Origin of the sequence: Psychrobacter sp. P11G3 (genome assembly GCF_001435845.1) — a bacterium.
Classification (GTDB): domain Bacteria; phylum Pseudomonadota; class Gammaproteobacteria; order Pseudomonadales; family Moraxellaceae; genus Psychrobacter.
Genome location: NZ_CM003596.1, coordinates 115,343 through 346,028, shown reverse-complemented (window position 1 = coordinate 346,028; position 230,686 = coordinate 115,343). Strand labels below are relative to the sequence as shown.

Sequence of the window (230,686 nt, the reverse complement as noted above, 5' to 3'; positions counted from 1 at the left end):
TGAGCTACAACCGCCATAACTATTGCCAAAGAATAGGCAAGATTTGCAGGCTAAATGGTGCGCCTGGCAGGATTCGAACCTGCGGCCACCTCCTTAGAAGGGAGATGCTCTATCCAGCTGAGCTACAGGCGCTCTTAGAAGACTTTTATATACTAAGCTTACTTTGCGATATATTTTACTATATCAGAAACTAAACCGTTATACATAAAAAAAAGCCTGTAAGGCTCTTAAAATAGATGGTCGGAGTGATAGGATTCGAACCTACGACCCTCTGGTCCCAAACCAGATGCGCTACCAAACTGCGCCACACTCCGAAATTCTCTATTATCACGATAGTTTGTTAATCAACTCGTTGTTGGCAATGCCGCTAACTTGTTAATGTTCCTCGCTATCGAGGTGCACATATTAAGGGGTAAAGGCGATTGTGTCAACACCTATTTTCGATTAATTTCAAATAATCGCTAATTTTTTTAAAATTACGTCAATTTCGCCAAAATAGTGACAGCCAGACCCTTTATCCATCAGTCATTCACGCTGTCATTGATAATGATATTAAGCTTTGTCCAAATGTGGCAGTACTTCACCGTTAAGTGTACCTGTCAAAACATCAAACGGCATTAACCATAAATGGGCATCAGCTGATTCATTGTTTTTAATATCATCGCTACTGTCACTGTCATTACTACCATAATGAGTTTGCTGCTTGAGCGCTACTGGTTGCCTATCACTACCTAGCACCGGATAAACCAACCAGACCTGCCCCGCCAAGTAAGCTTGTGCATAGCTGGTCAATTGATAAGCGTCGCTCGCACTAATCGCAGCAGCATGCGGTAAGTACTTCCACTTAATATCGATGACATGACTATAGCGACCTTTAGTCTTGTCTTTGGTTTTAGTTTGACTAGCTGCTATATCGTTCTGATTTTGACAATCATTAGAAACGGTTTCAAATATCAGCAAATCAGGCCGTATAGATAAACACGCTAGTCCTTCAGCATCGTTTAGCCAGACACTTTGGGTTTGGTAAAGAGGACGGTAATTGCTACTAATCTGCTGAAACATCGTTGCGATACGCTGACTTGCCCATTGCTCAAAAGCTTGATTCATATCAATCAATAAACACAATCTTAGCTGAGAGCTATTTTGTCTGCTTGGATCAATACCGTTACCTGTCGCAGCTGTCGTCTGTTTCAATAACCAGTATGCCAAGTCTACTAACTGCTGCGAGGTGTGCAATTTTTGCTTTTGGAGTGGCTGAACGTCTAGCTGACGCTTTGCTTGAGTATATGTTACCGCTATCTGCTGCATTTCGCGGTTGTTGAGCGTAGACACCTGCTGCCATGGCTGCAACAATTTTGAAGAAATAAACTGGGGCAATAAAGGCATCAAGTAAACCAATGCTCTCTTAATCAGCCGATTGGCCAACATGTCGTGACTTAATACGCTACTTTCACAGATGAACTTATGCGGTTGCATACTATTATGACGCAGTTGCTCTTTGATGAGCAGTCGACCTTGCAGTGATGCCTGATTTTCAATCTGAGCCTGATAATGCTTGGTGGGTTGATAATCCATTAAACGCTGCAAAAACTGCTCAATCAGCCAGTCTGATATAGGCAATACTTTTAAGGGTAAAGGAGTGGACTGGGAACTAAACTGACCGAAGTTTTTCGTAATGGGTAGCTTACGATTGTTATGCGCATCAAGATGTATCAAATCCGATAGCATACCCTGTACCCAATGACGAGTCTGTACGATATCGCTAGGCTGAGTAGACTGATTGAGCTTTGGCAATATCTCAAGCGTCATGCCACTAGGCAGGAGAATAATCCCAACGTAGTGCTCAACCTTAAGCTGCCATTGGCCTTGCTTACGCTTGATAGTAAATGCTGCAAACTCTTGCGCTATTAGCCAATCGAAATCAGATGCTTGCAAAAAATCATGCACGGTCAAACGTTGATGCTCAAACACGGTAATAACATTCATAGTAGCGACACTACTATTAGGGATACGAGTCTGGCGACTGCTTACCCTAATAGCGTGCTCTTTGGCGTAATATGGATTATTCGTTATCACTGAACAGTCATCCTGCTAGTACAAACGCTGATAGATAGCAGCATGACTAAACTCACCATCCCTAGCGATCAGATCGGCATTGATAGTATAGCTATTCATACTCATAGACTGACCAAGAAAAGAACCCTGCCCTGCAAACATTTGGTGTTCAGCGGAAGCATTGTTTTGGTTGCCCATCGGATTATACAAGTCGTCATTCATCAACGCTTGACTGTCCTGTACAAACTGCTTGCTCGTCGGTTGCTGCTCATCTCTAAAGATATACTGCAACACCGTAATTTGGCCACCAGCTGCTTGAGCCAATTGAGGAATAATTTGTTCAACGAGAGCTGTTTGTAATTGCTCTAACTGAGTGACGGCAAACAAAAACGCATGCCCCAACTGCGCTTCTACTCCCAGCGTCTGCATGATACGTCTATTCAAGCCTGTTAGTAATTTACTCAAATCTATCGTATCTGCTTCTAAACCGTCAGACAGTCCAGTGTCGGTGTCATTGCTGGCTCGAATTGTCGATAGTAAATTAGGCTGCGGCGGACAGTCAATAAAGCGAAAACGTCGGCGTAATGCCATATCAAGTGGTGCTAAAGAATGGTCTTGGGTATTCATAGTGGCATAAATATCGACATTGGCAGGAACACTAAAAGCACGCCCAGAATACGCCAAACTCACTGTCATCGCATTCGGCTTGCCCGCTCGTTTATCAGGCTCTATCAAACTGAGAAGCTCACCAAACACTCGTGACACGTTAGCACGGTTAATCTCATCAATCAGCATTGCGTAACGCTGATGAGGGTCACGAGCTGCGCGTTGACATAGCTTCAGGAATGCTCCATCTTGCACCGCGTAACTCATTTGATTTTGATTAGAATGGCTGTTATTTGCTTGAGCGGCACCCTTCATGACAGGGCGTATACCTTCTACAAACTCTTCATAACCGTAGGCTTGATGGAAGCTCACCATACTAAAGCGTTGCTGAGCAATGTTTTGATTTTGATGGGCTTGGTCGTCACGCTGTGCCTGCTGAAACTCTGCTAATTGCTGCGATAAATTTTCTAGTAGCACCATACTCTCTGGCAATAAATACCATGATCCACTATTGTCTTTATCAAAATAAGCTTGGCTAGCACGGTTATCAAAACTGACTGTTTGAGAGTTCGTAGGACTATGTCTGCGTAGCTCTAACCAAGCTGTACTATCCAAATTTTTATCACGTGAGTTCTGAGCAGCTTTGGTCATAAAAAAAGGATGATCAGTAATTTCTCGTACCTTTAACAAATCCTGCTGTTCAGCACGTAAATCTAAAAACACCAGACACAATACTTCGCGCCAGCTTAGACCTTGCAGCAGCTGTGCTAATAAGTCTTCATTTTCAGTCTTGGGTAGATAGTCGGTATATTGCTTCGCGATTTGCAGCAATCTATAGGTTTTACCTGTACCAGCAACGCCCGTATAAATAATATTGGTCGGTTCATGAGTAGACATATCAGGCATAACGTTATCCAGCGGCATTGAAAACAGGTTTAAAATAGACATGCTAACATTTTGTCATTATAACGTGGCTGTCTGTTGGCATGGTAACTATAGTCAACCTTCTATAAATTGGATACGGTGTCAGTCTCGCTTAGTCTACTATTTGTAGTACTTCCACTCAGGCATCCTTTGTCCAAATGACGCTGATAGATAAGATGACTAGGCTACTTTAAGTGGCGATCTAAACTGATGACATAACCTAGCAACATAGCCACGCTACTATTGTTTTGTAAGCGCAGCAGTTCATGCTAATAATAGTAGGAAGGCAATGGTTGATGTACCATAGTATTTGTAGCGACTTTCATTATCTATATTTGTGTCGCTATCATAAAAAGCCATGCTAAGAATGTCATTCAACTCATTTACGTTAAGGAATTTTGTATGTCAGGATTATTAAAAAAACTACCCGCCAAGTTGACCAATAAACTGCCAGCCAAAGTATCTGACAGCACAAAACCTTCAGTTGAGAAGCCTAGCAGCACGCTAAAACCAATTAGCAATCAATTTACCAAACTGTTATCAGTCACCAAATATCTGCCTGCTGGAGCACGCTCAAGCATTTTATCCAAAGCTTTTGGCAAGGTCGTCCCATATGTCGGCACGACTGGCATTTATTATGAGACGGTAGAACCAAACCAAGTTGTCGTTAGTTTAAACAACAATAAAGCCGTCCAAAACCATATCGGCTCTATCCATGCAGTCGCCATCACGTTACTGGCAGAGACAGCAACGGGTTTTATTTTGGGTTTAAACTTGCCATCTGATCGTATCCTACTGATTAAATCTTACTCGGTAAATTTCCATCGTCCAATCAAAAAAGGTCAAATTGCTGCTATTGCAAGCTTGTCTGATGAACAGCGTTTGGATATCCTAAACACACCAAAAGGTGAGATGATTATTCCTTGTGTCATCAAAGATCGTGAATCTGATAGTGACCGCGATCCAATTGTGGTTGAGATGACGTGGGCATGGATACCAAAAGCGGAGCTAGAGGCACGCCGCCAAGGTAAAGCGTCTGAAAAAGTCGCAGAAGATGACACTGAAAACGAGGCACCAATCGAAGAAAGCGATGCATCATCTACTCAAAATAATAGTGATGACAAGTAGTCAATAAAAATTGATAATAAACCCAATGAGGAAACAGTATGTCCAAAGTTAGTACTTGCCTATCTACGCTAGCGCTAGCCACTATGTGCTCATTGGGTTTTGTTCATAGCGCTAATGCCAATACAACGACAGCTGTCAGCGTTGCTAAGTCTGCTCCTACTTTTTTGGGCGATGGCGGTACTTATCCTTTTTCAGAGGCTGTACGCGTAGGCAATACATTATATATGTCGGGACAAATTGGCTTTAAAGATGGCAAACTGGTCAAAGGTGGTATCAAAGCTGAAACCAAGCAAGTGCTCGATAACATCCATAGCACGCTATTAAAATACGGCTACCGTAAGTCTGACATCGTTAAATGTATGGTCATGCTGACTGATATGGATGACTTTGATGACTTCAATAAGGTCTACAAGGCTGAGATGATAAAGCCTTATCCTGTGCGCTCAGCTTTTGGCGTATCAGAACTGGCTGCTGGAGCAAGCGTTGAGATTGAGTGTATGGCTGCAAAATAATAGCGGCTAAAAACTCTAAAGCTTCAAAATTAGAAAAATATTAAAACAACTGGCTATTTACGCCAGTTGTTTTTTTGTCTGCTAGGCCAATATCCAGTCTGCAAGATCCAGTTCGCAAATTTATACCAGTATCGTGTCATCCGTTAATGCACTCTCTTTCGTCACTCGTAGCACTTCTTCCAATGTCGTACGCCCTTCTATGACCTTACGCAAACCATCTGCACGTATCGATGGGGTCTGCTGGCGCGCATATTCTTCTAGCTCATACTCAGCCGTATTGCTATGAATCATACGGCGCAATGTATCGTCGATTGGCACGACCTCATATATAGCGGTACGTCCTTTAAACCCTGACTGATTACATTTATCGCAGCCAACTGGCTTGGGTAGGCGAATTGACTCATTTACTATATCTTTGGTATCACTTTTCAGCATTGACCCAATACCAATTTCGGTAAATAGTTTGGCTTGCTCAGTATCAGCAGCCTGCCAGCTTTGACAATGTGAACATAAGGTACGCACCAAACGCTGCGCTACTACGCCAATAAGCGACGACGACAACAGAAACGGCTCAACACCCATGTCCTGTAAGCGAGTAACCGCGCCAATAGCAGTGTTGGTATGCAGCGTCGATAGTACCAAATGCCCTGTCAAAGAGGCCTGTACGGCAATCTCAGCTGTCTCTAAATCACGAATTTCACCAACCATCACCACATCGGGATCTTGACGGAGCATTGCACGCAAGCTTTTAGCAAATGTCATGTCTACTTTATTATTAACCTGCGTCTGTCCGATACCATCAAGCTGAAACTCAATCGGATCTTCAGCAGTCAAGATATTGCGAGTTTGATCATTTAAATCGGTCAATGCAGAATATAGCGTCGTGGTTTTACCCGATCCAGTCGGCCCTGTCACCAAAATAATGCCATGCGGACGATGAATTAAGCGCTTTAGCTCAGTATAGTCATTATCAGACAACCCCAAATACGTCATATTCAAACGACCAGCTTGCTTGTCTAATAGACGCATCACCACACGCTCACCAAAGCTCGATGGTAAGGTCGATACACGCACATCGACTTCTCGCCCTGCCAGTCTTAAACTGATACGACCATCTTGCGGCACTCGCTTTTCAGCAATATCTAACCTAGCCATCACTTTAATACGCGAAACTAACAATGGAGCTAGTTGACGTTTTGGTGTGATGATTTCTTTTAGCTCACCATCGACTCGGAAACGGACGACCAAACGCTTTTCAAAGGTCTCAATATGAATGTCTGAGGCGCTTAAACGGATGGCTTCGGACAATAATGCGTTTATCAAACGAATGATAGGCGCGTCGTCTTGTTGATCCATCAAGTCTTCAGTTTCAGGGACGCTATCTGCCAAGCTATCGAGATCAGGATGGTCCTCAAGTCCAGCAGCAATATGCTGAGATTCTCCTGTATTACCAGCATAAGCGGCGTTCATACGTTTTTCAAAATCATCCGTGCTGACACTTTCGTAAGTGGGTACACCGCGAATGCCTTGCTGCTGTAAAAACCGTACCGCTTCATTGATCGCTGATAACGGAGTAGCTTTGGTGAGTACCAATGTCGGCGGTAATTCAGGATCTATCGCAAGTATGGCCAAAATCTGATGGCGTTTCGCAAAGCTGTATGGCAACTGCATCATAAAGACGGCCCGATAAGTGAAGAAAAGATAAGAAGTACGCACGCCAAGACATGATGGATGCCTTGTCCTTAACAGTTCGAATCAAAAAAGACTGCCAGTAAGGTTGCATGAGTTTGTTATAATAGCATTTTGTTTTAGACGGGTATTATTTTATGTGACTGGCGCTTTATATATCTCGCCTAGCACATATTATTACTATCAGAGTTAGCATATCATGCCTTTTTTTGCTGACAGCTTGCCATTGTCTATTACACCTTTTAGATTGCTTAGATTACCCATCATATTTTGTCTGTCCCCTTCTCCCGCTCGATATTAGGATTTTCCGTTATGTCAGAGAACGTTAGCACTACTCATCCAACACCACTTTTACAAGATACCTTTACTGTCGGTAGCCGTACCTTTTCTTCGCGTCTGCTGGTTGGTACTGGCAAGTATAAAGACATGACAGAGACTGGAGAAGCTATTGCCGCTTCAGCAGCCGAAATCGTGACCGTCGCCATTCGCCGTGTCAATATTGGACAAAATAGTGATGAGCCTAACTTATTAGATGTGATTTCACCTGATAAATATACGATATTACCGAATACTGCTGGCTGCTTTGACGCCGAAACAGCCATTCGCACTTGTAAGCTTGCTCGCGAGTTATTGGGTGGGCATAACTTGGTTAAGCTTGAGGTATTGGGTGATGAGAAAACCTTATATCCAAACGTTATGGAAACTTTGAAAGCCGCAAAAGTATTGATCGATGATGGTTTTGAAGTGATGGTTTATACGTCAGACGACCCTATCGTCGCACAAGAATTAGAAAGCATGGGCTGTGTCGCTATTATGCCACTTGGCAGCTTGATTGGGTCTGGGCTTGGTCTACTTAATCGTCATACACTTAGCTTAATAATCGAAAATGCCAAAGTACCCGTATTGGTTGACGCTGGTGTCGGTACTGCGTCTGATGCTGCACTTGCAATGGAGCTTGGCTGTGATGGCGTACTGATGAACTCAGCCATTGCCAATGCGCAAAATCCAGTAATGATGGCACATGCAATGAAACATGCTATATGGGCAGGTCGCGCTGCGTTTTTGGCAGGTCGTATGCCAATGCGTAAGATGGCTACTGCTAGCTCACCACAAACTGGGTATTTCTTTCAATAAATTAAAGTATAAATGACATATCATAATAGAGCGTGTTGAGTATTTACGTATAGCGCTGTCAGTGCTATGGTTGATTGCTTAACACGCTCTATAAAATAATAAAAAATGTTATTTGATTGAAAATCTACTTATTATAATTTTCACATAACACTTATCGTCATAAAAGGATTTATTATGCGACTTCTCACAGCAGTCGACCAGTTGTTTCTACTTCTTGAGTCGCGTAAACAGCCCATGCACGTTGGTGGACTGTTTGTATTTGAATTACCAGACAATGCGGATAGCGATTTTGTCTATCAATTGGTAAAACAAATGCAAGAGTCTGATGTGCCGCCCAGCTTTCCTTTTAATCAAGTACTTGAGCATCTAGCCTTTTGGAAAAAAGACAAAGATTTTGATGTCGAGCATCATCTGCATCATGTTGCGCTACCAAGTCCTGGACGCGTACGTGAACTATTGATGTACGTCTCAAGAGAACATGGACGTTTATTAGATCGTGCCATGCCTTTGTGGGAATGTCATGTTATCGAAGGTATCCAGCCAGAAGTCGAAGGTGGACCTGAACGTTTTGCATGGTATTTTAAGATTCATCACTCTTTGGTTGATGGCATCGCAGCGATGCGTTTGGTTCAAAAGTCCTTATCACAATCGCCAACCGAACCAGTTACCCTTCCTGTCTGGTCGTTGATGGCGCGCCATCGTAACCAAGTAAACGCTATCTTGCCTGCCGAACGATCTATCAGGGGCATCATAAAAGAGCAGATATCTACCATCAAACCTGTATTTACAGAACTGCTAGATAATGTGAAAAACTACGGTGATGAAGGGTACGTCGGTACTTTTGACGCACCGATGAGTATCCTGAATAAACGTATATCAGCTTCACGACGTATAGCCGCACAGTCTTATGATATAAAACGGTTTAACGATATCGCCGAAAGGCTCAAAATTAGTAGAAACGATGTGGTACTGGCGGTCTGTGCAGGTGCTATTCGTCGTTATCTAATCTCAATGGATGCGCTACCGAACAAACCGTTGATTGCCTTTGTACCGATGTCACTGCGTACAGATAACAGTATCTCGGGCAACCAGCTGTCATTTGTATTGGCAAACTTGGGTACGCATTTGGACAATCCACTGCGCAGAATAGAGCTTATCCATCGTAGTATGAATCATGGCAAACGTCGCTTTCGCCGCATGAACCAAGCGCAGGTCATTAACTACAGTATCGTCTCATACGCGTGGCAAGGCATTAATTTGGCGACAGGACTGTTTCCTAGAAAGCAGGCATTTAACCTAATTATTTCTAACGTACCTGGCTCTGAAAAACCACTGTACTGGAATGGTGCTCGTTTGCAATCATTGTACCCCGCTTCTATCGTCTTTAATGGTCAAGCGATGAATATCACCTTAGCCAGTTATCTAGATAAGATTGAGTTTGGTATCACCGCTTGTAGCAAGGCGTTACCGCGTGTACAAGATATGCTGATGCTGATAGAAGAAGAGTTGCAGCTGCTAGAAACTACCAGTAAAGAATTAGCATTCAAAGGTATTACCGTCGAAGATAAAGCAGGCAATAAAGGTAACGATAAAACAAAAAAGCTGGCTCCATAACGGAACCAGCTTTTTTCATTCATATTTAATCTAGATATTAACTATATCTAGGCGCTAAACGTTAATACCAACGAGGTTAACGTTTAGATTGCGTCACCCCAGATTGGTACAACTGTTTGCATCAATGGCTTGAGCAATTTCACATTACAAGCGAAGATAGAGCCTGATGTCATAGAGTTGTGCGCGCCAGTATGATCAACCACCACACCGCGTGCTTCAGTTACGATAAGCTCGCCTGCAGCGATGTCCCAAGGCTTGATAGACATCTCAAAATAACCGTCGAAACGACCAGCAGCAACATAGCACAAGTCAAGCGCAGCTGAACCCATACGACGTACCTGACCACCTGCTTCAGATATCTTCTGTAAGCTCTCAAAGTGCTGTTTAGCATAAGAGATAACTTCGCCATTGCGCTTACGTTCAAGTGGATGACCGGTCGTAAAGAAACCACCATCAATGGTTTTGCGTTCGCTCACTTGCATACGGCGATTGTTCAAACGCGCGCCTTTACCGCGGCTCGCTGAGAACATCTCATCACGAACAGGATCATAGACCACACCATGTTGGGTGACACCTTTATGCTGTACAGCGATAGATACGCAGAACTGCGGTACACCGTGGACAAAGTTCTTAGTGCCATCTAGTGGATCGATAATCCAGCACCAGTCAGCATCTTCGCCGCGACCTTCTTGCATACCGAACTCTTCACCCAAAAATGAATGATTAGGATAGCTGGCTTTTAGCGTCTCAATAGTGAGCTCTTCGCTAAAGCGATCAATGCGGGTAACCAGACCATCAAGTCCTTTAGACTCGATATCTAACTCGATTTTGTGGCGGTTTTGATGCGCATATAAAATCTCTTTACCAACTTTTTCAGCAGTACGCGCTGCGATGACGACCATGGGTTCCATAAATAACCTATTTGCTTGATGAATGAATATAAAAAATAAGACTAACTTTGTGCCCACAACATGCCAAACAGCCGCCGCATCACACCACATCTATGCGATTAAAAACGTGTCTCTTATAAACGAAAACTTATAAAAGACACCCGCATTATACTAAAATTGTTCGATAAAAACGAAAAAACCGTTACGCTGACCAAGCCAGTACTTTGGCGATCATCTAAACTGCGCAAGTTGTAAAAAAGTTAGCACCTACGGCTAGCAGGTGTTTGCTCTGTTTAAAGAGCTTATATCAGTTTTAATTCATGCCTTTTTAGCGCATTAATTTTTTAAAATAATATTGTAACGCTTACGATAAAAATATTTTAAGCTGTTTAGTCACGCCCTCGACATCTAGACCACAGTCAGCTAACTGCTCTGCTTGGGAGCCATGAGCAATAAAACGATCAGGAATACCGATATTAGCAATAGCTGGACGACTTTGCTTAAAGGCAGCCGATTCATTGAGTAAATATTCATTCACTGCACTACCCGCGCCGCCCATAATCATGTGCTCTTCTAGGGTTGCTATATGAGTGACCCCTTGCGCTAATAACGTTTCGAGCATTGCTGTATCTAGCGGTTTTACCCAGCGCATATTGACCACCTGTATCTGGCAATCTAACGCTGCATCGTTATTTGTTAGAGTTTCTGCGGCTTGCTGAGCAGTCGCGACCATCGTACCAAAGGCCAATAGTGCCAATTTGTAAGGTGCATCAGCTTTACCTAATACTGACTCAACAACTGATTTGCCAACTTTATAAGTTTGGGCTGGTTGCTTAATATCAGCACCTGTGCCTGTACCACGCGGATAGCGTACCGCCGTACAGCCTGGATACTCATAGCAAGTATTGAGCAAATGGTAGCATTCGTTCTCATCTTTTGGCGCTGCAATCACCATATTAGGTACACAACGTAAAAATCCAAAATCAAACACGCCAGCATGCGTGGCACCGTCTTCACCGACTAAACCCGCTCGATCTATGGCAAACATTACATCGAGATTCTGTAAAGCCACGTCATGAATCAGCTGATCATATCCACGCTGTAAGAACGTTGAATAAATCGCGACAATAGGTTTGACGCCTTGAGTTGCCATCCCAGCTGCTAGCGTGACAGCATGTTGCTCAGCAATGGCCACATCAAAAAAACGCTCTGGGAAATGACGAGCAAAGTCCGTCATCCCTGAGCCTTCTTCCATGGCAGGGGTGACAGCTAGTAGCTTGTCGTCTTCATCTGCTTTATCACATAAGAACTGGCCAAACACTTGCGAATATTTTAACGCTGGCTTTGTACTTGGTTGTTTTTTTAGCTGCTCTATAGAATCAGCTTTAGACGCTTCATGGTCTTTATGATTTTCGACTGGCAATTTACTGATTGCGTGATAGCCCACTGGGTCTAATTCTGCTGGTGCAAACCCTTTACCCTTAGTCGTATAGATATGTACCAATACTGGGCCTTTTACTTGCTTCGCCAGTGACAATACGCGCAGTAGCTCAGGGATATTATGCCCATCAAAAGGACCAAAATAAGTAAAACCAATCGCTTTGAATAAGTTATCTTCTAACTGTGGCACATCGCGCATCTCTTTATGACGCTTGCGGCGATCGAACGCCTGCATATCAGGACGGCGGCAGAGTACTGGCTCACCTGACTCAGAGATATCAACTTGATAACCTGACTCCCAAAGCATGGCTAAATGTCGTGAAAATCCACCAATAGAGCATGATATCGACATATCATTATCGTTTAGGATGACTAACAAATCAGCATCTTGCTGTACTGCGTCATTCATGGCCTCAAATGCCATACCACCTGTCATCGCACCATCGCCGATGATGCAAGCAACCGTTTGCTCGCGGCCTTGATAACGCAGTGCGAGGCTCATACCCAGACCAGCTGAAATAGAGGTCGATGAATGCCCAACGCCAAATGTATCGTAGACAGACTCTGCACGCTCAGGAAATGCTGTCAGACCATCTTTAGATCTGATAGTGCCTAGCTGCTCACGGCGACCGGTCAGTACTTTATGAGCATAGGCTTGATGACCCACGTCCCAGACGATTTGGTCTTGCGGCGTCTCTAACAAATAATGCAATACTATGGTCAGCTCAACCACGCCCAAATTGGCACCAAAATGCCCACCGCTCTGACCAGCTGAATATAATAGAAAAAGGCGCAATTCATCAGCCAGCGTAATAAGCTTGGCAGCCGAAAGCGTGCTGAGGTCAGTGGGTGTATCAATTGCATCAAGCAATGGCGTATGAGGACGCACACGTGGAATCACAGTATAGGTCTGCTGTAAGCTCGATAGCTGAGCAGCAGAATCCAGCACTGATGTAGATAGGGACTGAGACTTTGGAGAATGAGGTGACTGCTGCATAAACCGTACGATACCTACCAATCTGCTGACAAGACGTGTCTTTAAAATATAGCGGTGACTATAATCAAAAGACGTCAATAATACCTACATCATTATTGATGTAATCGACCATATAATTATTCATGCAACTTTCGTATTTGTATAGCTGCGCTACTTACGACAGTAGACACGCTAGCACAATAGACTGCGCGTCAATACCAACGTTTTGATATCAAAATATTGATGCTTTCATACTATTGACAACTGAGGGGTGACATTATGCCCTATTATTTTGCATCAATAGCGGATGTTAGTGACGACATAGTAATGTAAGGGTAAAGACTTGTCACTGTATCCGTCAAAATAGTATGGCATAATAGCATTTTTTTTTAATTGTCGCTTTAATCATCGTGCGTCGTCTGTGAACTTTGTGTGTTTTTATAAAAAATACAATGAGCACGCTGTCTTTATGAACAGGTTATACTGGTATCATCTTAATTGTAGCAGTAAAGTTGAGGTGACATGCTCATCTCAACTAATAGTTATTTCGAAAACAGTAGTTATCTCGAACAGTAACCGGCTCTAACAGCGTTCATCTCGAACAGCAATAACATACTTTTCACCGCCACGACTTTAGGCTTATGTAGGACAGCAATGTCATATCAATTTATCACTAGTGCCAAATTACCCACTCGTCACGGCGAGTTTGATATTCATATCTTTGAAAATAGCGAAGGTCAAGAGCATGTCATGCTGACCGTTGGTCTAGCTGTGGTCGATCAACAGACAGATGTCATGGCTAGCCAACTCTCAGACGACATGATATTAAACCAGAAGAACGAATCTATAGCAAAGCAAGTGCCGCTCATTCGCATTCATTCTGAATGTCTGACAGGCGACGCGTTTAGCTCATTGAAATGCGACTGTGGTCCGCAGCTCAATACTGCCATGCAAGCCATCCAAGAGTCAGGTTGCGGTGCGATTTTGTATTTGCGTCAAGAAGGTCGCGGTATTGGTTTGACCAATAAGATTCGTGCGTACGCCCTCCAAGATCAAGGGCATGATACGTTGGATGCCAATCTCATGTTAGGCTTGCCTGCCGATGCGCGTATCTATGATATGTGTGGTCCGATGCTTGCCCATGTCGGTGTTGACGCTGTCAGGCTCATTACCAACAATCCAAACAAAGTCGCTTATCTGACTGAGCATGGTATTGATGTTATTGAACGGGTGCCATTGTTGGTCGGTGTCAATGATATGAATGCTGAATATCTAGCAACCAAACGTGATCGCATGGGCCACTTGTTTGATAAAAACATTAATCTTGATATAGACGCTTCTCCCGATACAGACCTTAATACCGCCATACACCTGAATAAATAGATATCTTATGAGTATTACAAATACAAATAACGAAACAGACTTATCAACGGTGGCGTCCGTGACGACGCCAACCAATAACGACATCATGCGAGTACGCGAATTTTTGGTTGATTTACAGGCACGTATCTGTGAATCGCTAGAAGCACAAGAGCGTGACGGCAGCACTAATGACAACGAGTATGCGACCTTTGTTCCTGATGACTGGGAACGTCCTGAAGGCGGCGGCGGTCGGTCGTGCGTATTGGCAGATGGCGAGGTCATCGAAAAAGCGGGCGTCATGTTTAGCCATATTCATGTACATAACCTCCCCGCCTCTGCGACCGCGCGTCACCCTAATATCGCTGGACGCAAAGCTCAAGCAATGGGCGTCTCACTGGTTGTCCATCCCAAAAATCCAAACGTACCTACGAGCCATGCCAATGTGCGTTTATTCGTAGCAGAAGCCGAAGGCGAAGCTCCTATCTGGTGGTTTGGCGGTGGCTTTGATTTGACGCCATTCTATCCAGTACTCGCTGACTGCGTACACTGGCATCAAGTTTGTCATGATCTATGTGCGCCTTTTGGAGACAATATTTACGCTGATTTTAAACAGTGGTGTGATGAGTATTTCCATCTGCGCCATCGTGATGAGCAGCGCGGTATTGGTGGTCTGTTTTATGATGACGTCAGTACTGAGAGTCGCGGCTGGGACTTTGAGACCTGTTTTAACTTTATGAAAGCAGTGGGCAACGGTTATATTGACGGCATCATGCCGATTTTTGAACAACGTAAAAATACGCCTTATACTGAAGCGCAGCGCGAGTTTCAGCTCTATCGCCGTGGCCGCTACGTCGAATACAATCTGGTCTATGATCGTGGCACGCTATTTGGACTACAGAGCAACGGACGTATCGAATCCATCTTAGTCAGTATGCCGCCGCTTGCCAGCTGGCATTATCGTTTTGAGCCTGCTGAAGGAACGCCAGAATTTGAGTTGACCGATTATTATTTAAAACCGCGTGATTGGTTAGCACTGTAGTTTTCGTAAATATAACGGCATTCATATTTTTGGGAAATATTAAAAAGGTCAGCTACTATCGCTGGCCTTTTTTATTGTCAGTACCATTCAAAAGAGCTCTTCTCACGTTGTTATCGTACGGAAATATGTTGTGTAGCTACCATAAAATCACTGCAATCCATTATAAGCAAACATAAGCACACACAACCAAGTTAAGGTATGCTTATTGAAAATATTACGAGGATATAACAACTATATAATTCCCAACGCGCAGATAACCGTTACAATAGAAGACGTTCTTTATCAGCAACTGTGCTCAAAAGAATTTTAGGCAGTATTTTGTATAACTATATTTTAAGTCAAAGCGAGCGTTTTTAATCGCGCTTACTATTAGCCAAGTTTAAAGGAGTAAGTCATATGGCACAGGTTCATACCAACAAATCTTTCAAGTCTCTGTTTAGCGTTACCTTGATGGCGGCTGCACTAGGTCTAACGGCCTGTAGCACTTCAACAGGATCTAACCCTGACGTACAAGCGCGTCAAGACACCATGAAAAACTGGGGCGATGCAATGGGCGTCATGGGTGATATGGCAAAAGCACCTGATACATTTGATGCCGATGTATTTAAAGAGCAAGCGGCGTTCTTGGCAGAAGATGCCGCCAAGCCTTGGAGTCATTTTGAAGACCCAGAAGCGGTAGGCAATGCTACCGAAGCGGTTTGGTCTAATGCTGATGGCTTCAGTGCTGAAGCTGAAAACTTTCAAAAGGTCACTGCTGAGCTAAATGCTGCTGCTCAAAACGCTACTAGCATGGACGATGTTAAACCTGCCTTTGGACAAGTTGGTGCAAGCTGTAAATCATGCCATACCGACTTTAGAGCAAAAGACGAATAAAGCTTTGTATTTATAGCAAGTAGATACGTATAAAAAAACCGCCATATCAATTGATGTGGCGGTTTTTTAGTTTTCTAAATAATGTGGAAATCAAAGTTTCGAAACTAATTAAATATTTCACCGAGCGCGCTACTCTGACACTGTTCTATTCACGTCCACAATGTCTTGCTGCTCGTTCATTTTATTGACTATCGCATTCACTGAAGGATCACTCAAATCGATTGTACGTATTGGGAAGGGAATGTTTACGCCCGCTGCATCCAATGAGTTTTTGATACCTACAATTACTTGATGAATCGAGGCAACCTTATTGGCTTGCGTACCATCTTCGATGAACCAGCGTACCATTAGATCAATGGACGAACCGCCGAAACCAGTGGCAATTACGCTTGGTGTTGCTTTCTTCGAAACGCTTTCTATCTTATCTAGTGCTTTTATAATCTCAGCTTTGGCAGCTTCGATATCATCTTCATAACCAATACCAACTGCGACTTGCAGACGACGCTGCTTGTAAGCGGTATTGACGGTCAATGCTGAAGTATAAAGATCTGAGTTTGGAATCACCACTTGCCGACCATCATAAGTCCTGATGGTAGTTGCACGGATTTTAATATCTTCGACTGTTCCTTCATAGTCGCCTGAAACAATCTGATCACCGATACGAAACGGCTCTGAAATTAGCAGCAAGATACCAGAGAGCAAGTTTTGAAAGATATCTTTAAAAGCAAAACCGATAGCCACAGAACCAATACCTAGTGCGCCGATTAGCTTAGCTGGTGTAAATCCTGGAATAGCAACAACCATGGCGATCATAAAGCCAATAAACAGAATAAGTGCCCCACCTATCCGCTGAAACACCTTCACCAAATTTTGATGACGCACGCGCGCGCCTAAGGTTTTATGCACTACTTTTTTGAAAATAATCGACAATAGCCAAAAAATCCCCAACACAATGAGCGCCGCCACAAAATATGGAATGCGCTCAATAAAGCCACTTGCCAAGTCTTGCGTGGTATAGACCACTTGTTGATAGATGGTCACACCATCGGTTAGAGTATTCGATATGCGACTCACGTCGGGGGTGGGCATAAAGGGTTGCTCCTATTGCTGTCTTAGCGCGTGTTTAAGGGGATAAACAAATGAAAATCTCACTGCTTCTTTGCCAGTTATGACATCAAATCAGCTTGTACGATTTCGATCCAATAGCCATCAACGTCCTTGATAAAAGCAATATTTTTCATGCTGCCATCTTCTGGACGCTTTTTAAATTCGACGTCATTTTTATCAAACCAAGCAACTGCTTCTTCTAAATTCGGTACGCTAAAGCAAATATGACCAAAACCTTGTGGATCTTGATTGCCGTCATGATAGCTAAAGTCAGCTTTTGTCTCGGTACCGTAGTTGTGCGTCAACTCTAAAATACCACGTTGACGGAAAGCAAAAATTTCTAGATCATCGCCAGTTGGCAAGTTTTCGCGCTCGCTCTCAGTCAACTTAGCCAAGAAATATAAATCGAATCCCATGTCAGGGAACTTCTTAACAGCAAGCAAGGTCATACCCAAGACACCAGTGTAAAACTCTAATGATTTAACAGGGTCTTTGACACGCAACATGGTGTGGTTAAAAGTAAAACCGGTCGTCTGTGATGAGATTGGCTGAACACCATCAGTATTAACGCTGCTAGCAGGCTGGTCTATTGCGTCGTTATTGTTGTTAGATGAAGTAGACATAATTATCCTAATATAATTCAAAAATAAATACATAAACACGCAAATCACGATTGTCGTAATTTGCGTCGTTCTCTTATCATAATGAAAAATGGCCAAATAACTGATAGGGTTTTGTAAGAATATGAACAAGGTATGTTCGTCTTTATCCCCTAACTAGCTAGTTATCTGAATCTACCTAAGACTGATTAGCTATCTAAAAAACGTACTTTTCCTGTCTCAAGATCATACTCAGCGCCGACTACTAATAGCTGACCACTATTGGTTAAGTCCTCTAATGCACGTGAGCCATGCTTTAGCTGACTGACTGACATACGTACGTTAGCGCGAATAGAGCGATCGACCAGCTCGTCTGCATCGACGTCTTGACCATTGGCAGTTGCCAGTTCGTGCAAGTTATAAACGCTTGGGCGAATACGATCAACGATAGATTGCAAATTAGGTGAATAGTTCTGTTCAGGATTAATTAACGTCTCAACGCAAGCCGTGACAGCGCCGCATTTCGAGTGACCAAGTACCACGACCAATTGCGTACCAAAGGCTTCGGCTGCAAACTCGATTGAACCAATCTGTGATGGTGCAACGACGTTACCCGCGACTCGTATAACAAACAAATCTCCCAACCCTTGATCAAAAACAATCTCAACTGGTACTCGTGCATCTGAGCAACCCAAAATAATGGCCAATGGATTTTGATCCTTGACCAACTCTGGACGGCGCTGCATATACTCATCGGTACTGGTGAGGCTATCAACGTAGCGTGCATTACCTGCTTTTAAAAGCTCAAGCGCTTCTTGACCTGTGGTTGGACGTATATCGGTAGGCATGAGAGATCCTTTATCATCAATAATATTAGAGTTATAAGCTGTTTTGCATACATGTATTCAAGCACAGATTGGCTAATTATCGCCAAACTATCAGGCTAGTCATGTTTGTCAGCCATAACGTGATTGTATAGGAATAAAAACCAAAAAACGGTAAAAAAATTTGTCTAAATGTCTTTAGATGAATGTAGTCATATCTAAAAATACAGCTGTACATATCGCTGCTACGACAGTATGACTCGCGTAACTTATAACGAACTTGCACTGACTTATATCAAGGGTTTGTTATAATACGCAGCACTCAGACAGCATTTAGACAGTAATCAAATCGTGCTTACGCTCATGCCAATCCTTATAATGACAGCCAGTTACCTTGGCAGCTGTACACAGATATTGGACGCTTAGGAACAGATATTATGACCGATTTATCTCAAAATACGCATAACACCTCTGCATCACCTCATGATAATCAGGTGCTACTAAAGCTGACTGGTCTCAAAAAAACCTATGATCAAACCGAGGTCCTAAAAGACATCAACCTTGATATCAAACACGGTGAGTTTTTGACACTACTTGGGCCATCGGGCTGTGGTAAGACGACATTACTACGCTTGATTGCAGGCTTTGAGCAGCCGAACGCTGGGGCGATATATTTGGATGGCGTACAGATGGCAGGCTTGTCCGCTGATAAACGTCCGGTCAATACCGTATTTCAGCAATATGCGCTGTTTCCTCATATGAGCGTTGCCCAAAACGTGGCTTATGGCCTAAAGCTAAAGAAAGTTCCAAAAGATGAGATTCAAAGACGTGTCAGCGAAATGCTAGCGATGGTACAGCTAGAGCATTTGGCCAACCGTAAACCGCAAGATTTGTCTGGTGGCCAGCAGCAGCGAGTTGCGATTGCACGCGCGGTGATTAATCGTCCTAAACTGCTACTGCTTGATGAGCCATTATCCGCACTCGATCATAAACTGCGCCTGCAAATGCAATCTGAGCTAAAGCGTCTGCAACGTGAGCTGGGCATAACCTTTGTTTTCGTGACCCATGATCAAGAAGAAGCGCTGTCGATGTCAGACCGTATTGCCGTAATGAAAGACGGTACGTTTCAGCAAATTGGTACGCCTATCGAGATCTATGAAACCCCTGCCAATTTGTTTACTGCCAAATTCATCGGCGAAACCAACTTGTTTAGAGCTGAAGTCAAAGGGGTTTATCCAGACCAGCCAGATAGAGATGGTAAAGTGACCAACGGACGTATCGAGGTCGAAGTCTGTGAAGCGCAGGCGCAAGCAGGGCCAACCACCTTACGCAACTTACGTCGTCCCAATTTTGCCAATGATGTACAAGTAGGCGATATCGTCAATTTACTACTGCGCCCCGAAGATCTGCGTATCTACGATCCAAAAGACAACGAGCATAGCGGACTGCTAGGCCGTGTCATCGAGAGTAACTATAAAGGCAGCACCTTAGACTCAATTATCGAACTGGCCAATGGTCATATCATTAAGGCGTCTGAGTTCTTTGATGAAGATGACCCGAGCTTTGATTACAAACTAAACGAGGGCGTCAAAGTCTCATGGGTGGATGGCTGGGAATGGGTATTGCCAGAAGACTCTGAAGCTATGCCAGACACGACTGTACAAAAGGATGGTAGCTGATGGCTCGCAACCACTTAGGCAGTAAAAGTCCATTTCGTACTGCCACGCTTTGGCTAATCTGGGGTTGGCTACTGATATTTGCACTATTACCAAATATTCTAGTCATCGCTGTCAGTTTTTTAACCCGTGATAGCAGTGCGTTTATCAGCTTACCTGCTAGCATCGACAGCTATGTGCGGATGATTGATCCATTATATTTTGAGGTATTTGTCCACTCATTATGGATGGCAGGTATCACAACGGTTATCTGCCTATTGCTTGGCTATCCTTTTGCATGGCTAATATCCAAAGCAAAAGTACGTTGGCAGCCACTGCTCATGATGTTACTGATACTACCCTTTTGGACCAATTCCTTGGTACGGACGTATGCATTAAAGCTGCTCTTTGCTAACAATGGCTTGATTAACAAGTTGCTATTGGCAATTGGCGTAATTGATACCCCTATCGATATTTTATATACGCAAGGTGCGGTGATTGCAGGTTTAACCTACTTGTTATTTCCGTTTATGGTACTGCCGCTATATGCGGTATTTACTGACTTACGCAATGATATGCTATTGGCCTCGCAAGATTTGGGCGCATCCAGAACACAAACCTTTTGGCATGTGGTATTGCCATTAACGACACCGGGGATTATCTCTGGTGTACTGCTCGTGCTATTGCCTGCGATGGGTATGTTTTATGTGGCAGATATCTTAGGGGGTTCGCGTAATTTATTGGTCGGTAATATCATCAAAAACCAATTTCTGGATGCGCGTGACTGGCCTTTTGGCGCAGCAGCCAGCGTATTATTGACACTGGCGATGGCAGTATTATTACTTGCCTACCGTGCCAGTAGTCGCCGTATTGGCAAGACTGACTTTAAAGAGGTGGCCTAATGTCTTATAGCTCACCGAACACAAAAACTCGTCCGCTTAAGATTGGTAGTATCGCTGCCAAAGGCTATCTCGGACTGATTTATACCCTGTTATACCTGCCAATCATTGTCTTGGTGGTGATGTCCTTTAACAAATCAAAAATTGGCTATAACTGGGGCGGTTTTAGCTTAAAGTGGTACGAATCACTGTTTAACAACCAAGCGATGCTCGATGCTTTTTGGCACTCTATTGTATTAGGATTGGTGGCAGCCACCGTCTCGACTTTGATAGGCACGCTTACAGCGCTGGCGTTACACCGTTATAATTTTCGTGGTAAAGGCTTACTAAATGGGCTACTGTTTGTCCTGATGATGTCGCCTGAGATTGTATTAGCTATCTCATTGCTAGCGCTGTTCTTACTGATTGGTTTGCAGCTGGGCTTCGTCTCGCTACTATTAGCACACATTACTTTTTGCCTGCCGTTTGTTGTGATTACCGTCTTTGCACGATTGAGTAGCTTGGATGAGCGTTTAATGGAAGCGGCACGCGACTTGGGTGCTAACGAATCAACCATGGTGCGCACAGTATTGATTCCCGTTATCTTGCCTGCGGTTATGGCAGGTTGGTTACTTGCCTTTACCCTATCGCTAGATGATGTAGTGGTGTCGACCTTTGTCACAGGGCCTAGCTATGAGATTTTACCGCTACGCATTTATTCTATGGTGCGCGTAGGACTCAAGCCAGAAGTCAACGCTATCGGTACATTGCTACTGGCTGCTTCTTTAATCTTGGTTATCATCTCGCAGTTACTGTTACGCAAGCGCTAGATATTGATTGCTGAGTAATTGCTTATTGACCGAGCATTAATAACGGACTATGAGTGAAAGTCAGCGCTATATTGACTATAATGAATTTTTCTCACCTTAGCGGTTAGGTTATATTATGCTTGAGCTACGTCATCTTAATACATTAACCGCGCTACGAGCGCATGGTTCACTTGCAGCAGCGGCGGATGAGCTACACGTTACTGCCTCAGCCGTTTCGCATCAATTAAAAGAGCTTGAGAACTATTACGACATCAGCTTAGTCAATCGTCGGACACGCCCGCTTAGCTTCACGCCAGCAGGTAAAGCAGTATTGGCATTGGCAGACAATATCCTACCGCAAGTTACTCGCACCAAATCCAACCTTAAACGCTTAGCGCATGGTCAAGCAGGTAGATTACGCTTAGCATCAGAGTGTCACAGCTGCTTTGATTGGCTCATGCCAATACTGAACCACTATCGCCGTGAATGGTCGGATGTCGAGCTGGATTTTGCCACAGGGTTTGAGCCTGAGCCGCATCATCTACTCATGGAAGGCGATATTGACCTGCTTATTACTACCAGTGATTTACCGCTCGACGGTATCAGCTATCAGCCATTGTTTGAGTACGAGAGTCGTTTGGTGCTCTCCCCAACACATGATTTAGCTGCTCAGAAATTTATTGAACCTGATAATTTGATTAATGAGACATTAATTGCCTATCCGGTAGAAGCAAAGCGTCTCGATATCATTGCTAACTTTATGACGCCAGCGCAAGTAAGCTTTGAGAGTGTTCGTACAACAGAGCTGACCGCAATGCTGATTCAGTTGGTTGCTAGTGAACGCGGCGTAGCAGCACTACCCGATTGGGTGGTTGCTGAATACGAGAAAAAAGGTTGGGTGGTCTCGCGGCCGCTAGGCAGTGGCGTGCATTGTCAACTGTACGCCGCGACGCGTACTTCTAGTCAAGATATCGCGTACATGCAAGGATTTGCCAGCTTATTAGAAGGGATAGTGAAGCCATTGTAGTTTCATTACTAATTACTTTCTTATAGTTATAAAGTATTAGCCACTTTTCATATCGTAACGAATGTTATGGTAAATAATGGTTCCCTAGTGAGGACTTGAATCTTTGGCTGTGGGCTAATGGTATCAACGTTTTAACTCGCTGAGATAGTCTCAGTATACTTCATGGTGTACAAAACGTTAGATTATCAAGCTTAAGATTAGCTATCACCAGTAATCCTGCTCAGCTTTAGTAAGCCATTCATTAAAATTCTCGAATATCATGAATGAAGGCAAATCAGTAAGATCAACTACTATTACTCTTGGATCACCTGAACAATCATCGCCATCAAAGTAAGCCATCCATTCGCTGTTTTGAGCGAATGGAACTAAGTTAAAACCCTTAATTTTATTGTTTCTAAGACTATATGTTAGTTTGGCTCCTTCAGTTGTAGAGTTTAAGAACCACCATTGAAAATATTCATCAGACTTGACTGTTTCTGTATTTTTTGTCAATTGGATGTAAGCAGCAGGATAAACGAATCCTACTGGTAATATTTCTGATGAATAAGGTTTAAAACTTTTTTGTTTGATCATTACTTTATTACCTCTGGGTCATATTGATAGATACGCTATGCAGACATCTAACTTCTAGTACTAGAAATACCTTCAATGACTAAGGAATTGATAGCATAGCTTAATATTAGTCATGCTGATGAGATGCCAGGAAAAGAGGCCATTCAATATATTGTTGTGGAAATGAAGCAGTTTCTAAATGAAGGAAAGTAGATATGAAAATGACTAAGCAGAGAAGAGAAGAAATATCGAAACGTTATCAAGAGCTTTATGAACAAGATCCTGAATTGCGAGTGGCTCACGCAAATAGGAAAGGTGATATTGATTTTTTGAATAATGTTTTTTTAATAGATAACCTTCTTGCGATCTCAGCTGTAACGGAAGAAGCAAAGTGGAACTGGCTACATCGTTCACTAATGCATATTCCTAATCAAGCTAAAGAATGGACAGGCACACCACTAGCAACTGTTAAATTCTATATTGATAAAGGAGTGACTATTAACGCTCAAGATAGGTATGGTATGACGCCACTGCACTATGCCATGCGAGGTAAAAATGCAGAAGCAGCCATAGCCTTACTAGAAGCAGGGGCATATCCAAATGTACCAAACAGAGACAACGTTATTCCTTTAGCTATGATTGGAGGAATGCCTGAAAGGCTAGACGTAACTGAAATGATGCTTAAAAAAGGAGGCAATGTTCATTACAAAAATGGTGATAATGAACTCAGTATAGTAAATAGTATGAAAAAACACCTTGGGAATCAGGAGAAATTCATACCCGTTATCCAACTCTTGGAGCAATACGCATTAAAATAGGCCTTTTATTGACTTGCACTGATATAATCAAACCACTCATAACAGACTACTAAACGATTAACACCTATCAATGGCTACAAAACCAACTTAAAGAAGTAAAATCCTAGCGCGGTTGCCAGTAATGTTAACCCAACATGTAAACCTATAAGCGCTAAACCTGCTAGTAGTCGCCCGTCATTAATAAAGCCAAATACCTCTGCACTAAACGTGCTAAATGTAGTCAATCCGCCCAAAAATCCTGTAATCACGAACACGCGCACATGATCAGATAAGTTGCTACCCATACGCTCAAACCACACTAGCGCCAGCCCTATCAGCAGTCCTCCTAAGATATTGGCGCTCAGGGTACCGAGTGGCACCCAACCGTGCAAGACATTAAAACGCGATAGCCAAGCTCGCAGGCAAGCACCAAATGCTGCTCCTAAACCAATCGCAAGCCACTGCATAGACTATCCTTAATTCATATAAACGTGTTGGACCAAATGCTCATTTATACGGCTGGTAATTCTGTCATCGGCCAACGCGGAATACAGCTAACGGCCAAATCATCAGACTGTCCTGCTTGCAAGCGCTCAAAACCTGCATAAGCAATCATCGCGCCATTGTCCGTACATAGCGCAGGCGGTGCATAATGAACCGTCGCATTGATCTTAGCCAGTTCAGCCTCCAACGTCTCGCGCAGGTGAGTATTGGCACTGACCCCGCCTGCAATTACTAAGCGGCTCATATCTGCTTGCTTGAGTGCTTTGACACATTTTTTCACTAGCGTGTCGACCACTGCATGCTGAAAACTGGCGGCAATATCAGCACGAATCTGTGGATCGCTATCACCGCCATTGCCCGACCCTCCCGAGCATGGTGTATCTTTAATCAGATTATGTACGGCTGTTTTCATGCCACTAAACGAAAAGTCTAGACCTCGATGTAGCATTGGTCTTGGTAGTGCGTAAGCGTCAGGGTTGCCAGTTTCTGCCAACTTGGCTATATTAGGGCCGCCAGGATAAGGCAAACCTAGCATTTTAGCCGCTTTATCAAAGCACTCACCCGCCGCATCATCTATCGACTCACCCAATATCTCATACTGCCCTACGCCATGCGCAGCAATGAGTAACGTATGCCCACCAGATACTAGTAGAGAGACAAAAGGAAATGCTGGAGGGTTTGCACCCATCAGCGGCGCAAGTAAGTGCCCTTCCATATGATGAATACCAATCGCTGGAATATCTAAACCATATGCTAAGCTACGACCAAACAGTGCGCCTGTCATCAATGCACCAATAAGACCAGGTCCCTTAGTATAAGCAATCGCATCGATCTCGCTTTTTGTCATATCGCACTGTTCGAGTAGCTCATTGAGTAATGGCACTAGCTTACGAATATGATCGCGACTGGCAAGCTCAGGCACAACGCCGCCATAAAGTGCGTGCAGCTCAATCTGAGAATACAGTACTTGCCCGACCAAACCTTGGTTGTCGCTATTTATTTGCTCACTATCAAAAATCGCTAGCCCCGTCTCATCACAAGAGGTCTCTAAGCCCAATACTTTCATATTTTTGCCTTTATACTTTCGTTTTCGTGCTATTTTTGTCGCACTTTTATCTTACATCATTTTGAGAAACTGGATAACTATAGTCAAAGAACTCTAAAATGAGTACAAGGCAGCCGACTGCAGATTGTACAAGTAGTACATCTAAGGAGGGTAACGCCGTAGCGGTTTAGTAGTTCACCGACTATAATACAATCAGTCACACACTATCTCGAATTCGCTTGATACAGCTGTATATTCTCAGACTGGCATGACAAAAAACGTGCATAAAAAAACCGTCATTGTCAGTCACAATGACGGCCAGTTTAGCAAATTTCAATAGCTCACATAATCTATATATACCGTATCAGCTTACCGACGCTAGCATATAATCAACCGCTGCTTTAACTTGTGCTTCGGTCACACCATTTATTGCTTGCGCTGGCATTTTATTAAAGCCTTTAGCCGAGTGCATATACAGCGTCTCTTTGTCTTTGGTCAGACGAGCTGACCAAGCCGCTGTATCACCATACTTTGGCGCATCGAGCAAACCTGCAGCATGACAAACCTGACAGTTTGATTCATACAGTTTAGCACCTGTATCTGCTGCCAACACTTCAGGCTCAGAATCAGTTGCAGGTGTTGCCACTGCGTCATCTACTATGTCGGCAGACTCTGTTGCTGCTTTTGGTTCTGTATCTGGCTCAACCACAGACTCAGATGTCGTGCCTTGGCTTTCTGCTACAGCTTTCTCTTCTACAGCGGTAGCAGGCTCATTGGCTACTACAGACTCTTCCGTAGCTGTGTTATCACCGCTACAAGCACTCACTGCAAATACCACGCTCATACTGATCACAGACAATTTCAGCTTGTTCATATACGGTTGTATATCAATCATGGTTTTACCCTTACTTAGTCAGTCTGCAATCAATTAGTGATGCGTTATATCAGCTTAAATTACTTACATATACGACCAACGACTGTTTAATAGTCCATTGAGCTAATGGTCAATTCAGCACGAAGTTACTCAGCAGTGGCTGCAGCTGTATCGTCAGTAGCCGCCATATCAGCGCTGTCAGCAGGAGCAGCGGCTGTATCCGCACTATCGGTAGCTGCTGCTGCAGTATCAGCGTCAGCCGTTCCTGCTTCGGCAGTAGCCGTAGCATCAGCTTCTGTACCCGCTGCATCAGCCGCTGGCATTGGTGCTGGCATTGGTGCTGTCTCTGGGAATTCCATTTCTTCAGCTGGTGGCGCATTTTTGATGGCAAGTTCAGCAGCTTCGTCAACGCGATCGATTGCCATTACTTCTTCATGCTCTTCGCCGCCACTACAAGCGCTCACGCTCACACCTAAAGCTACGATAAGTGCGGTGCTTAATGCCGTGTTAAATACTGTTTTTTTCATTCCAACATCCTCAATAAAATACACACAAAACGGTTCATAGGCTTACTAGGGTCTATTGAACTTTCAAATGTGGTGCTGGCAGTCACTATTTTTTAGACAATATGCAGTGAAATTGTTGAAGCCTAGTCATTCTAGGTTAAACTATTTCGCCATATATTGACAAAAAAGAGTACTGCCCTGAAAGGCTGATGCTAAAATTACCCCAACCGTTGTTGAAAACCTAGCTAAGGTCTCAACATTATCGTCGGTTTTCGCCTAGTTTGGGGTAACTTTAGCCATCAGCAGCCCTAATATTTGAAAGTTCAATAGACCCTATAATATGGGAATTATCATAGCATAAACTCCAATCAAACCGTTATAGACGGTAGGGATTTTTTATTGATAAAGCGTTGTATATATGTCGAATTCATAGTTTGAGAGCCAAATTCAAATAGCTATCTAATTGAACAACCTATCGGCAATAAATGCTTAAAATCATTGACTTTGTTGGTATTTTTTATTAAAATACCTGCCCTTACGCTAATGCGTGAGAATTGTCCTAGTTTGAGCTGATGCCTGTAATCTTGAGATATTACGGCTAAATACTAATACACAGCCAAACTAATGCCCTTATATCTCATCCTAATCGAGGAGTCTTCATGCCTGCAGTTAAGGTTAAAGAAAACGAACCAGTTGATATCGCTATCCGTCGTTTCAAACGTGCTTGTGAAAAAGCTGGTGTATTATCAGACGTACGTAAGCGTGAGTTTTATGAAAAACCAACGCAAGTACGTAAGCGTAAAAAAGCTGCTGCCGTAAAGCGTTATAAGAAGAAGTTACAACGCGAAACTATTCGTACCACTCGTATGTACTAATCAGTAATCTGATTAGCTAAGTACAAGCGCTACACTAACGCCACTGTTATCAATCGATATCAGTGGCGTTTTTTATGCTACAATTTTTGTTATTACTGCTGACATAATTTTTTATTAAAACCACTATCAGCAGGTTTTGTTCTAAAAATTTAACAAACGACATCTAACGAATAGCATTTAACAGATCGATAAGGATAATAGCAGTGAGCCAACTTAAACAGACGTTATCAGACAATATTAAAGTTTCGATGAAAGCTCGTGAGCTTGAGCGCGTTAAAGTACTGCGCAATGTACAATCAGTAGTGAAACAAATCGAAATTGACCGTCAGACAGAACTTGATGATGCGCAAGTATTAGAAGTTTTGCAAAAACAGCTAAAACAGCGTCAAGAGTCACTAACTATCTTTACAGAAAATGGCCGTGATGACTTAGCCACAAAAGAGCAGTTTGAGATTGATATCATCAACGAATTCATGCCGCAGCAAATGAATCAAGACGAGATCATGGCATTGGTAAATGCTGAAATCGCTGAGCAAGGTGCTACGTCTATGCGCGATATGGGCAGCGTCATGGGTGTCTTAAAGAATAAAACAGCTGGCCGTGCTGATCCTGCTTTGATTTCTAAAATGGTCAAAGATGCGCTACAAGGCTAGCACTTGCTATTGACTGGCAGGCTACTCTGTATAAATAACCGCCTAAGGCTTAAAGTCTTTGGCGGTTTTTATTGCTTTGAGTTCTGCATTAATATTGGCCAATAACGGACGCGCACTATTGGCATGATCTGTGGTTTGCAGATTTTCCGCCAACTGTTTGGCTTGTGTCAAAGAGGTCAGCGCACTCTCATAACGCCCACTCCATAGCTGATCATAACTGCGATAGCGCAATGCATTAATCGTCGCGATATTGGCTAACTGTGGTGAGGTGGTGGTCTTAGCAAGTTTTTCATTGGCAAGTTGTAAGCTTTGCCATGCATAACGGTCGCTTGGTTGCTGTTCTGTTAGTGGCTTTAACAGCGCTTGGGCTTTTATCGGCTGACTACTATTAGTCAGCGCTTCGGCCAGATAAAGACGTAAATCACGGCGCTCCGGATATAGACGCTGCTGGCTCTCTAAGACATCTACGGTTTGTTGCCATTTACCTTGTTCACTTAATAGCTGACTGTGGGTAATCGACAATAGAGGCTCTAAATTTTGACGCTGCGTGCTTGATAACGCATTTATCTCAGCCAATACCTTATTAGCATCTTTAAAGCGCTGCTGCTCTCCATACCAATGCATTAGCGCAAGTTTGGCCCCGAGACTGTTTTTAGCGGCCGTTGTCAGTGTGACTTCGGATGCGTGTTTACCAGTCACTTGCACACGCCAATACAGTAAATCAAACAGTGCTTGATGGCGCTGCTGCTGGCTCAATGAGAGCGCTGGATACTGCTGAGCGCGACTTTGTGACTCGCTCAACCGCTCATTACTCAGAGGATGTGAGCGTACAAAGCTCGGTAAGAATTGATTCTCGACTTGATTTAACTGACTCTGTTGATTCATCGTGGCAAAGAACCGTGGCATCGCCCGAGGATCATAACCCGCTTGGGTCATAATCTGCATCCCTACTCGGTCAGCCTCGCGTTCATTACTACGGCTAAAGGCCATGCTGCTATTCATAGAGGCTGTCTGACTGCCCATCATCACAGCCGCAGCGGCATCACCATCGACAGCTGAGGCGGCAATCGCAGCTAGCATACCGCCTAGCTGCATCAGCAAGGCTTTTTTACGTTCGTCAGCGCCGCTTTCGTAGTGCCGTTGACTGATATGTGCGACTTCATGCGCGACGACGCTCGCCAGCTCATCCATGCTGCTAGCTGACAGTATCGTTCCAGTGTTGATACCGATTACGCCACCAGGCGCTGCAAAAGCATTGATACTAGGATTATCAATGATAACGACGCCAAGTGGTGCTTGCTGACGAGCTTGAGCATTGAGACGCCAAGTCATGTCTTTTATCGTTTCTTGTACCCAAGGATCATGTTCCATTCTGACGCGGCCATTGATATTCTGTAATGACCATTCACCAAGCATTTTGTTTTGATATTGCTCAGCAAAGCTCAAGCCTTGCCCGCGCAGGTTTGGTAGATCTAGCGTTTGCGAATCTGTGACTTGCCACGAGCTATCAGCTAATGGCAGCGTTTGACTCTCTTGACTATGTGCACCACTAGCCATGGCTAGTAGCATCATAGACAGCCCTACCTTGATACTATTTGGCAAAGCGACACTCATAAAATGACGTTTACCTTTTTGCTTAGACAATATAAGTGGCAAGCCTGCAGAATTTGTGGCTACTAAAGAGTTATTGCTGTCGGGTCGCTTCATTCTATTAGCCTGGTACAAGTGCATATCCTATAAGATAATTGACGACGTCTTTTCGACTATACGAGCTTGTTTATCCAAGGTCAATTCTACAATGAACTTAACTACCAATAACTTAGCCACCCGTCACGATTGCGCAACATGGCTGTGTAATTATTCATTGAGATATTAATTATGCAGTAAGTCTCAATCGTATAACTATTAATCGGGCAATTGCTAATCGTGCAACTCTTGGTTATATGATTCTAGTGAACCGAACACAGCGTTGATTATATTCAACTGCAACTATACATTATCTATTTGGTATAATAAGCAACAATAATAGTAAGTTTAGATGACTGTGATGGCGACCTCATAATTTATGATTGCTGGATTATGTTCGTACTCAATATCGAAGCCTATTGCTAATAGAACAAATTAAAATATAGATATCTACAAGGTTTCAGTTATGCCCGCTGCTAGTGAATTAGTCATTGAACGTGTGTCGCACTCTATACAGTTATCAGCGAATTTGACTGATGCACAGCAGAACGACATTGCGAGTTTACTAGAGTTGCTACCGACTGAAAGTCATAAGCCAGATGATTTAGCTACAGCGCGATCTGAACTAAATATAAAAGGTTTTGTTGATGGACGCGGTCTTGCATGCCCGATGCCATTGTTAAAAACTAAGGTCGCATTACGTGATGTGACAGTTGGCGAATCACTGTATGTGGTTGCAACCGACCCTAACTCGCAAGCTGATATCACAGCGTTTTGTCGACAAAGTCAGCAATCACAGTCGGCAGATTATTTAGAGCTAGTGGTCAATGAAGTTACTGACCATTCGTCAGTTGATGGCACATCATTACAGCGTTTCGCTACAATATATCACTTCATCATTACCAAAACTGATAGCAACTAAGCGCTGCTATCCTTTACAATTAAATCATAAAGATTTTTATCTGACTATTTGCTTAACTATTTAACCAAGGTCAAGAATATGGCTAATACTTCTACTGATGCTGTAAATACAAATAAAAAAGATGGCTCAGCTCCTACAAAAAATGATGCACGCGATGCTGCATTAAAAGCCGCTGCTCAGCGACCACCTTATGACGCGAGTACATTAGGCAATACCAGTACGCGCGACTTAGTACCAGCTATGCCAACTCACCTGTCAGCGCCAGGGGTCAACTTGGGTGCATATATCAATACTGTCCATCAGATCCCTATTTTGACGCCAGTACAAGAGCAGGAGTTGGCACATCGCTATTATGATGAAGGTGATGTCGAAGCTGCTCGTCTACTGGTGATGTCGCATCTACGTTTTGTAATTCATATCGCACGTAGCTACTCGGGCTATGGATTGCCGCAAGCAGATTTAATCCAAGAAGGTAACTTAGGATTAATGAAAGCAGTTAAACGTTTTGACCCGAATAAAGGCGTACGTTTGGTATCCTTTGCTGTGCATTGGATCAAAGCTGAAATTCATGAGTTTGTGATTCGCAACTGGCGTATTGTGAAAGTTGCGACTACAAAGGCTCATCGTAAACTGTTCTTTAACTTGCGTAGCCTTAAGAAGACTAATAATCAGCTAACACTAGAAGAAGCGGACGCTATCGCTAATGACTTGAATGTCACGCGCAAGCAAGTGTTAGAGATGGAGTCACGTCTAACCTCTTATGACGCTTCGTTCGAGGCGCAGTCAAGCGACGATGATGATGGTCGCTATGCACCTCAGCTATTTTTGGAAGATGGCATCGATCCAGCTGAGCAGTTAGAGGAAGCGGATTGGGAAGAAAACAACTCATCAGCACTCATCGCTGCTATGGGTACTTTAGATGATCGTTCACGCGATATCGTCGAACAGCGCTGGTTATCTGAGCAAAAATCTACTCTGCATGAGTTAGCTGCGGTTTATTCTATCTCAGCTGAGCGAGTCCGTCAGATCGAGAAAAATGCTATGGACAAGATTCGCGATGCGATGACCATTGATAGTGTGATTCTGCCAGATGATATCCAGTAACCCCAAGATGATACGAGCTGTTCAATGTTAAATTGGATTGGTATTGCTGCAGTTAATATGGCTATTGCTGTTGCTCTGGGCGCGTTTGGTGCTCATGGTTTAGAAGGCCGCGTCAGCATGCAACAGCTTGAATGGTGGCATACGGCAACGCTGTATTTGTTCGTACATGCGCTAGGATTATTACTTGTCGGTCTGCTAATTCGTTTGAAATATATTACTCAGACGACCGCTTGGTTACTACAAATTGGTATTATCATTTTTGCTGGTAGTTTGTATGCCATGACGCTTGGTGCACCGCGCTGGTCCGGTGCGATTACGCCTATTGGCGGCGTTCTTATGATTGCAGGTTGGCTATGGTTGGCCATTTCTGCCTTTCGATTGAAGGACTCAGTTAGCTGAGCTGTTTAACAGTTATTGTGATTTTTAGCTCTTTGCATTAGCTGCGACTAACTATCAGTAATAAAACAAAAGATACGTAGCGAATGAACAGGAATTTTAAAATATTAGGGAGTATTTAATATGAGCACCATTAGTGTCAATGGTAAAAGCTTGCAAACCACTCATCAGACTGTACAACTGGTTATCAATGAGCTTGGCCTTAGTCAAGGTCGCTATGCTGTAGAAGTAGATGGTGAGCTGATGCCAAAAAGCGAGCTTGCTCAACTACGTATCGTAGAAGGTATGAATATCGAAGTAGTACAAGCCGTCGGTGGTGGTTAATAATGTTTAGACAGATAAGCTTGAGCTGACAGCTAGTTCATTTTCGTTTTAAGTTTACTAACTAAGTTTACTAATGCTAAAAAAGACCTCAACGTATTACACGTTAGAGGTCTTTTTTTATGTCAATTACAAAATAATGCAGCAGCTACTTATAAATTTTTTATTCTCTTAGTCTGCTTTCACTAGCTTGTAACGATAGTGTTCAAATTTTTAAACTCGAACTATGCTGCTGGTACTGCTTCTGCAGGAGTTAGATCCTGATAGCGACTATCGCGTCCTGCACCCTGAGTCTTCTTGCGCTCTTGACGGGTTTTGTACTTACGTACTTGTCTATCTAGCTTGTCTGCCATCTCGTTAATGGCTTTATACATATCATCTTCATACGCTTGGACAAACATTTCTTGACCCGAGACACGCATAATTGCTTCAGCTTTATGGCTCTTTTTACCGCCGTCGCTAGCACCGCTATTGTCTAACGATAAAATCACTTGAATACTTTGTATCTGATCGAAGTGACGCTCTACTTTTTCAAGCTTCTCGCGTACTGCTGTGTCCATAGCTTCTGTAACGCTGATATGATGACCACTGATAGAAACATTCATATTGTTGTCCTTTTATTTGTAACTTACAATCAACAGATGAGGTAGCATTCTTGCTTTTGTCATCCTGCCTTACCACTAACTACACCAAAGCCTCTAGTAATGTGTCGACGTATCCTTTTATCGTCTCCTTTATTAATTGTAAATAAATACTATAAATCGGCACTTGGTTTTCGTTGTTGGTATGACTCTAATTTGTCATGAAAATCGCCCAGTAGCAAGCCATTAAATTGTAATTAAGTGTAACAATACCTATTATTTCTACTTGGTTTCTATATAATCAAAAAATTTTATTTTTTATATCTCGACTGCACTATACAGACAGGTAGCCATTAACCTTGTAGAAGGATGATCTTAGATAATTAATATTTCTGTTTGCGCTGAGTAGACGAGCCAATATTCATTGCTTCACGATATTTGGCGACGGTTCTTCTGGCTATATCGATACCATCTGCTAACAGCTCATCTTTGATACGACTGTCTGACAATGGTTTTTTGGGATCTTCGTCAGCGATGAGCTTTTTAATCATGGCACTGATAGCGGTCGATGAGATATCTCCATCAGCACTACTTACGTGAGAGGAGAAGAAGTGTTTCAAAGAGAACAACCCTTGCGGCGTCAAGATGGTTTTACTGGTGGTAAGGCGTGAGACCGTAGACTCATGCAAGTCAACTTCTTCAGCAATGGCCTTTAATATTAGGGGTTGCATGGCGGTTGCACCATGCTGCAGGAACTCTTGTTGATAGCGTACAATGCTGGTCGCTACTTTGAGTAGGTTTTGATTGCGCTCTTCGATACTACGAATAAACAGCCGAGCATCGGTAAGGTTTTCGCGCAGATATTGATTGTCAGGACTGTCATCACCACGCTTGACTAAGTTGGCATATTCTTGGTTTACGCGTAGTTTTGGTAAGGTATCTGGATTGAGGCGTACATACCAACCATCTTCTTCAGCTTCAGAGTTACTGGTCGCCTTATTGTTTCTAACAGGTGTGACCAACACATCTGGAATATCATAGCTTTCAGGCGGCCGGGCATAGTCAGGCTGGCTAGACTGAAACAGCAGCCCTGGTGAAGCATTTAAGGTACGTAGTAGCGTAAGCGCAGGTGTGATGTATTCTGGTGCAAGCCCTGTACGTTCAGTCAGTGCTTTGATGTTATTACTGACTAAATGCTCGCTCGCTGATAGCAACGCTTGGGCTTCTTGTAGATATTCGGTGCGGGCATCTAGCTTAGATAGCTGAATAGATAAGCACTCGCTTAAATGACGTGCCCCTACGCCAACGGGATCACAGGACTGGATAATACGTAATACCGTCAAGACTTCTTCTTTTTCAACGCGCTCATCCCATTGATAGAAACTTGCCATCGTATCAAAGCTCTGCAGTAGCTCATCTATATCAATTCGAATAAAGCCCATATCATCCATGGAGTCTATTAAATACTCTGCAATCAACGTATCGGCCTCTGATAGACGCTTAAAGTTCAGCTGCCAACGCACATGATCTTGAATGGTAGACGATGTACCGCCTTGGTAACTATCAAAATCTTCATCACCCCTACTATTGCCAGAGCCCGTTGCAGTAGAGGCGTAGTTATCCGTGTCAAAGCTACTTATATCAAAGCTATCGGCATCAGAACTGCTATAGTTATCTACATCTATTGCACTATCATCGATATTAGGCTGTTGAAGCTTATCCAAGCTATCACTGAAGCTATCACTATTATCGCCGCTGTACTCTGTACCGCTAGTAGGTACTGAGTCGAATGAGTCACTACTTTGATTCCAGCTATCAAGCGTCAACGGCTCGTTCCACTCCTCTATTTCATCGTCACCACTGTCGTATTCGTCATCATTTTCGATACGTTCAAGTAATGGATTACTATCTAGCTTTGCCTGAACCTCTTGTGCGAGCTCAAGACTAGAGAGCTGCAGCAATTTTATGGCTTGCTGCATTTGCGGGGTTAGCTTTTGTGAGTTGCTCAGCGTGGTCGCCAATCCGAACGACATACTCATGGGCGGCTTATTGCACTCCGATCTTAGTGATATTGTGTTTATTCTGTCAGTAAAGGTAACGACATAAATCTTATCAGGACATGACGATAGCATTTTTTGCCACAATTTTGCTATGATAATTTATGTTTTGTCCGGATACGTTTGGTTTGCTATCGATAGCAGACTATCATCTCGGCAAGGATGAGCAATCCATAAATACGAGCAGTCTGCTCATTACCGCGAAAATATTATAATAAATAAATTGCCGCAAATGACCAATACAGCTCATACCCAATAGGAATACTGTCATGAATTTAAGTAACCATCAACTTAACGTCGCTGCTATTCAAATGAACAGTCAGCAGAATGTTGAGGATAATCTAGCAGATATCAAAGCCGCTATCACAGACGCACAAGCTCAAGGTGCTGAGCTCGTTGTATTGCCTGAGAACTGCTGTAGTATGGGACAGCAATCTGCTACTGCCGAGCGTTTTGATGACTTATCAGCGACGATAGCAGATTACGCCCGCACCGCTGGTATCCATGTACTAGCAGGCTCATTACCCTGCTATTATCGTCCTGATGGCACTATCGTTCCTGATGGCAGATTGCGCCAAGTGAGCCAGCTGTTCGCACCAGATGGTACCCTTATCGCACGCTACGACAAGATTCATCTGTTTACCGCAACTGTGGCCGATAAGCATGGCAGCTATAACGAAGCGGCGACCTTTGAGCCGGGTACGCAGACCGTAATTGCGCCACTAGCAGTAGGCAATACAGTCTATCAACTCGGCATGATGGTATGTTTTGATTTACGTTTTCCGGCATTGGCGCAGCGTCTGCGACAAGCAGGTGCTGAACTATTAAGCGCACCTTCTGCCTTTACCTACTTAACTGGACAATCGCACTGGTCACTGCTGTTACAGGCTCGTGCTCTAGATAGTCAATGTATGGTCATTGGCGCAGCGCAAGGTGGCGATCATCTCTACAAAGATGGTAGCACGCGCCAGACATGGGGACATGCAGCCATTACAGCATTTGACAGTAGTATTATCGCAAGCTATGACGATAGCGAGTTGGATAAACAATATGCCATCGTCATGGCGTCATTAGACAAGCAGGCGCAAGAGCAAGGCCGCCAAAAACTGCCTATCTTTGATTGCCATCGTTTGGCGTAGATTGTGAAATTCAGTGGATTTCGTGCCTAATTGCTAAGGCAATTCTTCATTTTGAGCATGAGTTGCTCGTGGATGCGCGCGATCATAAACCTGCGTTAATTTTGCAAAATCAACGTGGGTATAAATTTGCGTGGTGCTAATATCACTGTGCCCGAGCATCTCTTGTACGGCGCGCAAGTCACCACTGCCTGACAGCATATGTGATGCAAAACAATGACGCAGTAGATGAGGATACATGTTTTGGGCGATACCTGCGCGGGTAGCAGCGACTTTTAAGCGCTGTTGCACTGCCCGTGTTGATAATCTGGTGCCGAGTTTTTCACTGATGAACAATGCGCAATCCATCTGCTCTACCCATAGGTTACGATGCGGCAGGTAACGACTAATTGCTTCTGCAGCCTTTATCCCTAATGGTACTAGGCGTGTTTTATTCCCTTTACCCGTGACTCGTACCCGTAAGTCAGACAAGTCCACATCTGCCATATCGAGTGCAACCAATTCCCCAACACGCAAGCCGCTACTATAGAGCAGTTCAAACATAGCTTTATCACGTAACCATAAGCGCGCTTGCTCTGGTGTATCAGGCATCTCTTGATCGAGTAGCTGAGTTAGTAAATCGACATCAGCGATAGAAGGCAGCGGTCTAGGACTACGCTTCAGCTGATAGCCAGTGGTTGGGTTGATACGTGCTAACTCTTCTTCAATCATCCAACCATAAAAATGCCGAATCGCAGACAACTCTTGCTGGATACTGGCAAGTGCCAACTTATCTTCATCAAGACGTTGACTAATATGCTGGGCCAGTTGCCGTTTATCACAGCGTGTCCACGTTAGACGCTTACCACGCAAAAATAACGCCAGTTGATTTAAACCAGCAAAATAAGCGGTCAGAGTATGCGGCGAATGGTTGCGCACAGACAACGTATTGAGCCAACGATGCACAGGTGTGAGTAGCTCTCGTAACGCAGCATCGGACTCTATAGTAGCGGCCAGCTCAGTAGATAGCCAAGGTGCTGAGTTCGCTGCCTGATTGCCTTTATTATTAGACATAACCATATTGGAACCATCCTTGGTATTTATAAGATTGGTCTAACAACCGTTATCAGCCTTCAGCGTTGGGTTTAAGGCCTGCTTGTGCCATCAGGCCATCTGGGCTAAATACGCCTTCATAGACGAAAGCGGTCGGTCCGGTCATCGTGACTGAATAGCCTGGCTGCCACTTGATAATCATGCTGCCACCATATAGCTGCGCGCGAACTTCCTCACCCTCATCGAGCCAGCCTTCACGTATACCAACGGCTACTGCTGCACATGCGCCTGTACCACAAGCTTGCGTCTCGCCTACACCGCGCTCGTACACACGCAAACGAATGTGGCGCTGATTCATCACTTGCATAAAGCCCACATTGACGCGGTCTGGGAATGCAGGATGCGACTCAATTGCTTTACCTAGAGTCTCAACCTCAGCATCGAGTACGTCATCGACTTTTATCACAGCGTGCGGGTTACCCATATTGGCAACGTACAGCTGCACAGGCGTACCATTTACATCAAGATGATAGGTGTTTTGAATTTTAGTCGTCGCTCTTGGGCTAAATGGAATCTCATCTGGCTCAAATTTAGGCTTGCCCATATCGACATCTACCCAACCGTAACGATCAGTAGTTAGAGAAATAATACCGCTAGCCGTCTCAACGCGTAGACGCTGCTTAAATGACAGTTTACGTGCCTGCACAAAACGCGCAAAACAACGCGCGCCATTGCCACACTGTTCGACTTCGGTACCATCAGTATTAAAGATACGATAACTGAAATCGACATCAGGGCGCATGGGTGGCTCGACTACGAGCAATTGATCAAAACCAATACCTAGATGACGATCGCCTAATAACTGCACCAAATCCTTGGTCAAATCTAAGCGCTGGGTCACTAAATCAATGACCATGAAATCATTACCCAACCCATGCATTTTAGTAAACTCTATTAGCATATCTTTGATGTCCTATCCTATTTTTATGTATGCCTTATCTTAGCACGCTGTCAGATACAATCATAATAATACCAATCCCAAAAAATACGATTAGCGGTGTCAAACTTGTTTAGTCTACAGTGAGTAGTACTTGCACTCGTTTTCCTTGCTACTCCAATTTTTATGAATGGTGTTGTCTTCAACTAAAGGCATGCCTTCAATTAAGAATCAGCTTTAATTAAAAAACACTTTCCTCAAAATCCAGTCATAAAAAAACCCATTGTCATTATCACAATGGGTTCTCTTCAACCATCAAATACGGCAATAGTTTTGGCTTGTCTTTAATCGCCTTACTGCTCCTGCCACAACGCTTCATCTGCATATAACGCTTCAATCGTTTCGCGCTTGCGGATTAGCTGATGACTATCGCCAGAAACCATCACTTCGTTAGCACGTGGGCGTGAGTTATAGTTACTACTCATGGTAAAGCCGTAAGCACCTGCACCTGTAATGGTAAGTACATCGCCTGTGGCCAATGATAGTAGGCGGTCTTTTGCCAAGAAATCACCCGTCTCACAAATCGCGCCAACGATATCCCACGGCTGCGTGCCATCCGTATCGATACCATCGTTAGGCAATACGCTTGGAATCACCGCCATTTCAGCTTGATATAAAGCAGGACGAATCAAGTCATTCATAGCGGCATCAACGATCGCAAAGTTCTTATGCTCAGTCGGCTTGAGTACGTCAACTTGGGTCAATAGCACGCCAGCATTGGCAACGATACTACGACCTGGCTCAAAGAACACAGTCAAACCAAGCTCGCTAAGTTTTGGTAATAAAGCTTGGGCAAACTCATCGATAGACACAGGCGTCTCATCAATATAACGCACCCCTAAACCGCCGCCCAAATCAATATGCTGTAACTCAATACCTGCGTCACGCAGGCTATGTATCAGCTCAATCACTTTATCTAACGCTGCAACAAATGGCTCTACCTCAGTTAACTGCGAGCCAATATGACAATCAATACCAACGATGGCGATATGTGATAAGTCGGCCGCTTGCTGATAGACCGCTAATGCGTCTTCGTGAGTGATACCGAACTTGTTGTCTTTAAGACCTGTTGAGATATATGGATGGGTTTTGGCATCGACGTTAGGGTTGACGCGTAACGAGATTGGCGCAGGCTTATCAAGTGACTTTGCCACTTCATTGATTAAAGTCAGCTCGCTGATAGACTCAACATTAAAACAGCCGATACCTTGAGTCAGCGCATATTCGATATCACTATACGTTTTGCCAACGCCTGAGAATACCACACGTGATGCTGCGCCACCTGCGGCTAATACACGCATCAACTCACCGCGAGAGACAATATCAAACCCAGCGCCTTCCTGTGCCAAGACACCAAGCACGGCAAGGTTAGAGTTTGCTTTTACGGCATAGCATACTTGATGATTCAGACTAGCGAAGCTATCAGTATAAGCTTGATAAACGTCCAATATTGCTTGCTTTGAATACACGTAGCAAGGTGTGCCATATTGTTTTGCCAACTCATCGATACTGACCTGCTCCATATACAATGCATCGTCGCGATAGCTTAGCGCTGGCAAGTGAGCACTCAACGCTTTCGGGTCAACATATAGTCCTTGCTCAGTTTGGATAGTAACGGATTCGCCAGTAGTAGAATCGGTCAAGTCAGCAGGTAGTTCAGAATGACTCATATAAACATCTCTAATATAATCAGATTATCAAGGGTGAAAATTAAATTTAGGTAGCAAAGCTATTTAGTCAATCAGGCAGTAAAGAATCGACAGTTGGTTAAACTGTTAATTAAAAAGCACCTAACCACTATTTATTGGCTTAGCTTAACAACTATTAGCCTAGTAATTAATAGCTTAGCAATTAATAGTCGTTGGGATCAGTACTAGGCTCAGGTAGCACCATTTGCTCTTCTAGGTAGCGGTTTTTTTGATAGTTATCGTCGTCGATACCCGCAAAGGCTGCATCTTGTGGATGGCTAGTACTATCCAGTACAGACGCACTGCCCTCTATCGTTTGACTACTAGAGTCTGCCAAATATAGATCGCCTTTTTGCCCGCAGCCTGACAATCCTAGCATAACCACACTGCCAATAAATAAAGTGGCGACAGCCTGACGACTGGTACGAGCGAATGAGCTAGCATGCTTGGCTGCTGAGGGGCTGTGTATAGTAGACATATAATAGATAACCTGTGAGCTTACGACGGCATAATGGCGATAGTAAATCGTGATAAATAAAAAACAAACGGACAGCCAAACCAGCAGTTAAAGCACTGTCGTTATGACCATTTTCATCATAGCATTATTACATAAAGCTGTACGGATACTGAATATGATTGGTGAATAAATTTGCGTGATGTTGGATATTTTCTAGAACATTAGTCGAATTTTTATAGTAATATCGTCTGCGAGCTTAGATATGAATGTATGACATATGGGTGTCTCGACAATATTTCTTACAATTTCGTGAACAATAGCGCTGTTATGTCGCCCATACAAGTTATCCACCTATAGTTCTATAACTCACTGAATATAATTGATTTATTCCATATTTAGCCATTTATTAATCACACACTTTAAACCTTGCCCCTGTCGCGGTGTAGAAACAAAAATGTGTTACATTATATTCCCAGTTTGCGGTGGCAATAGGATGCTAGCCTGAGATGCAGACGCATTACCTCATAAGCATGGATGCATAGCACTGTCAGAAATAGTAGCCCAAGTATAAACAAAATCGCCAATATACTTGCTTGATATTATCAGCATAGATATAGCTTATTTTTATTTACTCGGCGGTTATCAACTTCATCAATTCCATATAATAATGACATCATGTCTCAGTGACCTTTACTACAGCACTTGAGATATCAGCGATGTAGCATTTGATGATAATAAAACAGGACGTGGCAATAGACGTCTTTTTTGTATCGAACCAACGATATAATTGATTTGCCCTTTATAAAAACCAATCTAAGGATAGAGTATGAGCGCCAACCTAAGTACCACTTTTGATGATAAGAACAGCGAAACATCAACCCTAACCAGCCCCACTTTAGTCCTCAACTGCGGTTCGTCTTCTATCAAATACGCGTTGATTAGCGATGACAATTCTACTCGTATCACCGGTCTTGCCGAAAACTTAGGTCTCGATACAGCCCGTATCAAACATACCACGCTAAATGGCGATAAGTTAGAGATCTCTATCCCTGGTGGTAGTCACAAACTTGCCCTGCAAAAAATCCTAGAGCTACTAGAGCAATATCACTTTATCGCAGTCGGGCACCGTGTGGTACATGGCGGCCGTGAATACTCTCAAGCTGTTCGCGTTGATCAGCATGCGTTAGAGGAAGTAAAACGTTTAAAGATATTGGCTCCACTACATAACCCTGCAAATGCTTTGGGTATTGAAGCGGTTCAAGCTATTTACCCTGACATTCCACAAGTTGTGGTATTTGACACCGCCTTTCACCAAACCATGCCACCCGTCGCCTTCCGCTATGCGTTGCCAAAATATCTATACGAAGAGCACAAAATCCGTCGTTACGGCTTCCATGGTACGTCTCATGCTTATGTCTCAGAACGTGCTAGCCAGATTACTGAAGCAAAAGGTCCTCATGGCTGGATAACCGCGCATCTAGGCAATGGTTGCTCAGCAACCGCCGTATACGATGGCAAAAGTCTCGATACCAGCATGGGTCTGACCCCACTTGAGGGACTGATGATGGGCACACGTAGCGGCGATGTCGACCCAAGCTTACATATGCATCTGAAACGTCAGCTCGGTATTAGTCTAGAAGAGACGGACAAAATGCTAAATAGTGAAAGCGGTCTGCTTGGTATTTCTGGCCTATCAAATGATTTGCGTACTATTGAACAAGCCGCGAGCGAAGGCCATAAAGATGCGCAGCTCGCCATCGAGATGTTCTGCTACCGCGCTGGTAAATACCTTGCCAGCTTAAGCTGTGCACTGCCTGAGTTTACTGGTATTGTTTTCACTGGTGGTATCGGCGAAAACTCTGTCACCACGCGCGCAAGTATTTTAGCCGTCATGCGTCATTTCGGTATCAAGATGGACGCTGAAAAGAACGCTGGATTGTACGGTGGCCAAGAAGGCAGCTTCCAAGCAGAAGGTAGCAGTGTCGAGCTGTGGGTTATTCCTACAGATGAAGAATACCGCATCGCTCAAGAGACTCGTCAAGCATTGAACTTAGTATAAGACGATTGATTATAATGCCTAGCGCTTATCGTTCTAAACGCTTTTAAAAAGCTGAAAACAAATAAGATAAAGCGCTTGGTGTTTTTATACTGCATTGCTTATGCTGCTCAAAACGACTCGACGTCTAAAATAAAATAAATTGTAGGACACATTATGCAAACCATTTTACTTGTTCCCATTAGTCGCGGTATCGGTGTAACATCAGCCGCACTAGGGCTAATCCGTGCCTTTGATTATAACGGTATCAAAGCGGGCTTTATGAAGCCGTTTTTGCAAGATGATACGCTAGACAAACAGCACAGCTTAGACAGCTCAAGCGCATTGACCATGCACGCATTTGGCCTAAATCCGCCTGACTCTATCAACCGTCAACACGTCGAGCGTATGCTAGGCGATGACAATCTTGATGACTTGATGGAAGAAGTGATTGCCAATTTTCATACGATCGATGATGGTCATGACGTGATTATCTGTGAAGGTCTGGTGCCAACCACTGAGACCTCTTATGCGTCACAAATCAACCGTGCACTTGCCCACGCGCTCGATGCTAAGATTATATTTGTCAGTACCGCTGATATCAGTAAACCTGCTTATTTAGCGGATAAACTAGATGTCCATGCCCGTGAGTTTGGCGGTGTCATCGATTCACGTACGCTAGGCGTGATATTGATGCGGGTACAAGACGTGCCGAACACCTTTGACAACCAACCTGTCGCGCCGGGTGAGGCCGTTGTCAGCTTAGATCCGAACTTCCTACAAGAGGTTCAGCGTCTATCGCCTTCGTTTAATACCGAAGTGTTCCGCCTTATCGGGGTTGTTCCTTTTAGTGACTCGTTGTCTGTGCCTCGCACATGGGATATCGCGACGGAGCTTGATGCGACTTGGTTAAATGTTGGCGAAGCAAAGACACGACGTATCAATCGTATAAGCCTAACCGCTCGTTCAGTGGCGCGCGTCAACGAAGTCTTTAAGCGTGGTACGTTAATGGTTGTGCCCGGCGATCGTGATGACTTGCTATTGGCTGCTGGATTGGCCTGTATCAATGGAATTCCGTTGGCAGGTCTGGTGTTGACAGGTGGTATCACTCCAAGCGATACAGTTGCTGAGCTTTGGCAATCAGCGCTCAAAACTGGCATACCAGTCATGAGTGTCGAAAGCGACAGCTACGAGACGGTACAGAGCCTGATGCATATGAGTTCTGAGATACCAAGTGATGATACAGAACGTGCTGATGAAGTGGCTCGTTATGTGGCTGCGCATTTGGATCTGAGCTGGATTAAAGAATACTTCAGCCGCAATCATGAACCGCGTCTGTCACCATCAGCGTTTCGCCATCAATTGGTCAAGAAATCACAGCACGCTAAGAAACGTATTGTGCTGCCAGAAGGCGCGGAACCACGTACGGTCGAAGCTGCCTGTATCTGTCAGAGTCGCGGTATCGCCAACTGCGTATTACTTGCTAAACGCAGTGACGTTGAGCAAGTGGCCAAAAACCGTGATTTGACGTTGCCTGAAGGGTTAGAAATTATCGATCCTGACAACCTCGACATGAGCAAATATATCGCCGCTGTCGTAGAGCGCCGTAAAGGTAAAACCACTGCAGAAGTCGCTGCTGAATACCTAAAAGATACGGTCTATTTAGGTACTATTATGCTCCAACTAGACGAAGTAGATGGTCTGGTCTCAGGTGCGATTCATACCACTGCCAATACAGTACGCCCAGCATTCCAGTTGATTAAGACCGCACCGCAATATTCGCTCGTGTCATCAGTATTCTTTATGCTGCTACCTGAGCAAGTGGTCGTCTATGGTGACTGTGCGATCAACCCAGATCCTAACGCTGAAGAGCTGGCAGAGATTGCCATTCAATCAGCACAGTCTGCTGCTGCCTTTGGTATCGATCCAAAAGTTGCAATGATCAGCTACTCTACCGGCTCATCAGGCGCAGGCGCGGATGTCGAAAAAGTCGCCCGTGCAACCCAAATCGTTCGTGAGCGCGCACCCGACCTCAAGGTCGACGGCCCGCTACAGTATGATGCAGCGTCTGTCATGAGCGTCGGTAAACAAAAAGCACCTGACTCACCTGTCGCTGGACAAGCCAACGTCTTTATCTTCCCTGACCTCAATACTGGTAACACCACATATAAAGCAGTACAGCGTAGTGCAAATGTCGTCAGTGTCGGCCCTATGCTACAGGGTCTGAATAAACCCGTGAATGATTTATCACGTGGTGCCTTGGTCGACGATATCGTCTATACCATCGCGTTAACCGCTATCCAAGCGTATAGCGATTTGATTTAATCGCTGTAAGACTTACCCGTTAAATTCCTATACAAAGCCGACTATCATTATGATGGTCGGTTTTTTATTGGTGCTCTGGTGGCAGACAGTGGTGACAGATGCTCATCTGCCCTCTACAATAGCGCTATCATCAAATTATTTACCCTGAAAGGTCAGCTGGTAAAAGAGTAAGGTGCATGAAAGTTTACGTACGCCCTATCTACTTTTATACATTTATTTATGCCAAATACGAGCAGCATTACTCAAGAGAAAACACCTACACCTGCCATTCGTGCTTATCTTGGTGGCTCGTTCGATCCCGTACATAATGGTCATTTGGAAGTCGCGATGTCTGTCTATCAGCACCTACTACCAATTGCAACGCAGCTACAGCGTGCCCTGCATGTGTCCTTATTACCCAATGCGCGCTCGCCATTTAAGACGCAAAGTACAGACCCTAACCATCGCTTAAACATGTTAAAGCTGGCGACAGAGAATACACCGATACAGATTAATGAGCTGGAGCTGTGGCAAGCGCCGCCTGTCTATACGATCGACAGCGTACGCACATTAAGACAGCAATATCCTAATGATAATTTGATATTTATCATGGGTATGGACAGCGCACATAGTTTGGATAAATGGAAAGATGGCTTACGTCTCACTGACCATGTTAATCTATGGATATTTAATCGTCAGAGCAGTACCGATGTGAGCGATGGTATTAGCGAAGGCATTTCTGATAATACTCTCTCTCCTAAAAAGAAAATAGCGTCCGTACAAGATGTTAATTTCTTAAAAACGCTATTACCATTGTCATTGCAGCCCCATATAACAGACTCACCTATCGAGCTGTTAATTCCATTTACTCAGCACTCAACAGATAGCTCGAACTCAAACAGTACTAATCCAAATAGCACTGATCCGACTAGCCCTGACTTAAAAAGCACTGACTTGAAAAACGCCAATCCAGGACGCATTTATATAGATTCGCGACCTATTACTGCGGTATCAAGCACACAAATACGCGAGCAGCTACAGAAATTGGATGATCAAACAAATAAAATGCCAGTCACTGAGAGGCAAATCGCATCTATAGCATCAATAAATGATATCATTAGCAATACTGAATCTAATCCATTAGCTAAATGGCTAAATCCTGCTGTTTATCAATATATTATCGCCCATCAGCTATATTCTGCTGCTCAATTCCGTTAAAATCGCCTTATCTATGTCATTTTGCCTATCCTGTCTCTATGCGTGACTGACAACATATGATCAGTCGGATAAGACAAATTGACGTTTTACCCCTTTATTTTACATATTTACGATTCAAGAGATTAAAATTTATGACCAACACCATGACTGCAGAACGCCTAACAGAATGCTTGACCCTAGTACAAAGCGCTCTAGATGATATGAAAGCAAAGAACATCACTGTAATGAATGTAGAAGAGTTGACTGACGTAACAGAGCGCATCATCATTGCTGATGGTACCTCAAAGCGTCATGTACGTGCGATGGCTGATAGCGTCGGCGCTGAAGCTAAGCAAGCTGGTTTTATGCCACTTGGCCGTGAAGGCGGCATCGACTCTGACTGGACGTTGATCGATTTGGGCGCGGTTGTCGTCCACATGATGACGCCGCAAGCACGTGAGTTTTATGACCTAGAAGGCCTATGGTCATCACCTGAGCAGTTGGCTGAGCTGGTTGCTACGCCGCGCGAAAAGAAAACTGCAGGTCGTCGTAACAAAAACAAATAAATTCATCAGTGACTATATTCGTTCAAGATTCAGAAACGCTCCACCAAAAAGACCAGAATACTTATTCTGGTCTTTTTTTATGTAAATTTTATGGTGATGAACCAGTATAATCAAATACATCATTTAGTACAGATAAGCTCATTTCATATCAATATTTATTAGCCACTAAAGTTAAACCGCCAAAATTAAGCCGCCTTAGCCTATTCATTCTACCTATTAGGAAACCATATGAGCGCAGAATCGATCACGTCATCACCTGAGCAAACCTTAACAGATTTTAACCAAGACTTGCCTCTACATATCGCTACCCTCACTTGTGTTCGCGCTGGCAAATCTATGCCATTCGCTCGTGAAGAAATGAGCGCCATTGATAAAGCACCTATCAAATCTCCTGTCGCCGTCAACTTTATGGGCTTAACCACTGATGAACAGGCTGACCGTAAGCATCATGGTGGCCCACTCAAAGCCGTGCATCAGCTAGCGCCTGCGACGTATGCAAAAATCAATGCAGAATTCAGTTTAAAAGTTCGCGTCGGTACATTGGGTGAAAACCTTACAACTGAAGCAGTCGATGGTTTGCCTGAAATGACCGAATCTACGGTTTGTATTGGCGACGTTTTTCAATACGGTGGGCATTTTGAAAACGGTCAAGACACTAGTAATGATGATACTAGCGTTCAACTACGGATCGTCCAACCACGCCGTCCCTGCTACAAAATCAATGACCAAATCGGACAGTTTACCAAAATACCAAATATCGCGGCATGGGTCAGCAAGCAAGGTATCTCTGGTTGGTATTTCCAAGTTGTACGCGATGGCGTTATAGACGCTGATTTACCCGTATATTTAGTTGAGCGCCCTTATCCGTTTGCGACACTAGAGACGCTATGGCAATTGGCCAATTCTAAAGAGAAATATGATGCAGATACTATTGAACAGTGGCTCGCGATTGACTGTTTAGAGGACAGTTGGAAAAAGGTTCTGGCTAAAAAAATCCAACAGGATTGAAAAGGTAACACTCAACAAAAACCTTTAATATGACTTTTCTATTTATAAAAGATAGCCACTACCCTGCGTAATGGCGTCACAAGGTTTTTCATGTTCTATGTCAGCTCCATAATAAACACTCTCTCCTTCTCTTTCTCCATCTTTGATCGTGAAGGAGCACTCTATGAGTGAAAAGACAGAAAGTATCAGCTACCTACAAGCGATAGCGATTAGCGTTGGTGCGATTATCGGTTGGGGCGCTTATGTCATGCCAGGCGATTTGTTTTTACCGCAGTCACAGCTATTAGGCTCTTCTGTCGCTATTATTATCGGTACTTTAGCCATCTATATGGTTGCGCGTGCCTATATTAATTTGCTGACTCAAACGCCAGAGAACGAGTCAGGCGGTATCTATTGGATTGAAAAATACATTAATCGCAAGCATGCCTATATTTATGGTTGGGGCGTTACGATAGGCTATATTTCTATTATCGCGCTCAATATATCAGCCGTCGCTTTGCTACTGCGCTATCTGTTACCTAGCGGCTTACAATTAGGTTATCTGTATACGATTGCTGGTTGGGAAGTCTACGCCAGTGAAGTATTTCTATGCAGCGCGGCTATTATTTTGTTCAGTTATATCAATCTAAAAGGCGTACGAGTCGGCGCAAAAATCCAACTCTATATTGCCCTCTTTATGATTCTATCAGTCACCGCGCTGTTTTTTGCCTCGCTTTGGATGACACCAACGACCCAAGCATTTTTGCCAACTGACATGTCTAGCAGCTCTATCACCAGTCTGGCATGGTTACCTATCTTGGCCGTTATGCCATGGGCGTATGTCGGTTTTGAGACCACACCGCAGATTTCAAAGGCGATTAGTGATTCAAAAACCAAGACCAAAAGCATTATCCTAATTTCACTCATCGCCGGTGTGTTGTTTTACTTTTTAATCAACTACTTTACCGCGCTAAACATGAGCTTTGACTATCAAGCAATCAAAGACAGCCACTGGGCGACAGGTGAAGGCATAGACAATCGGATTGGTAGCATCGGTATCTGGCTACTGTCGATCGCTATGATTGGCTCGATAATGAGTGGCATCAACGGCTTTATATTGTCTTCGGTCAAGCTCTTAGAATCTATGGGCGACACGTCGTTATTGCCTAGCGTATTTACGGATAAACACAACCAATTCAGTAAGCAAAAAACCGTTATATTGATATGCTTGGTGTGCCTACTCTCTCCTTGGCTGGGTAGAAACTACCTACTCGATATCGTGACAATGGCGTCCTTGGGTATAACCGTTGGCTTTGCTTATGTCACGACCGCTGACCTCATCAATGAGCGAAAAAAGAAACAGGCAGGTCTGCTAAATTATCTCTCTGTATTAATCAGTGTGGTCTTTATATCGCTATTGCTGCTACCATTTTCACCAGCGGCGCTATCATTTAACGCCTATGTCTTGCTAGGATTCTTTATTCTGCTTGGGGCGATTGGTTATAAAAAAATCGCAGTTAATCCTAATGTTAATTGAACATAAATAGCATTTGCTAGTTGGGCACAGTAAACATCAAACGCAAACGAAGCTATAACCGCAACTCTTCCTATATAGAGCATTTCATGGCAAAAAACACTTCCTCGATTGCATTGGCATCAGTATTAATATCATCCTCTATGCTATCGCTTGTGGGCTGCGTATCAACGACAGCACCGCGGTATGTCATCGACAGCGATAGCTACCAAGCCACGGGCAAAAGCGAGCGCATCAAAACCATCGTCCTGCACTATACAGTCTCTGATAATGAGCGCTCGATAAAGACATTGACCACGGGCAATGTGAGCGCGCACTATCTAGTATTAGACAATGATGACAATAAAATCTATAACTTAGTACCAGAGAGCGAGCGCGCATGGCATGCAGGTGATGGCGGATTTGCAGGACGGACGATATTAAACGATACCTCTATCGGTATCGAGATCGTCAATAGCGGCATCAAGCCTGAATATCGAGACGCACTAAAAAATGGCACACTCGATTATCATCCTTATGAGCATTATGTGGCATTTGATGAGTTGCAGATTAAAAAAGTCGCACAACTGGTGCAAGATATCGCCACGCGCTATGACATCTCACCGAAGAATATCATCGGTCACTCGGATATGGCACCCTCGCGCAAGATAGACCCCGGTGCCAAATTCCCGTGGGAGCGACTGTATTTCGATTACGGTATCGGCGCTTGGTATGATGAATTTGATAAGCAGTTCTTTATGAATCAAGATGGATTTGCGTCGGCCACGATACCTGAAATTAAGCAAGCGTTTCGCAAGTATGGCTATCAAATCAACGATACCGATACATGGGACAAAGCCAGTCGCGATGTCGTCTATGCGTTTCAGCTGCATTTTAGAGCGCAGCAGCCAACGGGTAATATGGATAGCGAGACCTATGCGATATTGCAAGCACTAAATAAGAAGTATGCTGGTCGGGATGATTTTTATTAAAGAATACAGACTATCAGGAGACATAAGCCATGAATAACTCTCAAAAAAATGAGCAAGATGATCTGCAAAAGTATCTAGAAGAAAAAGCCAAGCAAGAACAGGAGCAGGAAAAGAAAGAGAAGCAAGAACCTGAGCCACTTTCTGCCTATGATGCTTGTGTGCTAAAGGAAAGTGCCAAGATTCATGAGTTGATCGCTGAGGCTCAGAAGCGCCCCAAAGATGACTAACTGGATAGACGGTACTTATCAATACTTACCAATCAAGATGATAAAAATGCGCAAGTTGATGTCTTATGTTTTGAGACATAGCTAAGCCGCTATGAGACCAACACTACAACTAAACAGCACTATATAGCTTTATAAAAGAAGGACTATCTACCGACTATTTAGGCTATTTATTGCGATAGGCTAATGATAAAATCACCGCTCACAAGGTTATAGATAGTATCACTGCTCGCACCATCTCGTTGGCTTCCTGCATTATTGGTTTTAATGATGGCTAGGATGCTGCACGGCTTTGATAACTTGATTCTATTACCAGTCCTAATATCTCTATTATCAAACGAACCCCAATAATACTAAAAAAGGAATATTTATGTATCAAGCATTTCAAAAACACCTACAACAAGAAATCAGTGATATACGCGAGGCAGGACTATATAAAAACGAGCGCGTGATCACCTCTCCGCAAGATGCGCTCATCAAGATTGCCGATGGTCGTGAGATGCTTAACTTCTGTGCCAATAATTACCTTGGATTGTCTGATCATCCTGAGATTAAAAAGGCGGCGATCCAAGCCATCGAAAACTCAGGTTATGGCATGTCATCAGTGCGTTTTATTTGTGGTACGCAAGATTTGCATAAGCAATTAGAAGCAGCGATCTCTAAGTTCTTTAATACCGAAGATACCATTCTTTATGCCGCCTGTTTCGATGCCAATGGTGGCGCATTTGAGCCACTACTAACTGCTGAAGATGCCATTATTTCTGATTCGCTAAATCACGCCTCGATCATCGACGGTGTGCGCCTGTGTAAAGCTGCTCGTTATCGCTATGCCAATGCAGATATGCAAGATTTAGAAACGCAATTGCAAGCGGCGCAAGCACAGCGTTTTCGTTTGATTGTCACCGATGGTGTGTTTTCGATGGATGGTAACGTAGCGCCAATGGATGAGATCTATGCGTTGGCACAAAAATATGATGCCATGGTCATGATTGACGAATCGCATTCAGCAGGTGTGGTCGGTCGCACTGGTGGCGGCGTGACTGAATTGTTTGATCTGCGTGGCGATATTGAGCTGATCACTGGCACTTTGGGCAAGGCGTTTGGCGGCGCTATTGGCGGCTTTACCACAGGTAAAAAAGAAATGATTGAGATGCTGCGTCAACGCTCGCGCCCGTATCTATTTTCAAACTCTATTCCTCCTATGGTGGCTGCCGCTGGGGTAAAAGCGTTTGAAATGCTATCGCAAGACAATACCTTACAAGACCAATTGCATGAAAATACCGCCTATTTTGTGAAGCAGATGCAAGATGCGGGCTTCGATATCAAGCCTACTGAATCGGCCATTTGTGCGGTGATGCTCTATGACGCCAATGTCTCGCAACAAATGGCAGACGCACTGCTTGAAGAAGGCATTTATGTGATCGGTTTCTTCTATCCTGTCGTACCCAAAAATGAAGCTCGCATTCGTGTGCAGCTCTCTGCTGCTCATACTCGCGAGCAGCTCGACCAGTGTATCGCCGCCTTTATCAAAGTCGCCAAGCAAATGAAGATGATTGATTAAGCATCATTCAGAACTTATCTAAATTCAATAATTAAGTACAACACAGCTAAATAAGAGAAAAGTATGAAAGCATTGGTTAAAGCTCATGCCGAAAAAGGCATCTGGATGCAAGACATGCCTGAACCTACGGTCGGCATCAATGACGTTAAAATTAAAATTAAAAAAACTGCCATTTGTGGCACAGATTTGCACATTTATAAGTGGGATGAGTGGTCACAAAAGACTATAAATACGCCGATGATTATCGGACACGAATACGTCGGTGTCATTAGTGAAATGGGCGATGGCGTCAAGCATCTTGAAGTGGGTGATCGCGTCACAGGCGAAGGCCATATCGCTTGCGGGCATTGCCGTAACTGCCGCCGTGGTAAGCTGCATGTGTGCGAAAACACCATCGGTGTGGGCGTTGACCGCGATGGCGCGTTTGCCGAATATTTGGTGATACCTGCCGATAACGTCATCAAACTCGATGAGCGTATCAGCGATGAGATGGCCGCCATTATGGACCCTTTTGGCAACGCGACGCATACCGCTTTATCTTTTCCTGTACTGGGTGAAGATGTGCTGATTACGGGTGCAGGTCTGATCGGGTCAATGGCAACAGCGATTTGCCGCTTTGCTGGGGCACGTAATATCGTGGTCAGTGATATCAGCGATTATCGCTTAGAGCTTGCCAAAAAAATGGGCGCGACGATGACCATCAACCCAGCCAAAGGTGAAACCATCGAAGGCGCTATCGATACGTTAAAAATGCACGGCTTTGATATTGGGCTTGAGATGTCAGGCTCGCCTCAGGCCTTTGATTCGATGATTAGCAATATGTATAACGGCTCTAAAATTGCGCTCTTGGGTATTTTACCCAACACCACCACGGTGGATTGGAGCAAGATTATTTTTAAGGCGTTAACCTTAAAGGGTATATATGGGCGTGAGATGTGGGAGACGTGGTATCAGATGGAGCAAATGCTGATTAGCGGTATTGATTTGACACCAATCATTACCCATCGCATGCACATCGATGACTTTCAAGAAGGCTTTGATATCATGGAAAGTGGACAATGCGGTAAAGTGATTTTAAGCTGGGATTGATCGTGATGATTCAGCATTTGAAGAATCGTGGTTAGCTTTTACATTGTCACGACTTCTAAAACGGCACTGATTTCAGTGCCGTTTTTTATGTGGTAAAAATCATATGGGGGATAAACTATGGGCGACTCTGAAGCGGATAAACTTGAAAAATATTTGGAAGAAAAAGCTAAGCAAGCACAGGCAAAGGAGCAGAAACCTGAGCCGCTTTCTGCTTATGATGCTTGTGTGCTAAAGGAAAGTGCTAAGATTCATGAGTTGATAGCTGAGGCTAAAAAGCGTTCAGAGGATGAATAGTTGTTAACACCCTCTCTCGCTTACCTTTTACTCATAGTTGATGACCGCATCAGCAGGCATTTAATCTAAATGGCAGTTACACAGAATCTGGGATGGTCTTGAGTAAATTTATCTACTATAAGCTAATCTAAACATTAGTTGTAAAGTATGATATCTAAGTGCTAAGCTTCACTTTATCTAAAACTTACGATTTAAATCTAAACGCGGTATCACAATGAATTCAACTAAAAGCAGTGTACTACCTACTTTACTAGGGTTTCACTATCAGGTTTTACTTGGTATTGAAAAGTGTTTTGAGTTGAATGAAGGTCAGTCAATTTGGTTTGAAAGTGATGGTGATATAAGTATACGTGGTAATGCAGTAGAAAATAATGAACAAATAGAAAGTAAACATTATGATCAAACGGACTTTCTCACTGACGGTCATGCTAATTTCTGGAACACACTGAATAATTGGCTTAAAGATGATTTTGATCATACACAGTATGCTTTTTTAATTCTTCATACAACTCAGCCTACAGCAAAAACAAGCCAACTCAATGGTTGGAACTCCAAAAATCCTGATGAAAAACTAGGTATCATAAGAAGTATTTATGATAAGAGAACTAATGCCGAAAAAACAAAGAAAGATGCTAAAGGTGTTTTGAAGTTTCAGCAAACTATCTTTAGAGATTCTGATAGTGAAAGAATCAAAGATATATTAGGTAAGATGCTAATTAATGATAGTGCAGATGATATAGATAGTTTGAAACTGACATTGCTCCATAAACCACTGGGAATTCCTGACGATAATATAAATCAATACTTTGAAGGGATTGTTGGTTGGGTATATGAAAAGATGGATAAAGAGAGCTGGTGTATTAATTATTGTGACTTTAGAGAAGAAATTGAGGAATTAACTAGTAAATATTGTAGAGGAAAATTTACTTTCCCAGATTTTACTGGCGTATCAGCAACTGAAATTGATCTGATAAAATATAATGAGTCTCTTTTCGTTCAAAAAATAAAAAATATAGAACATGAAGGGCAAATTCCAGAAGCTGTTGGAAACTACGCTGAACTAACTAATTCACTATTAGAAGAACTGTCTTACTCACCTAAATATAAGGGAATAACTAAAAACTATAAGTCTAACTTAATAAACAGGTTTCGACGAACTCATCAAACAACATCTCTTAAGTACTCTCATCTACCTGAAAAAGTACGTGCTCAAATACTATACAACGATTTTATTGATGAAGCTCCAGAACAAATTCCTGGATGTGAAACAACTCCAAAACCATATAAAAATGGTCTGATTCATGACTCTATGGATGATGAGAATGATGATTTAAAATGGGAGATCAACTAAGTGGATATGATTGATGCTATTCACACTTACTACTACAACCCTTTCAAGTATGGAAGTCACATTATATCATTCTACAACTCATTGGAAGAAGTAGAGCAGAATATATTATTACTTCCCCTCATTATACCAATATGTGGTCATCCTGAACTGTCTAAAAAATTGGATACAGTGAGATTATCTGGCAAAAGTCGTTCAACTTTTTTTACCAAGTTCGATAATCCTAAAGAGTTTTATGACTTACAAGAGCGAATTGACGCCTTAAAAAGTTTATCTGCACAGAGCTTAAATTACTGCATAGTTAATGATTGGATGACTGTTGACAAATCTTCTTTAAAAATTATCGCTAACGGAAACCACGACAAAAAACAAATGTGTAAGCGAGCTACAAATTTAGGAAAGCTATTTAGTGGTCTATCCATTACTGAAATTTATAAAGGATTAAGGGTGAACCCATGAGGTCAATGATTTATGAAACGGGTGTAATAGATAATAGTGATAAGAAACATCCAGTTTACTTCAAAGCTGGACTAAATATTGTTACAGGGGCATCTTCAACAGGTAAAAGTGCGTTAATAGAGATATTCGACTACTGCTTAGGAAGCTCGGAAGATACTATTCCTGAAGGTGTAATTACTGACAACGCTAAAATCTATTATGTTTGTATGGGAATCTCGAACCAAATATATGTTTTCGGTAGAAAACCTAAGAGTAATCGAGTCTATACAAGAACAATTCAGGAATATAAAAAAAACGTAATTGATATAGATTTTTTTGAAGATAGGTTTGCTATCAGCAAATTTAAAGAGTACATGAGAAACGAGCTTTTAGATATAGATAGTATTGATGAGTCTACACAAGATACATTCTATAAAGGTCAAAGAGAGAGTCGTCCAACAATACGTAGCTATATGTCGTTCTTACTCCAACATCAAAATTTGATAGCGAATAAGCATGCTCTATTCTATCGATTCGATGAAAAAGAAAAGCGTGAACAAGTCATTAAGCATACTAACTTTTTTTTGGGATTTGTAAAGCAAGAATATTTTATACAAATGAAAAAGAAAGAATCGATCGAAATAGAAATAAGGAAACTCAAAAAAGAAAAAGAGATATTTAATTATTACAAGGAAAAACAAGAACTAGAGTTAGAGCCTGAACTGAAAAACATGTATGCACTAATGAGGTTTTCTAAAGACCCTATTAAGTTAAAAAGTATCATATCTAACCCTGTAGAAAGTAAAACTAGACTTCATGTTATATTGCACCCTGATAATTTCGACTCTTCTTCAGAAATATTTCATAAGCGTTACGTAGAGATTTCAGAATCTCATGCTGAAAAAGTTGTTGAACTAAACCGTGTAAGAAATAAAATTGTCTCTATCGAAAACTCGTTGAACCAAGAAGACAAATTACTCAACTCAGAGAAACTTGTTAATCAAGGTGCGATTGAAGTTTCCGATGCTGTTTGTCCTTTATGTGAGACTAAGCACAGTAAGTTACCTGAATCAGCTGGACAGCTCAAATCAGCTATTAAAAAGCTTAATCAAACCCTTAGAATGACAAAAGAAATGCGAGCCCCCTTTCAGACACTTCTAGCAGATACTGAAATACAGGCCGATAAACTTACTAAAGCAGTTAAAGAATTACAGGCTGAAAAGAGGGAACTTGAAAATATTGATGAAGTTGTTAAGGAAAGGAAAGATTTTTCTGAAGCAATATATAATCAAAAATATAAGTTGTTTAGTATTATTGATTCGCTTAACCCTGCTACTGATACAAAAATTGATTCGCAACTGATTAAACTTAAGAAAGAATTAAAAGATATAACTAGAGAGCTCAAGAGATACGATATTGATACTCTTATAAAAGAAGCTGAGAAAAAAATAAATAAATATATGTATGATATTGGCAATAAATTTGATTTTGAAGACACTTATAATCCAATAAATTTAAAATTTTCGTTGGAGAGCTTTGACTTGTATCATGACGATATTGACAAGGATAAAAGAATCTACTTGAGGTCAATGGGTAGTGGAGCTAACTGGTTATATACTCATTTGACGCTATTTCTTGCATTACATAAATATTTTGTCTCATTAGGTGAAGAATGCTTAATCCCATCTATACTGTTTTTGGATCAACCTACTCAAGTCTACTTTCCAAATTTTAGCCGTGATACAAATAAGGATTTTTCAAAAGAGGATATCAAATCTATCGAAGGATTGGGAGATAGTAAAATTGACGAAGATATGAAGTCTGTCACAAATATTTTCAATCAATTAAATAATTACTGTATTTCTTTAAATGATGAATTTGGATTCTCACCTCAAATAATAGTAACTGACCATGTAGATAATCTAACTCTTGAAAATGGTACCTTTGAGTCATTGGTAAATGGGAACAGATGGAGAGTTAAAAAACTTATTAACATTGATTAAAATCGACTCTATATCTAAAGTTAGACACTCATATCAGAAATGGCTTTTTATCTTTTAATTAGATATCTCTGTCCCTTAAAACTAGTATTTGATTAGTACATTATACCTGCATTGTATAGGCAGTTTAGCCCCGACTGTAGCGGTATCCTGATAGTTTGGGCAAGTTGCGGTAGCTAGGTTTTGGGGTGGCGACGCGAAGCAAGCGACGACCCAAACCATAGCCAGCGCCGCGCCTAGACTAGCAGATACAAGTGGCAGGCGGGAGATAGCTCCCCTACTCCTAAAAACATCCAAATCCCAAATACAAAAAAGGTGAGCCGAAGCACACCTTTTTACTTCAAAAACAGCTATCTAAAACTATAAGCAATTGCTAGAGGTTTGAGTAGCGAGGAAAACATGCGCAAGCACTACATGTCGTAGGCTCAGCAAGTTTGACGAAGCTAATCAAGCCTCTAGGTTTGCGACTAGCGCAACCAAGCTCGGGCATTACGGAACATACGCATCCACGCGCCGTCCTCGTCCCATTCTTCTGGTTTCCAGCTGTGGTTATACGCTTTTAGATTACGCTCAGGATGCGGCATCATGATCGTAACGCGACCGTCGGTGCTACATAGACCCGTAACCCCGCCGAGCGAACCGTTTGGATTGAGCGGATAGGTCTCGGTTGGATGACCTTGACTATCGACATAACGCATAGCGAGCTGACCGTGGTTTGCCATACCGTCGATCTCGGTATTGTCCAGCGTGGCATAGCCTTCACCATGCGCCACAGCGATTGGCAAGATACTGTCTTGCATGCCTTTGAACAGGATCGACTTGGTACGTTCAACTTTTACGTTGACCGTACGCGCTTCAAATCGAGCCGATTTGTTCGCGACGAAACGTGGGAAGTTTTCTGCACCTGGGATCAGATCTTTTAACTGCGCCATCATCTGACAGCCATTACAGACACCCAAGCTAAAGGTATCAGGACGGGCAAAGAAGCGCACAAACTGCATGCGTAGCTCGTCATGGAACAAGATAGAGTTCGCCCAGCCAGAGCCTGCGCCGAGTACGTCACCATAACTAAAGCCACCACACGCGACCAAACCATCGAAGTCACGTAGGTTGATACGACCGCTCAGTAGATCGCTCATGTGTACATCGACCGCTTCAAAGCCTGCTTGGGTAAAGCCTGCTGCCATTTCCGTCTGACCATTAACGCCTTGCTCACGGAGGATGGCGACTCTTGGTTGGCTGTTATTAGCATCAGCGCGGCTGTTTACATAAGGCGCTTCCACTTTTTGATTCAGATCAAAGTTTGGCGCAGCGATCAGACCTTTATGGCTCGCGTCGCTAATCAAGTCATACTCTTGCTGTACGCACGCTGGGTTATCACGGCGACGCGCGATTTGATAGCTGACCTGTGTCCACGCTTGCTGCAACTCAGTACGGCTAAAGCGTAAGGTATCGTCACCCATGTGCAAAGGCGTTTGGATTAATAGGCTATCTTCTTCAGAACTTTGACCAACGAGGCTGAGCATATCGCTGACGTTAAACTCTTCTGCCAATTGCATGAGAGCGGCGACGTTTTCTGGCAGTACTTGGATGACCGCACCCAGCTCTTCACTGAACAGCTGACCGAGTAAGTTATCATCATTTAATGACAGCTTGATACCTTGACGGCTAGTGAACTGCATCTCTGCGATAGTCGCTAGTAAACCACCATCACCGATATCGTGATAGGCGCTGATGACGCCTTGCGCATTACCTGCTTGGATAAAGTTAAAAAAGTCGATCAAGTCGCTTGGCTGCGCTAGATCTGGGCAGTCGTTACCCAATTGGCTGAGCGTTTGCGCAAGGATGGAGCCACCTAGACGTAGCTTGCCTTTAGACAAGTCAATACGGTAAAACGCACTGTCGCCATTGATTAGCTCAGGCGTTAGCGTTTTTGCCACGTCAACGACAGGCGCAAACGCCGTTACGACCAAGCTCATTGGTGACACAACTGACTTGTCTTGATTTTCGCCATTGTCGTTGTCAGTCCAGTTAGCACGCATCGATAGCGAGTCTTTACCGACTGGGATAGCAATACCCAGTGCTGGGCATAGCTCTTCGCCAACGGCATGGACAGCGTCGAACAATGCAGCATCTTCTACATCATCACCACACGCGGCCATCCAGTTCGCTGACATCGTGATATCAGACAACTGAGCGATACGCGCACCAGCGATGTTAGTAATCGCTTCACCGACTGCTAGGCGCGCAGAGGCTTTTGGACTGATAAGCGCAACAGGCGTACGCTCACCGACACTCATGGCTTCGCCAGTCATTGGCTGACCATCTAGCGCCACTAAGCCAGAAGCAGTCACCGCACAATCTGATACAGGCACTTGATAGCGACCGACATACTGATCACGCACGACCATACCCGTGATAGAACGGTCACCAATGCTAATCAAGAATGATTTGCTAGCGACAGTTGGGTGACGCAATACATCGGTAATTGACTCGGCTAGATTAACGTCATCAAGCTCTAATGCTGGTAACGTGCTCTCGGTACGCTCAAAGCTGCGTTGCATTTTTGGTGTACCGCCGAGCAGTACTTGCATCGGCATATCGACTGGTTGCTCGTCCAACAGCTCATCATCAACGATTAGCTGACGGATATCCGTCGCCTCGCCCAAGATAGCATATGGGCAGCGCTCACGGGCACAGATAGCATCGAACTGATCTTTACTCTCTGGGCGAATCGCCAGCACATAACGTTCTTGCGCTTCGTTTGACCAGATGGCCATTGGCGACATGCCAGCTTCTAATGATGGAATCTTACGCAAGTTCAGATGCGCGCCCATTTCATGATCATTGACCAGCTCTGGCATTGCATTAGACAGACCACCTGCCCCTACATCATGTAGTGAGACAATTGGGTTGCCGTCTTTACTGTTATTACTTACATCGACATCATCGCCCGACTCTTCATTACCAGCTAAGGCCCAGCAGCGATCAAGGACTTCTTGGCAACGACGCTCCATCTCAGCGTTATCGCGCTGAACTGAGGCAAAATCCAAACCTTCATCAAGGTCACCACTATCGACTGACGATGCGGCACCACCGCCCAGACCGATTTGCATCGCAGGGCCACCAAGGACGATGAGTAAATCGCCTTTTCGAATCGCATTTTTTTCAATCAGGTTGCGTTTGATATTGCCGTAACCACCTGCCAGCATGATTGGCTTATGATAGCCGCGCATCTCGCTACCGTCTTTTGCCGCAGAGGTATCTAGCTGAAAACTACGGAAGTAACCACATAGATTTGGTCGACCAAACTCGTTTGAGAAATTGGCTGAGCCTAATGGCGCTTCGGTCATGATCTCAAGGCTGGTTGCCATACGATCTGGCGTACCATAATCCTGCGTGCTTAATTGACCTGACTGCTCCCACTTTTCAGCTAGCTCTGGAATATGCAGATGTGACACGTGGAATCCTGTTAGACCCGCTTTTGGCTTACCGCCACGACCAGTCGCGCCTTCGTCACGAATCTCACCGCCAGCACCTGTTGCCGCACCCGAATACGGGGCAATCGCTGTTGGATGATTGTGCGTCTCGACCTTCATTAAGATATCGATGTTTTCTTGATGAAAGTCGTAAGGATGAATTGAATTGGTATCCATCGCGTCGGTTGGGATAGGATAAAAACGCATGCCATCAGACCCTGCCATGACCGCAGCATTGTCTTTATACGCTGACAAGATACCTTGTGGATTAGACTGGTAAGTGTTTTTAATCATTTGGAACAGTGACTTTGGCTGTATTTCGCCATCGACTGTCCACTGAGCATTAAAGATCTTATGACGGCAATGCTCTGAGTTTGCCTGTGCAAACATCATCAGCTCAACGTCAGTTGGGTTGCGTTTCAACTCATTGACATAGGCATTCATCAGATAATCAATATCTTCACTTGATAACGCAAAACCGAATTCTGTATTGGCAGACTCTAGTGCTGACTGACCTTTTCCGATCACGTCGATATGGTTCAATGAGGCTGGCGCTTGATCATCAAACAATTTACTGACATCGCTCAAGTCATAGACCAAGCTCTGAGTCATACGGTCAAACAATAACTGCTCGGCGTCTACTGGTAGTTTTTCGCCTGAGTCACCATCAACTGTCAACGTATAAACAACGACACGCTCAACACGATTAATCTCGATTTCACAGTTATTAAAGATATCTGTCGCTTTACTTGCCCATGGCGATATCGTACCAAAACGTGGCCCAACGATGACTTGTAATTGGTTGTCTTGCGGCGCATTTAGCGTTGCTGACTGGTCAACCGCCAGTAAATCTAGCGCTTTTTTATGTTCATCACCAGATAGCTCTCGTGATAGCACATACACTTGCTGTGTACTTATTTGACTGACATTTAGCTCGGTTTTTTGCTGAAACTGACTGATGAGTTGCTGCGTCTGAAAATCGGTAAGAAACGGTTGTCCGGCGATGGTCATCATAAAGGCATAATCCGTAAGATCAAGGCATCTCTGCCATGCTAAGTAAATGGTCTGGGTATTATAACAAGAAGACCTGTAATAAGCAGGTCTAAACCAAGATAAATTGCCGATAAGTTGCGTTCTATCGCGACTTACTATTTGTGGATCAATAAATTAAAAAAGTATCTTTTTAAATCGTTTTTGATTAATCCATCGAAAAATAGAACGCTCAAATCTACGCTGTCACAATTTTTACCTAACCTCCATATTCCTTACAAACACTCACATCGCATTACTGGGAACCTATATAAATGTAGGGTGACAACTCGGTATTCTAGTCTCAGTTGTTAAGGCGACGATGACGTTTAACTTTTGAACTTATTTAATGGTTAGACATTCTAGCCTAAAGAAAAATTACTATAAATAATCAACTGTTCAATTCGGCTAATTAAAACAACGCTATACAGGCCCAATTAAAACACTATAAAAAAGGAAATTTACTATGAGTAGACAAGACCATATCGATAAAGTACAAGAACTGGTAAAAGAAGTGAAATTTGCCATGATGACCACTCGTACTCATGAAGGCCATTTACATGCCTGCCCAATGACTACTAGCGAGACGAGCATTGGCGCAAAAGAGATTTGGTTCATTGGTGATAAAACAACTGAAACCATTAAAGATATTGAAAAAGACCCACAAGTGAACTTGGCTTATGTCAGTCAAGATTCAAAAGATTACGTCTCGATTAACGGTAAAGCGGAATTGGTCGAAGACCAAGAGAAGCTAGACGAGCTATGGTCGCCAATTTACAATGCATTTTATGAGCAAGGTAAAGAAGATCCAAACGTCCAGTTAATTAAAGTCGTTCCACATGGTGCAGAATACTGGCTAAGCGGTAGCTCAGTCGTCAACATGTTTAAGATGACTACTGCTGCGGTAATGGACGGTAAGAAAGCGACCAACTTAGGTGAAAACAACTCAGTGACACTATAAACTATCTGAATAATAAGTAATAAAAACAAAAACGCCAGTGGCTAATGCGACTGGCGTTTTTTATCGTCTAAGTTTTGAGCTGATTACTTTTGTCTGATGAAACTACCCGCTTTGCTTTAAATAAGGCCAAGCGGCTTTTAGGTAAATCATCATCGACCATAAAGTAAGTATCACAGCAGCGACCATTAATACATAACCGATGGTTTCAAGCGACTGCCAATTAAGCAGTAGTACGGTAATTGCTACCATCTGGAACGTAGTTTTTAATTTGCCAACATAGGATACTGCGACGCTAGTGCTTTTACCCAGCTCCGCCATCCACTCGCGTAATGCTGATACTGCGATCTCGCGCGAGATAATGACGATAGCCGCTATCGCCATAATGATATTGGGATGCCACTGTACCAGAACGATGAGCGCTACAGCTACCATTAACTTATCAGCAACAGGGTCCAAAAAGCGACCAAAGGCTGACATGACATTAAGTTTACGAGCAAAATAGCCATCGAGCCAATCGGTAATCGCAGCAATAATAAAGACGCCAGTCAATAACAAATGGCGTAATAAGCTATCGCTAAACTCGCTCATCCCAACGCGCGCAATGACATTATCTGAAATCGCAGGCATACCGATACCCATGGCTGGCGGCCAATAGGCAATCGCAACAAATAGCGGAATCATCAAGATACGCGCAATCGTAAGGTTGTTAGGCAAGTTAAAAATACTCTTGGTATTTTGCGAACTTGGCGGTTCTTCCTGCGTATGCAAATGCGTGCTGTCAGTCATGGCAAACCCAGTTTAATATGAACATAATAATGGCAGATAGCTTAGCATTTTTCGGACAAGGCGTCATGCCATCTCTGCAGCGATTAAGTTATCAAAGGTATTAAGATCGACTAGATGCTCTCTTATCGACATAACGTATTGAAATTATTGGAAGCCTTTATCAATGATTTCACCATAAACCTCCGCTACTTACTCTAAATATCAGTACTTCATACAACTCTTTGCGTCTTTTGAATTTTTACAACGTAATATACTGTAACCAAAACCGCCAGACAGCACTCAATTGCGCTATCATAGCGACTGTACCAGAACACTTGTACACTTAAATCAGTAAATATAAATAGCGAAGTAAATATCTCCACCTATTGTATCGATAATTACTACCCTTATAAATAACAGTAGAGAGCACCAATAATTACAACAACTCTTGACCACGGCCTGTGTAGCTAATACATGACCCGTTTTCCTCAGCCCACAGTACCTCCTCTGTGGGCCTTTTTTTGCTTACATTTTGCTAAAACCAAATATCGTTAAATGATGCAAAATAATGAGCACGGATTTTACGCTTGTTGCGTTTGCATGACTGCCTTAACAGTTTGCTGCGCCATCCGATAGCAGCTTTCTATATTACCTTTCGCACACCAGTCACCACTGACGATCCATTGCTTGGTTGCATCGATTAAGATGCCTAACTCTTCAGTATCCTGATTTACGATAGTAGCTGCATAGCGCCAACGATGACAGTCTGTTTGGCTAGGTGCGCTAGCTTCATTCCAATTTAATGCTCGTTTTGCCGCCTGTAATAATTGTTCTTCGACTAACTCTATGTCCTCATCGACATGGGCTTCTGACCAGTCATTACGTGCATGAATGGTGACACTTGGTAGTAGTTCACCATGAGCAGGTTTTTGATGCTCAATAAATATCCTATCGAGAATAGCGCTATTTAAATAAGCGACATCCCATTGCGGTGTTAGCTGGCCATTTAATGTCTCAGGTAGTTTTTGCACATCATCCCAACCAAGCATCAACGTATAGCAGGCTTGCATTTGAGGTTTAGTAATTTTGTCTTGTTGAGCAAAACCGCTATCCGCTATCAGCTCTACCGCCTGACCATTTGGCGCTGTACATATCACCCAATCAAACCAACCGAGACTGGCGCCAGTTTCGTCAAATAGCTCAGTTTGATTGCTGTTTGGATTGTAAGTTTGGTTCTGAGACTGCTGTGGGTTTTGACGGTGCAAATACTGAGTGAGCGGTGCGACACGGGTCTTAAATACTATGGTCGTATGCTTGAGCGCGGCGGCCAATTCACGGCCCCAACTGGTCATTTTCGGTGTGCTGATATAGCGTGCATGCACCGCGTCCCATTGCTCTTTGCTTTGGATATTAGGCGACTGCTCATTGTCACTTGCAGGCGTTAACTCAACCACTTCAGCACACCACGGCTGTAGCAACCCTGTATCTAACCAAGGCGCGATAAACTGTTGAAAGTCAGCAGTTTTCGCAGTAAAAAACTGCGCACCGAACGACCATTGCCAGTTTTTACCAGTCTCACTATCGCTGCGATAGCGGGTCGCTAAACGGCCTACACTACGTGATTTTTCAAAGATAGTGATTTGCGGGGTGTTAGATGACGAGCTTGATTGGTTTGACGCACGCTCTAATAGTGTTGCGGTAAGCAATCCCGTTAGGCCACCACCGATGATGGCGATTTTTGGGGCAGATAGAACAGTTGAGCACGAAGCATGATCAGTCATAATGACAGTGGACCTTATAAAGTATTTATGAGTCGCTACTATATTAATTAGTTAGCCTAGTAAGTACCGAGTGGCTCGTCAATCAATCCTCAATTAAAATGGTAGCGATATTATCCTGTTAGTATTATTGAACCTTCAAAATGACTCAATATCAATATCGTCTACGTAAAAAAGCCATGCTATTCTCGATAACATGGCTTTTATTTAACTTTGATATATGAATATTAATGGCTAGTATTGAATAACTATCCTTAATACTGCAGGTTCGTTATCAGACTGAACTACTCTCCACGACCTGCTTTGACTTCTTCAACCAAGTCATTAATTACTGAGCTATCAGCAAGCGTAGACAGGTCGCCCAGTCCCACATATTGCCCTGCTGCAAGGTTACGCAAGATACGGCGCATGATTTTTCCTGAGCGCGTTTTTGGTAGTGCATCGACCATATAGATGGCATCTAAAGTCGCAATTGGTCCAATCTCGGCACGCACATGACGTTTTAGTTCTGCTTTTAGATCGTCGGTCTTTTCTTCACCTGACTTTAGAATGATAAATGCACAGATACCTGTACCGCGTATCTCATGCGGCATACCGACGATCGCAGCTTCAGCAGTTGCAGGATGCGCAACCACGGCGCTTTCAATCTCTGCTGTGCCCAAGCGATGCCCTGCCACGTTGAGTACATCGTCGACACGACCGGTAATCCAGTAATGCCCATCTTCATCACGTTGAGCGCCATCACCCGTGAAATAATGACCTGGATAATCGCTAAAGTAAGTCTTTAAGAAACGTGGATGGTCATTGTAGATAGTACGCATTTGCCCTGGCCAACCGCTACTGATCACCAAGTTACCTTCTGCGGGGCCTTCTAAAATCGCACCATCGCTATCAACGATTTCTGGTTTGACGCCGTATAGTGGTGTCATTGCCGCGCCTGGTTTGAGATCGACCGTGCCTGGTATTGGCGCCATTAAGATGCCACCAGTCTCGGTCTGCCACCATGTATCGACGATAGGACATTTACCATCACCAACGACATTGTAGTACCAGTCCCACGCTTCTGGGTTGATCGGCTCACCGACCGACCCTAGCAGACGCAAACTAGAACGATCCGACTCTCGAACAAAGGCATCGCCCTCTTTCATCATCGCACGAATGGCTGTTGGGGCGGTATATAGGATAGTCACGTCATGCTTATCGATAATATGACCAATACGTGCCCATGTTGGATGTTCTGGCACACCTTCGAACATTACCGTTGTCGTGCCATTGGCCAGTGGTGCATAGGTTGAATACGTGTGACCGGTAATCCAGCCCACATCTGCCGTACACCAGTAGACGTCATCTTCTTTAATATCGAAAACATCACGGAACGTTGAGATAGCATAGGTGATATAGCCGCCTGTAGTATGCACTACACCTTTTGGCTTACCAGTAGAGCCAGAGGTATATAATAAGAATAGCGGGTCTTCGGCATTCATGACTTCAGGCTCGCAGATCTCTGATTGACCATCGACCAAATTGTGATACCACACATCACGGCGGCCACTCATCGGTATAGAGTTACCTGTACGATGAACGACGATGACTTTTTCGACACTCTCAGTGCCATCCATGTCGAGTGCGTGATCGACATTAGCTTTGAGCGGTGTGTGCTTGCCGCCGCGTAAACCTTCGTCAGCGGTAATAACAACTTTTGAGCGACTGTCTATCAAGCGATTACCCAGACTCTCGGCAGAAAAACCACCAAACACCACTGAATGCACCGCACCGATACGCGCACATGCCAGCATCGCTACCATAGCTTCCGGTATCATCGGCATATATAGCGTTACGCGATCACCTTTTACAACGCCAAGCTTGCGCAATGAATTACCCAAGCGGCAGACAGCTTCATGTAGCTCTTTAAAAGAAATGATTTTGTGCAGTGAAGGGTGATCACCCTCCCATATGATAGCAGGCTTATATGGGTTTTCTTCGAGATGACGATCAAGACAGTTGACTGAGATATTTAGCTCACCATCTTCAAACCATTTGATGCGAAAATCATCTAAGTCATAATTGACGTTACTGACTTTGGTTGGTTTTTTTATCCAGTCGATTAGCTCAGCACGCTTCGCCCAAAAAGCATCAATTGCTTCGGGTGATTCGATAGATTGCTGGTAGTCTGTAAGGTACTTATCAGGTGTGGTATTGGCAGCAGCCATAAACTCGGCTGAGATGGGAAATAATTTCTGAGTCATAGTGTTGGGTCCCTTTTAATTATTATGACCTACACGGATAAACGTCTATGACGCGCCCCATGTAAGCGATAAGAGTCATCTTCCATAATGTGTGACACTCATCGTTAGTTTGACAAATAAGCGTGACGGTTGCAAGACATCAAAAGCCAAACATAACAATTTCACTGTACATCTGTATGTTTAGGCACAAATAATCTAGTCGCTATAAGCTAAATTAACTCAGCATTCTAGTCAATTTTTATTGTCTATAGCTTATGGCTTATTTTGTATTGAGAAGGGTTTTGGACTTATAAATAATCCTACAATAGTTAACATATAAAATGAAATTATTACCAAGCCCGAAGCGTATAAACGACACAAGCCATACTTATGTATGGCTTGCTGCTATCGAAAGCTCCCTAAACATCTAGGATGTATTATTTAAGCTGCGTCACCGTTTTCCACTGACCATTTTGTACTTGCGATAAATAGATATCATTAATCGCGACATGGCTCTCAGGCGTGATAGCAACTGTAGATCCTGTGACGCCATCGACAAAACTGACAGTCTCTAGACCCTTGTTGAAAGTGTCGGCATTTAAGTCAGGACCTGCTGCAGTTAGACCATCAACGGTTACTTTAGCGGCAAGATAACCAAGAATAGCACCTGCTGATACTTCCTCTCCTGTGGCTTTTTCGAACTTCTCAACCCAAGCTTTAGTCTCAGGTTCATTCGCTCTTAGTGCCAAATCATTATAGTACGACACAGAGTATAGACCTTCACTAGCGCCCCCTGGTGCCGCTGCAACTGCAGGATGGAAACCAGTTACAGGAGCGATAAATTTCACATCACTCCAGCCCATAGCATTTGCTGTACCGACCGCTGTGATAGCGCCTCGGATGGTTAGAGATAAGGCAATAAGCTCACATTTAGCATCTTTTAACTTGGCCATTGCCCCAGCAAAATCTGTTTCATCAGGACGATGGGAGCTGGACTGAACTAAAGTGACGTTAGGATTGTTATCGCTGATATCCTTAGCCGCCTCATTGGTCTCTTCACCATAGTCTGATGGGATATACATGACACATAAATTGCTAACTTTGTTTTCGGCAATAAGATACTCCATACCTAGCTTTATTGAATCATAATAGGTACTACCAGCGGTATAACGACGATTGAAATCCCCTTCCTCTTGCATGGCTCGCGCAAAAGTGAGCGGCATAATACTAGGAACATTGGCGCGATCCATAATAGGGAAGCTCGCTAAGTTGTGCGGTGTGCCTAGCGACATCAGCATGGCAAACACTTTATCGCGGCTGACCAGTTTGTTCGCAGACTGTACGGCCTTTGGTACTTGATAAGAATGGTCCTCGACGATGTAACGAATCTTTCGACCATTGACCCCACCTGCCGCATTCACCTCATCAAAATACATATTGGCTGCGGCGACTGCAGGATTACCAAATCCAGCGAACGGCCCAGATAAATCATTCGCACCGCCTAAGATAATTTCAGTATCGGTCACACCTTGTACTGGCATATCGCTTGTAGAAGTAGATGTAGCAGCCTCAGTATCAGTGCCCGTCGCTGCGGTCGTTTCTGGATCACTACACCCTACTAGACCCATCGTACCGACTGTGAGTGCTAGTAGCGTGGTCTTGAATGTCCATTTCATTGCCTTTCTCCTTGCGACTCCGTCGCTGTTAGTTTAATGCTCTTGAGATTAATACTTTTGAGGTTGAGACGATTTCAAAAAAGCTGAACGGTGCTAAACTAAACTATATTAAAGAGCTAGATCAGTACATAGAGTCGATGAGAGCATGATGCTTTTTCTCAACCAAGTTTCTTTTCAATTTCATCGTCGCGGTCAATTCATCATCTTCAGGACTGAGCAGCACATCTATAAGCCTGAATTGCTTTATGGTTTCTACCTGAGCTAGGGTTTCGTTAGCAGACTGTACGACGTCATCTATCAAGGCGATGACTTCTGGCGCATGACACAACGAGCGAAAATCAGAAAACATCACTTGATTGTCTTGCGCATACTTTTCGACGTTTTCTTGGTCTATCATGATCAGACAAGTCAAATACTTCCGCTTATCACCAATGACGACCGCATCTGAGATATAAGGTGAGAATTTAAGTTTGCTTTCAATCGCAACTGGTGTGACGTTTTTGCCGCCTGCGGTGATGATAATGTCCTTGATACGACCTGTGATAAATATATAACCGTCTCTTATCTCGCCGACATCACCCGTATGTAGCCAGCCATCACGTAAGTCCTCAGCCGTTTTTTCTGGCTTGTTCCAATAGCCTGCGAATACGTTAGCCCCTTTTACGAGTATCTCCCCATTGTCGGCGATACGGACTTCAGAGTCTGGTAGTGCCTTGCCTACACTGCCAGCCATCTGTGCTTCAGGCGTATTGACCGATATCACGCCCGCACTTTCGGTCATGCCATAGCCTTCATAGATAGGTACGCCTATCGCATGAAACCAGCGGATAATATCTAGCGATATGGGCGCAGCACCAGTAGTGGCACGGCGAATATTACTCATGCCTATAAGGTCACGAATTTTGTATAGCACCAGTCTGTTCCAAAACTCGTAACGCAGTCGCTGACCTGTCGTAGGAGTATTGCCTGCCATCACGATATCAGCATAGTCATGACCTGCTTTAATGGCCTGATCAAATGCCCAGCCATTGAGTGCACTGGCGTCGCTACGCATGTTACTGATGGAGGCGTACATTTTTTCCCATAGTCTGGGCACAGCGGTAAAAGTATCAGGTGAGACTTCTTTCATATTCTCAAATACCGTCTCTGTACTCTCAGCAAAGTTGACGATACAACCTCGATGGATAGGCAAATCCACTGACGTTAAACGTTCGAGTACATGACATAAGGGCAGAAAGCAGAGCTGCTCATCAGTAGGTAAAATAGGAAGGATATCAATGCTTGTTTTTAGCTCAAAGAGGACATTGGCGTGCGTTAAAATCGCGCCTTTTGGGTTACCTGTCGTGCCAGAGGTATAGATTAAAGTACGTATGTCATTAGGTGTGCCTTGATCGATATAATCGTTAAAGCGCTCTCTTGCGTTATCAACACTTCGACCAATCGTATATAGCTCATCGAGGAAGACAACCTGATCATCTTCTAGGCTACGCAAGCCTTTACGGTCAAGGACAATTACCTTTTTAACATGAGGTGTCTGCTCACGAATCTCTAAAAACTTATGTAATTGCTCATCATTTTCTACAATCAGAAACTTAGAATGGCTGTCATTTAGGATATAAGCAAGCTGCTCAGGACTGTCTGTCGTATAGACACCGTTGGGTATTCCGCCTACGCCGCAGACACCCATATCAAAATAAAGCCATTCTTTATTGTCTTCACTCAAGATAGAGACGGTATCGCCTTTGCTCAGACCAAGCTCGACGAGAGCCATACCGATATCGCAGCTATGATGATAATAGTCTAGCCAACTATAACTCTGCCAAATACCAAAGCTCTTTTCGCGATGCGCAATCCTGTCGCCTCGGCTCAAGCAAACCTGTCGCCAAAGTTTGCTTAACGTATCGCACCCTTCTAGGATTTGAGGTGCATGATCGAAAGGCGCATTGTGTATCTTTTGACCCGTATCGTAATCATAATTTTTAGCATGGTTTTCAGAGCGATCGTGAGACGATACTGGCGCAGCAGATGTTACTTTCATGTCTGCCACATCCGCAGGCGAAAGTGAAGTATTGTTTTCAGTATTAACATCAATATCAATGGAGGTCGTCATGATTATTATCGCCAAGTCTTTTTGCGTTTCCACCGAGTGGCTTCCGCAGTGTTATCTTTGGTTTGTCCCAAATAGAACTCTTTAATATCATCAGAGTGCATCAGTTTGTCCGCTGAGCCTGCCATGACAATACGCCCTGTTTCTAACACGTAACCGTAATCCGCTGCTGCCAAGGCAACTCTGGCATTTTGTTCAACCAGTAGAATCGTCACACCTTGCTCTTTATTTAATCGTCGAATAATGGCAAATATCTCTTGTACCAATAATGGAGACAGTCCAAGAGACGGCTCATCGAGTAGCATAAGAGAGGGTCGTGACATTAGCCCGCGACCGATAGCGAGCATTTGCTGCTGACCACCAGACATCGTGCCCGCTGCTTGTGTACGGCGATCTTTTAGAATAGGAAAATACTCATATATCATCTCGACATCACGCTGTATCTCAGACTTGTCACGCCGAGTATAAGCGCCCATCGCTAAGTTTTCGGCGACATTCAAAAAAGGAAATACCTCGCGCCCTTCGGGTACGTGCGACAATCCTTTTTTGACCAATCGATCAGGCTCAGTGCCATCGATACGCTCTCCGTGGAACCATACTGCGCCCTTGCGAGGATTGATAACCCCCGAGATGGTTTTCATTAGCGTCGTCTTGCCTGCACCATTCGCGCCCAAAATAGTGACCACTTTGCCTTCGGGCACCTCTAGACTCACGCCTCTCAATGCCATCACTGGACCATAAGCGGATTCTAGATTTCGCACCTCTAGCACGTTGTTCTTTACTTCGGAGTCGACCAAGTTCATTTCAGTAGCTGGCGCGGCAGAGGATAGTGATTTTTTAATAGCTGACATTACACACTCTCCTGTCCAAGATAGGCTTCAATAACCTGTGGATTGGCTTGCACCTCAGCTGCCGTGCCCTGAGCCAAAAATTTACCTTCAGCGACGGCCAATACGCGATCTGACACCCGATTCACAAGACTCATGTCATGCTCTACCATCAAGATAGTCAAGCCAAGATCCTTTTGCATATCTTCAATCCACCATGCCATCTCGGACGTCTCCTCTACGCTAAGACCAGAGGCTGGCTCATCGAGCAAAATAAGCTTTGGATTAGCGGCTAATGCGCGCGCAATCTCAACCACTTTTCTAATACCATAAGGCAAACCTGCAATTAGTTTATCTCTATAAGGCGCTAACTCTAAAAAATCGATAATCTTCTCAACTTGCAAACGATGCTCGCGCTCGCTACGGCGTACCTTTGGTAGAAACAGCAAGTCCTGTATCCATGACGTATTGCGCTGCGAATGGCGACCGATAAGCAGGTTTTGAAGCACGCTTGAGTGATCAAACAACTCAATGTTTTGAAACGTACGGGCAATACCCAGTTTTGCGATATCGTGAGCAGGTAGCTTGGTAATATCAGTACCATCAAAGGTAATACGACCACTAAGCGGCTCGTACAAGCGACTGATTAAGTTAAAAATCGTGGATTTACCAGCCCCATTAGGTCCTACGATAGTGAATACCTCACCTTCATTTACTTCAAAGCTAATATTATCAACGGCTTTCACACCACCGAACGCGATAGATAAGGAGTCAACTTTTAATAAACTCATCGCATACGCTCCGTCTTAAGATAAGTTTTAGAACGGCGAAACAGTCCTTTTCGATATAACGGAAACATCTGAAACCAAGTCCGTATCTTTATCCAAATACCGTATATACCGCGTGGCTCATAGATGATCATGATGACAATAACTAAGGCAAACAGCGCTGTATCAATACCAGGAATACTGGTGATACTAGAGCCCGCACCTTGACCAACCATATCGCCTAAGATAGCAATCACTTGTGGCAATAAGACAACGACGACAGCACCAAAAAATGCACCATGTATGGAGCCCAAACCACCGATGACAATCTGCAGTAAGATGGTAATAGAGATGATAACGGTGAAGCTCTCATAATTGACCGCTTGCACAAAATGCCCATACATAGCGCCGCCAATAGCGGTAATCGCGCAAGATATGCTAAAAGCGAGCGTTTTGGCTTGCGGTACATTGACGCCAAGCGCGCGGGCGGATACTTCGCTGTCTCTGATGGCTAAGAACGATCGTCCAGTGCCGCTTCTAAGTAAGTTGATATACCCTAAGGTAACTAGCACTACGAGCGCGAGGCATAAATAATAAAAGGCTTTGGGCGTGATGTAGCGATCGATGGTGTAACCAAACAGATTGATAGGAGAGGCAAAGGTGCCAGAGATACCGCCCGTAATAGGCTCAGCTACGATAGCGATGTCCTCAACGATAATACTAAGCGCCAAAGTCGCGATGGCTAAATAGATGCCGCTGGTTCGTAAGATTGGTCTGGCGATGATCGCACCGATAACCCCAGTGATGAGTGCGCAAGCAATCAAAGCAGGGAAAAAATTCCACCCTCGAGCCATGAGTGCCATATGGCTAAATGCCCCTATCGCCATAAAGGCGGCATGCCCTAAGCTGACCTGTCCAGTGTGCCCGGTCAAGAGCATCAGACCCAGTCCAGAGATAGACCAAATCAATATGGCGCTAAGCTCACTGATGTAATAGTTGCTCAACAACCAAGGCGCCATCAGTAATAGCAAGAGAAGCACGCCATACTTTATGAGTTGGCTTTTGTCATCGAAGATATTGATATCTTGATCATAGCTGTGTTTAAACTGAGCTTTCATGGGCAGTACTCATCCTTGAAAAGATTTAGAGGCCGCTTTGTCATCCTTGAATCAAAGCTGCCTTGGATCAAAGCTTCTATACTTTTTTCTGTTTGACCTGAGAAAAAATACCGCCCGGACGTACGATTAGTACGATCAACATAACCACATAAGGCGCAATTTGACTAAGACCTAGGGGTAGATAACGACCAGCAAAGGGCTCTATCACCCCTACTAGCAATCCACCTGCCAACGCACCAGGCAAGGAGCCTAAGCCACCGATTACCGCAGCGGCAAAGGCCTTGATACCGAACAGTAATCCGACGGAGGGTTCGATAGCGCCTTTGGCCGCAAAGAGTATTCCAGCAAGTGCGGCAACCACCCCTGACAACGCCCAAACGATACCATTGACCCGTTTGACGGGAATACCCATATAGTAGGCTGCCATTTGGTTTTGACTGCTGGCTTGCATGGCAATACCAAGCCGCGTGTGGGCAAAAAAGAAGTACAAAATAGAGGTTAATGCGATAGTAGATATGATGATAATAATGTCGACATAAGCGATACTCAGTGAGCCTAATGCCAACATCTTGCCTGAAAACGGTGTCTGTAGTGAGACTGGGCTATGTCCCCAGATGACACCAGCGACAAAGCGCATTAGGAAACCAAGCGAGATGGTAAGGATGACCATCGCAAATTGCGGTTGACCAAAAATACCACGTAGGATAAAGCGATCTAGTAAGTAGCCAAATGCACCCATGATGACAGCAGCAAAGGTGATGCCTAATAAGAAGGGAAGGTTTGCCTGATCGGCATTGATGAAAGATATGCCTAAAAAGGCACCGAGCATAAGCATGTCACCTTGGGCGAAGTTTACCGCTTCTGAGGCTTTGTAAATGAGTACAAAACCCAGCGCTAACAGCCCATATATACAACCATTAGCAATCCCGCTAATGAGCAGTTGTAGGATATCCATAAAGTCCCTTTTGTCTTAACATTATCATCCGTGACAATGTTTGAATAAGCGGTTCAATCGACTGACTTTTTCATCAACTACTTGTAAAGAAATTCATTTTCTTCATATCAAAACGACTAGCGTTTTAGTAAGTAATCAACATGGCAGCAGTAGTAGCAAATCATATTCATGTATTCACATTATACCAACTACGAATTATTGTCTATAGAAAAATCAAAGTTATTCAACGATTTATAGCAAGTGGCAAAAGCTATTTATATTACTCACCTAAAAACATCGCCATTATTGGCATGGTATAATTAGCTACTTTATATCGTCTATCCAAACCTATTCTATAAGTCATCATCATGAGTCAAATGCCAAAACAAGCAAAGTCAGTTAAGCCAAGCAATTCATCAGCGGGTAATCCATCGTCAGCCAAAAAATCTACTGATAACCACTATGACGTCATTATCATCGGTGCTGGTGCTTCAGGACTGTATTGCGCACTGACTGCTGGTCGCCGCGGTCGCCACGTATTGGTGTTGGATCATGCCAATAAAGCTGGCAAAAAGATTTTGATGTCGGGTGGTGGTCGCTGTAATTTCACCAATTACTTTGTAGAGCCTGAGCATTTTATCGGTGCCAATCCCCACTTCTGCAAATCAGCGCTAAGTCGTTACCCGAGTTGGGAGTTTATCGGCATGGTAGAGTCGCATAAGATTGCCTACCATGAGCGCGAACATGGTCAGCTGTTTTGTGACGACTCGGCACAAGATATCTTATCTATGCTGCTAGATGAGTGCGCGGCCGTAGGCGTACAAGTAAAGCTTAATGCTCAGATTGATCGTGTTAAAACTGCTGCCCATGATAAAGGCGAACGCTTTTATCTAACGACGAGCAAAAAGCTTGGTAAAAAAGACATCGCGAGCGGCACTCAACCTTCGCAGACACGCTATAGCTGTGAGTCTTTGGTGGTCGCTACTGGTGGCCTATCTATCCCAACCATGGGAGCAAGTGGTATCGGCTATGAGTTGGCGCAGCAGTTTGGGCATACGCTCGTGCCTACTGATGCCAGTCTTGTGCCGTTTACTTTCACTGATAAAACAGGCGAGCTTATCCGTGCTTTGGCTGGTATCAGTCTGCCAGTTATTGCCAGTAACGAGCGTATCTCTTTTAAATTACCCGTCCTATTTACCCATCGCGGTCTCTCTGGCCCTGCCATGCTACAGCTATCCAACTATTGGCAGACTGGCGAAACCATCAGTATCAATCTGTTGCCTGAGATAGATGTCACTGAGCTTTTACTTGCTCGCAAAAAATCACATCCGCGCCAACTGATTCGTACAGTATTGGCAGAAAACACGGACAATGCGCTACCCAAGAAACTATTAGCAGCGTTACAGACGCATCTGTGGGAAGACATCAAAGATACAGAACTTGCCAATATCAAAGACGAGCGACTCACAGAACTTGGGGCTACGCTCAATGGCTGGCAGCTCAAGCCCTCTGGTACAGAAGGCTACCGTACCGCTGAGGTCACACGCGGCGGCGTTACAACCGACGAAGTATCTTCCAAAACGATGCAAAGCAACTTACAAGATAACTTGTATTTTATCGGTGAGGTGCTCGATGTAACTGGCTGGCTTGGTGGTTATAATTTTCAATGGGCTTGGGCCAGTGGTTTTGTCAGTGGTGAAGTTGTTTAATAACTTCAATAACCTCCCTATCTATAGCGATAATAGTGGCTTTAATGACTGTCAGCATTTGAATAATTGACTATTACTCAGATAATGGCTGACAGTATGTTTGATGATAGTTGAGGGGTTTTAACAGTAATCTTAGAGAACGATGAGAATAAACACAACATAAGTCTATTTTCATAGTAGAATTAACGTAAGGCATTCATCCTATTGATAGTAATGTCATTTAGACTTATGAGGTAATCCATGCGTCCAATCAAGAATATTCATGGTGATAAAAAGCCGCATTGGGTAGGTGACGGCTTTTTTGTAAAAACCCTAATCAATCATCTCGATAATAATCCTGATTTTAACTATAGCCATACCGATCCTTTTTTATTATTTGACTATGGTAAGCCTACGACCTTTTTACCCAATCCTGATTATAAGCTACAGCCACATGGTGTTGGACTGCATCCACATAAAGGTTTTGAAACCGTAACCATCGCCTATTCAGGTGAGATTAGCCATGCAGACTCAACAGGTGGGTGCGGCGATATCTTAGAAGGCGATGTACAATGGATGACTGCGGGTCGCGGCATTCTACACGAAGAGTTCCACTCTGAAGCCTTTGGGCAACGTGGCGGTGTTTTTAGTATGGTGCAGTTATGGGTTAACTTACCAAGCGCCCACAAACTGACCGACCCCAAATATCAATCTATCAAACGTGCTGATATGCCTATTGTTGATCTGATAGACAATAGCGACGAGCAAACTGTCATTGGCCAAGCTGCCATTATTGCCGGTGACTGGCATGGGATAGCGGGAGCAGCAACGACCTTTACGCCAGTCAATATGTGGGATATCGAGCTACATAAAGCAGGTACAACCTCGCTACAAGTACCGAAAACGCATAACACCCTACTGCTGGTACAAGAAGGTCAAGTATTGGTCAACGATACAGCCGTCAGCGCAGGTAGCCTAATAGAGTTTTCAGCGCCTACTCGAAATCATGTAGGCACTCAATCTGAACATTCATCCTTACCTACGACTGATACTATCGAATTGACCTACCCTGCAACTACCGATGAAGACACACCTATCAAATTGCTACTGCTAAGCGGCAAGCCAATCGGCGAACCAGTCGCAGGTCACGGTCCCTTTGTCATGAATACTCAAGAAGAACTACGTCAAACCTTTCGTGATTATCAAATAGGCATTTTCGGAAAATAATAAAAATCTCTGCATAAAAAAAAGCCGCTCAACTATTGCTAGTTAAGCGGCTTCTTATGCTGCGTTATTTAGCTAAAAATCTAACTATTACGCTTGGTCTAAAAATGGATAGTCGGTATAACCTTCAGCACCGCCACCATAGAAAGACTCTGGATGCTGCTCATTAAGCGGGGCGCCTTTTTGAATGCGCTCAGCCAAATCAGGGTTGGCGATATAGTCACGACCAAAGGCGACTGCATCGATATAACCTGCTTTTACATTTTGCTCTGCTTTTTCGGCAGTATAGCCACCAGCTGCGATAATCATTTGATCAAAAGCAGCACGCACACGCTTACGGAAGTCTTCGCTATACGGCGTGCCACCTGCCCAATCTGGCTCTGACAGATGCAGATACATGATACCGCGTTTGTTAATCTGCTCAATCATCCAGATATTTTCGTCTTCGTTATATCCAGCTTCTACGTTGTTGAACGTACCAAGTGGTGAAATACGAATACCAACATGATCTGCATCCCAAGCATCTACGCATGCATCGATAACGTCAAGCGTCAAGCGCGCACGGTTTTCGCGGCTACCGCCGTATTCATCATCACGCTGGTTGGTTTGCTCAACCCAGAACTGATGCAATAGGTAACCGTGAGCACCATGAATCTCTACCCCATCAAAACCCGCTTCTTTGGCATTCTTAGTTGCTTGACCAAAGTCAGCGATAACTTGTTTGATTTCTTCAAGTGTGGCTGGACGTGGCGGCGTTGCATCTACACGAATGGCTTGGTTGTCGCTGTCACGTAGCGAGGTACGTACACCAACATCAACGTTAGAAGCAGAGATAGGCGCTTTGCCGTCTGGCTGTACGCTCTCATGAGAGACTAAACCCGTGTGCCATAGCTGTACGACGATTTTGCCACCTTTAGCATGGACATTATCTACGATGGTTTTCCACGCAGTAATTTGGTCTTTGGTATGAACGCCTGGCGCACCAGCATAGCCTTTCGCTTGGAAAGATACTTGCGTCGCCTCAGTGATTACCAAGCCAGAACCTGCGCGCTGTGAGTAATATTCGCTTGCCAATGCTGTTGGTACATCACTTGGCTCAACCGAACGCAGACGCGTCAACGGTGCCATAATGATGCGGTTTTTTAGGGTTTGGGTACCCATCTCGACGGTTTCAAATAGATTATCATGTGCCATAAAAAGCCCTGTTTATTGTTTTAAACCTTAGTATCAGGTTTACTATTATTGGTAATAAATAGCACTTATATTAGTAGGTAGCACTTAGCTGTCGTTCTATAATTTGCGAAGTACGCTACTCATAAGCCGAGTTCTTTATAGGGGGCAAATGCAATTATTCCAAGCAGTATTTACAAACAGAAACACCAATATTTAGATATTTGAATCTTTATAATTAAAGGCTACGAAGACAGTTTACCGTAGCTTAAACTCACGCCGACCGCGTGGGATTTGAGCTATGCTGAAGAAACCGTACAACTAAACTTGGTAAACTAAGCGTATTAACTGGAGTTTACCATGACCAAGAAAGTAAGAACCTACAGTGACGAATTTAAAGCAGAAGCCGTTAAGAAAATAGCAGACAATAACGGTAATGTTTCAGCCACAGCCAAGCAACTTGGCATAGCGATGCAAACGTTATCGAACTGGCAGAACAAAGCCAATCAAGGCAAGCTTATTGGCACAGAACAATATGATCCTGATCTTATGAGTGCTCTTCAAGAAATAAAGCAGCTCAAGCGGCAGCTTAAAGTAGCCGAAGAGGAGCGCGAAATTCTAAAAAAGGCGACGGCGTACTTTGCAAGGCACAGCTAGTCAGGTACGCCTTCATCAAAGATAACCAGCACCTCTTTCGCATCACCACTATGTGCCGCGTGCTAAGTGTTAAGTTATCAAGCTATTACGACTGGCTGGGTCGTGATCTCAGCGACCAACAGATACATCGCAATCAGTGTGAACTACTGGTTAAAGTCGCTCATACTCAGACCAAGCAGTGCTATGGCGTAGATCGACTGCATGCCCACCTAAGAGCGTAAGGGTACGATATCAGCCAATATATGGTTAGAAGCATCAAAGAAGAATACGGCATTAAATGCCGTCGTCACAAGCGCTTTAAAGTCACCACTGACTCTGATCATAACAAGCTGGTTTATCCAAACGTGCTGGATCAGAAGTTTGATGCAAACCGTCCTAATGATGCATGGGTAAGCGATATTACTTATATCTGGACTGCTGAGGGCTGGCTGTACTTGGCAGGCGTTAAAGATTTATATACCAAAGAGCTTGTCGGCTATGCTATCAACAAACGCATGACTGCTGACTTGGTTTGCCGTGCACTCAATATGGCAATCAAAAACAAACGACCTAATAAAGGATTAATTGTGCACTCAGACAGAGGCAGTCAGTACTGTAGCCATGCCTACCACAAAATCATCAAGCAGCATCACTTTACAGGCTCTATGAGCGCTAAAGGTAATTGCTTCGACAATGCGCCAATAGAAAGCTTCTGGGGCATATTAAAGAATGAGCTAATATATCATAAGGACTATAAAACACGATTCACAGCCATTACTGATATCATCAAATATATCGAGCTGTATTACAATCAGACTAGGATTCAAAAGGGTTTGGGCTATAAATCGCCAAGACAGCTGTGGTTTGACTTTTATCGTCAGGCTGCGTAACTAAAATCTCCCAAGTTTAGTTCTACGGGATTGACAGCAGGGGTCAATTCTTTTGTTGTAGCATCTTTTTGACAGATAGCTCAAGTGACAAATACGTGCCAAACAATATCACTACTGAACCGATGATGGCTTGGATATTTAGGGCTTCACCAAGTAGTAGATACCCTAAAATAATGGCAAAAATTGGAATGACTAAAGTAATACTGGTGGCACGCGTCGGGCCAATATTTTTAATCAGCTGATTCATAAAGATAAGCGCAATGGCGGTCGAAAATACACCGATACAGATCACGGATACCCACGCCTTTATGCTGATATCTTTACCATAAGGGAATTCATTAAAAGCCACAGGTAGCATAATGATACTACCGATAATGAGCGAGCCTGCGGTGATAGCGACTGGCGACACTTCATACAAATAGTTTTTGGTGATGTTGGCCCCAAGCGCATAACCTACACAAGCTAATAGCGCGTAGCCCATTGGTAATAGACCTTCGACCAACCCTTTGCCTGGCTCGCCGCCACCAAATAAGCTTTCGCTCATCAGTATGATTACCCCAATCACTCCGATGACCAAACCAAGTGCTTGTTTTTTCGATAGCCTATCTTTAAAGAAGACTCTGGCGATAAAACCACTCATCATCGGTACAGAAGCATTTAGCACGGCTAGCACGCCTGCGTTCACTGACTGCGCGGAAAACGAGAACAACACAAAAGGCAGCGCTGCTGAAAACAAGCCAACGAGCGCTAGCATTTTCCAATGCTCCTTGATGCCGACTCTGTTTTTCTTATTGAGCAATACAAAGACCAACATGACCAATCCGGCGAATATCACACGCAAACTGGCAAATGCCAATGAGCCAAACTCAGGCACGCCGACACGATAAAAAACGAAGGAGAGTGACCACATAAAAGAGAGCGTCACAAAGATGATGAGGTCACGGTTGGTCATTAGGTAATCCTATTAAGCGCTTAGACTGCGTTTACCAACTCGTGTCGGTCATAAGCGTCTGATGCGTTGTAAAAATTATCATGTGATTAAAAACTCATGATGATAACTTTTTAATTGTTTGATGGGTAATTTTTTATAAAATTTATAGTGAATTTTTATCCACTTATTAATTTTTCTAGCACAGTTTTAAGGTTTGCACCTTTTGATAATTTATAAATCTGGACAAATCCCTTTTAGTAAGCACTATATAGCAAGCAGCGCTTATCCTATATTTCTTATACTTTAGCCTATTCCAGCGCCTTTCTATTCACATACTAAAGAACTCCAAAGTCATCCTTAAGTAAGTCATCCGTTCAATACCTATAAAAACAGATTCACGGTCATAGTAAATCCTGCTTATAGCACTACCTTATAACAGCTACTCTTAATAATACTGATGTTAAAAGTAGCTTTAATACATCAGTTCAAGATTTTCTTAAAATATATTAGTTGATATTTGTTTACTAATTTCCTACTATCTAAAAGGTATTGGTTAGTATTTGGCAATACACAAAATAGATGGCAAACATCATTAGTAGGATTTATAAATTATTGAGGAATGATTATGAAAAGGATAGCGTTATTTTTCGGTATGATATCAGTTGCAACGGCAGGTTTTTGCGGGGTTGGTCAGTTCTCAGATGAGACCACCTGCTATGTTTATAAACAAGATAAACTGCAAAAAAAGCTAAGCTGTCAGTATGAGGGCGCTGAGGGTGCAGCGATGAGTTATAGTTTTAGACAGGTCTCCTATAACCTGCCAGGGTTTGGCAAAATGGCAACCTCTACCAGTGCAAACTATAATGACCGTAATGAAGTGACTGGATGGACGACCACCGTCAATGACGAGCCCGCGATCATCAGATATCGTCTGCCAACCAATCAGCGTATCGTCAGCGATGCCTATGCGCAGTCTGGTAAAGCGGTTATGCAATGTTATCTTAGTACAAAATCGCAGTGGGAGATTTGTGCTAAATAGAACAAAATACTCTGGCAATTTATAGTGCAATAAAGCTGAGCGTTTTGCTTGGCTTTTATTGCCGCCTGCTAAAACTGAAGCATCAACCTTAGCACCATCCTCTATGAAATTTTTTCACCGTTTTTTCTATATGCTCAACGTCTTCACCACTGTCAAAGCCACTGATAAAATCCTCCTCCCTGTTAGACAGCCATTGAATTACAACCCTGCATCGGTAAGAATGGTGCTATCTATTTATAAAATCTGCTCACCAACCCAGTTTGTTAAAGAGTCAAATACATGAAACTGCGCATCCTAAAGTCTGCTGTGACCAATCCTTGGTTTAATCTTGCCACCGAGGATTGGATATTTAATACGCTCAATCCCGACTCACATACCCTATTTTTATGGCGTAACTCTGAGACCGTGGTTATTGGACGCTCACAAAATCCATGGGTAGAGTGCAAAACCGATAAAATGGAAGCAGACGATGTATTTTTAGCACGGCGTCAGAGTGGCGGCGGCGCAGTGTTTCACGATTTGGGTAATACCAACTTTACCTTTTTATCCCCCAGTGATGCTTATAATCAAGAAGCAAACTTCACTGTCATCATCAATGCGCTTAAGAAACTCGGCATAGACGCCACGCTGTCTGGTCGTAACGACATGCAGGTCGGCGACCGCAAAATATCGGGCAGCGCATTTAGACATGCCGCCGATCGCAGCTTTCATCATGGCACATTGCTGGTCAATGCCAATATGCAAAAGCTTGGCGACTATCTGAACCCGCATCCATTAAAGCTAAAAGCAAAAGGCATCAAATCTGTGCGCGCTCGCGTGGCAAACTTGATAGATTTTAATGAGACTATCAATCACGAGACATTGTCTGAGGCGATCATCGAAGCGTTTTGTGAATATCATGGAGAGAGTGCACAGGTCGAGCAATTAGATGAGGCTAGCCTTGCTAAGCAGCCCACGCTAAACGCTTACTATCAACAAATGGCAGATTGGGATTGGCGCTTTGGTAAAACGCCTGAGTTCACTCATCATATCGAGACTCGCTTTGATTGGGGCATGATGGATGTACATATGGATGTGAAGCAAGCGATGATTACCGAAGTTGTCATCTTCTCTGATGCGCTAAATGTTGAGCTTATCGACCTGCTTAAGAAGACATTGACTGGCGTTAAATATAATAAGCCTGAGATTAAAAACAAGCTCGATGACCTAGCAAATTCGCAACCTGAATTAGCAGCACAAGTTAGTGATTTTGAAAAATGGTTGGTTGGTGAGATAGAAGGTTAGATTTTGCGACGTCAGATTTAATATAGCAAGTATTGCAGAGTGTGCCGCTTGCACTGCTTGATAAAAAGCTACTGACACAAATGCGCTGTATATAGTTAATAGTATTGATATCACACGTACGCCATTTTAGATTTTGTATATTAATGATGCATAACAAGCACCCTGCCATTACTCCATTTTTTATTAATAAGCAATATTAAGGTATTTTCATGAAGTACTTACATGCAATGATTAGAACCAACAAACTAGAAGAAACGTTGTTTTTCTATTGTGACCTTATGGGCTTAAAACTGCTAAGAAAGAGAGACTCTGAATCAGGCAGATTCAGCTTATATTTTTTAGCAACGCATGAGGGTGCACCAGAAATTGAGGTGACACACAACTGGGATGAAAAAGAGTATACCAATGGCGATAATTTTGGGCACTTTGCCTTTAGAGTCGACAACATATACGCACAGTGCGACACCTTTATACAGGCAGGGGTCGAGATATTAAGACCACCTAGAGATGGCCATATGGCTTTTGTTAAAGACCCTAATAATATCTCAATTGAGTTGCTACAAAATGGCGAAGACTTAGAACCTATTGAGCCTTGGATTTCGATGGAAAATATTGGCAGTTGGTAGGTAAGTGAGGCTGACTAGGCTGATTTGTTTTTGCAGATAATGATGACACGTATATCACAGTTATAGCGTTCTTAAAATACAATCAAGCACTAAAAAATGAGGGTGATATGAAAAAGTTATGCATCACTACAATCGGTATTTTAGGCACTTGCCTCCTTTCCACTTATGCAAATTCAGCAAGTTTTGATTGCAATAAGGCTGCTACGTGGGTAGAAAAAACAGTTTGCGACAGTCCTGAGCTTTCTAAGCTTGATGACACAATGGCGAAGAAATATAAAATCAATCTTGACGCTGCTCCTGACCATGAAGACAGCAAAGGTTTCAAAGATAGGTTCATTGCTAACCAACGCACATGGCTTACGTTTCAGCGTAATACCTGTAAAAGTGAAGAATGTCTGATACGTGAGTATAAAGAGTATATCGAAGCGCAAATCAGTTACGGTGTGGCTTGGAATTTTTCAGATGAATTAAGTCTTTCTGATTTACCGAGTAAAAGTGCCTTTGGTAAGTTTTCTCAAACCACTCAAATCTCAATATATAATTCAGGTACTCAGCGCTGGGAAGATACAGGAGAGGCAAAAAACACGGTATCGATTCATAGTATCGCTAATAAGCCTTATCTTTCCATCATTGATGGCGTTTTGATTTTTACCAATGCTCATACCTGTGATTTGGGAGAGAGTAAAGCCATATGGTCACAGAATCATTGGGTCATTAATGATGAACAGTCAAACAAAGATGTTGAGCTGCGTTTATATCCAGCATTTTATAAAGGTAGGACTCAGTTGTTATTGAGAGACATTGATAACCAGTATAGAGAACTGCATTGTGGTATGCGCGGCTATTTTGATGGCATCATATTAGAACGAGAGTAAGTAAGGAGAATACTTTTACCTTTGAAAAAACTCTAAGAGAATCTGAGTCCATATTATAAGAATTCAGATTTGTTAAACCAAAAAGCGGCAGAAGATAATATCCCTGCCGCCTTCTTTACGATTGCTTTCTATTTAACTCTTAAATCGCTGCTGCAACCTCTGCTCCATCACGAATCGCACGTTTGGCATCTAGTTCAGCTGCTAGCTTAGCACCGCCAATTAGGTGGTATTGCGCGTCTGGTGCATCACCCACGTTTGGCATCAGCTCAACGACTGATTCTTGACCGGCACAGACAACGACGCTATCAACGCGTAATAACTGGCTTTGACCTTGTGGGTTAGTCACCCAGATACCTTCGTTGGTAATTTTGTCATATTGTACGCCAGCGACTTGGATCACGCCGTGCGATTTGATATGCGCACGATGTACCCAGCCTGAAGTTTTGTTCAGACCACTACCCAGACGGCCTTTACTACGCTGCATGAGATAAACTTGGCGAATCGGTTTGATCGCATGTGGTCTGACCAGACCACCATCACTTTGATAGTCGGTATCATTGGTCACGCCCCACTCTTCGCGCCACTCGCTGATAGATTGTGGCTCAGGGCGATAGCTTGGATCTTTTAGTCCCTCAGGGCCGATCTCATCAAGCGACTTGCCATGATTAGCTGTCAGATACTCACTTACATCAAAGCCAATACCACCAGCACCGATGACCGCTACGGTATTGCCCACTGCTTTTTCGCCAGATAGCAGCTCAGCATAGCTCATGACTTGTGGCAGCTCAGCCCCTTCGAGCTTACCTTCTAGACTTCTCGGTACGACACCCGTTGCTACGATGACATGATGGAACTTCGCTTTTTCAAGCATGTCTTTATCAACTTTGGTGTTCAGTTTAATCTCAACACCTAAGTGCTCAAGCTCATTGATATAGTAGCGAATAGTCTCAAAGAACTCTTCTTTGCCAGGGATAACTTTGGCGTAGTTGAACTGCCCGCCAAGCACGTCTTTAGCTTCAAACAGAGTCACGTCATGACCACGTAAAGCGGCCACATGAGCGGCTGACATACCAGCGACACCGCCACCGATGACGGCGACTTTTTTGGGCTTTTTGGTTTTCTTATAGACCAGTTCAGTCTCATAACAGGCTTGCGGATTGACGAGACAGGTCGAGCGTTTGTTTTCGAACGTATGGTCGAGGCAAGCTTGGTTACAAGCGATACAGGTGTTAATACGATCTGTCTGTCCGTTTTTGGCTTTATTGACCCAATGCGCATCCGCTAAGAATGGACGTGCCATTTGAATCATGTCAGCTTGACCAGTCGCAACGATTTCTTCTGCTGTTTCTGGCATGTTGATACGGTTAGCCGCCATCATCGGAATACTAATATGCTTTTTGATTTCAGCAGTGAAATCAACGAAAGCGGCTCGTGGCACGCTAGTCACGATAGTTGGAACACGCGCTTCATGCCAGCCGATACCAGTGTTCATGATAGTCACACCCGCTTCTTCTAGCGCTTTAGCCACGGTGATGACTTCATCCATGACGTTACCGTCTTTGACCAAATCGATAACAGATAAGCGGAATAGAATAATGAAGTCTTCACCAGTCGCCTCGCGAACGGCTCTAACCACGTCGACAGCGAACTTCATACGACCATGAATATCACCACCATAAATGTCTTTACGCTTATTCACATGGCTTGATAAAAACTGGTTGAGTAGATAACCCTCAGAACCCATGATTTCGACACCATCATAGCCTGCTTGCTTGGCAAGTTTGGCTGAGCGAGCATAGTCTTTTACCGTTTGCTCGATGTTTTTGATGCTCATCTTACGCGGTTTAAATGGTGAGATTGGTGACTTAATCGGGCTAGAGGATACGGCAAAAGGATGATAGCCATAGCGACCACTGTGCAATATCTGCATGATGATTTTGCTGTCATGTTTATGCACAGCACGGGTGACGCGCTGATGATTGATAACGTCAGCTTTAGTATTCATCGTTCCGCCAGCAGGCAACAACCAACCTTCGCGATTGGGCGAGATACCGCCAGTAATCATCATTGCCACGCCGCCCTTGGCACGTTCTGCAAAATACGCCGCCAGCTTGCCATAATTATAAAAACGGTCTTCAAGCCCAGTATGCATCGAGCCCATAACCATACGGTTTTTTAGCGTAGTAAAGCCCAAATCTAGCGGCTCAAATAAATGCGGATAGTGTTCATTGGTGCTAGCGGTTTGGATCGTATTGGCACTATGGCTGGCAGACATATCATTTTCCTTATGAATAGTTTATGAGGCTACTTTTTAAAAACGGCTTTTTAGAATTAGTGGGCCTAAGGGGTTTAGCATCATCGATATCGTAACACACCGCGATTATTGTCAGCTATGCAGACAAGCGACTGATGAGTGAGCACTATATTAATTGCTATAACGAGCGGGACGGTGTATCAGGCGGTACTGTGGCATATGGTTAAGCAAACACCACAAAATCTAGCCAACTTTTGAGGTAGGTTATATACCGTTAGCTTAATGTTACTTAGAGATTAGACTAAGATATAAATCGATAAATATCGACTTATACCTATAATTTCTATGCTAGATTACTGTACTAAACAATATACTGACGTTAATGTACTGACGCATTATAGAAATACGATAAAGGACTATCAACATGACAGATTTCCATACAGGTCTTGGCAAAAATGCTGCCAACCATCAACCACTTACCCCTATCGATTTTATCATTCGCAGCGCGCAAGTTTATCCTAATAAGACTGCCATCATCTATGACGACCTAGAACACAACAACCTGACTCAGACATGGCAACAGACTTATACTCGCTGCCGAAAACTCGCTGATGGTCTGCGCAAATTGGGTATCGAGAAAAACGACACCGTAGCCGTGATGCTGCCGAACACGCCTGCGATGGTCGAATGCGCCTTTGGTGTGCCGATGTCAGGCGGCGTCCTCTGTACGTTGAACACACGCCTTGATATCAATGCACTTACCTTTTGTTTGCAGCATTCCGAAGCAAAGGTTTTAATCTTAGACAGCGAATTTGCTGAGCACGCTGAGATTATTGATGAGACTTTTCCAGACTTAATCGTCATTCACTCAACGGACAAAGCTATCGATGTCGATCGCTTTGGGCACATGAGTTATGAAGCATTGGTAGCCAGCTCAGACAGTTTGGATAACTGGGAGATGCCGACAGATGAGTGGGATGCCATTGCACTGAATTATACCTCTGGTACGACAGGCAAGCCCAAAGGCGTGGTCTATCACCATCGCGGTGCAACTCTCAATGCTATCTCTAATATTTTAGATTGGGATATGCCCAAACACCCGATGTACCTATGGACGCTACCACTGTTTCACTGCAACGGTTGGTGTTTTCCGTGGACCATCGCTGAACGTGCTGGGGTCAATGTATGCTTGCGAAAAATTGATGCTGATTTGATATTGCAGCTGATTGCCAAGCATCAAGTTAGTCACTACTGCTCTGCGCCAGTCGTGCACAATATGATTGCTGGCGGCAAACCAGAGTATAAAGAAGCCATCACCCATACGGTCAAAGGCTGGGTCGCTGGTGCACCGCCATCTGAAACCATGCTGGCCGCGATGGAAGCAATGGGTTTTCATATCTCGCATGTCTACGGTCTCACTGAAGTATATGGGCCAGTGACGGTTTGTGCTGAGCAGGAAGAATGGAATGAGCTTGATGTGGCCACCCGTGCCCAAAAGAAATCACGTCAAGGCACGACTTCTCACTTGATGGCAGGGTTTGACGTGTTTAAGCAAGGTACGACTGAGCCAGTCGCCGCTGACGGAGAAGAGATGGGTGAGCTGGCGCTACGTGGCAATATGGTGATGAAAGGCTATCTAAAAAGCCGCAAGGCTACCGAAGAGGCATTCGCTGATGGCTGGTTCCGCACGGGTGATTTGGGTGTTAAATATCCTGATGGCTATATCAAAATCATGGACAGATTAAAAGATATCATCATCTCAGGTGGTGAGAATATCTCTAGTATCGAGGTAGAAAACGTCTTGTATAAACTACCTGCGATTGAGAGCTGTGCCGTCGTCGCCGCGCCACATGATAAATGGGGCGAAGTGCCCGTTGCCTTTATCGAAATTCACGCTGGCAGCACCTTGCAACGCGATACGGTGATAGAGCACTGTAGTCAGCACCTAGCAGGTTTTAAAGTGCCAAAATATATTATCTTTGCAGAAATACCCAAGACCAGTACCGGTAAAGTGCAAAAATTTGAGCTACGCCAAGCGGCTAAGTCCTTGGCACACGAAACGCCAAAAGTAACCACTAGTGCTAAATAAAACGGCGACTTGTTAAGTCGTATCATCAATCAACATCTATCAAAAAGGTCAGCTATATGTAGCTGACCTTTTTTGAGCGCTCGCTTATAGTCAAAGAATTCTAAAACAGGTACAAGGCAGTCGACTGCAGATTTTACAAATAGTACGTCTAGGGAGGATAAAGCCGTAGCCGCTTAGTAGTTCTCTGACTATATTTATAGAGAACTGACTATATCAGCCAAGCTTAGGCTCAAGCCATTGATAAACCAGCATTCCTATAATCATGGCAGGAATAAAGACATAGGCTTGCCATTGACCAGTACCAAGCAATACAATTCCTGGTCCTGGGCAGATACCAACCAACCCCCAGCCGATACCGAACAACATCGCACCGATAAGCAATTTTTTATTAATGACAGTTTTGCTCGGCATATCAATCGGTGTACCAATCCAGCTTGTCTGCTGACGCTTTGCCAATCGTACACCAAAAAACGCCATTATCAGACCACCGCCCATCACAAGGGCAAGGGAGATATCCCATGCACCAAATACGTCCAAAAAACCTTGTACTTTTACAGGATCGGTCATACCTGACACCAGTAGTCCAAGTCCAAACAGCAATCCTGCCAGCAATCCGATTATATTTTTTAGCATCGTCGTATCTCGCTATTATTATCTTTCATTAACCATCGTATGTCGTTCGCGTATGAGTCCGACCATCAGTCTTCATCTGGCAATCTGCCATGAGTTCGCTATAGTAGGCCTAATACGTGGCGACCGACATAAACGGTCATAATCCCAAACAGCATAAAGGTGGCGGTCGCTGCCAATGACCGTGGAGACAGCCGTGCATTACCACAGATACCATGCCCACTGGTGCATCCTGAACCTAAACGCGTGCCAAAGCCGACCAGTAACCCTGCACCAATCAATAATGGCACGGAAGTACTGATAGCTACCTCAGGTAGTGGTCTTGCCAACTGATATAGCAGTGGTGAAATGACCAAGCCCAGTATAAAGAGCACCTGCCACATCTCTACACGTTTGGGTTTTAGTAGGCTTGAAAAAATACCACTGATACCTGCTATACGACCGATACCTAGCAGTAAGATAACCGTCGCTACGCCTAGCATCAGACCTCCTACCAAGGAGATCGGCGTAAATGCTTGCCAGTCTATTTGTATGCTCATAACGGACTACCTAATTAAGTTTATTGAATACGTGCTTGAATATTAATTTATAAAAATACATTATATTATAAAATATAATAAAAAGGTAAAAAAATACTGAACCTAGCATAATGCTAATAGTTCAGTATTTTTTATAACTGCAAAGATTGTATTGCGAAGGCTTTAAAAAGGGCAATGAAAAAGACTTAATAAGCTATCCTATTACTATCTTTATCAGCCCTCATAATGACAATTTTTACAGGCTCAGCACTTTATCAAGTGCCGTTTCAAAACGCTCTACTGTGCCATCGATATCAGTCAATTTGTCCAAGCCAAATAGACCCAAACGGAAAGTTTTGAAATTATCAAGCTCGCCCACTTTTAATGGTACGCCAGCCGCGATTTGTACCCCGATTTCAGCAAACGCACTACCTTTATGCATGTCATCACGATCAGTATAAGAGACGACAACACCTGGCGCTTTAAAACCTTCAGCAGCGACGCTCTCAACACCTTTCGCTTCTAGTACTTCACGGATACGTTTGCCAAGTGTCCACTGCGCGTCACACAATTTATCAAAACCGATTGCTTTGGCTTCATTCACGGCATCACGGAACTGACGTAAGCTGTCTGTCGGCATAGTCGCATGGTACGCATGACCGCCATTTTCGTAAGCACGCATGATGTTTAGCCACTGCTTTAGGTCGATACTAAAGCTATCAGATTCAGTACTGTCTACTTTTTTGACAGCAGCATCGCTTAGCATGACCAAGCCAGCGCCCGGCGTACTGCTCCAGCCTTTTTGCGGTGCGCTAATCAGCACATCGATGCCCAATGATTTCATATCTAGCCATACACATCCTGAGGCGATGCAATCAATGACTAATAATCCGCCAACGCTATGCACAGCTTCGCTCAACGCTTTGATATAGTCATTTGACAAAATGATACCCGAGGAGGTTTCGACATGCGGCGCAAATACAACTGCTGGCTTTTCTTCTCTGATTTTAGCTACAGCAACGTCGATATCGACTGGAGCAAACGGCTTTGGCGACTCACTATCATCGGCACGATTGGCCGTAAGGACTGTAGATGATTTGGCGATTTTGCCTTTTTCTAGGATTTGCGTCCAACGATAGCTGAACCAGCCATTACGAATGATTAGGCAATCTTCATCATTTGCCAACTGACGAGCGACGGCTTCCATACCATAAGTACCAGAACCAGGAACGATCACCACTGCATCCGCGTTATACACAGATTTTAGGTCACTAGATAGGTCGTTCATCACTTGCTGAAAGGCTTTTGACATATGGTTCAGCGCACGATCGGTGTAAACCACTGAATACTCTAATAAGCCGTTTGGATCGATATCTTGACGTAATGCAGGCATTGAACACTCCTAGTGTATGGTTAGATAATATGCGACATGGATTAGATAGCACTATAATCAAGTACTATTATTTTTGATGGTGAGGTCTTGCGCTGTCTAGAGATGCGTTGTCTTTAAGCGAATAAAAAACAACGGACACTGATGAGATCTACTAACATTAAGTTAATATATTTATAGTCATATTACGAGCAAACACCAGCACATATCTTGACCTAAGCCATCCATGAGAGCTTGATATTAGCACTGATACTGAAGGTTGACAACGATACGCTCAGGCAACGATATGACTTGCGCTATCGAACATTTATTGGTAGGTATTGGTTGATACGTTTTGATTTAAAAGCCACGATAAAAACATCAATGCCCTCGATGAGCATCTTGTAGTCCTGACACCACGAAGTCTAGTAAATCACTATCGCCTTCGCGTGCGGCTTTGCGCATCAGTTTCGATGGTGCATGAGTCAAGGTTTGAGTCAGACGTCGCGATAGCTCAGTGATGATATCTTCTGGACTGACATCGTCCTGTTGCAGCTTAGCAATAGATTCATGCAGCAGCTTATCGACTTGACCTTGAGTACACGCACGGTATTGCTGAATATCTTTACCGACTTGGCGAACCTGAAAGCGGCGGTCTATCTCGACCACCAATTGACTGACTAACAGTTCAGCATCCACTGCGGCTTGGCGACGCTGTTCGATATTACCTGCAATGACATGCTGCAAATCATCGACAGAGTACAGATAAACATCATCAATACGGCTAATGGTAGAATCGATATCGCGCGGTACGGCCAAATCTATCATAAGCATTGGCTGATAACGGCGACGCTTTAGCGCTTGTATGGTCATTGTCCTATCAATCAACAAATCCATACTGCCACTACAACTGCTAACGATATCGGCTTCTGCCAATACTTGTGGCAACTCTTGTAAGGGTTTAACGTCTACGCGGCGATTAGGACCACGTAGTTCAGCCGCTAATGCTTCGGCACGTTCGGGATTACGGTTACAGATAATGACTCGTCCGACCCCTAGCCCTGCGATATGGGTGGCCACCAAGCGATTCATCTCGCCTGCTGCAACGACCAGTAGAGTACGGCTGGGTAAATCATCAAATATTTGTGTGACCAATTTAGCTGCAGCAAAGCTAAGCGATACGGCTTGAGCGCCAACCTGCGTCTCGTTACGCACTCGTTTGGCGGCAGCGAATACTTGATCGATGATCCAGCCTAGCTGATTACTGAGTACTTTTTGGTCTTGAGCTAGATGCACAGAGTTTTTGATTTGACCGAGAATCTGCGGCTCACCCAGTATCATAGAGTCCAGACCAGCCGCTACTCTTAACCAATGAGTCAATGCATGAGTATCACGATGTACATAGAGATAAGGATCAATATCAACGAGTGGTAGTTGCTTGAAATCAGCCAGCCACGTTTTGATTTTGGTAATATGCGCACTAATCGCAGCAGATGAGATATTCATGCTACTACTAAAAGTATTGTTGGATGATGATTGGCCAGCAGCTTTGACATCTTGTATATCGGATGATTGTGAGTCAGATAGTTGGCTATTAGCGTGCTGCGACGTTGGCGTTTGTGGCACTAGCGCATAGATTTCGGTGCGGTTACAAGTAGAGACGATCACGCTACCATCAGTAAAGGCTTCTATTTGTTTGAGTGCGACATTTACATCGTCACCCACAAGCGCCAAGCGCTCTCGCAGAGCGACTGGTGCAGTTTTGTGATTGACCCCAATGACCACTAATCTCATTATCGATAGACCATAAACATGACGCTCAGTTGCCCCTTACGCTATCTTATTATTTTTAAAAGACAGTTTTTGACGACAGCGATAAAAAGGAAGACCCTAAAAACCGCCTATTATATCATTATTGCGGGCTTTAATTAACACTCACCCATCTATGATAACCATATCTCTGTATCTGGTCGTAAATGTAACAAATCAACTACTCATACGATTTATAAAATCAATAGCTGGGTTTTGACTTATGGTCAATAATATAATGTTAAATCATTCGCTTACTCTATCTTAACTTGTTATATTTCTATAATATTCAGTTCGACAGACATATCTATATTTAATCATCTTCAGTATCATTCTTTGGCAACGTACTCGCTACTAGTAGCACATTCATACAGTCAGATCTGCCAATATCTGAGTAACACGGATGCTATTGTTTATCTCATCGGTCTACTCTTATAATGTTTGTCATGGGTACATATTGCCAATATTTAACTTGAAATGATTAAAACAAACTTGCCTTATCTGTGTAGGTAAACCATGGGCGAATACGGCTATCTATGATTTTTTTTGGGTCATTACTTCGGTCACCACATCCCTATAGCGAATACTCTAGCTTCCGTGCTTTATTGCATGTCGCTATTGAGCGCCTGTGTCAACGGTATAAGCTAGCGTTGTCTCTAGCTGTGTGCCTGTGTTTGGCAGCCCCTGTTCATGCTAGCCATCCCGATGTATTGCTAGAAGCAAAAATTCCTAAAGTATCCGTTGCTACCGATACTGAAGCAACTGCCAATAAGTCAAATGGCAATAAAATAAATGATAATAATGCTGCGATTGATACACCTTATAATGAAGACACGCTCACCATAGAGAACGTAAAAAATATTAATGGCCTAGCGCCAGCCAGTCTATGGCAACCTGAGCTTAGCGAACCAAGCTTGTACGCTCTACTGGATGCCGAGTTCGCTGCCGATCGCGATGACAAACGACGTGCAGTTGCCATTTATAAGCAGCAGTCTTTTAAAGAAGATGCCACAGCCGTATTTGAGAGAGCGCTTAGCCTGTCTTTGCGTAACGAAAGGGTTGAAGACTCATTACAGTTTGCCAAGACATGGCAGGACCAAAACCCTGACCACGTACCTGCTTGGTTTTATGTCGCGCATTTGGCCCTACGTGCCCACGACTATATATTAGCGGGTGAAACGTTAAACCGCATCTTGCGCTATGACCCACGCGCAGACTTAAGCGAAATCCTCATAGGTATTTACCCAAATAATGATGATGACAAACGTGAACTTCTTGCTGCGTTACAACCACTAGATAGCGAGCAAAATGCCTCATTGTCAGTATTAAAAGCGGGTTTACTCTATCAGTTTAACGAACCTGAAGTCGCTATCGTTCATATCAATCGAGCGCTAGAGCGTCAGCCAGACTATGTGCCTTTTATTACGTTAAAAGCGGATATATTGCGCAAAATCGTAACCGCAGAGACTGTTATAAATTATGTCAGTCAAGCTCGTTTACGCAATCCTGATAGCAAAAGCCTATATCTGTATGAGATTCGCTATCTATTAGATTTAAAGAAAAGCGAACAAGCGTGGAAGTTACTGCTTGAGGCGCATAGCCGTTTCAGTGATGATTCTGAGATTACTCTGCTCGCAGCCCTAGTGAGCTTAGATATTGAAGAGTATACTAGCGCCGATGAGCTACTCAATATGCTTGCTAAGAGTCCAGCTTATCTTGATCAAGCCTATTATTATCTGGGTATCAGTGCTGAGCGTCAGCAGTTGTTCGATCAAGCCAAATACTATCTCAATGGTGTTATGCAAGAGGATTTGGTATTAGAAGCGCGTAGAAAGGTAGTGGCGTTTGAATTACTCGATAACGACGTCGATGGGGCCATCGCGACGTTAGAGAAGCTGCGCAAAGACTTTACGGTATTCGCGCCTGACACTTTTGTCATGCAAGCCGATATCTTGTGGCAACAAAACGAGTCGGATGAAGCACTGCGCTTACTAACCCGTGCCGCTCGTAAATATCCTGACAATGAGATGCTACTCTTTGCACGGGCTCAGCTGTTAGATGATAAAGAAGACTATGTCGTTAAGCGCACCTTGTTGAATCACTTGCAGGCTTTAGATCCTAGTAACTTATCTTATCAGTTGAGCTATGCACAGTTGCTACTGGCAAATGAGCGCAGCTCAGAGCAAGGTCTGGCACTAGCTACCGCAATTATTCAGATTCGCTATGATGACCCACGTTATGATAACGACCTACATCTGCAAGCCTTAAATGTCTTGGCGGGCAATGCATTGGCCAAAGAAAACTATCAGCAGGTCATCGACTATCTACAGACACCTTATGATGTGCTGCCAACTCTGCGCTCAGGCACGCTGTTATTGCGCGCCTATCAAGGCTTAGGTAACAATGACAAAGTTGAGGCATTACTCGCCGATTTGCAGCAGCGCTTCTCATTTGGACAGCATAATATCAATGACCGCATACAGCTGTATTAATAGCGCTGATTTTGGATATGTTATTCGAGCTTTGTAGTCACAGAGATATGATAATTGATAAGGTTTTTATAAATAACGAAGCATTTATAAATTACAAGGTCGTTATAAGAAGCTAACAGCCGTGCATAACCGAGCAACAAATAACGCTTAAGCTAATACCTTTGTTCATCTTTCAATTTTTGAGAAACTATTATGTCAGCATCAATCACTTCTTATAAACCAAATAAATTTGCTCTGTTTACTGCTATAACTGCAGCAATGGTCATTACCTCTGGCTGTCAGTCATTAAAAACGGCCAATGCAACTAACCAACCGACGACGACTGTACAAGGCCAAAACGCTGATCAACCAAAAAAGCTAGAGAGCTTCAATATCACCGGTAAAATTGGGGTAACGACGCCTGCGAATGATTCGACAGGTACTCAAGGTGGTAGTGCATTTTATGCATGGGGTCAGCAAAATGACCGATTTGCCATTGAGCTGATTGGCGCACTTGGTATTGGTAAAACCAACATTGAATACAATGGTCAAACCGCTACTCTAGTTAGCGAAAAGACAGGTACATTGACCGCTGACGATCCTGAAACCTTGCTAAAGAAAGCCACTGGTTGGCAAGCACCAATTTCACAAATGCCTTACTGGATTTCTGGTCGTCCAGCACCTTCAGACAGCGCGCCACAGATCGATGATCAGAGCCGCTTAGTTAGTTCAGTCAATGGTGAGTGGACAGCCAGCTTTACTTATAAAGGTACGGATAAGCTACCTAGTAAAATTAGTGCTGTACAGCCACAAGGCAACAAAGTTGTAATGACGATTAATCATTAATCTATCTTTTACTAACAACAGAAAGCCTGCTAAAAACCATCATTGCTAATTAAGATAGCTGTTTATAACTGTACCTTATGATAAAAAAATATGACTGAAAATATAGCCGAACCATCTGTTTCTATGATTACTCGTTTATCACCTGCAAAACTCAATCTGTTTTTGCATATCACGGGTAAACGTACCGACGGCTATCATAATTTGCAAACGGTATTTCGCTTGCTCGACTGGGGCGATTACTTGCATTTTTCGGTCAGCAACAATGTCGTAATTTCTACTATAGCTAGTGAATTAAGTGCTAATCAACTCTGTCACCAGCTACTGATACTAGATGGTGCAGAGGCTATCACTATTAGTATAGAAGACAATTTAATTTTCAAAGCGGCACGCGCATTGCTAGCATTTGCCATACAGTCAAACACTTTACCTGAGCAATTAGCAAAAGTGCATATCACTTTAGATAAGCACTTGCCAATGGGCGCGGGTCTAGGCGGTGGCTCATCTAATGCAGCAACGACTATGCTGGTGCTCAATGAGATTTGGCAGCTTAATTTTACTTGTGATGAGCTCATAAAGATTGGCGCGACTGTGGGTGCAGATGTACCAATATTTATATTTGGGCAAGACGCTATTGCGATGGGAATTGGTGAAGAACTGACTACGATTGAGCTGCCTGACCAGAGATATTTAATACTGATGCCTAACGCTCATGTAAATACTGCCAAACTATTTGCGCATCCTAAACTACAGCGAGATATCGCGCTCCTATCGGTTGCAACTATCCAAAACCAATACGCTGACTATGTACAAACGCTCACTACGCCCTATCATAATGTCTTTACCCCAGTGGTCACGAGCCTCGCTCCTGCTGTTGCAGATGCCTTAAGTTATCTACAGGGGTTAGAAGCGCAAGCAATGAGCACAGCACGAATGACTGGCTCTGGTAGTGCCGTGTTTTTACCTCTAGATACGAGCGTGGCTACTAATAAAAACCTTGTGGCGAAGTGGATTGCAGATGCGCCTTGTACGGCATATATCGCTGGAAACTTAAAACAGAACATACAACCTTTAGACTTCCTATCATCTAAATAATGACAACGGTAGGATTGCCTATTTTAATTTGCTAAAATAGCGCCAGCAGTAACCTATGATGAATAAATACCAGAAAAAGCCGCAAATGACTTGCAAAATCTGAAAATTTACTTATAATAGGTCGCCACAATAGGGGTATAGCCAAGTTGGTAAGGCATCAGGTTTTGATCCTGACATCCGTTGGTTCGAGTCCAGCTACCCCTGCCATTTTTTAGTACGAAGCGTTAGAGATACATCGAGTATAAGCGGTTTATAGACAGCCACTTATCTTATTGTCATTGACAACGTTATCCCAGTTTCGGTATAGTTCGCAATGGACACCGCTAGGGAAAAGTTATGTTTTAAACGGTTTATCCGTTTTTTAGATAACTGACAGGTCATGACACCATATTGAGAACGATTACTTAGTCGCTATTATATATCGGTTGTTCATAGCCTAGACATTACAGGGGTATAGCCAAGTTGGTAAGGCATCAGGTTTTGATCCTGACATCCGTTGGTTCGAGTCCAGCTACCCCTGCCATTTTTTACTGTAATAGTATACTTCAACACCTTCACCACTCTTTTCTTAATTTGAGCAGTTTGACACTGCTTAGCGGTCGCTGCTTGAGTCAATCAATAGGACTTCTGTCATGCCTTATTTGGCGATTTTTACGGGTAATGCCCACCCAGAATTAGCAAAAACCGTAGCCGATCATCTTCACATACCTCTTGGTAAAGCTGACATCACGCGTTTTTCTGATGGCGAAATTGCCGTGGAAATCAAAGAACACGTACGTGGTAAAGATGTGTTTATCATGCAGCCTACTTGTGCACCGACCAACGACAACTTGATGGAAATCATGATGATGGCTGACGCCTTGCGTCGCTCTAGTGCTGGCCGTATCACAGCTGTTATGCCGTACTTTGGTTATGCTCGTCAGGATCGTCGTCCACGCTCAGCTCGTGTACCTATCTCGGCTAAAGTGGTCGCTGACATGCTAAACATCGTCAGTATCGATCGCGTAATGACTGTTGATTTGCACTCAGATCAGATTCAGGGTTTCTTTGATATTCCTGTAGACAATATCTACGGCACACCTGTATTGCTAAACGACCTACAAAAGCAAGACTATGACAATATCATGGTTGTTTCACCTGATGTAGGCGGCGTGGTTCGTGCACGTGCGATGGCTAAGCAGTTAGGCGATACCGACATGGCAATTATTGATAAGCGCCGTGCTCGTGCCAATGAGTCACAAGTAATGCATATCATCGGTGATGTTCGTGACCGTGATTGCGTTATCGTTGATGATATGGTCGATACTGCAGGTACATTGTGTAAAGCCGCTGAAGCATTGAAAGAAAATGGTGCTCGTCGCGTTTTAGCTTATATCACGCACCCTGTCCTATCAGGTAACGCACTGAAAAACATCAGCGAATCTGCATTGGATGAAGTGGTTGTGACCGATACCATTCCACTATCTGCTGAAGCCAAAGCTTGTAGCAAAATTCGTCAGGTAAGTATTGCACCGATGCTGGCTGAAAGCTTACGCCGTATCAATAACGAAGAATCTATTAGCGCGATGTTTGACGCTTAACCTGATACAGTTATTTTTAAAACAGCTATTGCAGTAATCTCGAATAGCAATGATTGTAGTAAGACATCTTAAATAGTTAAAAAACAGAGCGTCAAGTATCCTTACTTGACGCTTTGTTTCGTGTAGGCGTTTTGCGTAGGTCTTTATTATTGCTACAGAATCACGTATAATGCGCGCCTGTGCTGACCTTTTCGTTGTTTTTATTAGGTCAGCACTATCAAAAGTGCTGATCATGCTTAACAGTAACTATCGTTATGGTCATTATCGTAGCGAGCGCTGCTATAAGCAAATGGCTAAGCTTAGACATTACGAGTTTTATTCGTAACGATAATATTAGCTATCATCACGTATTAGTGGATTGGTCGCAAATCCACTTTTTTATGACCAGACACTTCATCATTTTTTTTATAGGATTATATCCATGAGCATTAATCATTTTGAACTAAACGCCGTTGATCGTGCTGCTGAACTACAAGGTAAAGGTGCGAGCCGCCGCCTACGTAAGCAGAACCTAGTTCCTGCTATCATCTATGGTGGTAACGAAGAGCCAACAGCTATCTCTATCAAGCTTAACGAACTAGTAAAATCACTAGAATTCGAAGCGTTTTTCTCACACATCTTGACTATCAACGTTGACGGTGAAGAGCATCAAGCAGTTATCAAAGACTTGCAGCGCCATCCAGCTAAAGGCTTCCCAATGCATGCTGATTTCCAGCGCATTGTAAAAGGTCAGAAAATCCACATGAACGTTCCTGTTCATTTCACTGGTCGTGAAGATGCGCCTGGTACTGCTGCTGCTGGTGTACTATCTACGCTAGTATCTGATATCGAAGTTATCTGCTTACCATCACAACTTCCTGAATACCTAGAAGTAGATGTGTCTGGCATGGAAATCGGTGATTTGTTCCGTCTATCAGACATCAAACTTCCTGAAGGTGTTGTTATTCATGAGCTTGAGCTAGAAGACGGCCATGACCGTACTATCGTTAACATGCAGCCACCAACAGTAGAAGAAGTTGATGCTGATGCTGACGTTGATGCTGATGAAGTACCAGCAACTGAGCAAAACGACGGTACTGAAGAAAACAAAGACAGCGAGTAATGTACTGTTTCTAACTAGTACATTATTTTGTGCTGGTTAGTGATACATTCGTTTAGTCAATAAGACAGCAGGTGATTAAAATCTCCTGCTGTTTTTGTAAGTAAGGTTTGAAAATAAACTGGCTATCAGTACTTCAATCCTTACCCCTATTTATCAAATTCAAGCAGGGTGTTTTTATGGCCATAAAGCTTATTGTCGGTCTTGGTAATCCTGGTCAGCAGTATATGTTTACGCGTCATAATGCAGGATTTTGGTTTGTCCATCATTTGGCTCAGCAGTTTAATATCACGCTCTCCCCTGATAAGAAATTCCATGGAGTGACAGGGCGTGGGCAGATTCATGGGTCTGATGTGCGTTTACTTATGCCGCTGACGTTTATGAATAAATCTGGTCAGTCAGTGGTGCCTATGGTAAATTTCTATGGCATCAAAAATGATGAATTGTTGATTGCTCATGATGAGCTCGATATTCCAGCTGGTAGTATCAAACTCAAAACAGACGGTGGACATGGTGGTCACAACGGCCTACGTGATATCACGCCGCATATTGGCAATGATTTTCATCGCCTGCGTGTGGGTATCGGCCATCCTGGTCACAAGTCTAAAGTTAGTGGACACGTTCTCTCTAAAGCATCTCCCGATGAGCAGATTGCGATTGATAGCGCGTTGACAGCTGCTTTTGAAGCGCTCCCATTGTTGTTAGATGGTGATGTCGAAAAAGCACGTTCACAAATTAATGGCTTTAAATTAACAGAATAATATAGTCGTTCAATGATAATGACCTTTTATTTTGGCAGTTTTATCCCCATTAACCTTTTGATTTAGTTAATTAATATCAGTTACGCCAAGGAACCAACCTATGCTACTTAATATGCTTAAATGCAAATTACACCGTGCCCGTGTTACCCATGCCGAGCTTCATTACGAAGGCTCTTGCGGTATCGACGGTGATCTATTAGATCTTGCTGGTCTACGTGAAAACGAATCTATTGATATCTATAACGTGACCAACGGTAAGCGCTTTCGCACCTATGCTATCCGTGCTGAAGCAGGCTCTGGTATTATCTCATTGAATGGTGCTGCTGCACATATGGCAGATTTGGGCGATATCGTTATCATTTGTGCTTACGCGTATTTTGATGAAGTTGAAGCGTCAACGTATCAGCCAAAACTGGTCTATTGCAACGAAGACAACACAGTTAAAGACACAGCAAATATCATTCCTGTACAAGTTGCTTAATATGACAGGATGGTGAGGTTTTGGTAAATTTAAGATAAACACAAAGTTACATCTTTGAATTAGCTGCTATTATTACTAAAAATCTCGATGCTAAAGGGAAAGCTGAATCTAAATCAAGATTCGGCTTTTTTTATGCCATTTTTATTTATCAAATTCACATTTTTCATCATATACAAGGAAACATACTGATGTGGTTGGCCGCGCTTGCAATACTGATTGGGTTAGCAATTTTAGTTTGGAGTGCCGATGTCTTCATTGATGGGGCGACAGCACTAGCCAAGAAATTTAGTGTGCCTAGCTTCTTAATAGGTGTCTTAATATTGGGTATAGGCACATCAGCGCCTGAGATGGTGGTATCAGTACTAGCAGCGATAGAAGGCAGCCCTGAGCTGGCTCTAGGGAACGCTTATGGCTCAAATATCATCAACATCGCATTGGTACTCGGTGCAACCGTATTGATTAGCCCTATTATCATCCGTAGAGGCATCGTAAAGCGCGACTTGCCCTTACTGCTGCTAATTACTGTCATCGCCGCTTGGCAGCTACGTGATGGTACGTTAAGCCAAGCCGATGGTATCGTATTGTTGATTTTGTTGGTCGCCGTTTTAGGGCTACAGATCATAATGAGTATACGCGAAGGCTATCATGAGCACGAAGACGATATGGTCGTGGCTAATGCTGACTCAGAGCACTCAAATAACTTAGAGCACTTAAATAACTCAGAGAGCTTAGAAAAGCTAGAACCAAGCGTAACGCGTGGTCTTGTGAGTTTAATTATCGGTATGCTGATGCTCGTAGCCAGCTCACGCGCTATCGTTTGGGGTGCTGTCGAGTTGGCAACGCTATGGGGTCTTAGTGAGCTTATCATTGGTCTAACGATTGTCGCCGTTGGGACCTCATTGCCTGAACTGGTATCTAGCCTGTCAGCCGCCCGTAAAGGCGAACATGATATGGCGCTTGGTAATATTATTGGCTCTAATATCTTCAATACTTTGGCAGTTGTCGGCTTAGCAACGGTCATTGCTCCTATAGCCGCCGACCCAGTGATTCTGTCGCGTGATGTTATGGCAATGGGAGTCTTGACGATATTGCTAGTGACACTATGCGTATTTGCCTTTAAAACAAAACGCCAATTCGGTCGTACGTCGGGCGCTACGTTGGTACTTTTCTTTATGGGTTACACCGCATGGCTGATTCAAAGCGTTAGTATGTAACTGTTTAGGCTAAAGCAACTGAGCATTGGTACAACTAAATTATTACGTCGATAAGAGTTACTAGGTCAATAAAAATTATTACGTCAATAAAATCAGACTACGATTTTTTCTTACGATTTTTAAAACCGCGCCATAGCCCTTCATGTGCCACTTTTGGCATCTTTAGGGTGATGGTGTTGGACAGCATGTCTTGTACTGCCAAACCTCGAGGGTTAAACAGACAGAACACATAGTTGAATACCAAACCAAGAAACGCGCTGGCCAATAAGGCGGCGCGTGACCCATCAATAAGACTGCCAATAATGCCGAAAATCAGCGGCATCATACAAGCGGCCAAAATACGCTTAAACGACTGACCCCACGTTAGCCATTGACCTGCATCATTAATCGTTTTTAATCGCCACGTCTGCATACCTAATGTCTGACCACCACGGCGCCAAAATATCCCATAGAATGCCACGAGTGTCAGTACAAATGATGGCGTCATAATGGCGTTCTGATACCAGAGTGGCAGTGACTGAGCTTGTGACGACTCAGTACCAGTCTCCATAGTCAACAGCGTACCGACGACGGTTAGTATCGTCCCTACCAAAAACAATAACGCTAAAATCAGCATACCATCATAGAGAATCGCCACGACACGAATCATAGGCTTAGCGATGGTTGGCTCTTCGTTAGGATCTTGCTGTACAGGCGCACTCGATTGAGGCTTTGATTTTCGAGTCGTTTTTGACGGACGTTTAGATGGACTTTTTGACATGGTACAAGCTCATAGCAAGCAGTGAATAGTAACGCTATTGTACCGTAAATGGTGGGGCTATCGTACATTATCCTAGATGACTATCTAACATCGTAGATGGCCTAACATCGTAGATGGCTCTCCAATATCGTAGATTGCTCTTTAATATTATTAGTTGGCTATCCAATCATGCTACATATAAGAGATGGTCGTAGAATACATAAGTAGAAGGGTAAAAGCTACAGACATAAAAAAACCGCCAATTGTCATAAGACAGGCGATTATTTTAATGTTTTATCAGCTTATATTAAGCTATTATGCAAATGGTGCGCCTGGAGAGATTCGAACTCCCGACCCCTTAGTTCGTAGCCAAGTGCTCTATCCAACTGAGCTACAGGCGCGTATTTTGCACTTTATCCACTGCGAAGACAATATCTTTTGCAGTAAATTAGGTTGGTCATTATATAGATAATATCGCTTGTGTCAACATCTTTTTTAATTAAAACAAATTATTTTTTGAATTAATTATTAAAATGTTTAACGCAGTATATTGCGTTACTACTCTAATAACAACTGAATAAATGGCGGTGAAGGAGGGATTCGAACCCTCGATACGCTTACACGTATGGTTCCTTAGCAGGGAACTGGTTTCAGCCACTCACCCACTTCACCTAACGATTCAAGACATTTATAAAATTTCTATAAACATAGTATTGATGCTAACAATACGTCTCATGTCGTGGGCGAGTATTATAACAAAGCCAAAACGAATTGCAAGCGTTGTCTACAGATTTAATGCGGCTTTTATCAAAATTGTAGATATAAGTACTTATATCGCATTTTTATAAGGAAAATTGTGGCATATTACCGCTAAATATAACAACCAAACTGCTTATTAAGTTGAGCGACATTCATCTTGCAATCTTATAACTCACCCACAAGCATAAGACTATGATAGATTTTTTAGTAGTAGGTGGCTATAGTATTTGTCACTTACTTCAAAATATCTCAAAAGGAGCTATTATGCGACCTGTCGTACTGTGTTTTTCAGGATTGGACCCTTCAGGCGGTGCTGGATTACAAGCGGATATCGAGGCCATTGGACAGTCAGGGGCGCATGCAGCCATCGCGTGTACGGCGGTCACTATCCAAAGCTCGCAGCAGGTGTTTGGCTTTGAGGCTTGTGCGGCATCGTTGGTAAAAGCTCAAGCTACTGCGGTGCTTGATGACTTGCCTGTTAGGGCTATCAAATCAGGTATGCTCGGCACCACTGATAATATCGCAATGTTAACCAAACTATTTGCTGATCAAGTTATCGATAAGGATACGCCATTTGTCTTAGACCCTGTACTAGTCGCGAATAGCGGGGGCAGTTTGGGTGATGAAAAAACTCTGGTTAGCGCCTTTAGACAATTGCTACCCTACGCCACTTTAATCACTCCAAATACTCATGAACTACGAGCGCTTAGCGGTGAGCAAGATCTGCATGTCGGGGCAAAGAAGCTATGTGCTCAAGGCGCTTATGCAGTATTAGTAAAGACCTCACATGATTTTGATAGCGGTGACATCGAGCAGTACTTATATATACAGGGCGAGATGGTGCATAAAAGCACCTTACCGCGCTTAGATGGTGAGTTCCATGGCTCAGGATGTTCACTCGCCAGCTTTATCGCTGGACGCTTGGCAATAGGCGATGCTCTCATCGATGCTGTGCAAGCGGCAGACAGTTGGATTACCCAGACATTGCGGGCAGCTGATGCACCGTATCCTGGTGATACTCAAGCTCAACTCATACCAAATCGCTTTGTTCGTTTTTAGCATATCTAACAAGCCATAGCTTCCCCAAGTAGCAGACGCAAAAAAGGCGCTCTATATTTTTATAGAACGCCTTTTTTATGACAGTTTTTAAATTTGATTAGACTTAACCCAAGGTTGGCAACACACTCGCAGCCAAACCACCGATAAATATCTCCAACAAATAAAATGCTAAGAAAGCAACCATTGGCGATAAATCTAGCATACCTAAATTCGGCGTGATACGACGAAACGGGGCTAAAATAGGCTCAGCCAAATTAATGATAATGCCAATAATCGGATGCTCAGATCTGGTAAACACCACAACCCAGCTAACGATAATAGAACCAATCACTAGGTAGCGACACATACGTAAAAAGTCTAACAATAAGCTAGTCGTGCCCGTAAAGAATAGCGGTACAGGCGCAATACCTTTATGCGTCAATGCGGCCTTTCCAGAGATATCGATTAGACGAATCAAAAACATCAGGACGATAGCAGCAATGCTAATACGACCCTGTGCAACAGTCGGAAAAATACGCCCGAATACATCGACGATATGCGTCGCTTTATAAGCAGGTGCAATCATCGGATTGCTCGCATCCATCCCTGCAAACTGCAACATAAAACGAATAAACACCAGCATCATAGCGAATGTGGTGACCAAATCAAAAATTTGAAATAACATGTTGTTCATGAAGTGCTACTCAATGTGACATTATTAACAGATTCTAAGATGACAAATGTCATTATCAGATGCTGATGATTACATAAATGTGTCGTCAGTGGTGACTCACAGCACACCTTGTCAGTGTTTACTTACTCATCTCTTCACTTAACGCTTGGCTACGATCATAGCAAGCTTGCATGGCCTCGCTGATTTGACGACCAACCTCATTGGCTTGCATTGACTCGACCGCTGCCTGAGTAGTACCGTTCGGTGAAGTAACTTTACGGCGTAACTCAGCTGGTGCATCATTACTATTCATCGCCATTTTTGCAGCACCTAACATGGTCTGCATAGCAAGCGCTGAGGCTTGTTCTTTATCCAGCCCTAATGCAACTGCCCCATCGACCATCGATTCGATGAAGTAAAACATATACGCTGGCGCTGAACCTGATACAGCTGTAACGGCATGCATATGCTCTTCGTCATCGACCCACATGACCAAACCTGATGCTTCCATAACGGCTGTTGCTAGCTGCTTCTGTTCTGCTGAGATATTGTCTGTACCATAAAGGCCAGTCGCACCCATTTGAATCATAGAAGGCGTGTTTGGCATTGCACGCACGATATTGCTATAGCCGCCCAACATGTTTGATAAAAGATCAGTCGATAAGCCTGCCGCCACTGAAATGACCAATTGAGTGTCTAGTACATCAGCAAAAGCACTTACCACTACTTTCATCATTTGTGGTTTGACTGCTAGCACTACGATATCCGCACCGATCACAGCAGATTTAGGATCAGCCATTGGATCAACAGTATTTAGACCTTTGGCAGCTAATTGCTCACGTGCATCGCTGCTAGGATCGGCGACCGTGATTAGATTTGGTTTGATGCCGCAACCCACAAGCCCGCTAATGAGCGCTTGTGCCATGTTTCCGCCACCAATAAAACTGATTTTTTTATTATCTAATACCGACATACTTGTCTCCTAGTCACAAAATTCAAAAGGTATTCAACTTAACATACTGATATGTAAAACGACACTCAGTTTATCATACTGCCACTATCGCCGTTTGATAAATTCAAAATGTCGCGCCTGACATCAACCTGATAAAAATCAACGAGTCAGCCAACAGATATTAAACTTTTGACACTTTTTATTTTAGACTAAGCTCACTTCTGATGTACTCAGCCAATTGATTGCTTTTAGCATCGCTATCCGTCTGCTCAGAACTCAAAAGCCAACTCTCAAATGGTGATGCTAGTAACAGAGGAATATCAGTTTGTATGTCGCTTCCATCTTCAGATTTTTTTGTAAGGGTAATGCTGACTACCATTAAGCTGTCTCGTAGCCATAGTGGAATCCCAAGCGTTTGATACAGTTTTTTGCCTGCTTGTGGGCGCGCAGCCATCTCGGTCTTTAACCGTTGCTCACGGTTTAATGGCACTATTTTTAACACTATCTGTTGTGCTATACCGTCCGCACTATTTTCTAACAATCGTACCAGCGCATCTACCTTTACTTGCAACTGCCAAGTATAACGATCACTGCTACGTATGGTGAGCGATGTTAAATTATTAGCTGAATGACTAAATAAATTACTAGATAAAGTCAGTACCTGCTCGGTCAGTGGTAGCTTCAGCCAAGACATCCATTCGCTGCTCATACGATAGAGCTGCTGACGATAGCGGCGAATGGTATAAGATGCCTTACGACCTTGCCAAAACAGTTCTGTTTGATGATCTTGGTCATCACGTTGGCTGAGAGTTAACACATCATCGACGAGTTGCTTAACAGGTGGTAACGGCTCATCTTGACCCAGCCAATAGTGCAGTAGTTGCCGCTGACGATACATGGGTAGCTGTTGCAACGCATCAATATTTAATACACGCTGTGCGGGTAAAAGTTGCAGGTCTGTACTCTCCGTCTGCTGCATGTCCTGTATAGCTTGAGCATTGACTGTTTCCTGTGCATCACTTAACAGCTGCGCACTACGAGCAATATTATCAATGACGTTGGGGTTGTACGTAGCCAGTGCTGGCATGATATCGCGGCGTAACCCACTACGTACATTATCTCCAGTTTTATTGGTAGGGTCATCGATGTAAGGCAGCGCTAAGCGTTTGGCATAGGCGCTGATAGTTGCGCGTCTTATGGTGAGCCAAGGTCGCCACAGGACATTGCGCTGCCCGCCTTGTCTTCGTACACTCCACGGCTGTATACCAGACAGACCGTTGACTCCTGCTCCTTGAATCAATCGCATCAGCACCGTTTCAGCTTGGTCATCAGCGTGATGCGCTAATAGCAATACATCATCTTGGTTAATATGAGCACGCATAATATTATAACGCGCTTGCCGAGCGGCCTGCTCATCATGCCCATTCACTTGTGCCTGTAAAATGCGACAAGGCAACTGCTGCGCTTGCGCCCAATTGGCAACATGCTTGGCCCAATGCTGACTATCCGATTGTAAGCCATGATCGACATGTAAAAGCTGCGGCAAGCATGGCAACTTACCTTGTCGGTAGAGCTGCACACACAGCGCCGCAAGTGCCAATGAATCACGCCCACCACTACATGCCAACCAAAGACGACGACCATGCAACTGATCACTATAAACAGACATACTGCTCAATAATGCGGTTGCTAGTGTCTTATCAACTGGCAAATCGGCAATTGATTTAATAGGATGTGAGATGATTGCGCTGCTGGTCATAGTCAGCCTTATTTTTCGTTATTTTAGATGCTTCATATACTAACAGCCAAAAAAAAACGCGCCATTAAATGACACGTTTTTATTTTAGCACTAAGACTCAGACTCTAATATGAAAAGCCAGCTATTAAATAATAGCGGCTTAATAACAGAAAAATCCTATTAACCAATTAAGCAGGTAACATCACTTCTGAGTTAAAAGACTTTAGCTTTTCATAACGTAGCTCACAACGCTCTTGAGGATCTAAATCTTTAATCTCATCAAGTTGTTCAGTAATCAATGCTTTAAGGGCATTCATCACCGGCTGTGGCTGAATATGTGCGCCTTCACCTTCTTCGATAACGGCATCAATCAAACCCATTTGATACAGGTTGATGGCGTTTAACTTTAGCGCTTCACTAGCGTCTTGTGCTTTTTCAGCGGTTTTCCATAGGATAGAAGCACAGCCTTCAGGAGAGATCACTGAGTAAATGCTGTTTTGTAGCATATTTACTTTATCACCGACACCAATCGCCAATGCGCCACCTGAGCCGCCTTCACCAATGATAGTCACAATCACAGGCACTTTCAGACTAGAAAATACAGCAATGCTTTCTGCAATCGCTTGCGCTTGTCCGCGCTCTTCTGCACCAATACCAGGGTAAGCACCTTGGGTATCCACAAAGGTCATCACAGGAATGTTAAAGCGCTCGGCCATTTTGACCAAACGAATCACTTTGCGATAGCCTTCAGGATTGGCCATACCAAAATTATGAGCAATACGCTCACGGGTGCTACGACCACGATGCTGACCAATCACCATCACAGGCTGACCATCAAAACGTGCAAGACCACCCAAAATGGCTTTGTCATCGGCAAAAGCACGGTCGCCATGCAACTCGTCAAATTCGGTAAAAAGCTGATTAACATAGTCCATAAATAATGGACGCTTGGCGTGTCGTGCAAGCTGCACACTATCCCAGACAGTGCTCATAGACGCTTCCCTATAATAATTATACTTAATGTATTTATGTTTAAGAATAATATCGTTATCCGTATTCAGATAATGAAAGTACAGTTGTAAACTCAATAGGAGCTATAGTAGCACATCTTAAATAGCATGACATTATCGACAACGCCGCTTTTGTTACGTTAATCTTTAACTCAATACCTACAATGGTAACTGCTCAACCTCTGGAGTCTCGGCCTCTTGAGCTTCAATCACACTAAGCTGTACGCCCCACTTAGCAAACTGGTCAATCTCAGTACGTAAATCTGCGAGCAAGAAAGCATAATGCTCACTGCTATCCGCCAAGGTGATTTGCCAGCTGTTTTCAGCGACTACCTTTAATTCTAACTCTGGTAGCGCATAATCACTGCGACTATGATGTGCCAGTACGGCAAGGCGCAACAATAAGCAGAGATAAACCAACTGATCACCGCCAATCTGACAAGTCTGCTCTAGCATATCGGCTTTGAGCTTGCGGCGATGGTTCAGCATCAGCTGCGCCATGCGTTTCTGATCGACTTGCGAGAATCCTGGAATATCCGAGTACTCCAGCAAATACGCGCTGTGCTTGTGATAGCTACTGTGACTGATTGCCAGTCCTATCTCATGCAAGAATGCAGCACGTCTGAGCAAGTCGCAATCATCATTGGACAGCGCAAGCTTGTCTTTTACTTGTTCAAATAAATGACGGCTGGTTTTCACCACTTGCTTGGCTTGCTTTTTGTCTCCTGAATAACGCTTGATTAATGCCAAGACACTGCGGTCACGCACATCTTCACTAGCAAAGCGTCCGAGCATATCGTACATAACACCTTCACGTAACGCACCATCTGAGTAGGTAATGGTCTCAACGCCCAGCACTTTCATCACCGCGCGCAATACTGCCACACCAGCAGGAAATACGGCTTTACGATGTTCTTTGACGCCTTCTAACTCGATATCATCAATATTGCCAATCTTAATCAGCAATTTCTCTAATTTTTTGACGCCTCTATAAGTGATGCGTTCTTGCTCATCGGCCCAACCTTTTGATACTAGGACATTACGCACCGCTTTGATTGTACCGCTTGAGCCGACTACGCTACTCCAGCCTGTCTTTTGATAACGACCATTAATCGCTAAGACTTCTTTACGTGCACCTGAAATTGCACTATTGAAGGCTTCTTTAGTAATCAGGCCGTCAGCAAAGAATTTTTGGGTAAAAGAAACACAGCCCATTTGTAAACTTTCAGTCAATAATGGATCGAAATTTTGACCAATAATAAACTCTGTCGAACCGCCGCCAATATCCATAACCAAGCGCTTATCACTACTCTCATTGGTATGTGAGACGCCCAAATAAATCAATCGTGCCTCTTCGCGGCCCGCGATAATCTCAATAGGTTTTGGCAGGATTTTATTAGCACGGGAAATAAAGTCGTTGGCGTTTTTGGCTTGACGCAAGGCGTTGGTCGCAACCACACGAATACGCTCTGGGGGTACTGAATCCAAGCGCGCCACGAACCGACTCAAACAATCGAGACCACGCTGTTCGGCTGCTGCGCTTAGAATATTATTCTCATCCAATCCAGCAGCGAGCTGTACCTTTTCAGACATCGAGACTACTTTTCGCACTTCCCCATGGTCAAGACGAGCAATAGCTAAATGGAAACTGTTGGAACCAATATCGATGGCTGCCATCATTTCATCATCGCCAATTGGCGGATTCGTAAGGTAGTCAATAGGCATAGGACAAGTCGTCACCGTGTTAGAAAGAGTGGATAGTTTACCAAAATCACGTGCTATATAGTTATAAAATCACATGTATAGAAAAAAGTAGTAACCACAAAAATCAGGGCAATTTTATTATTAAAGCATTTATGCCAAACACTCGCAAGCGATGCAAAACTGTAGTGGGAACATAAAAAACCACCCTATAAGCTGACAGGTATCGGCTCAGCATCTAGCGCTTGTGTTACTCATATCGGTTTGCTACATTGAAAGCTATCAATATCATGATAAAAAACCGTTATTTACAGAATTTTTATCCGTATAATTTACTTCAAAAGCCACCAACTAATCGGTTAAAAATCATCTGCAATTAATAGTTATCAAACCCACCAGCAAGGAAGCTAGTCACATGAATCAGACCACTACAAAAGACGCTACCCAAACTACTGAGACCCCTATCAGCAGCGCTAAAAAAGACATGGTAAAAACTGAAAGTTCGCCTAAACAGGCATTTTATGATTTTTACTTAGATGAGCATCAAAACATGGCCTGTCGCCGTCTACATTTCGCAGGCAGTAGCTTTGGCTTATTAGGACTGGCAAAGTCTGTCAAAACTGGCTCAGCCAAACCTTTGGTAAAGGGCATTGCCGCTGGATATGCTTGTGCATGGGTTGGACACTTTTTCTTTGAAAAGAACAAGCCCGCTTCTTTTAAGTTTCCATTGAAAAGCTTTGTCAGTGATTTTCGTATGTATAGCGATGTGCTACGAGGCAATCTGAGCTTGAGAGATCGTAAGTTTGATAAAGCACGATAAAGTTTAGTCGCCATATAAATTAAGTGACAAACTTTATATTCTTCCCAATACGATTATAAATAAGATATCGATAAACAAAAAAACCAGCAGAGATCACAGGACGATCTTGCTGGTTTTTTAAACTGCAACTTTTTAACGAGCTAATAGCTTAAATGGCTAAACTATGCCTTCGCCATTTCTGCAAATATCTCATCAGCCGCTTTGATTGATGCATCAATGTCTTCATCGCTATGTTTGATAGACATAAATCCTGCTTCATAAGCTGACGGTGCCAAGTAAATACCGCGATCTAGCATACCGTGGAAGAAAGTATTAAATACGTCCATATCGCACTCTGTCACGTCATCGAAGTTCTTTGGTGTTTCGGTTGTGCTGTCTTTGACAAAGAACATGCCAAACATACCGCCAAGCTTATTGGTACGTAGATGAATACCATGTTTGTCAGCTGCTGCTTGGAAACCATCCACTAGGTGATCAACTTTCGCTGCTAACTCGTCGTAGAAACCTTCTGCGGTTAAATCTTCAAACATAGCGATACCAGCGCGCATCGCTAGTGGATTGCCTGATAATGTACCAGCTTGATAGACACCGCCAAGTGGTGCTATGCAAGACATGACTTCTTCTTTACCACCGAAAGCGCCTACTGGCAGACCTGCACCGATGATTTTACCAAAGCAAGTTAAATCAGGGTCGATACCGAAGTGTGCTTGTGCACCGCCAAGACCAACGCGGAAGCCAGTCATCACTTCATCAAAAATCAATACTGCGCCATTAGCTGTACATTCTGCGCGCAGCGTATCATGAAACTCTTGTGTTGGGATAACCATGTTCATGTTGCCAGCGATAGGCTCTAAGATAACGCAGGCAATTTCTTCGCCCCATTTCTCAAAACAGTCTTTAATCGCTTGCGGATCATTATAAGGAATCGTAATCGTATGCTTAGCAAAGTCTGCTGGCACGCCTTTCGACGTTGGCTCACCAATATCAAGCATGCCAGAGCCTGCTTTTACTAATAGGCTATCTGAATGCCCATGGTAGCAGCCTTCAAATTTAACGATTTTGTCACGCTGGGTATAACCACGTGCTAAGCGAATCGCACTCATGGTCGCTTCGGTACCAGAGCTGGTCATACGAATCATTTCAACGCTCGGCACAATGTCGCAAATCTTGTCAGCAACGGTGGTTTCAAACGGCGTTGGTGTACCAAAGCTCAAACCGTCATCAGCCGCTTTTTTCACCGCATCGATGACTTTGGGGTGCGCATGACCCAAAATCATTGGGCCCCACGAGCCAACATAGTCAATATAGGCGTTGTCTTCGGTATCATAAATTTTGCTGCCATTGGCACGGTGCATAAAGATTGGCGTACCACCGACCCCTGCAAAGGCGCGAACTGGTGAGTTAACACCACCTGGGATATGTTTACGTGCTTGCGCAAAAAGCTGTTCGTTTTTAGTACTCATAATTATTCTCTACTTATAGCGACATTTATAACGACAATGTTTTGTGATTAAACGTCTGCTTTATATTTGTTTATTATCGTATCTTTCAAGAAGTTTTTACAATTTAAGCTTTTTTGACCACAGAAGACTTAAGCTTCATTGGTCCGTAGCCATCAAGTTTACAGTCGATATCATGACCGTCAGTAGCATCTGGCAACAGACGTATGCTTTTCGCTTTCGTTCCTACTTTAATCACGATTGAAGAGCCTTTGACTTTTAGGTCTTTAATGACCGTCACCGCATCGCCGTCCTGTAGCTCATTGCCGACAGCATCACGTATGACTGCGTCTTGGTCTTCAGCTTGTGCTGCATCAGTCTCAGCCGCCGTCCATTCATGAGCACACATAGGACATACCAGTAACGCACCATCTTCATACGTATATTCAGCATCACATTTAGGGCAATTTGGTAAGCTCATTATTTCCTCGGCAGCCATCGTACATTAAGTTAATTGTAGAGCTGATATTGTACCGTAACTCACCATCTTTAACCAATTGGTACGCTTGAAAATCAAACGCTATGCCCAATTTAACACTTAACTCATCGCTTACTGATGACGTTTTTTATGATAGGGTTTTTTGTGGTACTCTTCTTAGCCTCATTTAGATTTATGTGCACAAATACTGTCAATGATAAAAGCGCTCATATAATTTTTTATCACTTCGATTTCATCTATATTATTACTAAGTAAGCTCTCATCAGAAGGATAATAACAATGACTCAGTCTCCAGACACATCAGCACTGCCGCAGTTTTCACAATTGACTATTCAAGGCGAAGACGCCGAAAAATTCTTTCAAGGACAATTGACCTGTGATGTTACCAAACTTGGGCTTAGCTATCAGGCAGCCGCCATCGGTAACTTAAAAGGCCGTATTGAATTTGGTATTTGGATTAAGAAACAAGCCGAAAAGCAGTATGATGTAGTCATAAGTAGCGACTGCGCTGAGTCATTGCAAGCACACCTTAAGAAATATGGTGCATTTTCAAAGTTTGAGACCAGTGCACCAGTCGCTATTTATCCTTGTGTCCTTGATAATGTACCAACTTTTAGCCATAAAGATGACCATGATACGACTGAGGATACACAAGCTTGGATGCAATGCAGTATTGCCACTGGTAACTATTGGATCGTAGCCGCCACTCAAGGCGAGTTCCAACCGCAAGAGCTGCGTCTGCATCAGCGCGGCGGCATGGATTACGACAAAGGCTGCTATCTGGGTCAAGAAGTCATCGCTCGTATTTATTTTAAATCTGCACCCAAAGCATTTTTGCACTATGTACAAGGCACCGGTGAAGCACCAAGCGCAGGTGACAAACTTGATAAAATCCAAGTGGTCAATGCCATGAAAAATGACGAGGGTTTTATAGCTCTTGTCGTTGCTCGCCCTGAACAGTTAGTAGAAAGCGATTTGAGCATATTGGACTTGCCAGCTGCTCTACAGGTAGATGTTGCACGTCCAAAATAAAAGTAAATCGGATTAAGCAAGCGACGCAGCAAAGGTGATGGTAGATCAATACAGCGCTACCATCATGATTAACATGAGCATAGAGAATCCTATGACACATATTGCGGTACTCGGAGCAGGCGTGGTGGGCATCACCACCGCCTGGTATCTTCGTCAAGCAGGCTATGATGTGACTGTGATTGAGCGCGAATCAGCAGCAGGTATGCAAACCTCGTTCGCCAATGGTGGTCAAATATCTGTCTCACATGCCACGCCTTGGGCCAATCCTGCGACCCCGATGAAAGCACTCAAGTGGTTGTTTAAGGAGGATGCCCCGCTACTGTATCGTTTGCGGGCTGACAAAGCCCAACTCAAATGGGCCATGCAGTTTCTACAAGAATGCCGCGCCGATAGAGCCGATGCCAATCTCGTACAAATGGTACGTCTGGGTCTGTATTCTAGAGACGCTTTGCAGCAGCTGCGTGCAGATATTGGTATCGACTACGAGCAGCAAAAACGCGGTATCATGCATTTTTATACCAATCAGGCAGAGTTTGATGCTGCCATCGAACCAACCGAACGCATGCAAGCGCTTGGCTGTGAGCGCTACGTGATTGACATTAATAATGCTGTCAATTTAGAGCCAGCCCTTTACCCAATTGCTCATAAGCTGACTGGAGCAACCTATACCAGTCGTGATGAGTCTGGCAATGCACACCTGTTTACCCAACGTTTGGCGCAGCGCTGTATCGACGATGGCGTACAGTTTTTATATGATACCGAAATTTTAGCACTCAATACTGATACTGACTCTGCGCGTCCGCATGTACACAGTATTACTATCCGTCCAAAAGGCGAAAATGCGCAGACCTTCACGGCTGATAATCATGTGGTCGCGCTTGGCAGCTACAGCGTACCTCTGCTAAAACCTTTGGGGATACACGCGCCAATATTTCCGGCAAAAGGCTATTCGGCTACTTATACCGTCAACCCACGAGCGCCGCATTTAGCGCCTTTTGTTAGCTTGATTGATGATGAATTTAAGCTGGTCACCTCACGATTGGGTGATAAATTACGGGTGGCTGGCACCGCAGAATTTAATGGCTACAACCTAGACTTAAATGCCACGCGCTGTGAGGCCATCACTAGGCGTGTACAGCAATTATTTCCGAAAGGTATCATCGCAAACTCGGTGCAATATTGGACAGGACTGCGCCCGATGACCCCATCGAACGTGCCCCTTATTGGTCGCGCACACTGTGGTCAAGTCAAACATGGTAGTCATAATGCTTCAGCAACTTTTGACAATTTATGGCTCAATACAGGACATGGTACATTAGGGTGGACACACTCTTGCGGCTCTGCAAAAGCCCTTAGTTTGCTAATCCAAGGCGAAACCCCTAATGTCAATTTTGATTTCGTCGGTATGAGCGTTTAATCAGCTCAGTGATGTATTCGGATTGCAAAAAAAAGGCGCTCATTTTACGTGAACGCCTTTTTTATACTTTTACAAAGGTATGATTAACTTTATGCTAGTGAGCCTTCCGCTAAAGTCTCTGTAGCAGCAAATAAACCATCTACATCCATATCCAATGCTTCTAGTTGCACAGGCACACCATTAACGGCGGCATTACCACTCAACTGATCAATCAACGTCTCATCAGTCAAATCATTAACGCTAACCCCTGCATGCGCTTGCGCAATCTTTTGCTTAACCCCTTTGCGACCGTGACCAAAGCCGTGTGGAATACTGACCACTCCTGGCATCAGCTCATCCGTCACTTCTGCTGCAATGACCACGCTACTCACTCGAGAAGTTACTCTGACATCTTGACCGTCTACAATGCCATGTTGTGCTGCTGTTTGCGGATGCAACATCAATGTACAGCGAGATTTACCTTTTACCAATCGATGGCTATTGTGCAACCATGAATTGTTGCTACGTACATGACGACGACCGATTAGCAAAATCTCATTACTATTGTACTGCTGTACCATCTCTTTGACACGTGCCAAATCTGACTGATAAAAATCTACATGAAGATGAATTTGCTTATCGGCGTGTTTAATAGCCTCTGGCAACATACGATGTAGTGGACCCAAATCGATACCATGTGGGTTTTCGACCAGTGCTTCAAATGTCACCTCTTTATGAGGTCCATACTTAAGACCTTGCTCTAACAAGAACTTAGGACCAAAGGCTTTTGTCGCGGCACGTTCTTTTTGCGTTGCTTCTGGCGCATCTTTGTCTAAGCGATCTGCCAGTCCTAAATAAATCTCCCAATCATGCTTGGTATCGTCAGTTTTATCAAACAAAGCAGGCGAATATTTGGCGACATTGTGCACGGCAAAACCATTAAAAGTAATGTCATAGTGGTCGCGCTCTAATGGCGATACAGGCGGCAGAATAATATTGGCATGGCGGCTGGTCTCAGTCACAAAGTAATCAAGCGAAACCATAAACTCTAACTGAGATAGTGCTTCATCCAACTTTTCACCATTTGGCGTACTCAGAACCGGGTTGCCAGCGACCGTAACGAATCCTTTTAACTGGCCTTCCCCTTCGACCAACATCTCATCTGCCATCGCAACCACTGGATACTCACCATTAAAATCTGGCAAGTTACTGACGCGGCTGTGACGTTTACCCAAATAGCCTGGGCCTGAGCTGTTCACAACATCGACAGCAGGATTTGGGAACATGAGTCCGCCCACTTCATCTAAACGACCCGTGACGATATTGATGACCATAGATAGATATTGGCTGAGCAAACCAAACTCTTGCACTGAGATGCCCATACGGCCATAACAAACTGAGCTTTCCGCTTCACAAAACTCTTTAACGATACGTTTGATTTCGGCTGCGGTAATACCCGTGATATCTGCCACTGACTCAGGTGTGTATTGTTCAGCAAACAAAGCAAGTCGATCGATCTCAGGTGCCAAGGTAGCCACTCTAGTATCGAGCTTTGCATAGCCCTGCGTATAGATTTCATTCAACATAGCTAATAGCAGCAGTACGTCCGTCGCTGGACGAATAAAATGGTGCTCACTAGCGATGTCGGCAGTTTCGGTACGTCTTGGATCAACCACTACTACCTTGCCATCGCGCGCTTTGATATCTTTTAGCTTTTGGCGCATGTTGGGCGCAGTCATGATACTGCCGTTGGAAGCCAGTGGATTGCCACCGATGATCAGCATGTATTGCGTGTGATTGACGTCAGGAACTGGAATACGCAGCATGTGACCAAACAGATGCATGCTAATAATATGATGTGGCAGCTGGTCGATAGAAGTGGCAGAAAAACGACTGCGTGTCTTTAAACTGGTAAGCAGTTGTTTGATGGTCAACATACCGCCCATGTTATGTACGTTAGGATTACCTAGATAAACACCCAACGCATTTTGACCATACTTTTGCTGTATGGATTGAATACCTGCAGCAACTTTATCTAACGCTTCTGGCCAACTAATAGATTTCCAACCGTCTACCGTTCTCTCTACTGGCTGACGTAAACGGTCAGGATCTTCATGCAAATCTTGCAAAGCCGTGGCTTTCGGGCAAATATATCCTTGAGAAAAAGGGTCATTTTTATCGCCTTTAATCGATAATACTTTTTCGCCGTCGTGCTTTATTTCGACGCCGCACATTGCCTCGCACAATGTACAAGTTCTAAAATGCGTTTGCGCTTCGCCTAACGTTGGTGCAGCCGTGGTTGTGGCCATAGTCACTCTCCCTGTTGTGTTTTTTTGTTCTAGATTTCATGACAATAATTTTTGCTAATTATCATTACTGACTAGTATTGCTTCCGTGCAAAAAATTGGCGAACAGTGCATCAAAGCTGATACTCAAGGTGGCAATCGCTTGTTGTCTTGAGTAACGCTGCTGATGACAGCCCAATATCAACTCATGTACTTGTGCCGCCGCCATATCGACGCATAGATTGACAGCACTACGCTCGCAAGTACGATTGGATAACTGCAATCCCTGAATAAATATCTCTGTCCATTCTTCTTGTATTTCGGTAATCAGATTGCCCAGTCCATTATTCAATGATGACTGGTTTTCTATACTGTCACTAAATCTAGGACGGTCTTCGAGCAAATGCTGAAACAGCGCAATATTCTCAAATGCAGAATCAAAAATCATAATCAGGCATTGTCGACATTGCTGATTAAACTGATCTTTACTCAACACATCATAATCTTTGAGCATATTGACCCATGCCAGTCGCATCGGTGATAGATAATTGTCTTTTAGTTGGGCGCTCAGCTCATTTTGTAGCGCCTCTAGACTCTCAAAATGATTGTAAAAACTGGGCTGGGCGATACCTGCACCTTTGGCAACTTTATTCATGCTCATGCCCTGAGCACCTTCCAAACTATACAACCGCAAGGCACTTTTTAATAACGCACGCCGAGTCTTAGCTTTCGCCAGCTCACGTTTAGATTCTACTGGGCCTGTCAAATCTTGCGCTAATACATTCAATGCAGAAGTTTTCCTATTCAATAGATAATTATATCGACACACCAGTAATTTACCTTAGGTGATATTGTGCCAAAAAAATGTGATGATAATGGTCAATTGCCGATAGCGAATATCTTAGCTATAAGGTTATAGTCATTTAAACCATATGTCTATAGCCAAACCCATAGTCGAACTCATGCTTCACAAAATAACTATTTTTAGGCCACCATCATGACATCACCTGTATTCTCCCCTTTAGTGCTGCCTTGTGGCGCTACATTACCCAACCGCTTAGCAAAAGCTGCCATGGAAGAAAACATGGCTGATGTCGGTCAAGTCCCTGGCCCTACTCTGCTCCGTCTATACAAAAACTGGGCCGAAGGCGGGACAGGTCTGTTAATCACGGGAAACGTGATGGTCGATGGCCGCGCTATGACAGGGCCTGGTGGAGTCGTATTAGACAAACACAGTGAGATAGCGCCTTTTAGAGCGTGGGCAAATGCTGCCAAGCAAAACGATACCCATGTTTGGATGCAGCTCAACCATCCTGGCCGTCAAGTATATGCTGCCATGGGCGGCGATGTGCTATCACCTTCTGACGTGGCAATTGACTTGGGCAAGCACTCTCATTTATTTGGTAAACCGCGTGCGATGACGCAGCAAGATATTGAACAATTGATCCAACGGTTCGCCGATAGTGCACTAAAAGCAGAACAGGCTGGCTTCGATGGTGTACAAATTCATGCCGCCCACGGCTATCTAATTTCTCAATTTTTATCACCGCTTACCAATAAACGTAAAGATAAATACGGTGGTTCGGTTGAGAATCGTATGCGACTATTGATCGAAGTAGTCAAAGCCGTTCGTGCTAAAGTTGCGCCTACCTTCGCAGTCGCTGTTAAGATAAACTCGGCCGATTTCCAGCGCGGAGGATTTGATGCAGATGATGCTAAAGTGGTTATTTCAGCGATGAATGAATTGGCGGTAGATTTAGTTGAGCTATCAGGCGGCAGCTATGAAAGCCCAGCCATGCAAGGCAGCACAGCAGATGGTCGCACGTTGCAACGAGAAGCTTACTTTTTAGACTTCGCAAAAGAGATTGCTCAAATTGCTACCATGCCTATTATGACGACAGGTGGCGTTAGACGATTGGCTGTCGCAGAAGATGTACTGGCGCAAGGGGTTGATATGGTTGGTATGGGAACCGCATTAGCCATTAACCCCGCTCTACCGAATAACTGGAAAAGTGACAGTACGCTCAGTGCTCATAATCCTGTGGTACGCTGGAAAGATAAGACCTTAAGTGCGGTTGCTACAATGGCTGTCATCAAGCGACAATTACAGCGCATGGGGCAAGGAAAATCCCCCAAACCAAATGCGTCGCCAATTTTCTCCTTGATTTCTGATCGTATACGAATAAAGAAACTCACCAAACGCTATCATCAGTATTTGAATAAATATCCAACGAGATAGTTTTTAATCAATTTTAAAGATAATAAAAAAAGCAGCTACTCTATTTTTGAGTATCTGCTTTTTTATCTACATAAGTATTTTTGAATAAATAATATATTTTCTTAATATTCATATAAAAAACAAGTTCATAGAAAAAATTATTATCACGCACAATAGACGCAATTTACGTGGCACTACTACAACAGCCTTGTAGATAACACTTAGTAAACCCTCACTATAATTAAGTAACACTATAAACATAGCATATACAGACAGCTGAATTGAAAAGTCCTATATTTGATCTCACAAGATAATTGGAAAAAATCCTTTATTCTTGTGCAATACAATTAGAATAAAAATTAAATAGTAGTATCAGTAATAGATATCGTGAAATAAGAACCAAAATAGTTACTAAAAAATAAATCAAACACAATAAGTTCAATAAAAGGAAGAATACAATGAATGAACATACTCTAAAAGGCGAATGGAACCAAATGAAAGGTTCAGTTAAACAAAAATGGGCTGAGCTAACAGACGACGACCTTACCCATATCGAAGGTAGCCGTGACAAGCTAGTAGGCCGCGTACAAGAGCGCTATGGTCATGCCAAAGAAGACGCAGAGCGTGAAGTCGATGACTGGCGTGTAGAAAATAAGTACTAATATATTCATTGCATGCATACTTGCTGCATAATTACTGTACTAAATAAACTGAAAAACCGCATAGAAATATATGCGGTTTTTTTATGGCAGATTTATACTGTACAGATAAGCTGTTGGAGAAATAAATTACCATTCTCCAGACACGATAAAACCGCATAGCAATCAATTGTTATGCGGTTTTATTGTTAACTATCCATGTTACCTATCACGACTGCTTTTCATGCATCCTTGCACAAATATTCAGTATATTGTGATACTGGGCATCCTGCCCTTTTCAATACACTACAGCTTCAGTATTACTTGCTGCTATCAGCAAAGGGACTGTGTCCTTACTTCAATTGCTATTGTCATCCTGACGCTAGTTATCGAATCATTATCCTTAATGCGGTCAACTCAATCCTTGAGTCACATTCCCTAATGCCGTGTGACTATAATGCCTAACTCTCACTCGTATGTTAAGTCGCGTAAACGTCATTGCGTGTAAGCATATGCTTACACGCAATCTATTTTACTTACCACAATTATTACAACTTATTAACGCAAATGACACCTAGCGCAAAGTTTTGTACTCTATTATAGATAATGTAAGGAAATATTTCGGAAAATAAACTACTAAAAATACTTATTGATTACGAACTCATTCAACGCACAAAAATGTATTAAAAATCTTATAGTTATAGCAAATATAGATACTTCTAACATATATCGCCTACTTCATACCATTATAGGATACTGCCCCATGAAAACGATAAACTCCTTCTCTATTAAGGCAATTATGTCTACTAGTCTTGTCATTGCATTATTGGGTACGACAGTGGGTTGTACAGTTGTAGGCTCAGGATATGACAGTCAGCCTGTCTATCGTGGTGATAATAATAGCCAAAACAATGATTTTAATCGCGTAAGTCAGCAGCTTCGACAAGACTTGCGCCGCAAAGGCTATCAAGTTATAGATATCAGAGCTGATAGTTACCGTGGTGATCGAGCTCTTACGGCTTATGCTAAAAAGAACAACCAAGCCTACGAGCTAAAATATACTTACCCTGCCCTAAGACTCATCAGCTCAAGCAAAAAAGCATGGCCAGATAACTGGAATAATAATAAGTCGCACAAGGATAATGACCGCTATAAAGAAAACAAGCATCAAGATAATTATCAAAATGGTCAGCGCTATAAAAAAGCCGATGTCGAAGACGCTATTAAAAGAGAATCACGTTACCCAGCTATCAAACGCCGTGCTATCAACAAAGTAAGGGCTATGGGCTACCGTGTTGAAGATATCGATCTTGAAGAAAAAAATAAGCGCGGTGTCTTTGAGATTGAGGCCAAGCGAGGTTCACAGAAGTACGAAATATTATTAAGTTATCCAAATTTAGATGTGATCAAAGTCAGAAAAGATTGATTACTTGCAGCATTTTTAGCTAATTACCTCGGTACATTTAACTTTTACCCATATTGAGCAACGATATATTATTAGGAGATCATTATGAAGACTCTATCATTTGCAACATTAAAAACGGTAGCGACTGGCAGCATAGTCGCAGCTTTATTGGCAGTGACCACAGGCTGTGTGACTGCGCCGAATGGCTACAATGGCTATGACGACCTATACGAGCATACTCATAAGGACAATAAAGGCCATAAAAAACACAAAGACAAAAAGAACGATAAAAACAGCTATGTCTCCGTTGTCGAGCAACGAGCTGCTAGTAAAGTCCGTAGCATGGGATATCGTGTCAAAGACGTTAAGTATAAAAACGGTGATCGTAAGATTAAGATAAAGGCTGAACGTGGACGCGACGATTATAAAATCGAGCTAGGCTATCCAAGCTACAACGTGATTAAACTTAAAAAAGATTAATCAGTTGTTAGGGTCTGATATTCGCTGTTGATACTCAGTTGAAACAACAAAAACTCTATAACCAAATAAGTCATCAAATGATTTATTTGGTTTTTTTATGAGAATTCTTACACTCAAGAATCTGGTATTTTTCTATATAAAACTAAAAATCTAAAACTTCTATCACATCATAAGCTGGCGTTTCATAGGGATGCGCTTCTTTTAACGCAGTAATAGCAGCATCGATAAATACTTCATCCACTACCATTTCCACTCGCCACTCATCGACCGTTTCTAAACTATCCTGTATACCAATATGCGGCATACTGCCTGATAATGGCATAAACTGACCGGCTCCTCGTACCTGCCAACAACATTGCTCATAGTTTCCAATCTTCCCAGCGCCAGCAGTAAACAGAGCAGATTTCACTTGTTCTAACGCTGCATCAGGAATAAAAACGGTCAACTTATACATAGGTTTACCTCATAGAATGGTTTTTAGTCTCAATTTGCTAGTTCTTAGATAAAGAAGGGTGATCGGTCCATATATAACGTAGCAGCCAGTCTTTGGCATCACCTGCATAATCAATACCAATACGTGGGCGTAGTGATACAGGTGGTTGGCAACCATCCTCTTCTATCCAAACTTCTGATGTCGGCGAGATAGATTTGCCATATAAATCGCGATCAATCTGCAAGCGTTTGGTCAATTTGCCAGGGCCTGCGAACTGCTTAAGATGTGTAAACTGCTTATCTGGACTGAGTTGTTGCTCTTCAATCAGACGGTCACTATCATCGGCCAAAAACCCAGCGCGAATCAATACAGATTCAGGCGACTCTACAGAGCCGCTAATCAAATTTAGCATATGATGCACACCGTATGTCAAATAGACATAGAACACGCCACCTTGCTCATACATAATCTCTGTGCGCGACGTTCGAGTGCCTGCATGTGAATGGCAAGCGGGATCATCTTGACCAATATAGGCTTCGGTCTCAGAGATACGCATACGTAGCGTTTTTTGCTGTCCATCACTATCGGTTAGCTGTCGACATAATACTTTACCAATCAGGTCAGCAGCGACCACACAGGTCGGACGAGTGAACCAGTCAGGCTCTAAAACGGTTGATGAGGCAGTAGACATCAGCGAAACCTTTTCTTATTTTTATGGTTTAATCAATATGAGTAAGCACTAGTAAATTAGCATAAAAGTAAGATAAGGTATCGGGGACAGTGTTGGCGCTATGTTTGATTTTCTATACGAGCTAAACTACAAGCCTGTGCCTAAAGAGTAATACTGCTTGATAAATAGATAGGAATTGCAGTCTGTTATAAGTGGTTCCATTATGGTGGTTTGTTAATAGGTTTTAAGAGTGAGATAAATGGTTCTCTTATCGTATACGCTATAAAGATCTTCTAATTTAAATTATTTAAACTCACTAAAATTGGACTTAATAAGATATCTAATGACGAAAAACATTAAGATATTTCCCATAAATAACACAAGCATTAAGTAGGCATGACCAACATTTACCAGAAGTTGATTCTTACCTTTTGGTGTCTGATAAATAATTTCATCATCAACGCTAATACTTATCAGTTGCTTATAAGGGTTATGATACCAATATAATTTAGGGATTTTATACCAATGAACAGTAACTTCCTTACCTTGAATAAGAGTTATCTTTTCAAAAGGTATGCGACAACCGCCATTCCCATTAGGCATTCGCGCACCCAAATAACAATTAATAATCGTATCGCTTCCATTGCTATTTAGGTTTAGCCAATACTCATTACTATAAGTTTCTCTTAGTGTTAAAACGCCTTTACTGCTATAGATACTTGATTTATCAACCGGATATTCATCAGATTTTCTATCTACATCCATCACAATAAGCATGTAGATAGTGCCTACTACAACCATAAAGGTTAAAAAAATAATGTATAGCTTTCCAAGGGTAGATAAATCACGAAAATTTAAGTTCATTTACTGATTTTTCCAAGTAGCAGCTTGTTGAATGTATTGTTAATATGCCAGATTCCAGTGTGATTAGTTTACATAGACGTATTAAGTACAAGACATGTATAGCACGCTGACCATAGATATAATATGTATGCTAAGTATGCTATGAAGTACATTGCGACTATCTCAGAAAGTTAAAACGTTGATACCATTAGCTCACAGCCTTATGTTCAAGTCCTCACTAAGGAACCATCATAAATATAATGCCATAAAAAAACTGAGCACATGGCTCAGTTTTTTATTTTATGCTAAGTATCAGATACTTATTTTAATGGTACACCGATACGGTCAGCCACTTCTTCATAAGCTTCAATCACATCGCCTAATGATTGACGGAAACGGTCTTTATCAAGTTTCTTTTTAGTGTTCTTGTCCCAGATACGGCAGCCATCTGGTGAGAACTCGTCACCTAATACGATACGGTCATGGAATACGCCAAACTCTAGTTTGAAATCAACTAGGATTAAATCACCCGCATCAAACAATGCCTTTAGTACATCGTTGACTTGATAGGTGAGCTCTTCCATCTTAGCCAATTGCTCTTTGGTCGCCCAGCCAAGAGATACAGAAAGTGATTCGTTAACCATCGGATCACCTAGCGCATCATCTTTATAAAAAAGCTCATAAGTTGGCGGCGTCAACGCTTGACCTTCTTCTAAGCCTAAACGACGCACCAAACTACCAGCTGCAAAGTTACGCACCACGCACTCTACAGGAATCATGTCCAAGCGTTTAACCAACACTTCGTCATCAGACAATTGCTTCTCGAAATGTGTTTCGATACCAGCATCAGACAATTTTTGCATGATAAAAGCATTAAAGCGGTTATTAACCACACCTTTACGTGCTAATTGTTCGATACGCTTACCATCAAGCGCTGAGGTATCATCACGGAAGTGCAAAATCAGAAGATCATTATCTTCTGTTTCATAGACAGATTTGGCTTTACCTTTATACAGCAGTTGTTGCTTTTGCATTATGGGGGTTCCTGTTCGTTCAAGCTTATGTGGTAAAAACGCGCAGCTACCGCTGACTGATGTAAGATACATGGTTTGCGGCTATGATAAAAACGCAAAAGTCAGCGATATAGATAAGGGAATAAGTTTAGTTCGAAGTGTTACTAACAGCACGCTGAGGTTTTGGCAGCTGATACTGATTGCCTGACTCATTTTGTAGTTGGAGCGTGTTTGCCCCAGCATTAGGTGTTGAATACAAAGGTACAAAGGGTGCCGTTTCTTGTGCGGCAGGTAGCTCTATCGGTGCAAGCTTTTTGCTTTGCTGATAATCTAAGCTGCCGTTATCACGTTTACCAAGCAGGTTTTTGGTCGCTTGACAGCCGCCTAATACCAAAGTGCTACCCAAAACCAAGGTCAGCATTGCTGGAAATAATTTTTTCGTTGATGATGCTGTCTTTGATGTTACTGTCATCATGTTGTCTCTCTGAGTTAGCAGTTATTGCTCATGTAGGCGATTGACTTATCGTGATAAGTTGACTTGCTGCTAGCTCGAATGGCACTCATCTAATGTGCAGCAAGTCTTAAATCGCCGAATATCAATTGGCTAAATATCAATTTATCGTATGTTTGCTCGAACCAATGCTTCATCGATAGTCGCATGATGCTGCTCGGCGAGCCAAACCAATGGCAGACGGATACCTTTATCGATAATGCCCATTTTATGCAAGGCGTACTTCGCTGGGATAGGGCTTGATTCGATAAATAGATCACGGTGCAGATGCTTGACCACGTCATGGATTTTACCAGCCGCTTCAAAATCGCCACGCAAACCTGCAGAAAAAGTCTCACTCATGGCTTTTGGCGCCACGTTAGCAGTGACTGAGATATTGCCTTTGCCGCCTACTTTCATTAGATCAAGTGCAGTGCCGTCATCACCAGATAGCACAACCATTCTGTCACCAACAGCTTTGATCAATTGCTCACCGCGATCGACAGATCCTGTCGCATCTTTGATAGCAACGATATTATCGATGTCACACAAACGCTCGACCGTGTCTTGAGCGATATCAACCACTGTACGTCCAGGCACGTTATACAGCATTTGCGGTATATTTACGGCTTTGGCAATGGCTTGATAATGCTGAAATAAGCCTTCTTGTGGCGGCTTATTGTAGTAAGGAGCAACGAGCAACGCACAGTCTGCGCCTGCATCGGCAGCATCCTGAGTCAGCTTGATGGCTTCCATCGTGTTGTTGGCACCAGTACCCGCGATAACCGGTACACGACCTTTGACATGCTGGACAAAATAGCGAATGACATCGCTATGCTCTTGCATAGATAGAGTCGCTGATTCACCAGTAGTACCAACAGCCACAAGGCAGTGCGTGCCCTGCTCGATCTGCCAATCTATGAGATCTGCGAGACGTTTATAATCGACCTTACCGTCAGGGTGCATGGGCGTTACCAAAGCTACCATTGAGCCTTGTAGTCGGGTTTTGATCTCGTCGTATGCTGTGCTCATAACCGTGCCTTACTGTATTATCCTAGCTTTTATTAAAGCTGTCACATGATAGGTCGTTTGCAAGTGGCCATTGCTTTATATGCGTTGATAAACGCTGATGGCGTAACTTACTTGATGTTAATGCTGCGTCTCTAATTACTATAATGGCGTTTTTATCCTAGATGATTATATCTACGATATCAGTGTCGTGATGGCAATTTACCAAGAGTAAAGGCCTGCTTACTAACCGACAGAAATATAATAATAAGAGTGCTCGTTAGTGTAGCATATTTTGATTTGACCGCTATCAATCAATTGGCAGTCAGCACATAATTTTAGTACCAAAAAACGGGAATTATTTTTTGCTTATATATATAAAGCTTGGCCTAAAACCTTCCAAATAAATAATCGCACTACTACAGGAGCAGTTTAGCGTAATCAACGTGCGCTGATAAGTCTCTTATGTAATATTAACGAATCGTCAACACATCGATAGTAGGTCGATAGAATCGAAAAGGCAACCCTCTCGTACCGATGCCACTACTGACAAATATCTGTGCACTTGCATGTTGATATAGGCCGCGCTGCTTACCCATGCGACTGTTATATAGCAATGCTGACTGCTCACTACTGCGTCGAATGTCGTTTTGTTTTTGAGCAAGCAGGATATTCTTTTGAATAGCTTTTGCAGCACCGGTTATCAACAAAGGGCGTGGTTGTAAAGATTTTGGCAGATCACTGATACTATCAAATCGTGATGCCAAGATAATCACTGGACTGGTGGCATTGGCAATCTCTGATCCAAGCACTGCTTTATCAGTCGCCTCTGACGTTTCGATATCTGTAGATTGCTTGGGTACATCTTGCCAGCCGCAAAGCACCGCTACTAATGAATTTATATTTGAATTTTCTTGATCAACAATATTTTGATTATTAGTTTGATGAGCAGACTGGTTAACGACTGACTGCTTATTTGTTGCTCTTGCATATTTGAGTGGCAGCGACGTACATTGCTGACCGATATAGTTAATATCGAGTACATCAAAAGTACTGGCCAATGTATCTTCTAATAGTGGCTGACCTTGTTTGGTCGTATTCATAGATTGATAACGCAAGTCCGAGGTGCTCATGACTGTATAAACAGGTTTATTGACCCCTTTAAATAGCATTAACTGACCCACTAAATCTGCACTTGGATAGTATAGCCAGTCGCCCGTAATCAGTACGGCGTCTGCTGACAAGGCATTAATAGTAGAGACCAACTTGCGAATATGACGCGGCTTACCACCGTATATCCCTATACGTAAATCTGCCAATACGGCGACCTTGAGCGGTGTAGATAAGTCTAAGTCAATAGAATGATGCTCTAGTCGTAAGCGGTTGGGCTGTACAATGACAGTATAAAAGTATAAACCCATCATTAATATTGCCATCAGTACGGCAGGTAGTGATAGCTGCGCTAACATCGGCATCAGGTCCTGTGACCAAACCATGATAAGCAATATCGCCCAAACAGGCATCGTATAAGCGGCATAATATAATGCAAGCTTCACCCAAATACGTATAAAGCGCTTGGTAGGATTGGCATTAAACGTTTGTAGCCCTGACCACAGTGCAATGTACGCTAGCAGTGCTGCTGACGTCGTTGTAATAAGCGTATGTAGAGCGGGGTCAGTCATAATTACCTAGCGGTTGCATAATGGTACGAGCCTACTAAGCGACTCGGCCCACCTTAGAGCGTATTGATTGATCAATAACTCACTTAACGAATGGATTGCTATTGAGGTCTTACTCTTAGCTGTTTGATAAAAAACCAAACATTATAGAGGTCGACCTCCATGATAGACAAGCACAATTATTGACGTGCGCGCTGCCTTTATACTCTGTACCGTAATCTGAGTTACGTTATTAGTCACATTAACAGTAACATTCACAGCCACGCTTTAATCATGACACCTACTCAATACGTAGACCAATAATAGCAGGAATGCCTTGGCGTATAACTTCTATAGTGACCACGCCTTTTTTAGGAAGAGAAGAGATAGCACCTGAAAAGTCTGCCACTGTTTTAATCGGCTTTTGATGAAAGTTAGTGATGACATCGCCTGCTAGAATACCTGAGCGTGCGGCCAATCCAGTAGGATCCACTGTGGTAACCAATATGCCCGTTTTATTATCGACAGCGATTTCTGCCTGTTCATCTGCCGTCAAATCGCGTAAACGCAAGCCCAACTGTACATCGTCATTTTGCTCATCACCACTCTGTGCTCTTACATCATTGGGCGCATAAGCGAGCTTACCGTTAATCACCATCTGCTTACCGTTACGCTGAACCCGCGCACGGAAGAGGTCGCTTGGACGCGCTCGATTGAGCAAGTTCAGCAAGTCTGATGCCTCCATGATTTGTACATCATTGTATTGCAAAATGATGTCACCAGGTTTTAGGCCTGATTTTTGTGCCGGTGAATCTGGTGATACACGAGTCAGTAAGGCACCTTGAGGACGCTCTAAATTGTAAGCCTCGGCCAGATTGCGATCGATATCTTGTGGATAGATTCCTAAATAAGCACGCGCCACCTCACCGTCGTTTTTCAGCTGCTCATAAATATCCATAGCAGCGTCAATAGGGATAGAGAATGACAGACCCATATAACCGCCAGTACCACTAAAAATGCGCGAATTGATACCAATCACTTCGCCGCGTTGGTTAAATAGTGGCCCGCCAGAGTTACCAGGGTTTAATGCTACATCTGTTTGGATAAATGGCACACTGGTCTCACGCGAGAAGCTACGCGACTTGGCACTGACAATACCGGCAGAGGCTGAGTAGTCAAAACCAAATGGCGAACCGATTGCTAATACTGGCTCCCCTACTTTTAGACCACTGGAGTCGCCAATAGGCAGGGCTGGAAATTGATTTCCCTCAACTTTTAGCACGGCCACATCTGAGCGCTCGTCACTACCGACTAAGGTTGCATCAAGCTCAGTTCTATCATTGAGCGTCACAGTGATTTTGTCCGCACCTGCGATGACATGATGGTTGGTCAGCATATATCCATTGGAGGTAATAAAAAAGGCCGTACCATAAGCATGTTCAATCGCTGGCGTCGCGACTCGATCCGGTATACGCAGACGATCACCAAAGAACTGACGCAACACTTCAGCAGTCTGAGCCTTAGCAAGCTCGGCTTCACTAATCGTTTTGGTAACATTGACACGTGCCACTGCTGGCGTGACTTGTTGCACCAAACCAGAGAAATCAGCCGTCGTGACTGCAGCCTGAGCACTGTTTATCGTCGTGACATTAATACTAGCAAACATCGCGGTACTAACAGCAAGTGCCAGCGCACTACGTTGTAACCAGCGCTGCATATTAGCAGTGGTCTGTCCTTTGAACATATTGATAGGCATTTTGTGTCCTCCATATGAGTAATCGCTGTTATTAACAGCCACGTTATGATTGTCAGCGATAGCGACTACACCAAGCGGCATGCCCCTATTCGTTACTATTTGGTGAAACTATATTCTTTTATCTATTTATCTTGTCTATTTATGCGGCACAGCACTTTTATTCGAACTTATGGTCATAGCTATTTAGCCGTTACTTTACGCTTATTTTTATCACTACTCACTACTTGAATACTTATAGAGCGCTTGTCTTTAGAAGATGGTTAATAGTGTAGAACATGATTAATAGCGTCTTATAAAAATAAATACTTTCAACGTTCAGTATATGACATTTCATAGCGCCAACCCTATTATCCTGTGCGCGCGACGTGCATGCCCCACGCAGCTACTGTATGATAAATAAAAACTTGAAGTATTGTGCTGATGCCTTTTGCATAGTGCAGGATAACCTAAGGCAGCGTTATTTCATATGGGCTTCGTATACTTTTATGGCCTTGAGATAGCTTTTTAGCAGGTACGGCTTACATCAGCTTGAAATAAAATCATGGTATGATGTCAAACCAAATATTTTACTAAACAAACAAAAGTTAGCTTGTATATGAGGCTGTTTATTGCAGGCTTATGAACTGGCTATCATCACTCTTGTTTTCCATCTTTTGCATTTCTAGCATATTGTGATTTATCTAGAAGCGCTTTTGTCTTTGCTACTTTATAGTAGTTATATCATATCTAGCTTATGTTGTGATTCATGATGGCTATCAGTGCGATGGCTTGGCTACAACAAAAACGGATAACAACTTAATGTTAAATAAACGGTAGCGACTATCTTATAACAGCTATCGATAGATATAAAATATGACAAGATTATAAAAGGATTAATTTATGGATACCGCCCTTTTGCTATCCGGCGTGGTTGGGATTGGCATTGCCGCCCAATGGTTGGCTTGGTATTTAAAGCAACCATCCATTTTATTTTTATTACTGATTGGTATTATCGTCGGCCCAGTGCTGGGTGTATTTGACCCAGACTTGGTGTTGGGCGAGCTGATGTTCCCTTTCATCTCTTTGGGCGTAGCGATTATCCTATTTGAAGGATCGCTAACGCTAGAGTTCGATGAGATTAAGCAACATGGTACCGTGGTACAGATGCTGGTATCGGTCGGTGTACTGATTACCATTGCGATCGTGGCCCTATCGACTTATTTACTATTCGATGTCGATCCATTGATTGCTCTACTCTTCGGTGCGTTAGTCTGTGTGACGGGTCCGACAGTCATTATGCCGCTGCTGCGTAGTGTACGCCCCAACAAAACCATTTCCAACATCCTAAAGTGGGAAGGTATTATCATTGACCCAATCGGCGCTATCGCTGTGGTATTGGTCTATGAGTACATTATCTCAGGCGGCGAAGCCAGTAGTATTCTACTGTTTGCTAAGATTGTCGTATTGGCAACTGCAATGGGTATGGCGGGCGCTTGGCTACTTGCGTTCCTTATGCGTCGTCATATGATTCCTGAGTTCTTGCGTAATGTTTTTACCCTAGCATTTGTACTGGTGTTATTTTCGATATCGAATCATCTAGAGCATGAGTCAGGTCTATTGACCGTCACAGTACTGGGCGTAGCACTGGCAAACTGGCCAAAATTCCCACGTGAGACGATTTTAGAGTTCAATGAATCGTTGACCATTTTGCTGATTTCAGTGCTGTTCATTATTCTGGCGGCGCGCGTAGAGCTGGCAAGCTTGCTCAGCGTTGGTTTTGCAGGGCTAGTGCTGCTCGCGATTGTGATGTTTATCGCACGTCCATTATCAGTCTGGGCATCCGCTATCGGCTCTAACCTTAAGACCAATGAAAAGCTGATGATTAGCTGGATTGGCCCACGTGGTATCGTCGCTGCTGCAATCTCATCACTGTTTGCGATTCGTTTGCAAGAGTATGATATCCAAGGCGTTGAGCTGCTTGTACCTCTCGTATTTATGGTCATTATCGGTACGGTCATGATTCAGGGTCTAGGTGCAAAAGTCGTCGGTAATCTACTAGGCGTACGTGAGCCTGAGACCAACGGTATCCTTATCGTTGGCTCAAACCCAATTGCGTTATTGATTGCTACCTCTCTCAAAGACCAAGGTTTTGACGTTATTGTTGCGCACAATAACTACACCAACATTGCACGCGCACGCATGAGCGGTCTGCGTACTTACTTCGGTAACCCCATCTCTGATCACGCAGATCATCATTTGGATCTGATCGGCATTGGTCGCTTGTTTGCGATGAGTATGGACAAAGAAATGAATACGTTGTCCGAGATTCACTATCGTCATGAATTTGGTGAGCGTAAGCTGTACCGTCTTAAATTCAGTGATGAAAAAGTTAAAAGCGAACGTGATGACAAGCAATCGAACTTCCATTCACAGTGGTTGTTTGGCAAAGATGTGACCTATACCAAGCTTGCCAGTATGCTGTCCAAAAAAGCTCGAATTAAGATTACCAACATCACGGATAGCTATAGCTTTGAGCAGTATAAAGCGGATAATAAGCAATTCGTACCGCTATATACCGTAGACAAAGAAGGCAAACTGCACGTCATCACAGATAAGTTTGACGGTACTGTCCCTCGTGACCGTAAGCTTATATCGCTAGTGGTAGACGATGAAGTACAGCCGAAACCAGTCGATGTAACGCCTAAGCAAGAGCAGGCTCGCATGGCAGCGGATGCTAACTTTGAGTCTAACTCAAAAGCCCCTGAAAAGCGCAAAGAGCAGGAGCCTAACCCTGATGACAGTCAGACAGCAGCGCCAGAGCCTTCGGTAGATAGTGACAAAAGTGATGAGCAAAACACTGCCAATCAGTCATCAACCACCCAAAGCAGTAGCACCGAGACTAAGTCACCTTCTAGCACTACTGTAGAGAAAAGTGAGCCAGTAGAAGAGCCAAAAACGTCTGCTACTAATGGGGATAATAAAGGCGTTATGTCTGCAAACTCGACAGCGACTTCGAAAACCAAAACCTCTACGAACAGTAATGGCAATGGTAGTGCGCCTAAAAACAAAAAAGGGGCGCTTGACCCAAATCGTCTACCTGACTCTGCTCAAGATAACGACGCCTCTATCGATCCTACTGAGGATATAAAAGTAGATAAGTCAGACGACAAATAATATGTGTTGTTATCTGCTTTATTGACTTAAAGATAAAATATTTACCTCAATAAAAAGCCCCAGCAATGTGCTGGGGCTTTTTATTTGTGCTAACTGACTGTTTAACTAACTATCGATACTTCTAACTGCCGTATAAACCTACTTGGCAAAATTTAATTATTTGATATCGAATCTATCTATAACTGTCTGCCATATACGCGCACTCACATCATCCGTACTACCCGATGCATCAATACGCTGTATACGCTCAGGATACTCGCTCGCTAGCTGGCTAAAACCAGTATGCACCCAAGTAAAAAACTCGGTAGCCTGCTGCTCAAAACGATCTGCCGCACTGCGCTTATTGGCACGCTTCATGCCTTCTGCTACTGGCAAATCCAACCACAATGTCAGCTCAGGAAGCTGCGTCACAAATTGTTTGATCAGCATATCTATTTTGCCGCGTACCAACTCGTCGCCATACGCACGCCCAAAGCCCTGATACGCAATAGTAGAATCGGTAAACCTATCACATATTATCCAAGTACCATTTTGGAGCGCTGGTAAGATGACTTGCTGCATATGATCACAGCGCGCCGCAAACAATAGTAGCAGCTCAGTATCGTCTTCGATATCAGTCGCTGGGTCCAATAATATCTCACGTAACTGCTCGGCAAATGGGCTACCACCCGGCTCACGAGTACGTAGATACGAGATGCCATTAGCTTCTAACCGCAAGCATAACTGTTCAATCGCGGTAGTTTTGCCCACGCCCTCAGTCCCTTCAAAACTAATAAAGCGGCCTAACGTAGGTGCCGTCTCCGTATTTGAAGCACTTGTTTCAGGTAAATTAGATGATGGTATGCTGTTATGTGATGGTGTTGCGCTGGTGTGCATAGATACTGACATGATATGACCTTATGTCATTGATGAGCACTACCTCTACTTTGTAGCACTCAATAAACGATAAGTTTTTTAAGAAGATTAAGAAGGAATATTACTGCGGCGGTGTTTGAGATTTTTTCTCACGCATGACACTGAGATAGTCTTTTACCGCTTGATTGTGCTCAGCCAAGCTATTGGTAAATTTGTGCCCGCCATTGCCCGTTGCCACAAAATACAACGCTTCACTATCGGCAGGATGTAAGGTCGCTTCGATAGAAGCCGCTGATGGTAGCGCAATTGGCGTTGGCGGTAAACCATCAATTTGGTAGGTGTTATAAGACGTTTTTTCATTGATGTCTTTGCGGCGGATATTGCCATCATAACGACTGCCCATACCATAGATGATGGTCGGGTCCGTCTGCATACGCATGTTTTTATTCAAACGGTTTCTAAACACGGCAGAGACTAAAGGACGTTCATCAGCAACGCTGGTCTCTTTTTCGATAATAGACGCCATGACTAGCGCTTCATATGGACTCTTATAAGGCAGATTCGGCGCACGATTTTCCCACGCATCAGTCAGTACCTGCTGCTGACGCTTATACAAGTCAGTCAGTACTTTTTTATCGCTGGTTCCTTCACCGTAATAGTAGGTATCAGGCGCGAACCAACCTTCAAGATTATAGTTAACAATCGGGTCACTGCTATTAGCCACACTGTCTGGTAATACACCTGTCAAATCCAATGCTTGGGCGATACTGGCATTGTCACTATCTGCGGTCAGTACTTCTTTTTCGATTTTGTCATTATCACGCAGCGCTTGATAAAGGTCTTTAGATGTCTTACCTTCGATGATCTGTACCTTGACCATAGCCGCTTTTGCGCCTTGACCTAGTATCTGTAGCGCCTCAGCGATAGTCGGGTTTTCGGGTAATTGATACGTACCAGCATGCAACGGTGCATCGACTTGCGATTTGATATACAGCTTGGCCACGCCTGCCGAAAACAGCGGAATCTGCTGCTGCCACTGCGGTAGTAGACCATAATAGGTCTGACCTGGTTCAATCGTGACCATTTGCTGCGGCTGCTCGATACGACCAAACAACGTCTGATAAACCATGACCAAGAAAAACGCAGCAATTAGCCCCAACACTAGCAGCACTTGATAGCCGCGTTGCATAAAAAACGATGGGTTATTAACTTTATATTGGCGCGGTTTACTTTTGCCGCTGATGAGCGAGACGTTGGTTGCTGGCGTTGCTGATGTGTCTTGCACCTCATCTACCACTGGTTGCGCGTCCGGCAGCGTGGTATCGACACGCTCCTCGACTGTGCCATCTTGTTTGTTTGACGGCGACTCATTGGGACGTTCAGGTGGTATATTGGGTGTAGGCTTGCTCATGGCAACTCGCGAGGCAGATGTTTGCTAGAATTTAGCACTGAACCGTGCGATTTTCAATGGTATTTGCTTAGCTTATGAATTATCTTGCTATTGATAGCAGTTTATATGGCTTAATACTTAGATGTTTTTTTCAGTATTCTCAGCTTATCTATTAATAATGAAAATATCTTATGAACCTACATTTCAACCAAAGTCTTGCTAAAAACTATCACTCTGAACCTCAAAAAGTTCGTGTACTCAGTGAAGCATAGGTAAAAGAAAATAGTTACTGCACCAATTGTAGCGCCCAGTCGCTAGCTGAGTTTGCTAATAACAAACCTGTTGCTGATTTTTATTGCGAAAATTGTAATGAGCAATATGAGCTAAAAAGTAAAAAAGCCAAGTTAAGCAATGTTGTCAATGATGGCGCTTATAAGACGATGATTGAGCGTATCAATAGTAAGGACAATCCCAGTTTCTTCTTTCTGACCTACTCAAAAGAATACACCGTCAATAATTTTCTGATTATTCCCAAGCATTTCTTTACGCCCGATATTATTGTTAAGCGTAAACCCTTATCAGTGAATGCCAAACGAGCAGGTTGGGTTGGTTGCAATATTGACTTACGCCAAGTACCCGAATCTGGCAAAGTATTTTTGGTCAAAGACCAACAAGTTATACCGCGTGAAAATGTCACCCAACAGTTCCAAAAGACTTTATTTTTACGCAAGCAATCTATGGCTTCACGCGGTTGGACACTCGATGTCTGGCAATGTATCGACCGTCTCGATGTCAGTTTTTCTCTCAATCAAGTTTATGCTTTTGCTAATGAGTTGCAGCTCAAACATCCTGAAAACAACCACGTAAAAGACAAAATCCGTCAGCAATTACAAGTATTACGAGATAAAGGCATCATTGAATTTGTAAGCCGTGGTCACTATCGAAAATTATACTAGTCGCTGCTCGTTGTAGTGCTTAGGTCTTGGCTATCCTTTTTTGTCACGGTACACATCGGCAATCAGCTCATCTCTATCATCCCATAATGGTAATCGCGCAGTAGCCACAAGACGCTGATGAAACTTATGCGCTGGATACTCCCAATCAATTTCATCATTGATTTTGAAAAAATGCTCTTCACGATAGTCAATATAAGCATGCAATCGATTACGCACATAGCGATTCCACTGCCATAACAGCTGTACCGAGTTGCGTGCAGGTTTGGTAAAAGGAATTAGATTAACTGTCAAGGCACACATTACCAATTCATCATTAGCAATAACGTCGATACCCTGCTCAATGACTTCTTCTCGCGTATGCGCATACTCAAACACACCACCAAAGGCTATAAATTTCTTAAAATCCTTTAGATACATAACTCCAAGTGATAACTGAGTAAATTTTGATAAATGAATAATTTCATCAGGTTCTTTCTTCGCTAATTTACAGATTTCATCAAAAACCATCAAACGACGGATTTGTAGCGGGATACTTTCATCTTCATAAACTTCGTACATTGGCTTATCTCCTTATTAGATAAGCAGCATTGATCGATTTGCTTTAAGACACAAGACCACGTAACAAAAGACGATCACTTCTTTTGAGGGCTTTTGCTAATCTACTTGCTATAAATGACTGAAGTGATATATGAGAATCGAGTGTGAATATAATAAGAAAAGATAAAAAGGCAGCACAAACCTTTCAAGTTGAAATTGTCGAAACATTAAGCACTATCGTGGAAGTTGTCGCAGAAGATGAGCAAAGTGCGCTTTTGAAAGCGCAAGAGATGTATAGAAATGAGCAAGTGGTTTTATATCCAGATGATTTTATTGATACCAAATTTATTGTTTTTCAATAACAACTAAACGGATTCAAAATCCACAACATCACCTGACAACAACGTCAGACTGCTCATTGGCATGATACCGCGCAGTGCATTGCAAAAGAATAACTGCGTTAATTTAGGCAAATCTTCATCTTGTAGCGACCTGATTCTGACTGGATATTGCGTCGTGGATAGCGCATCTATAATTACTTGACGCATGACGCCAGCAACACCCGATTGAGCCATAGAAGGGGTGTACCACTGGCCAGTGGTTAGGTAGTTTTCATCATCTTTATGAATACTAGAGATAGTTTTGGATTCCGATAGCGACTCTTCTGCCAATTGGTAGAAAACATTACTCATCGTACCCTCAACCCACTGCCCACTCATATCGCGTAGCAGACCTTCACCAAGTGTTGAAGCAAGATTTGATGCCAATGGCTCAGCTTTTATACGTTGTAGCTCAACACTAGCGAGGACATTGTCTAAACGATTAAGGCTTTTGAGACCTGCCAGCGGTGGCGGTAAGCAAGCAATCTGAGATGACAAGCATATTGCCGAAGCAGAAGGTTGGATAGGTACCAAGTTTCCATTAGGCAAAGACAATTGCAGCGCAGTGGAAACTCTCATTGCGGTAGCCTTTAACCATATCTCACAGTCGCTTCCATTTGCACTAGGTGTATAACCATAACCGCGTACATCCTGCGCAGCGCGAGTGACTACTAACTTTAGCATACCCTGCTCTAATTGCTGAGCATACAGTTGCAGTACGGCTAATAACTCTTCGCTATTTATGTTTAGCTGCAAGGCTTCAGCATGAGAGACAAGCCGCTGATAATGATAATCTGACCATAGTATCAACCCATCGATGACACCCATAGTGGTAAAGAAGCCGTCAGCATATGCCAGCCCGCGATTATCTAAAGACATCGTTACCGTTTGGCTAGTTGTCCTGTTATCTTCGGTCGCACTATTGTCTTCGGTCAAACTACTATTATCGATCACACTGCTGACTTGTGGGTACAGACACACCCAGCCGTTTGGCACTGACGTCGTATCGGTCATGATTTAGCTATTGTCTGTTTGAGCAGCGGCTTTATTGATAACCAGCATGCAGCTATAAAACTCACATTTTGCCAGCTCTATTTTTTGTCCACCGACGATTCTATTTTTGATGATTTGACTATTGAGCATATCAGCAACCATTTTTCCGCCATCATCGCCCATCAATTGACGCGATAGTTGATAGGCTTTTTTGGCGTGGTTTTGGCTCAGCTCTTTTTCTTTGTCTGTGTCAGTAGGATTGGCATAGTACCAGCCTAGCTCTAGATATTTTTCAGAGTCGATGATATCTAGATAAGGCGCATCCGTTTTCATAAAGCGATATTTTGCCGCTGGATTACTGGCATAGTCTAGGCTGTTTTCGTCAGTGCTCATCACTTCACCAAACACGGATTTTATACTATCTAACTCATCTACAGCGAGCGACTCAACCTTATCCGTACCCCATGCTGCGACATCGTATCTCACTGGCGTGCCTTGCTGAGCAGTGGCACCATCTAGGTCAGGATTGTTTGCGCTGTCCTGTACTGGCTCATTCGTTGTTGCCTGCTCAGTGGTCTCAGCATCTGGATTTGGAGCATCTTCTTTGGTGCTATCACAGCCACTGAGCGTCACACTAACTGCCATTATCGTACCGACTAGAAGGGTCTGTAGGTTAGGATTCCACATGGATAATTTACTCACACTTTTAGATTGATCTCGAAATAGTATTAACGAGCTGGCAGAAACGCCGCTGATAACGAATAGTTTTCAATAAAGAGCATATTTCACAAATATTATAATCTAGCAGTCATTACAGCATATTGATATAGGTTTCCATATTTTATAGTTTACCCAACTGCTCAGCACTTGACTACCTTTTACGTTACGCGGAGCACTCCCCGAGAGTACAGATTTGTTAAATATATAACGTACTAAAACGACTTTCTCTTTAGTAGAAAGTACAAAACTGCTTGCGCGTGTTTTGAGTATGTTTGCCTCAATGTCACAATTTATTTTCAAAAGCGATAAGGCAGCCTCTGATTAACGCTGTCACTTTCTAATCATTGATTGGTGATAGTGTCTTGGTTTGTCAATCATAGCGTTATCCCTTATGATGATTGAGCGCCACTTATTGCTTCTTTTATAGTATTTTTATTTTCTAGCCAGCGGACTATTTATGACCCAACACTTTATCGTTATTGGCAATCCAATCGCCCATAGTAAATCTCCTGAGATTCATAAGCAGTTTGCTATACAAGCAGGGATTGATATTAGCTATCAGCGTCAGTACTGCCCTGATGATGCCGCCAGTTTTACGGCTGTCGTTGAGGCGTTTTTTTGCGGTGGCGGTGCGGGCGCTAACGTGACGGTTCCTTTTAAACAAGTTGCTTATGACTGCTGCGCGGCGCGTGGTGGTTTATCAGAACATGCCAAGACGGCAGGCGCGGTCAATACGTTACTGTTGAACAAAGCACTATTAGAAAGCGGCGCACCAATCACAGAGGCACTCTACGGTGATAATACGGATGGGCAAGGACTTATCAATCACATTATGAGTATGGACTGGCCGCTGACCGATGCTCGTGTGGCGCTAATAGGTGCAGGCGGTGCAGCGCGTGGCGTAATATTGCCATTATTTGAAGCAGGTATTAACTCTCTCACGATTGCCAATCGCACCGTGTCTAAGGCAGCTGATTTGGTAAATGAGCTCAGTGCGGCCAGCTCAGTGATTGATGACCAAAATATCGAGGTTTGTGCGACCAATGAACTCAGTGGCGCTTTTGACATTATCATTAATGCCACTTCTATTGGCTTGTCAGGTGATACGTTGCCGTTGGATGATGCTCTAAACTGTCAATACGCTTATGACATGATGTATGGTCGTCCGCTACCGTTTTTGCAGCATTTTGCTGCTCGTGGTGCACAGATCTCTGAAGGCTACGGTATGCTTATCGGTCAGGCTGCTTTAAGCTTTGAGCGTTGGACTGGGCATACTATCGATGTCGCACAAGCGACAACAGTGCTAAATAAAGACAGTTAATCAAAGAGAAATCTTTGCAAAGCTATACCCTATTAACTAAAACGTAATAATAGCCAATTTTCAAAACGGCGCAGCGGTACACGCAATCGCGTAGAGTGTATCGCTAGACCACCACTCAATCCAATCATGCAACCGAGTGCCGTATCAATCATACGCGCTTGGATAACCTCCCCAACGACTGGTGGCACCGACATCGTACTACCATACTCAGCGATAAATATCGTCAGCGGCGTGATAAATATCACCGCCAGTCCATAATGCCGATCGACAAATGACTCAATTAGAAACATCATACATAATATCGCGATAGCGATGCCCCATCCTGATAGTCCCCAAGACAGCATCCAGCCCGCCACGCCCATGCCAGCCAACGTACCCAATAAACGGTGCAACTGTTTGATCCACATGGTTCGTAGCTGCATACCTTGGATGATAATAAAGCAGCTCATCGCTGCCCAGTAGGGATAAGGCAGCTCTAACAGAACAGCAACGACCAATGCTAAACTGACGAAGCTTACCACGATCAGACTATCGCTAATCATATCAGGCTGATAGTCATAGACAGGTACAGAAGCAACAGGACGGGTCGCCAATAAGAACAAACTATAGAGTAGCGCTAGCAACATCGAGGAGCCACTACCCAATATCACAAGCCCTATGGCTGAGAGCACTTGATCAATCGGCACAGGGATAAATAGCGCAATCGCACCCGCCATCAACACAAACAATCCTGCTGGTGGTGGTTGCCGATAGTAACGACCTAGCATCACTACGCTAATGCCAATCAGCATAAACGCAGGTAGCCGAAATACTGGTAATAGCTGCGCGATCAGACCCAGTGCAAAGCTGAGTATCATCGCAAACCCCCAAGCCATAACTGTCACTAGCCGATGTGGTAGCCCTCCTGAAAATGGTAGGTTTAAAATAATCATTGAGCCTAGCGAGGCTTTGATACCTGAAGACAAATCACCAAAATAAGCCCCTACAAACACCGGAAAGCTAATCGCAATCGCCGCGATGATTGGCATATGCCATGGTCGCTGACTGCGATTGACTGTGAGTAAATGATTCAGCTCACCATCGATTAACCCCTTCATACGAGTTAATAGTGCGCTCAACCAAGAAGCTCGCTGTTGCTTTTTTGAGGTACTCATAAATGGCTTTTCCTATTTGATAAGTCCATTTTTCTTTGAATTTAGATGAGTCTACATAGCCCTTTATAGAATAATTTCAAGCGAAGATACAATTTACCTATACAAACTAAAATGAATTAATAACATAATTAATCATGAATAATAGTTATTAGTTGTATATTTGTCGCTGTTTAAGATTTATAATCATATCAACGCCATAACAGCTGTCCGTCGCTAAAGACGTTCTAATAACTAATACACTGGAAAGCTGTCCACTAACAACTCACTTGATGACTAATATAACGTCTAGCTCATCCAAAATAAGTAAATATCGCTTACATAAGTTGTGACTCAAATATTGCGCCATAAGTCTATGATAGCGAACTAACCAAAGAGAGCGATTATGTTAACTTACAAAGCCCCCTTACGTGATATCAAATTTTTGATCAATGATGTATTTGACTATCAGACGCATTATAAAAGCTTAGACAACGGCGAAAACGCTGATCCTGAAACTGTAGACATGATTCTACAAGGTATGGCTGATTTTGCTGAAAACGTCATTGCCCCACTCTATCAATCAGGTGGTGAAGAAGGCTGTCATTTTGAAGATGGCGTCGTGACCACACCAAAAGGCTTCAAAGAGGCTTATGACCAGTTTGTAGAAGGCGGCTGGCAAGGTATTTCATACCCTGAAGAATTCGGTGGTATGAATCTGCCAACGTCAATCAACCTTATCAAATCTGAGATGATCGGTACTGCTAACTGGTCATGGTCAATGTATCCTGGTCTATCAACAGGTTGTATCAACACGCTGCTTCAGTACGGTACTGACGAGCAAAAAGCACTGTATTTACCTAAGTTGGTCGAAGGCTCATGGGCAGGTACCATGTGTCTGACTGAACCACAGTGTGGTACGGATTTGGGTCAAGTTAAATCAAAAGCCATTCCACAAGATGACGGCACCTATAAAATCAGCGGTACCAAAATCTTTATCTCAAGCGGTGAGCATGACTTAACAGATAATATCGTTCATATCGTTCTAGCACGTCTACCAAATGCACCAGAAGGCACGCGCGGTATTTCACTATTTATCGTACCTAAGTTCACGCCGAACGCTGAAGGTGAAGCTGGCGAGCGCAATGCCGTTGTTTGTGGTTCAATTGAGCACAAAATGGGCATTAGCGCATCTTCGACGTGTGTATTGAACTTTGATGGCGCAGTCGGCTACCTAATCGGCGAACCACATAAAGGCCTAAAAGCCATGTTCACATTCATGAACACGGCTCGTATCGGTACTGGTATCCAAGGTCTGGCGCATACTGAATTGTCTTTCCAAAACGCCTTACCATATGCCAAAGAGCGTCGTTCTATGCGCACACTATCTGGTACTAAAGATCCTGAAAAAGTAGCTGATGCTATTATCCATCATGCCGACGTACGCCGTATGCTACTGACGCAAAAAGCCTTTGCTGAAGGTGGTCGCTCAATGATTTATCATTCAGCACGTTATGCCGACAAAATGGCACAAGGTATTGTCAATGGCGATGACGAAGAGTTCGAAAAATGGGACGACAAGCTAGGCTTCTACACGCCAATCCTAAAAGGCTTCTTAACTGAGCTAGGCATCGAAGCTGCTAAACACGGTCAGCAAGTCTATGGTGGTCACGGCTACATCAAAGAATGGGGCATGGAGATGATCGCTCGTGATGCTCGTATTGCGACGATGTACGAAGGTACTACTGGCGTACAGGCACTTGATCTACTAGGTCGTAAGGTTATCTTACAGTCTAAAGGTAAGATTATCCGTGATTATACCTCTAGCATCATGAAATGGTGTGGCGAGTATGCACTTGATAAAGAAATGCGTAAATTTGTTTGGGCACTGACCAAACTATGTGCTGAGTGGAACACCTTGACTGTACGTTTGATGCTGATGGCACGTAAAGATCGTGAAATCATCTCAGCAGCGTCAGAGGACTTCCTCATGTACTCAGGCTATGTGATGATGGGCTATCATTGGGCTCGTATGGCAGCGGTCGCTTACGAAAAGCTAGAAACCGGCGGCACAGAAGCACCAGAATTCTACAAAGCAAAAATTCAGACTGCTGAATTCTACTTTGATAAGTTGCTACCACGCACTTCTGGTCACGCAGAAGCGATGGTTGCTCCAAGCGAAAGCATGACATCAATGGAAATCGATCACTTTGCTTTCTTAGATTAAAATTGACTAAAACTGCATCGATAATCAATAAAAAAGCGCCTATCATTTGGGCGCTTTTTTACGCTTAACTGAAAATATGCTTATACAGAATATAAAGTAACGAGCAATTTTAGGAGAAAGCTATGCCAATACCCTATTACAAAGCTGCCGCGTTAGCCACACGCTGTATGCAAACATTGGTAATTAGCACTGTACTAGCAAGTATCGCTGCAAATAGTGCGATTGCAAAAAATAGCGACACCCCTCTTCATTTTTCGAAAAGTGCTATTAGTAGCGTCATCACTGGTAAATTAAATCCTAATGACAATGAACGTTGGTATCGTTTTGACGCTACCAGTGGACAGTATGCCGTGATTAATATTACCCTACTTGCTGGAACATCTGAGACTGCCAATGTCGGCGTATTACATATGCCAAATGGTACGCAAGATGGCGGCAAAGGCGGTATCGTCTATCAAGGCTGCTTACCTGCGACGGGCACATATCGATTGCGTATCGCCCGCAATTTTATGGCTACCGAAGGCAAAATTGCGGGCTACAAGGTTGAAGTAATGATACTACCAACGTATGCCAGTCAGCTTTTATGCAATTGATTGTCGTCATTTAAGGTTGGTAACTTTAGCCTGCGAGCAGTCACTTTTTTAAGTAGTCGCTTTTTAATCAAACAGTTTTTGAGAAGATGGTTTTCAAAATACAGTTTGTAAAAAGGCAGGCGCTGTTAACTACCAAGCATTTTCTTATGATAGACCGCACTTATCTCTTCAACTTCTACACATATCTGCAATGCTGCACGTCCTGACTGCTCTGCGCCTATTTTTTCCTCGATAGTAGCAACCAGCAGCTCAGCCAACTGGTCACGAGTGGCCATATCACGTCCGCTCATGAGCTTTAGGTGAGCATAAATAAATCCATTGGCTTGTTCATCGTCTTCAACACCTACTAGAAATGAATCAATAGGTACAATGCGTGCTTTTATATCAGCAGGTTGCTTAAACTGACCACTATCCCATAACACTTTGTTTAGCGATTTGAGCAATGATTCTTCGTGAGCGATACTGACGTTGGGTGTTACTTGAATGGTTAAATGTGGCATGAGCATGTCCTTAAATGTAGATAAAAATAATAGATAAGCTGGCGTATAAGTCTACGCCTTATCGCTATGGTCAATCCACAATAATCTTGCGCTCAAATATCTTCAATACAAGCGAGCCCAGTATAGATTACTCATAAATATGCTTAGCGAAATTGTCGACATGTCCATTTTGTACTAGGCAGATTATAGTCACCGTATAATCTTTTACTCATCTGTAATAGCGTCAAAACAAGCATCAAGCGTTGCTGCCAATTGTGTAGGCGGCAATTCAATCTCTAGACCGCGGCGGCCACCACTCACATAAACTGTGGCCTGGTCTTGAGCTGTGCTATCTATCACGGTTTTTAGTCGTTTTTTTTGACCCAGTGGACTGACGCCACCCAACACATAGCCTGTACTTCGTTCTACTTGTTTGGGGTCAGCCATCTGTACTTTTTTGCAAGATAGCAATTTATTAGAAGATAGCGCCTTCGCCATTTTTTTAAAATTAAGTGTTTTATCAACTGGTAATATCGCCACAGCGAGCACGCCAGTATCGGTGATCACTACTAAAGTTTTAAACACCTGTGTTACTGCTACGCCAAGTTTTTCTGCGGCTTCTAAACCAAACGATGCGGCATTGCTGTCGTGAGTATATTCGTGTACTTGGTAATCAAGGTTACGTTTTTTGGCAAGATCGATAGCTGGAGTCATAAGTTTTAGGCTTAGTAAAATGAAATCGGAAAGTGGATGCTATATTTATGAGTCATCGGTGATAAAAATATATTATTACCCTAAACATGTTAACTTTCAAATGTTTGAACATTTTGTATAATTGGTCACTCACTACAGCGTAACCAAACCGTATTAATATTGGTAGTATATACAGACACTATATATCGCTTTGGTGGCTTTTATGGCATCATAAGCGCAACATATTTGACTATTTTTGATACTGATTATGATACCGAAGTTCTTAAAAAAACGGATTTTTAAAGCGCCAGTCGCGACTGATGGCACTGCTAAAACTGTTGGCAATGCAATCGCTACTAAGCCTTATTCTAATGCACCGATCAATCAGCTGTATCGTAAGCTGTCAGGTCAGATGCTCGATATCGCCGTAAAACCTAAGTTATTAGGCGAGCTACCTGAGTTCGACAATGATGATCAGACGCTACGGTTTTATGTACTACAGGACTATTCTCGTTCAAACAGTATTCTGATTGACTTGCAGACGCAAGAGCACAACTTACCGCCAGCACTGGTTGGGGTAAATGATACGGCCCACGGCATTAAAGAAAACGCTGCTATTATATTTTTGAACCACCCACATGCCAAAGATAATCCCTTATCCCCTCGTCTTTCGCGCTTGGTGTCTGCGGTCTTGCAACATCCAGAACTAAAGGTCCGCCTCGTGCCGGTGTCTATCTTATGGGGACGCGCACCTGAGAAAGAAGATTCTCTATTTAAGCTACTGACTGCTGACAACTGGCAAGATCCTAGTATCACTAAACAATTATTTAATATCGGGGTGATGGGTCGCGATACTTTCGTACAGTTCCATCCACCGCAAGACTTACGTACCATTATCAGTGACAATCTTAAAGGCGATGTGGAAGGACCTGCTACCTTTGACTCAGTCGCTACAGATGCTCTTAAAGCAAGTTTAACAGCGGCGGATTCAGTCGATACAGAGTCAACGGCTACTAACAGTGATGCCGCAGCTGACGCTGAGCAGACACCAAGTTATGCCCTAGTCGCATCAGCTGATAGTAATCGTGAACTGGTTCGTATGTTGCAGCAGCAATTGTCAATTTATTTAGATAAACAGCGCGCTAGCATGCTCGGCCCAGATCTATCAGATAGACGTAACTTAGTGGATAAACTGGTGTACTCGCCAGCTATTAAGCATGCAATTGAGATGGAAGCGGCTGAAAAGGGGACTAGCGTTCGAGAAGCTCGCAGTCAGGCTAGAGGTTATGCTAATGAGATGGTCAATGACTACTCTCATTCTATCATCCGTGGTTTTTATAAATTTCTGACATGGTTGTGGACGCAGTTGTATGACGGCGTAGAAGTTCATCACTTCGAGCGAGTACGTGACCTTGCGACCGATTACGAGCTGATTTATGTGCCTTGTCATCGCAGCCATGTTGACTATCTATTACTGTCTTATGTCATCTACAAACGTGGCCTGAGTATCCCTTATGTTGCGGCAGGTGACAACTTAGATGTACCTGTATTAGGCCCACTATTACGCGGTGCCGTTGCCTTTTATATTCGTCGTAGCTTCCGTGGTAACGCACTATATACTGCTGTACTGCGCGAATATATGCATACCCTTATCACGCGCAACACCCCGATTGAATACTTTATTGAAGGTGGTCGCTCACGTTCAGGTCGCTTGCTACCGCCGAAAATGGGTATGCTAGCGATGACCGTCCATAGCCAACTACGCCAAACCAATAAGCCTGTAGTATTTATACCGACTTATATTGGTTACGAGCGTATTATGGAAGGTGGCACTTATGTCGGTGAGCTAAAAGGTAAACCAAAAGAATCAGAGTCTTTGATTGGATTACTCAAAGTTGGCCGCAAAATCGAACGTATCTTTGGTAATGTGCACTTAAGCTTTGGTACGCCGTTGCACCTTAGCGACTTTATGACGAAATTCGATGTGCCAGCCAATAGCTTGCCATCCGATCGTACTGACTCACCGCTTGATGAAAAGACCAGCGCTATGGTTGATAACATCGGTGTGAAAGTCATGCAGCATATCAATAAAGCTGCAGTCGTCACCCCTGTATCGCTATTATCATTGGTTTTACTATCGGCACCGAAAGCTGCATTGGATGAAAATATTTGCCGTGAGCAAATCGCACTGTACCAAGGTCTGGCTCAGCAGCTGGTTTACTCAGAGGATACAGTTATCACTGATATGACACCGCAGCAAATCATTGATTATGGTATTAAGCTAAAACTTATTGAGCGTACGCCGCATATCTTGGGCGATATCATTCAGGTCGCAGGTAAGCAAGCAGCGTTGCTCAGCTACTTCCGTAACAACATTTTGCATGTCTTTATTTTGCTGTCGTTCCTGTCTGCACTAGTCGCACGCAACGGACGTATTAAACGCAGCCGTCTCGATAGTATCGCTGAGCAGCTATATCCGTTCTTACAAAGTGAGCTATTCTTATATTATCCAGCACACGGCTTAGCCGATACGCTCAATAAGAAAGTTGACAACCTGCTGTCTCATGGGCTCATCGTTGACTTGGGCGATGATACGCTCAGCGTGCCTGAGTCTAATAGTAAGCACTATCAGCAGCTGCAAGTACTGGCAACTCCAGTTGGTCAAAGCCTTGAGCGTTACTTTATGACGCTTGCCCTACTCGCTCAGCAAGGCTCTGGTAATTTAACTGAAAACGAAGTTGTGGACCTGTGTCATCTGCTTGGGCAGCGTTTGTCTGTGCTCTATGCAGATGATATTCCCGATTTCTTTGATCGCGCCTTGTTTACCAGTTTCATTAGTGCATTGACTCGTCTTGACTATCTACAAAAAGACGATGAAACTGGCATACTGACTTTCGATCATCGTATTAATGACATTGCTCATCATGCTAAGTACGTACTAACGCCTGATATGATGCAAATCTTGCAACAAGTCGCTAGTTTAGACGAAGAAGAAATCACTCACGCTATTACTGAGATTAGTAATAAAAAACAGCGCAAGTTTGGGCGCAAGCGTTAATTTTAACAACTAGCCATACCCTTTAGAATTTTACGCTAAACAAAAAAAGACCGCTAACGATTAGCGGTCTTTTTTTGGATTGGACTATATTAAACAGCCGTATTAGTTAGTAATTTTCTTATACTTGGCACGCTTAGGACTGGCGTCATCACCCATTGTCTTTTTACGATATGCTTCAAACTCAGTATAGTTACCGTCGAACCAAACTGGGCCTTCTTCTTCGAATGCCAAGATATGAGTGGCGATACGGTCAAGGAACCAGCGATCATGTGATACAACCATTACTGTACCTGGGAATACTTGAATCGCATCCTCTAGTGCACGTAAGGTTTCGATATCCAAATCGTTTGATGGTTCATCGAGGAGCAATACGTTGGCGCCTTGCTTTAGCGTTTTCGCTAACTGCAAACGGTTACGCTCACCACCTGATAATTGACCAACGTGCTTTTGCTGATCTGAACCTTTAAAGTTAAAACGTCCGATATAGGCACGGCTTGGCGTGGTGTAGTCACCAACCGTAATGATATCAAGGCCATCAGAGACTTCTTCCCATACGGTTTTGTTGTCGTCTAGATGATCACGTACCTGACCGACATAGGCAACTTTAACACTTTCACCCAAATCAACTGAACCAGTATCTGGGGTATCGCGCTCAGTAATCATGTTAAACAGCGTGGTTTTACCTGCACCATTTGGACCGATAATACCAACGATACCACCAGCTGGTACGTTAAAGCTTAGGTTTTCATACAGCAGACGATCGCCGAATGATTTAGAGATGTCATTAATCTCAATAACCTTGTTACCCAAACGTGGACCAGGTGGAATATAAATCTCAGAAGTCTCATTACGTTTCTGGAACTCAGTTGAGTTCAACTCTTCGAAACGCTGTACACGAGATTTAGACTTGGCCTGTTGGCCTTTTTGGTTTTTGCGAATCCACTCAAGCTCTTTTTTTAGCGCTTTAGCAAATGATTCTTCTTGCTTGTTCTGCTGCTCTAGACGCGTGTTCTTTTGCTCTAGCCACTCAGTATAGTTACCTTCATACGGATAGCCATGGCCACGGTCAAGCTCCAAGATCCACTGAGCAACATTATCCAAGAAATAGCGATCATGGGTGATGGCAACGATCGTACCACTGTAGTTCTGCAAGAACTGCTCTAGCCATGCAACAGACTCGGCGTCCAAATGGTTGGTCGGTTCGTCAAGTAATAGCATGTCAGGGCGCGACAATAGCAGACGGCATAGTGCCACACGGCGTTTCTCACCACCTGACAGTTTGCTAACGTCAGCATCCCATGGTGGCAGACGGAGCGCGTCGGCTGCTTTTTCTAGCTGGTTATTTAAGTTGTGCGCATCCCAAGACTGGATGATATCTTCCATCTTGCCTTGCTCTTCAGCAAGCTTATCAAAATCAGCATCAGGCTCTGCGTATTCAGCATAGATAGCATCTAGACGTGCTAGCGCATCTAACGCTTCGCGCATACCGTCTTCGACATTGCCGCGTACATCTTTGCTGTCATCAAGCTGTGGTTCCTGTGGCAAATAGCCAACTTTGGTACCTGCTTGCGCGCGTGCTTCACCACTAAACTCAGTATCCACGCCTGCCATGATACGTAGCAAGGTTGATTTACCTGAACCGTTGATACCCAAAACACCGATTTTGGCACCAGGGAAAAACGATAGGTTGATATTTTTTAGGATTTCACGCTTAGGGGGAACAAGTTTTGACACGTTGTTCATCGTGTAGATATATTGAGCCATTAACACTCCGATAGACTGCATAGAAGAGAACAGCAAATGCAACTCAGCGATGATGCCAAGCGTGCCGTACCTCAAAATCAGGGTTACAAATTATAGGTCATTATCGCATTGTGGCGCATACCCTGCAAGCTGACAGGTTGTTTTACCAGTTGTTTTACTGTTTTTGACAGCAGGCTATGCCTTTTGGCTATAAAACTCGCTTTAAAAAATAACTCAAGGAGTCTTATCTTAATGAACTAACTTAACATTTTGATTCATTAGCGTTTTATAAAGACCACAAAAAATAGCATCAAAACTTTCGCAAATTTAATCAATAGCCGTTAGCATGTTAGTGTGGCTTAACAAGATCTAATGGTTCGATTATCAAAATCGATTGATCATCTGACCTTGTGCTTGTCTCAACACTCACTTTCATAGCAATCATACAGGTACTGATAATATGGCCAACGGCTATCGCCCTGAAATTATTCAACGTGCGTTTGTCGATTTTATCGGATCGCGCTTACATCCGTTTTGGTCATTGACGACGCCTAAGTTACGCCTGATCGCACGCTATACATTAAGTGATGATTTGATAGCACTTCGATTTGAGACCAATAAAGCCTTTAAACAGCAGGTTTCTGAGGTGAAGAATGGTTGGCAAGGTGGTCAATATCTTGATTTGCGTGTTTGTATTGATGGGGTCTATTACCAGCGCAGCTACTCGATAGTGGGCTTTGCGCATCAACCACTCTGGTGGCTCGACGATACTACCGAAAGCCATACGGCAGACCAACGTCATACGGTAACTATCGCGATTAAACCGCAAGGATTGGTATCTGACTATTTAACCAAGCAAATGCCACTGGCTAGCGTCGTTGATACAAGTCTGCCACTTGGTCAATTTACTTTGGAACAAACCTCAATACTAAGGCATGAAATATCAGATAGTAAGCAACCCTCTCCTTTGCTATTTATCGCTGGTGGTAGCGGTATCACGCCCATGCTCGGACTTATCACTCAAGCCCTCAGTAATGGACATCAGGTGACGCTATTGCATTACAGTCGGACTGTTTCATCCAAGCTGCAACATCAGTGGCAACAGCTGAACGATACTAATCCAGACTTTATTTATCATCTAATCCATACTGAAGATCCGACTACCTATTTGGCTGGCAAAAAGTACTTAAGCGCAGAGAGCCTGCTATCGCTAAACTTACCTCTAGCAGATACGCAAATATTTGCCTGCGGTTCACCAGCTTTATTAACTGGCTTATATAAAGCCGCTGCAGAGATAACTTGCTCTACAAATAAACAGCTGCGCGATAACATCGTAGTAGAGAACTTTGGTAATGCCCTAGCTAATGTTGATATCAGCAGTAATCAAACATTTAATAAAACGATACCTGTAGAAGAACACACTGTCTATTTGCGGTCACGGCAACGACAATTTAGCAGTGACACGACCATACTGGTTGCTGCTGAGAATGCAAATGTACGGCTAGCATATGGTTGTCGGCAAGGCATTTGCCAATTGTGCCGCTGTAATAAAGTCAGTGGCGTAGTCAAAAATATTCAAACAGGGAAAGTGAGTGGTGATGGTTACGAGTCTATTCAGACTTGTATCAACATTGCCATGACTGATTTGGTACTCGATGTTTAATGACTGGCTCAATAGAAAGCATATGCTAAACAACCTATGAGAAATAAAAGACAAGCGTTACTTTATAGGCTAAAACTCAGATAACTTATCAAACCGGATGCAGTGCTGCTTATTCATGCCGTTTCGGTTAAGGATTTATTTATGCGCTTATTACCACCCGTTACTACGCCACAATCTGCTGTACCTATCTTGACACCACTGTCCGATGCACAGCTAGCAAAAAACGCGCCTCTGCCTTTTACGCCGCAAACGCCGTACTCGCAGCTTAATGATGAAGCAATCAATGATAGCGTTCAGCCAGACACGTCCATACGGACTCGCTACCCAACAGTAACTGATGCACCCTTATCAAAGCCTCAAAGTGATGCTTTAGCTGCAGAGCTCAATGCCCTGTATAAAAGCGTTATGGACTCGCTAGGTAGTGAGGATGCACGCTACATACAGCGGATATATGCCGCCGTGGTATATAGTGAAATTATTGCCCGTGGTCTACTTGCAACGGCTGGGCGTATGCCATCGAAACGCAGTCTGGTCGCTACTTGGCTATTGGGTACGTCAATGCTTAGCTTTAGCAAAATATTAAATAACATGGAGCTGGGTCATAACGTCATGCATGGTCAATATGACTGGATGCAACACCCGCACCTTAATAGTCAAAAATTCGACTGGGATATTGTCTGCCCTGCTCCATTATGGCAACACTCACATAATTATTTACATCATACTTTTACCAATATTGTTGGCCGTGATCATGACGTAGGCTATCACTTGATTCGAGTGACTGACGAGCAGCCTTGGACGCCAGAAGATCGCTACAATATGTTTAGTACAGCGGTACTGGCATTTGGATTTGAATGGGCGGTAGCCTTTCATGACATCCAAATCAGTGCAGATGAATACGCTGACTCCCCTGATCTGCACAAAATCATGCAGCAAAAGTCTCGCGCGTTATTTGCCAAAATTGGACGACAAATAGGCAAAGACTATATTGCACTGCCGTCTGTGGTAGCGATGGCGCTAGGTCGTCGTAGCGCCTTTAGTACGCTGAGCGGCAACATGACTGCCAACACTGTCCGAAATCTATGGACGTGGGCAGTGATTTTTTGCGGGCATTTCACTGAGCAAGCGCATATCTATATCCATCTCGATGCCAATGAAAGTAAAGGCGACTGGTATGTACGCCAAATCCTTGGCTCTAGCAATATCAAAGGCAGCAAATGGTTCCATCTTTTGACAGGTAACTTGTCTCATCAAATTGAGCATCATATATTTCCCGATATGCCAGCTGCCCACTATGCAAAGATTGCACCGCAGGTACAGGCCATATGCCGTAAGTATGGTTTAAGCTATAACACTGGCCGCTTTGGTACGCAACTCAAGCAAGTACTCGGACGTATTTATCACTTTAGCAAACCTAGTGAAAAAGAATGGCAAGCCTATATGCAATCAACGGAAAATGCAGATAGTACTACTCATAAAGATGATAGGTCAGCGGCCAATTTAGAAGACAAATTATCGACAGAAAATACTGGTGGTCTCACTCGCTTTTTACCTCCAGTCGTTCGTAAAGCCATATCCTATGCATGGTGACATATTCAGATTTGCAACCAGATACGGCCATGATAAGGTAGGACAACAAACATAGGTGACGTTAACAGTCGTCCTATCTACCATTACGGTAAGCGTCTAGACTGTTAAGTATCAAAACTACATACTACACTGGCACTATCAAATTAATAAATATTTAATTCATAATAAAAATTCGACAATAAAAAATGGAGTATATTAATGAGTACCCAAACCTCTAAACCAAATCTAGACATTGTCCATAATCAAGCAGCAAAACGCTTCGAGACCTCTATCGATGGTCAGACAGGTTATATTAGCTATCAGGAAAGTGCTGACAAGTTGGTCTACGATCATACTATCGTACCGCAGCAATTAGGCGGTCAAGGCGTTGGTTCAGCACTGGTAAAGCACGCATTGAATTATGCGCGTGAACAAAACAAAAAAGTGATACCGCAATGCTCATTTGTCGCGTCATACATTAGCAAACATCCTGAGTATCAAGATTTAATTTAGCTAGCTAAGTAATTAGGCTCAAGTAATTCGTTAACTAGGTTCAGTTAAATGATATCGGTCAAAGCAGGAAAAATGTGCAAATATTTATTTCGCATAGGAGACATACCCTAGCACCACTTTTAATAAACCAATTCGACATAACAATAAAGGTTATTAATATGAGTAGTTTATCTGACAAACAAATCAATCTACAGCTAGAAGAGCTTGCTGGCTGGCAGCGTGACGGCAATAGTATCGTCAAAACCTATCATTTCAGCGATTTTATCGAAGCTATGAGCTTTATGAATCAAGCGGCATTTCATGCTGAAGCGCTTGAGCACCATCCTGAATGGCGTAACACCTACAATATCGTAGAAGTTCGTTTAACCAATCACGATACAGGCGGCATATCTAGTCTGGATATTCGTTTAGCCAAGCGCATGGAGCATATTATTCAGCCCAAACGGTTGTAGTAGCAAGTTTACAACGTATGCCTTTATGCCGATTATCTTTGCTCTGTACAAATTACCCTAGTTGAAGCAGACAAAAAAAGACCCTCAATTGAGGGTCTTTTTCATAATAATTCTTTATAACAGTGAGTCATGTTTACATTTTACGACTGACAAAGGCAACAATAAACAAAATCACAGCGACTGCTAAGAAAATGTATGCCAAATTAGCAGACAAGCCTGCGACACCACCAAAACCTAGGAAACTCGCTAATAATGCGATTACTGCAAAAATAATAGCCCAACGAAACATAATCTTCTCCTCAAATAATGGTAAAAAACAGATATTAGAATTTATATAGCATCTATTTAACTTGTTTTTATCTAATGCTAGTTATTACTATTTACGCTTATAGATTAGCAATGTTCGTCTCCAAAGAACGTTCATTTTAGTAATAATATCGGTAGGTTATGTAAAGTTTGTAGTGACTGTTAATGTCTCATACCTCTTTTTCTTTAATAGATGATATTTTCGAAATAGAATTATATTTCTGAATACAGCGTTATTTAACTGAGCGTTCTTAAACTAAGTGCTTTTTAATTGAACGTGTTTTTATTAGATGCTCTTTTACTGGACTCTGTTCCCCTAACTGCAGGTAGAACTATTTTAAATTTCTCACGTTATATGTGAAGTAGTATGTGAGGTAGGCTGCAAACTATAAACTGTAGCGACCTCACAAACCCCTAACCTAATCAAACGACTTGGTTTATAGTTTACTATCCACTTATTCTCAAATCTATTAAGGACAATACATATGGATACCAATACGGATACTGAAACCACTATACAAAAAACCAGCGGCGACACACGCCCTTATGCAGTTGTTCTATATGGTGCGACAAGCTTCGTCGGTCAGATCACTGCCCACTATTTAACCAATTTTTTATTAAATAATAAGAACGAAGATGGCTCAAATGTATCATGGGCAATCGCAGGTCGTGATGAAGATAAACTCAATAAGTTGCAGGCCAAACTTGAGAGTAAGGTAGACATTATTATTGCTAACAGTAACGATGCTGCCAGCCTTGATAAGATGACAAAGCAAACTCAAGTCATCATCTCTACTGTAGGCCCATATCTGAAATATGGTGAGCCACTGATTAAATCTTGTGCTGAAAACGGTACAGATTATGTCGATCTTACTGGTGAGGCCATTTTCATCAAAGATATGATGGATAAGTACCAAGATACTGCCAAGCAAAGTGGTGCCCGTATTGTTAATTCTTGTGGTTTTGACTCTATCCCGTCAGATTTGGGCGCATACTTTACCCAAGCTAAGGCAGAAGAGAAGTTCGGCGAGACCTGTAATGTCATCCATATGCGTGTCAAAGCAGCGAAAGGTGGTATCTCAGGCGGTACTATCGCATCGATGGCATCAATATTTGAAGAAGCTGGCGAAGACAAATTACGTCGCAAACAAGTGGCCAATCCTTACCTGTTAAACGATGATACCGATGTACCAAACGTACGTCAGGACAATGTCAGCAAACCAGTATATGACAGCAATCATAAGCGCTGGTTAGCACCGTTCGTCATGGCCACCATCAACACGCGTATTGTCCATCGTACTAACCAATTGCTCAGCTATGAGTACGGTCGCGATTTCAAATATGACGAAGCAATGTGGATGAAAGATGGCGTCAAAGGAAAACTGTCTAGCTATGCTATGAGCGCAGGTTTATTGGGCTTTGCTACTGCGATGATGATTAAACCAAGTCGCGAGTTACTATCCAAGCACGTCTTACCAAAAGCTGGCTCAGGCCCTTCTAAGGACGAGCAAGAGAATGGCTACTTTGATATTCGTCACTTTGGCCAAACGGCTAAAAATGACACTATTACCGTTAAAGTAACAGGTGATAGAGATCCTGGTTATGGCAGTACCTCTCGCATGATTTCGCAGGCGGCATTATGTCTGGCACAAGATATCAGCAAAGAGGACGTTGGCGGTGGGTTCTGGACACCAGCATCTGCGATGGGAGATAAGCTAATAACACGCTTAGAGGCGCATTCTGGTCTTAGCTTTGAAGTGATTGATAGTTAATCTATTGAGTAATGACAAAGGCTCAATGTCTTTATGACCGTATCTTGGTTTCGAGATACGGTTTTTTATGGTTTACTCTAAATATTTAGACGAAGATTAAATTAAGAACAACGTATTTTTTTGGTGAACAATGTTTCTGTTTACCGATTATTTAATACTTTATGATACTAACCATTAATCCAATATTGCTACTATCATTTTATAGATATTGTAGAAAAATTATATATAAATATTAGTTTAGTGAAGTATATGTTATCAAAGGATTTATATAATAGAACTTAAGAACTATCTAAACACTGGCTTTAAATTATAAATAAAAAATACTGATAAAAGTCTTTATAATACTGACAAACAACACTCAAAAAAACTATTAATAACAATCAGCTAAGTTTAAATAACAACTATAAGCAATCAAATATTCATATGTTGAATACTAGAGACATTGGTAGATATTTATAACTAACAGACTCATTTATTAACAGCTTTAATAACACAATCAACCTTTGCTACCAATGAGTTTTAGAAAAATCTAGAAGCTAAAACATCAGCTAGACTTTAAGTATGACAGTTTCATAACGTCACAAGAAAACATTAAACTGTTAGAACCTTAATGAGTTTGCTACTGAAATATAAACTACATCGTTGATAATTTGCATACAGTATTTACAGACACCTTTAAATAAAAACGGCTCATCATTAAATATGAGTTATCGTTTTTAACTATTGCTAATTATGTATCATGGAGTTTTATAATGAAAAAGAATGTTTTATCACTAATCGTCGGCGCTACCCTTGCATTACCAACTATGGCAATGGCAGCACCCGTTAACAATAGCGATCTAATGCCAGCAGATATGCGTAATGCTGCTGTCAAAAGCACTGTACAGGCCGAAATAGAAGGTCCTGATGGTGAGTTGCTCGCGACCCAACCTGGCGCTGTAGATGTCGAAGCGTCAAATACTGCTGATGTCGATATGGATATGAGTAATGAAGCAGATGAAATGAACGACGAAACTGACGATATGGATAATGAAGCAAGCGATGATAACGCAGCTTTGATGAATAACGCTCAGGCAACAACCAATGCGGCAGCAATGACTAATGCTACAACTGCTCAGGCTCCTGTACAGAACGCTCAAGCGCCTAACATGCAACACAGCAATGCAGACTATCAGCCTTTAATCGCAGGTGAAGCAGCTACTGAGAATAAAGTTGCAGATGCTGCTAGTACTTTGCAAGAAAAGAAAAAAGACAAGCGTGGTGAATTATTAGCTACTCAGCCAGCAAACGTACAGTTTAAAGAAAACCGCCGTATCGCTGTATCACGTTAAGCAGATAGGTAGTTTATTTGATTAATTTGTAAGCGTATTACTTATATAAAAAGGCAGCCATATGGCTGCCTTTTTATTGTACATGATTATAAATTTTAGCTATTTTTAGCAGCATTTATTTCTTATTTTTAGTCACGCCAGCTTCTTGTAATAAAGCACCGAGTGTACCCATTTTACTTGGGGCTTCAGCTTTATCATTTTTTACTGGCTTACTACGATTGCTCGCGTTGTCTCTATCCTGACGCTTGCCACGTGGCTTAGACGGACGTTTGTCAGCAGCTGGACGGCTATTATTTGGACGGTCACTATTTGCATTATTATTGCGTGGACGACTGGTTCTCTCGCTATCTGTACTAGCTGTCGTAGACTTGGCAGCCGTACGTACAGGTTTTTCAGATTCAGGCTTCATGCTAAAGCCGATACGACCACGTTTTTCATCGATGGAGATAACACGAACCGAAACGATATCACCAGGTTTGACACGGTTCATAGGATCTGCGACAAAGTCATTGGCCATCTGCGAGATATGTACCAAGCCATCCTGATGTACACCAACATCAACGAAACAACCAAAGGCCGTTACATTGGTGACTACCCCTTCTAACATCATGCCTTCGCTCAAATCTTTGATGCTATTGACGTCATCACGGAAATTGGCTGTTTTAAATTCAGGACGAGGATCACGAGCAGGTTTGGCAAGCTCTTCGATAATCGCTTTTACGCTGACATTATCGTCGTTAGCAGCCAATGTAGTCGTATCGATAGTATTTAACACGCCATCATTACCGATGACTTCTGACAACGGCTTTCCCGCTTGTGCGAGTAAACTATCGACCAATGCATAGCTCTCTGGATGCACACCAGTGGCATCTAATGGATTGCTACCATTATGAATACGCAAGAAACCAGCTGCTTGCTCAAATGTCTTAGCGCCTAGACGTGGGACGTTTTTAAGCGCTTCACGGCTATCAAATGCACCATGCTCTTTGCGATAGGTGACGATTTGCTGCGCTACATTGCGGTTAAGACCTGCGATGTGAGCCAGGATAGCTGGGCTGGCTGTATTTACGTCCACACCCACGGCATTCACGCTATCTTGAGTTACTTTATCAAGACTATCGGCAAGTTGGTTTTGATTGACGTCATGCTGATATTGACCCACACCAATGGCCTTTGGATCAACTTTCACAAGCTCTGACAATGGATCTTGCAAGCGACGCGCAATAGAAACTGCACCGCGTACAGAAACGTCTAGATTGGCCAGCTCTTCACTAGCAAGTTCACTCGCTGAATAAACAGACGCGCCCGACTCATTAACGATAACGGCTTTGGCTTTTAGTGCATCGTTCGCAGCCAAAATCTCTTTAATCATCGCATCTGTTTCGCGACTTGCCGTACCATTACCGATAGCGACCAAATCAACGTTATAAGTGCTTAACAGCTCATCGATGACTTTTTTAGCTTCATCCATCTTATTATCAGGTGCAAATGGATACACTGTCGCGATGACAGGCTTCTCTTCGCTATCTGACATGACATGACCTTGCGCATCGACGATGGCCATTTTTACGCCATGACGGATACCAGGATCGACACCTAGGATGACTTTAGGACCTGCAGGTGCAGACATTAGCAAATGCTGTAAGTTGCTAGCGAACACATCAATCGCATCCGCTTCTGCGGCTAGGCGCTTTTCAGTTAACAAACGGTGCTCGATATGCGGACGCCATTTGTCTTTCCACAAGCTACTGGCTGCCTCTGACAAAAACTCACGGCGGGCTGCTGGCGCTTTGGCATCAACATCGAAATGATTGATAATTTTTTCGATAAATGGTGCATCTTCGCCTTCAATCTTTAGACCCAAGACGTTTTCTTGACGACCGCGCAACATTGCTAATAGGCGATGATTTGGCAGTCGAGCAAGGCTTTCACTATGCTCAAAGTAGTCTTTGAATTTTTCGCCAACTTCGCGCTTTTCTTCGCTCGCAACGCTCGATACGATACTGGCAGTTTTGGCAAAACCACTGCGTAAGTTGTCCAACAAGCCCAATGCTTGTGTCCATTCATCAACGATAATCGCTTGTACGCCAGCGAGTTGCTTTTCGTTATCGCTAAAATCAACCTCGATTTCATTACCACTGTCATCAGTGATACTTGACTGGACTTGATAATCAGCCAAGGCATCCATCGGAGTGATCTCTTGGGTCAAGACCGCTTGGGCAGCAGCATCAAGACCAGCGGCGCGAGCTTTGGCAGCAGGTGAACGACGACGCGGACGATATGGCAGATAGATGTCTTCAAGCTCAAGCTTAGACGTCGCATTATCGATACGTGTCTGTAGCTCGTCAGTCAGATTGCCCTGTGTGCTTAGTAGCTCAGTAATTTTGAGGCGACGTGTTGCCATGTCACGCTCGTAATTAAGCGACTTCTCTAAAGCACGCAGCTGCGCATCATCAAGATTCTGAGTCTTTTCTTTGCGGTAACGCGCAATAAAAGGAACCGTCGCGCCTTCATCATAAAGTTTGACAAACGCATTGACTTGAGCAGTCTTAATGCCAAGCGCGCGAGCAAGCTTGTCGTGAATATTCGCGTGTGTGGTTGCATCTAAAACCTGTGCATTTGTCGAGGTTTGAGATGACGTTAAGGTATCAGTGCTACTCATATACGTATCAATCGTTGAGAAATGTAGCTTTGCATTATAGCAAAAGCTGCATGAATAAAAATCCTTTTTATCTTTTCGTTATTTATTGCGCATTTTAGGACGCAAATCGTTCTATATCGCACATCCTATGGACTTGTTAAACAAACGCATACAGCATTTATTATCATGGGTGATGCAATTCTCGGTGCAATCTTATACACTAAAGTATCAATAACACAAATATTGATATGTGCTGACATATTGAACAATAGTTTTTAATTTTATGAAGTGCTTATTCGTAACCAATAATTAAATAATGATAATTAGTGGCAGTGTTTTTGCTCATAGCTATTTACTTGTAGTTTCTGATAACAATAATTTTTATAAAAGGATGCCTGTATGACTGATAACAACAGCCCTGACACGTTAACTCAGCGTATTTTAGTTGTCGATGACGACGCTCGTCTGCGCTCTTTGTTGCAACGCTTCCTAGAAGACGACGGCTTTGTCGTTCGTACCGCTCATGACGGCAGTCAGATGGACAAACTCATGCAACGTGAGCTTTTCTCTTTGGTCGTGCTCGATTTGATGCTGCCAGGCGAAGACGGTATCAGTATCTGTAAGCGTCTGCGTGAGGACAATGCAGATATTCCTATCATTATGCTTACTGCTAAAGGTGGCGATGCAGACCGTATCGCCGGTCTAGAAGCGGGTGCAGATGACTATCTGCCCAAGCCTTTTAATCCAAAAGAGCTGTTGGCTCGTATCAAAGCTGTATTACGTCGTCAAAACCGTGAGTTGCCAGGTGCACCAAGTCATCAAATGGAAGTGGTCGAGTTTGGTCCATGGACACTAGATCTATCGACACGTACACTTAAACGCGATGGTAACGTAGTCACTTTGACGACAGGTGAGTTTTCAGTGCTAAAAGCGCTCGTACAGCATCCACGTGAGCCATTGACCCGTGATAAATTGATGAACCTTGCCCGTGGTCGTGAATGGGGTGCGATGGAGCGTTCTATCGACGTCCAAGTATCACGTCTGCGTCGTCTGATTGAAGACAACCCTTCACAAGCGCGTTATATCCAGACCGTCTGGGGCGTTGGCTATGTGTTCGTTCCTGATGAAGCTGAGGTAGAAACCATCAAGAGTGAATAGCTTTTGACTGATCTAATTCCTTTTAATATAGGCCGTGTTTGTTTACTCACAAACACGTGCCAATATGATGAGCCTATTTGTGAAAAACCCAATTATTTTTCAAAACATACCCTGCACGTTAGTGACAGGGTTTTTAGGTGCTGGCAAAACCACTGTAATTAATCAGTTACTGGCCACAAAACCTGATGACGAACGCTGGGCCCTCTTAATCAATGAGTTTGGCCGTATCGGTATTGATGGCGCACTCCTTGCAAGCTCCCAAGATAACGAGCTTGAGCAAAAAAATATCGCCATTCGTGAGGTCAGTGGTGGCTGTATTTGCTGCACCAGTCAGCTGCCTCTGCAAATTGCAATCAGTCGCCTTCTCAGTGAGCATCATCCGCAGCGATTACTCATTGAACCCACAGGGTTAGCTCATCCACGTGAGCTGATACTACAACTTAGTGCGCCGCACTGGCAAACTGCCCTAAAAATGAATGCTGTGATAACCGTACTGAGTGGCGAGCAGTGGCAACAGATTAAGTATCGTGACCATGATGGCTATCAAGCGCATGTCCGTGATGCCGATGTGCTGATAATCAATCGTTATACCCAATTAAATACTAGCGAAAAACAAGTCTTAGTAGAATGGATAGCCAAGCTAAATTCACAAGTAAAAATCATTTGGGACGCTTCTGAATTAACGGCATCTGAGGCAATAGACTCATCAGATGTTCATTCATCAGATAAGTTTGTAGCAAATAAACTTGTAGCAGATGCATCCTTGTCTACGTTAAACGACCAACTGAATCAGCCCAGCTCTATCATTTCGAATCAACGAAAAGTCAGTATCTCTAATCATCAAAAATCGATGATTGGTTTACAGTCTCAAGCCAATTCTTTAGCAACTGTGCCATCATCGAGTTCATTTACCGATGAGACCAAAGCTCAGACTAGTGCTGATAGTGATCTGCCCTATCGCTACCATGAAGAGCAGCAAGATTTTCAATTGGCTGGATGGCGACTACCTGCACACTACATATTAAACGCTGACGATTTACAGAATTGGTTGTTAGCATTGCTAAGCTGGCAACGTATCAAAGGCGTGGTGCATACTTCTGATGGCTGGCTGCAGATCAATTTTAACCCTGGTAGTCTAACCACCAGAACCATCGACCCACAGACTGATAGTCGATTGGAAATTATTTTGCAATTAGGCAATACTGTCGATACACATGCTGCCGATAAAGCTATAGGAAAATCAGAAACTGAGAATGATGCCAAAGCGTCATCAGTATTGTTAGATTGGGAAAAGTGCGATCGCGAACTGATGGCACTGGTTATATAGCAATAGACAAAAAGAGGGCGGACACTGCTATTTTATCTAGCAATGTCCGCCCTTTCTTTTTTCAACGCAACTAGGGCGTGTCCTCATTTTAAAAATGGTGTTAAAAATAAGATAAATCGCAGTCAAACAAGGAAAATAGCGCAGATAATATCGAGATATTAGTCAGCTATTTAACGCTGTTTGGCAAGATTTAGCCATTTTCAACCCATTTAGATGACTATCAATTGAATTGATGACACGCCCTTTCTTAACGCAATTGACTGTCTTTACTACCACGACGATTAAAAATTTCTGCCGCTTTTGCTTCTTGTTCAAGCTCCGTCTGACAGCTAACACAATGTTGAATACCGGGCACCGCTAGTCGCCTTGCCTCTGGAATAGGCTTACCACATTCATCACACAGCTCAGCACTTACACCTGTCGGTAACGAACGTCGCGCTCGCTCCAACGCATCATTTACCGTTGCATCCATCTGTTCGTGCTCAGCACCATCTCTTGACCAGCCACCTGCCATAATCTTATCCTATTTTTTATTCATTATAATTAGACACTACAAATGTCTTTAATAACAAATAGATGGGGCTGGCTATGGTTAATTGCAACCTGCAATAGTTTATAAAACCGTCAATAAAGAATAGCGTAATTATTTTGACTCAACTTAAAACTTCGCTACTAATCTTTAGGTTGTAGCTCAATCACTTGACCGCGTACGCCAATGCTCTCATCACTCATCAGACAGACATAGCCTGCCATGATATCTTCAGGTGTTTTTAAGCTCATAGGGTTTTCACCTGGATACGCATGCGCACGCATATTGGTACGAGTACCACCTGGATTAATGCAGTTAAAACGCAAATTGGTAGTGTTCTGCGTCTCTTGAGTAAAGATATCACTCATCCCTTCTACTGCTTGTTTGGAAAGTGCATAAGCACCCCAAAATGCGCGAGGATGCGTACCTACAGTGCTAGAGGTAAAAACAACAGACCCATGATCAGCATCTTTTAATAGCGGTAATAGCGCTTGAGTCAGCATAAAAGTCGCTGTGAAATTAACTTTCATCACTTGGGCAAAAGTATCGACGTCATACATCTCAAGCGGCGTCAATTGTCCTAATACACCAGCATTATGCAATATGCCATCTAACTGGCCGACTTCTTTATTGATTAGTCCTTCAAGCTGCTGCATTTCAGCGTAAGTCGCCCCTTCTAGGTTCATAGGCAACATAGCAGGCTGCTTACCACCAAGACTTTCAATCTCATCGTAGACGTATTCAAGCTTGCTGCTAGTGCGTCCTAACAATAAGACAGTGGCGCCATAACGAGCATAGGTCAATGCCGCAACACGGCCAATACCATCCCCTGCTCCAGTCACTAAAATAGTCTTACCATCTAGGCAATTACTGGACGGTACAAAGCTACGAATGTCATCATGAGTCAAAGGCTGAATAGGACTTTGAACCGTTTTTTTATTGTCTTGTGGAACGACTGGTTGGTTATTATTGTTACTCATGGCATTGCTCACTACTTATCATTAAATCGTTGAGGATATGTACTTATGGTTGTAAAACTGGTGATATATAGCAGTCTACAAATACTCAAACTTACCAGACGATAGCAGCAATTTATTTAACTGCTCAGGCGTATCTGTAATATAGTCGGCGCCCCATTTTTTTAAAGACTTTTGATCTTCAGGTGGAATATATCCATAAGCGGCCAAAATCGTTGGCATGCCAGCGGCGTTGCCAGCTTCAATATCACGTACATGGTCACCGACATAGAGTACGCAGCCCGCTGCCCCTCGCGGAATACCAAGTTTTTCTAGCGCCATATACATTGGCTCTGGATCTGGTTTCGTACGTGATACATCATCTGGACAGACCAAAACCGCACAGCGTTGATCCAGTTGCATCTCACTTAATAGCTTTTCGGCTAGATAACGTGGTTTGTTGGTAACGATTCCCCACGGCACACCCTTTGCTTCAAGCTCAGTCAGTACCGCTTCAAGCGCCTGAAACACGCAGCTATCGACACAGATATCTGCTTCATAATCATCTAAGAACTGATGACGAAACTCAAGCAACGCTTCTTCGCTGACTTCGAGTTGATCGTTATGTCTTAGCATCAATTGCACCATAGCTGAGGCACCCGCAGAGACTTGCTCACGGATTTCTGCTTCAGGCGGTGCCTGCCAATCATTTTCGAGACTCATTTTACCAATGATACGAACAAAATCAGCAGCAGTATCGATTAATGTCCCATCAAGGTCAAATAAAACAGCTTTTACGAATTGGGTCATAGTGAATGCTCTTGAGATTGATGACGTGTTTGGTGAAAGTATGGCAAATAAATGGCTGCGTGCAGAATCAAGCCAGTGGCTTTTGTACGGCTATCATATAATTAACATCGACGTTTTGGGCAAGCCAGTAGCGTTTGGTTAGCGGATTATAATGCAAACCGATAATATCCTGACGAACAAATCCAGTATTAAGTGCCATTTTGTCTAATTCAGCTGGCGTGATAAATTTGGCATAGTCGTGGGTGCCGCGATCAAGCAATCGCAGCACATACTCTGCACCAACGATGGCAAACAGATAAGACTTAGGATTGCGATTAATCGTTGATAACACACAGACGCCGCCAGGAGCCAGTAACTCATAACAAGCCTGCACAATCGAGCTAGGATCTGGCACGTGCTCTAGCATCTCCATACAAGTCACTACATCAAACTGACCAGCCTGCGTTTTTGCCAACTCTTCAACGGGTATATGTTGATAACGAAGCGTATTCTCTAACTGGCTTTGCTCTGCATGTAACGCAGCAACTTTTAAGTTCTCTGTACCTAAATCAATCCCTGTCACATCAGCACCGCGGCGAGCCATAGATTCTGACAATATTCCGCCGCCGCACCCTACATCAAGTACTTTTTTGCCAGCAAGTCCTTGCTCAGCAGTTTTATTAGCAATGTCGTGATTGTTAGCAGCGTTTTGATAGCCACGTTTAACGTTTTCTTCTATCCAATTTAGACGTAATGGATTAATCTCGTGTAGCGTTGCAAAAGCCCCTGTGTTGCTCCACCACTCACTCGCCAAGTTATTAAATTTTTCGACTTCGCTAGGATCTACGTTGATGGTATTAGCCTCTGTATTATTGAAAGCGCTATTGTTATTTTGATCACTCGAAGTTGATGAAGAATTTAAAGCTGGGCTCATGGTATGTTCCTTGATTGTCACTATCGTTATTATCGTTTACAGTGCACGATTATGTGCTTAATATTAGCATGAGAGTAGCAGTTTTGTCGTAAGCACATCGTCACCGATTGTGAATAGGCTTAAACTTTACCCTGTTTTTTGGGCAGTATCTTAATATAGAAGAGCTAAATACTTTTGTGACAATATCGCATCCTAATACTTTCGACTATCTTAAATCTTACATAGAAATAAAGTAGACGTTTGAGAAACAGTAGGTTCAGAAAGTAACAAGCAATATACCTTAAATAATAGCTAACAGCTTTACAACTATCGGTTAAGAATGCGATTCACAAGTACATACATTTTACGTTATCATAGTCGATACTTTGCTATTGTTCGATTATACTCGACACTGTCTGGTTTAGACCCTTTAAAAACTATATATTTTAGAGTGTCACATGTTTAACAACCATATAGACACCAACCTCTTAACCCATTCTAAGTCTCCACACCTCAAGGATAAAGTATGAAACGTGTCATCACACTGACTGGTCTAGCCATGGCCATTGGACTTGCCTCTATGGGCGCACAAGCTGCAGACTATGTCGCTGGAAAAGATTACCGTGTGCTAGACAACCCAGAGAAAATCAGCGGTGATGCTATCATTGTTCGTGAATTCTTTTGGTATGGCTGCCCACATTGTAATGCGCTTAACCCGCATATGGAAAAATGGGCAAAAACCAAAGACAAAGATGTTGCCTTCTTCAAGACACCAGCAGCACTTAACCCTGTTTGGGAAGCCAATGCTCGCGGTTTCTATGCGGCTCAGCTTCTAGGCTTTGAAAGCAAAACTCATGACGCATTATTTGACGCTATCCATAAAGATGGTAAAAAACTGTTTGACCAAGCGTCACTAAGCAAATGGTATGCATCAAAAGGTGTTGATGAAAAGAAATTTAATAGCCTATATAACTCATTTGCTGTTGGCACAAAAATCGGTCGTTCTCAAGAAGGCGCCAAGCGTTATCAAATCACTGGTGTCCCATCTGTCGTTGTACAAGGCAAATATGTGGTAACTGGTGAAAACGCTAAAGTCGCTAAAGTTGTTGACTATTTAGTTGACAAAACTCGCGCTGAAAAGAAATAATTCGAGCCATGAATACTTGAATAACTCACATGACGTACAGCATATCTGTATGTCGTGCACAAAAAAGCCAATCATAAATTGATTGGCTTTTTTGCATCTTAACCTTTTAGCTATACGTCTTTTAATCACCCATTTTTTAACTACTAATCTTTCAACTAATAAAATTCTAATTAATAGATTTCTAGCTTGGTATATAGATGTTATTTCTTCAGCTGCGATAAAATAGCCACTTCACGTATATAGCTTGCCAAATCTGCTTTAGATTCTGCTAGCAATTCATCATCTTGCATATGTTTGGCATACTCTATCCACAATAATAACTGATACATACTGTGGTGCTCAGAAGCTTTATATTGCTTCACAAACTGCTTGAGTGTACCTTCATCATTGATGTTTAAACGCTCGTACCAGCTTTCTATTTTTGAGACTTGCTCTTTAGGAAAAAAGGCATCAAACAATGCTTTTATCAACTCATGACGATTTTCTTCAATCATAAGCTTGCCGACACGTTTGGTCTGACGATTACGAGCATTGGCGCTGGTAATATCAGCCAATGCCATTAGCTCTGCCATAAAATAATCACTGGCAGGTAAGGCTTTTAGCTGTTTTTTCGATAAGCTAGCAAGCGGTATAGATAATTGCTGCAAGCGCTCATGGGCTTTTTTGAGTTCTGTGCGCGAAACGCGCATGTCCTGTTCTTTCCAGTCGATCATAAAAGCTTTCCAAAATAATAATTAATAAATTAAATAGTGTCTGATATCACTACCAACGACTTTTTTCGCGGTGTTTTGCCAATACCTTCACGCCTTTAGGCATAGCATCAGCAAGGCGGCGTTGTAGATGATCAGTGATAAAAACAGAGCGATGTTTGCCGCCCGTACAGCCTATGGCAACCGTGACCGTATGACGATTATTGTGCAAAAACTCTGGTAGCCAACGGGTCAAAAACTTATCGATATCACCCATCATTTCTGCTACTTCTGGATAATCTGAGAAGAAAGCCCCTACCTCAGTATCCAGACCTGTCGAGTCACGTAACTCAGGATTCCAATGTGGATTCGGTAAAATTCTAACATCGAATAAAAAGTCAGCATCAATAGGGCTACCGTATTTAAAACCGAAAGACAGTAGATTGATGAAAATCTGGTTGTCCATGCCTATGTGTTCACGCAAGCTGTCTTTTAACTGATGGATATTTAGGCTACTGGTATCAATCCTAATATCAGCGTGACTAGCAATTGGTTCTAATAGCTCAACTTCTTTTTTGATAGCAGCAGGTAAGTTGAAAGTAACATGCTTAGCATTATCACTATCAATATCAATATCCTGTGACATTAGCGGATGTACGCGTCGCGTCGCATTGAAACGAGCTATCAGCGTACTCTCTTGTGCAGTCACATATAAAATCTGTACCGCATGAGTCCCATAAGTCTCTTTAAGAGAAGCATACGTCACTGCAAAGTTAGATAAATCAGCACGTGGAGTTCGAATATCAACACCAAGCGCAATACGATGAATGCCGCTTTCATTGACTAATTTATGAGCAGCATTAGGTAACAAAGACAGTGGTAGGTTATCAATAGAGTAATAGCCTAGATCTTCTAAGATATTCAATACTGAGGTTTTACCAGATCCTGAACGCCCTGAGACCACCAATATACTGAGTTTATTCGTAGACGTCTGATCCGCTATCGTTGCTGCCGAATTACTATTTTGATCCTGACTTACACCCATGATCTACTCATCCAAGTCTATTATATCTAGTCTACTGCTACGTTATAAAAGCTAATTTACCACTACCAACTGATTGTCTAATAAGCGTGCTCGTCCTAGCCATGCTGCGACTAAAATAACGATGTTTTTGTTTTCTATATTAAAGGTTGTAGAGTCGCTCATAATAGAACCTAACTCATCAGTCTTTATTTCCAAATAATCAATAACAAAGCCTGCGTCACTAATACGTGTCCGCGTATCTACTAATAGCTTATCAAATGCTTGCTGACTAAGAGCCGTACTTTTCAAACTCTGCGCTAATTCTTGCAATGCTTGATGTAATACAGGGGCAACTTGACGCTCATTTGCACTTAAGTATTGATTGCGCGATGATAGCGCTAAGCCATCATCAGCACGAACAATAGGTGCGCCAATGATATTAATAGGATAACTCAAGTCACGTACCAACTGCTTAATGATAGCAAGCTGCTGATAGTCTTTTTGTCCAAATACCGCCACATCTGGTTGTACGATATTGAATAATTTAGCGACAACAATACCAACACCATCAAAGTGTCCAGGACGTGAGTGACCACATAACTGATTGGCAATAGCCCCTGCCAACACAGCAGTAGGTGGTGGTAATACTGGGTACATTGCATCAATTCTAGGTGCAAACACATAATCTGCATCCACTGTCGCAAGCTTAGCTACGTCTGCATCTAATGTACGTGGATAGCTATCGAAATCTTCCCCAACGCCAAACTGAGTAGGGTTAACGAAGATACTGACCACCACTACATCTGCATGCTGTTTGGCAGTTCTTACCAGCTCAAGATGACCGTCATGCAGATTACCCATCGTTGGTACTAACGCAATGCGCTGCTGACGGCCTTGTTTGTCATTTTGCTGACCACGATAAGGCTGCAGCGCTTCACGTAGTGAGGAGATATCATGATAAATAATTGGAGACATGATTACTTTTCTTCTATTCAAACGTTCTGTTGTTCAATAGCGTAAATAACTTTAATAACGTCAAAATCAGCTAAATTGGTGCTGCTCAGTCGGGAAGCTACCTTCGCGTACTGACTGCTGATAGAGCGCAAAAGCACCTTCGATACTGTGTGCGCTATTACGCTCATCTGTTAAAAAATCATGGACAAAACGTGGCACTCGGCCATGCGCCATACCTAGCATGTCATGCATAACCAATACCTGACCATCAGTATCGGCTCCAGCACCAATACCGATAACTGGCACAGCAACAGCTTCAGTAACGGCTTTTGCAAGCGCGGCTGGAACACATTCTAATACTAGTAATGCAGCACCAGCATCGACGACTGCTTTGGCATCGGCAAGCAGTTTATCAGCTGCTTCATCACCGCGACCTTGAATTTTATAGCCGCCAAACACGTTGACAGACTGCGGGGTCAAACCAAGATGTACACAAGTTGGTGTACCTGCTTGCGCCAAGGTCGTTACCAATTCACACAGCTCGCTACCACCTTCGATTTTTATGACATGCGCCCCTGCTTGCATTAGCGTGCGGCTATTAGCAACGGCTTCTGGCAATGTCACATAACTCATAAACGGTAGATCAGCTAATATCAACGCGTGCTTATTACTACGGGCAATATTGGCAGTGTGATAAGCCATATCATTGACTGTTACAGGTAGTGTCGAGTCATGGCCTTGTACAACCATGCCCAAGCTATCCCCAATTAGAATCGTGTCAATTTCGGCTTTTTCCATCATTCGTGCAAACATCGAGTCATAACAGGTCAAGCAAGTGAACTTGGTACCGTCTTTTTTAAACTTATTTAGAGTAGATAATGTTGTCATATGACCCTCAATTAATCTGCAATGCCTTTGATTATCAATATTGCTACTATAAGAGCTATGCTTGAAATACGTTAGACGAATCTTTCAAACATTTAATGTCTATCACTTAGCATCAATTACTTATAAACAATCGCTTGATAATAATGTTAAACCTGTCCAATCACGACTTTGGGAATAGTCACCTATCGACTTACCGGCGATGGTTAAGTTTGGTGCCAACTCTCGCAGTGGTATTAAGACAAAATTGCGCTCACTTAAGCCAGCATGCGGTATTGTCAGTGTTGGATCAGTAATCTGTTTCTCGCCGTATAGCAAAATATCAACATCTAGACTACGTTCACCCCAACGACGCAAACGTGCCCGCTTGGCCATGCTCTCTAACTGCTGACAAAAAGCAAGCAGCTCATAAGGGGGAAGTGTCGTTTCAAAACCAGCTACTGCATTAACAAAATCTGGCTGATCTTGCGGACCCATCGGTGCTGAAGCGTAAAAAGAAGAGACACTTACTTCACGTACCTGCTCATGTGCTCGCATTACTGCAAGTGCCTGCTGCAAATGATCGGCAGGCGAACCTAGCTCATTAGCGAGGTTGCTACCCAAGCCCACATAACAGGTAACCCAGTTACTATTATCTGTACTGTTATTCATATTATGCGCTTTCAGTACTAGGCTGACGGCGGCGGCGCTTCGATGGTACAGGGCCTTTGTTATCAGTTGCTTTTATAGCAGGCATCTGATCATTCGTATCTTGCTTCGCTTTAGCAGCCTTTGCAGTAGTTGCTTTCACCGATTTCTTGGCTCTCGCGGGTGCAGCGGTTTTTGTCGCGTCTTTGCTATCTAATGCCTTGCTACCTACTTCCTCTACACTTTTAGTATCGCTTTTATTAGTCGATTCAACTGCAGGTTTAGGCGCTTTTTTCACATACTTCGCTGCTGGCTGTGCTTTGCTATTACTACCCTGCGAATTATTACTGCCTTGTACTTCGATATTGCTCGCACTATCTACAGTAGGTTGACGACGGCGACGCTTGTGCGGGATCGGCTCGTTATTCATACTGACTAACGCAGGTGATCTTGCGATCGAGCGAGCTGGTCTAGCCTGACTAGCTGACGCTTGAGCTTCTGGCTGGTTAGTATTAGACGGCTGAGTGCTACTATCTACGCGCTCAGCTTTAGCCACTTGTTTTGGTGCATTTTGATTAGTTGATGCTGGCTTTCGCACAGGTGCTTTACTACGTTTCGACGTATTATCAGCTGACAGTTGCTTCTGTAAAGGTGGCACAACGTTCTCGTGCTCGATAACAAATAATGGCTTAGGCTTTGCCTGTTGACTTGCCGATTGTTTGTTATTAGCAAGAGACAACTGCTGTAGCTGAGCAAGCTCGTTATTGTCTTGCTCTACTTGCTGCACGTTTTGTCTTCCGCTGTCATTGCGGCCAGCTTTAGATTGGCTGGCAGCACGGCGACGACGGGCTGGAATATTTGACGAATCATTTACCATTGATTGCTCATTTCTACCTTTTTCAGCACGGTCATCGGCTTTGTTTTGCTTTGTACTGTTCTGATTAGGTGTTGCGTTATCAGTAGTCTGTGTTTTTGATTCTTGACGATTACGTCCGCGACCACGTTGACCTTTTTTATAAGCACCTCGGCGAATGTTTTCGTCAAAATCATCAATCGCTTGCTGCTGCTCTTGTTCAGACAAGGTTTGATACGTCTGCCACCAGTCACCCATATCGTTGGTTGACTCTGATAGCGGATGCTCAGCATCGCCACATTGCTCCCGCAATAACAAAAAGTCAAAGCCCGCACGGAAACGCGGATGCTCAGATAGCTGAACGATCTGTTTGCTACGTGGGGCTGCAAGTTTTGGCTGCAATATCCAGATATCACGGATAAACTGCTCAGCAAATTTCGGAATAGCGGTTTTGATACGCTGACGGTCGATGACTTTACCAGCCGCATGCATTTGCGCTTCGGCAAACGGCATATTACGTTTCTTGGCTTTTGCCAATTGATGCAGATAGTTTTCCCACAGTAAGGCAGCATAGAAGAACGCAGGGTTGATACTTTTGCCCGCTGCAATACGCTTATCGGTATTGATAGCTACCTGATTGACTAAAGCGCTTGGCTCAGATGGTGGATAGATAATGAGGCTGTCAATCGCACCTGATTCAAACAATAATGGCAATAGGGGTACTAAATAGCCACCGGTAAACATCTTTTGCGTTTCATCATAGAGACGATGCGGTGATATTTGCTCAAGCAGCGCCCAGTTCCCGTCATTAAATTGCTCGGACAACGCTTCATCAAACTCAAAACCTAACTTGGCTTTGAAACGTAAGGCACGGAGCAAGCGCACAGGGTCTTCTTCGATACGTACTGGCGCATTGCCCAATAGACGAATGATTCTGTTATCAATATCATCAAGCGCACCGCAGAAATCATGAACGATGCCTTTGAGCGGTTGATAATAAAGCGCATTAATAGAGAAATCGCGACGGGAGAAATCTTGTTGAATATCGCCCCAAACATTGTCGCGCAGAATCATACCGTCTTGATTGGTATTAGCATCACTGGTTGGTGGACCACGGAAAGTAGCAACTTCAATCAACTCGCGACCTGAATACACATGTGCCAACTGGAAGCGGCGACCGATAATGCGGCAGCGCTTACCAAAGACATCTTTAATCTCATGTGGCTTGGCATCAGTGACGGCATCAAAGTCTTTCGGGCGCAGACCTAATAAAGTATCGCGCACACCACCACCGACGATATACGCATCAAACCCAGCACGGGTCAATGTGGCAATCACTTCAGTAATGGAATTGGGTAATTCAGATTTGTTCAGTTCTAACTGCTTGGCGGCACGCTCGGCCATGCATCTACTCCTCGCCGGTATTCTTTAACTACCCCTGAATAACACAGCGTTTATCAGGCGGATGTACCCGCTAGTTTAACAAATTTTGGACCTACTGGGGGTGTTATGACATTTACTTACATGCTATTTTGTCAATATCGGGGTTAATTAATGCAAAACACCGCCATTAATCACGCACACTTAAACGTCTTTGGTTTTTCTCGACTGTTTTTGCACCGATACCTTTCACTTTTGCTAACTCATCCACCGTCTTAAAATCGCCAAACATGTCACGATATAAAATTATCGCCTGCGCTTTACTGCTGCCGATACCATCTAACGAAACCAGCTCACCTTCATTAGCTCGATTGATATTGATGACTTTCTGCTCACGCGCTTGTGTGATAGCTTTTTCTTTTGCGATTAAATACTCATAGGCACGCTGAGGGTCGTCAAAACAAGGATCTGCGTTGGCGTTATTGAGTGCGACTACAGATAATAGGAGACTAAAAGCGGTGGTCATCAGTAAGCTGGCAAATGAAAATTTACGATGAGCGTTCATGTTGTTTCGCCGCTTCCCACAGTGCGTCCATTTCTGTTATATCGCTGTCTTCGATACGCTTGCCAGCAGCAGCCAATTGCGTTTCAATGTAGCCAAAACGAGATTTAAACTTGTGCACGCAGGTTAAGATTGCTGTCTCTGCATCCAAATTTAATTTGCGTGCGACATTGACCAGTGCAAACATACAGTCGCCTAATTCTTTTTCGACCTCTCTGATGTTAGCTTTGACCTCAGCTGTAGACTTATCTGTCAGCTCATGTTTTAGCTCAGCAATCTCTTCGTCTAACTTGTCTACAGCACCTGCAATACCTTCCCAATCAAACCCCAACTTTGACGCTTGCTTTTGTACATCTTGCGCCTGCATCAAGGCACTACCCGCCTTAACCTGATCTAATCGACGCTTTGATTTACCACGTGCTTCGCGTACCTGCTGCTCCTCAAGCTTGATTTCGTCCCAGCGTACTTTTACTGCTGCATCGTCTTTGAGCGTTTCGGCTTCAAACACATGTGGATGACGACGAACCAGCTTCTCTTGCAAAGTACTGATAACATCGCTCATATCAAAGCGCCCTTGCTCCGCATACATCTGACAATGAAACACCACTTGCAGCAGCACATCGCCAAGCTCACCTTTGATGTCTTCATCATCGTCGCTTTGTACCGCTTCACCTAGCTCGTAAGCCTCTTCGATGGCATACGGAATAAGACTATGATTGGTTTGCTTTTTGTCCCACGGACAGTCTACCCTTAGTCGTGCCATCAACGCTAACAAATCATCAAGCTGGCCAGTGGCTTCTGGTGTTCCTTGTACTGGTACAGGCACGGTAACTTTATTGTCTGAAATACTCATAAGGATGGCTCTTATCGTTTTATGTGTTGTTTGCTGATTCGTCTAATAGTTAGTGTATCATTGAACACAGCTTGGCTTATAATTGTGCTACTGACGACTTCATTTTACCACTGCTCATGCGAGAGGAACTTTATCATTATGTCCACTTCTGCGACCACCAACTATCAACCAGCTGCGACATTCGACCCTATTACTATCAGCTCATTTAAGGCCTATGACATTCGGGGTGAGCTTGGGGTCAATCTCAATGAAGAGATTGCCTACCGTATCGGGCGCGCGTTTGCACAGATTTTGTATCAGTGTTATCAGGCAGCGGCTCAAACTCAAGCCAATGATATAGCAATTCTAAAACCTGCTATCGTTATCGGTAGTGATATTCGCCACTCTAGTGAGCAGTTAAAGCAAGCAGCTATCACAGGTATGATGGATGCAGGCGTTGATGTGATTGATTTGGGTATGAGTGGTACTGAAGAAGTGTATTTTGCCACCAGTCACTATCAGGCGTTAGGTGGTATTGAGGTTACTGCCAGTCACAATCCTATCAACTATAATGGCCTAAAACTGGTTAAAGAACACTCAAAACCAATCAGTGCCGATGATGGGTTGGCAGAGATTCAAGCACTGGCAGAATCTGGGCAGTTCACTACGGATAACCAATCAGGCAAATTGCAGTTATTGACGGATAAAAGCGCGTATATCGATCATGTTATGACTTTTATCGATACTGATAAACTAAAACCACTCAAACTGGTCGTTAATTCAGGCAATGGTAGTGCAGGTCCTGTGGTCGATTTATTAATCGATAAATTAGCACAAGCAGATGCACCGATTGAAGTGATTAAATTGCATCATACACCAGATGGTAGCTTCCCTAACGGCATCCCTAATCCAATGATTGAAACCAATAGAGTGGCTACCCAGCAAGCCGTTTTGGAAAACAATGCTGATCTTGGCATCGCCTTTGATGGTGACTTTGATCGCTGCTTCCTATTCGATGAACGAGGTGAGTTTATCGATGGTAGCTACATCGTCGGTATGCTCGCTCAAGCTTTTTTAAATAAATACCCAAGCGAGTCAATCGTCTATGATCCACGAGTAATTTATAACACCGAAGCAGTGATAGAGGAACATAACGGTAAGGCTGTCATTAGTAAATCTGGACACTCATTTATCAAGCAAGTCATGCGGGACTCAGGTGCTGTCTATGGCGGTGAAATGTCTGCCCATCACTATTTCCGCGATTTCTTCTATTGCGATAGTGGCATGATTCCATGGTTATTGACCATTGAGCTGTTGTCTATCACTGGTAAAACACTATCCGAATTGGTCACAGGCTATATTGCTGCCTATCCTAGCTCAGGCGAATTAAACTTTCGTCTCACAATTCATGATGCACCAACAATTATTAGCGCGATTGAAGCCAAATTCAGCAACGAGCAACCAATTAAATCAACACTCGATGGTTTAAGTCTGAATTTCGGTGACTGGCGCTTCAATCTACGTGCCTCGAATACCGAGCCACTTATCAGATTGAATATCGAAAGTCGCGGCGACCAACCGTTACTGGCTGCTAAAATTCAAGAGATAGAGCAGTGGCTAGCAACGCAAGGTGCCGTACCAGTATAAAGTGATTAACCCAGTAAAAATCATTCTGATTGTCAGTCTAAAAAGGCTCGCTAATGAGTGTTAGCGAGCCTTTTTTCTATACACAGAAAACCTTAAACCAAACTATTTAGTTCGACCAATACCCATATAGTCACCTACTAAGCTATTAATTCGTGAGCGTGTCAGGGCATTTTGCGCATCAAATACTGGCATGGCTTGCTGATTGATTTTGGCGATATCTAATTGATCTCGTGGTGACCAACTAATGATGAAAATAGCATGGATATCGCAAAGCTGATGATAAGGACTAGCAATCAGCTCAAGCAAGGGTTGTTGCTGATAAAGCTCAGCAAGCTCGTGCTGTGCCTTATCACTATAAACCAGTGTGCGAATATTATAAGACCACAGTAATGCTAATAACGGATGGATAGCTGAGCCAGCAGTACGTCCTGAGCCTGATTTATAACTACCGCCCCAAATCATGACTGTTTTATTATCGATGAACCCATTAAAATACTGCCAAAACTTGCGGAATATCAGCTCTTTTTGATCTTCATTGATATGCACGATAGATTGCAATAAAGGCATATCTAAACTATGTGTACGGCTTGACTGTTGCAGTTTAGCCAGCTCAGTGGGCAAAGTATTACCACCGAAGCCCCACCCTGCTTTTAGATAACTACTGCCTACCCGCTCATCCAATCCCATAATGCGACTGACTTGACTGATATCGACATTTTGACTATCAGCCAAACGTGACATCTCATTCATAAAGCTCACTCTAGTCGCTAGCATCGCCATGATGCTGCTACGGGCAAACTCTATCGTTGCGATATCCGCATGATGAGTCGCGCGTGCGTGCTGCATTAAAGGCTTCAACACATTCAAGTGCTGGCTGCTACTCACTGTCTTTTCACCCAGTAGCCATAATGAAGGGTTCAACATCGAGCTATACGCATCGCCATCTTGTAAGAATACAAATGGCACGTAATAGACCCAAGCACGCTGTAAACGCTGAGCCAAACCGGCTACATGGCCTAATTGCTCAATGCCGCTCATAATCACAGGTAGCGCCTGCTGATGACTTTGATTAAATGCGGTAATCCAACTGTCTTCTGTCCATGCTAGCTTGACACTGTCTAAAAACAACCAATAAAGCGTCACCGTACTTTGAACATCAGTTTTGTCATGGCCTACTGCTTCATAACCTTTTATTAGCATATCGGCACTAGCTGGTAGGGCTTTACTAATAATAACCTGCTGCTGCTCATACATTTGCCATAGCGCTTGCAGATGATGCTCAAAACCATACTGTTGTATCTGCTGCGTCAGTAGCGCCTTGTCTGCATAAAGATGCACACACTGACCAAGACTTGCCAGCACCACTGCACTGGTAATCACCTCTATACTGTGACCAATAAGCACACAAACTGTAGAGTCAGTTAATTGGTTTGGTTCAGATTTATTGTTATATTTATTCATATGGCTACCATCTAAAGCCGTTTCCATGAGCGTGCTTTCCTATATTATTGACACACCATTATCGCTAGGACAGCTGTTTGATACGCTGTAGTAATTGGTCAGTAGACGTATCAAATAGACCTTGAGAATCTTTCTGCACGTGCTGCATAGCATGGTGTACGGAGTCTGCCATTTGCTTGCCCATCTCGACGCCCCATTGATCAAACGGATTGATATCCCAAATACTGGCCATGACATAGACCTTATGCTCGTAGAGCGCTATCAATGCGCCTAAGCTATGCGGCGTCAGCTCATCAATCAGTAATGTGGTTGACGGTTGGTTGCCACGGTAGTACTTATATTTGTCTGCTTCGGAAACTGTCTGTGGATCGACCAGATCTGTCACAGCAGCATTACCAAATGCCAATACTCGACTTTGCGCCAAACAATTTGCTAAAGACAATTCGTGCTGTTGTTGCAATGAGGAGTTTCGCGCCTCATCACCGTAGCGACGTACACAAGCGATAAAGTCACAGGAGACCTGCTGCGTGCCTTGATGTAGCAGCTGATAAAATGCATGCTGCGCATTTGAGCCAATTTCACCCCATAGAATTGGACACGTATCATAGTCAATATGATCCCCGTTCCGAGTAACAGACTTACCATTACTCTCCATCTCTAGCTGGGTAAGATAGCTGGGTAGATAGCCTAGCCTACCATCATAAGGCAATACGGTATGCGCGTTTACTTGTAAAAAAGTACTGTTCCAAACAGCCAGTAAGCCTAGCAATACTGGTAAGTTATCAGCAAAGTCCGCCTGTGCAAAATGCTCATCCATACTATGCGCACCACTTAATAATGCCTTAAAGCCACTCATACCAATACGAATAGCAATGGCAAGGCCTATCGCCGACCATAAAGAAAAGCGACCGCCGACCCATTCCCAAAGCTGTAACTGATGCTCAGGATGAATTCCCCAAGCACTCATTTTTTCACTATTGGCTGAGATGCCGATAAAGTGACGACGCAATACACTATCTTCTGTACCTGCACGGAGTTTTGCCGTCGCAAGTAGCCAAGATAATGCCGTCTTGGCATTTGATAAAGTATCAACCGTACCAAAGGATTTGGAAGAGATAATAAATAGTGTGGTCTCAGGATTTAAATGCTTGAGTAGATTATCAAGCTGAGTACCGTCCATATTGGAGACAAAATGTACTTCAATACTGGTATCTGCCCATTCATCAAGCGCCGTAGTCGCCATCAGCGGGCCTAAATCAGAGCCGCCAACCCCAATATTGACAACATCTGTAATTGCCTTGCCAGAAAACCCGCGCCATGTGCCATTGCGCACGCGCTCTGAGAGGCGTGCTACTTGTGCCAAACTATGATGTACATCAGTGACAATATTTTGTCCATCGACTTGTAATGTCGCTGTCTCTGGCAATCGTAATGCTGTGTGCAATGCAGCACGCTGCTCGCTGGTATTTACCATCGCTCCTTGTAGTAACGAATCAATACGAGCATCTAGCTCACAACTATCGGCCAAACTTAGTAAGTTAGACAATACTGTCTGATCGATACGCTGCTTACTAAAGTCCATATACAGCGCACCAGCCTGCACACTGAAATGCTTAGCGCGATTATCATCTTGCGCAAATAACTGTGCAAGCGACCATGAATGTTTTGCAAGCGTCTGTAGTTGCTGCCAGTATTTAGAATGTCGAGCACTGCTATATGCTTTGTCACCCTTTATCTCTTCCATCAGCTACTCATCGTCTGCTAATTGCTGTTCGGCAAAGTAGATGAATGCCTGCATATACGAGCGCATATCGCCTGCATCGTAGCTATCGCCACGCATAGTTGTGACATGGACACCATATTCACTAATGAGCGCGTCAATCGCATCTGTCAGCTGAATTTCACCACCGACTGAAGCTTTAGTGTTTGTCAAGTAATCGAATATCTTATTGCTAAATATATAGCGTCCTACCACAGCCAGATTTGAAGGAGCATCATCTAAATTGGGCTTTTCTACAAAACCAGCCACTTTAAAGCTAGTATTAGTATTTATTTCTTCACTAATGTCATTAGTATCGCTGAGCTTTTCATCTAGTTGAGCAATACCGTATTTATGTACATCTTCATCCGCTACTTGATCAACCAATATCTGTGAATGACCATCTGTAGCAAAGGCATCTAACATAAACGCCAAATTGTCAGTTGACATATCAGTAGTAAAAGGATCAAGCACGACATCAGGTAACAATACGGCAAAGTCATGCTCACCAATGATTGGTCGCGCTGCCAGTACTGCATGTCCCAAACCTAACGCCTTACCTTGACGTATCATCGACACTGTCACATCTTCTGGCAACCAGTTTAAGCTATCAGCCAACTCATCTTTGCCTTTGTAACGTAATTGGTTGTCCAATTCCGCATTAATATCAAAGTAGTTTTCTATCGCGCTTTTTTGTGCATGACCGACTAAGACAATATGCTTAATACCCGCAGCGATGGCCTCTTCAACCACGTAATGGATCGCAGGGCGATTGCCAAGCGGCAACAACTCTTTTGGCACAGATTTTGACAATGGCAGCATACGGGTGCCAAAGCCTGCGACAGGAATAACGGCGTGAGTGATTTTTTTCATAGTATGTTAGCTATATTAAAAAGATGAAAGGAATATAGATAAGCGTTAGAAACAATAACGTATTAAAATTACTATAGCTCAATAAACTCAACGATGTTCTTAATCCATTTATTGTAATTATAATTTTGCAATACATGGTTGCTAGCATAGCGCATCATTTCTATCTGCTGTGTAGTATAACCTCTAGATAATTGTGCAAATAATTCACCTGCTTGCTCTTTACTATCAATGACTTCACACATACCTTCAAAGCGAGTACTGACCGACAAACTAGGATTGGTCACTGCTAGTCGTCCACAAGCCATAATCTCAATCAAACGACGGGAAAACATACTTGGAGAGTCAGTCACAGTGTTCACATTGAGACAGTGTGAGTACTGTCTGAATAGTTCACCTGTTTTATCATAAGGTACAGCAGATTTTAAAGTCATATTAGGTAAGTTAGGATAACGATAAACGTCAGACTTACGATCAGAATTGCGATCAACAATAGTTAGCCCATAGGGAGAAGCTGCAGTAAATGCCATATCCTGCCACTGTTGCCGTAAGTTATGTATATGGTGACTATAGCTACCAACAAATAAGCTCTGGTTATAACGAGGGGGCAAGGAAGTTGGATGATGAAACTTAGGCTGGACTGCAAAAGGCAGAATCCCTACTTTTACGCTCTTACCTAATATAGAACGATATCGCTGAACACAGTTTTCATCAACAGTCAGAATATATTTGAATAAACTGGCAGAATCGATAAAACGGTTAAAGTGAGCACCATCTTCTTTATTCCAGAAAACTGCTGGAATATTGTACTTATCTGCCATCTCTAAGAGTTTACGTAGTTCAACATTACTGCGCTCAGAGTAATCAGGGTAGTTAGCTATTTTATAACGCCATTTGTCTTTGTGACCGCACCAAGCTGACTCGACTAAGATAAAGTCCGGCTTTGAACATCTGAATAACCAAAAACAACTACTCAATGATAAATATTGAACATAAGCATCTTCTTTACTTAGAGATATGGCAGTAAGCTCATCGCTAATTAAAGCCACTTTAACATTTGCTGAGAAAAAATTTCTAATTCTTAACATACCACCCCTATAAACAAAGAATTATCATTCATTTTAAGCACTAGTAAAACCAGCAGAGACCTCTTATATTGGAAAATAATAAAGTTTTACTTGAAAAAATATTGAACATTTTGGAAGAATACTGAAACTGTAAGGAAATAATTCATATAAAATATTATTATTTTAGTAAACAAGAAATAATTTTCAAAGCAATCTTTATTGATCAGCATTTAAAAAAATTCTCAAAATATAATCTTATTATAGATACCAACAATCAAGATGTAATAATTCTATTCGTAGCTTCAAAAATATTGTTATTTACTAAATCTATAATAGTATCTTTTATTATACCTTTCTCAAGCAATTTCTTTATGACCAAATGAGTACCGCCCTTAACAGGTAAAAATTTAGCCTGGGGGTAACCAGACAGTATATGTTTTTTTATGAAATTCACATCCCCACTGACAAGAGGATCATATATAATATAAACAGGATTAATGGATTTTATAGTATCCTTAATAGAAATATGTTTATATTCAATATGTCTATATCGAATATTGGAATTTGTTATTAAAGATAATTTGGGTGCACCAGCAATTATTGTAGCATTGACTACACCACCGTAATATATACTACTGTAGCCTCCCAAGCTAGTTCCATAAGTAAAAACTTTCTTCTGAGATACTTTTGGACCTACAATATCTTTGAAATTTTGTAAACTTAATTCTTGATAAGGATTTCTATTATGTTTGCGTACGCTAATTAAGTTCCAGCCTTGCGATAGAATAAATCCACCTCCAAATGGATCAGAAGATTTATCCGTATGAGCCGAATTAAACGTTATAAATGTCGTATCAGAATCCTGATTATATTCTGAAATTTTAAAAAACTCAGTTTCATGAAGTACTTCCTCGTTTATAATACTAGAGTTACCATTAGTATCGATTTTGAAAAAGAATTTCCTAACTATTTTCTCATCTTCTTTAGTTTTTTCGGATCTTGGGCGAAAAAATAATATTAGAGAATAAGTAATTTTCGGTTCTAAAGGTATATTTAGAATAGAAATATCATTAAAAGAGTACCACTTAGAATCTAATTTCTTATCACCCATTAATACATAAAATGCAAAATCTACTTCACTATTCTTATAAACTTCTACAGAAAGGCTTTTTCCATTATAAAATATGCTATTAATATCACAGTTCATACAATACCTCAGACAGCCTTACAAAAAAAACTTGCTTTTTTTATTAAAAAAATGTCCCTATCGATTTTAACTTCGTTCATTTACGTGAAATCAAATAGGGTTCTTTTTATATTTTGATTATCTTAATATTTTATATTTTCATTAAAAATAAAATTATTGTAAAAGCTCAAAGTTTTACTGATATCAAACTTGTTAAAACAATATTCTCTTTGTGATTGTATCTGACCTTTACTAAACTCACTATGATTATTAATATGGCGTGCCGCAGATACAGAAGAAGTAAAAATCTTATTTAGCGCATAAACATCTTTCGCTCCTGGCCAGTCAAATACAGCTGCTTGACTACCAGAACTCATTGCTTCTGCCACAGCAGTATGGCATCCCTCTATATCACTAGTCGATAAAATCCAACCAATCTTTCTAAACCATACAGCAACATCATTACCATAATCGTCAAACACTACGGCACCCCTTAATAACTGGGAACTCTCGATTCTATTTAGTTGCTTAGAGTAATAAGCTCGCTCTTCTTCTTTGTTCCAGATAAATGGTACTTCCCAAGGCATCTTTGATTTGATATACAAAACATACCTTTTATCTACTTTCCTTAGCTCCTCTAATATATCTAAACTTCTATCCAACCTCTTTAGACTTGGAATACAACCTAGCAGCCCTAAGTTGTATTCATAACCAGAGACTTTGCTGCGATCAAAGTGATGAGTATCAGCAAACTGGGGCATAACTGTTATCATATCTTCATGCCAATGATAGTTTTTTATGCAAAAGTTCTTAATATAGTCACTGACTACTATAAAGCTATCAACGTTTTCTGCTCTAATTTCATATGGTCGCTCGGTAGTAATCTCAAAGCGATGTAATCTAACTAGTAACTTTTGATGTTCCTTTTTATTTTGACTATAGAATACTGCTGGGCCAACTGCCCATTCACACAAAATAATATCTGCCCAATCCAATAACTGTTCAGAAACTTTCTGATTATGTTGCGAAGTGGTTTTCCAGTTATCACATCTAATCTCAATTTGCTTATTATTTTTTAGCTCTAATAGAACTTGGTTTAAAAACTTATTATCATGAGACGCTATCAGTACTCTCTTTTTCTCTAAAAAAACTGACGAGCTTGTAGTGACTACACTCTTCTCGTAGAATTTTTTAAGTTGTCGGTCATATATGTTTTTGAATGTATATTTATCGACTCGAGTCTGAACGTTGCTAAGTACTCTTCTATAGTTATCTTCTGTCAAAGAGAAGTTCATAATTGTAGAAGAAAGCTCAGAAAACGAATTTGCAAATAAAGGATAGTTTTCTCCAACGATTCCGATATTAACGTTATTTTTATTAATAATCGGTAAAGTGCCTGCCGCTATGCTCTCTAGGAGTTTGGTAGATATCTCATTGTCAGAGTCAAAATGCTTATTTCTAATAGAGATTAAAAATGTTGATTCTGATACTTTTTGTATCGTCTGTTCTCTGTTTAATACTTTAATCCACTCTATATCACTATTCTCAATCTTATTTTCGACTCGATTTCTAAACTGTTTATCTGACTTCACTGTATTGAATTTAGAACCCACTAAGGAAACATCAAACCCTAATGTGCCTACCAACGGTGCATTATCTATATAGTCCTCTATTAGATAATTAGTATCTAGCTTGCCTGCATAGATGACAGATTTGCACTCTATTTTGCGAATGACTTTATTAATGTCGATATCATACGTTTTTGGGATCATAGGGTTTAGAACAATTACTTTACCTACCAGTAAAGGGAATAATTGCTCTGCATAATCACGCATCTGTTCAGTCTGAACTATCAATCTATTAATAGCGAAACGAATGGTTGATAGTACAGATAAGTCATAATCGTCATTGAATATGTTCAGCTTTGCAAAATAAGCATCTACTTTATTAATCAAATCATAAGATTTTTCTTTTATAGTATATCTATGAAGCTCTTCTAAAAATCTAGGGGCACGCATAATGATATGATCAAGCATTTCTTGTTGATCAATCGCTGTCAATAAGGTAATTAACTCTTCAGGAGATATCGCATTTTCGTTGCTTATCTCACTATAGCTTTGCTGCCAAGGGTTTATAACACTTACTGTACTATCAAGACCATCCGTTATACTAGATAATATTGGTTTGTCTCTTAATATTAGAAAGACATTATGGTCCTCTGAGGCAAACACATTACAGATAGACTGTAACCAGATGGACGAACCATCGATTCCGTTGGTCGATATATCACCAAAAACTGCAATATTACTCATATAGTTGTACCTAGAACTGAAAATTCGATGCTGTGGCTTAATTACCTACTGCTACCTGTTGTTAGATAAAATACTTATGCTAACAACAAGCCTTAAGCTACAAAACTGGTGCTTTGGATCACATCAAAGAAATTGAGATCTTTTAGTTTGGATAGTAAAGGAAATAAAGTAATGTCTTCATTCTCTATTAAGACTTTGACAATAGAGGGCTGGCTTTTAATACTGAGCACAACGCTTCTAAGTAAAAATATTGAATCATGAGTACCGAAAGCAAACCAAAGAGTGTTATCTTTTAAAGCTTGCAAGTCAAATACTAGAAAATCAATATTTGATTTAGCAATGACTTCTTTATAGTTATCAGGGGACAGTAATATATCTGCACGTTCATCACTTATGCCAATATCTGTAGAAAATACGCCTACTACTTTTCTATATTTAATCTTAGGGACAAAGTAGTGTTGAATACTGTCTTGAATATCATTTGAATTTATATTGAGTACCGTATTGGTGTTACTCTCAATCACTGAACCACCCATTCTGGTGACATCGACAGCGATATGGTTTGGTTTTTTATCAGCTTTCTTTATTGCTTCTAATATTTTTTTAGAAGCAGGTACTAGGGTTTTGAAATTCTTTTCTAGTAGATTATCCTTTACATTTATTAATGACTTACCTAATCTATAGCTATGAGATTTTTTAAGTGATTCATTTTCTCTTTCTAAGTTATAAATGTATTTTTTTAGATCTTGCTCATCTTTTATTGTCCTCATGCATACCTCTTCCAGAATTAGATCTATATATCAATTTAATATTATAAAGTAACAGATAATTGAGATTTAACAAATCTATGATATAAATAATTAAAGCTTACCTTATAATGTTATTTAATCTGCTTTATAAGCAACTTTAATCGTTTCTCTAAAGCATAATACTTCATGTCGAAACCATACATTTGTGACCAATCCTTACGGATATCTTTTTCTACTTGTCCTATAGTATTATCCATATATACTTCAATATATTCAGACAATTTTGTCGATAGCTCAGGCAATGCAGGGTAACGACTGTCTGAGTAAGTATTACCCTATAACCCTATCATCTTGACTATTTATATGCTTACCATATCTTATATTCAGACTGTATAGGTGATGACTCAATAGTATATTCATTCTTAGTAGAAGCTAGAGCTAAATCACTTCCAAAACTTATACATGATTTATTATGTTATTATTAGCTTCAAAAACTTCTATAGTATCTAATAAAACACTTTCATCAGCCCACTTCATAAGACTAATACTAGTCAAATTAACACCTTCTGGTAAATACAATGAAAATGTTCCATTTATATTACTACCAGCAGTATTGAAATACCTGTAATAACCTACTTTAGATTTAGTTAAACCTGCTAAGTTAGCCTCATTTTCACTTAGGCTCTTTGATAGTTCGAAAACTGCTAAAGCTTGTCTACGAGAAATACCATCTAAATTACTTAAAGAGTATTTGACAACCAGATGACCATCTATATTTTTTTCAGATGATATGCTTAAAGGAATTTTTTCAACAGCTTTTCTGTTGTCTAATAGAATATTTTTACGCGTTGATTTTAAAAATAAATTCGTAGGTATCATATATTCTTTTAATATTGGAAACTTAGCTAAAATTGAGGATTTTGGATAGTTATGTTCATCTAAATCTCTATTTATTTTAGTTTTTATCTCAGATTTATTAGCTGTACTAAATGTATCCTGCATATGATGGCGTAGCCAGAAAAATGTTGGAGAAGTTGAATCAATTACAGTAGGACATTTTTCATCAGTTCTCATATGGCTACCTTTATTGGGTATATAAATATTACCATTACTTTCTCTATTACAAATTCTAGCTTGTCCAATATTTATGAATGGAAACCTTAACTCTCGAACATTAGATACTTCACCATCATAATAGCCAGAGAAACCTTTTGATAAACATATATTAAAACCTATAAATTCTTTATTCACATAATCTTTTATCTTTTGTAAGTAATCAATTGAAATTAAATCATCATCGTCTAATCCAAAATAAGCAAAGACTTCTCCTTTGTCTACGTCCTCATTAAGTATACTTTTAATGTCGAAATCTATGTAATCATCAATTTCAACCCCTCTAAGGAATGAATACTTGTTTATAGATTCTATTATATTCCTCTTATATTTTTCTGGCAGCTGTTTTGAGTACAATATATAGTGATTGTATGAACATCCCTGCTTATCCATACTCTGTAATGAAGGAAGACTTATTTTAAAAAATATTTCTGTTTTTAAATCTAACCTTTTTTCTTCGAACAGATCATCAACGTAGTCTTTATAATCCTTATTATGAATTACATACTTGTTAGAAAGTCCTTGTAATACACTGAAAAAAGTGACCCCTACTATCTTTTTATTTTTATTCATTTTATTATCCTCTATAGTTATTTATATAATCTGTTACTTGATAGCACATAACATACTATAAGATTAGATGCTTATTACATCTATCCACTTTGAAACAATGCTGGTGGAAGAGTGTTTTTCTGAAATACAATGAATAGTAGAATCTGCTTGAAGTTCAGATAAGACAACATTTTTAGCTTCTTTTATTGAGAATATTACGTTTTCTTTACCCCAAATTTCTGCAGCACCTTCCCAGTTCCAAATAATAGGTACAGCACCTGTCAGTATGCCTTCACCTATCGCCATATGGAACGACTCAAAATCAGATGGAGAGAGAATAAAGCCTACCATAGTAAACCACTCATTCACATCGTCGCCTGGTGGGTCAAATATTACTTTATGTCTCAGCTTAGAATTACTATTAATACGTTTGAAAACTTGCTGATAATAATCCAATTCGTCTTTACGCTGTAGTAACCAATTGTAGTCAAGCGGGTTTTTGCCTTTCACTCGCAAACAATATCTACTATCTTTTTCAAGTAATGTCTCTAATAAATCAAGCGCACGATCTAAACGCTTACTCTGAGGAGCTACTCCTATCATTCCTAACGTATAACGCGCTTCACCAGTTTTTTTCTTAGGAGTAAACTTATTGATATCTAAATAATTTGGTATTACTGATGTCTTGTCTGTAGGAAAACCCTCAAATACATCTAACGCTTGCTTACGAATATGCTCACTAACAAATCCAATATGATCAATGGCATCCCAGTTCGCTTCTCCCATATAAGGTACACGTGCTTCTTGTGCATGAAAACGACCTATAAGGCGCTGATGTGGCATTTTATTATTAGAGTACCATTTCAGATTTCCCAAACACCATTCACAGAATATGATATCTACTTGCTCTAATAACTTACGACTTTGTGCTTCATCATGCTTATCATGCCCTTGCCACTGATCAATGAAAAACTCAAAGTTTCCAGTAGCTTCTAGCTTACTTTGTAATAAAGTAAAAAACTTGAGGTCATGCCCTGCTACTAGTATGCGTGTCTTCTTTGCAGGTTTAAATACATCAGGTGCTTGTGCTAACCAGTACTGTATGTCATTCACACGTGTGGAGAAAGTATGACGCTTCGCCAGTTGTTGTAAAGTATTCGCTGCCTGCTGAGTAATATCAGGATTTTTTAATGCTCGAATCAGCTGACGAGAAAACTCCTCAGCACTATTAGCGAATAACGGATAGTCTACCCCTAATAGCTGCTCATGCAACGCATTGCGATTAAGAATAGCCGCACAGCCTGCGCCACCATACTCTAGGATTTTAGTAGAATACTCTACAGTATCGTTCATACTTTCTGAGCGCCAAGACAGTCCTATTCTTGCCTGTTGAAGCTCTTGCTGTACTGTCTCTCGAGATTGGGCACCAAGCCAAAGCAACCCTTCTGTATCCTCTAAAGCATTCCGCATATCTTGTTGATAATTAGATTGATTTGGTTCATTGTGAATTTTATCTCCGATCATTATAAGTTCGCTAAAATCAACCTTATGATGAACTGCAGACCAGGCATTGACCATTTCCATGGTCATCCAGTCTGCCTTAAATTTTCCAGCATATATGGCACGTATAGGACGTTCAATTATCAAAGACAAATCATCAGGGATATCTGGTATAACTGGAGTATATAGACTGAACTTGTCTTCCATGAGACTAGGGACTAATGCTTGCCATAGAGTTTTGAAACCTTCTGTTTGACATAATATCTTTTGGCAACCTTGACCGATATTCTGCATAGTGCAACGCAATTCATCATCATAATCTGATATGCTCTGCGGTATATCGGTTAAATACATCCAACACTTAGAGAGTATCTCAGGAAAATTTAGCAGCTGAGTAGCAATTTCCAGACCTCGGACAATAATAACATCGTAGGTATTGATATGATTTAGGGCAACTGCAAGATCAGCCATCATAGGTAAAGACAGGCGTTTGTAGCTCTTACCTTGCCAATACTGATGTTTAGAACCATCAATAATATTAATATGTTTTTCAGTTTTCAGTGGTGCAAACAACTCATCACGTTCTGGTGTACTTTTTGCGATGAAATCCACTTGTGCTTTAGTAGTGGCCGCAGTTGCTAAAGCGATGGTCTGTGCCCAAATAGAAGATCCATCAATATAGTTGAGATCAGGATTGGCACATATTAATACTCTTTTTAACATTACTCTATTCCTCTCAACTGATGATACTCTAAGCTCGTATTTTCCTTGAACTCTTCGCTATCGGCTAAATATAGCTTAGTGACTGTGATAGTATCGTCAGCGTGAAGATCAATATAAATGCTAATGAACTCATCTTTTTTCCAAAGTGAGCCACTTAATAGTGCTGGGGCACCATAACCAAATATGTCCTCTCCAAGTGCTTTAGCCCAACCTTTGGCATTGGGCTCATAAATACTAGCGTTGATAAGATCACGGAGGTAGTGCTCTCCATAGTAGTTATGTGGTGTTATCCAACCTGCGATAGAATAACTATCTTGGTTATTGATAGTCCAGGCTTTGCTTGCATCTGGATTTATGAGAATAATATTTTCAGCCAGCTTTTCTTCTATCATGATTTCGCTTTGTGCATATTCAATAATCAAGAAAAATTTCTGGTAACTTTGATTTTTGGCGAATTCTTTGAGTAGATTCATCTCTATTAGATTATTAGCTTTGGCGAAGAGTACAGTATTAGGATCTACTTCTATGTGACTTTCTAAATTCATATCTGAAAAAATACTATTAAGACGGTGAGCATAGGTATGTTTTGAAAACACTTCACGAATACCTGCTAAGCTTCTTCTACGCCACTCCACATCATCAGTCATTAAAGTTTGAATAGCCACATCAGCTTCTTCTTGGCTATTTACTAGCCAGACAGCATCTGAGTCAAATAAAGCTTCAATACCTTTAGCATATGTACTTACTATCGGCGTACCACTCGCCATGAGCTCAAAAACACGACGCGAAAACATAGTTGGTGAGTCAGTAACTGAATTGACGTTTAAGAATATTCGATAGCGGTTATACTCCTCACAAAGCTCCTTGTAGGGTAAGCTACCTTTAATACCTGCTTGATACTCTTCTGGAAATGGAAACGTCCCATTATCGTAATTACGGTCATATATATCTAATCCATAGTTATGAGCTGCCTTTAGTAGCCAACTCATAGCTTGACCTCTTTCAGCGTGACGGTTGCCATACCAGCTACCAGCAAAGCATGCACGTGGTTTTCGACCTGATAATACTGCTGGTTTATGAAGAGCAGGCTGTGCTGCAAAAGGTAGAGGATGTACGTTGACATTACCAGTTTTTGCAGTATAAGAAGTCTTCATATTAGCATCAGTCGTATAAATATGATCTACTAATTTCGCACTACACATAAATTTTTCATGATGAACAGGGTCTTCTTTGTTCCAGAACAATGTAGGTATGCCTTTATCGCGAGCATACTGGCAAATATGATCAATTTCATGACCTGGTTTATTAGCATATTTCCCAACACGGTATTGCCAACTACCATAGTTACCCTGCCATGCACTTTCAATGAAGAATAGTACTGGCTTATATTTTTCTGCTAACGCAAACCAATTATCCGGTCGAGGTTGAATCAGGTTCACATCTTGCTCAAAACAACCAGTAGTGAACTCATCCATAATACCAATGATACAAGGCTTATCATTTATTGGAATTTCAGGCCAGCCAAGCATACTAATCTCTGCAGCTTGAATACTTGGTGTTAAAAATTTAGTAGCTTGAGAATTATTCGATTTTGTCTCAATACTAAGGTTTTTAACAAAGATCTGTTGTTCTGCTACAATATTGAAAGCACTGAGACCAAGGTGAATTTGACTCACTCCATCAGGTACAATAAAGGTATGCAGCTCTATTATATTGTCATTAGTAGAGGGTAGATATTTAAAATAGGCTTTTAAAGCTTCAGACTTTGCCATCTTTCCACATGCCACATCAACTTTCTGACCATACTCATCGTAGCTATTAATCAATAAAACTGCTTTGCGATCAATAATCTCTTTCATATTTGAATACTGAGAAGCTACTTTTATCACTAATAACTGTCCAGCTTTTACTGGTAGTTCATACCAAAGAGGACTTTCTTGAGTTAGCTGAATAGCATCTCTATGTATGAGCATCCCCAATTGCGATTTTTTAATGTCAGTGACTTCTTGAGAGAGTCGCGCTTCATTCGATTTTTCGATACTAGAATGTGGCTTTGTCTCTTTTTTAATTACACTTAAATCATTATAGGTATCATTTTGATAGTCTTGAACTTTCGGCTCAATATTAAAACTTTCAACAAAGACTTGTTGTCCTGTTTCTATATTAAAAGCCTTGAGACCAAGGCGAATTTGACTCACTCCATCAGGTACAACAAAGGTATGTAGTTCTTTTATATGATTATGAGTAGATGGTATATATTTAAAATAAGCTTTCAACGCTTCTGATCTGACCATCCGTCCACATGCTACGTCAACTTCTTTGCCAGCTTCGTCATAGCTATTGATCAGTAACACTGCTTTACGACTAATAATATCTTTCATATTTAAGTATTGAGAAGCTACTTTTATCACTAATAACTGTCCAGCTTTTACTGGTAGTTCATACCAGAGAGGACTTTCTTGAGTTAGCTCTATAGCACCTCCATGTATAAGCATTCCAAATTCAACTTGTTCAATAGCACTATTTTTTTTAGAGTCTTGCTCGTTATTTGATTTTTTATCATTATTTGATTTATTAGCCATACTTTGTGCTTTATCGATACGAGTGATCAAAGGTGCTACAGACGTCTGTATTTTTTCTTCTTTATTACTCAGTTCTTGAAAACTATCACTTTGATATACTGCAGTTTTTGGCTTGACACTAAGGCTAGTAACTAATACTTGTTGCTCTTCAACCGTATTGAAAGCACTTAGACCAAGTTGAATGTAACTAACCCCATCAGGTACTACAAAGCTATGTAGCTCTTGGACGTTATTGTTAGTTGAAGGAATATACTTAAAATAGACACGTAGGTTTTCAGATTTAACCATTTTGCCACATGGAATATCTATTTCTTTACCGCGCTCATCATAACTAGTAATCGTTAGAACTGCTTTGCGATCAATAATACCTTTCATATTTAGGTACCGAGAAGCTACTTTTATGACTAATAACTGTCCAGACTTTACTATTAACTCATAACAAATAATATTCTTTTCAAACGGCTCGAGTTCAAGGGCACCTTCATGTACAAGCATTCCAAATTTTGATCTCTGGATACTCTTGGAATGTTGAGAGTATTCCCCATTACTTTGATTATCTACCTTTAGCTTAGCATCTTCTTTATTAGTCAAAATATCATGAGGATGCTTCTCACTGTGAGTAGCTTTTAGAGAGTGATTTTCTATTTTGACATTATGATTAAATACACCCAATTTATTAGCATCAATATTATGTTTAATAGTTAATAGATTAGTCCAGCTGGTTTTAGCATAACTCTTAAATAATTTTTTTAACTTTTTCATAATATATACATGCCTGAAGATAAATATAATTTCAAAACTGACATCATTTAATTATTCAAATAATAATTAAGTAATGCCAGCTATATCAACCAATCAAATCAAATATCACTAACAACATTGATTAGACGAGCATTGCTAGATAATTGATTTTTTTCAAACTCATCATGAGCGACTAATACCACTAATATATCAGCTTGCTCTAAAGCACTCTCTAAAGAAACTAAATTACCTGTAGCCAGCTTCTCAGGTAACTGCTTTATATTTGGTTCAACCAATAAAACCTCAGCACTATTCAACTCAAGCATATTTTTAGCAATGCTAACAGCTGGACTCTCACGTAAGTCATCAATATTTGGTTTAAATGCTAAGCCTAATAACGCCACTTTCGGTCTAGCCATGTTCTCAGACTTTAGCGTATCTATTTCAGCATTGATCTTACTTATTACCCAATTAGGCTTATTGTCATTAATCTCACGAGCCGCACGGATTATTTTAGCTTCATCAGGGTTTTGATTAACGATAAACCATGGGTCCACAGCGATACAATGACCACCTACTCCAGCACCAGGCTGTAGAATATTGACACGTGGATGATGATTAGCCAGCTCAATTAGCTCCCAAACATTAATATCTAGCTTATCTGAAATAATGGACAACTCATTAGCAAAAGCAATGCTTACATCGCGAGAGGCATTTTCAGTCAGTTTTGCCATTTCAGCGGTACGAGAGTTAGTTGCTAGTAAGTCACCCTCTACAAAAATGCGATAAACTTCTTGAGCTTTTCTGGTCGACTCTTTAGTCATACCACCAATAATGCGATCATTCGAAATTAGCTCTTCAACTACTTTGCCTGGTAATACACGCTCGGGACAATAAGCTACAAAGATATCCGCTTCGTTATCAGGCTCATGATATTTAGGAAAGCTTAAATCGGCACGTTCTTCAGCGAGCCATTCAACCATTTTTTCAGTAGCACCTACTGGGGATGTGGACTCTAATATTACTACATCACCCTTTTGTAGTAGTGGGGCTAGTGCTTTGCTAACAGCTTGAATGTAAGAAAGATCAGGCTCATGATCTTGACCTTTGAAAGGTGTAGGAACTGCAATAAGGTAAGCATCTGAATGTACAGGAGTGAGGCTAGCCTTAAGATTGCCTTTATCCACGGCTTGCTTGACGATGGCTTCTAAACCTGGCTCTACGATATGTATTTTGCCTTGGTTTATCGTATCGACTGCATGCTGGTTAACATCAACCCCTATTACATTTGCTCCATGATGAGCGAACATCGCTGCTGTTGGTAAACCAATATAACCTAGACCAAAAACACAAATATTTTTCATTATTAACTCACTTAACTTATATGTAATTATTTATTTCGAAATTTTTTCTTGACTGAAAAAATTAACAATAGTTTCTGTGATGCGTTGTGATGCTTGTCCATCACCATAAGGATTATGTGCTTGACTCATTTTGAGATAAATAGCCTCGTTTTCAATCAAACTGCTCACTTCAGCTACAATAGTAGGTGCATGTGTCCCTACTAGTTTCACCGTTCCTGCCTCTACAGCTTCCTGCCTTTCAGTAGTTGAACGCATTACTAATACTGGAATACCAAGAGAAGGTGCTTCTTCTTGGATGCCACCTGAGTCGGTTAAAATTATATGGCTAGTACTCATCAAGTATACAAAAGGTAGATAGTCTTGAGGTTCGATCAATTTGACGTTGCCAAGGTTTTTTAATAACCTATTTACGGGCTCTTTAACGTTAGGGTTTAAATGCACAGGGTAAACAAATTCATAATCTGGGTACTTTTGCGCTAACTCTTGTATCGCTTGGCAAATCGACTCAAACCCATCACCAAAGTTCTCACGACGATGACCAGTAATCAGAACGCGACGTTTAGTAAAATCCAACTCAGAAAACTTAAGTTTTAATTCATTGCGTAAAGCTTCATTATTTTCAAGCTTGTTCTTAACTTCTAACAAAGCATCGACTACTGTATTACCAGTGGTATATATATAATCAGGGTTATTGTGTTCATCATATAAATGCTGTGCAGCGGCTTTAGTTGGTGCAAAATGTAACTTAGTAATTATACTTGTAAGCTGTCTATTAGCTTCTTCCGGCCAAGGAGAGTAAATATCATAAGTACGTAGACCCGACTCAACATGTCCGATAGGGATTTGCTGATAAAAAGCGGCCTGTGCTCCGCATAATGTTGTTGAAGTATCACCATGAACAAGTACTAAGTCAGGCTGGCATTCCTTCAATACTGGTTCAAGGGCAAGCAACATTCTGGAACTAGCTTGCGTTAAGCTTTGTCCTGACTTCATGATATCTAAATCATAGTCTGGAATTATTTCAAATAATGACAATACTTGATCAAGCATTTCACGATGTTGAGCCGTTACGCAAACTAAGGACTCAATATTTGGATTACTATCTAATGCTTTTACAACAGGGGCCATTTTAATTGCTTCAGGACGCGTCCCAAATATACTTAGTACTTTTATCATAAGGTTCTCTTATTAACTTTTGTCTGTTTTTGTCAGTGAATTATATCACTTTAGTGTAACCATTTGGGTTCATGCTCTGCCAACGCCATGTATCTCGACACATATCAGCAATCGATAATTCAGCTTGCCACCCTAACAACGATTTTGCTTTATCGGCACTGGCATAGCAAATCGCAATATCACCTACTCGACGATCTGTGAACTGATAAGGAATGCTCTGACCAGATACATCAGAAAATGCAGATACCAATTCTAATACAGAAGTACCTTTGCCAGTGCCTAAGTTGATAGGTAAAAAGCCTACTGAGTTCTTTTTTGCCGTACCATCTTCATTTGGTCTGGTTTGTTTATTTAGATAATTTAGTGCAGCCACATGACCTCGCGCCAAATCAGTGACATGAATAAAGTCACGGACACCTGTTCCATCGACAGTAGGATAGTCATTACCAAAGATACTGAGCTTATCAAGTTTGCCGACGGCCACTTGAGAGATATAAGGCATCAAGTTGTTAGGAATGTCATTAGGGTCTTCGCCAATTTGTCCTGATGGATGCGCGCCTACTGGATTAAAGTATCTAAGAGCAATCAGGTTCCAGCTGCCATCAGACACAGCTAAACCTTCTAAGATATGTTCAACTGTCAGCTTGCTCTGACCATAAGGATTGGTACAAGAGCGCTTCGAGCTCTCATCGATGGGTAAGGATTCAGGATCACCATAGACAGTGGCAGATGATGAAAAAACTAAATTCTTCACATTATATTCTGCTATAACTTCTAATAAGGTTATGGTGCCGCTGACATTGTTATTATAATACAGCAATGGCTTTGCTACTGACTCCCCAACTGCTTTTAATCCAGCAAAATGAATCACGCCAAAGAATTCGTGTGAAGCAAAGACTTCTCTGAGTAACTCAGGATCTCGTATATCGCCTTCGATAAACTCAACTGTCTGTCCAATAAGAGTAGAGACACGGTCAATCGCTTCACGGCTACTATTAGATAAGTTATCGTATACAACAATATCATAGCCTGCTTCATGCAATGCGATACAAGTATGCGAACCGATATATCCAGCACCGCCAGTAACTAATATCTTGTTTTTCATAAGAGATTCAGATATAAAAAAGACACCCCATTGTAGGGGTGTCTTATCAGTAATTCAATAGAGTTTTGGTAGTTAGTAGACTAATGCCTATCTTACCAACCAGTAACTTCTTTTAGCTTATCACCAAGTCTAGATGGGTCACGTGTATAAGCGATACCAGCATCTTCAAACGCTTTGAATTTCTCTTCAGCAGTACCTTGACCACCAGAGATGATAGCGCCAGCATGGCCCATACGCTTGCCTTCTGGAGCAGTAACACCAGCGATATAACCAACAACTGGCTTAGTCACATGGTCTTTGATGTAAGCAGCAGCTTCTTCTTCAGCAGTACCACCGATCTCACCGATTAGGATAATAGCTTCAGTTTGTGGATCAGCTTCGAATAGCTTCAATGCGTCAATCTGGTTCATACCAGGGATAGGATCACCACCGATACCGATACAAGTTGACTGACCAAAACCAAGCTTAGTTGTCTGAGCTACGGCTTCATAAGTCAATGTACCAGAGCGTGAGATGATACCCACTTTACCTGGCTGATGGATATGGCCTGGCATAATGCCGATTTTGCACTGACCTGGAGTGATAACACCTGGGCAGTTAGGACCAACCAAACGTACATCACCAGCTTCTTCAAGATAGCGTTTTGCTTTTAGCATATCGATAGTCGGTACGCCTTCAGTGATCACAACGATCAACTTAACACCAGCATCGATTGCTTCAACGATAGAATCTAGTACAAATGGTGCTGGTACGTAGATAACAGAAGCGTCAGCTTGAGTTGCTTCCATAGCTTCCGCCATGGTGTTGAATACTGGTAGGCCTAGGTGCGTTTGACCGCCTTTACCTGGAGTCACACCACCAACTACTTTTGTACCATATTCGATGGCTTGTTCAGAATGGAACGTACCATTTTTACCAGTAAAACCTTGTACCAATACTTTGGTATCTTTATCGATTAATACACTCATTATATTTTCCTTGTATTCGGTTGTCTTGTAACAGTGGTCTTTATAGCTATTGTTATCGGATTTTGATAATCAATCTTTGCTATAGAAACCACTATTACGATTTGACTACTATGCTTAAGCGTCTATCTCTAAACACTTATGTTTAAAGACTTACGCTTTAACAGCATCGACAATTTTTTGAGCCGCGTCAGATAAACCTTGAGCTGAAATTAATTTCAGACCAGACTCTTCTAGGATTTGTGCGCCTAGCTCAGCGTTGTTACCTTCTAAACGAACAACAACTGGTACTTGTACGTCAACTTCTTTGATAGCAGCGATAATAGCTTCTGCAATCATGTCACAACGTACGATACCGCCGAAGATGTTGATTAGAACGCCTTCAACACTGCTGTCTTCTAGGATGATTTTGAATGCTTCAACAACGCGATCTTTAGTTGCGCCGCCGCCAACGTCCAAGAAGTTAGCAGGCTTGCCGCCATACAATTTGATGATGTCCATGGTTGCCATTGCAAGACCAGCACCGTTAACCATACAACCGATGTTACCTTCTAGAGCAACATAGTTTAGGTCAAATTCAGCAGCTTTAAGCTCACGCTCATTTTCTTGTGTTTTGTCTTGTAGCGCTGCGATTTTTGGCAGACGATACAGTGCGTTTGAGTCGATACCGATTTTGCCATCAACACAAACGATTTCGCCATTTTCGCGAACAGCTAATGGGTTGATTTCCATTAGAGCAAAGTCGTTTTCAACAAATGCTTTATAAGCGCCAGTCATCAATTTAACGAATTGATTGATTTGCTTGCCTTCTAGACCAAGTTTGAACGCAACGTCGCGCGCTTGGAAAGGCATTAAACCAACTAAAGGATCAACATTTACTTTGAAGATTTTTTCTGGAGTGCTGTGTGCCACTTCTTCGATATCTACACCACCTTCGGTAGATGCCATGAAAGTTACACGACGAGTTGCACGATCAACGACTGCGCCAAGATATAGCTCAGTTTGTACTGGATACATATCTTCTGCAACTAATACGAAGTTTACTGGCTGGCCATCAGCATCAGTCTGGAACGTTACTAGGTTAGTACCGATCAGCTCTTCAGCAACTTGCTTAGCTTCTTCACGAGTTTTAACTAGCTTTACACCACCAGCTTTACCGCGACCACCAGCATGTACTTGCGCTTTAATTACCGCAATGTCAGTTGGGGTTTTATCAAAAGCTGCAGCAGCTTCTTCGCCGTTATGAGCGATGATGCCTTCTTGAATTGGCAAACCGTAGCTTTTTAATAGCTCTTTTGCTTGATACTCATGTAAATTCATTGATTGTATCCTTTATTTTTTACAATTAATAAAAAGTGAAATCAAGTGCGTACATACACATATTAATCATACGTCTGACGCACTCATGATTGTGGCATCACCAAAATAGCGATACCCCAATCAGGTTGTAAATCGATAATAACTAAACGAGCAACTACTTATTTCTTACGTTTTTTGCGCTGGATGGCGTGAATAGCACGGCCATCTGCAGATAGAGCAGCTTCATGCACTGCTTCTGAAATAGTTGGATGAGCAAATGTCATTAACTGCAAGTCTTCGATACTAGAAACAAATTCCATCGCGATCATACCTTGATGGACGATATCACCAGCACCAGCAGCGATAGCATGCATACCTAATAGACGATCTGTTTTCGCATCAGCAACTACTTTCACAGAACCTTGCGCTTCGCTTTGCGCTAATGCACGACCGTTAGCAGCCAAGTTGAAAGAGCCTGTTTTAACTTCATAGCCAGCTTCTTCAGCTTCTTGCTCAGTCAAACCTACCCATGCGATTTCTGGGTGAGTATAAATGACATTGATGATAGTGTCATAGTTAACTTGAGGTTTTTCGCCATGAATACGCTCAACAGCCATCATGCCCTCTTCCATTGCTTTATGCGCAAGCATAGGACCACGGACCAAATCACCGATAGCATAAACGCCATCAAGATTGGTTTTGCATTGGTCATTAACATCGATAAGGCCACGTTCAGTCAACGTGATACCGCTGTCATCGCCAAGCAGTTTTTCAGAATATGCACGGCGGCCAACACAAACGATTAGCTTGTCGAAGCTCTCCTCGCTCGATTCACCTTTGCTTTCGCTAGTGACGACAACTTGGTCACCTTGAACTTCAGCATTGGTTACTTTGGTATCGACACGGATATCAAGACCTTGCTTTTTCAGCATTTTGCCAGCTTCTTTTGAGATGTCTTTGTCAGCAGCAGCTAAGAAACTAGGAAGTGCTTCATATACGACTACTTCTGCACCTAGACGACGCCATACTGAACCAAGCTCAAGACCGATAACACCCGCACCAATAACGCCTAGACGCTTAGGTACTTCAGTGAAATCAAGTGCGCCAGTTGAATCAACAATGCGGTCACCGTCAGTTTTGGCAACAGGAATCTCGATAGGCACAGAACCTGCCGCAAGAATGACATTCTTAGCAGTGATCGTTGCTTCGCTTTCGTCTTCTAGAGCAGTAAATTTGACTTTTTTGTCAGTGCCCGTGCCATCAACTAAAGTACCCCAACCTTGTAGCCAGTCAACACCATTGCCTTTTAGCAACGCGGCAACACCACCAGTCAACTGCTTAACAATACCTTCTTTACGCTCTATCATTTTTTCGATATTGATAGCAACATCACCAGTACTGATACCGTGCTCGTCAAGGTCATGCTTAGTAGCTTCGTAACGATGTGAGCTATCAAGTAGGGCTTTTGATGGGATACAACCAACGTTTAAGCAAGTACCGCCAAGTGCTGGCTCGCCTTTATAAACGCGCTTTTCGATACAAGCAACACTCATACCGAGCTGGCCTGCACGAATAGCTGCTTCGTAACCACCAGGACCGCCGCCGATGACGACTAAATCATAATTGTCTTTCATAGTACGTTCCTATTTTTAATTGTATGTGTCATTTAAACTGGTTGTTATCTCGCTGATAGATCAGCGTTATCTACACTGAACAGTTAATACACTATGTCAATGAGATAGACTCACTCATCGATAATCGATAGCAAGTCACCATTATTAAATTCATTTGAATACAGTTATCAGCGCATCAAGCGATCGCTGATTAATAAAAATCATTATCTATACCAAAGTTAAAAAGCTTGTATCAGCGGTTGCCAATACAAGCTTAAAAGCTTACAGGTCTAGTAGTAGCATTGCAGGGTCTTCAACCAACTCTTTGATAGTTACCAAGAACTGTACTGCTTCTTTACCATCGATCATGCGATGGTCATAAGATAGCGCTAGGTACATCATTGGTAGGATTTCAACTTTACCATCAACTGCCATTGGACGATCATTGATCGCATGCATACCTAGGATAGCAGTTTGTGGTGGGTTCAAGATAGGTGTCGACATCAATGAACCAAATACACCACCATTAGAGATAGTGAAAGTACCGCCAGTCATGTCTTCTAGACCAAGCTTACCTTGCTGAGCTTTACCGCCAAACTCACGGATTGTGCTTTCAACGTCAGCCATGCTCATGCGATCAGTATCACGTAGTACTGGAACAACCAAGCCGCGATCTGAAGATACTGCTACACCGATATCATAAAAACCATGATAAACAATGTCATCACCATCTAGTGAAGCGTTTACTGCTGGGAAGCGTTTTAGTGCTTCTGTCGCTGCTTTTACGAATAACGACATAAAGCCTAAACGTACGCCATGACGTTTTTCAAACTTATCTTTGTACTTAGCGCGCATGTCCATTAATGGCTTCATATTCACTTCGTTAAACGTCGTCAACATAGCAGTATCTTGTGATGCTGATAGTAGACGCTCAGCAACACGCTTACGAAGACGAGTCATTGGAACACGTTTTTCAGTACGCTCACCCATTGATTCAGCAACTGGACGGCCGCTATCAGATTTGATGCTGCTGTCTGATTTCAATGTTGGGTTAGCCATATCAGTTTTGGTTACACGACCACCGCGGCCACTACCTTCAACTTCTTTAGGATCTACGCCTGACTCTTTTGCTGCTTTACGAACTGCTGGGCTTTGATCTTTATGATCAGCTTCGCCTTTCTTATCTGTTGCTTGAACAGGCTCACCACCATCGGCAGCTTGTTTTGCTTGAACTGGCGCAGCTGGTTGATCTGGATCTACTGCTGGCGCTTCTTCTGCGCTAGCACTAGCGCTTGCACCGGCTTCAAACTGAGCGATAAGCTCATCAGACAATACAGTATCGTCAACTTGCTTTACGATTTTGGTCAATACACCATCATCAGGTGCCACAACTTCTAATACAACTTTATCAGTTTCAATTTCAGCCAATAGGTCATCACGATTAACTTGTTGACCTTCAGTGACATGCCACTCAACGATTGTGCCATCGGCAACCGATTCTGGAAAAACGGGGGCTTTGATGTCAGCCATCGATATACTCCTTAGATTTGGATATTCATACTTATTATTAAGTCGTGATAGGCAGCCAGTAATTTTCTAATAATTTTGCTTATAATTTATTAAAAAACACTGACTGTCATCGCCTGATTCATTTATCTTCTATAATCTTTGATTAGACAAGGTATTACTGAGCTAACTCATCAACACTTATGCCAAGGCCACCAGCAATAAGTGCTTGCTGTTGTTGAGCATGCAGTTTCGGTGATCCTGTTGCAGGGGCTGCACTAGGAGGACGCGCTACTGGCTCCATGACTTTTGCTTTGGTTGGATGAGGTACGACAATACGGAACATATGCGGTGCTAAATAGTACCAAGCGCCTTGGTTCAATGGCTCTTCTTGCGTCCATACGATTTCAGTTAGGTTACTATACTTTTCGATTTCAGCGATTAAGCGAGTCTCTGGCAATGGATACAATTGCTCAATACGAACGATAGCCACATGATCAAGACCCAATGCGCGGCGCTGCTCTAACAAATCATAATAAACCTTACCACCACACAGAACCATACGAGTCACTTTATCTGCGTTGTGATCGTCCATTTCTGGCAATACCGTCTCAAACTTACCGTTAGCAAGCTCTTCTAGGTTAGAAGTCGCTAGCTTATGACGTAATAAGCTCTTTGGTGACATAACGATCAACGGCTTACGAATAGGACGTACTGCCTGACGACGTAATGCATGATAAATTTGCGCAGGAGTCGTTGGCGTAATGACCTGCATATTGTCTTCAGCACATAGCTGTAAGAAACGCTCTAGACGTGCAGATGAATGCTCAGGGCCTTGACCTTCAAAGCCATGTGGTAACAACATCGTCAAACCACAAACACGCTGCCACTTGGTTTCGCCGCTTGAGATAAACTGGTCAATCACAACCTGAGCACCGTTAACGAAATCACCAAACTGTGCTTCCCAAACGATCAATGCGTTCGGTACGGTGGTCGCGTAACCATATTCAAAGGCTAGTACCGCTTCTTCTGACAACAATGAGTTGTAAGTAGCAAAGCGTGCTTGGTTCTCACTTAAATGAGATAATGGTACATACATACTGCCATCATTGACATTGTATATTTCACTATGGCGATGTGAGAAAGTACCACGGCCAACATCTTCACCAGTAATACGTACTAGTACGCCGTCATTATCAACCAATGATGCATAAGCCAATGTCTCAGCTGCACCCCAGTTAAGAGGCTCTTCGCCAGTTTGCATCGCTAGACGCTGTTCAACGACTTTTTGAACCTGACGTTGTAACTTGTAGCCTTCTGGCATTTCGGCCATACAGCGTCCATAACCTTTGAGCTTTTCGATATCAACACTGGTATCCCAATCATCAACCAAATCATGACCTAGATAAGGCTTCCAATCTACAAACAGCTGCTCGTTAGGCTCTTGAACCAGTGAACTGACAACATAATCACCACGGTCTAACGACTCACGATAATCATCTTCGTACTGTTTCTCTTCTTCGGCATTCAAGATACCTTCTGCGATAAGTTTTTGCGCATAAAGAGTACGAGTAGTCGGAAGCTTCTTAATAACAGCATACATTAATGGCTGAGTTGCAGATGGCTCATCTGCCTCATTATGGCCATTACGGCGATAGCAGAACAAATCAATGATGATGTCTTTGTCAAACTTATGGCGATAATCTAATGCTAACTGAGCAGCAAATACGACTGCTTCAGGATCATCACCGTTTACATGTAAGATAGGAGCATGAACCATCTTAGCAACGTCAGTACAATATTCAGTTGAACGAACATCTTCTTGACGGCTAGTAGTAAAGCCAACTTGGTTATTGATCACGATATGCACAGTACCGCCAGTGGTATAAGCACGGGTTTGTGACATCTGGAAGGTTTCTTGGACCACACCTTGACCAGCAAAAGCAGCATCACCATGAATCACGATAGGTAATACTGAATTACCACCAGTATTATCTAGTAGTGGCTGATCGTTACGGCGTACTTGACGGGCACGTACTGAGCCTTGTAGTACTGGCGCGACAATTTCGAGATGCGATGGGTTAAATGCTAAAGCCAAATGCGCTTCACCGCCCGGTGTCATCACATTAGATGAAAAACCGTTATGGTATTTAACATCGCCTGAGCCTTTTTCTGGCTGCACTTTACCATCAAACTCGTCAAACAAGTCTGCAGGATTTTTACCTAAGATGTTGACTAGTAAGTTTAGGCGGCCACGGTGAGCCATACCAATGACCATTTCTTTTGTGCCATATCCGCCAGCACGTTGAATGATTTCATTAATAGCAGGAATGAAGCTCTCACCACCTTCCAAACCAAAACGCTTAACACCTGTATATTTACGAGCAAGGTATTTTTCTAGACCTTCAGCAGCCGTCAAGCGCTCAAGAATAGATAAGCGTTTTTCTTTGTCAAATTTGATATAGCCTAGATTGGTCTCTAGATATTCTTCCATCCAGCGTTTTTCGGTACTGGTGGTAACGTGCATATACTCGACACCGATATGGCCACAGTACACACGTTCCATGATTTCGATGATTTCGCGCAATGTCGCTTCATCTTTACCAATGACTAAATCATTGGTTGGAAATACGGTATCAAGATCAGCTTCTGACAAATTATGATAAGCAAGCGTCAAATCTTCTACTTCTGCACGTGGATGCAAATCTAAAGGATCAAGTTTGGCACGGCGATGACCGCGACGACGATATGCTGAGATTAGTTGCTGTACGCCCATCTGCTTAGGATCACAGTTGGCAAAGCTGCTAGAGTCGGTATCAGTACTGCTACTCTTATTTGCCGTTTGATTACGAGCAAGTAGTAAGAACTGATCTTTGATAGCGTTATGCTGAGCATCGTTCTGCGACTTATACTGTTCAAAGTACGTTTGCCAGTCAGTATCAACACTATCAGGGTCTGTTAGGTATTGCTCGTAGAGAGCTTCTATATAGTTGGCGTTATCGGCAGCCAGTTCAGTATGTACTTGGCCAGATTTTTCTTTGGTTATACTATTCATAATAATCGTCTATTTGATAGATAAATGAATGGAATCGTGCTTATTATTGTGTCAGTCGTTGTATGCTCAGGTAGTTAGACAATGTGTCATATCCTGTTAAATACTATTCGATAAAACACTTTTATCCCTAAGTATTGCCATCACCATAGAATATTGCTGTCATTGTCTACAAGAGCAAGTAATGCTAAATAGTGGTAACAAGTCTTATTGCAATACCCGTCTAAAAATAAAACTATTTGTGAACGCTCAGTTTTCTTATCTAGCTCGTTTCACAACATTAATTTATATATACTTCTTTAAGTCATAACCAATCCATTAATGATAAGCTATTAATAGATAATTATATTTTCAGCTAACCTATAAACTGGTTATTAATGCTGAATTAGCCTAAATTTGCTGATAAATCCTGCCTTTTCAGACAGAAATACATTGCTGTATAGATTATCATGCCCATTTTTTGCGACATAGTTTGTTTGTTCAATACTAGGTATTTATGTAATGAATATCTGTCATCAATTATAAACGCATAATCATTGTGCGCATAGTATTTTAGCCTGATAATGTCATAATGTGCTCAAACAACATGTATTAAGCGCCAAAAAAGACGCTTTGATCATCTCATTAAATACCAAATACAATTATACCAAAATTTGACTATGTCTATATTCGATTATATAGGGTGATTGTCTATATATTATTTCTTCTTACATACGACCAACGTATTGACCATATAGTTTTACTCATAAATCACTTAATACCTATTTTTCAATAGGCTAAATTCATCATATCTTTTAGATGACAGGTCAGGTATAAAAGTAGTAAATCTATATATCAGCTTTTTAACTAACAAAAACACCACCTAATGAATAGGTGGTGTTTTTCGTATAGTAACTATAAAGATCAATTATTTATGCTTAACCAGCTTGGTCAATCAACATATTACGTAAGTGACCGATTGCTTTGGTTGGATTCAAGCCTTTTGGACAAACTGATACACAGTTCATGATACCGCGGCAACGGAACAAGCTAAACGGATCGTCTAAGCGAGCTAAACGTGCTTGAGTATCACCGTCACGACTATCAGCAACGAAGCGATAAGCATGCAGTAATGCTGATGGACCTAGGAACTTATCAGGGTTCCACCAGAAAGATGGGCAACTGGTTGAACAACAAGCACATAGAATACATTCGTATAGACCGTTCAGTTTTTCACGCTGTTCAGGTGACTGTAAACGCTCAGTTGGCGGTGCTGGCTGATCATTGATTAAGTACGGATGTACTTTCTCATACTGCTCATAGAACTGGTTCATATCGACAACCAAATCACGAACTACTGGCAAACCAGGTAGCGGACGAACCGTTACTTTTTCTGGTAGCGTGTTCATGTTGATTAGACATGCCAAACCGTTCTTACCATTGATGTTCATGCCGTCAGAGCCACAAATACCTTCACGGCAAGAGCGACGGAAAGTAAGCGTTTCATCTTCTTTCTTTAGGCGTAATAGTACGTCAAGCAACATACGATCTGAATCAAGTAGCTCAATCGTATAAGTTTGCATGCGTGGCGCTGCGTCCAGATCTGGATCGTAGCGATAGATTTCGATGGTGCGAGTACCTCGGCTCATAATGCTAAACTCCACACGTAGGTGATGGCGGGCATACAAAGATTGCAACATATTTGCGCTAGCTATTAATCAGTACTGATAACCAGTATCGGATACCAATTAATAGCGTAGTAGCGCTGGCATGAGCATGTAGCTGGCGGTCACCTTTTTAATAAATTAATAAGGGATAAAACGTTAACACTGCTGTTATCTATCAACTATATATAAAGTATGCAGTCTAGAATTAGTAGACGCGGACTTTTGGTTCGATATAATCAACGGTTAATGGCACTTTACGTACTGGCTTATAAATGATGCGATTGCCTTCAGAGTACCATAAAGTATGCTTCATCCAATCGTGGTCATTACGACCGTTAGGTGCGTAATCATCATCTTCTGGACGATCATAATCGGATACACTGTGCGCGCCGCGGCTTTCATGACGCTTCGCTGCAGATATCATTGTTGCTTTTGCTACTTCATACAAGTTAGCAACTTCGAATGCTTCAATACGTGCTGTGTTGAACACTTGTGATTTATCGCCAAGATGAATCTTGTCGATCTTTTCACCTAGCGCTAAAATTTTCTCAACGCCTTCGTCCATCATCGCTTGCGTACGGAATACACTAGCGTGTTTTTGCATCGTAGCACGAATCTCATCAGCCACGTCTTGCGCATTGTAGCCTTCAGTAGACTGTTGCAACTTGTCTAAACGCTTCACTGTAAAGTCAAGTACACGTGGATCAAGCGGCTTGTAGTTGTGATCTGCATGATGGAACTCATCAACAATATGCTTACCAGCTGCACGGCCAAATACCAATAGATCTAGTAGAGAGTTCGTACCTAGACGGTTAGCACCATGTACACTTACGCAAGCACATTCGCCGATTGCATAAAGACCTTTAACGACGTTGCCTTTAGCATATAGGCCGTCTTCATCAGTACCTGCTTCTAGATCCGGTACAATCACTTGACCATGAATAGTGGTTGGAATACCGCCCATCATGTAGTGAATGGTTGGGATTACTGGAATTGGCTCTTTAGTGATGTCAACGTTGGCGAAGTTTTTACCAATCTCAAATACTGATGGTAGACGCTTCATGATGGTTTCAACACCTAGATGCGTCATATCCATTACGATATGATCAGCATTAGGACCACAACCACGGCCTTCTTTGATTTCTTGGTCCATTGAACGCGATACGAGATCACGTGGTGCCAAGTCTTTCACGGTTGGTGCATAACGCTCCATGAACGCTTCGCCATCCTTGTTACGCAAGATAGCACCTTCACCACGACAACCTTCAGTCAATAGTACACCTGCACCATGAACACCAGTTGGGTGGAACTGCCAGAACTCCATGTCTTGTAATGGAATACCAGCACGTACTGCCATGCCAATACCGTCACCAGTATTGATATAAGCATTGGTAGAAGCTGCGAAGATACGACCAGCACCACCTGTCGCTAGGACAGTAATTGGTGATTGGAATACTGCAATCGTACCCGTCTCTTGCTCAAGCGCGACGACACCGTTGATGTTACCAGCTTCGTCTTTGATCAAATCAAGCGCGATCCACTCGATAAAGAACTCAGTACCTTGCTCTAGGTTTTTCTGATATAGCGTATGTAGTAGTGCATGACCTGTACGGTCAGCAGCGGCACAAGCACGTTGTACCGCTTTTTCGCCATAGTTAGAAGTGTGACCACCGAACGGACGCTGATAAATCGTACCGTCTTCATTACGGTCAAACGGCATGCCCATGTGCTCAAGCTCATAGACTACTTTTGGCGCTTCACGGCACATATATTCGATAGCGTCTTGGTCACCTAACCAATCTGATCCTTTAACGGTATCATAAAAGTGAAAGTGCCAGTTGTCATTGCTCATGTTACCCAAACTTGCACCGATACCACCCTGAGCGGCAACCGTGTGCGAACGCGTTGGGAATACTTTGGTAAGAACTGCAACCTTCATGCCCGCTTCCGCTAAATGCAATGAAGCACGCATACCTGAGCCGCCGCCACCGACGATAACTGCATCGTAGTTTAGGGTCTTGATATTACTAATGGTATTGTCTTGTCTAGTTGCCATTACGGTTTTCCTAATGCCTGTTAATGCGTAAAAGTAAATCAAAGGCTTTTTGAGACATCTCTATTACAGCTATAAAGGCTTACTATTTGGCCATTTCATACGCTTATAAAATAAAGAGTCTCAATAATCATTAACCACTTAATTTGCATATCTATCGTTATACTGAACTAAGCTTACTCAACTATAATCAGATTAGCTGATCAGCAATGCTAGTCCAATGCTATGACTATTCTTGGCTATCAACGGATGACTCTAAAATGCTTTACCAACTAATGTAGCAATTGGATGCATCCGTCGTTATATATAGATATCAGAGCTTTTTATGAGATGGTTAAACGGCAGCGATACCGAAACCGTTACCCCAAAAAATCATGATGCCCCAAAATAGAAATACTAAAATAGCGATAATCATCAATGACTGTAGTACTAAACGTAAACCTGCTGCGCTTGAGCCCAGTTTGCCTGTTGTAATATAGTCAGTAAATACTGTCCACATCCCAACCCAAGCATGACCAGCTAGTGCAAGTACTGCAACCAAGCTGAATAGACGCATTGGTAGGCTGGTCATAAATGATGACCATTCAACGAAAGTGACATCACCATGGGTCAAAAAGAAGCCCAGCAATACCACACTATAAACGGCTAAAACAACAGCACTAATACGCTGAATAATCCAATCACGTGAGCCTGAACCTGTCAGACCAGTAGCACTTTTGATTCCTGAATCATTTTTTATCATTAGAACATCACCCATACAAATGACGCGACAACTAAAATCGCTGCAATCACAAAACTGACCATAGAGGCAGTGCGGCCAGATTTTAGCTCTTCGTTCATGCCCATATCAGCAAATAAATGTTTGATACCCATCACAAAATGATATGCAATGGCGGCAACAAATATCCATGCCAAAAAGCGCACAAGTACGTTGTCAAATACGGTCGCAAAACTCTCAGGCGATGCCAATGAGTTCTGTAGTATCCATAACATGACAGGAATCAATAAAAATAAAATAATGCCAGAGATACGATGCAAGATAGAGGCGATCGCGATCGGTGAGCGATTAACGCTAATCACTTGGCTTAAAGGCAGATCAATAGGTCGGTTGCTTTTCACAGCGGGCATCCTTTTGCGGTTATACTCCTGTATCTGCTATCAACGCCTGACATAAATAGTGCCAATTGAGCATTGAGCAACACACGAGACGAATAAAGTAAGGAAGAGCTAGCTGACTTCGTTTAGTTTGCGCTAAATATGAAGAAAGGATCATGTATATAAAGGTATTGATAGACTGTTCAATGTCGCTTGTCGAATCGACAGGCCTATCAAACAACCTATCTATTATACAACAAAGAGAATAAACATGAGTAACATCGACTAACCAGTCTATTTTAGAGGTCGTATGAATAGTAAGACAACGTTACTATGTCTTCTATATCAGAGCAGACCTTATATTAGGCACTTGAAATCTTGTGCCAAACAGATAAAAAAGATTGGTTAAGAAGAAAGTTCAAACCATAGAATGCGGTTTGGTCTATCGTAACACCAGACAATCGTAAATAAGCATGAATAGAAGACGCTCTGAACGACACTATAACATGGTCATTTATTAATTCGCGCAAAGCTAGTGCCAGTTAATTCCTACAATTATAAAATGCCTGAGCAATAATTACAAATTTATCCATTCAGTAAGAATATATACATATTTAATCAATAAATGAATGGATAAGAATAATACTGGTTTTAACAGTGATTATTATGACAAACTTTAATCCGCTTACTAGGCATAGTCTGCCAGTTTTTGGTGTCATTATTTATGAGTTTTGTCTCTAAAATATATTTACAAACCCAAAATACTAGTCCGATAATGCTGCTATAAACTTGCTCAAAAACAGAGGAATTTTAAGCAAAATAACCTGACAGACATATTTTGATACAAAAATTACAGCGAATAACCACCGCCACACCGCGCCAATTGGACACATGGTCCATAAAAGTTTTTTCAAATCATCAAGAATTGCTGCTAATATACCCTGCGTACTAAATGAGTTGAATGCACTTTTACCGTTCAACCGACAATGACGCGAGGGTATGCGTCTGTAGTAATTTATTCTAACAAGTTAAACCAATGGAGAGCAATTTATGGCTGATACTAATGCCAAACTAACCGTGAATGGTGAAGAATACGAACTTCCTATTATTAAAGGTACTTTAGGGCGCCCAGTTATCGATATTGCTGCTTTACAAGAATCAGGATTTTGGTCTTATGACCCTGGTTTTAAAGTAACTGCTCCTGTTGAATCAAAGATTACTTATATTGATGGTGGCAAAGGCGAATTATTACACCGCGGCTACCCTATCGACGAGCTAGCGAACAATGCTGAATACCTAGAAGTTGCTTATGCACTTTTACATGGTGACCTACCTACTGCTGAGCAAAAAGCAGAATTTTTTGAAAAAATCCGCGAGCATACTCCTGTTCATGATCAATTGCGTAAGTTCTTTGAAGGCTTCCGCCGTGACGCGCATCCAATGGCTATCATGGTTGGTGTAGTTGGTGCTTTATCAGCGTTCTATCATGAAGACCTAGACGTGAGCAATGAAGAACATCGCGAAATCACAGCTATTCGTTTGATTGCTAAGATGCCTACGCTTGCTGCAATGAGTTATAAATACTCACAAGGCGAACCGTTCATGTATCCGCGTAACGACTTCAACTACGCAGAAAACTTCTTATACATGATGTTTGCAACGCCTGCTGACGTAGACTACGAGAAAAACGACGTTATCACTCGCGCAATGGACAAAATCTTTACCTTGCACGCTGACCACGAGCAAAATGCTTCTACGTCAACGGTACGTTTAGCTGGTTCTACTGGTGCGAACCCTTATGCGTGTATCGCTGCTGGTATCGCAGCCCTTTGGGGACCATCACATGGCGGCGCGAACGAAGCTGTTCTTGAGATGCTAGACGAAATCGGTACTGTTGAGAACGTGCCTGAATTCATGGAAAAAGTGAAAAGCCGTGAAGTGAAGCTAATGGGCTTTGGTCACCGTGTTTACAAAAACTTCGATCCACGCGCTCAAGTAATGAAAGAGACTTGTGATGAAGTACTAGAAGCACTAGGTATCAACGATCCTAAGCTTGAATTGGCGATGGCACTAGAGAAAATTGCGTTAGAAGATCCGTTCTTCATCGAGCGCAACCTATATCCAAACGTTGATTTCTACTCTGGTATCATTTTGAAAGCTATCGGTATTCCAACGTCAATGTTTACCGTAATCTTTGCATTGGCTCGTACTTCAGGTTGGATCAGCCATTGGTTAGAAATGCACAGCGCTCCGTTCAAAATCGGTCGTCCACGTCAGTTATACACTGGTGAAACGCGCCGTGATTTTGTAAAAGTTGAAGATCGCAAGTAAGCAAAAATAATCGTTATCCAATAAAAAATCCCGCCATCGTGCGGGATTTTTTATTGTCTTAACTCTCGTTATTCGATATTGATTGTTTTATGAGAAATGATTAATTCAATCAGTTCATAAAAATATAGTCAGTTACTGAAACTCTTTTAACGTTTGCTCATATTTGGCAATCTGTTCATCGTATCCTTCGATGGTTTCATTAAATTTAGCCATTAGCGCTTCAAACTCTCGTTGCTGCTTCTGTTTCATTTGCTGCATATCAACCACTTGCTGAGCTTCTATTTGTTCCCATACCTGATGCTGAATAATTAAACGAGCAAGTGCCGGACTTTTTGCGCTTACTCTACCAGCAATCTCTGCATGCTCAAATAACTGCGGCACCAACGTCGCCACGTTGATTAATGTATCAGAATCCTCTGCACTGAGCGGTGTTGTCACCGGTTGATATAAAGCGTCCATGGTCTGCTGATAGCGTTCTATGATTTGGTCTTCGGTCAACATAACAGGTTTGCGCGGCTCAAGACTGATGCGTTTTAAAACCGTTAAATCGCGCTCACCAACTTCAGTGCTAGTATTGACGTCAACCTCTGTATCTACATTTGGATTGCTGTCTATCGAGGCGATATCGTTATTCGATGACACTACTTCTTCAGAACTGGTAGCGGTAGTATTTGTGTTAGGAGCGATATTATCGATTGCTACTTCGTTATTACTATCTGTATTTTCACTATTATTAGTATTCAGTAATAAAAGCTCCTCACTGTCTGACGCATCTGCCGCTTGCAATGACTCATATTCTGCTTGCAATCGTCTCTGTAAACTTTGCGCCTGTGCGACATATATCGGCTGAAATTGTTTTATGCGCGCCGCAGCTGAGTCGCTTTTTGGCATAGGCTGACTGTCTTCTACGCTTGTTTTTTCACTGGTTTGACTGTCATCAGTTACAGGCGATGTGTCAGACTGCTGACAGCCTGTCAAAAACAACACTCCTGACAATGCGGCTATAAGCAAAGTCGGTGGGTAGCGGGTATCAACATTAGGCTTTACTGACAAAAATTTAAACATGAGAGTGCATATCCTTTGGTAAAGCAAAATTATTAAAGGGTAAATTACAACTGCGGTTCATTATTCTTTGATTTTTAGCAACATAACTGACTGTTAAATCGTCCAATATAGTTATCCAGTATTTATCCAACTGACCTGTGTTTCAGTTAATGTATCGTTCTATAGTTCAGTTATGACTTATCATAGCCAAGCTTACTATTACTTTTAAAAACTAGAGGACTGATAGATCATCAGTATTTTTTGCCTTAACAATAGACTGCACCGTCACAAATGGAATACAAGCTTCCCACTCTTGGCAGTTCTGACCACGCTGACGACGTACAAAATAGTCTTGAACCATGCGTGCTTGCTGCTCAATACCATACTTAAAAAATGATTTACCTGTTTCTAACACGTAGTCGTATTTTCGGTTGATGATTGCTCCGCGTACAACCTTTAAGCCTTGCTGTAACTGCCATACGTGCGTTAGCTCGTGTATAAGCCAGCTTTGTTTACTCAATGGAGCTTCGCTAAAATCCGTAATCCAATCGACTGAATTAAAGTAAATATTGCCATTGGGGCTAACGGCATAATGTTTTAGTACCCACCACGCTGTCTTTAACTGCACTTCATCAAGTTTGATGCTGTCACCAAATACTGAATGCGCCAATGCTATTTCGCCAGCTGTCAGATAACGTGACTGCTGCTTGCCCGTATCACTACGCAAGTAACGACTGAATAAGCGTTTAAGAGTCGGTTCAGACATCGTTAATGCAATACCTTATATTTGATAAGCCATTTTTAGTGTTTAATAGTTAATAGTTAATAGTTAACAGTTAACAGTCGCGATTGGCCAAATTTTCCCATCGATACGGTAGAACCGTTAACAGTAGAGCCGTTAATATAGGTAAATGATGAAAACTAAAGTGCTCGGGACACAAGCTATACGCTTAGTTAGCTTTCATTAACATATTTTTGCGTTAACCTAGCGCGTATGACTTGTAACAAGTACTATCCTTATAAACTAGCCTACTTCTACTGCTGATGTCTAATACTCATTACTATTATAGAATTGTTGCGAAAATCATGCCAAACGTATATGAGCGTCGAAACCTAATGAGAATGATAAAGGTAGCCTAGTATGCTGTTATTTGGGTTTAGCTATAGATGCCTTGCCATTACTACCATTGCAGCTAGTAGATAGTAGATAGTAGATAGTAGATAGTTTTTTCATTTTTCGATAGAGAGTCTTATGCTACCTAACTTCCATGCCGATACCCCACTTGCTCAGCGTATGCGCCCTACTTCTCTTACCGATATCATTGGTCAAGAGCACTTGCTAGCAGCTGGTGCACCGTTACGCCGTTTGGTAGAGCAAGGGCATCTGCCATCTATTATCCTGCACGGTGAAGCAGGCATTGGCAAAACGACCATTGCAATGTTGTTAGCCGATGCCGTTAGTCGACCTTTTCATGCGCTTTCCGCATTAAATACTGGTGTCAAACAGTTACGTGAAGTCTTAGATAGTAGAGATTCCTTGGCATTTGAATCACCTGTGGTCTTCATTGATGAGATTCATCGCTTTAATAAAGCTCAACAAGATGCACTTTTGGGCGCGGTAGAGTCTGGTGATATTACTCTGATTGGCGCCACTACGGAGAACCCGTCATTTAGTGTCAACAACGCTCTACTATCACGTTGCCAAGTTTATCGTTTAGAGCCGTTAACACCTGAGCAGATAAGTACCGTGTTGCAACGAGCCCTCTCAGAAGACAATATACTCAAAAGGTTGACCGTCGATTTACAAGCAAAAGATACCATTAGTCAATTGGCTCATGGTGATGCTCGAAAAGCGCTAAACTTATTAGAGTTAGCGATTCAGACCGCTGATGCCAAACAGTCGCCAGTGATTATCGATGATGAATTGGTCAGCCGAGTGGCACAGACTGCTTTGGTGAGATATGACAAAGATGGTGAACAGCATTACGACATTATCTCGGCCATGATAAAGTCCGTACGTGGCTCAGACCCTGATGCCGCACTATACTGGATGGCACGGATGCTGGTAGGCGGTGAGCCTGCTGACTTTATCGCGCGGCGCTTGGTCATCTTGGCGAGCGAAGATATCGGTAATGCCAACCCTAACGCCCTGCTCCTCGCGGATGCAGCATTGCGTAGTGTGCAATCAATCGGCATGCCAGAAGCGCGGATTATTTTAGGGCAAGTGGTGGTTTATTTGGCCACTAGCGCTAAGAGTAATAGCACTTATAAAGCCATCAATGCGGCGATGGCGTTGGCAGAAAAAGACGCCTCTCCTGTGCCGCTACATTTGCGTAATGGCGTGACCAAACTGATGCGTAGTCAAGGCTACGGTCAAGGTTATGCTTATCCGCATGATTATCCTAACCATTACTATCCACAAAGCTACTTACCAGATAATTTAGTTGGTACCAGTTTCTACGAGTTTGCAGATAATCAGCGTGAGCAGCATAGTAAGCAGTTTATGGACTGGCTAAAAAGCCAAGCAGCGAGTAATGACTAACTACGATATAGATTAATAAAAATATAACGTACAGATTTATGGGTCAGTTTTAATGTTCATTGATAATATTTATGACTATTTTTGACATACTGAACGATATAGTGGGAAGATGGCGCAGCACGTGACGCTGAAAAGCGTTAAAATAACCTGATAATGATATATACAAGCAATTAAGTAAGCGAGTCACCTTTATATCAAATTATATTGCTTATAGCGCGATTCACTTGACCGTAGTAGCGCTTTGCTTGACCGTAACAGCGCTTTGTACTATCTACTGCTACAATAAGCAGATAGAGCCTTATATTCTAAATGACACCTATTTATAAATAATAAAATATTGAGATTTACTATGAGTTTAAATGCAATCCCTGAGATTATCGAAGACATTCGTGCTGGAAAAATGGTCATCTTGATGGATGATGAAGACCGCGAAAACGAAGGTGATATCATCATGGCAGCGACGCATGTCCGCCCTGAAGATATTAACTTTATGATTACTCACGCACGTGGCTTGGTTTGTTTGACTTTATCACAAGCGCGTTGCCAGCAATTGGCGCTGCCACTGATGTCAGATCGTAACGAGGCGAAGTTTAGCACCAACTTTACTGTCTCGATTGAAGCTGCTGAAGGCGTCACCACGGGTATTTCTGCTGGTGATCGTGCACGTACTATTCAGGCGGCGGTATCTTCATCAGCAAAGCCTGAAGACATTGTTCAGCCTGGACATATTTTTCCAATTATGGCACAAAACGGCGGTGTTCTTCACCGTGCAGGCCATACAGAAGCGGGTTGTGATTTAGCACGTTTGGCGGGTCTAGAGCCTGCAGCGGTGATTGTAGAGATTATCAATGCAGATGGTACGATGGCGCGCCGTGACGACCTTGAAATATTTGCAAAAGAGCATGACATCAAGATAGGCACTATTGCTGACCTTATCAATTATCGTATCGCTAATGAGCAAACGGTAGAAGAGATTGAGTCACATCCGTTTGAAACTGAACACGGTACTTTTACGCTACATCGGTTCCGTGAGTTTGGCGCTGAAGAAACACATTTAGCCTTGGTAAAAGGTGATGTCAGCGAAGGTGTCAGCACTGTACGTGTTCATGGTTTCCACCCATTACGCGATTTATTTGCAGCTAAAAATGACATGACGGGCCGTAGTGGCTGGAGTGTACAGTCAGCACTAGAAGAAATCAGTGCTTCAGATCGTGGTGTGCTGGTATGGATTGGTAGCAATCAGCCAGTTGATTTAGGAGATGCGCTGGACAAAGCCGCAGACAACGAGTCTCAATCAACCATTACGCAACAACCATATCGTAGTATCGGTGTTGGTGCACAGATATTACGTCATTTAGGGGTGCGTGATATGCGCTTATTGTCATCGCCAATGAAGTTTTTTGCATTGTCAGGTTTTGATCTGAATGTGGTTGATTTTGTTCATGCACCGCAGCAAGACTAACGACTGTTTAAGAGATTAGTTGAAGAATGAGTTATTAAAAAGGCACGCTGACATGATGTTGGCGTGCCTTTTTTGTTTTTAGCTTTTAATTTATGATAATTTTTTTGAAAAAATGAATCATCGATTTATATAGAAACCAATCTAAAGCTCAGGCGTATGACCAAACTTGGCTTCCATTGCTAGCAGCTGTTGACGCTCTGCTGCTGTCCATGGCAATTTACCTTTTCCCTCACTATCCAGACGCACTACCACAGCCTCTGCTGTAGCAACGATTGTTTCTTGCGCGGTACTATAGTAACTATATTCCATCGCCATACTCGTATTGCCCAAACGCTTACAACGAACCCCTAACAATAACGTATCAGGATAGGTAACTGGGTGTAAATACTGACAGCTAGACTGGGCTAAAACAGTGACCATACTGCCATCAAACATACCTAGCGCATGCAAGTAACTAATACGTGCTGACTCAGCGTAACGATAGTAAACCACATTATTCAGGTGATTGAAGGCATCCATCTCTCCCCACTGTATCGGCTGATGATGAATAACAGGATAATGAGCTAATAATTCCGGGCGGTGTTCGTTTGCTACATCAGATATAGATGCTGACTTTTCATTAGGATGGGTCATTGCTTACCTTACGTTTTATATTTTCTGTATTAACTATTGTGACTAACTCTCGTTAGCGTTGCGGTTTATCTAAAATTTCTGTCGTCAGTAATGGCGTTGGTTTGGGTGCATGAGCAATCAACTGATTTAGCCATACAATTACTTCTGGTATGTCACTCGGTGCTTTCATTGTCTCAAGATTACTTTGACCATCGATTGATTTTTTATCGGCTTGTATAATGCCAATCGCGCCAGCTTGTACTGACTTTTTATTGTCGCTATTTGAGGCCCTAGGCACCAACGTTTTTAACTGTCTGCGTGCTTGCGTCAAATAGCTGACCAGTTGATCTTGCTTACGCATATTGCTGGCTTGGCTTGCTAAATTCAGTGTCATGATGACTTCATGGATAGTAAGCTGACGACGCGTTAAATTTGTGTCATTAGTCGCTGAGGTATCAGCAGCATTGGTTGCTTTAGGCTGCTGTTTATTTTCAGTAGCCGCATCCACCAGCTCTCGACGCTGTAAATCCGTACCTTCATAGCTGCCAAGACGCTCATGACTATGCAAAAATTCCTGAATATTTTGAATCGCAAGATTTTGTATTTGCCACGGGCTTGGCTGCGAGCTTTGTGCCTGCAGACGCTCAATATCTTTGAGCAAACTTTGCTTTATAACAATAGTTAGCGCAGGCGCAATTTCATTACTGCTTTGCGACAACTGCCAATGTAGACCTCGCAATAACTCAATCGCCGCACTGTCATTACTATCTGCCAACAGTCTATCAGCAGCTTTGATTTGGATACGCAATAGGTCCAACTGATTCTGAGCTTGGCTACTAGCCTCAACTCTAGGCTCTGGCAGCGTCTGCTGACTCATGGCAAATAGACGATCGTCCATTTCGTTTAATCGACTGATTACTTGCTCATTGCTCTGCAAACGATCGTTGACACTATGCTGAAAGCGCTGCTGACTAATATATAGCCACAATAATGCAGCGATCAGTAATAAGATAACCAGCCATTGCATCCGTAGCAGCAAAATATTTGCTTGCCGGCGCTGCTGAACAGTTGAAGGATCCTTAGATAAGGACTCAGAATTCATTGACATAAGGCAGTACCGTTATTGGTATAAATAAACATGTTTAAAGCAAATGAGAAGTTTAAGGTATTATATTTTAGAATGAATGGCTGAGAGAATCGTAGCTGGCGACAAATCCTCTACTCGCCAGTAGCTCAACTGCTGTGCGGCAACCATATTGGCCAAACGCTCACCCAACACAACGTAAGAAAAATCTTTTAACGTAAGCGATAGAAGCTGTGTTGTATTAGCCACTGCATCAGAATCTTGCTCTTTTTTTAACGTCTTCGATTGCTCGTCATTGACAATATTTGACCAATGCTCAAAAGCTGCCGCACTGCTGATGACGACAATTGGCTTTGGCTGCTTTGGTAGGGCAATATCTGACGTAATACTATGAGTAAGAAATGCTTGTTGCCACTGCTGATACTCAGCCATTGCATCGATAGGCATTGTACGCTCGTACCAAGCAATACTATCGATATGTACACCGCGCGCCTGCAATGTATCAACTAATAATCGTCGTCCACCAAGCCCGCGCCATATCAGCAATTTATCGCCTGCTTGTAAGCTATCAATTTCAGGCATTGCTAGCATGCCTTCGTTATTGGCCGTCTTAGGCTGAAGTATTTGATAGTTTGTTGTATCTATAAGCACCTGACTGAACTCTGCCGCCGTTGCTTCACCAACCGCAACCAGAGGACTAGGTAGTGACAAACCTTCTGATAGTTTCTGCACATACTTGCCATTACTATCTTTCGCTTTGTATTTACGCTTTTCATGTTCAAGTGATTGCCAAACGGCTAGCCCTGAAGCTGCCGCAGTTGGACTGACAATAACAAGCGCTTTGTAGACCCCCGCCAGCCACTGATGCATTAATGCAATATCTAGATCAGTTGTTGGACGTGGTCGTAGCGTCAACATTGGCATTTCAACCACTACTAATCCTGCCGCTTGTAAATACTGAGTCAACGATGCTGCTCGCTCTACTGGGCGAGTATTGATGACAATTTGCGGCATTACGTTTGACTTATCATTAGAAAAATTCTTATGAGAAGCTGTGTATGTAGATTGAGTTGGCATTGATGACATCGATATACCATGACAAAAAGCGAATGAAAAAGGCTTAAGCATACAAGAGTGACTGATGCTTAGATCAGCCTATCTTACGGTTAATCAAACCTATAGCGACTGTACTTGTACTACTCAGGCTGATAAATGGCTGACAAAATAGCGCCTGCGCCATCAGCAAGCAGCATTTCTGCGACATCGATACCTAATTGATTGGCTTGGGCTTCTTGCTCAGCTTGTGTCCCAACCAACGTAGCTCGTTTGTCTGCTTTCAACAACTCGCTACCATCGGCCTGACCCACTCGACCACGTAGCCACAGCACATTCCCGCTGTCGTTATTGCCGTTATCACCATTGTTGTCATTATTAACACTGGTTTCTTCAGCTGTCTGCAGAACTGCATAAGCGGCGATCGGTACTTGACAACCGCCCTCTAAATAACGGTTCAAAGCACGCTCAGCGATAAGTCGAATACGAGCTTTATCATCATTGAGTGGTGCAAGTAATTTGAGTACTTCTTCATCGCCTTCACGACATTCGATCGCTAAAGCTCCCTGCCCAACTGCAGGTAAGCAAGCTGCGATATCAAGCTCACCGCGTATTCTCTCGTCCAGCTCAATACGTTGCAAGCCGCTCGTTGCCAGAATAATGGCATCGTATTCACCCGCATCTAGCTTGCCCAAACGAGTGCCAACATTGCCGCGCAATGTTTTGATTTGCAGGTCAGGACGATAGGCTTTAATTTGGCATTGACGACGTAAACTTGATGTTCCAACGACTGCACCTTGCGGTAGCTCATCAATACCATTATAAGTGTTTGAGACAAAGGCATCTGTTGGTGAGGCGCGTTTACAGTAGACGCCTAATGTGAGGCCTTCGGGAAGCTGCATCGGTACATCTTTTAGCGAGTGCACTGCAATATCGGCTTGTTTGTCATACAGCGCTTGTTCAAGCTCTTTTACAAATAATCCTTTGCCACCGATTTTGGCCAAAGGTGTGTCCAAAATCTTGTCACCCTTAGTGACAATTTTTAGTAGATTAATCGTCAGATTAGGATACAACGCCAATAAACGATCACGGATATGCTCGGCCTGCCATAAGGCTAAAGGACTTTGACGTGTAGCGATATTTAGAGTAGTCAAAATAGGTTGCTGCGGATTGCTCATAAAGGGCCTCAATAAGTTCGATACTAATACTATAGTGGCTATAGTCCCTATGTCAGTACTATTCATATTTATACTAAATAATATCGATATTACTCGATAGGGCAGATTTGCCAAAGCATAGGCGACTCAAATGATTAATAGTAGATGCTGACGCAAAAAAATACCCCTATTTAAGCATAAATAAGGGTTTGATGATATGGAATGATTGGTCGCTATCAGGACAGCCTATTACATGCTTTGGATTTTATCACGTAAGGCAGGTAAGTGACGACGACTGACCGCTAGCGTCTCATCAATACCTTTAAAACGTATCTGATACTGGCCTGCATCCAAAGTTTCTAAAAAGTCCAAATAACTAAGGTTGATGATGGCATTGCGATGTACTCGGAACAGACGATCATCAAACTCTTGCTCTAACTCTTTTAGCGTTTCATCAATCAATACCATGCCGTCTTTGTGACGCACTTTGACGTATTTTTGATCTGCTGCAAAATAGTAGATATCTTTTAGCTTAATCAGTTCAACACCGCGATGCGTACGAGCAGCGATATGTTCACGTATCGGACGTGCTGTCGGGTCTTCAAGCTTGCGAATTTCATTTAATTGAGCAGCATTTAGATTCTTTGCTTTGTTTAATGCCTCTAGTAGCTCATCTTTGTTTGCAGGTTTCAACAAATAGCCAATTGCATTGGCTTTTAACGCTGCGATTGCATAATGGTCGTATGCCGTCACAAATATAATCGCTGGTGGATGCTCAAGTGTGGCAAGCTCTTGAGCACAGCGCACGCCATCCATTTCAGGCATTCGGATATCTAATAATATAATATCTGGCTGCTGGGTTTTTACAGCGACGATGGCTTGTGCACCTGTTGTGGCCTGAGCAACTACTTCATGACCTGATTCTTGTACAATTCTCACCAAGCGCTCACGCGCTAAGGGCTCATCATCACAAACTACGATACGCATGCAAACTCCCATCCAAGTACATACTTAATATTTTTTCAATAGCATTACAGCTATATTAGCACTCATTATCAATTACTTAGAATCTAAAGTCTAAATTATTTAATGAAATTTTGACAAAAACTACCAATTTTTATAGCGAACAATATACTCCTGCTATAGGTAGGTTTTATATGATGTAATTGTGTTTCACATTAGCTATGATATTACTGATTCGTAATCATCATTTATCAAACACGAAATATGATACCTATACATGGTAATGCAATAAGTATGCCACATAGGTTTTTAAGCGTTGAAAAAAGAGAGGAAATTAATAAATAACAGCAGGTTATAAACCCACGTCTTGTAAAGGATAGTCGATGATAGTGATAATTTGAGTACTGGCTACGGAGCTTTGAATGTCCGCACTTTGTCCAAAATGGGCGCGCAAACGATCAGCTTGAATATAGAAGTTCATATGTTGGCGCAAGTCGTGGTTGATGATCAATGTCTTTTTGGGAAGTGCAACATCAATCATAATTTTGACTCGGTGTTGTTCCCACGTGACTTCGATATTAATACAGATAGTTTCCGTGGTCATCTCTACCACATTGAGGAGTATTTTCTCTAGCACGCTTTGTAGCGTTAGCGCAGTGATAACCATGTCGTACATGATATCTTCATCAGGTAACTTCCAATTGACTTCGAGCTTGTCTGCTAAACGACTAGATTCGATTGCCAAATAATGTTCACAAAGGTCAACCTCTTCTTCAAAGCTAATCTCGCGTGTACCACTAAAACTAGCACGGAACAATGCAGAGACGTGCTGTAATAAGATAGCGGCTTTTGGCGGGTTTGATTCAATCAGTGATACAAGTGTATTGATAGTATTAAAGAAAAAGTGCGGAGCCGTACGGGCTTTTATTAGATCATTTTGAGCGGTCAATTTATATTCAAAGGACAACTTAAGCGCATTAAGCTCACGATAGCTACGCAAAAAATACAATAAGAACACAGCAGTAAAACCACCGGTAAGCACTGTGTTGAAAAGCAAATTAATGACAAAAGCTTGACGGTTATACTCCATCCACCCTAGATTGATCATAACCAAAACCACCAACACCATAGAGACCGTGGCAGAAAACATCATGAGCATGACAATACGCAAACTCACACTAGGAATGCTCGCGTTTTTGAAGACAGGACGCAAATAATCGACCAAATATAGTGCGGGAATAACTGTCAGTGCATTTTGTATCACGCGAGAAAAAAACTTGATAATAAAATCAGACCAGCCTGATAGACCATGGCGCTCAATCACCGTCAAAAACAGTGACCAAAAAAAGATATATGTCAGCCACTGCCAAGGCCTCATGATTTCCATGAGTTTAGGAATAAAAAACTCTAAGCGTGTAGCTAGTAAGGCAACCTCATCATTTGCTATACTCGAGTTCTTATTCTCTTGACTTGTCTTGTACCGATATGAACGCCAATTCTTCAAAACCTAGTAATCCTGAATCAAGTAAAAGTTCATCTGACTCTGATTTTAGCACAGATGCTTCTATAACAAGTACCACAACGCAGACTGCGCCTGCTAGTAGCCAAGGCCAACAAATGTGGGGCGGGCGCTTTAGTGAAGCGACAGATAGCTTCGTTGCCGCCTTTACTGCTTCTGTAGGCTTTGACCAACGCTTTGCTCGTCACGATATTCAAGGCTCAATTGCGCATGCAACGATGCTGAAAGAATGTGATATTTTAACTGCTGATGAAGTCGCCACTATTATTGATGGCCTTCAGCAAGTATTGCGCGAGATTGAAGCAGGTGAGTTTAACTGGTCGATCGCCCTTGAAGACGTGCATATGAACGTCGAGTCACGTTTGACTGACATTATAGGTGCCGTTGGTAAAAAACTACATACTGGTCGTAGCCGTAACGATCAGGTAGCCACAGACATTCGCCTATGGTTGCGCGAAGAGACTGATAATATCATTGAGTTATTAGTACGTTTGCAGAGTGGTTTGCTTGATTTGGCCGAGCAACATACTGACACTATCATGCCAGGCTTTACTCACTTGCAAACGGCACAGCCTGTTAGCTTCGGCCATCATGTAATGGCATGGTTTGAGATGTTATATCGTGATACTGAGCGTCTTGTCGATGCACGTCGCCGTATCAATCAGATGCCACTTGGTAGCGCAGCGCTTGCTGGTACGACTTTCCCAATCGATCGTACCATCACTGCTGAATTGCTAGGTTTTGAAGGTATTTGTCAAAATTCACTCGATGCTGTTTCGGACCGTGATTTTGCGATTGAGTTTACTTCAGCGGCTTCTATCCTGATGATGCATATGTCGCGTATGAGCGAAGAAATTATTCTTTGGATGTCAGCACAATTTAATTTTGTGCAGATACCAGATCGCTTCTGTACTGGCTCATCGATCATGCCGCAAAAGAAAAATCCTGACGTACCTGAGTTGGTACGCGGTAAAGCGGCACGCGTCTTTGGTCAGTTGATGACTTTACTTAGCCTAATGAAGAGCCAGCCGCTCGCCTACAATAAAGACAATCAAGAAGACAAAGAGCCTTTATTTGATTGCGTTGATACGTTGACAGGTTCGCTGCTTGCGTTTGCTGATATGCTACCAAACATCACACCAAACGTCGATGCCATGCGTGCCGCTACGATGAAAGGCTATGCGACTGCGACTGACTTGGCAGATTACCTAGTACGTCAAGGCGTAGCATTCCGTGACGCTCATGAAGTGGTTGGTAACGCTGTTGCTTTAGGCATCAAAGAAGGTGTTGATCTAAGTGATTTGTCATTGGCACAGCTGCAGCAATTTAGCGATGCCATCGGTGAAGACGTCTTCGACTATCTAACGCTAGAAGGCTCATTAGCAGCTCGTGACCATTTAGGTGGCACTGCGCCAAACCAAGTCAAGCAAGCGGTGGTCAATGGCCGTTCTCGCTTAAAAGCCTTTGCCTAATCATTAAATTACAAACAATAGCCAACTTGCCAATCTAAACTTAACACCCGCTACTTATGCGGGTGTTTTTATTTGTCTTATGACCTCTACTGGTTTGGCCAATGTCATTATCAAAATATCAATAGCTTTGGAAATTTCAATAAAAAGGTTAAACGTAGACAGTATTTATCATACACCAACTACCAAAGACTTTATAACAAATAGATAGAGGCTTGACGATATACATTAGTACCCTTTGCTAAATCTACCAAGACCGTTATCATAGACTCATATGATATTTGATTTAACCACTTAATATAATGAATAAGGAATGCCTTATGACTGAGACTTTTAACCCTCAAGCAAATACTGTGTTTTGTCGTAAATATAAGCAAGATTTGCCAAAGATGCCGCATCCACCCTTCCCTAATAAAAAAGGTCAAGAGCTGCAAGAGACCGTATCGGAAAAGGCGTGGAAAGAATGGCTTGAGCATCAAACGATGCTTATCAATGAAAACCATCTGAGCATGATGGATCCTGCTGCTAAAAAGTTTTTAACAGAGCAGCGTGATAAGTTCTTAGACAACGAAGACTATGAGCGTGCACAAGGTTGGACACCAGAAAGTTAGAATTTACTTACCTTCTACTAGGTACATTTAGTAGTTATAAAAAAACGCGCTTACTATAGCGCGTTTTTTATTATAAGATGAAAATCAATGTCTTTCTTATCAGCCTTCATCACTATCTGACGTTTCAAGCTCATTGGCTGACAATGTACTAACTTGACGAGCAGCTAAGCGATCATTGGCTTCTTGCACCGCTTTTTCGACCATGGCATAGTCTGAATGACGTACGTCTTGCCCACTGATATAGTTAATCACTAACTCTGCGACATTTTGTGCATGGTCACCGATACGCTCAAGCGATCGTAATATCCACATAATATTGATGACTTTTGATACATGGCGTGAGTCTTCCATAATATAGGTCATCAAGGCACGAATGGCTGACTGATATTCGGTATTGACCGCGCTATCATTACGCATCACTTCAAACGCTTGCTCCGCATTCGATTGACTAAAAGCTTCTAGCGAGTTGTTTAGCATCAGACGAACTTGATTGCTCAGATGCTGAACTTCAGCGTAGCCGTATGCTGATTTGCCTTCTGCCGCAATTTTACTGGCCATTCGCGCAATTTTTACCGCTTCATCGCCGATACGTTCCAAATCGACCACACCTTTACTGATTGACATGACTAAGCGCAAATCACTGGCTGCTGGCTGGCGCTTGGCGACCAATAACAAAATGTGCTCGTCGAGTTCGACTTCCATTCGATTGATATCGAAGTCCATATCGATGACTTCTTGCGCCAGTGTTTCATCTTTATCGATAAGAGCATGAATAGCTTTGGCCACTTGGTTAGCCGCGCTATCACCCATGTATAAAAATAAACGGATAGCTTCATCAAGATCTTGGTCAAAACTTTTGGAGATATGCTTATCACTTTGCATGAGAGGTATTCCCTAGAATCTATATTTTAATAGCGCAATGTGCCTATGAAGTTAGAAAGTCGGCTTATGACATGCTAATCAGCTTTGTCTGCTTGTACCGATTTCAATCTCAATCAATGTTAGCCATAACGACCTGTAATATAGTCTTCTGTCGCGGCTTGGGTAGGCTTGGTGAATATTTGATCGGTCTCACCCATCTCAATCATGTCGCCCAAATACATATAGACCGTGTAGTCAGATACGCGTGCTGCTTGCTGCATATTGTGAGTGACGATAGCGATGGTATAGTCGTTTTTCAGATCTTCGATCAAATCTTCGATAGCACCCGTCGAGATAGGATCCAGTGCTGACGTCGGCTCATCAAGCAACAGTACTTCAGGCTTGGTCGCTACACTACGTGCGATACATAGACGCTGCTGCTGGCCACCTGATAACGACAGTCCTGATGCTTTTAGCTTGTCTTTTACTTCTGGCCATAGCGCTGATTTTTTCAGTGCCCACTCGACGCGATGATCTAGCTCGTCTTTGCTTAATTTTTCATATAGTCGTACGCCAAAGGCGACATTGTCATAGATTGACATCGGGAACGGCGTTGGCTTCTGAAAGACCATACCAACTTGTGCACGCAATAAGTTCACATCGATGTCTTTACCCAAGATGTTTTTGCCATCTAGATTGATATTGCCCTCTGCACGCATACCTGGATATAGATCGTACATGCGGTTAAAGGTACGCAGTAGCGTAGACTTGCCACAACCTGAAGGACCAATAAAAGCGGTCACTTTTTTATCCGCGATATCGATATTGATGTTTTTTAATGCCTGAAAGTCATCGTAATAGAAGTTTAGATCTCGAACTTCCATTTTTGCAGCAGGCATGTTTTTAGGAATATCTTGAATCGTTTGCTTATTAAA

Annotated in this window: 189 protein-coding genes, 7 tRNA genes and 2 pseudogenes (2 of these 198 cut by a window edge); 83 read left to right on the top strand and 115 right to left on the bottom strand. The window is 42.6% G+C overall.

What is annotated here, in order from left to right; genetic code table 11:
- The 5 genes from AK824_RS01470 to AK824_RS01450 form a co-directional block, all read right to left on the bottom strand.
- A tRNA-His gene (locus AK824_RS01470) sits at positions 1–14 on the bottom strand (it extends 62 nt beyond the left edge of the window).
- Between the two features lie 41 nt (positions 15–55).
- Positions 56–132, bottom strand: a tRNA-Arg gene (locus AK824_RS01465).
- A gap of 105 nt (positions 133–237) precedes the next feature.
- A tRNA-Pro gene (locus AK824_RS01460) sits at positions 238–314 on the bottom strand.
- Positions 315–552: 238 nt separating this feature from the next.
- A complete protein-coding gene (locus AK824_RS01455; protein WP_227511183.1) occupies positions 553–2,076 on the bottom strand; it encodes an McrC family protein in 1,524 nt (507 codons plus the stop codon).
- A 15-nt stretch (positions 2,077–2,091) separates the two neighbouring features.
- Positions 2,092–3,609, bottom strand: a complete 1,518-nt coding sequence (locus AK824_RS01450; protein WP_227511182.1) for an McrB family protein — start codon at positions 3,607–3,609, stop codon at positions 2,092–2,094.
- Positions 3,610–3,987: 378 nt separating this feature from the next.
- On the opposite strand from AK824_RS01450, the gene AK824_RS01445 reads away from it, so the two are divergent.
- Complete coding sequence (locus tag AK824_RS01445) at positions 3,988–4,713, top strand: DUF4442 domain-containing protein (protein WP_057758184.1); 726 nt, start codon at positions 3,988–3,990, stop codon at positions 4,711–4,713.
- Between the two features lie 38 nt (positions 4,714–4,751).
- The gene (locus AK824_RS01440) at positions 4,752–5,225 is read left to right on the top strand and encodes a RidA family protein (protein WP_057758182.1); all 474 of its coding nucleotides are present in this window, start codon (positions 4,752–4,754) and stop codon (positions 5,223–5,225) included.
- 120 nt (positions 5,226–5,345) lie between these two features.
- Here AK824_RS01440 and gspE read toward each other — a convergent pair whose 3' ends face one another.
- Positions 5,346–6,899 carry a type II secretion system ATPase GspE gene (gene gspE, locus AK824_RS01435; RefSeq protein ID WP_057758180.1) on the bottom strand — a complete coding sequence of 518 codons (1,554 nt, stop codon included), beginning with the start codon at positions 6,897–6,899 and terminating at the stop codon, positions 5,346–5,348.
- A 327-nt stretch (positions 6,900–7,226) separates the two neighbouring features.
- On the opposite strand from gspE, the gene AK824_RS01430 reads away from it, so the two are divergent.
- Both AK824_RS01430 and AK824_RS01425 read left to right on the top strand, forming a co-directional pair.
- Positions 7,227–8,048, top strand: a complete 822-nt coding sequence (locus AK824_RS01430; protein ID WP_057758178.1) for a thiazole synthase — start codon at positions 7,227–7,229, stop codon at positions 8,046–8,048.
- A gap of 174 nt (positions 8,049–8,222) precedes the next feature.
- Positions 8,223–9,662, top strand: coding sequence for a WS/DGAT/MGAT family O-acyltransferase (locus AK824_RS01425; RefSeq protein ID WP_057758176.1), 1,440 nt, complete (start codon positions 8,223–8,225; stop codon positions 9,660–9,662).
- A gap of 83 nt (positions 9,663–9,745) precedes the next feature.
- Here the strand turns inward: AK824_RS01425 and AK824_RS01420 are convergent, their stop codons facing one another.
- Both AK824_RS01420 and dxs read right to left on the bottom strand, forming a co-directional pair.
- Positions 9,746–10,573 (bottom strand): inositol monophosphatase family protein, encoded by an 828-nt coding sequence (locus AK824_RS01420; RefSeq protein ID WP_057758174.1) that lies wholly within the window; start codon positions 10,571–10,573, stop codon positions 9,746–9,748.
- 343 nt (positions 10,574–10,916) lie between these two features.
- Positions 10,917–12,989, bottom strand: a complete 2,073-nt coding sequence (gene dxs, locus AK824_RS01415; RefSeq protein WP_057758172.1) for a 1-deoxy-D-xylulose-5-phosphate synthase — start codon at positions 12,987–12,989, stop codon at positions 10,917–10,919.
- 633 nt (positions 12,990–13,622) lie between these two features.
- Here dxs and ribA point away from each other — a divergent pair.
- The 3 genes from ribA (at position 13,623) to AK824_RS01400 (ending at position 16,242) form a co-directional block, all read left to right on the top strand.
- The gene (gene ribA / locus AK824_RS01410) at positions 13,623–14,351 is read left to right on the top strand and encodes a GTP cyclohydrolase II (RefSeq protein ID WP_057758171.1); all 729 of its coding nucleotides are present in this window, start codon (positions 13,623–13,625) and stop codon (positions 14,349–14,351) included.
- Between the two features lie 7 nt (positions 14,352–14,358).
- Entirely contained in the window at positions 14,359–15,369 is a 1,011-nt protein-coding gene (gene hemF / locus AK824_RS01405) for an oxygen-dependent coproporphyrinogen oxidase (RefSeq protein WP_057758169.1), read from the top strand.
- Between the two features lie 396 nt (positions 15,370–15,765).
- Positions 15,766–16,242 carry a c-type cytochrome gene (locus AK824_RS01400; RefSeq protein WP_057758167.1) on the top strand — a complete coding sequence of 159 codons (477 nt, stop codon included), beginning with the start codon at positions 15,766–15,768 and terminating at the stop codon, positions 16,240–16,242.
- 129 nt (positions 16,243–16,371) lie between these two features.
- On the opposite strand, the gene AK824_RS01395 is transcribed toward AK824_RS01400, so the two are convergent.
- From AK824_RS01395 to AK824_RS01385, 3 genes are all read right to left on the bottom strand, one after another.
- Positions 16,372–17,331, bottom strand: coding sequence for a mechanosensitive ion channel family protein (locus AK824_RS01395; RefSeq protein ID WP_057758165.1), 960 nt, complete (start codon positions 17,329–17,331; stop codon positions 16,372–16,374).
- Between the two features lie 77 nt (positions 17,332–17,408).
- Positions 17,409–17,972, bottom strand: coding sequence for a lactoylglutathione lyase (gene gloA, locus AK824_RS01390; protein ID WP_057758163.1), 564 nt, complete (start codon positions 17,970–17,972; stop codon positions 17,409–17,411).
- 185 nt (positions 17,973–18,157) lie between these two features.
- Positions 18,158–18,796 (bottom strand): carbonic anhydrase, encoded by a 639-nt coding sequence (locus AK824_RS01385; protein ID WP_057758161.1) that lies wholly within the window; start codon positions 18,794–18,796, stop codon positions 18,158–18,160.
- A gap of 413 nt (positions 18,797–19,209) precedes the next feature.
- Between AK824_RS01385 and potA the strand changes: the two genes are divergently transcribed.
- The 4 genes from potA to AK824_RS01365 all read left to right on the top strand — a co-directional run bounded on the left by potA (position 19,210) and on the right by AK824_RS01365 (position 23,141).
- A complete protein-coding gene (gene potA / locus AK824_RS01380; protein WP_057758159.1) occupies positions 19,210–20,451 on the top strand; it encodes a spermidine/putrescine ABC transporter ATP-binding protein PotA in 1,242 nt (413 codons plus the stop codon).
- On the top strand, positions 20,451–21,329 hold the full coding sequence (gene potB, locus AK824_RS01375; RefSeq protein ID WP_057758157.1) for a spermidine/putrescine ABC transporter permease PotB: 879 nt from the start codon (positions 20,451–20,453) through the stop codon (positions 21,327–21,329). Before potA ends, potB begins: the two co-directional genes overlap by 1 nt.
- Positions 21,329–22,135 (top strand): spermidine/putrescine ABC transporter permease PotC, encoded by an 807-nt coding sequence (gene potC / locus AK824_RS01370; protein WP_057758155.1) that lies wholly within the window; start codon positions 21,329–21,331, stop codon positions 22,133–22,135. The genes potB and potC overlap by 1 nt, the downstream gene beginning before the upstream one ends.
- Before the next feature lie 115 nt (positions 22,136–22,250).
- Entirely contained in the window at positions 22,251–23,141 is an 891-nt protein-coding gene (locus AK824_RS01365) for a LysR family transcriptional regulator (protein WP_057758153.1), read from the top strand.
- 204 nt (positions 23,142–23,345) lie between these two features.
- Here the strand turns inward: AK824_RS01365 and AK824_RS01360 are convergent, their stop codons facing one another.
- Positions 23,346–23,714: a hypothetical protein gene (locus tag AK824_RS01360; protein ID WP_057758151.1), complete on the bottom strand. Its 369-nt coding sequence runs from the start codon at positions 23,712–23,714 to the stop codon at positions 23,346–23,348.
- Between the two features lie 194 nt (positions 23,715–23,908).
- Between AK824_RS01360 and AK824_RS01355 the strand changes: the two genes are divergently transcribed.
- A complete protein-coding gene (locus AK824_RS01355) occupies positions 23,909–24,511 on the top strand; it encodes an ankyrin repeat domain-containing protein (RefSeq protein WP_227511181.1) in 603 nt (200 codons plus the stop codon).
- A gap of 74 nt (positions 24,512–24,585) precedes the next feature.
- Here AK824_RS01355 and crcB read toward each other — a convergent pair whose 3' ends face one another.
- The 4 genes from crcB to AK824_RS01335 all read right to left on the bottom strand — a co-directional run bounded on the left by crcB (position 24,586) and on the right by AK824_RS01335 (position 27,440).
- Positions 24,586–24,957, bottom strand: a complete 372-nt coding sequence (gene crcB / locus AK824_RS01350) for a fluoride efflux transporter CrcB (RefSeq protein WP_057758149.1) — start codon at positions 24,955–24,957, stop codon at positions 24,586–24,588.
- A 44-nt stretch (positions 24,958–25,001) separates the two neighbouring features.
- Positions 25,002–26,060, bottom strand: a complete 1,059-nt coding sequence (tsaD, locus tag AK824_RS01345; protein ID WP_057758147.1) for a tRNA (adenosine(37)-N6)-threonylcarbamoyltransferase complex transferase subunit TsaD — start codon at positions 26,058–26,060, stop codon at positions 25,002–25,004.
- 343 nt (positions 26,061–26,403) lie between these two features.
- Positions 26,404–26,934 (bottom strand): c-type cytochrome, encoded by a 531-nt coding sequence (locus AK824_RS01340; RefSeq protein WP_057758145.1) that lies wholly within the window; start codon positions 26,932–26,934, stop codon positions 26,404–26,406.
- A 125-nt stretch (positions 26,935–27,059) separates the two neighbouring features.
- Positions 27,060–27,440 carry a hypothetical protein gene (locus AK824_RS01335; RefSeq protein WP_057758143.1) on the bottom strand — a complete coding sequence of 127 codons (381 nt, stop codon included), beginning with the start codon at positions 27,438–27,440 and terminating at the stop codon, positions 27,060–27,062.
- 638 nt (positions 27,441–28,078) lie between these two features.
- On the opposite strand from AK824_RS01335, the gene rpsU reads away from it, so the two are divergent.
- Together rpsU and AK824_RS01325 are read left to right on the top strand one after the other, a co-directional pair.
- Entirely contained in the window at positions 28,079–28,294 is a 216-nt protein-coding gene (gene rpsU, locus AK824_RS01330; RefSeq protein ID WP_010195908.1) for a 30S ribosomal protein S21, read from the top strand.
- A 203-nt stretch (positions 28,295–28,497) separates the two neighbouring features.
- Positions 28,498–28,947, top strand: coding sequence for a GatB/YqeY domain-containing protein (locus AK824_RS01325; RefSeq protein WP_057758141.1), 450 nt, complete (start codon positions 28,498–28,500; stop codon positions 28,945–28,947).
- A gap of 42 nt (positions 28,948–28,989) precedes the next feature.
- Here the strand turns inward: AK824_RS01325 and AK824_RS01320 are convergent, their stop codons facing one another.
- Entirely contained in the window at positions 28,990–30,654 is a 1,665-nt protein-coding gene (locus AK824_RS01320) for a M48 family metalloprotease (RefSeq protein ID WP_057758139.1), read from the bottom strand.
- A 445-nt stretch (positions 30,655–31,099) separates the two neighbouring features.
- On the opposite strand from AK824_RS01320, the gene AK824_RS01315 reads away from it, so the two are divergent.
- The 4 genes from AK824_RS01315 to thiS all read left to right on the top strand — a co-directional run bounded on the left by AK824_RS01315 (position 31,100) and on the right by thiS (position 33,379).
- Positions 31,100–31,555 (top strand): sulfurtransferase TusA family protein, encoded by a 456-nt coding sequence (locus AK824_RS01315; protein ID WP_057758137.1) that lies wholly within the window; start codon positions 31,100–31,102, stop codon positions 31,553–31,555.
- Positions 31,556–31,795: 240 nt separating this feature from the next.
- Positions 31,796–32,659, top strand: a complete 864-nt coding sequence (gene rpoH / locus AK824_RS01310; protein WP_197099889.1) for an RNA polymerase sigma factor RpoH — start codon at positions 31,796–31,798, stop codon at positions 32,657–32,659.
- 24 nt (positions 32,660–32,683) lie between these two features.
- Complete coding sequence (locus tag AK824_RS01305; protein WP_057758133.1) at positions 32,684–33,058, top strand: DUF423 domain-containing protein; 375 nt, start codon at positions 32,684–32,686, stop codon at positions 33,056–33,058.
- 120 nt (positions 33,059–33,178) lie between these two features.
- Positions 33,179–33,379 (top strand): sulfur carrier protein ThiS, encoded by a 201-nt coding sequence (gene thiS, locus AK824_RS01300; protein ID WP_057758131.1) that lies wholly within the window; start codon positions 33,179–33,181, stop codon positions 33,377–33,379.
- 221 nt (positions 33,380–33,600) lie between these two features.
- On the opposite strand, the gene hpf is transcribed toward thiS, so the two are convergent.
- Positions 33,601–33,981: a ribosome hibernation-promoting factor, HPF/YfiA family gene (gene hpf, locus AK824_RS01295; protein ID WP_057758130.1), complete on the bottom strand. Its 381-nt coding sequence runs from the start codon at positions 33,979–33,981 to the stop codon at positions 33,601–33,603.
- A gap of 359 nt (positions 33,982–34,340) precedes the next feature.
- Positions 34,341–35,996 (bottom strand): RNA polymerase factor sigma-54, encoded by a 1,656-nt coding sequence (gene rpoN / locus AK824_RS01290; protein WP_057758127.1) that lies wholly within the window; start codon positions 35,994–35,996, stop codon positions 34,341–34,343.
- A gap of 287 nt (positions 35,997–36,283) precedes the next feature.
- Here rpoN and AK824_RS01285 point away from each other — a divergent pair, with 287 nt between their 5' ends.
- Positions 36,284–37,153 carry a nitrilase-related carbon-nitrogen hydrolase gene (locus tag AK824_RS01285; protein ID WP_057758125.1) on the top strand — a complete coding sequence of 290 codons (870 nt, stop codon included), beginning with the start codon at positions 36,284–36,286 and terminating at the stop codon, positions 37,151–37,153.
- Positions 37,154–37,186: 33 nt separating this feature from the next.
- Here the strand turns inward: AK824_RS01285 and AK824_RS01280 are convergent, their stop codons facing one another.
- The 4 genes from AK824_RS01280 to lptM form a co-directional block, all read right to left on the bottom strand.
- The gene (locus AK824_RS01280; protein WP_057758123.1) at positions 37,187–38,209 is read right to left on the bottom strand and encodes a tyrosine recombinase XerC; all 1,023 of its coding nucleotides are present in this window, start codon (positions 38,207–38,209) and stop codon (positions 37,187–37,189) included.
- A gap of 46 nt (positions 38,210–38,255) precedes the next feature.
- Positions 38,256–39,143 (bottom strand): diaminopimelate epimerase, encoded by an 888-nt coding sequence (gene dapF, locus AK824_RS01275; protein ID WP_057758121.1) that lies wholly within the window; start codon positions 39,141–39,143, stop codon positions 38,256–38,258.
- Positions 39,144–39,472: 329 nt separating this feature from the next.
- Positions 39,473–40,702 (bottom strand): diaminopimelate decarboxylase, encoded by a 1,230-nt coding sequence (gene lysA, locus AK824_RS01270; RefSeq protein ID WP_057762284.1) that lies wholly within the window; start codon positions 40,700–40,702, stop codon positions 39,473–39,475.
- 328 nt (positions 40,703–41,030) lie between these two features.
- Positions 41,031–41,345, bottom strand: coding sequence for an LPS translocon maturation chaperone LptM (lptM, locus tag AK824_RS01265; RefSeq protein WP_057758119.1), 315 nt, complete (start codon positions 41,343–41,345; stop codon positions 41,031–41,033).
- An 805-nt stretch (positions 41,346–42,150) separates the two neighbouring features.
- On the opposite strand from lptM, the gene AK824_RS01260 reads away from it, so the two are divergent.
- The 14 genes from AK824_RS01260 (at position 42,151) to AK824_RS01200 (ending at position 57,875) form a co-directional block, all read left to right on the top strand.
- Positions 42,151–43,383 carry an acetate/propionate family kinase gene (locus AK824_RS01260; RefSeq protein ID WP_057758117.1) on the top strand — a complete coding sequence of 411 codons (1,233 nt, stop codon included), beginning with the start codon at positions 42,151–42,153 and terminating at the stop codon, positions 43,381–43,383.
- Between the two features lie 153 nt (positions 43,384–43,536).
- The gene (pta, locus tag AK824_RS01255) at positions 43,537–45,684 is read left to right on the top strand and encodes a phosphate acetyltransferase (RefSeq protein ID WP_057758115.1); all 2,148 of its coding nucleotides are present in this window, start codon (positions 43,537–43,539) and stop codon (positions 45,682–45,684) included.
- A 219-nt stretch (positions 45,685–45,903) separates the two neighbouring features.
- Entirely contained in the window at positions 45,904–46,881 is a 978-nt protein-coding gene (locus AK824_RS01250) for a nicotinate-nicotinamide nucleotide adenylyltransferase (protein ID WP_057758113.1), read from the top strand.
- Positions 46,882–47,012: 131 nt separating this feature from the next.
- A complete protein-coding gene (gene rsfS, locus AK824_RS01245; protein ID WP_057758112.1) occupies positions 47,013–47,426 on the top strand; it encodes a ribosome silencing factor in 414 nt (137 codons plus the stop codon).
- A gap of 228 nt (positions 47,427–47,654) precedes the next feature.
- The gene (locus tag AK824_RS01240) at positions 47,655–48,434 is read left to right on the top strand and encodes an MOSC domain-containing protein (RefSeq protein WP_057758110.1); all 780 of its coding nucleotides are present in this window, start codon (positions 47,655–47,657) and stop codon (positions 48,432–48,434) included.
- 163 nt (positions 48,435–48,597) lie between these two features.
- Positions 48,598–49,950 carry an APC family permease gene (locus tag AK824_RS01235; protein WP_057758108.1) on the top strand — a complete coding sequence of 451 codons (1,353 nt, stop codon included), beginning with the start codon at positions 48,598–48,600 and terminating at the stop codon, positions 49,948–49,950.
- Between the two features lie 86 nt (positions 49,951–50,036).
- Complete coding sequence (locus AK824_RS01230) at positions 50,037–50,918, top strand: N-acetylmuramoyl-L-alanine amidase (protein WP_057758106.1); 882 nt, start codon at positions 50,037–50,039, stop codon at positions 50,916–50,918.
- 29 nt (positions 50,919–50,947) lie between these two features.
- Positions 50,948–51,145, top strand: a complete 198-nt coding sequence (locus tag AK824_RS01225; RefSeq protein WP_057758104.1) for a hypothetical protein — start codon at positions 50,948–50,950, stop codon at positions 51,143–51,145.
- A gap of 367 nt (positions 51,146–51,512) precedes the next feature.
- Positions 51,513–52,703, top strand: coding sequence for a glycine C-acetyltransferase (gene kbl / locus AK824_RS01220; RefSeq protein ID WP_057758102.1), 1,191 nt, complete (start codon positions 51,513–51,515; stop codon positions 52,701–52,703).
- A 63-nt stretch (positions 52,704–52,766) separates the two neighbouring features.
- Complete coding sequence (gene tdh, locus AK824_RS01215; protein WP_057758100.1) at positions 52,767–53,792, top strand: L-threonine 3-dehydrogenase; 1,026 nt, start codon at positions 52,767–52,769, stop codon at positions 53,790–53,792.
- 117 nt (positions 53,793–53,909) lie between these two features.
- Positions 53,910–54,086, top strand: coding sequence for a hypothetical protein (locus AK824_RS13485; protein WP_156410671.1), 177 nt, complete (start codon positions 53,910–53,912; stop codon positions 54,084–54,086).
- Between the two features lie 214 nt (positions 54,087–54,300).
- A complete protein-coding gene (locus tag AK824_RS01210; protein ID WP_057758098.1) occupies positions 54,301–55,437 on the top strand; it encodes a hypothetical protein in 1,137 nt (378 codons plus the stop codon).
- Positions 55,438–55,443: 6 nt separating this feature from the next.
- A complete protein-coding gene (locus tag AK824_RS01205) occupies positions 55,444–55,893 on the top strand; it encodes a three component ABC system middle component (RefSeq protein ID WP_227511222.1) in 450 nt (149 codons plus the stop codon).
- Positions 55,890–57,875 carry a DUF3732 domain-containing protein gene (locus AK824_RS01200; protein WP_057758094.1) on the top strand — a complete coding sequence of 662 codons (1,986 nt, stop codon included), beginning with the start codon at positions 55,890–55,892 and terminating at the stop codon, positions 57,873–57,875. The genes AK824_RS01205 and AK824_RS01200 overlap by 4 nt, the downstream gene beginning before the upstream one ends.
- Positions 57,876–58,339: 464 nt before the next feature.
- Here the strand turns inward: AK824_RS01200 and purL are convergent, their stop codons facing one another.
- On the bottom strand, positions 58,340–62,365 hold the full coding sequence (purL, locus tag AK824_RS01195; protein WP_057758092.1) for a phosphoribosylformylglycinamidine synthase: 4,026 nt from the start codon (positions 62,363–62,365) through the stop codon (positions 58,340–58,342).
- A gap of 481 nt (positions 62,366–62,846) precedes the next feature.
- On the opposite strand from purL, the gene AK824_RS01190 reads away from it, so the two are divergent.
- The gene (locus AK824_RS01190) at positions 62,847–63,341 is read left to right on the top strand and encodes a pyridoxamine 5'-phosphate oxidase family protein (RefSeq protein WP_057758090.1); all 495 of its coding nucleotides are present in this window, start codon (positions 62,847–62,849) and stop codon (positions 63,339–63,341) included.
- Positions 63,342–63,443: 102 nt separating this feature from the next.
- Here the strand turns inward: AK824_RS01190 and pgsA are convergent, their stop codons facing one another.
- The 9 genes from pgsA to AK824_RS01145 all read right to left on the bottom strand — a co-directional run bounded on the left by pgsA (position 63,444) and on the right by AK824_RS01145 (position 75,559).
- The gene (gene pgsA, locus AK824_RS01185) at positions 63,444–64,127 is read right to left on the bottom strand and encodes a CDP-diacylglycerol--glycerol-3-phosphate 3-phosphatidyltransferase (protein ID WP_057758088.1); all 684 of its coding nucleotides are present in this window, start codon (positions 64,125–64,127) and stop codon (positions 63,444–63,446) included.
- A gap of 560 nt (positions 64,128–64,687) precedes the next feature.
- The gene (locus AK824_RS01180; protein ID WP_057758086.1) at positions 64,688–65,887 is read right to left on the bottom strand and encodes an NAD(P)/FAD-dependent oxidoreductase; all 1,200 of its coding nucleotides are present in this window, start codon (positions 65,885–65,887) and stop codon (positions 64,688–64,690) included.
- Between the two features lie 281 nt (positions 65,888–66,168).
- The gene (gene acs, locus AK824_RS01175; RefSeq protein ID WP_057758084.1) at positions 66,169–68,130 is read right to left on the bottom strand and encodes an acetate--CoA ligase; all 1,962 of its coding nucleotides are present in this window, start codon (positions 68,128–68,130) and stop codon (positions 66,169–66,171) included.
- Between the two features lie 416 nt (positions 68,131–68,546).
- Positions 68,547–69,785, bottom strand: a complete 1,239-nt coding sequence (locus AK824_RS01170) for an ABC transporter substrate-binding protein (protein WP_057758082.1) — start codon at positions 69,783–69,785, stop codon at positions 68,547–68,549.
- A gap of 121 nt (positions 69,786–69,906) precedes the next feature.
- Entirely contained in the window at positions 69,907–71,895 is a 1,989-nt protein-coding gene (locus tag AK824_RS01165; RefSeq protein WP_082624530.1) for an AMP-dependent synthetase/ligase, read from the bottom strand.
- A gap of 5 nt (positions 71,896–71,900) precedes the next feature.
- Positions 71,901–72,695, bottom strand: a complete 795-nt coding sequence (locus AK824_RS01160; protein ID WP_037032897.1) for an ABC transporter ATP-binding protein — start codon at positions 72,693–72,695, stop codon at positions 71,901–71,903.
- Between the two features lie 47 nt (positions 72,696–72,742).
- A complete protein-coding gene (locus AK824_RS01155) occupies positions 72,743–73,510 on the bottom strand; it encodes an ABC transporter ATP-binding protein (protein ID WP_010196014.1) in 768 nt (255 codons plus the stop codon).
- Positions 73,507–74,604, bottom strand: a complete 1,098-nt coding sequence (locus AK824_RS01150) for a branched-chain amino acid ABC transporter permease (RefSeq protein WP_057758081.1) — start codon at positions 74,602–74,604, stop codon at positions 73,507–73,509. The genes AK824_RS01155 and AK824_RS01150 overlap by 4 nt, the downstream gene beginning before the upstream one ends.
- A 76-nt stretch (positions 74,605–74,680) precedes the next feature.
- Positions 74,681–75,559, bottom strand: coding sequence for a branched-chain amino acid ABC transporter permease (locus AK824_RS01145; RefSeq protein ID WP_057758078.1), 879 nt, complete (start codon positions 75,557–75,559; stop codon positions 74,681–74,683).
- A 347-nt stretch (positions 75,560–75,906) separates the two neighbouring features.
- On the opposite strand from AK824_RS01145, the gene AK824_RS01140 reads away from it, so the two are divergent.
- Together AK824_RS01140 and AK824_RS01135 are read left to right on the top strand one after the other, a co-directional pair.
- The gene (locus AK824_RS01140; RefSeq protein WP_057758076.1) at positions 75,907–77,247 is read left to right on the top strand and encodes a BaiN/RdsA family NAD(P)/FAD-dependent oxidoreductase; all 1,341 of its coding nucleotides are present in this window, start codon (positions 75,907–75,909) and stop codon (positions 77,245–77,247) included.
- Between the two features lie 240 nt (positions 77,248–77,487).
- Positions 77,488–78,453: a pirin family protein gene (locus AK824_RS01135; protein WP_057758074.1), complete on the top strand. Its 966-nt coding sequence runs from the start codon at positions 77,488–77,490 to the stop codon at positions 78,451–78,453.
- 87 nt (positions 78,454–78,540) lie between these two features.
- Here AK824_RS01135 and AK824_RS01130 read toward each other — a convergent pair whose 3' ends face one another.
- Complete coding sequence (locus AK824_RS01130) at positions 78,541–79,644, bottom strand: alkene reductase (RefSeq protein WP_057758073.1); 1,104 nt, start codon at positions 79,642–79,644, stop codon at positions 78,541–78,543.
- 336 nt (positions 79,645–79,980) lie between these two features.
- Between AK824_RS01130 and AK824_RS01120 the strand changes: the two are divergent.
- Positions 79,981–81,146, top strand: a pseudogene (locus AK824_RS01120) (IS3 family transposase).
- A gap of 43 nt (positions 81,147–81,189) precedes the next feature.
- Here the strand turns inward: AK824_RS01120 and AK824_RS01115 are convergent.
- Positions 81,190–82,098, bottom strand: coding sequence for a DMT family transporter (locus tag AK824_RS01115; protein WP_057758069.1), 909 nt, complete (start codon positions 82,096–82,098; stop codon positions 81,190–81,192).
- A 604-nt stretch (positions 82,099–82,702) separates the two neighbouring features.
- Here AK824_RS01115 and AK824_RS01110 point away from each other — a divergent pair.
- The 4 genes from AK824_RS01110 to AK824_RS01095 all read left to right on the top strand — a co-directional run bounded on the left by AK824_RS01110 (position 82,703) and on the right by AK824_RS01095 (position 85,901).
- Entirely contained in the window at positions 82,703–83,116 is a 414-nt protein-coding gene (locus AK824_RS01110; RefSeq protein ID WP_156410670.1) for a hypothetical protein, read from the top strand.
- Between the two features lie 279 nt (positions 83,117–83,395).
- On the top strand, positions 83,396–84,400 hold the full coding sequence (locus AK824_RS01105) for a lipoate--protein ligase (RefSeq protein ID WP_057758065.1): 1,005 nt from the start codon (positions 83,396–83,398) through the stop codon (positions 84,398–84,400).
- Between the two features lie 209 nt (positions 84,401–84,609).
- A complete protein-coding gene (locus AK824_RS01100; RefSeq protein ID WP_197411806.1) occupies positions 84,610–85,026 on the top strand; it encodes a VOC family protein in 417 nt (138 codons plus the stop codon).
- Positions 85,027–85,133: 107 nt separating this feature from the next.
- Entirely contained in the window at positions 85,134–85,901 is a 768-nt protein-coding gene (locus tag AK824_RS01095) for a lysozyme inhibitor LprI family protein (RefSeq protein WP_057758061.1), read from the top strand.
- 139 nt (positions 85,902–86,040) lie between these two features.
- Here the strand turns inward: AK824_RS01095 and AK824_RS01090 are convergent, their stop codons facing one another.
- Positions 86,041–88,176 (bottom strand): NADPH-dependent 2,4-dienoyl-CoA reductase, encoded by a 2,136-nt coding sequence (locus AK824_RS01090; RefSeq protein ID WP_057758059.1) that lies wholly within the window; start codon positions 88,174–88,176, stop codon positions 86,041–86,043.
- 403 nt (positions 88,177–88,579) lie between these two features.
- Here AK824_RS01090 and AK824_RS01085 point away from each other — a divergent pair, with 403 nt between their 5' ends.
- Positions 88,580–90,244: an AMP-binding protein gene (locus AK824_RS01085; RefSeq protein ID WP_057758058.1), complete on the top strand. Its 1,665-nt coding sequence runs from the start codon at positions 88,580–88,582 to the stop codon at positions 90,242–90,244.
- A 213-nt stretch (positions 90,245–90,457) separates the two neighbouring features.
- On the opposite strand, the gene AK824_RS01080 is transcribed toward AK824_RS01085, so the two are convergent.
- The 4 genes from AK824_RS01080 to hemA all read right to left on the bottom strand — a co-directional run bounded on the left by AK824_RS01080 (position 90,458) and on the right by hemA (position 94,555).
- On the bottom strand, positions 90,458–90,877 hold the full coding sequence (locus AK824_RS01080; RefSeq protein WP_057758056.1) for a DUF6691 family protein: 420 nt from the start codon (positions 90,875–90,877) through the stop codon (positions 90,458–90,460).
- A 98-nt stretch (positions 90,878–90,975) separates the two neighbouring features.
- Positions 90,976–91,413 carry a YeeE/YedE family protein gene (locus tag AK824_RS01075; protein WP_057758054.1) on the bottom strand — a complete coding sequence of 146 codons (438 nt, stop codon included), beginning with the start codon at positions 91,411–91,413 and terminating at the stop codon, positions 90,976–90,978.
- A 235-nt stretch (positions 91,414–91,648) separates the two neighbouring features.
- A complete protein-coding gene (locus AK824_RS01070) occupies positions 91,649–92,785 on the bottom strand; it encodes an aminotransferase class V-fold PLP-dependent enzyme (RefSeq protein ID WP_057758052.1) in 1,137 nt (378 codons plus the stop codon).
- A 357-nt stretch (positions 92,786–93,142) separates the two neighbouring features.
- Positions 93,143–94,555: a glutamyl-tRNA reductase gene (gene hemA, locus AK824_RS01065; protein ID WP_057758050.1), complete on the bottom strand. Its 1,413-nt coding sequence runs from the start codon at positions 94,553–94,555 to the stop codon at positions 93,143–93,145.
- A gap of 551 nt (positions 94,556–95,106) precedes the next feature.
- On the opposite strand from hemA, the gene AK824_RS01060 reads away from it, so the two are divergent.
- From AK824_RS01060 to AK824_RS01015, 10 genes are all read left to right on the top strand, one after another.
- Positions 95,107–97,062: a tetratricopeptide repeat protein gene (locus AK824_RS01060; RefSeq protein WP_057758048.1), complete on the top strand. Its 1,956-nt coding sequence runs from the start codon at positions 95,107–95,109 to the stop codon at positions 97,060–97,062.
- Positions 97,063–97,254: 192 nt separating this feature from the next.
- Positions 97,255–97,887 carry a lipoprotein insertase outer membrane protein LolB gene (gene lolB, locus AK824_RS01055; RefSeq protein ID WP_057758046.1) on the top strand — a complete coding sequence of 211 codons (633 nt, stop codon included), beginning with the start codon at positions 97,255–97,257 and terminating at the stop codon, positions 97,885–97,887.
- Between the two features lie 90 nt (positions 97,888–97,977).
- Positions 97,978–98,979 carry a 4-(cytidine 5'-diphospho)-2-C-methyl-D-erythritol kinase gene (ispE, locus tag AK824_RS01050; protein ID WP_057758044.1) on the top strand — a complete coding sequence of 334 codons (1,002 nt, stop codon included), beginning with the start codon at positions 97,978–97,980 and terminating at the stop codon, positions 98,977–98,979.
- 131 nt (positions 98,980–99,110) lie between these two features.
- Positions 99,111–99,186 (top strand) — tRNA-Gln (locus AK824_RS01045).
- A gap of 240 nt (positions 99,187–99,426) precedes the next feature.
- Positions 99,427–99,502: transfer RNA gene (locus AK824_RS01040), tRNA-Gln, on the top strand.
- A 109-nt stretch (positions 99,503–99,611) separates the two neighbouring features.
- Positions 99,612–100,559, top strand: a complete 948-nt coding sequence (locus tag AK824_RS01035) for a ribose-phosphate pyrophosphokinase (RefSeq protein ID WP_057758042.1) — start codon at positions 99,612–99,614, stop codon at positions 100,557–100,559.
- Between the two features lie 421 nt (positions 100,560–100,980).
- A complete protein-coding gene (locus tag AK824_RS01030; RefSeq protein ID WP_057758040.1) occupies positions 100,981–101,661 on the top strand; it encodes a 50S ribosomal protein L25/general stress protein Ctc in 681 nt (226 codons plus the stop codon).
- A gap of 176 nt (positions 101,662–101,837) precedes the next feature.
- Positions 101,838–102,419 carry an aminoacyl-tRNA hydrolase gene (pth, locus tag AK824_RS01025; RefSeq protein ID WP_057758038.1) on the top strand — a complete coding sequence of 194 codons (582 nt, stop codon included), beginning with the start codon at positions 101,838–101,840 and terminating at the stop codon, positions 102,417–102,419.
- Between the two features lie 100 nt (positions 102,420–102,519).
- Positions 102,520–102,900, top strand: coding sequence for an aspartate 1-decarboxylase (gene panD, locus AK824_RS01020; protein WP_057758036.1), 381 nt, complete (start codon positions 102,520–102,522; stop codon positions 102,898–102,900).
- Positions 102,901–103,088: 188 nt separating this feature from the next.
- Complete coding sequence (locus tag AK824_RS01015; RefSeq protein WP_057758035.1) at positions 103,089–104,114, top strand: calcium/sodium antiporter; 1,026 nt, start codon at positions 103,089–103,091, stop codon at positions 104,112–104,114.
- A gap of 97 nt (positions 104,115–104,211) precedes the next feature.
- Here AK824_RS01015 and AK824_RS01010 read toward each other — a convergent pair whose 3' ends face one another.
- The 3 genes from AK824_RS01010 to AK824_RS01000 all read right to left on the bottom strand — a co-directional run bounded on the left by AK824_RS01010 (position 104,212) and on the right by AK824_RS01000 (position 105,525).
- Positions 104,212–104,874, bottom strand: coding sequence for an RDD family protein (locus tag AK824_RS01010; protein WP_057758033.1), 663 nt, complete (start codon positions 104,872–104,874; stop codon positions 104,212–104,214).
- Between the two features lie 303 nt (positions 104,875–105,177).
- Positions 105,178–105,254, bottom strand: a tRNA-Arg gene (locus AK824_RS01005).
- Between the two features lie 181 nt (positions 105,255–105,435).
- A tRNA-Ser gene (locus AK824_RS01000) sits at positions 105,436–105,525 on the bottom strand.
- 351 nt (positions 105,526–105,876) lie between these two features.
- On the opposite strand from AK824_RS01000, the gene AK824_RS00995 reads away from it, so the two are divergent.
- Complete coding sequence (locus AK824_RS00995) at positions 105,877–106,671, top strand: hydroxymethylpyrimidine/phosphomethylpyrimidine kinase (protein WP_057758031.1); 795 nt, start codon at positions 105,877–105,879, stop codon at positions 106,669–106,671.
- Positions 106,672–106,774: 103 nt separating this feature from the next.
- On the opposite strand, the gene AK824_RS00990 is transcribed toward AK824_RS00995, so the two are convergent.
- From AK824_RS00990 to ppx, 5 genes are all read right to left on the bottom strand, one after another.
- On the bottom strand, positions 106,775–107,335 hold the full coding sequence (locus tag AK824_RS00990) for a YggT family protein (RefSeq protein WP_227511180.1): 561 nt from the start codon (positions 107,333–107,335) through the stop codon (positions 106,775–106,777).
- 127 nt (positions 107,336–107,462) lie between these two features.
- Positions 107,463–108,296, bottom strand: coding sequence for a pyrroline-5-carboxylate reductase (gene proC / locus AK824_RS00985; RefSeq protein ID WP_057758027.1), 834 nt, complete (start codon positions 108,294–108,296; stop codon positions 107,463–107,465).
- Positions 108,297–108,474: 178 nt separating this feature from the next.
- A complete protein-coding gene (gene tilS / locus AK824_RS00980; RefSeq protein ID WP_057758025.1) occupies positions 108,475–110,034 on the bottom strand; it encodes a tRNA lysidine(34) synthetase TilS in 1,560 nt (519 codons plus the stop codon).
- Between the two features lie 167 nt (positions 110,035–110,201).
- Positions 110,202–111,005, bottom strand: coding sequence for an acetyl-CoA carboxylase carboxyltransferase subunit alpha (locus tag AK824_RS00975; protein ID WP_057758024.1), 804 nt, complete (start codon positions 111,003–111,005; stop codon positions 110,202–110,204).
- A 177-nt stretch (positions 111,006–111,182) separates the two neighbouring features.
- Positions 111,183–112,748 (bottom strand): exopolyphosphatase, encoded by a 1,566-nt coding sequence (ppx, locus tag AK824_RS00970; protein ID WP_057758022.1) that lies wholly within the window; start codon positions 112,746–112,748, stop codon positions 111,183–111,185.
- A gap of 460 nt (positions 112,749–113,208) precedes the next feature.
- Here ppx and AK824_RS00965 point away from each other — a divergent pair, with 460 nt between their 5' ends.
- On the top strand, positions 113,209–113,544 hold the full coding sequence (locus tag AK824_RS00965) for an Mpo1-like protein (RefSeq protein WP_227511221.1): 336 nt from the start codon (positions 113,209–113,211) through the stop codon (positions 113,542–113,544).
- Between the two features lie 161 nt (positions 113,545–113,705).
- Here AK824_RS00965 and hemL read toward each other — a convergent pair whose 3' ends face one another.
- A complete protein-coding gene (gene hemL / locus AK824_RS00960; RefSeq protein WP_057758018.1) occupies positions 113,706–115,007 on the bottom strand; it encodes a glutamate-1-semialdehyde 2,1-aminomutase in 1,302 nt (433 codons plus the stop codon).
- Between the two features lie 103 nt (positions 115,008–115,110).
- Positions 115,111–115,464 (bottom strand): zinc ribbon domain-containing protein YjdM, encoded by a 354-nt coding sequence (locus AK824_RS00955; RefSeq protein WP_057758016.1) that lies wholly within the window; start codon positions 115,462–115,464, stop codon positions 115,111–115,113.
- 297 nt (positions 115,465–115,761) lie between these two features.
- Here AK824_RS00955 and AK824_RS00950 point away from each other — a divergent pair, with 297 nt between their 5' ends.
- Together AK824_RS00950 and AK824_RS00945 are read left to right on the top strand one after the other, a co-directional pair.
- A complete protein-coding gene (locus tag AK824_RS00950; RefSeq protein ID WP_057758014.1) occupies positions 115,762–116,514 on the top strand; it encodes a CAF17-like 4Fe-4S cluster assembly/insertion protein YgfZ in 753 nt (250 codons plus the stop codon).
- A gap of 91 nt (positions 116,515–116,605) precedes the next feature.
- Positions 116,606–117,931: a D-amino acid dehydrogenase gene (locus AK824_RS00945; RefSeq protein WP_057762281.1), complete on the top strand. Its 1,326-nt coding sequence runs from the start codon at positions 116,606–116,608 to the stop codon at positions 117,929–117,931.
- An 89-nt stretch (positions 117,932–118,020) separates the two neighbouring features.
- On the opposite strand, the gene AK824_RS00940 is transcribed toward AK824_RS00945, so the two are convergent.
- Entirely contained in the window at positions 118,021–120,219 is a 2,199-nt protein-coding gene (locus AK824_RS00940) for a molybdopterin oxidoreductase family protein (protein WP_057758012.1), read from the bottom strand.
- Positions 120,220–120,283: 64 nt separating this feature from the next.
- Positions 120,284–120,982 (bottom strand): TetR/AcrR family transcriptional regulator, encoded by a 699-nt coding sequence (locus tag AK824_RS00935; RefSeq protein ID WP_057758011.1) that lies wholly within the window; start codon positions 120,980–120,982, stop codon positions 120,284–120,286.
- A gap of 210 nt (positions 120,983–121,192) precedes the next feature.
- Between AK824_RS00935 and AK824_RS00930 the strand changes: the two genes are divergently transcribed.
- The 4 genes from AK824_RS00930 to AK824_RS00915 all read left to right on the top strand — a co-directional run bounded on the left by AK824_RS00930 (position 121,193) and on the right by AK824_RS00915 (position 124,936).
- Positions 121,193–122,434: an NADH:flavin oxidoreductase/NADH oxidase family protein gene (locus AK824_RS00930; RefSeq protein ID WP_057758008.1), complete on the top strand. Its 1,242-nt coding sequence runs from the start codon at positions 121,193–121,195 to the stop codon at positions 122,432–122,434.
- A gap of 437 nt (positions 122,435–122,871) precedes the next feature.
- Positions 122,872–123,075 (top strand): CsbD family protein, encoded by a 204-nt coding sequence (locus tag AK824_RS00925; protein WP_057758006.1) that lies wholly within the window; start codon positions 122,872–122,874, stop codon positions 123,073–123,075.
- Between the two features lie 739 nt (positions 123,076–123,814).
- Positions 123,815–124,477, top strand: a complete 663-nt coding sequence (locus AK824_RS00920) for a hypothetical protein (RefSeq protein WP_057758004.1) — start codon at positions 123,815–123,817, stop codon at positions 124,475–124,477.
- A gap of 84 nt (positions 124,478–124,561) precedes the next feature.
- On the top strand, positions 124,562–124,936 hold the full coding sequence (locus AK824_RS00915; protein ID WP_057758003.1) for a hypothetical protein: 375 nt from the start codon (positions 124,562–124,564) through the stop codon (positions 124,934–124,936).
- A 142-nt stretch (positions 124,937–125,078) separates the two neighbouring features.
- Here AK824_RS00915 and AK824_RS00910 read toward each other — a convergent pair whose 3' ends face one another.
- The 8 genes from AK824_RS00910 to AK824_RS00875 form a co-directional block, all read right to left on the bottom strand.
- The gene (locus AK824_RS00910) at positions 125,079–125,390 is read right to left on the bottom strand and encodes a YqfO family protein (RefSeq protein WP_057758001.1); all 312 of its coding nucleotides are present in this window, start codon (positions 125,388–125,390) and stop codon (positions 125,079–125,081) included.
- A gap of 37 nt (positions 125,391–125,427) precedes the next feature.
- Positions 125,428–126,060 (bottom strand): DNA-3-methyladenine glycosylase, encoded by a 633-nt coding sequence (locus AK824_RS00905; RefSeq protein ID WP_057757999.1) that lies wholly within the window; start codon positions 126,058–126,060, stop codon positions 125,428–125,430.
- A 282-nt stretch (positions 126,061–126,342) separates the two neighbouring features.
- Positions 126,343–126,903, bottom strand: a complete 561-nt coding sequence (locus tag AK824_RS00900; protein WP_057757997.1) for a hypothetical protein — start codon at positions 126,901–126,903, stop codon at positions 126,343–126,345.
- A gap of 299 nt (positions 126,904–127,202) precedes the next feature.
- A complete protein-coding gene (purC, locus tag AK824_RS00895; protein WP_057757995.1) occupies positions 127,203–127,916 on the bottom strand; it encodes a phosphoribosylaminoimidazolesuccinocarboxamide synthase in 714 nt (237 codons plus the stop codon).
- 127 nt (positions 127,917–128,043) lie between these two features.
- Positions 128,044–128,370 carry a hypothetical protein gene (locus tag AK824_RS00890; protein ID WP_227511179.1) on the bottom strand — a complete coding sequence of 109 codons (327 nt, stop codon included), beginning with the start codon at positions 128,368–128,370 and terminating at the stop codon, positions 128,044–128,046.
- A 141-nt stretch (positions 128,371–128,511) separates the two neighbouring features.
- Positions 128,512–129,417, bottom strand: coding sequence for a 4-hydroxy-tetrahydrodipicolinate synthase (gene dapA, locus AK824_RS00885; protein ID WP_057757991.1), 906 nt, complete (start codon positions 129,415–129,417; stop codon positions 128,512–128,514).
- 449 nt (positions 129,418–129,866) lie between these two features.
- Complete coding sequence (locus AK824_RS00880; RefSeq protein WP_057757988.1) at positions 129,867–131,075, bottom strand: hypothetical protein; 1,209 nt, start codon at positions 131,073–131,075, stop codon at positions 129,867–129,869.
- Positions 131,076–131,352: 277 nt separating this feature from the next.
- Positions 131,353–132,717, bottom strand: a complete 1,365-nt coding sequence (locus AK824_RS00875) for a Do family serine endopeptidase (RefSeq protein WP_413772210.1) — start codon at positions 132,715–132,717, stop codon at positions 131,353–131,355.
- A 969-nt stretch (positions 132,718–133,686) separates the two neighbouring features.
- Here AK824_RS00875 and AK824_RS00870 point away from each other — a divergent pair.
- Positions 133,687–135,960: a cation:proton antiporter gene (locus AK824_RS00870; protein ID WP_057757986.1), complete on the top strand. Its 2,274-nt coding sequence runs from the start codon at positions 133,687–133,689 to the stop codon at positions 135,958–135,960.
- Between the two features lie 156 nt (positions 135,961–136,116).
- Here AK824_RS00870 and tmk read toward each other — a convergent pair whose 3' ends face one another.
- Both tmk and mltG read right to left on the bottom strand, forming a co-directional pair.
- A complete protein-coding gene (gene tmk, locus AK824_RS00865; protein ID WP_227511178.1) occupies positions 136,117–136,848 on the bottom strand; it encodes a dTMP kinase in 732 nt (243 codons plus the stop codon).
- 88 nt (positions 136,849–136,936) lie between these two features.
- Positions 136,937–138,226 (bottom strand): endolytic transglycosylase MltG, encoded by a 1,290-nt coding sequence (gene mltG, locus AK824_RS00860; protein WP_057757984.1) that lies wholly within the window; start codon positions 138,224–138,226, stop codon positions 136,937–136,939.
- A 311-nt stretch (positions 138,227–138,537) separates the two neighbouring features.
- On the opposite strand from mltG, the pseudogene AK824_RS13780 reads away from it, so the two are divergent.
- Both AK824_RS13780 and AK824_RS13775 read left to right on the top strand, forming a co-directional pair.
- Positions 138,538–138,876: pseudogene (locus AK824_RS13780) on the top strand (DpnI domain-containing protein); the annotation flags it as partial.
- Positions 138,877–138,942: 66 nt separating this feature from the next.
- Positions 138,943–139,161, top strand: a complete 219-nt coding sequence (locus tag AK824_RS13775; RefSeq protein WP_264753504.1) for a hypothetical protein — start codon at positions 138,943–138,945, stop codon at positions 139,159–139,161.
- 30 nt (positions 139,162–139,191) lie between these two features.
- Here the strand turns inward: AK824_RS13775 and AK824_RS00850 are convergent, their stop codons facing one another.
- Positions 139,192–139,719 carry a hypothetical protein gene (locus AK824_RS00850; RefSeq protein WP_057757982.1) on the bottom strand — a complete coding sequence of 176 codons (528 nt, stop codon included), beginning with the start codon at positions 139,717–139,719 and terminating at the stop codon, positions 139,192–139,194.
- 143 nt (positions 139,720–139,862) lie between these two features.
- Here AK824_RS00850 and AK824_RS00845 point away from each other — a divergent pair, with 143 nt between their 5' ends.
- Positions 139,863–140,060: a DpnD/PcfM family protein gene (locus tag AK824_RS00845; protein WP_227511177.1), complete on the top strand. Its 198-nt coding sequence runs from the start codon at positions 139,863–139,865 to the stop codon at positions 140,058–140,060.
- A 3-nt stretch (positions 140,061–140,063) separates the two neighbouring features.
- On the opposite strand, the gene AK824_RS00840 is transcribed toward AK824_RS00845, so the two are convergent.
- Together AK824_RS00840 and AK824_RS00835 are read right to left on the bottom strand one after the other, a co-directional pair.
- A complete protein-coding gene (locus AK824_RS00840) occupies positions 140,064–141,092 on the bottom strand; it encodes an aminotransferase class IV (RefSeq protein ID WP_082624528.1) in 1,029 nt (342 codons plus the stop codon).
- A 3-nt stretch (positions 141,093–141,095) separates the two neighbouring features.
- Positions 141,096–141,758, bottom strand: a complete 663-nt coding sequence (locus AK824_RS00835) for a hypothetical protein (RefSeq protein ID WP_057757980.1) — start codon at positions 141,756–141,758, stop codon at positions 141,096–141,098.
- 490 nt (positions 141,759–142,248) lie between these two features.
- Between AK824_RS00835 and aroE the strand changes: the two genes are divergently transcribed.
- Complete coding sequence (gene aroE / locus AK824_RS00830; protein WP_057757978.1) at positions 142,249–143,112, top strand: shikimate dehydrogenase; 864 nt, start codon at positions 142,249–142,251, stop codon at positions 143,110–143,112.
- A 32-nt stretch (positions 143,113–143,144) separates the two neighbouring features.
- On the opposite strand, the gene AK824_RS00825 is transcribed toward aroE, so the two are convergent.
- Positions 143,145–144,266 (bottom strand): FUSC family protein, encoded by a 1,122-nt coding sequence (locus AK824_RS00825; protein WP_057757976.1) that lies wholly within the window; start codon positions 144,264–144,266, stop codon positions 143,145–143,147.
- Positions 144,267–144,648: 382 nt separating this feature from the next.
- Between AK824_RS00825 and AK824_RS00820 the strand changes: the two genes are divergently transcribed.
- Together AK824_RS00820 and AK824_RS00815 are read left to right on the top strand one after the other, a co-directional pair.
- Positions 144,649–146,469, top strand: a complete 1,821-nt coding sequence (locus tag AK824_RS00820; protein WP_057757974.1) for an acyl-CoA dehydrogenase C-terminal domain-containing protein — start codon at positions 144,649–144,651, stop codon at positions 146,467–146,469.
- Between the two features lie 122 nt (positions 146,470–146,591).
- A complete protein-coding gene (locus AK824_RS00815) occupies positions 146,592–147,062 on the top strand; it encodes a hypothetical protein (RefSeq protein ID WP_057757972.1) in 471 nt (156 codons plus the stop codon).
- Positions 147,063–147,187: 125 nt separating this feature from the next.
- Here the strand turns inward: AK824_RS00815 and AK824_RS00810 are convergent, their stop codons facing one another.
- Together AK824_RS00810 and ybaK are read right to left on the bottom strand one after the other, a co-directional pair.
- On the bottom strand, positions 147,188–147,562 hold the full coding sequence (locus tag AK824_RS00810; RefSeq protein WP_057757970.1) for a 5-carboxymethyl-2-hydroxymuconate Delta-isomerase: 375 nt from the start codon (positions 147,560–147,562) through the stop codon (positions 147,188–147,190).
- Positions 147,563–147,766: 204 nt separating this feature from the next.
- Positions 147,767–148,255, bottom strand: a complete 489-nt coding sequence (gene ybaK, locus AK824_RS00805) for a Cys-tRNA(Pro) deacylase (RefSeq protein ID WP_057757969.1) — start codon at positions 148,253–148,255, stop codon at positions 147,767–147,769.
- A gap of 247 nt (positions 148,256–148,502) precedes the next feature.
- Between ybaK and plsB the strand changes: the two genes are divergently transcribed.
- Positions 148,503–151,292, top strand: coding sequence for a glycerol-3-phosphate 1-O-acyltransferase PlsB (plsB, locus tag AK824_RS00800; protein ID WP_057757968.1), 2,790 nt, complete (start codon positions 148,503–148,505; stop codon positions 151,290–151,292).
- A 102-nt stretch (positions 151,293–151,394) separates the two neighbouring features.
- Here plsB and ettA read toward each other — a convergent pair whose 3' ends face one another.
- Complete coding sequence (gene ettA / locus AK824_RS00795; protein ID WP_057757965.1) at positions 151,395–153,056, bottom strand: energy-dependent translational throttle protein EttA; 1,662 nt, start codon at positions 153,054–153,056, stop codon at positions 151,395–151,397.
- Positions 153,057–153,495: 439 nt separating this feature from the next.
- Between ettA and AK824_RS00790 the strand changes: the two genes are divergently transcribed.
- From AK824_RS00790 to AK824_RS00775, 4 genes are all read left to right on the top strand, one after another.
- Positions 153,496–154,698, top strand: a complete 1,203-nt coding sequence (locus AK824_RS00790) for a flavin reductase family protein (protein ID WP_057757962.1) — start codon at positions 153,496–153,498, stop codon at positions 154,696–154,698.
- Between the two features lie 141 nt (positions 154,699–154,839).
- Positions 154,840–156,288, top strand: a complete 1,449-nt coding sequence (locus AK824_RS00785; RefSeq protein WP_057757959.1) for a fatty acid desaturase family protein — start codon at positions 154,840–154,842, stop codon at positions 156,286–156,288.
- 198 nt (positions 156,289–156,486) lie between these two features.
- On the top strand, positions 156,487–156,780 hold the full coding sequence (locus tag AK824_RS00780; protein ID WP_057757956.1) for a GNAT family N-acetyltransferase: 294 nt from the start codon (positions 156,487–156,489) through the stop codon (positions 156,778–156,780).
- A 158-nt stretch (positions 156,781–156,938) separates the two neighbouring features.
- On the top strand, positions 156,939–157,232 hold the full coding sequence (locus AK824_RS00775) for a 4a-hydroxytetrahydrobiopterin dehydratase (protein WP_057757953.1): 294 nt from the start codon (positions 156,939–156,941) through the stop codon (positions 157,230–157,232).
- Between the two features lie 133 nt (positions 157,233–157,365).
- Here AK824_RS00775 and AK824_RS13345 read toward each other — a convergent pair whose 3' ends face one another.
- A complete protein-coding gene (locus tag AK824_RS13345) occupies positions 157,366–157,521 on the bottom strand; it encodes a DUF1328 domain-containing protein (protein WP_082624527.1) in 156 nt (51 codons plus the stop codon).
- A 502-nt stretch (positions 157,522–158,023) separates the two neighbouring features.
- Between AK824_RS13345 and AK824_RS00770 the strand changes: the two genes are divergently transcribed.
- Together AK824_RS00770 and AK824_RS00765 are read left to right on the top strand one after the other, a co-directional pair.
- Positions 158,024–159,310, top strand: a complete 1,287-nt coding sequence (locus AK824_RS00770) for a saccharopine dehydrogenase family protein (protein ID WP_057757951.1) — start codon at positions 158,024–158,026, stop codon at positions 159,308–159,310.
- A 752-nt stretch (positions 159,311–160,062) separates the two neighbouring features.
- Complete coding sequence (locus AK824_RS00765) at positions 160,063–160,641, top strand: hypothetical protein (RefSeq protein WP_057757948.1); 579 nt, start codon at positions 160,063–160,065, stop codon at positions 160,639–160,641.
- Positions 160,642–160,756: 115 nt separating this feature from the next.
- On the opposite strand, the gene AK824_RS00760 is transcribed toward AK824_RS00765, so the two are convergent.
- Entirely contained in the window at positions 160,757–163,303 is a 2,547-nt protein-coding gene (locus AK824_RS00760) for a Tex family protein (protein WP_057757945.1), read from the bottom strand.
- Between the two features lie 378 nt (positions 163,304–163,681).
- Between AK824_RS00760 and ompR the strand changes: the two genes are divergently transcribed.
- On the top strand, positions 163,682–164,440 hold the full coding sequence (gene ompR, locus AK824_RS00755) for an osmolarity response regulator transcription factor OmpR (RefSeq protein ID WP_057757943.1): 759 nt from the start codon (positions 163,682–163,684) through the stop codon (positions 164,438–164,440).
- A gap of 79 nt (positions 164,441–164,519) precedes the next feature.
- Complete coding sequence (locus AK824_RS00750; RefSeq protein WP_227511176.1) at positions 164,520–165,767, top strand: CobW family GTP-binding protein; 1,248 nt, start codon at positions 164,520–164,522, stop codon at positions 165,765–165,767.
- 247 nt (positions 165,768–166,014) lie between these two features.
- Here the strand turns inward: AK824_RS00750 and AK824_RS00745 are convergent, their stop codons facing one another.
- The 4 genes from AK824_RS00745 to ubiG all read right to left on the bottom strand — a co-directional run bounded on the left by AK824_RS00745 (position 166,015) and on the right by ubiG (position 168,975).
- Positions 166,015–166,281 carry a DksA/TraR family C4-type zinc finger protein gene (locus AK824_RS00745; RefSeq protein ID WP_057757940.1) on the bottom strand — a complete coding sequence of 89 codons (267 nt, stop codon included), beginning with the start codon at positions 166,279–166,281 and terminating at the stop codon, positions 166,015–166,017.
- Between the two features lie 158 nt (positions 166,282–166,439).
- The gene (locus AK824_RS00740) at positions 166,440–167,276 is read right to left on the bottom strand and encodes a YciK family oxidoreductase (protein WP_082624663.1); all 837 of its coding nucleotides are present in this window, start codon (positions 167,274–167,276) and stop codon (positions 166,440–166,442) included.
- Positions 167,277–167,351: 75 nt separating this feature from the next.
- On the bottom strand, positions 167,352–168,062 hold the full coding sequence (locus tag AK824_RS00735) for an HAD family hydrolase (RefSeq protein ID WP_057757937.1): 711 nt from the start codon (positions 168,060–168,062) through the stop codon (positions 167,352–167,354).
- Positions 168,063–168,129: 67 nt separating this feature from the next.
- Positions 168,130–168,975 carry a bifunctional 2-polyprenyl-6-hydroxyphenol methylase/3-demethylubiquinol 3-O-methyltransferase UbiG gene (gene ubiG, locus AK824_RS00730; protein ID WP_057757935.1) on the bottom strand — a complete coding sequence of 282 codons (846 nt, stop codon included), beginning with the start codon at positions 168,973–168,975 and terminating at the stop codon, positions 168,130–168,132.
- Between the two features lie 505 nt (positions 168,976–169,480).
- Here ubiG and AK824_RS00725 point away from each other — a divergent pair.
- Positions 169,481–170,101: a thiol:disulfide interchange protein DsbA/DsbL gene (locus AK824_RS00725; protein WP_057757933.1), complete on the top strand. Its 621-nt coding sequence runs from the start codon at positions 169,481–169,483 to the stop codon at positions 170,099–170,101.
- A 200-nt stretch (positions 170,102–170,301) separates the two neighbouring features.
- On the opposite strand, the gene yjgA is transcribed toward AK824_RS00725, so the two are convergent.
- From yjgA to mazG, 8 genes are all read right to left on the bottom strand, one after another.
- Positions 170,302–170,814: a ribosome biogenesis factor YjgA gene (yjgA, locus tag AK824_RS00720; RefSeq protein WP_057757930.1), complete on the bottom strand. Its 513-nt coding sequence runs from the start codon at positions 170,812–170,814 to the stop codon at positions 170,302–170,304.
- Positions 170,815–170,863: 49 nt separating this feature from the next.
- Positions 170,864–171,835 (bottom strand): RNase adapter RapZ, encoded by a 972-nt coding sequence (gene rapZ, locus AK824_RS00715; protein ID WP_082624526.1) that lies wholly within the window; start codon positions 171,833–171,835, stop codon positions 170,864–170,866.
- A gap of 51 nt (positions 171,836–171,886) precedes the next feature.
- Positions 171,887–172,789, bottom strand: coding sequence for a pantoate--beta-alanine ligase (gene panC / locus AK824_RS00710; protein WP_082624525.1), 903 nt, complete (start codon positions 172,787–172,789; stop codon positions 171,887–171,889).
- Between the two features lie 66 nt (positions 172,790–172,855).
- The gene (gene panB / locus AK824_RS00705; protein WP_057757925.1) at positions 172,856–173,656 is read right to left on the bottom strand and encodes a 3-methyl-2-oxobutanoate hydroxymethyltransferase; all 801 of its coding nucleotides are present in this window, start codon (positions 173,654–173,656) and stop codon (positions 172,856–172,858) included.
- 120 nt (positions 173,657–173,776) lie between these two features.
- On the bottom strand, positions 173,777–174,304 hold the full coding sequence (gene folK / locus AK824_RS00700) for a 2-amino-4-hydroxy-6-hydroxymethyldihydropteridine diphosphokinase (RefSeq protein WP_057757922.1): 528 nt from the start codon (positions 174,302–174,304) through the stop codon (positions 173,777–173,779).
- Between the two features lies 1 nt (position 174,305).
- Entirely contained in the window at positions 174,306–176,537 is a 2,232-nt protein-coding gene (pcnB, locus tag AK824_RS00695) for a polynucleotide adenylyltransferase PcnB (protein ID WP_057757919.1), read from the bottom strand.
- Between the two features lie 166 nt (positions 176,538–176,703).
- On the bottom strand, positions 176,704–177,078 hold the full coding sequence (locus AK824_RS00690) for a ComEA family DNA-binding protein (RefSeq protein ID WP_057757916.1): 375 nt from the start codon (positions 177,076–177,078) through the stop codon (positions 176,704–176,706).
- Complete coding sequence (gene mazG / locus AK824_RS00685) at positions 177,062–177,928, bottom strand: nucleoside triphosphate pyrophosphohydrolase (protein ID WP_057757913.1); 867 nt, start codon at positions 177,926–177,928, stop codon at positions 177,062–177,064. The genes AK824_RS00690 and mazG overlap by 17 nt, the downstream gene beginning before the upstream one ends.
- 138 nt (positions 177,929–178,066) lie before the next feature.
- On the opposite strand from mazG, the gene AK824_RS00680 reads away from it, so the two are divergent.
- Complete coding sequence (locus tag AK824_RS00680) at positions 178,067–179,554, top strand: phosphohexomutase domain-containing protein (protein ID WP_057757910.1); 1,488 nt, start codon at positions 178,067–178,069, stop codon at positions 179,552–179,554.
- A 102-nt stretch (positions 179,555–179,656) separates the two neighbouring features.
- On the opposite strand, the gene AK824_RS00675 is transcribed toward AK824_RS00680, so the two are convergent.
- The 22 genes from AK824_RS00675 to sdhC form a co-directional block, all read right to left on the bottom strand.
- Positions 179,657–181,015, bottom strand: a complete 1,359-nt coding sequence (locus AK824_RS00675; RefSeq protein WP_057762263.1) for a UDP-glucose 6-dehydrogenase — start codon at positions 181,013–181,015, stop codon at positions 179,657–179,659.
- A 64-nt stretch (positions 181,016–181,079) separates the two neighbouring features.
- Positions 181,080–182,759, bottom strand: coding sequence for a glucose-6-phosphate isomerase (pgi, locus tag AK824_RS00670; protein ID WP_057757907.1), 1,680 nt, complete (start codon positions 182,757–182,759; stop codon positions 181,080–181,082).
- Positions 182,760–182,762: 3 nt separating this feature from the next.
- A complete protein-coding gene (locus AK824_RS00665) occupies positions 182,763–183,647 on the bottom strand; it encodes a UTP--glucose-1-phosphate uridylyltransferase (RefSeq protein WP_057757904.1) in 885 nt (294 codons plus the stop codon).
- Between the two features lie 71 nt (positions 183,648–183,718).
- A complete protein-coding gene (locus AK824_RS00660) occupies positions 183,719–184,732 on the bottom strand; it encodes a CgeB family protein (RefSeq protein ID WP_057757901.1) in 1,014 nt (337 codons plus the stop codon).
- A 253-nt stretch (positions 184,733–184,985) separates the two neighbouring features.
- Complete coding sequence (locus AK824_RS00655) at positions 184,986–185,918, bottom strand: hypothetical protein (protein WP_057757898.1); 933 nt, start codon at positions 185,916–185,918, stop codon at positions 184,986–184,988.
- Positions 185,919–186,040: 122 nt separating this feature from the next.
- Positions 186,041–188,209 (bottom strand): glycosyltransferase family protein, encoded by a 2,169-nt coding sequence (locus AK824_RS00650; protein ID WP_057757895.1) that lies wholly within the window; start codon positions 188,207–188,209, stop codon positions 186,041–186,043.
- A 92-nt stretch (positions 188,210–188,301) separates the two neighbouring features.
- Positions 188,302–188,979, bottom strand: a complete 678-nt coding sequence (locus AK824_RS00645) for a hypothetical protein (protein WP_057757891.1) — start codon at positions 188,977–188,979, stop codon at positions 188,302–188,304.
- Between the two features lie 435 nt (positions 188,980–189,414).
- Positions 189,415–190,644, bottom strand: a complete 1,230-nt coding sequence (locus tag AK824_RS00640; RefSeq protein ID WP_057757889.1) for a glycosyltransferase — start codon at positions 190,642–190,644, stop codon at positions 189,415–189,417.
- A 63-nt stretch (positions 190,645–190,707) separates the two neighbouring features.
- A complete protein-coding gene (locus AK824_RS00635; protein WP_057757886.1) occupies positions 190,708–192,846 on the bottom strand; it encodes a glycosyltransferase family protein in 2,139 nt (712 codons plus the stop codon).
- Positions 192,846–196,190: a CgeB family protein gene (locus AK824_RS00630; RefSeq protein WP_057757883.1), complete on the bottom strand. Its 3,345-nt coding sequence runs from the start codon at positions 196,188–196,190 to the stop codon at positions 192,846–192,848. Before AK824_RS00630 ends, AK824_RS00635 begins: the two co-directional genes overlap by 1 nt.
- A 98-nt stretch (positions 196,191–196,288) precedes the next feature.
- A complete protein-coding gene (wecC, locus tag AK824_RS00625; protein WP_057757880.1) occupies positions 196,289–197,533 on the bottom strand; it encodes a UDP-N-acetyl-D-mannosamine dehydrogenase in 1,245 nt (414 codons plus the stop codon).
- Positions 197,534–197,563: 30 nt separating this feature from the next.
- Positions 197,564–198,709, bottom strand: a complete 1,146-nt coding sequence (gene wecB / locus AK824_RS00620; protein ID WP_057757877.1) for a non-hydrolyzing UDP-N-acetylglucosamine 2-epimerase — start codon at positions 198,707–198,709, stop codon at positions 197,564–197,566.
- 40 nt (positions 198,710–198,749) lie between these two features.
- Entirely contained in the window at positions 198,750–199,814 is a 1,065-nt protein-coding gene (gene galE, locus AK824_RS00615; protein WP_057757874.1) for a UDP-glucose 4-epimerase GalE, read from the bottom strand.
- A gap of 92 nt (positions 199,815–199,906) precedes the next feature.
- Entirely contained in the window at positions 199,907–200,782 is an 876-nt protein-coding gene (gene sucD, locus AK824_RS00610; protein WP_057757872.1) for a succinate--CoA ligase subunit alpha, read from the bottom strand.
- A 150-nt stretch (positions 200,783–200,932) separates the two neighbouring features.
- The gene (sucC, locus tag AK824_RS00605) at positions 200,933–202,099 is read right to left on the bottom strand and encodes an ADP-forming succinate--CoA ligase subunit beta (RefSeq protein ID WP_057757869.1); all 1,167 of its coding nucleotides are present in this window, start codon (positions 202,097–202,099) and stop codon (positions 200,933–200,935) included.
- 158 nt (positions 202,100–202,257) lie between these two features.
- A complete protein-coding gene (gene lpdA, locus AK824_RS00600) occupies positions 202,258–203,712 on the bottom strand; it encodes a dihydrolipoyl dehydrogenase (RefSeq protein WP_057757866.1) in 1,455 nt (484 codons plus the stop codon).
- 261 nt (positions 203,713–203,973) lie between these two features.
- A complete protein-coding gene (gene odhB / locus AK824_RS00595; RefSeq protein WP_057757863.1) occupies positions 203,974–205,221 on the bottom strand; it encodes a 2-oxoglutarate dehydrogenase complex dihydrolipoyllysine-residue succinyltransferase in 1,248 nt (415 codons plus the stop codon).
- Positions 205,222–205,375: 154 nt separating this feature from the next.
- Entirely contained in the window at positions 205,376–208,252 is a 2,877-nt protein-coding gene (locus AK824_RS00590) for a 2-oxoglutarate dehydrogenase E1 component (RefSeq protein WP_057757860.1), read from the bottom strand.
- A 914-nt stretch (positions 208,253–209,166) separates the two neighbouring features.
- Entirely contained in the window at positions 209,167–209,877 is a 711-nt protein-coding gene (locus tag AK824_RS00585) for a succinate dehydrogenase iron-sulfur subunit (protein ID WP_055123743.1), read from the bottom strand.
- A gap of 223 nt (positions 209,878–210,100) precedes the next feature.
- Positions 210,101–211,951 carry a succinate dehydrogenase flavoprotein subunit gene (gene sdhA / locus AK824_RS00580; RefSeq protein ID WP_057757857.1) on the bottom strand — a complete coding sequence of 617 codons (1,851 nt, stop codon included), beginning with the start codon at positions 211,949–211,951 and terminating at the stop codon, positions 210,101–210,103.
- Between the two features lie 331 nt (positions 211,952–212,282).
- The gene (gene sdhD / locus AK824_RS00575; RefSeq protein WP_057762261.1) at positions 212,283–212,687 is read right to left on the bottom strand and encodes a succinate dehydrogenase, hydrophobic membrane anchor protein; all 405 of its coding nucleotides are present in this window, start codon (positions 212,685–212,687) and stop codon (positions 212,283–212,285) included.
- Between the two features lie 2 nt (positions 212,688–212,689).
- On the bottom strand, positions 212,690–213,076 hold the full coding sequence (gene sdhC, locus AK824_RS00570) for a succinate dehydrogenase, cytochrome b556 subunit (protein ID WP_082624524.1): 387 nt from the start codon (positions 213,074–213,076) through the stop codon (positions 212,690–212,692).
- Between the two features lie 1,017 nt (positions 213,077–214,093).
- Here sdhC and gltA point away from each other — a divergent pair.
- A complete protein-coding gene (gltA, locus tag AK824_RS00565; RefSeq protein ID WP_057757851.1) occupies positions 214,094–215,374 on the top strand; it encodes a citrate synthase in 1,281 nt (426 codons plus the stop codon).
- 132 nt (positions 215,375–215,506) lie between these two features.
- On the opposite strand, the gene AK824_RS00560 is transcribed toward gltA, so the two are convergent.
- Both AK824_RS00560 and AK824_RS00555 read right to left on the bottom strand, forming a co-directional pair.
- Positions 215,507–216,439 carry a hypothetical protein gene (locus AK824_RS00560; protein ID WP_057757849.1) on the bottom strand — a complete coding sequence of 311 codons (933 nt, stop codon included), beginning with the start codon at positions 216,437–216,439 and terminating at the stop codon, positions 215,507–215,509.
- 211 nt (positions 216,440–216,650) lie between these two features.
- Positions 216,651–217,184 (bottom strand): hypothetical protein, encoded by a 534-nt coding sequence (locus AK824_RS00555; protein WP_057757846.1) that lies wholly within the window; start codon positions 217,182–217,184, stop codon positions 216,651–216,653.
- A 486-nt stretch (positions 217,185–217,670) separates the two neighbouring features.
- On the opposite strand from AK824_RS00555, the gene AK824_RS00550 reads away from it, so the two are divergent.
- Together AK824_RS00550 and ribBA are read left to right on the top strand one after the other, a co-directional pair.
- Positions 217,671–218,960, top strand: coding sequence for a replication-associated recombination protein A (locus AK824_RS00550; RefSeq protein WP_057757844.1), 1,290 nt, complete (start codon positions 217,671–217,673; stop codon positions 218,958–218,960).
- Positions 218,961–219,309: 349 nt separating this feature from the next.
- Positions 219,310–220,422: a bifunctional 3,4-dihydroxy-2-butanone-4-phosphate synthase/GTP cyclohydrolase II gene (gene ribBA / locus AK824_RS00545; RefSeq protein ID WP_057757842.1), complete on the top strand. Its 1,113-nt coding sequence runs from the start codon at positions 219,310–219,312 to the stop codon at positions 220,420–220,422.
- A 141-nt stretch (positions 220,423–220,563) separates the two neighbouring features.
- Here the strand turns inward: ribBA and AK824_RS00540 are convergent, their stop codons facing one another.
- The 6 genes from AK824_RS00540 to AK824_RS00515 form a co-directional block, all read right to left on the bottom strand.
- Positions 220,564–221,055 (bottom strand): acyl-CoA thioesterase, encoded by a 492-nt coding sequence (locus AK824_RS00540; protein WP_057757839.1) that lies wholly within the window; start codon positions 221,053–221,055, stop codon positions 220,564–220,566.
- 52 nt (positions 221,056–221,107) lie between these two features.
- The gene (locus tag AK824_RS00535) at positions 221,108–222,142 is read right to left on the bottom strand and encodes a hypothetical protein (protein WP_057757836.1); all 1,035 of its coding nucleotides are present in this window, start codon (positions 222,140–222,142) and stop codon (positions 221,108–221,110) included.
- Between the two features lie 60 nt (positions 222,143–222,202).
- Entirely contained in the window at positions 222,203–223,195 is a 993-nt protein-coding gene (locus AK824_RS00530) for a uroporphyrinogen-III synthase (protein WP_057762259.1), read from the bottom strand.
- 119 nt (positions 223,196–223,314) lie between these two features.
- Positions 223,315–224,349, bottom strand: a complete 1,035-nt coding sequence (hemC, locus tag AK824_RS00525) for a hydroxymethylbilane synthase (RefSeq protein ID WP_057757833.1) — start codon at positions 224,347–224,349, stop codon at positions 223,315–223,317.
- 228 nt (positions 224,350–224,577) lie between these two features.
- Positions 224,578–225,315 carry a LytR/AlgR family response regulator transcription factor gene (locus AK824_RS00520; protein WP_057757830.1) on the bottom strand — a complete coding sequence of 246 codons (738 nt, stop codon included), beginning with the start codon at positions 225,313–225,315 and terminating at the stop codon, positions 224,578–224,580.
- A 328-nt stretch (positions 225,316–225,643) separates the two neighbouring features.
- Positions 225,644–226,669, bottom strand: coding sequence for a histidine kinase (locus AK824_RS00515; RefSeq protein WP_227511174.1), 1,026 nt, complete (start codon positions 226,667–226,669; stop codon positions 225,644–225,646).
- A 239-nt stretch (positions 226,670–226,908) separates the two neighbouring features.
- On the opposite strand from AK824_RS00515, the gene argH reads away from it, so the two are divergent.
- Positions 226,909–228,282, top strand: coding sequence for an argininosuccinate lyase (argH, locus tag AK824_RS00510; RefSeq protein WP_057757824.1), 1,374 nt, complete (start codon positions 226,909–226,911; stop codon positions 228,280–228,282).
- A 317-nt stretch (positions 228,283–228,599) separates the two neighbouring features.
- Entirely contained in the window at positions 228,600–228,890 is a 291-nt protein-coding gene (locus AK824_RS00505; RefSeq protein WP_057757820.1) for an oxidative damage protection protein, read from the top strand.
- A gap of 99 nt (positions 228,891–228,989) precedes the next feature.
- Here the strand turns inward: AK824_RS00505 and phoU are convergent, their stop codons facing one another.
- Positions 228,990–229,772, bottom strand: coding sequence for a phosphate signaling complex protein PhoU (gene phoU / locus AK824_RS00500; protein ID WP_057757817.1), 783 nt, complete (start codon positions 229,770–229,772; stop codon positions 228,990–228,992).
- A gap of 119 nt (positions 229,773–229,891) precedes the next feature.
- A protein-coding gene (pstB, locus tag AK824_RS00495) for a phosphate ABC transporter ATP-binding protein PstB (RefSeq protein ID WP_082624662.1) crosses the window boundary here: on the bottom strand, positions 229,892–230,686 show its 3' portion. 42 nt of this gene lie beyond the right edge of the window; 795 of the gene's 837 nt are visible here — the last part of the coding sequence; its start codon lies beyond the right edge, outside the window; it ends in the stop codon at positions 229,892–229,894.

Excerpts from the sequence above, each read along its gene's own strand:
- AK824_RS01450 (WP_227511182.1), bottom strand. The coding sequence starts at position 3,609 with ATGTCTATTTTAAACCTGTTTTCAATGCCGCTGGATAACGTTATGCCT.
- AK824_RS01445 (WP_057758184.1), top strand. The coding sequence starts at position 3,988 with ATGTCAGGATTATTAAAAAAACTACCCGCCAAGTTGACCAATAAACTG.
- AK824_RS01440 (WP_057758182.1), top strand. The coding sequence starts at position 4,752 with ATGTCCAAAGTTAGTACTTGCCTATCTACGCTAGCGCTAGCCACTATG.
- gspE (WP_057758180.1), bottom strand. The coding sequence starts at position 6,899 with ATGATGCAGTTGCCATACAGCTTTGCGAAACGCCATCAGATTTTGGCC.
- AK824_RS01430 (WP_057758178.1), top strand. The coding sequence starts at position 7,227 with ATGTCAGAGAACGTTAGCACTACTCATCCAACACCACTTTTACAAGAT.
- AK824_RS01425 (WP_057758176.1), top strand. The coding sequence starts at position 8,223 with ATGCGACTTCTCACAGCAGTCGACCAGTTGTTTCTACTTCTTGAGTCG.
- AK824_RS01420 (WP_057758174.1), bottom strand. The coding sequence starts at position 10,573 with ATGGAACCCATGGTCGTCATCGCAGCGCGTACTGCTGAAAAAGTTGGT.
- dxs (WP_057758172.1), bottom strand. The coding sequence starts at position 12,989 with ATGCAGCAGTCACCTCATTCTCCAAAGTCTCAGTCCCTATCTACATCA.
- ribA (WP_057758171.1), top strand. The coding sequence starts at position 13,623 with ATGTCATATCAATTTATCACTAGTGCCAAATTACCCACTCGTCACGGC.
- hemF (WP_057758169.1), top strand. The coding sequence starts at position 14,359 with ATGAGTATTACAAATACAAATAACGAAACAGACTTATCAACGGTGGCG.
- AK824_RS01400 (WP_057758167.1), top strand. The coding sequence starts at position 15,766 with ATGGCACAGGTTCATACCAACAAATCTTTCAAGTCTCTGTTTAGCGTT.
- AK824_RS01395 (WP_057758165.1), bottom strand. The coding sequence starts at position 17,331 with ATGCCCACCCCCGACGTGAGTCGCATATCGAATACTCTAACCGATGGT.
- gloA (WP_057758163.1), bottom strand. The coding sequence starts at position 17,972 with ATGTCTACTTCATCTAACAACAATAACGACGCAATAGACCAGCCTGCT.
- AK824_RS01385 (WP_057758161.1), bottom strand. The coding sequence starts at position 18,796 with ATGCCTACCGATATACGTCCAACCACAGGTCAAGAAGCGCTTGAGCTT.
- potA (WP_057758159.1), top strand. The coding sequence starts at position 19,210 with ATGACCGATTTATCTCAAAATACGCATAACACCTCTGCATCACCTCAT.
- potB (WP_057758157.1), top strand. The coding sequence starts at position 20,451 with ATGGCTCGCAACCACTTAGGCAGTAAAAGTCCATTTCGTACTGCCACG.
- potC (WP_057758155.1), top strand. The coding sequence starts at position 21,329 with ATGTCTTATAGCTCACCGAACACAAAAACTCGTCCGCTTAAGATTGGT.
- AK824_RS01365 (WP_057758153.1), top strand. The coding sequence starts at position 22,251 with ATGCTTGAGCTACGTCATCTTAATACATTAACCGCGCTACGAGCGCAT.
- AK824_RS01360 (WP_057758151.1), bottom strand. The coding sequence starts at position 23,714 with ATGATCAAACAAAAAAGTTTTAAACCTTATTCATCAGAAATATTACCA.
- AK824_RS01355 (WP_227511181.1), top strand. The coding sequence starts at position 23,909 with ATGAAAATGACTAAGCAGAGAAGAGAAGAAATATCGAAACGTTATCAA.
- crcB (WP_057758149.1), bottom strand. The coding sequence starts at position 24,957 with ATGCAGTGGCTTGCGATTGGTTTAGGAGCAGCATTTGGTGCTTGCCTG.
- tsaD (WP_057758147.1), bottom strand. The coding sequence starts at position 26,060 with ATGAAAGTATTGGGCTTAGAGACCTCTTGTGATGAGACGGGGCTAGCG.
- AK824_RS01340 (WP_057758145.1), bottom strand. The coding sequence starts at position 26,934 with ATGATTGATATACAACCGTATATGAACAAGCTGAAATTGTCTGTGATC.
- AK824_RS01335 (WP_057758143.1), bottom strand. The coding sequence starts at position 27,440 with ATGAAAAAAACAGTATTTAACACGGCATTAAGCACCGCACTTATCGTA.
- rpsU (WP_010195908.1), top strand. The coding sequence starts at position 28,079 with ATGCCTGCAGTTAAGGTTAAAGAAAACGAACCAGTTGATATCGCTATC.
- AK824_RS01320 (WP_057758139.1), bottom strand. The coding sequence starts at position 30,654 with ATGAAGCGACCCGACAGCAATAACTCTTTAGTAGCCACAAATTCTGCA.
- AK824_RS01315 (WP_057758137.1), top strand. The coding sequence starts at position 31,100 with ATGCCCGCTGCTAGTGAATTAGTCATTGAACGTGTGTCGCACTCTATA.
- rpoH (WP_197099889.1), top strand. The coding sequence starts at position 31,796 with ATGCCAACTCACCTGTCAGCGCCAGGGGTCAACTTGGGTGCATATATC.
- AK824_RS01305 (WP_057758133.1), top strand. The coding sequence starts at position 32,684 with ATGTTAAATTGGATTGGTATTGCTGCAGTTAATATGGCTATTGCTGTT.
- thiS (WP_057758131.1), top strand. The coding sequence starts at position 33,179 with ATGAGCACCATTAGTGTCAATGGTAAAAGCTTGCAAACCACTCATCAG.
- hpf (WP_057758130.1), bottom strand. The coding sequence starts at position 33,981 with ATGAATGTTTCTATCAGTGGTCATCATATCAGCGTTACAGAAGCTATG.
- rpoN (WP_057758127.1), bottom strand. The coding sequence starts at position 35,996 with ATGAGTATGTCGTTCGGATTGGCGACCACGCTGAGCAACTCACAAAAG.
- AK824_RS01285 (WP_057758125.1), top strand. The coding sequence starts at position 36,284 with ATGAATTTAAGTAACCATCAACTTAACGTCGCTGCTATTCAAATGAAC.
- AK824_RS01280 (WP_057758123.1), bottom strand. The coding sequence starts at position 38,209 with ATGGTTATGTCTAATAATAAAGGCAATCAGGCAGCGAACTCAGCACCT.
- dapF (WP_057758121.1), bottom strand. The coding sequence starts at position 39,143 with ATGCTAATAGAGTTTACTAAAATGCATGGGTTGGGTAATGATTTCATG.
- lysA (WP_057762284.1), bottom strand. The coding sequence starts at position 40,702 with ATGGAGCAGGTCAGTATCGATGAGTTGGCAAAACAATATGGCACACCT.
- lptM (WP_057758119.1), bottom strand. The coding sequence starts at position 41,345 with ATGTCTACTATACACAGCCCCTCAGCAGCCAAGCATGCTAGCTCATTC.
- AK824_RS01260 (WP_057758117.1), top strand. The coding sequence starts at position 42,151 with ATGAGCGCCAACCTAAGTACCACTTTTGATGATAAGAACAGCGAAACA.
- pta (WP_057758115.1), top strand. The coding sequence starts at position 43,537 with ATGCAAACCATTTTACTTGTTCCCATTAGTCGCGGTATCGGTGTAACA.
- AK824_RS01250 (WP_057758113.1), top strand. The coding sequence starts at position 45,904 with ATGCCAAATACGAGCAGCATTACTCAAGAGAAAACACCTACACCTGCC.
- rsfS (WP_057758112.1), top strand. The coding sequence starts at position 47,013 with ATGACCAACACCATGACTGCAGAACGCCTAACAGAATGCTTGACCCTA.
- AK824_RS01240 (WP_057758110.1), top strand. The coding sequence starts at position 47,655 with ATGAGCGCAGAATCGATCACGTCATCACCTGAGCAAACCTTAACAGAT.
- AK824_RS01235 (WP_057758108.1), top strand. The coding sequence starts at position 48,598 with ATGAGTGAAAAGACAGAAAGTATCAGCTACCTACAAGCGATAGCGATT.
- AK824_RS01230 (WP_057758106.1), top strand. The coding sequence starts at position 50,037 with ATGGCAAAAAACACTTCCTCGATTGCATTGGCATCAGTATTAATATCA.
- AK824_RS01225 (WP_057758104.1), top strand. The coding sequence starts at position 50,948 with ATGAATAACTCTCAAAAAAATGAGCAAGATGATCTGCAAAAGTATCTA.
- kbl (WP_057758102.1), top strand. The coding sequence starts at position 51,513 with ATGTATCAAGCATTTCAAAAACACCTACAACAAGAAATCAGTGATATA.
- tdh (WP_057758100.1), top strand. The coding sequence starts at position 52,767 with ATGAAAGCATTGGTTAAAGCTCATGCCGAAAAAGGCATCTGGATGCAA.
- AK824_RS13485 (WP_156410671.1), top strand. The coding sequence starts at position 53,910 with ATGGGCGACTCTGAAGCGGATAAACTTGAAAAATATTTGGAAGAAAAA.
- AK824_RS01210 (WP_057758098.1), top strand. The coding sequence starts at position 54,301 with ATGAATTCAACTAAAAGCAGTGTACTACCTACTTTACTAGGGTTTCAC.
- AK824_RS01205 (WP_227511222.1), top strand. The coding sequence starts at position 55,444 with ATGATTGATGCTATTCACACTTACTACTACAACCCTTTCAAGTATGGA.
- AK824_RS01200 (WP_057758094.1), top strand. The coding sequence starts at position 55,890 with ATGAGGTCAATGATTTATGAAACGGGTGTAATAGATAATAGTGATAAG.
- purL (WP_057758092.1), bottom strand. The coding sequence starts at position 62,365 with ATGATGACCATCGCCGGACAACCGTTTCTTACCGATTTTCAGACGCAG.
- AK824_RS01190 (WP_057758090.1), top strand. The coding sequence starts at position 62,847 with ATGAGTAGACAAGACCATATCGATAAAGTACAAGAACTGGTAAAAGAA.
- pgsA (WP_057758088.1), bottom strand. The coding sequence starts at position 64,127 with ATGACTGACAGCACGCATTTGCATACGCAGGAAGAACCGCCAAGTTCG.
- AK824_RS01180 (WP_057758086.1), bottom strand. The coding sequence starts at position 65,887 with ATGACTGATCATGCTTCGTGCTCAACTGTTCTATCTGCCCCAAAAATC.
- acs (WP_057758084.1), bottom strand. The coding sequence starts at position 68,130 with ATGACTCAGAAATTATTTCCCATCTCAGCCGAGTTTATGGCTGCTGCC.
- AK824_RS01170 (WP_057758082.1), bottom strand. The coding sequence starts at position 69,785 with ATGAAATGGACATTCAAGACCACGCTACTAGCACTCACAGTCGGTACG.
- AK824_RS01165 (WP_082624530.1), bottom strand. The coding sequence starts at position 71,895 with ATGACGACCTCCATTGATATTGATGTTAATACTGAAAACAATACTTCA.
- AK824_RS01160 (WP_037032897.1), bottom strand. The coding sequence starts at position 72,695 with ATGAACTTGGTCGACTCCGAAGTAAAGAACAACGTGCTAGAGGTGCGA.
- AK824_RS01155 (WP_010196014.1), bottom strand. The coding sequence starts at position 73,510 with ATGAGTTTATTAAAAGTTGACTCCTTATCTATCGCGTTCGGTGGTGTG.
- AK824_RS01150 (WP_057758081.1), bottom strand. The coding sequence starts at position 74,604 with ATGAAAGCTCAGTTTAAACACAGCTATGATCAAGATATCAATATCTTC.
- AK824_RS01145 (WP_057758078.1), bottom strand. The coding sequence starts at position 75,559 with ATGGATATCCTACAACTGCTCATTAGCGGGATTGCTAATGGTTGTATA.
- AK824_RS01140 (WP_057758076.1), top strand. The coding sequence starts at position 75,907 with ATGAGTCAAATGCCAAAACAAGCAAAGTCAGTTAAGCCAAGCAATTCA.
- AK824_RS01135 (WP_057758074.1), top strand. The coding sequence starts at position 77,488 with ATGCGTCCAATCAAGAATATTCATGGTGATAAAAAGCCGCATTGGGTA.
- AK824_RS01130 (WP_057758073.1), bottom strand. The coding sequence starts at position 79,644 with ATGGCACATGATAATCTATTTGAAACCGTCGAGATGGGTACCCAAACC.
- AK824_RS01115 (WP_057758069.1), bottom strand. The coding sequence starts at position 82,098 with ATGACCAACCGTGACCTCATCATCTTTGTGACGCTCTCTTTTATGTGG.
- AK824_RS01110 (WP_156410670.1), top strand. The coding sequence starts at position 82,703 with ATGAAAAGGATAGCGTTATTTTTCGGTATGATATCAGTTGCAACGGCA.
- AK824_RS01105 (WP_057758065.1), top strand. The coding sequence starts at position 83,396 with ATGAAACTGCGCATCCTAAAGTCTGCTGTGACCAATCCTTGGTTTAAT.
- AK824_RS01100 (WP_197411806.1), top strand. The coding sequence starts at position 84,610 with ATGAAGTACTTACATGCAATGATTAGAACCAACAAACTAGAAGAAACG.
- AK824_RS01095 (WP_057758061.1), top strand. The coding sequence starts at position 85,134 with ATGAAAAAGTTATGCATCACTACAATCGGTATTTTAGGCACTTGCCTC.
- AK824_RS01090 (WP_057758059.1), bottom strand. The coding sequence starts at position 88,176 with ATGTCTGCCAGCCATAGTGCCAATACGATCCAAACCGCTAGCACCAAT.
- AK824_RS01085 (WP_057758058.1), top strand. The coding sequence starts at position 88,580 with ATGACAGATTTCCATACAGGTCTTGGCAAAAATGCTGCCAACCATCAA.
- AK824_RS01080 (WP_057758056.1), bottom strand. The coding sequence starts at position 90,877 with ATGCTAAAAAATATAATCGGATTGCTGGCAGGATTGCTGTTTGGACTT.
- AK824_RS01075 (WP_057758054.1), bottom strand. The coding sequence starts at position 91,413 with ATGAGCATACAAATAGACTGGCAAGCATTTACGCCGATCTCCTTGGTA.
- AK824_RS01070 (WP_057758052.1), bottom strand. The coding sequence starts at position 92,785 with ATGCCTGCATTACGTCAAGATATCGATCCAAACGGCTTATTAGAGTAT.
- hemA (WP_057758050.1), bottom strand. The coding sequence starts at position 94,555 with ATGAGATTAGTGGTCATTGGGGTCAATCACAAAACTGCACCAGTCGCT.
- AK824_RS01060 (WP_057758048.1), top strand. The coding sequence starts at position 95,107 with ATGATTTTTTTTGGGTCATTACTTCGGTCACCACATCCCTATAGCGAA.
- lolB (WP_057758046.1), top strand. The coding sequence starts at position 97,255 with ATGTCAGCATCAATCACTTCTTATAAACCAAATAAATTTGCTCTGTTT.
- ispE (WP_057758044.1), top strand. The coding sequence starts at position 97,978 with ATGACTGAAAATATAGCCGAACCATCTGTTTCTATGATTACTCGTTTA.
- AK824_RS01035 (WP_057758042.1), top strand. The coding sequence starts at position 99,612 with ATGCCTTATTTGGCGATTTTTACGGGTAATGCCCACCCAGAATTAGCA.
- AK824_RS01030 (WP_057758040.1), top strand. The coding sequence starts at position 100,981 with ATGAGCATTAATCATTTTGAACTAAACGCCGTTGATCGTGCTGCTGAA.
- pth (WP_057758038.1), top strand. The coding sequence starts at position 101,838 with ATGGCCATAAAGCTTATTGTCGGTCTTGGTAATCCTGGTCAGCAGTAT.
- panD (WP_057758036.1), top strand. The coding sequence starts at position 102,520 with ATGCTACTTAATATGCTTAAATGCAAATTACACCGTGCCCGTGTTACC.
- AK824_RS01015 (WP_057758035.1), top strand. The coding sequence starts at position 103,089 with ATGTGGTTGGCCGCGCTTGCAATACTGATTGGGTTAGCAATTTTAGTT.
- AK824_RS01010 (WP_057758033.1), bottom strand. The coding sequence starts at position 104,874 with ATGTCAAAAAGTCCATCTAAACGTCCGTCAAAAACGACTCGAAAATCA.
- AK824_RS00995 (WP_057758031.1), top strand. The coding sequence starts at position 105,877 with ATGCGACCTGTCGTACTGTGTTTTTCAGGATTGGACCCTTCAGGCGGT.
- AK824_RS00990 (WP_227511180.1), bottom strand. The coding sequence starts at position 107,335 with ATGTTATTTCAAATTTTTGATTTGGTCACCACATTCGCTATGATGCTG.
- proC (WP_057758027.1), bottom strand. The coding sequence starts at position 108,296 with ATGTCGGTATTAGATAATAAAAAAATCAGTTTTATTGGTGGCGGAAAC.
- tilS (WP_057758025.1), bottom strand. The coding sequence starts at position 110,034 with ATGACCAGCAGCGCAATCATCTCACATCCTATTAAATCAATTGCCGAT.
- AK824_RS00975 (WP_057758024.1), bottom strand. The coding sequence starts at position 111,005 with ATGAGCACTGTCTGGGATAGTGTGCAGCTTGCACGACACGCCAAGCGT.
- ppx (WP_057758022.1), bottom strand. The coding sequence starts at position 112,748 with ATGCCTATTGACTACCTTACGAATCCGCCAATTGGCGATGATGAAATG.
- AK824_RS00965 (WP_227511221.1), top strand. The coding sequence starts at position 113,209 with ATGGTAAAAACTGAAAGTTCGCCTAAACAGGCATTTTATGATTTTTAC.
- hemL (WP_057758018.1), bottom strand. The coding sequence starts at position 115,007 with ATGAGTACTAAAAACGAACAGCTTTTTGCGCAAGCACGTAAACATATC.
- AK824_RS00955 (WP_057758016.1), bottom strand. The coding sequence starts at position 115,464 with ATGAGCTTACCAAATTGCCCTAAATGTGATGCTGAATATACGTATGAA.
- AK824_RS00950 (WP_057758014.1), top strand. The coding sequence starts at position 115,762 with ATGACTCAGTCTCCAGACACATCAGCACTGCCGCAGTTTTCACAATTG.
- AK824_RS00945 (WP_057762281.1), top strand. The coding sequence starts at position 116,606 with ATGACACATATTGCGGTACTCGGAGCAGGCGTGGTGGGCATCACCACC.
- AK824_RS00940 (WP_057758012.1), bottom strand. The coding sequence starts at position 120,219 with ATGGCCACAACCACGGCTGCACCAACGTTAGGCGAAGCGCAAACGCAT.
- AK824_RS00930 (WP_057758008.1), top strand. The coding sequence starts at position 121,193 with ATGACATCACCTGTATTCTCCCCTTTAGTGCTGCCTTGTGGCGCTACA.
- AK824_RS00925 (WP_057758006.1), top strand. The coding sequence starts at position 122,872 with ATGAATGAACATACTCTAAAAGGCGAATGGAACCAAATGAAAGGTTCA.
- AK824_RS00920 (WP_057758004.1), top strand. The coding sequence starts at position 123,815 with ATGAAAACGATAAACTCCTTCTCTATTAAGGCAATTATGTCTACTAGT.
- AK824_RS00915 (WP_057758003.1), top strand. The coding sequence starts at position 124,562 with ATGAAGACTCTATCATTTGCAACATTAAAAACGGTAGCGACTGGCAGC.
- AK824_RS00910 (WP_057758001.1), bottom strand. The coding sequence starts at position 125,390 with ATGTATAAGTTGACCGTTTTTATTCCTGATGCAGCGTTAGAACAAGTG.
- AK824_RS00905 (WP_057757999.1), bottom strand. The coding sequence starts at position 126,060 with ATGTCTACTGCCTCATCAACCGTTTTAGAGCCTGACTGGTTCACTCGT.
- AK824_RS00900 (WP_057757997.1), bottom strand. The coding sequence starts at position 126,903 with ATGAACTTAAATTTTCGTGATTTATCTACCCTTGGAAAGCTATACATT.
- purC (WP_057757995.1), bottom strand. The coding sequence starts at position 127,916 with ATGCAAAAGCAACAACTGCTGTATAAAGGTAAAGCCAAATCTGTCTAT.
- AK824_RS00890 (WP_227511179.1), bottom strand. The coding sequence starts at position 128,370 with ATGATGACAGTAACATCAAAGACAGCATCATCAACGAAAAAATTATTT.
- dapA (WP_057757991.1), bottom strand. The coding sequence starts at position 129,417 with ATGAGCACAGCATACGACGAGATCAAAACCCGACTACAAGGCTCAATG.
- AK824_RS00880 (WP_057757988.1), bottom strand. The coding sequence starts at position 131,075 with ATGACTGACCCCGCTCTACATACGCTTATTACAACGACGTCAGCAGCA.
- AK824_RS00875 (WP_413772210.1), bottom strand. The coding sequence starts at position 132,717 with ATGTTTGCTAGTATTAATGTCACGACGATAAACAGTGCTCAGGCTGCA.
- AK824_RS00870 (WP_057757986.1), top strand. The coding sequence starts at position 133,687 with ATGGATACCGCCCTTTTGCTATCCGGCGTGGTTGGGATTGGCATTGCC.
- tmk (WP_227511178.1), bottom strand. The coding sequence starts at position 136,848 with ATGTCAGTATCTATGCACACCAGCGCAACACCATCACATAACAGCATA.
- mltG (WP_057757984.1), bottom strand. The coding sequence starts at position 138,226 with ATGAGCAAGCCTACACCCAATATACCACCTGAACGTCCCAATGAGTCG.
- AK824_RS13775 (WP_264753504.1), top strand. The coding sequence starts at position 138,943 with ATGGCTTCACGCGGTTGGACACTCGATGTCTGGCAATGTATCGACCGT.
- AK824_RS00850 (WP_057757982.1), bottom strand. The coding sequence starts at position 139,719 with ATGTACGAAGTTTATGAAGATGAAAGTATCCCGCTACAAATCCGTCGT.
- AK824_RS00840 (WP_082624528.1), bottom strand. The coding sequence starts at position 141,092 with ATGACCGATACGACGTCAGTGCCAAACGGCTGGGTGTGTCTGTACCCA.
- AK824_RS00835 (WP_057757980.1), bottom strand. The coding sequence starts at position 141,758 with ATGTGGAATCCTAACCTACAGACCCTTCTAGTCGGTACGATAATGGCA.
- aroE (WP_057757978.1), top strand. The coding sequence starts at position 142,249 with ATGACCCAACACTTTATCGTTATTGGCAATCCAATCGCCCATAGTAAA.
- AK824_RS00825 (WP_057757976.1), bottom strand. The coding sequence starts at position 144,266 with ATGAGTACCTCAAAAAAGCAACAGCGAGCTTCTTGGTTGAGCGCACTA.
- AK824_RS00820 (WP_057757974.1), top strand. The coding sequence starts at position 144,649 with ATGTTAACTTACAAAGCCCCCTTACGTGATATCAAATTTTTGATCAAT.
- AK824_RS00815 (WP_057757972.1), top strand. The coding sequence starts at position 146,592 with ATGCCAATACCCTATTACAAAGCTGCCGCGTTAGCCACACGCTGTATG.
- AK824_RS00810 (WP_057757970.1), bottom strand. The coding sequence starts at position 147,562 with ATGCCACATTTAACCATTCAAGTAACACCCAACGTCAGTATCGCTCAC.
- ybaK (WP_057757969.1), bottom strand. The coding sequence starts at position 148,255 with ATGACTCCAGCTATCGATCTTGCCAAAAAACGTAACCTTGATTACCAA.
- plsB (WP_057757968.1), top strand. The coding sequence starts at position 148,503 with ATGATACCGAAGTTCTTAAAAAAACGGATTTTTAAAGCGCCAGTCGCG.
- ettA (WP_057757965.1), bottom strand. The coding sequence starts at position 153,056 with ATGGCTCAATATATCTACACGATGAACAACGTGTCAAAACTTGTTCCC.
- AK824_RS00790 (WP_057757962.1), top strand. The coding sequence starts at position 153,496 with ATGGCCAACGGCTATCGCCCTGAAATTATTCAACGTGCGTTTGTCGAT.
- AK824_RS00785 (WP_057757959.1), top strand. The coding sequence starts at position 154,840 with ATGCGCTTATTACCACCCGTTACTACGCCACAATCTGCTGTACCTATC.
- AK824_RS00780 (WP_057757956.1), top strand. The coding sequence starts at position 156,487 with ATGAGTACCCAAACCTCTAAACCAAATCTAGACATTGTCCATAATCAA.
- AK824_RS00775 (WP_057757953.1), top strand. The coding sequence starts at position 156,939 with ATGAGTAGTTTATCTGACAAACAAATCAATCTACAGCTAGAAGAGCTT.
- AK824_RS13345 (WP_082624527.1), bottom strand. The coding sequence starts at position 157,521 with ATGTTTCGTTGGGCTATTATTTTTGCAGTAATCGCATTATTAGCGAGT.
- AK824_RS00770 (WP_057757951.1), top strand. The coding sequence starts at position 158,024 with ATGGATACCAATACGGATACTGAAACCACTATACAAAAAACCAGCGGC.
- AK824_RS00765 (WP_057757948.1), top strand. The coding sequence starts at position 160,063 with ATGAAAAAGAATGTTTTATCACTAATCGTCGGCGCTACCCTTGCATTA.
- AK824_RS00760 (WP_057757945.1), bottom strand. The coding sequence starts at position 163,303 with ATGAGTAGCACTGATACCTTAACGTCATCTCAAACCTCGACAAATGCA.
- ompR (WP_057757943.1), top strand. The coding sequence starts at position 163,682 with ATGACTGATAACAACAGCCCTGACACGTTAACTCAGCGTATTTTAGTT.
- AK824_RS00745 (WP_057757940.1), bottom strand. The coding sequence starts at position 166,281 with ATGGCAGGTGGCTGGTCAAGAGATGGTGCTGAGCACGAACAGATGGAT.
- AK824_RS00740 (WP_082624663.1), bottom strand. The coding sequence starts at position 167,276 with ATGAGTAACAATAATAACCAACCAGTCGTTCCACAAGACAATAAAAAA.
- AK824_RS00735 (WP_057757937.1), bottom strand. The coding sequence starts at position 168,062 with ATGACCCAATTCGTAAAAGCTGTTTTATTTGACCTTGATGGGACATTA.
- ubiG (WP_057757935.1), bottom strand. The coding sequence starts at position 168,975 with ATGAGCCCAGCTTTAAATTCTTCATCAACTTCGAGTGATCAAAATAAC.
- AK824_RS00725 (WP_057757933.1), top strand. The coding sequence starts at position 169,481 with ATGAAACGTGTCATCACACTGACTGGTCTAGCCATGGCCATTGGACTT.
- yjgA (WP_057757930.1), bottom strand. The coding sequence starts at position 170,814 with ATGATCGACTGGAAAGAACAGGACATGCGCGTTTCGCGCACAGAACTC.
- rapZ (WP_082624526.1), bottom strand. The coding sequence starts at position 171,835 with ATGGGTGTAAGTCAGGATCAAAATAGTAATTCGGCAGCAACGATAGCG.
- panC (WP_082624525.1), bottom strand. The coding sequence starts at position 172,789 with ATGTCTCCAATTATTTATCATGATATCTCCTCACTACGTGAAGCGCTG.
- panB (WP_057757925.1), bottom strand. The coding sequence starts at position 173,656 with ATGACAACATTATCTACTCTAAATAAGTTTAAAAAAGACGGTACCAAG.
- folK (WP_057757922.1), bottom strand. The coding sequence starts at position 174,304 with ATGAATAACAGTACAGATAATAGTAACTGGGTTACCTGTTATGTGGGC.
- pcnB (WP_057757919.1), bottom strand. The coding sequence starts at position 176,537 with ATGGCCGAGCGTGCCGCCAAGCAGTTAGAACTGAACAAATCTGAATTA.
- AK824_RS00690 (WP_057757916.1), bottom strand. The coding sequence starts at position 177,078 with ATGAACGCTCATCGTAAATTTTCATTTGCCAGCTTACTGATGACCACC.
- mazG (WP_057757913.1), bottom strand. The coding sequence starts at position 177,928 with ATGAGTATTTCAGACAATAAAGTTACCGTGCCTGTACCAGTACAAGGA.
- AK824_RS00680 (WP_057757910.1), top strand. The coding sequence starts at position 178,067 with ATGTCCACTTCTGCGACCACCAACTATCAACCAGCTGCGACATTCGAC.
- AK824_RS00675 (WP_057762263.1), bottom strand. The coding sequence starts at position 181,015 with ATGAATAAATATAACAATAAATCTGAACCAAACCAATTAACTGACTCT.
- pgi (WP_057757907.1), bottom strand. The coding sequence starts at position 182,759 with ATGGAAGAGATAAAGGGTGACAAAGCATATAGCAGTGCTCGACATTCT.
- AK824_RS00665 (WP_057757904.1), bottom strand. The coding sequence starts at position 183,647 with ATGAAAAAAATCACTCACGCCGTTATTCCTGTCGCAGGCTTTGGCACC.
- AK824_RS00660 (WP_057757901.1), bottom strand. The coding sequence starts at position 184,732 with ATGTTAAGAATTAGAAATTTTTTCTCAGCAAATGTTAAAGTGGCTTTA.
- AK824_RS00655 (WP_057757898.1), bottom strand. The coding sequence starts at position 185,918 with ATGAACTGTGATATTAATAGCATATTTTATAATGGAAAAAGCCTTTCT.
- AK824_RS00650 (WP_057757895.1), bottom strand. The coding sequence starts at position 188,209 with ATGAGTAATATTGCAGTTTTTGGTGATATATCGACCAACGGAATCGAT.
- AK824_RS00645 (WP_057757891.1), bottom strand. The coding sequence starts at position 188,979 with ATGAGGACAATAAAAGATGAGCAAGATCTAAAAAAATACATTTATAAC.
- AK824_RS00640 (WP_057757889.1), bottom strand. The coding sequence starts at position 190,644 with ATGAATAAAAATAAAAAGATAGTAGGGGTCACTTTTTTCAGTGTATTA.
- AK824_RS00635 (WP_057757886.1), bottom strand. The coding sequence starts at position 192,846 with ATGTTAAAAAGAGTATTAATATGTGCCAATCCTGATCTCAACTATATT.
- AK824_RS00630 (WP_057757883.1), bottom strand. The coding sequence starts at position 196,190 with ATGAAAAAGTTAAAAAAATTATTTAAGAGTTATGCTAAAACCAGCTGG.
- wecC (WP_057757880.1), bottom strand. The coding sequence starts at position 197,533 with ATGAAAAATATTTGTGTTTTTGGTCTAGGTTATATTGGTTTACCAACA.
- wecB (WP_057757877.1), bottom strand. The coding sequence starts at position 198,709 with ATGATAAAAGTACTAAGTATATTTGGGACGCGTCCTGAAGCAATTAAA.
- galE (WP_057757874.1), bottom strand. The coding sequence starts at position 199,814 with ATGAAAAACAAGATATTAGTTACTGGCGGTGCTGGATATATCGGTTCG.
- sucD (WP_057757872.1), bottom strand. The coding sequence starts at position 200,782 with ATGAGTGTATTAATCGATAAAGATACCAAAGTATTGGTACAAGGTTTT.
- sucC (WP_057757869.1), bottom strand. The coding sequence starts at position 202,099 with ATGAATTTACATGAGTATCAAGCAAAAGAGCTATTAAAAAGCTACGGT.
- lpdA (WP_057757866.1), bottom strand. The coding sequence starts at position 203,712 with ATGAAAGACAATTATGATTTAGTCGTCATCGGCGGCGGTCCTGGTGGT.
- odhB (WP_057757863.1), bottom strand. The coding sequence starts at position 205,221 with ATGGCTGACATCAAAGCCCCCGTTTTTCCAGAATCGGTTGCCGATGGC.
- AK824_RS00590 (WP_057757860.1), bottom strand. The coding sequence starts at position 208,252 with ATGAATAGTATAACCAAAGAAAAATCTGGCCAAGTACATACTGAACTG.
- AK824_RS00585 (WP_055123743.1), bottom strand. The coding sequence starts at position 209,877 with ATGAGCCGAGGTACTCGCACCATCGAAATCTATCGCTACGATCCAGAT.
- sdhA (WP_057757857.1), bottom strand. The coding sequence starts at position 211,951 with ATGGCAACTAGACAAGACAATACCATTAGTAATATCAAGACCCTAAAC.
- sdhC (WP_082624524.1), bottom strand. The coding sequence starts at position 213,076 with ATGCCCGCTGTGAAAAGCAACCGACCTATTGATCTGCCTTTAAGCCAA.
- gltA (WP_057757851.1), top strand. The coding sequence starts at position 214,094 with ATGGCTGATACTAATGCCAAACTAACCGTGAATGGTGAAGAATACGAA.
- AK824_RS00560 (WP_057757849.1), bottom strand. The coding sequence starts at position 216,439 with ATGTTTAAATTTTTGTCAGTAAAGCCTAATGTTGATACCCGCTACCCA.
- AK824_RS00555 (WP_057757846.1), bottom strand. The coding sequence starts at position 217,184 with ATGTCTGAACCGACTCTTAAACGCTTATTCAGTCGTTACTTGCGTAGT.
- AK824_RS00550 (WP_057757844.1), top strand. The coding sequence starts at position 217,671 with ATGCTACCTAACTTCCATGCCGATACCCCACTTGCTCAGCGTATGCGC.
- ribBA (WP_057757842.1), top strand. The coding sequence starts at position 219,310 with ATGAGTTTAAATGCAATCCCTGAGATTATCGAAGACATTCGTGCTGGA.
- AK824_RS00540 (WP_057757839.1), bottom strand. The coding sequence starts at position 221,055 with ATGACCCATCCTAATGAAAAGTCAGCATCTATATCTGATGTAGCAAAC.
- AK824_RS00535 (WP_057757836.1), bottom strand. The coding sequence starts at position 222,142 with ATGTCAATGAATTCTGAGTCCTTATCTAAGGATCCTTCAACTGTTCAG.
- AK824_RS00530 (WP_057762259.1), bottom strand. The coding sequence starts at position 223,195 with ATGCCAACTCAATCTACATACACAGCTTCTCATAAGAATTTTTCTAAT.
- hemC (WP_057757833.1), bottom strand. The coding sequence starts at position 224,349 with ATGAGCAATCCGCAGCAACCTATTTTGACTACTCTAAATATCGCTACA.
- AK824_RS00520 (WP_057757830.1), bottom strand. The coding sequence starts at position 225,315 with ATGCGTATCGTAGTTTGTGATGATGAGCCCTTAGCGCGTGAGCGCTTG.
- AK824_RS00515 (WP_227511174.1), bottom strand. The coding sequence starts at position 226,669 with ATGAGGCCTTGGCAGTGGCTGACATATATCTTTTTTTGGTCACTGTTT.
- argH (WP_057757824.1), top strand. The coding sequence starts at position 226,909 with ATGTGGGGCGGGCGCTTTAGTGAAGCGACAGATAGCTTCGTTGCCGCC.
- AK824_RS00505 (WP_057757820.1), top strand. The coding sequence starts at position 228,600 with ATGACTGAGACTTTTAACCCTCAAGCAAATACTGTGTTTTGTCGTAAA.
- phoU (WP_057757817.1), bottom strand. The coding sequence starts at position 229,772 with ATGCAAAGTGATAAGCATATCTCCAAAAGTTTTGACCAAGATCTTGAT.